Genomic DNA, 230,686 nt, shown 5'->3' on the forward strand with positions numbered 1-230,686 from the left:
AGTTATTAACTACAGTTTTTCACCGTTCTACTCTATCGCCTTTATCATGCTAATTACTTTTATTATATCTTGGTTACTGTTAGATAGAACCCCTAGTGGCTTAACTAAAGATTTAGGTAATTCTTTTACTAAAATAATTAAGCCATACTTTACGTTAATACTGCTTTTAGCTTTTGTGCAGACCCTGATGTTCTCTGGAGATAATTTAAGTGGTTTTGCTTCTATGCCTGAAGCGGCAGCTAAGGCGGCGCAAAGTCTTTTCGGGAGCCTTTGGCCAATACTAGCTCCCTGGCTTGGAGCGATTGGGGCTTTTGTGGTGGGTAGTGCCACCGTTTCAAACTTACTTTTTGCCAATTTTCAATATACTACCGCTTTAGCCGGAGGTTTTAACACCACGGTAATTGTTGCCCTCCAGTCTCTTGGAGCAGCGGCTGGTAATATGATATCTCTTCATAATATCGTAGCCGCCCTAACAGTAGCGGGCTTAGTGGGAGCTGAGTATAAGGTTATACGGAAAACGATTTGGCCGTTAATTATTTACCTTATTTTCCTAGCTATAATTTTTTCAGTAATGAGTCTTTTGGGTATTTTTTAAAGGTAGCTTTATTTAAGTTTTTAATTTAGCGAATTTCTTTTCTTAACGAGGTATCTGTGGTATGATGAAGTAAATGATAACTGTCCAAATGTTGTATAATATATTTAATAAAAACAAGATAAAACAAACACCTCAAATGGTTGAGGTGTTTAATAGTGGGGTAAGTAGTAGGGTAAATATTAGACTAAATGGTAAATTATATAATAATAAGGAATTTATTCCAGGAGCTAATAAAACATCTAAAGCTTTTACCCTCATAGAACTATTGGTAGTTATAGCTATCATAGGGGTATTGTCCACTTTGGTCATAGTAGCTCTGGGTAATTCACGAGCCGGTGCCCGAGATGCTAAAAGATTGAATGATCTAAGATCAATGACTAATGCTTTAGAGCTGTATTATGCAGATCATGGCTCATATCCTGATACCCAAGATTTTGTCTTTGGAGAATCGTTTGAATCAGGGGATACCATATACCTAGCTTCACTTCCTCAAAACCCAACTCCTTACACAGACGGTACTTGTCCTAATGAAAACTACACCTATGAATCCACTGGTCAAGACTATGTTATTCATGGCTGTATTGGTAACCCCAACAATACTCTTTCTGCAGGAATGGTTAAGGCCAGTCCCGGTGGTGTTCAAGAAAATCCTTTTCCGATAGTGAGAGGTTTTCAGGAGACTATTATAAGTGTTAGCCTTGTAACTCATACTGTTAATTTACCAAATTATGAAATCGGAGATTTGGTCGTTATTTTTAGTCGTCTTGGTACTTCACTTGCAAATATTCCAACAACGCCCACCGGTTGGAATGTACTAGTCATACGAGCAAATGATGGCACAAGTACAATTTATTGGAAGATCATGAATGGTACAGAGGATTCGTCCGTCGATATATCAAGTAATACTGATCGTCGCGCAGTTCATCACTCCTATTCAATTCGTAATTTTAATGAAACAAATCCAATAAGCGGGGTTTTTGCTAGCTCTAATATAACTGATCCACCAAACTTAACCTCTGGCTTTGGAAATGTGAGTGCTTTATGGTTTGCCATGGTCGGTAATCTTGTTACTGTAAATAATCAATATAATACACCTCCCACTAATTATAATAATTTTAAAACAGGAGTAGCTTTAAATTCATCAGGATCTACTGTTAGTGTAAGAATGGCAACAGCTCGTCGTGAGTTAGTTGCTGCGTCGGAAGATCCGGGACTATTCGGAATGACAGGAACAGCAAATCGCCCTCAGGCCGCAACTGTCGCAATTCAAGGTAGAGCTCCTTAATTATTATTAAATAATAACAACTATACAAATGTTGTATAATATATTTAATAAAAACAAGATAGAACAAACACCTCAAATGGTTGAGGTGTTTAAGAGTATTTAAATAAATAGCTTTATTAAAACTATGTCATCTCCACTTAAAATAGCCGTTATCTTAGGCAGTACTCGTCAGGGTCGTTTTAGCGAACAACCCGGTGTTTGGATTAAGAAGAAGGCTAGTGCTTTACCTTCTGTTAATGTTCGTTTAATAGATCTTCGGGATTATCCTATGCCTTTTTTTAATGAAAGCGAATCTCCGGCTGATGCTAAAAAGCCATATGATAACTTGGCGGTTAAAAAATTTGCTAAACAAATAGCTTGGGCTGAGGCTTTTATTATTATAACCCCTGAGTATAATCATGGTTATCCGGCGGTTTTAAAAAATGCTTTAGATTATCTATATAAAGAATGGAATTATAAGCCAGTGGGTTTTGTTGCCTATGGAGGAGCAGCTGGGGCTCGTTCGGTGGAACAATTAAAGCCAGTGGTTATTCAGCTTAAAATGGTGCCAATTGCTCCGGCAGTGCATATTAGAAATTATTGGGGTCTTTTAGATGAAAAAGGAATCTTAAAAACCGAGACCTTGGAAAAAGCCGGAGATGGCTTTTTAAAAGAGCTTATCCGTTGGGCTAAACTTTGTCGGAAGATGAGAAAATAGCCTTTTATTAACTACCTTAAATTTAAACAGTTTTTTATAAAGACTGTTTTTTAAATTTACTTAAATTATATTCTAAAGCTTAATTAATTTACCCTGTTTGCCCTGTTATTCTTAAAATGTTATAATTAAATCATCTTAAATTGTTTTTAATTATCTTTAATTATCTTTGTTTTAATTAATTTCTAATTAATCCTTTGGCAATCTTTTGCCTTATTTTATACCTCTTATGATGGAATATACCAGACAAGACATTGATTGGTTCAGTGAAAAACAAAACTCTTTGGAGTTTGATCGTTTTAAAAGACGTCCAGTGGTTTATTTTTGTGCTGAATATGCCCTATCTCCGCTAATTCCTTCATATTCTGGAGGTTTGGGTATTTTAGCTGGTGATTTTGTTAGAGAAGCGCATGATAGAAAACTACCGTTTATGGCCATTGGTTTATATTATTACGAAGGCTATATTTGCGATGAACAAGGTAATCACCGAGAATGTCGAATTACCGATCCCCAAACAGTGGGTTTTTCTCCGGCTCTTAATGAGCAAGGAGAAAGGATAATAGTTACTGTGCCGATTGGGGAAAGAATCGTTAAAGCTCAAGCTTGGCTTTATGAGAAAGGTTCCATTAAAGTTTATTTTTTAGATACTAATTTAGAAGAAAACCATGCTGAGGACAGAATAATTACTAATAGGCTTTATGTGGGTGATAAGACCATCAGGATTAAGCAAGAAATTGTTTTGGGTATAGGAGGTATGCGTTTACTTAAAGCTTTAGGTGTTCATCCTTTGGTCTATCATTTAAACGAAGGACGTTCCGCTTTTTTGGCTTTTGAGCTTATCAAACACGAAATGATCGCCCGTGATCTTTCTTTTGATGAAGCCGGGCAGTTTGCTCGTCGTCGTATGGTGGTTACTAACCATACCTTAGTACCAGCTGCTAACGAGGTTTATGAAGCCGAGATGTTTATCTCTTTCTTTATGCGTTATGCTGAAGAAGTCGGTATTAACGTGAGAGACTTGTTTAAACTTGGTTTAATCGAAGAAAGTAATTCTTTTTCCATGTCAATTTTTTCTCTAAGAATGGCTGGTATTATTAACGGAGTAAGTCGTCTTCATTCAGATAAAGCCAGAGAAATTTGGCCTCAGTATCCCATGACCAGTATTACTAACGGTATACATATTGAAACTTGGGATTGTGTGGGTGAAAGACTTAACCAACCAGGAGACTTTTGGGAGATTCATCAGTCCAAGAAGAGGGAACTTTTGGCTTTAATTAAACAAAACACTGGGGTTGTCTGGAGTGAAAACGATCTTTTAATCGGCTGGGCTAGACGTTTTGCCCTATACAAAAGACCATTGGCTTTATTGGATGATCTTAAGGCCTTTTTAGAACTTAATGAAAATAAAGATCGTCCGGTTAGAGTGGTTTTTTCCGGATTACCGCATCCTGAAGATAAGGAGGCTCAAGCGGTTTTAGCTAAACTCCAGCATATGATCGCCAATGAATTATCCGGTCAGGTGGTTTATTTAGAGCATTACAACATGACCTTAGCTAAAAAGATGTTGGCTGGTACGGATGTTTGGCTTAATACTCCAATAGTCGGGTTTGAGGCTTGCGGTACCAGTGGTATGAAGGCGGCCTTAAATGGTTCACTGCCTTGTAGTACCAAAGACGGTTGGGTGGCTGAGGCTGAGTTATATGGAATAGGTTGGGTTTTGGAAAGCGGTTCAGTAACCCAAAGCGCTTTAAATACCATTAAAAAAGAGATAATACCGATGTATTATAATAAAGATCCAAAACTTGGTTATTCCACTGTCTGGGAAGAACATATGAGAAACGCCAGAGTAATGGTCTTAAAACAATTTAGCGCCACTAGAATGCTTAGGGAGTATGTGGAGATGCTTTATATGTAGCTTAATTAGAATAATATTTTCACCTAGCTTTCCCCACCTAATTTTCATCTATGCTTAACCACAAAATAAAACTAAGGTTTAGAAAAAAAGAATCTGCCCAACCTCACAATAGACAGCTAGGTTTCACTCTAATAGAACTATTGGTAGTCATAGCTATCATAGGTATATTATCTACCTTAGTTATTGTTTCTTTGAATAATTCAAGAGCTAGCGCTAGAGACGCTAAAAGATTAAATGATCTAAAGGCTATGGCTAATGCTCTAGAGCTGTATTTTGCAGATAATAATCAATACCCAGCATCTATTACCCCAGGACAACCCCTAGAGCAAGGTGGAGTAGTATATATGAGTAAAGTACCTGAAAACCCTACTCCCAGAACAGATGGTATCTGTCCAGATAGTGAATATACCTATACTGCTATTGCTCATAAACCAGGGCACTACCAATTCTCAGGTTGTATAGGTAGTAGCAGTGGTTCTTTTACAGCAGGCCCTGTTAGTTACCAAACAGACTCAGGGGTTATTAACTGTGGAGGACCCATTACTGATTTAGACGGCAATATATATAACACTGTTCAAATAGGCTCACAATGCTGGATGAAAGAGAATCTTAACACTAAAATTAAACCAAATGGTACTTGTATTAACGGAGGAGGTAACCCTCCTTGTCCCATCGCTTCTGTTGCGGACGATGGTCTTGGGAGATCTTGTTATTCTAATACTGAATCTATCTGCACCACCGATGGCTCTCTCTACACTTGGGCCGGAGCCATGGACGGCTCAGTTACTCCAGGAGCCCAAGGTATTTGTCCCACAGGTTGGCATATACCAACAGACGCAGAATTTAAAACCATGGAAATGCACGTTGGTCTAACCCAAGCACAAGCTGATGCCAGCGGCTACCGAGGCACAGACGAAGGCAGAAAACTCAAGTCACAACGTACCGTTAATGGCAGTCCTCCCCCAGGTATACCAACCAGCGATCACCCTCGTTGGAGCTATCATGTTAACTTTGGTACAGATACCTCCGGCTTTTCCACCCTTCCTGCCGGCCTTCGAGATACTAATGGCTCGTCGTTCCTCACTCGTTCCACGAACGCATACCTATGGTCATCTTCATCTACTGGCGGTACGGCTGCTTGGTTTCGCAACCCTAATTTTTCTGAAGCGAGAATTCGTCGTGATGCTGGTTTATATGTCTATGCGTTTAGCATCCGCTGTCTAAAAGATTAATTTAACTAGTATATTATTTTTTAATACTTTATAATAAAAATATATGGCACTGGAAATATTCTTAGCCTTGTTAGCTGGTATCTTAACTATTGCGGCTCCTTGTATTGCTGTACCTTTGCCGATTATTTTCGCTTCTTCTTTGGGAAAATACAGTAAGCTTCGTCCTTTGTTTATAACCCTTGGTTTTGTTATTACTTTTTCTGTTTTAGCCTTATCTCTTACTTGGTTAATAAGGCAATTTTCCATTTCTCCAAATATCGGACGTAATCTAGCAGCCGGTTTTTTGGCTCTTTTTGCTTTATTCATGATTTGGCCTGCGCTTTTTGAAAAGCTAATGAGTCGTTTTTCTTTTTTATCCACTAAGGCTACTTCTTCAGCTAGGCAAGCTGGACAAGGACCTTTAGGGGGTTTATATGTTGGTGCTATTATTGGTTTAGTTTGGGCTCCTTGTGCCGGACCTATTCTTGGTTCAATTTTAACTTTAGTAGCTAAACAAGAAGATCTAACCAAAGCCGGTCTTTTATTATTAGCTTACGCTATTGGAGCCGGTTTACCCATGTTAGCTATTGCCTATGGAGGACAATATGCGGCTTCTCGCTTAAAGATGGTAGCAGTTAATTTAGAGGTTATAAGAAAAATATTTGGGTTTATTTTATTATTACTGGCTTTAGCTATTTATTTTCAGTATGATCTAAAGATCCAAGCTTTAATCTTATCTTATTGGCCTTCTTTGGTGCCAAAACTTTAGAGTTAGTCTGCATTGACTTTTCCCTAATAATGCGCTATAATTTAATTATAGTTATTAATATCTTTATCTTTGGTAACCGCTTAGCAGTCTTGGTATGGTTTTTCACCCTCCTGAATAACCATGCCGAGATTGCCCAGCGGTTTTTTTATTTGTCTTTTTTATGATATAATCTATTTATGACTAAAATAAACATTTTAATGATAGTTTTATTTGTTCTACTGGCACAGGGGATTATCTCGGCCGGGCATTTTTTTGTTTATAAGCTAATAACCAGAGCAGTGGTTTTTTCTCCCCTAGCTCTTCTTTGGTTAAAGTGGGGTATGGTCTTTTTGTCTTTTACTTTTTTGTTTTCCATGATCATGACCTCTGGTCCATATAATTACTTTTCTAAAATCTTTTCTTGGTTTTCCTCTTTTTGGCTTGGAACGGTTCTTTGGTTGGTTATAGGATCTTTTTTGGCGTGGCTTATTTGGCGCTTAGCTTATATATTAAACTTTAATTTTTCTTTACAAGCATTATTACTGCCTCTTTTACTTTTAGCTTTTTTATTAAGTCTATATGGTCTTTGGAACTCTTATCAGATAAAAATAAGACAAGTGGAGATTCCTTTAAGAGATTTGCCAGACTATTGGTTGGATAAAAAGGTTTTATTATTAGCCGACACTCATTTCGGTTTAATTCGTAACGAGGGTTTTGCTCGTCGGGTGGTTGAAGAGATAAACAAACAAGAGCCTCATATTGTTTTATTCTCTGGTGATATGTACGACGGACCAGTTATAGATTACTGGGCTGTAGCTGAGCCTTTTAAAGAAATTAAAGCTCCCTTGGGTATTGTTTTTACTACTGGTAATCACGAAGAATACAGAAACAGAAAAGAGTTTATTGAGGCTATGAGCCAAGCTGGGTTTAGGGTACTAGAAAATGAATCTTTGGACATTGAGGGTATAAGATTTTTGGGTATTAACGATAGCGATGGACGAAATGCTGAAACCCAAGCAGCGGTTTTAGAGGATTTACTTTTTGATCAACCAAAAGGTCCATTGATTTTATTAAAACATGACCCTACTTACCCGGATGGTGTGGATGATTTTGGTATAGACTTACAGGTTTCTGGGCACACCCATGGGGGACAAACTTGGCCGATTACCGCTATTACTCGTCTTATCTACAAAGAAAGAACCGCCGGCTTAAGTCGCTATGGTAATCTGCATATTTATACCACCACTGGAGTTGGAACCTGGGGCCCACCCCAAAGGATTGGCAGTAATTCGGAATTAGTGGTGATAAAATTAATTAAAGAGCCAACACAGTAGTTTATATATAATCTTATGAAAAAATACGGTTTTACCCTTATAGAACTCTTGGTAACCATTGGGATTATTGGAATACTGGCTACTTTATCCATGGTTTTCTTGGGCGGGGTAACAGCTAAGGCCAGAGACGCTAAAAGATTAAATGATTTGAGTCAAATAGGGCGTTATTTAACTCGAACCCAGTGTTATGTCCCAACGGATGGACCAGGGGAGTATGATATTTTTGTTTTAATGGAAGAGATAAAGGCGGCTAATCCGCAATTCTCAGGCCTGCCAACCCCTAAAGATCCCAAGGCTGGTAGTAATGATTTTAGCGGTTATACCTATCTTTTATCTGTTACCGGTAGCTGTATTATTTATGCTAACCTTGAAGACACAGAGCACGAGATTGATCTAACTGCCCTAGATACCCCAACAATCGGGGGAGGTAGCGGAATTCTTGAAGCTAACCACACAGGAGTTAATAACGGCTATCTTTTTTATCAAATAGGGCATGGTTCTTAGGGGCTAAAACCAGAGCTGGCATAATTTTTTATAATCTGCTATACTCAAGAAAGTTTTATTTTTAAGTTTTATTGTTAATTTTAACCATTATGACAAATGAAAATACTATGACCGAAGAGGTTATTAAAGAAGAGAAGGGTAATTTAGAAGAATCAGCCTCAACCCAAGAAGGAGAGGGCAAGAAAGTTGAGACAGCTAAGCAGGAATCTGAGAAGAAGAAAACTCGCCGGGGAGTTAAGGCTTTAATTATTGCCGTTATTATTCTGCTTCTTTTGGTACTTGTTCTTTATTTATCCAAAAACTTCTTTATCGCCGCTACGGTAGATGGACAGCCGGTTAGTCGTTTAGCTCTAATTAAGGAGCTGGAAACTCGTTCAGGACAACAAGCCTTAGAGGCTATGATCTTTGAATACCTGATTGTAGCGGAAGCTAATAGACAAGGCGTAGTTACCAGCCAAAGTGACGTAGATAATGAACTTAAACAACTGGAAGAAAGACTTAGTGAACAAGGTACGACTTTAGAAGCGGCTTTAGCCATGCAGGGTCTTTCCCGTAATGATTTAGCTAGACAAATCTCTATCCAAAAGAACTTGGAGGCTTTACTGGGAGAAAGAGTGGAAGTTAGTGATGAAGAGGTTAATACTTATTTACAAGAAAGCCAAATGGAGTTTAATGAAGAAGAACAGTCAGAAGAAGAGGATTTTAGAGAGCAGGTTAGGGAAATGCTAAAGAGTCAGAAAATGGGAGAAGAAGCACCAGCCTATATTGAAGAATTAAAGAGCAAGGCTCAGATAAACTACTTTGGACCATACAGTGCACCACCAACACCAACCGAAACACAACTCTAAAAAAGAAAAACTTCCTCATTTAGGGGAAGTTTTTTAATTCGGGTTATAATATTTTTTATTTTTAAATAACTTATTTTTTACCTAAAATAAGCCATTTTTTAGCCTATTTTACCACCCTATTTTATCTGTTGACTTTTTTTGTCTTTAGTGATATACTCTAAATATAACTAATAAATTAAATAAGCCGAGCCCATAGCATGCGTCGGGGCCGGCCTTATCATTATATGAGTGGCGAATCAATTCTTGATACTATTATCAGCCAGCAACAGGGCGACTCTGTGGCCCGTTTAGATGTGGTTGACGCCATGACTCGTTTACTTGGTCATCTTAATGAGCGAGAGATTGATATCATTAAGCGACGCTTTGGCTTAAAAGAAGCTAAAAAGGCGACGCTTGACGAAATCGGACAATCGCACAATTTAACCAGGGAGCGGATCAGGCAAATTGAAACAGGCAGCATTAACAAAGTTAAGAAAGCCGAAACCTTAAACGAGATCCTTAGCGATATTCGTAAGGTAGTTAGCGCTTTAATTAAGGACCATGGTGGTATAATGGACCGGGAATATCTTTTTGATATGCTTTGGGCACTAGACGCTCGTAGTGGAGAAAAAGCCGATAAAGATCTTTATCATAACCATTTTGACTTTATCCTCAGTAAATTGCTTGGTGAAGAATTTAAAGAGGTTAAAGATTCCAAACATTTTAATCCTTTCTTTAAGCATCATTATGAAGAGATTGTTCATCTTGAAGATCTAGCTTCAGAATTGGTGGAAAGTATTAAATCAACTAAGTCTCTTTTATTAACCCATGAGATGATTGAACACGCCAAGAATTTACAGAGCTTTAAAAGTAATTCAGATAAGTTGGATAAAAATGACTTTGCCGTAGACATAAAGGATGTTCTCTCCGATATCTTACCAGAGCATGATCATGCTTCAGCTAAAGACTCAAGAGTTTTATTCTCTTTAGTTAAAGCTTTATCTGAAATTGATCAGAACACCTTCGGTCATTGGGGTCATGCTAAATCTTCAGAAGTTAGACCTAAAACCGTTAATGATAAAATTTACTTGGTCTTAAAACAACATGGTAAGCCTATGCATTATGAAGATATTGGTAAGGCGATTAATAGTGCTGGCTTTGATAAAAAGACCGTTAACACCGCTACTGTTCATAACGAACTTATCTTGGATGATAACTACGTTTTAGTTGGTAGAGGGCTTTACGCTCTTCGTGAATGGGGTTATAACAAAGGCACAGTAGCTGATGTTATTGCCGACATTCTTAAGAAAAACGCTGGACCTATGCCTAAAAAGAATATTATTGAAGAAGTTTTAAAGCAAAGAATGGTTAAAAAGACCACTATTGATTTAGCTCTAATGAACAAGAAGCGCTTTACTCGCTTGCCAGGGGCTAATTATACTTTAACTACCTAATAAGATATTTAAAAGATTAACGAGCCACCTACGGGTGGCTCGTTTGTTGTTAATAGCTAATATTATTAGCCTTTAATTGTTAAGTTTTACCCAGATCTTTACTCGGACTATACTCGGAGTATAATAAATTTTTGAAATTTCTTATTAAGCTAGACCAAGCCACTTAAACACTTTACCGTTCGCGCTTGGCGTGGTATGATAAAGAGGATTATATGACTATAACTGTTGATTTTAGCGAATTTGCCCAACTCATGGATCTTCCTCTCCTGGAAGCTCTTTACCGAATATTTTTTTGGTATTTTGGTTGGTTAATTTTTGCTTGGGTTCTTTTATGGGGAGTCTTACAAATTTGGCTTTATGAAAGACAACATGCTTGGGCTCATAAGCAAAAATATGTCTTATTAGCCATAGACGTACCTCGTAATAACGAACAATCTCCTCGCTCAGTGGAAAACCTTTTTATTTACCTGGCCGGTGCACATGGTAGTTTTACCCTAATTGAAAAATGGTGGGAGGGGAAGTTCCAGTTGGACTTTAGTTTTGAAATAGTTTCCATTGGGGGAGTAATTCAATATATTATTCATTCACCTGCGCATTTTGTGCATTTGGTTGAATCGGCTGTTTATTCGCAATACCCTGATGCTGAGATTTATGAAATAGAAGATTATACCAAACTAGTACCAGATAGTTTCCCGGATGAGACTTATGATATCTGGGGTTCGGAATTTGTTTTGGCCTCAGATTGGATTTTGCCGATTCGTACCTATCCGGAATTTGAACACCAATTCGGAGAACCAGAAACACATTTTCGTGACCCTATGTCCATTTTAATGGATTTAATGAGCAGCTTAAAAAAAGGCGAACAACTTTGGTACCAAATTATCTTAGTACCTATTGGGCAAGATTGGGTTAAAGAAGCTGAAGCTTATGCAGATAAGATGTTGGGGGTGGCTAAACATTCTTCTAACCCAGTAGATAAGATAATAGATTTTACGGTTAAAATGATTAGCGAGCTTAGTGAAGCTATTTATAAGCTCTGGGGAGATGTTAAGGAAGAACCTGCTAAAGAAGCTAAAGCTGCCAGTATGATGGAATTACCGCCAATTAAGAAGGCTCGGATTGAGGCGGCGCATCGTAAGGCCCAGAAACACGGTTTTGAGGTCAGTATTAGAGGAGTCTATATTGGTCGTCGTGATGTTATTGATAAGGCCAAGGGTGTTAATGGTTTTGTTGGTTTTATTAAACAGTATAATACCGGTGATCTTAATGCTATTAAACCAGATACTAAACAAACTATGACTTCTGCCGCCTATTTCTTTACCGAACAACGTATTAATGAAAAGAAACGTAAAATTATCTCCGCCTACAAGAATCGAAGTTCGCACATGGGTGTGCCACCCTGGATCTTAAACGTAGAAGAATTAGCCTCCCTGTGGCACTTTCCGATTGATGCGATTACTAAGGCGCCTTTGATGCAAAGATCATCAGGACGACATATTGAACCTCCAATGTCTTTGCCTTTTGAAGAAGAAGCAACACCAGCTCACGAAAGCGAACCCATCTTTGATGAAGGTTATAAGATTGAGGAAGAGAGCTATTCGCAAAAGAAAGAAGAAGATATTAAGCCCTCTCCCACTCGTCCCGCAGAGAAAACCAAGCCAGACTTCTTGGAAGAAGATGAAGATTGGGATGACGAGTTAAAAGAAAAAACTGAAGAAAAGACTAAAGAAAATTCACTTAAAGAAGCTGAAGAAGAAGAGGCTAAAAAAGAAACACAAGAAGATTTAAGTGGAGATGATAGTGAGTATAAAGAAAAAGAAGAAGAACCAGAGGAGGAGTCAAAAGAAAAGTTAAATGCAAGATTTGTAAAAGCAAAAGAAGGATTGGAACAAAAACCCAATAAAGATGACGAAGATAATAATTACCGAGTACCAACACCGAAACGACCTATGGGCGGGGGAGTAGTTAAGGGAGCCCCTCCAGGTAATTTACCTTTTGCTTAATTCTTTTGGTAAGGGTAAGTTAAAATTAAAATAGTTATAAAAATAATTAAATGAATAAATTAAATAAAAATTATGCCGCTTAATGATATTACGCTTTTTGCGGAAACAACTTTTCGTAATCAGTATCGTCCTTTTGGTATTAAGACCGATGATCGACGAAGACACATGTACCTAATCGGTAAAACCGGTATGGGTAAGTCTACGATTTTGGAGAATATGATTATTGAAGATATTTACGCCGGTCGGGGAGTGGCAGTGGTTGATCCACACGGTGATTTAGCTGAAAAGATTATTGAATTCATTCCTTCAGAAAGGGTTAATGATATTGTTTATTTTAACCCCAGTGACATAGATTACCCGATTGCTTTTAACGTAGTTGAACAAGTAGAACCACATTTGCGACACTTGGTGGCCTCCGGTTTAATCGGAGTTTTTGAAAAACTTTGGGCAGATTCTTGGGGACCTCGTTTGGAATATATTCTACGTAATAGTATTTTGGCTATTTTGGATTATCCCAACTCCACGCTTTTAAGCATTACTCGCATGTTATCTGATAAGCCTTTTCGTAAAAAGGTTATTGAAAAGATTCAAGATCCAGTGGTTAAGGCTTTTTGGACTAAAGAATTTGCCGGTTATGCAGATAAGTTTGCTTCCGAGGCGGTTTCACCTATTCAAAATAAAGTCGGACAATTTTTATCCAGTTCACTTATTAGAAACATTGTCGGACAGGTTAAATCTTCTATTGATCTTCGTTCTATTATGGACGAGGGTAAGGTTTTAATTATGAACTTAAGTAAGGGACGCATTGGTGAAGACAATTCAGAATTATTGGGTGCTATGATGATTACCAAACTGCAGTTAGCGGCTATGAGTCGGGTTAATATTCACGAACAAGATAGAAGAGACTTTTATCTTTATGTTGACGAATTCCAAAATTTTGCCACAGACAGCTTTGCCAATATTTTATCTGAGGCTAGAAAGTATCGTCTTAACCTCATTATGGGTCACCAATACATTGAACAACTTAACGAAAACGTTAAAGCAGCGGTTTTCGGTAACGTTGGTACTTTGGTGGTTTTCAGGGTGGGCGCTACTGATGCTGAAGAGTTGGTTAAAGAATTTCTTCCGGTTTTTACCCAAGAAGATCTAGTTAACTTACCAAAGTATCATGTCTGCTTAAAGCTAATGATAGACGGGGTGGCCTCAGATCCTTTTTCCGCTCGTGGTCTACCACCCCTGCCAGAGACATACCGAACGGATAATGCTGAAAAGGTTATTGGCTCTTCTCGCGAGCGTTATGCTGCTGAACGACGCATGGTGGAAGATAGAATTATGCGTTGGCATGACGAGCATGATGAAGTTAAACCACCAGAGAAAAAACCTTGGTCCCAACCACAAAATCAAAGACCGTTTAATAATAACAATAGTAATAATAGTAACAACAATAATAACAATTATAGTAATAACAACCTTAATAATGGCAACAGTGGTAATAATGGTAATAACTTCAATAGACCTTATAATCAGGCGGGAAACAATGATTTTAATAATCAGGCCAATAATCACCAAGTTCAAAATAATCAGGGTGTTAATAATGACAATAATCAATATAACAATAATCAAAACAGAGATGGTTATCAGCCGATCAATAATCCGGATACCTATAAACATAAAGTAAATTGTTCTCGTTGTGGACAAGAAACTAGAGTGTCTTTCCAGCCAGATGGTATTAGACCGGTTTATTGTAAAGAATGCTTAACCGCCCTAAAACAAGAAAAAATCGCTTTAATGGAAGAACGTAAGAAGAATAAAGAAAAAGAATTGGAAAGAATGTTGGGCCCTGTTAATCCAACAAGACAAGAGTCGCCAAGACCCCAGTCACCCAGTCAAGATAATCAAACACATAAAAAGCCTGAAATCTTTACCCAAGTTAAAGAAGAAGCTCCTCCTACTCCCACTATTTCTCTAAGAGATCTGCCACCTAGACCACCTTTGGAAAAAAGAAATAATTTTAAAACCAAGGATGAGCAAAATAAAAATAAGGGAGATGAACGCAAAATAGTTAATAACTCCACCCAAGAAAACCAACAAACCAAACCCGATCAAAAACAAGATTCAATACGTCACGGACAACTTAAAAATGATGAACCGATTATTTTTTAAGATTCATCCTAAGATCCACCCTTGGTTTATTTTCTTTACCCATGAACAACTCTTCCTTATATCAATTTCGTAATCCAGCTGCTGTTAAGGGTTCTTATCCCTTTGAAGACTCTTTTATTTGGTTTTTACGAATTAATGAGTATCCGATCTTTATGGTTTTTTGGAATCTGCTTTTGGCTTCCTTGGCGGTTTATTTAGCTTATCGTCTGGCTCTTTTAATTAAAGAAAAGTTTTCTTTAAAGACTTTAGTTGTTTTTCTTCTTTGGTTACTCTTTTTACCCAACGCCGCTTATCTAATGTCGGATATTCGTCATATCTCCGGTAGTTGTTCTTTTGATTCTTATGGTAGGGCTTGTCTTAATAATGGTTGGATGATCTTCTTTTTCTTTACTTACGCCTTATTTGGTTTCCTGTCTTTTATTCTATCTCTTCGGCCAGTAGTTACCGCCGTGCGAGTAAAGTGGGGTAAGTTAGTAGCTGCTTGGTTTAACGTTATTATTATACCCTTAATCTCCTTAGGGGTTCTTTTGGGTCTTTTAAATCGCTGGAACAGTTGGGATGTTTTTTCTAAGCCTTCGTTTATCCTTTCTGGTCTTTGGCAGTACTTTATTTCTTTACCATATCTTAAAAACTGGCTTTTTTTAACCATTCTTTTTTTCTTCCTTTATTATCTTGGTTCAGGAGTTTTAAAAAAGGCCTCTTGGGAGAAATAAAGCTTTTTTATTAAGCTTTTGGCCTATTATTTGACTAATCGTCCCATAGAGTTAATAATCTGTTTATGAAAGATTATCTAAAAATATCTAAAGCCCCGGAGCTTACGGGACGCGAAAGAAGATTATATCGTTTCCTAGAAATTTTACCGGGAGCCCTGTCTTGGCTTACTATTATTGCTCTAATTATTTTTTCTTATTATAAACCGGTTGGGACGGCCATTTTTGTTATTATGTTTGATGTCTACTGGCTACTCTTAGTGGCTTTTTTGGGTACCCATCTTTTAATCTCGTATCGTTTCATGAAAAAACGTATGGCTGTTAATTGGCAAGAGAAATGCGAGTCTCTTGGTATGGTTTCTTTAAGACTTGAGACAGTAATTGATGGTAATGATATTAATAATGGGAGTGACAGTAATAATGATAATAAAGAATTAGATACAATGGAAGAAAAAACAGTAGAAGGGGAGACTGGAGAAATTAAAGAAAAGGATAAGGCGAGGATTATTAATTTATCTTGGAGAGATGTTGTGCACGTGGTTATTCTACCTACCTACCAAGAAAGCTTAGATGTTTTAAGGAGTAGTTTTAATGGTTTGGTTAATTCCGGTTACCAAACAGATAAGTTAATTGTTGTTTTGGCGGCTGAGGCTAGAGCCGGGGAAGAGGGAAGACTTATCCGAGAAACTATTGGAAAAGAATATGGACATCTTTTTCGTCGTTTCCTTATAACAATCCATCCCGATGATATTATCGGAGAACTTAAGGGTAAGGGGGCTAATCAGGCTTGGGCGGCTAAGAAACTTAAAGAGGAGATTATTGATGGAGAAGAAATTGATTACGCTTCAATTATGGTGAGTGTTTTGGATAGCGACACAGTAGTCTTCCCTGGTTATTTCTATTGCTTAACCCATGCTTTTTTAACTTCAAAAAAACCCTATCGTTCCAGTTACCAACCTATTCCGGTTTATCACAACAATATGTGGCAAGCGCCTTTCTTTGCCCGGGTAGCGGCTTTTTCTAATACTTTTTGGCAAATGATGCAACAGCTTAGGCCAGAGAAGTCCGCTACTTATTCTTCTCATGCTATGACCTGGCAGTCTCTGATTGACATAGACTTTTGGTCTACCAATATGGTTAGCGAAGATTCACGTATCTTTTGGCATTGTTTCTGCTATTACCAAGGAGATTATCGGGTAGAGCCTCTTTATTTCCCGGTTTCCATGGATATGTGTATGGATAAAAACCAATGGCAAAGCGCCAAGAACCTTTATCGCCAACAAAGACGTTGGGGTTGGGGAGTGGAGAATATCCCTTATCTGGTTTTTAATACCATTAAACAATGGCCGTCTTTAACAAGAAAAAGTCGTGGTAATTATTTAAGACATATTGGAGTGCAAATTTACGGTTTTCATTCTTGGGCTACTAACGCTTTAATTACTTCAATTATTGGTTGGCTACCTTTAATTTTGGGAGGTAGTGCTTTTAATGCCACAGTTCTTTCCAGTAACTTACCGATGGTAACAAAGTTCTTAATGACCCTAGCTATGGTTGGTATGGTTCTTTCCGCCATTGTTTCTCTCTTAATGCTACCAACTATTAACAAAAAAGGCTTTATGAAATATGTTACTTCAGTCTTGCAGTGGATTTGCCTCCCGATCGTTATCATTGTCTTTGGTTCAATTCCCGGACTGGAAGCCCAAACCAGGCTGATGTTAGGTAAATACATGGGTTTTTGGGTTACCCCCAAGCATAGATAAAGATAGAGAATAGACCACAATTTTAATTTTAATTAATAAAATAAAGAGTTTAAAAAGGATTTAAATGTGCCAACAACCTGGCACATTTATTTTTCAAAAGGATCTTGCCCAAAGTATTCTTAAATGGTATCATGATGATATAGAGATATAGATAATACGGGAGAATTATATAAATAAAAAGATTATTCTTAACCTTTGAAATAATTATATAAACATATTCACAGTTTATTTTAAGAAATAACATTAATTTAAATCATACATCATGTTATATAAAGAGAATAAGAAAAACCAAGAAAACAAGAAAACACCTCAGATCGTTGAGGTGTTTAATAGTGGGGTAAGTAGTAAGTTAAATAGTAGATTATATAATAATAAAGCCTTCACCCTCATTGAACTATTAGTAGTCATAGCCATCATAGGTATATTATCCACTCTAGTAATAGTAGCTTTGGGTAATTCACGAGCAGGTGCCAGAGACGCTAAAAGACTAAATGATCTAAAAGCCATGGCTAATGCCCTAGAGCTATATTATGCAGATAATAACGCATACCCTGAAGCAGATAACTTTTCTCCTGGAGCTACTTTTGAAGCTGGTGGAGTAGTTTATATGGGCAAAGTACCCAATAATCCTACTCCTCATACAGACGGTAATTGTCCAGATAATGACTATACCTATACCCAAGTAGAATCAGGACAAAGTTATAATATATCTACTTGTCTTGGTACTCAAGCACAAAATTCTCCCTCTACTTCTTCTACCACAGTCTCATATTCTCCTTCAGGTATATTTCAATGTGGACAAAACATACAAGATTCAAGAGATAATAATACTTATCAGACAGTCCAAATAGGTAACCAATGTTGGATGAAAGAAAACTTAGCTTATTTACCTTCGGTAGTTGGACCAGCAACAGAAAGTGAAACCGACCCCTATTACTATGTCTACGGTTATTCAGGTACAGACGTTGTGGCTGCTAAAGCCACCACTAACTATACTACTCACGGTGTTCTCTATAACTGGCCTGCTGCTACTACCGCTTGCCCTACTGGCTGGAAGCTACCTACTGACCAAGAATTTAATACTTTGGAACAATATACCGTAGCAACTATTGCCAGTACCGACACCCAATATGCCTGCAATACTTCAGCTACCGGTTGGCAAAGATGTGCAGATAATAGTGGCAATGATGCCGGAGGAGCTAAAGGAGTCGGTAAATCTCTTAAGAAAGTTGGACAAGGTTCGGGTGTGGGAGCGGGAGATGACTTGGTTGGTTTTTCCTCTTTTGTTTCTGGCTTTCGAAACGTGGGCGGAACATTTAGTAGTTTGTCAAGTCTTACTTACTTATGGATGTCTTCTTCTCAGTCTGGATCTCTGGCGTGGAGTGGAGGAATGAACTCTTCTTATTCAACGGTTCGTCGAAGTGCACTTAGTAAGAGTTATGGCTGGTCAGTCCGTTGCCTCAAGGACTCTTAGTTTTTAATTATTACCCATTTCCCCATCTATGATTAATTATAAAATCAAACTAAGTTCCACCAAACAAGGAATCAAGGGGTTCACCCTCATAGAACTCCTAGTAGTTATAGCTATCATAGGTATATTATCTACTCTAGTAGTAGTTGCTCTAGGTAACTCTAGAACTAGTGCCAGAGACGCTAAAAGATTAAATGATCTAAAAGCCATGGCTAATGCTCTAGAGCTATATTATGCAAATAATAACTCATATCCCGCATCTATTACCCCAGGACAACCTCTAGAGCAAGGTGGAGTAGTATATATGAGTAAAGTACCTGAAAACCCTACTCCCAGAACAGATGGTATCTGTCCAGATAGTGAATATACCTATACTGCTATTGCTCATAAACCAGGACACTACCAATTCTCAGGTTGTATAGGTAGTAGTAGCGGTTCTTTTACAGCAGGACCTGTTAGTTACCAAACAGACTCAGGGGTTATTAACTGTGGTGGTCAGATAACAGATGCAGATGGTAATGTCTATAACACTGTTCAAATAGGTTCTCAATGTTGGATGAAAGAAAATATGAATATTGGTACTATGTTAGCTTCAGCTGCCACTATGCCTTCAAATAATAATGTCATAGAAAAGTGGTGCTATAACAACACTGCATCTAACTGCGGAGTTACCCCAGCCGTTAACCATGGAGGACTATATACCTGGGCTGAAGCCATGAATCTACCAACCACTTGTTTAACGACAGATTGTTCTGCCCAAATTCAAACCCCACACCAAGGAATTTGCCCAGATGGATTTCATATTCCAACAGATCAAGAGTTCAATACCTTAGAGCAATACACTGTAGCAACTATTGCTAGTACCGCCACTCAATATGCTTGTAATACTTCAACTACCGGTTGGCAAAGATGTGCGGATAACAATGGCACGGATGCCGGGGGATCAAAAGGAGCCGGTAAATCTCTTAAGAAAGTCGGACAGGGATCAGGTAATGGCGCCGGAAATGACTTAGTTGGTTTTTCTGCTACCTTGTCTGGTTGGCGTCATACCTCCTCTGGAGGTATCTTTGATCAATTGTCCAATCATACCACTTTGTGGGTGGCCCTGCAGTCTACCTCCACTAATGCTTGGAGACGCGATTTGTCTTATACCTATTCTACGGTTAATCATGGTACGTATGGTAAGAGTTTAGGTTTGACAGTGCGTTGCCTTAAAGACTCTTAGCTCCTTAAACATCAATAAGCTTTTTGTTAATAAAGCTGGTATATTGAGTTTAATAACGATTTAAGCTATAATTTAAGTATCTTAAGAGCCTTGGCTCTTTGGTTATTATTTATTATTATTTTTATGTCATCAAGCAATAATAACGCCAAATTCGCGTTTTTCTATTTGTTATCTTTGGTTGGGTTAATCTTTGTTTCTATTGGTACTGGACAAGCGATTTTTCAGGTAATTCATAAACTCCTACCAGATCCCGGAATTTATCGGGGAGCTTTTAACTCTTCTTCCTTGACTTTTGCCATTTCGGCATTAATTATTTCTCTGCCTTTATATTTCTTAACCGTGCGTTATCTTAGTCGTTGTCTGCGAGAAGGTTCTTTAGCTGGTGATTCACCGATTCGTCGTTGGTTAACTTATCTTATCCTCTTTATTTCTGCAGTGGTCTTTATTGTTTGGTTAATGATTACCATTAGTGGTCTTTTTGATGGAGAGTTAACTCTTAAATTCATTCTTAAGTCCTTAACAGTCTTTGTTATTGCTGGCTTGATTTTCGGTTATTATTTTTATGACATCCGTCGCTCTTCTTTTAAGAAGGGTAATAAGGTGGTCTTGGCCTATCTAATCGGTGGCTTGGTTATTTCTATCGGTTCCTTAATCTTAGCTTTCTTCTTTGCCGATTCACCCAAAGAAGCGCGCGAAAGAAAACAAGATCAGGCAGTAATTAATTCTTTTATGGAACTAGATAATGCTATTGTAGATTATTATTTAAGGTATGAAAAAATGCCCGAGAAACTTGAAGAAGTCTTAAAAACCTCTACTCATTTATCTTCGCGTACACTTAGAAACCCCAGTACAGACCAACCATTTAACTATGAGGTAATTGATGAGAGAAGCTATGAGCTATGTGCGGAGTTTAATCGTTCCAATAAAGAAGATAGTGATGAATTTGGTCTTAATTACGCGGATCGTTGGCCCCATGAAGAGGGTTATTATTGCATTACCCAAAGCGTGCCACCGACTGAGTTAAAAGCCTTGCCACAAGAAATACCGATGAGGTAGTGGTTAATAACAATATTTTATCTTTTCATGATTATTAAACTTGAACAATTTGAAGGACCTTTAGCTCTTTTGGTTTCCTTAATAGATAAGGCTAAATTGGATATTACTGAAGTAAGTTTAGCTAAGGTGACTGATCAGTATCTGTCTTATCTTCGTGCGGCTCGTAATATGGACCCAACCGAGATGGCGGACTTTTTAACCGTAGCCTCGCGTCTTTTGTTAATTAAAACCAAAGCTCTTTTGCCTTATCTTTTACCAGAAGAAGAGGAAGCGATTGAAGAATTTGAGGATCAACTGAGAATGTATCGTGAATTCTTGGAGGCCAGCAAGAAAGTAGAGGCTATGGTAGCTGAGGGAAGATTTATGTATGCGCGCGAATTTAATCGCCGAAGCTTAATCGCTGCCTCCGGTGCTTTTGCTCCTCCTAAGAAATTAAAAGCTTCTGATCTTGCGGATTGCTATAATGCCATGATCTTATCTTTAGCCGAGAGAAGACAGACCTTAACTGAAGCAGTAATTAGGATTACTGTTAGCTTAGAAGAAAAAATCGCTGATATTAAAAGCCTAATGAAACGTTTAACGGCTGCTCGTTTTAGCGATTTAGTTAAAGCTTCCGGTTCTAAGGTGGAAGTGGTAGTTAGCTTTTTGGCTTTACTGGAGCTCGTTAAATTAAAACAAATTGTTGCTGAACAATCCGATCTTTTTTCGGAGATAGAATTAATTCGTAAATAATAATTATGACAGAAGAACAAAATATCGCACGAGTGGAAGCTTTGCTCTTTGTGGCAGCTAAGCCTTTGCGTTTAAAAGAAGTATGCGCTTTGTCTGGTCTTAAAACCAAAGAGGCTAGTGAGGCCTTAGAAAAACTACTAGAGATTTGTCGCGAAAACAAAAGGGGAGTGGCGGTGATTAAGAGTGGCGAGAGCTACCAAATGGTTTCTTCGCCTGAGCAGGCTGAAGTGGTTAAGGCTTTTATTAAAGATGAAACCACTGGTGATTTATCTAAGCCGAGCTTTGAAACCCTAACTATTATCGCTTATCGTGGACCTGTTAGTAAACTAGAATTGGATCGTATTCGTGGGGTTAACTGCGGACTTATTTTACGTAATCTTTTATTACGGGGTTTAATTGAAACCGATTTTGATAAAGAAAAAAAAGAAACCTATTATACGGTAAGTTTGGATTTTGTTAAGTTTTTGGGACTTGGCGCAGTGGAAGAATTACCAGATTTTGAACGCTTACACGCTGATGATACCTTAGATAGAATACTGGCGGATAAAGAGAGTTCATTAGCTTAGAGTTTAGTGGTTTTAAGCTTAGTCGGCTTAGTTTTTTAAAATTATTGTTAATTTATTTAAGTTTAAGTTTAATATTTATGTTCCCCATTGTTCCTTTACTTATTTCGGTTTCTGTTTTAGGCTCGGTCTATATAAGCCAGAGCGAGTCTTTTAGAAGTTTAGATAGCCTATCTTTTAAAGTGGATAATAATCTTTATTTAAATAATTATTTGGTTATGCCCCAGGATAAAAGTCCAGAGTTTATTGGAGGAGAGACCTTGGTTTTGCAAGCCTCTTCGGCTATTGTAACCAACGAGCTGACCCTGCATCCGCTTTTTTCGTGGGAGGCTAATAGTGTTAGACCAATCGCCAGTTTAACCAAGCTAATGACCGCTCTAACTGTTTTGGATAATTATGATATTAACTGGGATAAAAAGATAACAATTATTGAAGCAGATAGACGTGAAGGTAGTAAGCAGAATATCTTTGTAGGGGATGAGCTTAGCTTAAGAGATCTTTTTATTATTGGTTTAATGGCCTCGGATAATGACGCTATTATCGCCTTAATTAGAGGTTTGGGTGTAAGTGAAGAAGACTTTGTCTTAGCCATGAACCAAAGGGCTAAGCATTATCGGTTATTTTCCGCCTCCTTTTCTGAGCCAACAGGCTTGTCTTCTGCTAATCAATCATCGGCTTTTGATGTTGCTAAATTAGCTAGCCTGGCCTTTAAAAGAGCAGAAATAAAAGAGGCGCTCTCTTTAACAGCTTATGAAATAACCGATTCTAAAGGTTCTGTTAAGCGCCTTATCTCCACTAATGTTTTGTTAAGAGAAGGCTCTAAAGAGGGCCTTATAGTGGGAAAAACCGGACATATTAGCTTAGCGGGGTATTGTTTTGCCGGACTTTATTCCAAGAACGGTAATGATATAATTACCGTGGTATTAGGGGCTCATACCCAGCTTTCTCGCTTTAGTGAGAGCGAAGAGCTGGCGCATTGGGTTTATTCAAGCTATAATTGGTAGTATAATAAAATAAAGGTAAATATATGAAATTTGTTATTGCTAATTGGAAAATGAACCTCTCTGTTAATGAGAGTATGGCTTTGGCCGAGACTTATCTTAAATTTTTTAAAGAGACTCCGGCTGAAATAGTGGTTTGCCCTTCTTTTACGTCATTACCCTTTGTTGGAAAGATCTTAAATGATTCGCAAATATCTACTGGTGGCCAAGATGTCTTTTGGGAAAGACAGGGTGCTTATACCGGGGAGATTTCGACCAGAGACCTGGTTGACTTAGGGGCTGGTTATGTTATTTTAGGGCATAGTGAAAGGCGATTTAATGGAGAAGAGGACTGGATGATTAATCGCAAAGTAATAGCGGCTTTATCTGAAGAACCACTTTGTCCAATTATTTGTGTTGGAGAAACCGAAGAAGACCAAAAAGAAGATAGACGAGAGGCGGTTATTGCCAAGCAAATGGAAGAGGCGCTAGATGGTGTGAGCTTGGCTTTAGACAGGAATATTATTATTGCTTATGAGCCAGTTTGGGCTATTGGTTCTGGGATAACGCCTTCTTTAGATGATATTGAATATACTCACCAGATGATTAGAATACTTTTACGTAAACAACTTGGCAGTCGTTCAGATAAAGCTTGCGCTGTTGTTTATGGAGGCAGTGTTAACGAGAAAAGTGCCAGGAAAATAGCAGATCTTGAGTGCGTAGACGGTTTTTTGGTGGGTGGGGCTAGTCTGGAAGCTAAAGAGTTTTACCGTATAGCCCAAACTGTGTTAGAATAAGATAAAGATTGGAAAATTTATTCTTCTATTAATTTTATTAAAATTTATTAAAACTACCTAATAATTTTAAAAAACCTTTATGAATCATCTACCAACTGTCCCACTTAGTGTTCCAAGTAGTAAAAAAACTTTGTTTTTAAAGAATTTTAACCTGGCTACTAGAAGAACTGGGCGCCTATTGCTTTTTGCCGGTGACCAGAGAGTGGAACATTTAAACGATGATTTCCATGGAGAAGGTATCCCCACTGAAGACGCTAGCCCTGAGCATCTTTTTAAAATAGCCGCTAATTCAAGGGTAGGATTGTTTGCTACTCAACTAGGTTATATAAATCGCTATGGAGCTAAATATCCGAAGATCCCTTATCTGGTTAAACTTAATTCAAAATCTCATTTAGTACCAGTTGGACAACAAGAACCATATAGTGGTGCTTGGTATGATGTTAGACAAGTAGTGGAATTTGCCAAACAAAGTAAGTTAAATATTCCGGCTATTGGTTACACGGTTTATGTTGGTAGTAGTTTTGAAGCTGCTATGCTTAAAGAAGCCGCCCAATTAGTGTGGCAAGCTCATCAGTACGGACTTTTAGCTGTTTTATGGATGTATCCGCGTGGCAAGGCAGTGGATAATCAAAACGACCCGCACCTAATTGCGGGAGCGGTTAATGTGGGAACAGCCTTAGGAGCAGATTTTGTTAAGGTGGATCGCCCGGAGCCAGCTAGTTCAGAAGGTTATGGAGAGATCTTTGCGGCTGGTGAGGGTATTAGGGTTTTATTTGCCGGTGGTAAGAGCCAGCATGCTTCTTCACTTTTTGGTACGATTGCGGAACAGATGGCGGCTGGTGCTTCTGGAGTGGCTTTGGGTAGAAATATTCATCAAAGAAAGTTAAAAGAAGCCATTGCCCTAACCAACGCGGTAGCTGGTATTGTCTATGATAGACAAGTACCTCCTTTGGGAAATTAATTTTTAAGATATGCAACAAACTTTTGCTTGGATTATTCTAATTATTGCTATAGTTATTATTTTGTTTATCATTAGCCGTAAGTTCATGATTCTGGCTAATGTTGATGTTGAGCAAATACAGCGTGAGAAAAATGCTTTACTAAAACAACAAATAATTATGAATCAATTGCAGCGACGTTTTAGTCATTGGGGTTGGTTTTTCCTAAGAGTCCTTAAACCTTTTTCTCGTTTTCTGCGTAATAGCTTTGATTGGCTTTATGACACACTTAACAATTGGCAAAAATCACAAGCTAATCGTGAGGCTATGTTAGGGCAAGCTATAGACGAAAGAATAGAGGTCTTGCTCTTAGAGGCTGAGATTTTGGTTAAAGACGAGCGTTATGATTCGGCTGAAAAAAAATACATTGAGATTATTGGGCTTGATTCTAAGAACTTTAAAGCCTTTCGTGAGTTGGGTGAAGTTTATTTGTATAAGCATTTACTTAAGGAATCTATACAGACTCTAGAGCATGCCCTTAACTTAAAGAAGAAGATAGAGGATAAAGAAACAAAAGAAGGGGAGGGTGATTTGGATATTAGCCAGACTAGATATCTTTTGGCTACGGTTTATGAGGAAGCTGGAGATCTAGATAAAGCAGTCGTTAACCTTAAAAGAGCCTTGAAGATTGAAGAAAGCAACCCGCGCTACCTTGACAGACTTATTGAAGTAAGTATACTTAAAAAGGATAAAGTGGAGGCTTTTAATGCTTATGACAAGCTGCAAAAGGCCAATCCCGAGAATAAAAAACTGGCTCAATTTAAGGAAAAGATTAGCCAGCTTTAATTTTTTCGGCTAAGTAAGCCGTTGTAGCTCAGTTGGTAGAGCATCTCCATGGTAATTTTTAACTATCTTAAGTTGCCATGGAATTGCTCTTTTGGGCAATTAATCTGGAGGTTTTTGGATTTTCACTAGTATGGTTCAGACCTAAATAGGTCATCCTATACTGTGGAAAACTCTTTAACCGATAGAAGTTTTACGCCGTTGTAGCTCAGTTGGTAGAGCATCTCCATGGTGAGACACATTGTTTTCTTGCCCGCCGTAACAGAAACGTTTCGGTGTATCCCGAATAACGGTTAAAGTCCGGTAACGGATCAGACCGTGGCGACACACTCGCCCGAACGACTGACAAGGGAGGCTAAGTTTCATTTTTGAAATATGCCTAAGATACAGTCTAACCCTCTTATAAGGTATTACCGAAATTGAGGTAGAAGTGAAGGAGAAGGTCACCGGTTCAAGCCCGGTCAACGGCTCTGTTAAAATTTCTTAAAATAGGAAAATAAAAAAAGAAAACCGCTTTTCAGGTGGTTTTCTTTCTGAAAAAGCGGTTATTTACTTAATAGGGTGGTGTCGGATTGTAGGAAATCTATTAGTTCCTCTTTACTTAACTCCTTAACCTTGTCAAGAAACTTTTCTTTGGGAGTTTGCATTCCTATTTCATCTCTTTCTTCCACTGTTAATTCTTGAATCTCTTTTTTTAAACTCAAGTGAAGAAAATCAGTAATATCACTTGGAATCTTTTGAGCAGAGGAGTCGGAAGTTATAAAATTACCAACTGATCCACCGGCAATAATTAATAGGCAGTCTTTTTTCGTGGGAGTAAGAGCATACCCCATCCACGTTACAAACCATAACACCAAGAAAGTATAAAAGAACTTCATACTATGCTTTTTACCCAAATCCCAACTTCTATAATCGGGGTTTTTCTTATCTTCCTCTTCGTTTTTTAGTTTTTCTCCAGAAATAGAGCTTGATTTGCCTACTGAAAATACAATCGCTAGTATGAAAAATACAATAGCAAAAAACGTAAACCAGTCGCTTGCTACATCAAAAAAACGTTTAACTCCGTCAGCGACGGTTACCCAGTAAAATATTGTATACCAGTCCAATTTACTATCCTCTTTTTTAGTTTTTTAAAGAATTTTTATTATCTTAGTATATCTTCTAATTAATGTCAATAGGTCGCTGTGTCTCATGTCAAATGCGACATAGTGAATTCCTTGGGGGTTTGCATATTTAGCCCCATGTGAGGCCGTTTGTTAAGATAATAGTCTAAAAACTCCTCTACTCTCTTTTGTACCATAGGCAAGTCTTTTTTACGATATCTCCAGTACCCCAGACACTCTTTTCTTAAAGTACCATTAAATTTTTCAATGAAGGCCTGGTCGTTCTTCTTGTAAGGTCGTGAGGTACGAATAAAGATGCCTCTTTGTCTAGCTTCGGTGTCCCAATGATCTTGAAACTCCGGACCACCGTCTCGTTGAATCTTGTCTACTGTACCAAACCATTGGAGTTGTTTTTGGAGGGCCTCTTTCCCAGCTAAAGATGTGAGGTTGTCTTGGATCACTACACAGGACTCTTTAGTGAAGATATCTATGGCAGTGAAAGCAAAGAGTTCTCCCAAGACTACGGTGTCTACTTGAATCACTTCTCTTGGTTTTTCGGCCTTTAAAACCGGCCCTCGTCTCTGGTATTTCTTCCATTTACTACGTAATTGGTACTTTTCTCCCAGGATGCGGTAAATGGTACTCACCCCTACAGACAAACCATGGTCTCTTTGCAGGATATAGCGTATCTTTTGACCGCAGCAATTTCTATATTCTTCACGAATAGTTAAAACCTTGGCTTTAAGGGCTGGATTTACCTTACGGTTACGTCGACCTCGTTTAGCATTTTGGTAACTTGCAAGGAACTGGTGAAAGCCCATTTCCTTAATTCCGGCCAGCCAACGATACACGGTGGCGCGGTGCAGACCCAATTTAGCTGGAATCTTTTCCGGGCTTACCCCGCTGCCATAGAGTTGCCAACAAACGTGAATTGGGGTTATCCTATCTATGAAATGTGACATAGTGTTTCTTTAGTGATTTAGACCTCTAAAGTATATCACTATGTCGCATTTTTAATTAGAATACAGCGTAGGTGCTTTTTTTTTAAAAAAAAGGAGGGGGGCAGCAGTCTACTTAGTTGCTTTCTTGAATAAATAAAAAGTTAAGCAAAGAGCAGGTAGGCTGGGTTATTCTAGTAGCTATTGATTAAATTAAACCTTTCTGTTATAGTGGAAAGAGCTTTTCGGAGCTGTTTTAATTTATAGAAAACTTCTAAAAAACATTAAGATTATTTCTATTTTTTAGAAATATAAATTACTTTGGGTCGGTACCGAAGCGGTCAAACGGGGCAGACTGTAAATCTGTTGGCTTTCGCCTTCGTAGGTTCGAATCCTACCCGGCCCACTTTTAAGAATAATTTTTGTTTATGTCTCAAGACAATATGATCAAAATGCAGTGCACCGAGACGGGTGAAATTCGCTGGACACATAAAAACAAGAAGACCCTAAAAGGTCGTCTTGAATTAAGTATGTTCTCCAAGAAAGCTCGTAAGCACACACTGCATAGAGAAACCAAATAGGTTTGCCTTATCGCCCGTTTTTGTGACGGTTAAGCCCGCCATGAAACCGGACGGTTTCAGGCGGGCGTAGTATAATGGTAGTACAGGGGTCTCCAAAACCTCTAGCGTGGGTTCGATTCCTGCCGCCCGTGCAATTGACAAAAGTATAGCGATTATGCTATATTTTTTATTGTCCTTTTAAAATTATTGTCGTTTAACTAAAAATATAGAGCCATGGGAACAACAAGATTTCTTAAAAATTATACCCAGCAAGGTTGTGAACAAGCCTTGAATGAGGGTATTAGTGTTGGGGTTGTCGGGAGTGTATGCCCAGTAACAGATAAAATAGATACTCCACACAGAGTGCAGGAAGTAAAAGAAGGAGATAGAATTATTGGTTATATTATCCATAAACTTGATCTTTCTCAAAGCGATGACTGGGGTAAATATTTTAATCTTATTAAAGAAAAGCCCGGTCAACGAATTCCAGGTTTTCCGTTTTCTGTAAGATGGCCAAAGATGTATGGAGGTAAAAAATACCAAATTATTACTGTGGGCGGAGAAATATTCGAGGCTAGAGTAGATGATTCTCGCGAATATATGAGTGAGGGACTAGAGTGGAATACAGAAGAGGGAAATAAAGAGAAACAATTAGTTGCCGCTTGGAAGGAATTGTGGCAACGTTGACTTTTTAGTTTTAAGTTTATTTTACCCGGTGTTTCTAACCAAAGCCGGGTTTTTTATTACTTTCAACTGTACTAAGAGGTGCGTTAAAGATAAATCCACATCCGAGTTGTTTTTATTTTACAGATATTTTAATTAAATTATACCAAGCTATTCTATTGCACTACACTCTTGCTTTTTTTGGTGTTTTGTGTCAAGGTAGCGGTACAAAACATTCATTAAAAACTTTTAAATTTTAAAAAAAACAAATAAAAAGGGAGATTTAAGATGAAATTATTTAACTCAAAGGGAGTATTTTGTGGGGTAGACAAAGATGCTCAAGACTTTAATCACGAGGATTTTTCTTTTGGTACCTCTAATTTTAGTTACCCTGATTTACTCAAATACTATCAAAAAATATTTCCTTTACTTAAGGATTTTGGTAGTTATGAATATTTTCAAGAAAGAGTGACCGCGATCAAGAAAAAGATTTCTTACTCTCGTATTTCCGGAATTCTTAATGGCCCTCATCTTCCGATTATTATAAAGATCGGACAAGGGGATAGAATTTTAACAAGTTGTCAAAAACTCTTTAAAAGAGTCTTTCCTTATTATAATAATAAGTTCGGATCTTCCGGAAAGAGATTTACTTTCTATGATTTTTATGAAAATGAAGATCTTTCGGGGAAGGATATCTTTTCAGTTTGTACTCTGGAATACAACGCTTTTTTATCTCAATCTGCAAAAGAAGCTACCGTGGCTTTATTTTTTCCACAAGCTTTAGCTGGTCGGTCTGTTAATGAGCAAAGAAAACAGATAGTAGGGCTAAAAAAAGAGATGGATAAAAATTTAATACTTTCTCTAGCTGGTCCACTGGAAGGATTGGCCACCATTCCTCTGTTTGGTGGGACTGGTCGGTTACCGCAAATTAATTTATCTGCGGTGGATATAGAGAAAAAAGGAATTGTAGTAATTACTGAAAACGAGTATGGGCCGAGAATGTATTTCAATAGTGATTATGAAAAAACTAGTGCTAACAGCACTGGTGGAATAACCATTTTTTAACTCCATCTCCATGAAGTTTAAAATTAAAGCACAATGAGATTTAATTCTTGTTGTGCTTTTTCATTTCATTTTATTGACATTTTACGAGCAATGACTTATCTTTTATTTAGTACCTAAAAAATTAAAAAACATTGTCATGGAAAAAATGGGAATAAATGATTTTCTTTCTAGAGATGACTTATTTGAGCGTCTCATTGATCTGGCTCTTGATTATGACAGAGTTAAATTTGATTTATGTTATGATTTTATAGTTTATCTTTTAGATTTTTTAGATCAAGAGATTGTTCGTGATGATGGCACTGTCATTAAGTTGAATTATCCTCTTTCTCCCATAAATTTCGGTCTTATTGCGGCTTCTGCTGCTCTTAATATTTTCCGAAATTATCCAATTTTAAAACCCCAAAAAAGAATATCGCCTTATCTTTTTGAAAAAAGTGGTTGTAAATTTATGTTTTACGACTATCCCGTTTCTTTATCATCACTTATTTACAAAAATAATTCGTATGGTAATTATCTAGAAGAACTTGCTTTAGCGGACTACGATTTGGCAGATTTCTTTGGGGATATAGAAGTGATGAACCTTTGGGATCCTGAGGAAGTAAAAGATGAGAGGAGTCTTTGTTTTTTAAGATATCAAAAAGAAGCAACTATTTTTATCTTTTCAAGGCAGATAATTTTAAAAAATTGAGCTCTTTATTGATTTCTTTTATTTTAAAGCTTAAATTTTAAAGCACTTGTAGTTTATGAGTGCTTTTTTAATTTACAATAAGTCTTAAGACTATATCATAGAGGAGAGCCAGTCCTGAGGCGATAAAGATAGCGATGTAGTTCCATTTTGACTTACTGGAAACAAGACTTTTAAGAACATAAACAACAGCTGATCTTTCTTCTTCTGAGAGGGTTTGTCCTTTACTTATTTTATCAATTAATTTCTTTTCTTCAATTAGTCGGTCTCTTTTGCTTTCAATGTTAAAACGATGGGCAAAATACCATAAGAAACCTATTGTTCCAATATACCAAGCAATATCAACCCATAAAGAGCTATAATGAGCTATGACTATAATGGCTCGATAGGCGAGAGTGGCGATAATGCCCAACCAAAAAACTAAGAGCCTATAGGCGTGTGAACTAGTCTTGGCGGATTGTTCTTTCATAGATTTATGGATTTATAGATACGAACCTAATAAATAATTAAAGATATAAAAATTAACCTTTATTCTTATGCTTTAATCATATCATAACTTAGTATTTGGGTATATAGGTATTTGGGTACATAGAATAAACTTTATTATAATTTATTTTATTTTTACGCCTTACTTTAAACTGAGTTTTAATCATTAGTTATTTATGTTATTATTTTTATAGGATGATTGTCTAAGCTATATTTTAAGTGTAGATAACAGGTAAATTTATTCTTCTTTATGATCAATATGATTATTTTAATTTCATGATTATTCCAAATTCTCTAACTATATCTTCTATTAAAACGTTTATTGTCTACGCCTTGGCTGGAGCCTTAGCTGTAGCTGTTGAGGTTTTTTTAATCTATTTTATGGTACAGACTCTTAACTGGTGGTATGTTATAGCTTCGGCTTTGGCTTATTTTATTGGTTTTTTTATAGGGTTCTTTTTAAGAAAACTCTTAGCTTTTCATGAACACGGTTGGAGCCATCTTTTTAAGCAAATGTCTCTTTATGGAGCTATTTTGCTTTTAATATTAACTCTTAATACCTTGGCGGTAGTTATTTTGGTGGAGAATCTATCTTTAGCTGCTTGGTGGGCACAGGTTATTAGCGCCGGGCCTGTTGGTTTAGTGGGTTATTTACTTAATAAAAAATACACCTTTAAGAAAACTTAAATAGAAGACCCAAAGTCTTTTTTACTGACTTTTCCCTGCTTTCTGCTTTAATTATTTAAACTTTGATCTTTTTTGATCTTTTTAGTTTTTTCTGTTATCATATAATTATGAAAGATAAAAACTCATGGCCGGTGATCGGGCATCTACCAGCCTTAATTTATTTTGATCGCCTTTTGGCTTTTGAAAAAAATCAACCCGGCTCTATCGGCGGAACTTATATTATTAGCGGAGATAAATTCTCTGGTTCTCTTAAGGCGCTTGATGAATTCAGGCGTCGTCTTTCTGGGTTGGGAGATTTGGATTTGATTAGATTAAAAAAAGAAGATGATAAAAAGGAGATAGGTGTGGCGGCGGTTAGAAGTTTTGTTTCTTCACTTAATTTAAGTTCACTAGCCGGCGGTTATAGGATTGGTATAATTGAAGAAGCAGATAATCTGAGCTTGCAAGCAGCTAACGCCTTACTTAAAGCTTTGGAGGATGGAAGAAGTCGTTTACTTTTTTTTCTTTTAACCAAGAACCCGGATAAATTACCAAGTACAGTTCTTTCCCGAAGCCAAATAATCTATTTTCGCCCAGTGGCTTCTGATTTAATATACCAAGAGCTTTTGGATAAAAGAAAACTTAATAGGAACTTAGCGAAAAATTTATCAAGACTTTCTTCTGGATTGCCTGAGTTGGCTGAACGCTTAGCTGATGATAAAGAGTTTCTAGAGACCAATCTTGCACCAATTAAATTTTTTATCTCTTCCTTTGGACTAAGACTTTATAGCAAATGGCAAGAGCTAGAGGAGATTAAGTTTTGGGAGGAAAGCTCTGAGCTTGAGCGTGCTCGTTTTATCCTATCCGCTTGGCGCCTAGCTGTTAGGGATATGATGCTTTTAAGCCTTAATTTACCTAATTTACTTAAATACGCCTTTTTTGAACAAGAGCTTAAGGCTTTGGCTTTAAATCTTTCACTTGCCGAAATCCGTCAACTTGATATAATATTAAAAGAGGCTGAAGAAAGATTGGAAGCCAATGTCGGACCTGCTGTGGTTTTAGAAAGCGTTATGTTAACTTTTGCTTAAAATTTATTTTACTTTTTATATGAAACTTAAATTATTATTTTCTCTTTTAGGTCTAGCTCTTTTAACGAGTGGTTGCACTCTCAGTTTTGGCGGTGGACCCAGTGGCCCTGATGGAGGAATTTTTAGGAGTATTAATAAAGGCTTAGCTTGGAATCAGGCTTCGGTTGTACCAACCGCTTCGGGGCAACCGGCTTCTTTAGTACAGTTTGATGCTAATTTTATTGTTATGGATCCTGGGGACCATAATACTCTTTATTATGGGGCTAAAGATAACGGACTTTTTGTAAGTTATGATAATGCCCAAAGCTGGACACCCCTGCGAGCTACCTCAGCTAATAATATTTCTAACTTGGTGGTTGATCCTGTTTGGCGTTGTACGCTATACGCTGCTTCTGTTAATCGTTTAACTAAGAGTGTGGACTGCGGACGTAGCTGGGAACAGGTTTATTATGACAATGATCCTTCAGTAGGTGTAACTGCTTTAGCTATAGATCATTTTGATAACCAGATACTTTATATTGGGACAACCAGGGGCGAGGTGATTATTTCTAATGACGCAGGTAAGAGCTGGCGGACTTCCGAACGTTTTAATAATCAGATTAGTAAAATAGCGGTTTCACCGTCAGACAGTCGTTTGGTTTTTGCAGCTACTGTTGGGCAAGGTATTTATCGCTCTAATAATAAAGGTGTAAGTTGGGATAGTCTTGATGAAGCTTTGAGCGAATTTCCCAATCACCGACAGTTTAGAGATATTTATATTTCTAAAAATTATCCAGGACATGTTCTTTTGGCTAATAATTACGGACTATTATTATCTACCGATTACGGAGACACCTGGCAGTCTCTGCGTTTGATTACTCCGGAAAATAATGCCATGATTTATTCGGCGATTATTAGCGAACACAGTGATAAAGAAATTTTTTATGTTACTGGTACAACCTTTTATAGCACGGTTGATGGTGGTAGTAATTGGTCTACTCGTAAGTTACCATCCGCCAGGGCCGGTTGGCAGATTTTAGAACATCCGGATCAACCGGGGTTACTTTACATGACCGTTAGGGAACAAAAATAGTTTAGTTGACTTATTTAGTTTTTCAAGTTAAGTTGTTTTTACTTTAATTATTTTTATTTTTTCATATGAGCGATTACCAAGAAAAAGTTTCACTTAAATTTAAACAGGCGGTTGATTTTTTTAAGCAAGATATTTCTTCCTTAAGAACAGGTCGTTTAAGTTCCGCTATTTTGGAAAAAGTTGAGGTTCAAGCTTATGGTACCACTATGGCTTTAAACGCTGTTAGTACCATTGCTTCGCCAGATAATAAGAGCCTGTTAGTGTCTCCCTGGGACAAGAGTGTTATTAAAGAAATTGAAAAAGCCATAACCAGCGCTGATTTGGGCTTGGGAGTGGTTAATGAAGGAGAGGCTTTGCGTTTAACTATGCCACCCTTAAATGAAGAAAATCGCCGTGAGTTAGTTAAGAAGCTTAACTCTAAAATGGAAGAAGCTCGTATTGTTTTAAGGCAAGCCAGAGACGAGGTTAAACAGGAAATTGAGGTTGATTTTGCCGAGAAGACGTTTTCTGAGGATGATAAGTTTCGTTATCTTAAAGAGTTAGATACGGCTATTGATAAGGCCAATGAAGAGCTTAAAGAGATAAGGGATCATAAGGAAAAAGAAATAATGACTATTTAGTTATTTAAAAGCTAATTTATAATTCAGTTTTACTCTATGTTGTTAACTATTATCGCGTTTGTTTTAGTCTTGGGTGTTTTGGTTTTAGTGCATGAACTTGGGCATTTTTGGGCAGCTCGTCGTTTTGGTGTACGGTCTGAAGAGTTTGGTATTGGTTTTCCACCAAGACTTTTTGGTTGGTATAAGAACAAAGAGGGAAGCTGGAAGTTTGTTTTAGGTAAAGGTAAGGTTGTTGATCCAGCTGATACTGTTTATTCTATTAACTCCATTCCTTTGGGTGGTTTTGTTAAAATTGTTGGAGAAAACGGCGATGATCGTAATGACCCTAGTAGTATGGCCTCTAAACCAGCCTGGCAGAGGTTTATTATTTTATCGGCGGGTGTCTTCATGAATGTTGTCTTAGCGGTTGTTATCTTTACTGTTCTTTTGGGCATAGGTTCCCCACAGGCTCTTGATCGTGAGACACTACCGGCTAACGCCGTAATAGGTGAAGTCTATGTTCAAGTCGCTGATCTTGAAGAAAATTCCCCGGCTATGGAAGCTAACGTTTTACCTAATGACATAATTGTTTCAGTGGATGGTTTGGCTGTTAACGGTTTTGACTCTCTTAATACCCATGTTAAAGAAAAAGTAGGGCAACCGGTTGAATATGTCTTTAAAAGAGGGGATGAGTTTTTAGAAAAAACCATAACTCCGGTAATTATTAATAAGGGAGATCAAGAGATTGCCGGTATTGGAGTTGGTATTTTTGAGATGGCGCATGTTCGCTTACCTTGGCATACGGCTTTGGTGGAAGGTACGTCTTATACCGGTTTCTTCTTAAAGGAGATAACTGTTGGTTTAGGTAAGGCACTTTATGAGCTTGTTTCTTCTGGTAAGGCCGATACTGAGGTGGTTGGTCCCTTAGGGATCGCTTCTTTAACCGGCGATATGGCTAGAATGGGTTTTGCTTATCTAGCTCAGTTTACCGCTATTCTTTCTCTGCATTTGGCGATCATTAACTTTATTCCTTTCCCAGCCCTGGACGGTGGGCGAGTACTTTTTCTTTTAATTGAAAAAATTAAGGGTAGTCCAATTCGTAAACAAACGGAAGCTATCTTTCATAACATAGGTTTTCTTCTCCTGATGCTTTTAATTGTTATTGTAACCTTTAAAGACGCTTTTCGTTTTTTTCAGGATTAACCTTTTAATAATTTAAATTTAATAATTTAAAAGATAAAAATATGAAGATAAATCTTAAGGCCACTAACTTAGTTCTAACACCGGCTATTGAAAAATATCTTAAAGAGAAAATTAAAATGGTAGAAAAGTATCTTGGAGCTCTAAAAGTAACAGCTTGTGATGTGGAGTTGGCTTTAACTACTCATCATCACAACAAGGGAGAGATTTTTAAAGCAGAGATTAATTTAGCTGTACCAGGAGATTTACTTAGAATCAGTAAAACCGAAAGTGACCTGTATAAAGCGATAGATAAAGCCAAGGATCACCTAGTAGAGGCCATTAAGAAGCATAAAGGCAAGGAAAAGGCTAAGAGTAGGAAAACAATTATTAAGGCTTCCTAGGGTTTATAGAATAAAGCTTCTTTTATTTTGCCAATTCTCTTAAAATAGGACATATTGGATTATATTGACATTTCTTGACATATTTTAATAATTTAGTGTATAATTTGTATAGAAAGTACTATGAATTATATTACTATATGAACAAAATATACACTACAACTTTGTCCGGCAAAGAGCTGGATATAATAGAAAAATTAATCACAAAACATGGGAATGTGGTTGATTTTGATATGATTTTAGAAAAATTTGGTAAAAACAGAGAAAGACAGGAAGTAAAGAATTTTATCTCAAATTTAGTTAGAAAAGGATGGTTAGTTAGAATCAAGAAAGGTGTTTTTGTAATTTCGGATATTTCAGGTAGAGGTAGTATAGAGTTAAGTCAATTAGCCATTGCTCAAATTATAGATAATAATTCTTATATATCTTTTGAGGGTGCTTTACAATACCATGGTTTGTTTGATCAATATTTAAGAGTTGTCACTTCTGTTGGTAAAAAAAGAACATACACAAAGAAATTTTCTGATTGGACGTTTAAATATATTAGTTCAAAAAAGGGATTGTTTTCTAATTTTAAAGAATATAATATTGATGGCAGGCTTGTTAAGGTGGCTTCAAAAGAAAAAGTTATCTTGGATTTTTTAACCTATAGAAGAAAACTACATGATATTGATTTAGTTATTGAAAAGCTTAAAAATCATAAGAATGATTTTGATATAAAGAAACTTATTCAAATCAGTGAAAAATTTTCAATAACCACCAAAAGGACCTTGGGAATAATTTTAGATTTAGTGGAAATTAACTCAGATGAATTACATAAAAAAATTAAGAATAATAAAAATTATAGCCTCCTAACATCAAAGAGCGATATTTTTAATGCTAAATGGAGAATTTATACTGAAAAGCAATTTGTAAAAAAATAACCAGTATATTTTTATGTCTGTAAATATCCAATTAATTTCTAAAAATCAATTAATTATACTTAACAGACAAGGCTTTAAGTATCCTCTTGCTATTGCCGAAAAAGATTATTTTTTGGCGGTTATTTCAAAAATAATATTTGAATCAGTATTAAAGAATAAAATAATTTTTAAGGGCGGGACGGCCTTGCATCATGTTTATCTTCCACAACTAAGGTTTTCTGAGGATTTGGATTTCTCAAGTAATGGGATAAAAATAGATTTAACTGAAATAAAAAATATTTTTTCAGTTTTTGATTTTTTAGAAATAAAAAAAGATTTTATTTCCGAGGCGACGGTAAAAATAGAGAAGCTTCAATGCACCGGTCCTCTTGGGCAGGCTAGTTCGGTGAGGCTGGAGATTGATTGCCTTCAAAATGTAATCTTACCTTCATTGGAAATGAATTATGAAAATATTTTTGGAGTTAAGACAAAAGTACGAGTAATGGATATTAGAGAAATTACTGCTGAGAAAATTCGTGCCATGAGCGATAGAGCAAGATATCGTGATTATTATGATTTTGTAATGATTATGAAGAAAATACCAATAGATATAAATGAAGTTTTAGGCTTGGTAAAACAAAAAGAGATTAGAAAAACGATCAGTATAGAAAATATTTTAAATAATTGGGAAATAGCCAAGTTAGACAAACAGGAGGATTTACAAACAATTTATTTTATTGAAGAACTAAGCGATGAAGAGATAAAAGGTGAGTTAGATAAATTAAGCTTTGATAGCATAGAAAAGTAGTGATTTTAATACTTAGCATTTTTTATACAAAAATGAGTCGTAATTGTTAATAATTGACCAAAACATTATTTGACAAAAATTATTTTATTATATACTGTGTAATCACAAATAAAAAAAGAAAAATGACAGAACAAAAAGAATTTGAATTTGTATTTAGAGGTGTTGCCACCGTTGACGATAGAGGTCAAATGGTTATACCCATAGAGGCAAGAAAAGTTGCTGGTTTTAAAAACGGAGCTAAAATAGCCGTATTTACCGCTCCTTCAAATCTCGATGACGGTAAGTTAAAGATAGTTTTAACGTTAGCCCAATATATTCTTGACATGAAGAGAGTTAAGAAGCTTCTTGGATGATAATTTTCTATAAGCTTTAACTTATTTGATTTTTTCCCCATTATAAGGTAAACTCATAAACTGAGCTTACCTTATTTGTTTTTAAGTATTAAGAGCTCATTTTTTAACTTATTTTATGAAATTTTTATCCAAAATATTCGGTGATCCTAACGAAAGGGTCATAGCTTCAATGCGACCAGTTATTGAAGAAATTAATTCTTTAGAAGAGTCTATAAAGGCTTTGTCTGATGATGATTTAAAACAAAAGACTGAGGAATTTAGAAAAATATTGGGTGTAGAAAGACTAGAAGACGGATCTTTAAAACAAAATAAAACCAAAGAGGAAGAGACCGCTATTTTAGAACAAATTCTACCCCAAGCTTTTGCGGTTATTCGTGAAGCTTCTCGTCGTTTAACTGGACAAAGACATTATGATGTTCAGTTAATGGGTGGTATGGTTTTACATCGTGGACAAATTGCGGAAATGAAAACTGGAGAAGGTAAGACTTTGGTAGCTACCTTACCTTTATATCTTAACGCTTTAACTGGACGAGGTGTACAATTAGTAACCGTTAACGATTATCTGTCTCGGGTTGGTGCTGGTTGGATGGCGCCGATTTATCATGCCCTTGGATTAACTACTGGTGTTATTGTCCATAATACCGCTTTGGTTTATGATCCTAATTATTCTGATGATAAGCAATTTGATGATCGTTTAAAGTATTTTCGTCCCGTACCAAGAGGCGAGGCTTATAACTCGGATATTCTTTATGGTACTAATAACGAATTTGGTTTTGATTACTTAAGAGACAACATGGTCCAGCGTGGCTCACAAAGAGTCCAGCGTGAACTTAATTTCGCCATTGTGGACGAAGTTGACTCTATTTTAATAGACGAAGCTAGAACTCCTTTAATTATCTCTTCTCCCGCGGAAGAGTCTACAGATAGGTATTATAAATTCGCCGAATTGGTTTCTCGCTTGCAAGAAAATGAAGATTATAATAAAGACGAAAAAATGAGGGTAGCGACCCTAACAGAGAATGGTATATCTCGGATGGAAAAGTTTTTAGGAGTGGATAATATTTACGCTACCGGTGGTATCCGAGAAGTCCATCATATTGAGCAAGCTCTTAAGGCCAGAGTTTTATTTGAAAAAGATAAACACTATGTGGTTCGCGAGGGAGAGGTGGTTATTGTGGATGAGTTTACCGGCAGATTAATGTTTGGTCGTCGTTATTCAGAAGGTCTTCATCAGGCCATTGAGGCTAAAGAAGGAGTTAAAATACAAAGAGAAAGCCGTACTTTAGCTACTGTAACTTTTCAGAATTATTTCCGTATGTATCGTAAGTTGGCTGGTATGACCGGTACGGCTTTAACCGAAGCTGAGGAGTTTTATAAGATATATAATTTGGAAACCGTAGTTGTACCGACCCATCGCCCTAATGTTCGTAAAGATGACAATGACCTTATCTATGCCAGTGAAAAGGAGAAATATGAGGCAGTGGCTAAGGAAGTTAAAGCTAGACATGCCACCGGACAACCGGTTTTGGTTGGTACTATCTCTATCGCTAAAAACGAATTTTTGGGAGAACTTTTAGCCAGAGAAGGTGTTAAGACTAATCTTTTAAACGCTAAAAATCATGAACAAGAAGCTTCTATGATCGCTCAGGCTGGACAGGCTGGTAGTGTAACTATTGCCACTAACATGGCAGGACGTGGTGTTGACATTATTTTAGGTGGAGCACCGCTTAATAAAGAAGAATATGATAAGGTGGTGGCTTTGGGCGGTCTACACGTAATTGGTACCGAAAGACACGAAGCTCGCCGTATAGACAATCAGTTACGTGGTCGTGCAGGACGACAAGGTGATCCCGGTTCAAGTCAATTTTACGTTTCCATGGAAGATGACCTGATGCGTATTTTCGGGGGAGATAGAATGAAGAATATGATGAAAACTCTTAAGTTACCAGAAGGCACTCCGATTGAAAATAAAATAATTTCCCGCTCTATTGAAAATGCCCAGAAAAGAGTTGAAGGTAATAACTTTGATACTAGAAAACACTTAGTGGAATATGATGATGTAATTAACAAACATCGTTTAGCTATTTATCGCAGACGATTAGAGGTTTTAAATATTTCAGAAAAGGTTAAAGATAATAAAGAAGATGATATAGAAGATAATAAGAATGTCGGAGAAAAACCAGAAAATAATCAGGAAAGAAATAATCAAGAAGAAAATCAGAATAAAGAAAATATCGGTGAGGTTAAAGATAAAACATTAACGGATATTATTTTAGGGATGATTGAAAACGAGGTTGAGCAACTTATTTCTTTTCATACCGCAGCCGAAAGTACTAAAGACTGGAATCTTAAGGAAGTTAAAGAAAGTATAGCCGCTATTTTCCCGCTTAATAAAGAATTATCTGAAACATTGGATGGCTTTATTGCTAATCCCGGAAAGTTGGATAAAGTAAGAGTGAGAACTGACTTGATCGAACTAATTATGACCGAAGCCCAAGGGCTTTATGAGACAATGGCTCAAAAGGCCAAAGAAGCAGGTTTAGATTGGCAGGAAGTGGAAAAGGGTCTTTTATTAAGAGCTATGGATACCCTGTGGATGGATCATCTTGAAACCATGGATTATATGCGCCGAGGTATAGGGCTTAGAGGTTATGGACAAAGAGATCCTTTAGTTGAGTACAAAAAAGAAGCTTATCAGTTATATAACCAACTTAATGACAGTATCCAAAAAGAAGTTGTTTATTCAGTCTTTAAGATAGCGGCTGCTCAAGAAATGATAGCTCCTTCAATTAATCTTTCTAGAGTTTCAATGTCCGCACCAGCGAAAACCATGGATAACGATAGTTCATCAAGCTCAGTAACGGTTTACACAGACAGAAAAGCTAAAGATGACGAAGGTAATAAAATAGGTAGAAATGATCTTTGTCCTTGCGGTAGCGGTAAAAAGTATAAGAAGTGTCATGGAGCCTAAAAATATGGAAACAGATATTAAACAATTAATTCAAGAGGTGCTAGAGAAAGGATATTTAATGAGCTTGGCGATTGTGGATACAGGCGGAGTTTGGGTAGCTGATGTTGTTTATATTCATGACGATGAATTAAATATATACTGGATGTCAGATCCGGATAGCCGTCATTCACTAGCAATTTTAGGTAATAACCGAGTTGCTGCAACAATAACAGCTAATAGCCAAGGTGAAGATAACCTAGGGATTCAATTTGACGGAGTGGCCGAAAAGCTAGACGGCGATAGACATGATTTAGCAATTAAACACTTTGCCAAAAGAAAGAAGCCCGAGCCAAGTAGTGATGAAGATATTCTCCAAGGTGACTCTTGGTATATGTTAAAACCAAAAAATATTGATTTGATCTATGAAAAACTCTATGGATTTAAGAAACAAAAATTTGAGCTATAATTTATTGCAAGTTGGGGTAAAGATTTTACTTAAAAACGAAGAGGGGAAATACCTCAAATTATAAAAAATATCTCTTGATAGCACCACCTTAAAGAGGTATAATAACTCTATGCGAGAAATAGAAATTAAATTAAAGGTTAAAGATCCGGCTTTGCTTAGACAACGTCTTGAAGCTATGGGTTGTGTTTTTTCTGAGCCAATTTCTCAAGAAGATGTTATTTATTCACTAAACGGTAATACCAATCCTTGGGCCAGCTCAAAGGAGGGGGATACGGTTATAAGAATCAGAAAACAAAACGGTGTATTTATGCTGACCCTTAAAAAACAAATTACCAGTGAATTAGATAATCTGGAATATGAAACCAAGATAGAGAAACCAGAAGAAATGCATAATATCTTACTTTCGTTAAGCGCTATACCAGTAGTGGAAGTTAAAAAGATTCGCTATAAGGCCAAATTAGAAGAATATGAGGTATGTCTTGATAATGTTGAAACTCTTGGAGATTATGTGGAATTTGAAGCTTTAATTAATGACGGTGATGATCCAGTTGGTATTGAAGAAAAACTTTTTTCCTTAGCAACTTCTTTAGGACTTACCGCAGAAGACAGAGAAACAAGGAGTTATGACACTATTATTTTTCAGAATAAAAATAATTAATTTATGATTATCATTGTTGTCGGACAACCATCTTCTGGTAAAGATACTGTTTCTTATAAAATAGTTGAATACGGTTTTTCTCATGTTTCCAGCGGAGATATTATTCGCCGAGATATGAAGATTAAAGGCTTGTCTCTTGATCGAGAAAGCATGTATCATTTTGTTTTAAAAAAGCGCTCTAAAGAAGGCGCTTTTTATCCGGCTAATGAGATTGCCGAACAATTAAAGGAGGGAGATAATATTGTTATCTCTGGTTTTCGTAATTTATCTGAAGTTGATTACCTTAAAAAACGTTTTCCTAAAGAAGTTAAAGTAATTGCCTTAACCGTACCTTTAGAAATTCGCTTTCAAAGAGCCAAAGATCGAAATAGGGCAGGGGATGATATTTCTTTAGAAAAATTTAAGGAACAAGAAGACAGAGAAAGGACTAAAACCGAAGCGCATAATCTAGATGAGGTAATTGCCTCAGCGGATCATTTAATTGAAAATTCAGGTAGTTTAGAAGATCTTTATGAAAAAATTGAATCGGTGATGGCTATTATCCTTAAAGCAAGATAAAAGACACGAGGTAAAAAATGTTAGGTAAAATGTAGAATAAAAACAAGAGAAAAAGGTAAAAAAATATAGATAAAAAACTAAAAAACAAGAAAAAAATAAGAAAATATAGAGAAAAAAACAAAAAGAGCCCATTTAGGGCTCTTTTATGCTATATCTTTAATTATATCATACTTATATAAAAAAGTCAATAGGTATGTTTAGGGGGTTTTGTCCACAAGTAAGGCTTGATTTTTAAAGTTTTTTAAGTTAGTATTTATTTACACACAATCTTAATTACAGTTTTTAAGTTTATTTTTTTATGTCTTTTTTAAGAAATGTTTTTTCTTTGTCCGGCCGACGAAAGGTTTGGTGGACTTTAGTTTTAGTAATTGTTTTAACTGTTTGGGCCTCTTTAATAGTAGTTGGAGATCGCTATAATGCCACTGTGGCACAATATAATCTTCCTTTACCACAGGTTAAGGAAAGACCTTTTAGATTGGGCTTGGATCTTTTAGGTGGCTCACAGTTAACTTATGATGCAGATACTTCGGCGGTACCGGCCGGTGAAGAAGCTATGGCCGTTGAGGGAGCCAGGGATGTTATTGAACGAAGAGTTAACGCTTTCGGTGTTAGTGAGCCAATAGTACAGGTTAACCGAGCTGGTGAAGATAATTACAGAATAATTATTGAGTTAGCCGGTATTACCGATATTGGAGAAGCTATTAAGCAAATTGGTGAAACCCCTCTTTTGGAATTTAAGGAAGCTAATGATGAATTACGTGAGTTAAGCGAAGAAGAAAAAAAGACAATGGAAGAGAATAACACTCAGGCCCAAACCAGAGCAGAAGATATTTTGGGTATGTTGGGAGCTGGCCAAGACTTTGGTGATTTAGCTCGTAGCTTTAGTGATGATGAATTTACCAAAGAAGATGGCGGTTATGTCGGTTGGGTTTCCAAATTAGATAATCCGGAAATAGCTAGTTTGGTGGAAAGCCTTGAGCCAGGACAGTTTACTCCTCAATTAGCTCGTACTTCTTTTGGTTTTGAGATTTTAAAACTTAATAATAAAAACATTCGTGAGGTTAATGTGGCGCAAATTTTAGTTTGTTACCAAGATAACGAGGATTGTGAGAGCGAATTAAATCGTGATCAAGCCTATGAACTGGTTAAAGAAATAAAAGACAAGGCAACTCCTGAAAATTTTAATTCTCTTTTGGATGAGTATCATGACCGTCTTTCACCCAAAAGCGGTGAACTTGGTTGGGTAAAAAGAGAGGTTCAGGGAGAGGTTTTTGATGAAGTGGCTTTTAACCAAGAGATTGGTACAGTTTCCTTTATTGCTGAAAGCAAATTTGGTTTTCATTTGCTTCACAAAAAAGACGAAAATCCGGAATATGATCTAAGCCATATTTTAATTACCACTACTTCAGAAGAAGATATAATTGGGCCACAAAGTGAATGGAAGAATACCGAGTTAACCGGGAAGAACCTACGTCGCGCTTCGGTACAACTTGATCCCAATAACGGACTACCAACCGTTAATCTTGAGTTTGATAATGATGGAGCTAAGTTTTTTGAACAAATTACCGAAAGAAATGTCGGTCGTCCGGTAGGTATTTTCTTAGATGGTTTACCGATTAGTACTCCAAACGTTAATGAAAAAATTACTGGTGGACAGGCTGTTATCCAGGGTAACTTTACCATGGTTGAGGCTAGGGAATTAGTTAAACGTCTTAACTCAGGAGCTTTGCCTTTGCCGATTACTTTGGTTAGCCAACAAACAGTTGGAGCTAGTTTAGGACAAGAATCAGTAGAGATGAGCTTACAGGCAGCTATGATCGGTCTTATCTTGGTAATGATCTTTATGGTTATCTTCTATCGTTTCTTGGGAGTTGTATCTGTTTTTTCCTTGGTTATTTACGGACTTTTAACTTTAGCGGTCTTTAAGCTTTGGCCGGTTACTTTAACCCTTTCCGGTATTGCTGGGTTTATCTTGTCTATTGGTATGGCAGTGGATGCCAATATCTTAATCTTTGAACGCTTAAAAGAAGAGCTTAAGGCCGGTAAATCTTTTTCTTCGGCTATCCAGGAAGGTTTTAATAGAGCTTGGCCATCTATTAGGGACAGTAACTTTACCACTATCTTAGTTTGCTTTGTATTAATCCAGTTTACCACCAGCTCAATTAAAGGTTTTGCCATTACTTTGCTAATTGGTGTGCTTTTATCCATGTTTAGCGCTATTACTGTTACCAGGACTTTTCTCAGATTGTTTAAGGAAGGTTGGATGGAAAAGCATCCCAAACTTGTTGGTTATAAACGACCGACTGGGGAAAATCTTTAATCTTTATTTAATTGAAAATTATTTTTCTTAATATGACATATAATATTATCGGCAAAAGTAAACTCTGGCTAACCATCTCTTCTATTTTGGTTATTGCTTCAGTGGCCGCTTTGGGTGTATTTGGACTTAAACTTGGTATTGATTTTACGGGTGGTAGTCTTTTAGAGGTTCGCTTTTTCTCGGAAAGACCCTCAGTCTCTACTATTGAAGAAAGGCTAAGTCCTTTATCTCTTAACAGTTTAACCGTTCAGCCGGTTGGAGAAAACGATGTAATGATGCGTTTTCAGGAAATTGATCAAGAAACCAGAGAAGAAACTATAGGTTTGTTAAATGAGTTTTCTCCAGTAGAGGGAGAGCCAGCTTTAGAAGAGTTGCGTTTTGAAGCGGTTGGACCGACGGTTGGACAAGAGTTAAGGAAGAAATCAATTTACGCGACTATTTTAGTGATCTTGGCTATTAGTTTATACATTGCTTGGGCTTTTAGAAGAGTTTCTAGGCCAATAGCTTCTTGGAAATACGGTGCTGTAACTTTAGTTTCTCTTTTTCATGATGTTGTAATTTTACTTGGTGTTTTTGCTGTACTTGGACATTTTTACGGAGCTGAAATTAACGTTGCCTTCTTAGCAGCAGCTTTAACGGTACTTGGGTACAGTGTACATGACAGTATTGTGGTTTTTGATCGTATTAGAGAAAACCTACCAAGATCTAATGATAGTTATCGCAAAACAGTTAATGACAGCATTAACCAAAGTATAGTTCGTTCAATTAATACCTCAGTAACCGTTATGGTGGTACTATTATCAATTATCATAATGGGTGGATCATCAATTTATTATTTCTCAATAGCTTTGTTTGTTGGAATATTATTTGGAACATATAGTTCTATCTTCTTAGCCGCCCCATTATTGGTTCTTTGGAGTGAAAGAGCAGAAAAGAATAGGGGATAGATAATATATAAAAAACTTTGTTCAAATAAACCCGTCAAGCACTTGGCGGGTTTATTGTATTGATTTTATTGGTTAAAAATGTGTCTTTCTTTTATTTTTATTGTCCTATTAATTTTTTGACAAACTCTCCTTTTTCAGTTAGACTAAAGCTATTATGTATCTATTTAAAATAGCTTTATTTTATGCGCCAATCACAACTTTTTACCAAAACTCTTAAAAATGACCCTAAGGATGAGGAGAGTTTAAACGCCAGACTGCTTTTACGCGGTGGCTTTGTTAACAAGCTTTCGGCCGGTATTTATTCTTTTCTACCTCTGGGGCTGCGGGTGCAGAATAAGATTATTGGGATTATTCGAGAAGAGATGAACGCCATTGGTGGACAGGAGGTTTTAATGCCTGCCTTAATCCCTGCCGATTTTTGGAAAAAAACTAATCGTTGGGATACGATAGATGTTTTATTTCGTTTTAAAACTGAAGATGAAAGAGAGTATGGACTAGGTGCTTCTCATGAAGAAGTGGTAACTCCTTTAATTAAAGAATATGCTCCGTCTTACAAAGACTTGCCTTTAATTGTTTACCAATTCCAAACTAAGTTTAGAAACGAACTTAGACCTAAAGCCGGACTTTTACGTGGTCGTGAGTTTATGATGAAAGATCTTTATTCTTTTCATACCGACCAAAAAGATCTTGATGCTTTTTATGAAAAAGCGGCTATTGCCTACCGATCTATTTATACTAGAATGGGCTTAGGGGATATTACTTACTTAACTTATGCTTCTGGTGGAGACTTTGCTCGTTATTCGCATGAGTTTCAAACCATTACGCCTTCTGGTGAAGATTTAATCTATCTTTGTGAAAAATGCAAGATGGCGGTTAATGAAGAGCTTATTGCCGAGCAGCCTACTTGTCCGCAATGTTCTTCGGTTGATCTTAAAACCGTTAAGTCTATTGAGGTGGGTAATATCTTTAAGCTGGGGGAGCGTTTTAGCAAGGCTTTTGATTATTACCACACAGATCGCCAAGGTAATAAACAACCGGTTTTAATGGGCTGTTACGGGATAGGTGTATCACGTTTAATCGGGGCAGTAACCGAGGCCAAGGGTAGCGAAACTAGTATTTTATGGCCTGAGGAGATCGCTCCTTACAAGGTGCATCTTATTTTAATGTCCGGTGATGAAGAGGCTGAAAAACAGGCCGAAGAATTATATGAAAAACTAAAGAAGCTTGGTGTGGAGGTTTTATATGACAACCGAGTTGAAGTTTCAGCTGGACAAAAGTTTGCGGAATCAGACTTAATCGGTTGCCCTTATCGTTTATTACTTAGCGCCAAATCTTTAGCTGCTGGCGGAGTGGAAGTTCTAAAGCGATCTAATAACGAAACTTCCTTTTTGTCTTCAGATAAAGTTTTGTCCCTTTTTTCTTAAAGTCTTTTTTCGTATTTTTTCTTAAGAATATAATAATATAATAATACTGGAATATTTTTCTCACCACCATGTTAAACTCATTTTTTAAAAAATTCAATCAAGACCTAGGTATAGACCTTGGAACCGCCTATACTTTAGTTTACACTCCTGAAAAAGGTATTGTTATTAATGAGCCTTCTATTGTGGCGGTTAATATGCGGACAGAAGAAATATTAGCGGTTGGGCTTGAAGCTAAGCGTATGCTTGGTAAAGCACCGGCTCATATCCAGGTAATTAAGCCTTTAGTGGATGGTGTTGTCTCAGACTTTGAGGTAACCGAAAAGATGCTTAAATATTTTATTGATAAAGCTCATACCGAGAATTTTATTTTTATGCCGAGACCCAGAGTGGTGATTGGCATACCTTTGGATATTACTGAGGTGGAAAAAAAGGCCGTAGAAGACGCGGCTAAATCAGCGGGCGCCAGACAAGTCTTTTTAGTGGAAGAGTCTATGGCGGCTGCCATTGGTGCTCGTTTGCCGGTAACTGAAGCTACAGCCACTATGGTAGTGGATATCGGAGGCGGTACCACTGAAATTGCCGTTATTTCTTTAGGAGGTGCCGTTAACTGGAAGAATTTGCGAATTGCTGGTAACTTTTTAAATCAAGAAATCATTCAATACATTCGTGAGGAATTTAATGTTTTAATTGGGGAACAATTGGCTGAGGAAATTAAGATTAAGATAGGTTCAGCCTCGGTTTTACCTGAAGAAATGGAAATGTTGGTTCGTGGACGTGACCTAATGAACGGCTTACCCAAAGAGATTAAAGTAACGGATAGGCATATTCGCGAAGCTTTATCTAGAACTGTTCATCAGATAATAGACAATATTAAATTAATCCTTGAAACCACTCCACCAGAATTGGTTTCCGATATTTACGAGCATGGCATTGTTTTAACCGGTGGTGGAGCTTTACTGCGAGGCTTGGATAAAGAAATTTCTTCAGCTACAAAAATACCGGTTCGGGTAGCTGATGATCCTTTAACTTGTGTAGCTCGTGGTACTGGTATTTTGTTGTCTGATCAGGTGCTACTGGAAAAGGTAGTAGCACCCGGCACTAAAGAACTTTAATTTTTCTTATGGTTTCTTCCAGACTGATAAAAACGGCGATGGTCGTTATTGTCGTTATTTTACTTTTGTCTCTTTTTAGGGGTTTGGGTTGGCTTAGACCAGCGGAAAATTTACTAACTTCTTTTTTCTCTCCGGTAGGCTCTTTCTTGCATGGTACAGGACTTTGGGTGGGGGGCTTAATTAAGCACGACGAAGATTTTGATGTTGTTTTAAATGAAAAAAACCAATTAAAAGAGGAAAGAGATTCATTATTGTCTGAAGTTGCCCGTTTAAAAGAGATGGAAAGAGAAAATGAAGTTTTACGCACTTATCTGTCTTTTGTGCGTTCAAGTGGTCTCGAGTATCGTTTGGCTGGGGTAGTGGCCCAAGGTAATGCTGGAGATAATTGGCGTAATCGGGAGTCTATTACAATTAATAGGGGAACAAGGGATGGTTTATCTGCCGGGCTACCGGTTTTAACCTCAGAAGGAGTTTTATTGGGAAAAATTATTGAGGCTGAAGATAATCTATCTCGGGCTTGTCTTTTGGTTAGCCCTTCTTGTCGCTTAGCTGTTACAGTTTCTGGGCTTAATGAAACCTTAGGTATAGCCCAGGGTGATTTAGGCTTAACGGTTCAAATAGACTTAATTCCTCAAAATAAAAGCTTAAATGAAGGGGATATTATAGTTACCTCAGGCTTGGAACAAGATATGCCGGCAGGTTTGGTGGTTGGTAAGATAGATAGAGTAATTAAGCAACAAAATGAGCTTTGGCAAAAAGCCATTGTAACCCCAGCGGCTGACTTTGATAACTTAAGGGTTGTTATGGTGGCGCTTTAATTTTAAAAAGAATCTGAAGAAGTTTAAGTAAAGATATTTCTTATGAGAAAAATTTTCCATTTTTTTATCTATGCTCTTTTAGCGATCTTGGTGGTCTTAATTGACCTGTCTTTTTTACAGGCTTTGCCTTGGGAAATTTATCGTCTTCAGTTAACGGTGATTGTTTTGGTTTTTTTGCGACTTTTTGCGGACGAAAAAATCTGGCTTTGGTGGTTAGCAGGAGCTGGTTATCTATTAGAAATTTTTTCTTTTATGACTTTTGGTTTACATATTTTAGCTTTATCTTTAGCGGCGCTGGCTGCCCATTACCTCCTTCTTCGTTGGGTAACTAATCGTTCTGTTTATGCGGCGGCTTTGGCAGTAGTGGTAGCGGTTTTATTTTATGATGGAGTTTTTTGGCTTTATGATTATTTTTTCTCAGCTAGTAATGACCCAGTGGTTTTTGAAACCTCCTTTATGGCTCAACTAAGAGCTTTATGCTACAATGGGTTACTTGGCGCAATAATCTTTTACTTAATTAACCTTTTAACCAAGCGTTTTTCTCCGGTATTTTTAAGGAAGTTTACCTAGTAATTTATCTTAAAACACTTAGTTTATGAAGCTAAATAATAAGTCTAACCACGACAAAGAAGCAGATCCTTTTATTATTAGAGAAGGAAGTTTTAAGGAGGGTAATTTTCACGGCAAGTTTCGTCGGGAATGGGTTGAGGCGACTTTTAGTCCAGGAGAACACGGAGAAGATTTGGTTACCAGGTCGGTAGGTGGAGCCTTTATGGGTTTTGTAAAGATAGCCCTTTTTTTAGTAGCTTTTATCTTACTAAGTCGTTTAGGTTGGTTACAAATAGTTAAAGGAGAGTATTACAAAACAATGGCAGATGGTAATCGTATAAGGTTAGATAGGTTAGAGGCAACTAGAGGTATAATTTATGATAGAAATAATTTACCTTTAGTTCATAACGTAGCTAATTTTTTAATCTATTCAATTCCTTCTGATTTACCTAAAGAAGAGTTAGCTAGAGAAAAAGTCTTTAAAAGACTTGAAGAGCTTTTAGATAAAGATATTGCTGTAATTAGAGAAGAAATAGATAGCTTAACGCCAGCGGATTATGAGTATTACCAACCCATCTTTATTGCCGACAATATACCTTATGAGAAAGCTTTAGCGATTTATCTTGAATCTTTTTCCACTCCAGGTATAACCGTTGAGAGTAAGCATCGTCGGCAGTATGAATTATCTTCTTTGTCTTTATCTCATGTTTTAGGTTATACGGGCACGGTTAGTCGTTCAGAATTTGAGGCTAATCGTTTAGAATATAGCCGTATTGATTCTATCGGCAAAAGCGGGGTGGAAAAAAGTTGGGAAAAGTCTTTACGCGGACAACATGGTAGTAAACAAATTGAAGTGGATGCCCTGGGAAAAGAAAAGCAGGTAATTAGTAGCCTTACTCCCATACCTGGGCAAAGTTTAATTCTCTCGATAGATAGTGAAGCCCAAAAAAAGCTAGAGGAAATATTATTTACCCAACTTTCTTCCATGAGGTTAACCAAGGGAGTAGCCATAGCTTTGGATCCGAGAAACGGTGAGGTAATTGCTTTAGTAAGCCTACCTTCTTATGACAATAATCTTTTTGCTGGTGGTATTGGCGTGACGGATTATAAGGCTTTAATTGAATCTCCAGATAAGCCATTATTTAATAGGGCTGTACAGGGAGAATATCCTTCAGGTTCAACCGTTAAGCCCGTAGTGGCTGCTGCGGCCCTGCAGGAGGGTATTATAACGGCCAACACTTCGTTTTTAAGTACAGGGGGGCTAAGAATAGGTCAGTGGTCTTTTCCAGACTGGAAAGCCGGGGGGCACGGACAAACTAATGTCACCAAAGCCATTGCTGAGTCGGTTAATACTTTTTTCTATCATATCGGAGGAGGCTATGACGGTTTTAATGGTTTAGGTATAGATAAATTAGTACAATGGTTTTTAAAGTTTAATCTTGGTAAACCTCTTGGGCTTGATCTACCGGGAGAAGCTATTGGTTTTGTTCCAACTAAAGAATGGAAAGAATTTGTTCAAGGAGAAAGATGGTATATTGGAGACACTTATCATATTTCCATTGGGCAAGGTAACTTAATTACTACACCTATGCAAGTAGCGGCTTGGACAGCTTTTTTTGCTAATGGTGGGAAGATATATCAACCAAGAATGGTTAAATCTTTAATTAAACCAAACGGAGAGGTTGAAGAGATACCAAGTAAGGTTTTAGTGGAGAATATAGTGGATAGCCAACATGTTGAAACCGTTAAAAGGGGATTAAGACAAACCGCAGTTTCAGGTAGTGCCGCCAGTCTTTCCACCCTACCAGTTGAAGCCGCCGGAAAAACCGGTACAGCTCAATGGTCATCTAAAAAGGCTCCACATGCTTGGTTTACCGGCTTTGCACCATATAACAATCCAGAATTAGTTATTACCATCCTAATAGAAGAAGGAGAAGAAGGCAGTAGAGTAGCCACACCAGTAGCCAGGGAGTTTTTAAGGTGGTATTTTGGGGGTAGGGAAGAGATTAATGAAGAAGAAGTAATTGATACAGAAGAAGAAATTAACGAAGATCAAGATATAGAAGAGGAACAAATTGAAAATTAGGTTTATGAACATAAAAGATAAAATAAGATAAGATAGGATAAAATAAATAATTGGTTATTGAAATATGTCATTTATAAACACCTCAACAAGCTGAGGTGTTTATGATTTATTTAAGTAATTATTTTTAATTAAAAAAGTCAGGAATAATTTCCTGACTTTAACTTTTAATTTATTATTGGATTCTGTGGGACTCATATTCAATCGAGTCTTCTTCCCAATAGTACATATTAATCAGCATTGGATTAATTGGCTGAAAAATATAGGGTTTTAATTTCTTTCCTCCGGCAATAAAGACCGAATTACTATGTGGATCATAAGTAGCATCCAATTCCTGATAAGAACCATTTTTTATTATTTCTATGGTTCCTCTGTCAGTATCGTAGCGCCATATTAATTCAATGTCTCTTACTACTCCAACTCCGTTATACGGTTTGGCACTACTTCTTGGAGGAGTGTCCATCCATTTAAATGGGGTTTTAATAGCATCGAGCCAGAGAGCTTGATCGAAGTAGTTAAAGTGAAATGTAACTTTATTTTGATCTGTGAGGTGACTCTGCCATCCTTTTATTTGTGCAATGGGTGGCAAGGTTGAGCCAATTGAATTATTAGAAAAATAAAACATAGCTGGTGCATAGTATCCGCCATCGCCAATACCCATAGCGATATACATGTAGTCCAGTTCAAGTTTTGTCTCTGTACTTGTAACAGAGTTATCGCAACCTGCTGCGGTGATGATGCCCACTACAAATAGAAGAAGATAAGAAAATAAGTTTTTTGTTTTTTTCATGTTTCGTTTGGTTTTTAAAGAAATGTCTTTATTATATATATGTTATATTATTTTGTCAAGTGTTTTATCCACAGATCTAAATTGTTTTCTAGATTAATATAATAAAATAATATAAAATAGTTAATCTTTAGCACTCTTGACATGAGAGTGCTAATTTTGATAAAATGACAGTGTTGTTAATTTATTATTTATATGGAAGAAAGAAAAAGGCTAATTTTAGACATAATTATTAAAGATTATATAGCTACCGGTTGCCCGGTTGCTTCAAGCCAGATTGTTGATAAGTATAAGCTACCTTTTAGCTCAGCCACTGTTCGTAACGAAATGGCGGAACTTGAGGAGCTTGGCTTAATTGTCCAACCCCATACTTCAGCTGGTCGTATCCCTACTGAAAGAGCATATAACCTTTATCTAGAGGGATTATCTCCTACCGAGATGGACAAGAAAGAAAAACAACTTTTAGCTGAGGCTGGCACAGACGAAGAAGGTTGTAAACAAACCGCCAAGGTCTTGGCTAAACTTTCCGGTTTAGCCGTAGTTTGGGCGCTCCATCGTCGTTATGTCTATTACACGGGTCTAGCTAATCTTTTTCAGCAACCTGAGTTTTCCCGCCATGATTTGGTTTATGATATTTCTGAAACCATTGATCACTTAGATGAGATAGTATCCGATGTTTTTGATGAAATAGATTTTTCTCCTTTAGTTAAAGTCGGACAAGCTAGTCCTTTTGGACCTTTTTCAGGTACAGTAATATTCAGGTATAAACAAAAAAAAGATCATGCGGGACTGGTGGCTTTAATTGGCCCTATGAGAATGGATTATGAAAAAAACTTGGGTAGACTTAACTTTTTGCACCAGTTATTAAATAATTAAAATAATTAAAATTAAAATCATATGACAACAGATAACCAAGAACAAGAAGATTTAATTGAAGAGGCTGAAGGCCTTGGCGATCTTGAAGATCTTCAGGATAATTCTTCGGCAGGTGAAGAAGACTCCAAAAAAAGCTCAGGAGAAAACTCAGAAGAAGGCTCAACCGAAGAGAAGCTTCAGGAAATGGAGAGTAGGTACTTAAGAGCTTTGGCAGACTACCAAAACCTCTTAAGACAACACAGTAAAGAAAAAAGCGAGATGATTAAATATGCCAATGAAACTTTAATTTTAAGCTTATTACCTGTTTATGATAATCTCCGATTATCTATTAAACATTTTGGTGAATCTGAGGAAAACTGGTTAGCTGGTATTAGACACATTACCCAACAGTTTAAGTCCTCTTTAGAAGAAGCTGGAGTTAAGGAGGTGGAAACAGGCAACTTGCCTTTTGATCCTTTAGTCATGGAGGCGGTGGAAACCAGAGAGTCTTTAGATCAAGACCAAGATAATTTAGTAGCTGAAGAATTAAAGCCCGGTTATCTACTTGGTGAAAAAGTTATTATACCAGCCAGAGTAGCGGTTTATGCTTTTAAGAAAGACCAGGGAACACCTGAAGAAGTTATTGAGCAGGTGGAAAGTGATGACGGTTAGTAATTAGGGTTGTTTCTGAATAATTTCTTATTTTATTTAAGTTAATTTAATTATTAATAATTATTATTAAAGTTCGTTCGGGTCTTATACAAGATAGCCGTAACGAACAAGAAAGGAGAAAAAAATATGACAGCACTTATTCGTTGGACACCTCTCCTTGAGCCTTTTGAGGAGATGGACAAGATGTTTGATTCAATGACCCCGGCTTTGCGGGGTGCGCATAATTTTATGCCAGCCATTGATATGTATGAAGACAAAAACAACGTTATTGTGGAAACCGAATTGGCCGGTATTGATCCAGACAAGGTGGATATTTCCATTGAAAACGATGTTTTGTCCATTAAAGGCGAGAGTGAGAAAAAAAGCGAGGTAGAGGAAAAGAATTATTACCGCAAAGAAATTCGTCGCGGTAGTTTCTATCGTTCAGTGCCTTTGCCGGCCCATGTTATGGGTGACGAGGCTTCAGCGGTTACCGAAGCTGGTGTGTTAAAGATCACTATCCCCAAGGCACCAGAGAGTAAGCCGAAAAAGATAACAATTAAAACTAGCAAATAATTATTTATTTAATCATTAAAAAATATGGGAAAAATTCTAGGTATTGACTTGGGTACCACTAACTCGGCGATGGCCGTTATGGAAGGTGGACAACCCAAAATTATTGAAAATATCGAAGGTAATCGTACGACACCTTCCATTGTAGCCATTTCTAAAAATGGCGAGAGATTGGTTGGATTAACCGCTAAAAGACAAGCCGTAACTAACCCGGAAAATACGGTGTTTGCGGTTAAGCGTTTAATTGGACGTCGTTTTGAAGACGAGGAAGTACAACGCGATTTAAGTACTGTGCCATATAAGATAATTCAATCTGGAGAAGGAGTTAAAGTTAAGTTACAAGACAAAGAGCATAGTCCGCAGGAAATTTCTGCTATGATATTAGCTAAACTAAAGGCTGATGCTGAAGCTAAATTAGGAGAAAAGATCACTGAAGCTGTTATTACGGTTCCGGCTTATTTTGATGACTCACAACGTCAAGCCACTAAAGATGCCGGACAAATTGCCGGTCTTGAAGTTAAACGTATCATTAATGAACCAACCGCTGCCGCTCTGGCGTATGGTTTTGATAAAAAAGCCGGACAAAAAATCGCCGTCTATGATTTGGGCGGTGGAACTTTTGATGTTTCTGTTTTAGAGATTTCTGAAGACACGGTAGAGGTTAAAGCCACTAACGGTAATACCCACTTAGGTGGTGAGGATTTTGATCAAAGAATTATTAAGTGGATCATTGAAGAATTTAAAAAAGAGCAGGGTATAGATTTGTCTAACGATAGTCTGGCCTTACAACGTATTAAAGAAGCTGCGGAAAAAGCTAAGATAGAGCTTTCTACTACTTCAGAAACCGAAATTAACCAACCCTTTATTACCACCGATGCTAGTGGACCAAGACATTTGGTTATGAAAATGAAGCGTTCCGAGTTGGAAGCTTTAGTAAATGACTTAGTGGAAAAAACCATTGAGCCTTGTCAAAAGGCTTTAGCAGACGCCGGCTTAAGTATTTCAGATATCCAAGAAGTTATTTTAGTGGGTGGTATGACCCGTATGCCTTTGGTTAAAGAAAAAGTTAAGCAATTTTTCGGTAAAGAACCAAACCTAACGGTTAACCCAGATGAAGTAGTGGCTCTAGGTGCCGCTGTACAAGCCGGAGTTCTCCAAGGAGATGTTAGAGATGTTTTACTTTTAGATGTAACCCCGCTCTCTCTTGGTATTGAAACCATGGGCGGAGTAGCTACTCCGTTAATTGAACGAAACACCACTATCCCAACCTCAAAATCTCAAACCTTTTCTACTGCCGCAGATAGCCAAACCAGTGTAGAAATTCATGTTGTTCAAGGAGATAGACCAATGGCTTCAGATAATAAGAGTTTGGGTAGATTTATCTTAGACGGTATTCCACCGGCACCACGTGGCATACCACAAATTGAAGTTTCTTTTGATATTGACGCTAATGGTATCTTAAACGTTAAAGCTTCAGATAAAGCCACCGGTAAAGCCCAGCATATTACCATTACCGCTTCTTCTGGACTTGCTAAGGAAGAGATAGAAAAGATGCGCCAAGAAGCAGAAGCTCATGCAGAAGAAGACAAGAAAAAGAAAGAACAAGCTGAGGTTAAGAATCAGGCGGAGGCGGTAATCTTCCAGACAGATAAGCTTTTAAGCGAATCAGGAGATAAGATGAAAGCTGAAGATAAAACCGAGCTTGAGGAAAAACTAAAGGCCCTTAAAGAAACCAAAGATACAGATCAATACGATAATATTAAAAAAGCCATGGAAGAGCTAAATACCACGGCTCAGCGTATTGGGGCAAGTATGTATCAAGCACAGCCAGGACAACAAGCTGAACAAGGTTCTGGGCAAGGAGATAATTCACAACCAACTAGTGAAGAAACCAAAGAAGCGGGTCAGGAAGCAGGTAATGAACAAAGTAATAATTCAGACACTGAGCCAACCGAGGGTGAGTTTGAAGAGAAAAAAGATAACTAATTTTAAAGACAGTTAATTTAAAAGAAAGTTAAAAAGTTAATTTAAAAAAATAATTAATTCATTGGCTTAGGCCTTAATTTAATAATATGTCAGAAAATAATCAAAAACCCCAAGAGATTAAGATTAATGACTCTATCCAAGGAGGAGAGTACGCTAACATTGCTTGGATTAATCATAATGAAGAAGAGTTTCAACTTATCTTTGGCAGTGTAGCGGGTCCTTCGGGGCGAACTGTTGCTAAGGTAATAACTACTCCAGGTCACTTTAAGCGCATGATTGCCGCTATGACAGATAACCTTAAAAAATATGAAAGTACTTTTGGGGATATTAAACAGGCAGTAGCGCAAATGCCAGAAAAAGAAATAGGTTTTAAGGATTAGAAAAGAAAGTTTAAGTAGCTATAAGTAGTGTCAATAATAAAGACATAAGATAATAGATAATTATAAAACCATGGCTAAAGATTATTACGCCGTTTTAGGTGTTGCCCGCAATGCTTCAGAAGAAGATGTTAAGAAGGCTTTTCGTAAAAAAGCCCATGAACATCATCCAGACAAAGCTGGTGGCGATGAGGCTAAATTTAAAGAAATTAACGAAGCTTACCAGGTACTCTCTAATAAAGAGCGCCGGGCTCGTTATGATCAATTCGGCTCAGGCTTTGAAAACGGCCAAGCCGGAGCGGGGCAGGCTGGTCATGGTTTTGGCGGTTTTAACCAAGGTGGTTTTAATATTAATATGGACGACTTTGGAGATATCTTTGGAGATATCTTCGGTTTTGGTGGAGGTAGAAGTTCAGGCTCAGCAAAAGCGGGGTCACAAAGAGGCAATGATCTTCAACTTAGAATAGAGATAGAATTCATGGAAGCGGTTTTTGGTACCGAAAAGACTATTAAAGTTAATAAAGGGGTTGTTTGTAAATCATGCAGTGGTAGCGGGGCAGAGCCTGGTTCAAAAATTGAAACTTGTCCGCAGTGTCATGGACAAGGCAGGGTAACCCAAATGCAAAGAACAATTCTTGGGCATATTCAGATGCAGACTGTTTGTCCTAGTTGTCGCGGAGAAGGTAAAAAAATAACTAATCCTTGTTCAACTTGTCGTGGTACTGGGGTAAGCCGAGAAGCGGTAGAGTTAAAGGTTAAAATTCCAGCTGGTATAGATAACGGGGAAACCATTCGTTTAAGTGGAGAAGGGGAAGCTGGAGCTAAGAATGGAGACGCTGGAGATCTTTATCTTCATATAACAGTTAAGTCGGATAGTCGTTTTAAAAGAGAAGGAGAAACTATTCTTTCTAATTTGGAAATAACTTTTCCGGAAGCGGCACTGGGAACAACTAAAGATATTTTAACTGTGGACGGAGAAGTAAGACTTAAAATACCAGCAGGCACACAGTCTAATAAAGTTTTTGTTTTAAAAAACAAGGGTGTTCATAGTCTTAGAAGTAGAGGTAGGGGGGATCATCTAGTAACAGTAACGGTTAAAACACCCACTACTCTAACTCGCAAACAAAAGAAGCTTTTAGAGGAGTTTGAGGAGGAGTAAAGGCATTATACAATTACCTTATGAAAAAACTTCCTAAAATTCTAGTTATCTTAGGTACTACTTCTTCTGGTAAGACTAAACTAGCTGTTTCTTTAGCTCGTTTATATAACGGGGAGATTGTTGGTGCAGATTCTCGGCAGGTATATAGGGGGATGGACATTGGAACCGGTAAGGATCTGGCTGAATATGGTAGTGGTACAAACAGAGTTAAATATCACCTCATAGACATAGCTGATCCCAAAAGAGCATATAATCTTAAGCGCTACCAAAAAGATGCCTATAAGGCTATAGATAATATACTTAAAAGAAACAAATTACCTATCTTAGTTGGAGGATCTGGCCTTTATCTTCAGGCGATAGTAGATGGTTATCTTTTAAGTGAAAATAAGCCCAAAACAAGCCTTAGGAGATTATATGAGTCAATGGAGCTATCTAAGCTCCAAACTATCGTTAAAGGGCTGGATAAAGCCTTTTATGACCGTTTAAATGACTCAGATAAGAGTAATAAGAGAAGGTTGGTTCGTTATGCTGAAATCCTTAAAACCAATCTTTTAACTAAAAAAGAATTACAAAAATCTTTAAGTTCTCAATCATCTACCAAATACGATTGTTTAATAATCGGTCTGGATTGTTCTCTTGAAACAATTAGGCAAAGGATAAAGAAAAGATTAAATCAAAGATTTAAAGAAGGTATGATTGAAGAGGTAGAAAGATTACATGAACAAGGTATTAGCTGGACAAGGCTTCAGAGTTTTGGTTTAGAATATAAATATATTTCTTTATACCTCCAAGGTAAAATAAAGAAAAAAGAGATGAAAGAAAAACTAAATATAGCTATTGGGCAATTTGCTAAAAGACAAAAGTCCTGGTTTAAAAGATGGGAGAAACAGGGGAGAGAAATTTGCTGGGTTAAGAATAAGAAAAGTTTAAAAGATATTTTATCTTTTATTTCTTAGTTTTTTATTCCACCACATTCTCTTTCTTGCCTTTAATAAAGTTGTTTATATTTTCAATCGTGGTATTAGTGATCCTTTCTACTGCTTCTTGGCTATAGAAGGCGATATGCGGGGTAAAGACTACATTGTCTCTACCTACCAGCGTATGGTTTCTGGTAATAGCAGCTAGTTCAGCCGGCGTGGTGTGTTTATCTCTAACTAGTTGTTGTTCTTCAAAAAGTAGCTGTTCTTCTTCTAAAACATCAAGTCCAGCACCACTTAGATGATTAGAATCTAAGGCTTTAATTAAAGCTTCTGTTTCAATAAGGCCGCCTCTAGCGGTATTAATAATTAAAGCACCTTTTTTAATTTTTATTATATTATCTTTATTAAGTAGATGATGAGTCTTAGAATTATATGGAACATGAAGAGAAACAATATCTGATTTACTCAGAAGTTTATTTAAACTAACATATTCAAAATCTAAGGTTTCGGCCATAAATTCATTAGGATGGGGATCAAAAGCTAAGACCTTCATACCAAAACCTTTAGCTATTCTAATAACATGCAAACCTATTTTTCCAGCACCCACCACCCCAATAGTCTTACCCTGTAGATCAAAACCACGTAGTCCCTCTACGGAAAAGTCTTGCCTTAGAGTTCTTTGATATGATTTATGAACATGTCTTGAAAGAGCTAAAATAAGGGCAAAGGTATGCTCAGCTACCGTGTTTTCTCCATAACTTGGGACATTGGAGACTGTAATACCTCTTTTTTTTGTTTCATTAAGGTCTATATGATCAAAACCGGTAGAGCGGGTGGAGATCATTTTAAGTTTAGGCAAAGCTTGAATTGTCTTGGCTGTTACCGGGGAAGTAATAAAGCCGGAGATAATTTCCGCTTTTTGGTATTTTAGAGGATCAACCTTAGGTAAAGCTTCTTCAAAAAATGTCACCTTTTGACCCTTAAAGGCCGGTTTCATTAATTTCTTCTCCCAGGGTTCAGCATCAAAGATAAAGATATTCATAATATTTGGTTTATTTAAAATAAATTTTATTAAAATTAATTAAGTGTTTAACTCCTCCAGTATTTTCTTAACTTTTTGCGGGTTAGCTTTACCTTTTGTTTCGGCCATAACTTGCCCGATAAAAAACTGTAACAAAGATACTTTACCATTCTTATACTCAGAGGTTTGATCAGGGAAAGCGGCAAAAACTTTAGTTACGGTTTGTCTAAGCTGTTCTTCATCATCTAATTGCTCAAGACCTTGTTCAGCCATAATATGGGTTGGTTCTCCGCCTCCTAAAAACATCTTTTCTAAAATACTCTGGGCTGCACTGGAGTTTATCTTATCATGATAAACCAAAAGGATAAACTCAGCCATATTTTCAGCTGTTATTAAGGCGGTTTTTTCAGGGTGAATCTTTTTAAGTTTAGTATATTCGTTAAGTAACCAGTTAGCAGCTAGTTTTGGTAGCTTTTTATCATGCCTTGCCCAACTATCTCCTTGGGCTTCCACCCAAGCTCCTAATTCCGAGATAACTTTTTCATAATAATCTGAAAGCTCTTTATCTGCACAAAGTAAGATAGCTTCTTCTTCGGATAATGTATATTCTTGTCTAAACCTTTCTTCTCTAGCTTCTGGTAATTCCTTAAGTCTAAGCTTTATGTTTCTTAAAAAAGTAGGAGAGAGTTTAAACGGGGGAATATCTGGGTCCGGGAAATAACGGTAGTCTGCGGAACTTTCTTTTACTCTTTGTCCAATGGTTATATTCTTTTGGTCATTCCAACCTCTAGTTTCGGCTTTAATATGCTCATTATTTTCAAGCATCTTAGTTTGTCTGTTTATCTCAAAGTCAATGGCTTTTTCTAAAGACCTAAATGATCCTATATTTTTTACCTCAACTTTATTATTCAACTTATTATTTCCCAAAGCCATTATTTGTCCGTCCTTATATTGCCAGCCACCTTTTTTTTGTAAACTAATATTAGCCTCACAACGCATCTCGCCTTTTTCAATATCAGCAGAAGCCAGACCTAAATAACGAAGAATTTGCTGGTATCTTTGGGCAAAAGCTTTGGCAGTAGCGGCATCGGGAATAATGGGTTCAGTAACCAACTCCACTAAAGGTGTACCGGCGCGATTATAGTCTACCAAGGAATAATCCTCAAAAGGGGGATGATTAAGCTTACCAGTATCTTCCTCAAGATGTAATCTAGTAATACTTATTACCTTATCATTTACTCTTAAACGCCCACTATACGCTAAAGGGAGCTCTGATTGCGATATTTGGTAGCCTTTGGGTAGATCTGGATAGAAATATTGTTTGCGATCAAAGCGTGAAAGGCGATTAATACGACAACCTAAAGCCATGCCCAAAAGAATAGTTGATTCAATAGCCGCCATGTTGGGTGAAGGTAGAGTTCCTGGATGACCCAAACAAATAGGACAAACAACCGTATTAGCCGGTGCTTCAGAGACGTTAGGACAAGTACAAAACATCTTTGATTCGGTTTTAAGGGCAGCGTGTATCTCCAGCCCGATAATCACATCGTAGGTCATAAGTTATATAATATATGAGAATATTATAGCATGGAAATATAATAAATAGCAAAAAACAAAAAGAGAAATTAAATACCTAAAACAGGAAAGTAGAGCTTATAAAAAGTTACGGTTAAAAATAAAAAACAGCAACTTTTGGTCGCTGTTTTATTAATCTTTAAGAAATCATCTTCTCAATTTTTTTCCAAACCATTTCATGTATGTCTTCGCGACTCATTATCTGGTTATCTTTTACACATTCAATAACCGCAAAATCATCAAAGATATCGGCTATTGAGAGATAGGTCTCTTCAGCCGCTTTTATGTGCCTCTCGTCTTTCTCATGAATATCTTTGTTTTCACCTCTGTCAGTAACAAGTTTCATGCTAATTTCGGTCGGTACATGCAAAATTACATTTAAATCTGGCTTAGGAATCTGGGCTTTAGTAAATTCAAAATCATAAAGCCACTTAAGATACTGCTTTCTTTGTTCCTTATCTTCAATCTTAGATCCCTGATGAGCCATATTGGAAGCAACATAACGATCCGCTACTACAATCTTTCCCATAGATAACGCCTCAATAATTTCCTCTTTATGAGCAAAACGATCGGCAGCATAAAAGGAAGATACTACATAGGGATTTATAGCATTAGCGTCTTGCCCGAAATCTCCTCCAAGGTACATCTCAACCAGAGTGGCTGAAGAGTGTCCATAGCGGGGAAAAGTAACGGATAAGACTTCTTGACCCTCGTCTTTAAGGTGGCTAACCAATAATTCGGATTGGGTTTTTTTACCCGAGCCGTCTGTGCCGTCTATGACGATAAATACTCCTTTTTTATTTTGCATAATTGTATGGTTTTATTCTTTTGTTTTACTTTTTAAAATTATAACTTCAATTGTTTTTTCCATCTCTTTGATAAACTCTTCAAATTCACCATTGTTTTCTACGCGATAATCGGCTAAAGCGATTAAATCAGCGATCAAAAGTTCTGGCTTTTTTTGCTGATCTTTTAAAAACTCCTCGTAAGTCTTATTCTTATCATCAATATTTTCAGTTCTTGCGGTAATTCTTTCATATCTTTTTTCTTCATCACTTATAATACCGATAAGATAAAAACAAGGGAGTTTTTTAAGTTCAATAATATCCGCCGAACGCCTAATGCCTTCAATAATCACCAAATTTGCCGCATCTTCTTCAACGGTTTTTTTCATGGGGCGAGCTAAAATATCTTCTCCAAATTCTTGAGCTAATGCTAAAAAGAGATTTTGTAAGTTATTTCTGGTTTCAGGCAAGTAAAGATTTTTGGCGATAGCTCTTAAGGGATCTGAAAAAGTATGGTGTCCAGCCTGATATTTTTCTTTAAAGTGGCGAGCGACTGTGGATTTACCTGAACCCATAGCGCCCACCAAACCGATGACAATTTTTTGGTTTTTCTGTTTCTTCTCCTCCTCTTCTTTTTGTAGCTTCATAGAAATAATCTGCTTTTAGCCTTGCTCCTTAAGGGCAATATCTTGTTTACCTCTTCTAATATCCCAATTACTCGGATCAGTATCTGAATAAAGAGTTAAGTAGGGGAAATTATCCTTCAGAGATTGATGCATCTTATGAGCCACTTCCCGATAGGTGGGATGAACGGTTTTATCTGAACGAAGCTCGGTAACATAAACCATTTGCGGCAAGCTGTAAGTAGTCCGGCAAGAAACCAAAAAGCCCATGGGAATATAGTATTGCTTAATTTCTAAAGAAGCTTCAAGTTTATTAATAATATCCACTTGAGTTTCAATTAGAGTAAGAGCTTTTTCTCTTAATTCAGGGGAGAGTTCATTAAGATACCATTGGTGAAAACCGATCTCTGTAGTTAAAAGAGGCATACGGAAAACTCCATTGCGGTGTCTTTGAGCATCTCTTGAAGATCCATAGTCTAAGAGAAAATCACAAAGACAACTACCTAATTCACTTAAGAAAGTCGGTAAGTTGGTTTTTATTGGCCTTTTTACCAAAACTTCTTTGTAAGTTTCAAGGCTTATCGAATCTATTTTTGATTCACACTTAAAGACCGGACAACTTGGGTTATGGTAGTAGGTATAAAGCTCGGAGATCTTTGCCCGATAAACTTCTTGCTCAGGATAAGTCTTGTGAGAAAAACTTTCCGGATATTTCTCTTTAAGAATTTCTGTTATTTCCTCTGCAATACTTCTTACTTCCTCTAAGGGATGATGATTAAGCAGAGCCAGTTTCTCAGCAGCTTGTCTTAAGTTAGTATGCCAGCTTAACTGGGTACAAATACCGGCTGGTAGAAAAGAACGCAAGGTATCAAAAACCCTGGCTGACAAGGCTTTGTCATAAGTCTTTTCTTCTTCATCTACTTGTCTTGGATAAACTCCTCTAAGATATTCTTTTAAAGGCTCTTGAGACTTTACATAAAAGTCCATCCAATCTTTCAAGAGCTTGGAGCTTGCTTGTGTTTTAAGAGGATCTTCAAGTGGTTGTTTAGCCATGTCAATGTAGCGTGTACTGGTTTCTTGGCCAGAGTAAAGTGGCCAATCTTGAATAGCTTTAGCGGCTAAGATACTGACATTCTCAATGAAGAGGGTAATCGTACCGCAATCACCAATACTCCCGTGACCATAACCGACATAAAAACGGTTCATAAAATTACCACTACCTTTTTCCCTAACCTTTTCAAGGTGAGTGGTTACGCTATCTGAACTGCGAGAATACAAAGCTTGCAACATGGCACTATCTTGGGGATCAAGATTTTCGGCCAAAGTAACAAAACGCTTTTTGGTGTTTTCTTCCTTTGTTTCCATGATATTTGTTTTTTCTTTAATTAATGATGAGATAAATTTTTAAAAAACTAATTTATCTCAGTATATAAGCCCACTTGATTTTGTCAAGGTTGTTATGCCTTAACTTCAGAATCTTTATTAACCGAGCTACCGGTGGTAGCTGTCTGGCCTTGATATTTTCCACGATAGGGGTTTTCCGCTTTTTTGTCCATTTTACAAAAAACTAGCTGACAAATCCTTCGGCCGGCATCCAATTTAATTGGCACAGAGCTGGCATTATATAATTCTAAGGTGATACGTCCTTCAAAGCCTGGGTCAACCCAACCGGCGTTTTGAATAAAAAGACCTATTCTCCCAATAGAGCTCCTCCCTTCCACAAAGGCTGTTAGGTCGTTAGGTAAGCGTACATACTCCTCAGTGGTAGCCAAAATGAAAGAATGAGAGGGGATAACAATGCTTTTTTCTTTTATTTCTTCGTAATGAATTTCCTGATCAAGAGAGATTATACCTATTTCTTTATCTTTAATTAAAAGAAAATGATCTCCCAAATGACAATCCACTGAAGCTGGTTGAATAGATTCTTTCTTTATTGGATCAATATGAAGCTCACCGCTTTCAAGCATCTCTTTAATTGTAGTGTCTGATAAAATCATAAATAAAGTTAAAATTATTATATTTTCAGTTTATCTTTTTTAGGTGTTTAAGTCAATTGGGTTTTAATGGTATATATCTTGACAACTATTCACGACTTTGATAGTATATAAATACTAAACGTGAAACGGATATTTCGTATGTCCGTTTCTTTTATTTTTTAAGATGTTTTTCAAGTCTTATAAAATCTCTAAAATTCGAGCCGGCAAACTGTTTGATTTCTTTTATTTTTAACACTCTTCTTATAACCAAAAGACCCCTCTCTAAGAGAGGGGTCTTTTGTAGTTTAGGGTTACAGTTTAAAGGTATCCAATAACTCAACTTACAGCTGTACAATAATACCTGGTCCCATAGAAGAGCAGAGAGTGATTTTCTTAATGTAGGTACCCTTAGAACCTGAAGGTTTAGCTTTCTTAATAGCTTCCAAAAGAGTTAGGGTATTTTCTTTAAGTTGTTCTTCTTTAAAAGAAACCTTACCAACAGCGGCATGAACATTACCAGTGTCATCATTTTTAAAACTAATTTTACCTTTCTTTAATTCGCCAACCGCTTTTACCGGATCAGTAGTAACAGTTTCGTTCTTAGGGGAGGGCATTAATCCTCTGGTACCAAGAATTTTGGCAATTGGAGCTAGGCTCTTCATTAAAGAAGGTTCAGCTACAGCTACCTGGAAATCTGTTTTTTCGGTTTTCTTAATTTCAGCAATCAAATCTTCACCACCCACTAAATCCGCCCCAGCTGCTTTAACAGCCGCTTCTTTATCTGAGGAGACAAAAGCTGCTACTTTAATAGTCTTACCAGTACCATGAGGCAAGGTTACTGCCGAACGAATTTGCTGGTCACCTTTTTTAGTATCAATACTAAGGCGAACATGGAGCTCTACCGAGCTATCAAACTTAGTGGAAGAAAACTTCTTAACTAAACCAATAGCTTCTTCAAGAGAATAAGCCTTATGAGCATCGTAGTCATAAGCTTTCTTATTATCAGTCTTTCTCTCGCTCTCAGTCTTTTTTGCCTTTACAGCTTTCTTCTCGCTAGATTTGCTCTCCTTCTCGGCCTTAACCGATTTTTTTTCTTTAGTCATATTCGTGGTGCGGACGTTTTATTTAAATTAAATAAAACTCCCACAAAATTAATAATAATTATAATAAATAAACGATTAAAAAGGGAATTGTTTATTCTTCAATATCCACTCCCATTTGTCTGGCTGTGCCAGCTACAATCTTAGAAGCCGCATCAAGATCTCTGGCGTTTAAGTCAGGAAGCTTTATTTCGGCAATCTCTCTTAACTGCGCTTGGGTAATTTTACCGACTTTCTCGGTTAAAGGCTTACCTGAACCCTTACTTATCTTGGCCATTTTCTTAATCAACTCAGAAGCTGGGGGAGTTTTCATGATAAAACTATATGTTCTATCTGAGTAAACAGTAACTTCCACAGGAACAACTTCACCCATCTGATCCTTAGAAGCATCGTTAAACTTAGAACAAAACTCCGAGATGTTTAAACCATGTTGACCCAAAACCGGACCAACCGGTGGTGCCGGATTGGCTTGTCCTCCCTTAAGTTGTAATTTGAAAACGGTTAATACTTTTTTTGCCATATAATTTAGTTACAGTTTCTTAATTTGTAAAAAATCAAGTTCCACGGGCGTTTCTCGGCCGAACATGGAAAGAAGCACCTTGATTTTACCTTTAGACTCATCAAGTTCAATGATTTTGCCTTCAAGATTTTTAAACGGACCGTCTACCACTCTAACCGGTGAATCAACTGATACATCCATCTGAAACTTAGGTTCTTCTACACCCATTCTCTTTTGCAGGTCCTTAATTTCTTCTTCACTTACCGGAGTAGGAATATTACCCGTTCCGATAAAGCCGGTAACATTCGGAGTATTACGTACCGCATACCAAGAATCGTCGGTAACCACCATTTCCACTAGAATATAGCCGGGAAAGATCTTTTCTTCCACTACTTTTCTTTTACCATTATGAATCTTAATCTTTTTTTCTTTAGGGATTAGAACATTAAAGATCTTATCTTCCATGTCCATTGATTCAACCCTCTGTTTAAGGTTTTGTACTACGTTGTCTTCGTAACCCGAGTAGGTGTTAATGACATACCAGCGACGACCTTGATTAAGTGTTTGTTTAGCCATATATAAAAATTAGCGACTGATCAAAGATTCAAAGCCTTTATTTAAAAGCCAGTCTACTGAGCCTAAAAATATAGCCATAGCTAAACTGACCGCTATAACTAAAAGGGAATAGTTATAAGTTTCTTTCTTAGTAGGCCAGGTGACTTTTTTCATTTCGTCATACGACCCTCTAAAATAAGCTATTAATTTGTTCATATAAGAGGTTTAAAAAACGACCCCCGCGGGCCGATGGATTATATATCCTACTTAAAGGATAACAAAAATCTTAAAAGACTGTCAAGAGCATAAAGTCAAGAAAACAACAATAAACCCATATAATTAATTATACTCCTAAATAAGTAATTTGTCAATAGATTGACTTTTTAATGGTTTTTATGTTAATTTTCAGTTAATTCAAACAACCTTAAAAATTGAAAAATGAAAATCATTCCCGATGAGATCCTTAAAATGATTGATAAGGATTTTTTAAGAGAGTTTATTAAAGAAGCTTTTATTTGTGCTTTAATAATTAGTCTCTCTTTTGGATTATTGATAAAAACTTTTTTATTAACGGATGAAGGATACCATCCTATTGTACTTCATTTATTAATCTATAAAGTTTTATCGTTCTTTTTACTGTTTTTTGTTTACTTTACTAGATTATTTGGAACTGACTTTAAGGCTCTTTGGACTCGTTTGATACTAGGAATTATTGTTTTCATAGGTATTACTTTATTTTTAACTCACTATCGTTTAGGATTAATAGGTGAAGATGGCTTAATCAGCTACTTATCTGGCATATTTGCTATAGCTATTTGGCATATTTTTCTATTAAAAAATCGCCAACTGGTAGAATATCTCGCAAAAGTAGCGGAGATATAATAATCTCCGATTAATTTTGATTTAATCTACAAAGGAGCAATAATCTTGCTCCTTTTATATTACCCAATAAAATAATTTAAATATCATTTCAATCTTAAATATTCTCATCTTAACCTTAACCTTAATCTTAACCCTAAACATTGTCAAAAATCCTTAATCTCGGTATACTTTAAGCATATGGATATAACCTCTGTTATTTCAGCTGTTTCTTCTTCTTTACTCAAGCTCTTGCTTGATCTGGTTTACTTTCCTTTTTGGTGGTATTCGGTTGGTTTTATCAAGGTACTTGTTTGGTCTAAAAATTTCATTATAGGGAAAGCCAGGGGACTGGCTATTTTGGTTTGGTTAAAAAATATCTTTACACCAATGTTTGGACAAAGAGACTGGGTGGGTATGCTTATTAGCTTCTTTATGAGAGTAGTGCAAATTATCGCCAGAAGCATTATGCTCTTTTTCTGGATTATCTTTGTCTTAATTGTAATTTGTCTATGGTTAATTACCCCTATCTATATTGTCTACCAAATTATTTTCCAGATGATTGGTCCGTTAAATATAAACTGGTTTTAAGTTGATCATAAATATATGGAAGAAAATAAAGAACAAAGAATTTTTACTAGCTGCCCAAACTGTAACGGCTCCGGCTTTTTGCGAACCATGGATTGCAGAAACTGCCAAGGCTCAGGCCTAGGTGTTTTTGAACGAGGCTCTTGGTATTTTTTTAAAGCCGAAATTAACGCTTTATCCATTAATCTTCATAAGTTTAAGGATCGCCTTGATCTAATAATAGATATTATAACTTATGTAATAATCTGCTTTGGTTTAGGGGCCTTAATTTGGTGGCTTTTTGCTTATGGACAAGTTGTGCAAGCTTTTAGCTTAATGGAAAGCCATCTTTTAAGAGGCTTAATCTTTTGGGAAACCCAACATTGGCTTCTTTGGTCTTTTTGGGTAGCTATGCTTTTTGTTTGTTTTGCTATTTATCGTTTTTCTCGTCGTAAAGAAAAAATGCATATTATTAAACCATCCACCTACCAAGAAAACCTTAATCAGGCTCCAATGATCTCTGATTGGGAAGAGGTTAAAAAACTGTCTAAAAAAAATAAAACCAATGTTTTTGCCGGTGCTAATGAAAAGGTAATATCAATTTTAGAAAAAGCTTTTACGCTCGCCGAAAGTCTTCAACACCCGCAAATTAACTCTCTTCATCTTTTTGCTGCTACCTTAATGGTTAGCTCTGAAGCAGCGGCACTTTTTTCACGTCTTAATGTGAGCGAACAAACCATGGTGCAAAAAATTCAAAAAAAATTAGGAGAAACTCCTCCAGGACCACTTAAGACTTCTTTTGGAGCTGAAGCTAGAAAGATTATGATTACCGCATATCTTAATGCAGCAGATAAGCGCCAAGACCAAATAAGAGAGTTGGATATTCTTTTACCGGCCTTTGATCTTAATCCCTTTATCTCAGAGTTACTCTATGAATTAGAAACCGAAAGAGATAAGCTAGCTAACGGTATTGCCTGGTTTAAAATATCGGATATGTTACAGGACAGACATAGGCAATACAGAAGAGTAGCTCAGTATAAACCATCTTCTAATATGGACAGAGCCTATACCGCAGTGGCCACACCCTTATTGGATAATTTCTCTCACGACATAACCTTAGCGGCCAAATGGGGGAGAGTGGATATTTGTCTGGGTAGAGACGAAGAGATTCGCGAGGTTTTTGATCGCCTAGAAAGCGGCCGATTGGGTATTGTCTTAGTTGGTGGAGAAGGTACTGGGAAAACAACGATTGTCGGGGGTATTGCCCAGTTAATGGTATTAGAAGACGTACCAGCTATTTTAAACGATAAGCGACTGTTAGAGCTGGATCTTTCTCGTTTAATCGGGGGCTCTACGCCAGCTGAAGCTGAGGCTAAACTATTACAAATAATTTCCGAAATAAACCGAGCCGGTAATATTATCTTATACATTAAAAATATTGAAAGAATCTCTGGAATAGGTTCCGGTGGAGAAGAAAGCCTTAACTTAGCTGGTGTTTTAGCTGATGCCCTAGATCGTCATGCCTTAATTTGTTTTGCAAGCTCTACCGAAGAAAACTACAGTAAGTACATAGAGCATTCGGCTTTAGGTAACTCACTGTCTGCCATTAATGTTAAAGAACCTTCACCTAACGCCGCTATTGTGATGATTGAAAGTAAAGTAGGTTGGTATGAACACAAATATAATGTCTATTTTTCTTATGACTCTTTAGCTGAAGTGATAAACTTAACAGATCGTTATATCCATGACGCTTATTTGCCGAAAAAAGCCTTGGAGGTACTTGAACAAGTAGCTGTTAAGGCCTCCAGAAGACAAGATAAAACAGTGGACAAAGAAGCTATTGCCGAGGTTATTACCGAGCTAACTCATATTCCGGTTACCAAATTAACAGACGATGAGAGTAAAGGACTCTTGGGTCTTGAAGAAAAAATTCATGAGAGAATGATTGGGCAAGACGAAGCGGTTAAGATGGTAGCCGCCGCTTTACGTAGGGCCAGAGTGGAATTACGCGAAAGCAAACGCCCAATCGCTAACTTCCTTTTTCTTGGACCAACCGGTGTCGGAAAAACGGAGTTGGCTAAAACCGTTTCTGAGGTTTACTTTGGCCGAGAGGATTATATGATCAGGTTGGATATGAGTGAATATCAGGAACAAAGAAGTTTAAGTAAGATGATTGGTTCACCAGATGGAGCAATAGGCTACTTAACCGAAGCTGTTCGTAAGATGCCCTTTACCTTAATTCTTTTAGATGAAATAGAAAAGGCTCATCCAGATATTCTAAATCTTTTCCTTCAAGTTATGGACGATGGACGTTTAACGGACGGACAAGGACGTACCGCTGATTTTACCAACTCAATTATTATTGCCACCTCTAACATAGGTTCAAACTTTATCCAACAAGAGGTTAGAAAAAATACTCCATTGGCTGAAATTAAAGAAAAATTGGTTAGAGAAGAGCTTAGTCAAGCTATGCGTCCTGAACTTATTAACCGTTTTGATGGTGTTATCGTCTTTACTCCGCTGGATAATCAGGCGGTTATCTCCATTGCCAAGCTGATGCTTAAGAAAATAGCAACTATGTTGGAAGCTAAAGGCTTTGGCTTTAACATTTCAGAAGAAGCAATAGCTAAGCTAGCAGAACTCGGCTTTGAGCCAGAATACGGAGCTAGACCCCTAAGAAGACTACTACAAGAAAGAGTTGAAGACGCTATTGCCACTAAGATTTTATCAGGAGAAGTTGGTCGCAGAGATACGATTATAATTAACGACGACTTAGAAATAACTGTCGCTAAGGCTGAGAGGCTTTAAATATGATGATAGATTTAAATTGATAGATTTAAAGTAATAAAATAGAATAATATTATATTAACATATTATAATTAGTGTTATATGGAAAATTACGAACAATACCTTATTTATGGAGTTATCGCCTTAGTGGTTTTTCTTTTAAGTTGGAGTCTTTCTGTTGTAGTGGCAGTACTAGCTATCCGTTTTAAAGTATTAGATAAACCAGATGGTGAAAGAAAAAAACATAAACAAGCAACACCTCTTTGGGGAGGCTTGGCTTTGGGGGCCGCTATTCTACTCGGTCTTTGGTTAGGTAGAGGTTTTTTAATTATAGGGGATCTTGAGCCTGCTCATTGGTGGGCAGTAGCTCTCGGTGGCCTTATCCTTATCATTGGTGGAGCCTTAGATGACAAATATAACCTTAAGCCAAGTAGGCAAATAATTTTTCCTATTCTAGCCTCTTTAACCGTTATTATCGGGGGAGTGGGTATTGAAAAGATTAGTGGCCCTAATGGAGAGCTTTTATATCTTGGTATTTTAACCGTTCCTCTAACTTTTTTATGGATCTTGGGTATGAGTTATACCACCAAGCTATTGGACGGCCTAGACGGTCTAGTGGCTTCTTTAGGTACGGTAGCTGGAATAATAATCTTTCTTTTTACCATGACCACTCGTTGGTATCAGCCAGATATTGGTTTTGCAGCCTTGGTTTTAGCGGCAGCTTGTCTTGGCTTTTTAATGTTAAACTGGTCGCCTGCTAGATTATTCTTAGGAGAAGGTGGCTCTCTTTTGATCGGTTACTTTTTAGGGGTTCTATCTGTTATCTCTGGAGGTAAGATAGCTATTGCGCTTTTAATTATGGGATTACCGGTTTTAGATGTAGCTTGGACAATTATTAGAAGAATAGGGGCCGGACATAATCCTTTTAAACACGCAGATAGACAGCATCTTCATTTTAGGTTTCTTGATGCCGGTTTTTCAGTTAAACAAACGGTTATTATCATGTCCTCAGCCGCTTTATTATTTGGTCTTTCGGCTCTTTTTCTCCAAAGTAGGGGAAAGGTAGTTGGTTTAATCGTTTTGGGTCTTTTAATGATAATTATATTGTCTTTTCTGTCTCTGCTTGACAAAAAAAGAGGTATGCGGTAAATTCAAAAGTATTGTTTAAGTTTTTTATTTATATAAAGATATGAAATCAGCTATTATCGCTACGGGCGGCAAACAATACAGGGTTGCCGAAAACCAAATTATTGAAATTGAAAAACTGCCTGAAGAAAACGGCAGTACGGTTTCTTTTGATACCTTAATGGTCTTTGATGAAGAAGGTGCAGTAGAGATCGGAGCTCCAAGTTTGGGAGAAAAGGTAAGTGCAGAAGTCTTAGACACCGCTAAGGGTGATAAGATAAGTGTCATTAAGTTTAAGAATAAGACCAGATACAGAAGGAACGTAGGACACAGACAGATTAGGACGAAGGTTAAGATTACGAAAATAGCATAACAACTATTTATAAGTAATTCGACTATATATCTTTCGAAAACCTGGAAATTGATTTTAAAAAAGGTGAATTTGATCTTAGCATAGAGAGAACTGACGTATAAGTAAGCAGGGAAATTTTAAAGAAGCTGTTGCTTCGCTTGCCTCTGATTTTGAAAGTAGTCAGTATCTTGATGATGATCAAAAGAGGGTTGTGATCGGATTAACCATGGACTATCGACGTAAGCCAGACTTATCTGAAGAAGATGTTACTGCATTTACCTCTTATATAAAAAACTTACTCGAAATTAAATAAAGAAAAACCCCTGTTCAAAAGCAGGGGTTTTTTGATGTTTTAAATACCTTTTGTTATATCTTTTTCTCCTATCCTTTTTAGCATTTCGATTTCTCTTTCTTATTTGGTTTGGAGTAAAGACGCATATCTCCAGTGATCAATAAGGGTTCTGAGTATCACTTCCACTTTCCCCTTCTTGATGCCAAATAACTTAGCTGTCTTATGGAAGTCCCGTTCAACATCCTCAAAATAAAGATGATCCCCATTTACCATCGCTTTTTCTTGTAATGTTTTTTGCATAAATCTTGCCCAAGCTTCTACAAAAAAGTAGGTTTCTTTCATTTTTGGCACTGCACTAATAGCATTCTTCCAGTTTCTTCTGGTATTTGATTCATTTTTAAATTCCATAGGAGGACACTCGAAAAGATCGCGCCAAAGTTTACCTCTCTCTTTCATTTTAGATAGAATTTTTTCTTCTTCTTCCATTATTTTCTGCATATCAATGTCTTTCACGAGGAAAATGTGTTTACAAGAAAGCTCGGTATTAGGATAGGGCCCCACAATTCTAGGGATAAAACCGAGAAACGCTCTATTTAAATCACGTATAATCAGATCCGTATTTGAATCTGACTTTACACTAATAACTACGCCATTAAAGTCTGTTTCTACAACTTTCCCTTCATTATTGGCGGAGATTATTTTCATTTCTTCAACGGCTTCGTATTTATTAAGTGACCCTAGGTTCTTATAATAAACAGTGCCTTTTTTCGTAAGTCTCTGGTTTGTACTCATTTTTTTAATGCCTCCTTTTAAGTTTGTTTGTAATAAAAGTAAAGAACTCTTGGGTCCAAAAAATCCTTACTTTTATTACAAACGTTTGTTAAGGTCCAAGTGATTTATATCTATATCACAATACCACTATAATGTCAACAAGTTTTACCTACACCTCATTCCTAAACTTCAAGGCATGTCCAAGGGTAAGTTCATCGGCGTATTCTATGTTAGCACCAGTCGGGAGACCTTTGGCCAGACGACTTACTTTAATATTAGCGGGTTTAAGAATCTTAGCTAAATATAATGAAGTTGTTTCTCCCTCAAGATTAGGATTAAGCGCTAGAATAACCTCTCTTGGTTTTATTTCCTTTATTCTGTCCACTAACTCCTTAACCCGTATATCATGCGGGGTAACTCCCTCTATGGTATCTATAGTACCTCCTAATACAAAATAATACCCCTTATAGAGTTTAGTGTCTTCAATGGTCATTAAGTCCCTACTATCCGCCACCGCACAAAGAATGTTTTTATCCCTACTAGTATCTGCACAAAGATCACAAGGATCTTTTTCTCCATAGGAAAAACAAATTGAACAGGTTTTAATAGCCTCTGGTAGGGCTTCAATAGCTTGGGCTAGTTCTTTTAATTTAGCTGGTTGTTGTTCTAACAAATAAAAAACATAACGCTCTGCCGTTTTTGGTCCAACTGAGGGTAGGCGAGAGAGTAATTCAATAAGCTTCTGAATAGAAGAGGGGAAACGCATGAAGTTAACTTGATTTTAATTACAAACCGAATTTTTCCAAACCACCCATGGCTTTCATTTTTTCCGCCATAACCTTTTGAGCTTTCTTAATGGCGTTATTAACAGATTTTAAGGTAGCTTGTTCAATTTGCGCCTTAGTCATACCATCACCGATCACCACAGATTTAACCTCAAGATTACCGTCTAAGGTAATTTTCACACCACCATCTTCGTTAGTAACAATCTCCTCCGCTAAAGCACTCTGCATGGTTTTAGCTTGTGAGCGAAGATCTTTAATTTGCTTAAGTTTTTGAAACATATCTTTAAATTTAATTATTAATAATTGTTAAATTGTTGATTAAAAAGTTATATATTATAAGCTCTTACTCATAACCCTCATCAGCGGGACTGTCATAACTACCTTTGGCTAGGTTTTTAAAGCTAACCGTTTCTTCATCAAAGTAGAGTTTAATATCACCAGTTGGACCGTTTCTGTGTTTAGCGATAAAGATACGGGCAACATGCTTTTCTTCTTCAGAAAGTTCATCAGGGTCATAGCCTCTGTCTGCGGATTTACGATAAATAAACATTACCACATCAGCGTCTTGTTCAATGGAACCAGATTCACGCAAGTGGGAAAGACGGGGGATAGCCGGTTTAGTTTGTTCTACTGCACGAGCTAACTGAGATAAAGCTAAAACAGGGACATTAAGTTCTCTGGCAATACTCTTTAAGGCTCTGCTTATTTCGGCAATTTCTTGTACTCGGTTATCTGAATATTTACCACGACCTTCCATTAACTGGAGGTAGTCAATAACAATAAGGCCAAGCTTATGATCCATTTGCAAGCGTCTGGCTTTGGTTCTTATTTCCATAATATTAGCATTAGCCGAGTCGTCTATAAAAATCGGAGTTTCAGCTAAAACACCCATGGCATGCCCAATACGGGAAAAGTCATCATTATCTTCTTTATCCGAGAGTTTACCAGTACGCATTTTCCATAGACTTACACCAGCTTCGGCACAAAGCATTCTGTCTACTAACTGTTCTTTACTCATTTCCAAAGAAAAGATAGCCACCGGCTCTTTATTAATTACCGCGGCTTGTCTAGCTATATCTAAAGCTAAAGACGTTTTACCCACAGAAGGACGAGCGGCCAAGATAACCAAGTCAGATTTTTGGAGTCCTGCCAAAAGATTATCTAAATCAGCAAAACCAGTAGCTAAACCGCGTAGCTTGCCAGATTGTTTATGTAATTCGTCTATACGATCAAAAGCGGCAGTTAAAAGAGAGTCTATTGGTTCAAAAACTTGTTTTAAAGAGTCTTGTGAAACAGCAAAAAGCTTTTGTTCCGCTTCATCCAGTATTTTATCTATATCTTGTTCTTCTTCATAACCTAGGGTACCAATATCTGAAGCAACAGAGATAAGTCTTCTTAGAGTAGCTTTTCTTTTAATCAACTCAGCATAGTAAGTAACATTAGTAGCAGTGCCAACCGAGTTAGCTAAATTGGCGATATATGAATAACCACCAACTTCATCCAACTTACCCTTTTCTTCAAGACGAGAGGTTAAGCTTAAGATATCTATAGGTTCTCTTTTAGCAAAAAGCTCTTTCATAACCCCATAGATTCTGCCATGGCCTGTTTTATAAAAATCATCCGGTTCAATAACATCCGCGATCTTTATAATAGTGTCAGGATCAATTAAAAGAGAGCCAAGAACATAGAGTTCGGCTTCAAGATTCTGGGGAGGTAATTTACCTATATTATCTTGTTTAGACATAGCTTTATTCTACAAAAAAGCGGCTTAATAAGCAAATAGGATAACTTGTTAAGAAGTTGTTGATAAAAACATAATATCTTAAATAAAAAATGGCTAAAATAAGCCACTATAACCCCATACTATTGACATATTATGTCATGTGTGATATAATTAAAGAATAGGGTATCTTTACAAAGATTTGTAATGAGAGCAAGCATTTGCGACTTAAACCGGGAAGGTTTGTTCTCATTACAAATTAAAAAACAAAAAACAATTAAAACAATGGAAAAAATTACAGCCAAAACAGTTAACGCGTGCCTAGACCAACTAAGCCTGATAGTATTAATAGTAGTATGTGGAGGCCATATATTATTTGCTACTGTGTTATTTACTGCATTGATTTATATTGAGGTTAATACAGAAGGATTTAATTGGATGCTTGCTATATTTTCTTTAACTCTACTTTGTATATTAGGGCTCTTATTAATCTTATTAAGAAAAGTCGTTTATAAATTCATGATCATACTAATATACATTTTCAAAAACAACATGGATTATTCTCTAGAAAAAAATGTAGAGGAGCTAATAGGTAAAGAAAAAAAGAGAGAAGAAGTGTCTTATATTTAAAACAGTTTAAAGCGGTCAAAAAGACCGCTTTTTTATTTCCTTAAACTTTGCTATACTTATAAATAACTAAATAAAGTCAAAATTCTTATGAAATATTTACTTTCCTTACTTTTAATTACTCTTTTGGTTAGTACCAGCTTTCTACCTTCGTTTTCTTTAGCCGCTGAACCTTTAGTGGATTCAGATAAAGACGGACTGGTAGATTATTTAGAGGTTCTGTTTGGCACAGATCCCAATAACCCAGACACTGACGGAGACGGTTATGTGGATGGTTTGGAGGTGGCTATGGGTTATGATCCTCTTAACCCTTTACCGGTTAAACTTGAAAAAACCATTCTAATAGACACTAAAAAGCAAGAGCTTTACCAACAATTAAAAGGTATTACCATAAGGACTCATACCGTTTCCACCGGCAAGCCGTCCATGCCAACCCCCAAAGGGGAGTTTACCATTGCCAATAAAATACCAAGGGCTTGGTCTAAAGCCTATGGACTTTGGATGCCTTTTTGGATGGGTTTTAAAAATACCAGAGTAGGTATACACGAACTACCAGAATGGCCTAATGGCTACAAAGAAGGCTCTAACCATCTTGGGCAAGCGGTTTCCCATGGTTGTATTAGATTAGCTCCAGTAGCGGCTAAAATAGTCTATGACTGGACTGAAGTTGGTACTAAGGTAATTGTTAAATAATCTTATCCTGCTAATAACCTTAGAGTTTTAAATATCACTTAAATACTGTAATTATTAATTATTTATCTTATTTATTTTGCTTATCTTTACTCTATTTATCCTATATTTATTTATTTTAAAATATGATTTATCTGGATCACAGCGCTACTACCCCTCTTGACCCTTTAGTTTTTAAGACTATGGAGCCGTATCTTACCAAAGACTTTGCTAACCCTGCTTCAGTGCATAGTCTTGGACAAAAAGCTTTAAAAGCTTTGGATGATTCAAGATTTATGATCGGGAAAATATTAGAGATAGACAAACCTTCTGATCTTATCTTTACCTCAGGAGCCACTGAAGCTAATAATCTTTTAATTAAGGGGGTTGTGCTTGAGAATTTAACAAAATTAGAAAAGTCAAATAGGAAGTTAAATCGTAAAAAAGGGGAGTATAAAAAGGTTCATATTATTACCACGGCCATTGAACATGATTCTGTTATTGAGCCTTGTCGGACTTTGGCTTTGGATGACAGGGTTGAGGTAACTTATTTACCAACAGATAAGAAGGGGATTGTCTCGGTTAACTCTTTAATTAAAGCTTTAAAACCTAACACAATCTTAGTATCCATTGGTTATGTTAACAGCGAGATCGGAGTTATCCAGCCAATTAATAAACTTGGGCGAGCCTTAAAAAAATATAATAAGCATGTTTACAAAACCTGGCTTAACGCTTCAACGCGCAAAAGAGGAGATAAACCACAACCCATTATCTTTCATACCGACGCCACCCAAGCACCTAATTACTTAAACTGTTCAGTTAAGAGCCTCTTAGTAGACGCTATGAGTTTATCTGCTCATAAACTATATGGACCAAAAGGTGTGGGAGCTCTTTATTTTAATCATAATTTTTCTTTATCGCCCCTTTTAAACGGTGGTCACCAAGAAAAGAATCTTCGTTCCGGTACGGTTAATGTACCAGGAGCTATTGGCTTAGCCACTGCCTTATCTTTAGCTGATAAAAAAAGATCTTTTGAAGTTAAAAGATTAAAGGTTTTACGTATCTTTTTCCTTAGGGAGTTGCATAAAAACTCAGTTGGTTATAAGCTAAATACGCCACTTAAAGAGAGTGTACCAGGGCATATAAATCTAAGTTTTAAGAAAATAGCTCTATCGGGTGAGGCTTTGTTAGTAGCTTTAGACGAAAAAGGTATAGCTGTTTCCACTGGCTCAGCCTGTGCTGCTGGCTCAGTATCTGTCTCCAGGGTTTTAAAAGCTTTGGGGTTATCTGATAAAGAAGCTGGTCGCTCTATTAGATTAACTATGGGACGGCTAACTGGCAAAAAAGAAATAATTAAAATAGTGGCTGTTTTAAAAAGATTACAAAGACTAAAAAGCAACCATAGTACAAAATAATTGTAATTATATATATGAAGATAAAACTAATTAAAATTCTCGGACAATTCCATATTAAAGCGGCAAACTTTAGAAGCTCAGCTAAAGACATGTGGACTGAAAGAATTGCCTTATGGCCCACTCTAATTTCCGGTCTTTTTGTTTTACTAGCTTGGCTTGGTGCTTTTTTAATAGTTAGGACAGTTGGAGACAACTTAGCTATTCTTCACTACAACGTTATCTTTGGTGTTGACTTAATAGGTGATATAAGAAGAGTTCTTTTTATGCCAGCCTTTGGCTCTTTGGTTTTTTGTCTTAATCTTTTTCTGGCTATCGCTTTATTTGGTAAGAAAGATAAGTTAGCGGCTAACCTTCTAATGTACGGCTCTTTAGCTGTTAATGTTTTAACTTTCATGGGTCTTTATTTTCTATATATGATTAATTTAAGTTAAAATTTTATGGAAAGTCTGATTATTAAAATACTTTTTCTCTCAAGCTTGGCTTTTATTTTTGCCATGGCTTGGACTCCTTTGTTAACTAATTTTTTATATAAATACAAGCTAGGTAAAACCATTCGTAATTCCGGTGCCACACCGATCTTTTCCAAACTTCATGCCGCTAAAAGCGGTACCCCAACCATGGGCGGTGTCTTAATCTGGGGTACTGTACTAGCTTTTGCGGTTTTCTTTTATATCTTTGGTTATAAGCTAAACTGGCCATGGGTTAACCAATTTAATTTTCTTTCTAGAGCCGAAACCTGGTTACCTTTGGGAGTCTTAATTTCCTCAGCTGTAGTTGGCTTACTGGATGATTGGCTTGATGTACGGGGTAAGGGAGCTAAGGGCGGCGGAGGTATTACAGTTGGGAAAAGACTTATGCTCTATACGGCCATTGCCTTAGTGGGGGCGGCTTGGTTTTATTTTAAGCTAGAAAGAGACACTTTTCATATACCTTTTCATGGAGATTTTCATTTAGGCATTTGGTATATCTTAGCCTTTGTTTTTGTTATTGTTGGTACGGCTTTTTCGGTTAATCAGACAGATGGTCTTGATGGTCTAGCCGGGGGTGTGCTTTTGATCAGCTTTGCTTCTTACGCGGTTATTTCTTTTATTAATGGCGCGTATAACCTAGCTACCCTTTGTGCTATTATCGTGGGAGCACTTTTAGCTTTCTTGTGGTTTAATATCACTCCAGCCAGATTCTATATGGGGGACACGGGTTCCATGGGTCTGGGTATTACGCTTGGGGTCATAGCCATGTTAACCAATACAGCCCTAATCTTAGCAGTTATAGGGTCAATTTTTGTCTTAGAAGCTGTTACTACCATAATTCAAGTGGTCTCCAAAAGGACCAGAGGTAAAAAAGTCTTCTTGTCAGCTCCAATTCATCATCATTTTGAAGCTAAAGGCTGGTCTGAGGCTAAGATAGTTATGCGTTTTTGGGTAATTGCCGGTGTATCTGCAGCCGTTGGTCTGGTTATTTTCTTATTGGATAAGATGCATGTATAATGTCTATATAAAGATACAGCTAAAAATGTTTTTAAAGATAAAGAAATATGGTATACTTAAAGTAGGCCATATTTTTATTTAAATTATTGAATTAATGGTAAGTTAATAACAAGAATAGTAAGACAAGATCAATATATAAATAAAATAAAAAAGACTAATTATATAATCTAGATATCTAGCTTAGAGCCTTAATAACAATATTAATAATCCCAATGCTTAAAAAGCTTTTAAGAATCACCCAAAAATTCCTTTGGCCCGCCAAGCATCAGGCGGACAGGGGATTGGTTGTTACTACTATTATTTTAGTGGTTTTTGGTTTGATTATGTTAGCTAGCGCCTCGGTGATTGCCGGTTTTCAAGCACATGGTGATGGTTATTATTATTTTAAGAATCAATTACCTTGGGCCATTATCGGTTTACTTCTTTTTTTCGCTTTACTTAACCTTGATTATCATAAGCTGGAAAAATGGGCTCTTTTCTTAATGCTTCCAACCTTTGTTTTACTGCTACTGGTTTTTGTACCCGGTATTGGTAAAGAAGTTAATGGTTCCAAAGCTTGGATCTCAATTTTTGGCTATTCTCTGCAACCGGCTGAATTCGCCAAGATTACTTTTTTAATTTATCTGGCTGCTTTGTTTAAAAATGCCGAAGTTGCTGCTAAAAAGTTTTGGTCTTTTTTTACCATCTTTGCGGCAGTTGCCCTTCTGATTCTTTTACAACCAGATCCAGGTACTTTAATAATTCTAACAGCCACTTCTTTTGTCGTTTATTTAATAGGTGGTGGTCGCTTAAAATATTTTCTTGGAGCTTTGGGTATAGCTTTGCTAGGCTTGGTTATGTTGATCACCTTACCTATGCTGTTTAATAAGAATGAAAGTGGTCCAGCTAAGGGTGCTTATCGGATAGAAAGAATTCGCTGTTTTATGGATCATGGATATGCTCCGGAAGGAGCTTGTTATCAGGTTAACCAATCGGTAATTGCCGTAGGCTCTGGTGGCATTTTGGGTCGAGGACTAGGGGAGAGTAGACAAAAATTTCTTTATATTCCGGAAGTGCAAAATGACTTTATTTTTGCTATTATTGCCGAAGAAGTGGGCTTTGTTTTTAGCCTAATATTACTAATTCTTTTTGCTTGGCTTTTTTATCGTGGCTATAAAATTGCCCAAAATGCTTCAGATAATTTTGGTAAAACCTTGGCTTTTGGTATTGTTTTCTGGCTAGCCTTCCAAACCATAGTTAATATTGGCGGTATTATGCGAATTTTACCCTTAACTGGTGTACCGCTGCCTTTAATCAGTGCCGGTGGTTCAGCTTTGGTTGCTTCCTTGGTTGCTTTGGGTATTTTGGCCAGTATAAGCAGGTTTGGAAAAAATAGCACTAATGGAAGAGCTAATAGCTTTATTATGAATCACAAGAATAAAACAGATAGATAATATGAAAAAAAACTTTTTTAAAATTACCACCTTGCTTTTTTTAAGTCTTTTTCTACTCGGTTGCTCAGCTAAACCAGAGCAACAATCCGAGGTTAGCTATACCATACCTCCCGGTTATTTCTATTTTTACTCTCCAACTTGTGAAGCTTGTGTTAGAGTAGCGTCCTATATGCAAACCAATCAGGTAAAGCAAGATTTCTTCTTTGTTGAAAAAAACGTTGACAATAGTCCTGAATCAGTTAATCTGTTAATGTTAATGGTTGGTAGTTGTCGTTTACCCACTTCCCGTATTTCAGTACCCTTTTTCTGGGATGGACAAAGTTGCCATGTTGGCGAACATGAAGTAATAGACAGAATTGAACAAGAGCTTTTAAAAAGAAGGTCTCAATAACCAAGTATTTATATATAACATTTATGAACGATAAAACCTTACTTAATTTAAAACCATATAATTCCGGCAAACCTCGTCTGCGCTTGGCGCCTTCGCCAACCGGTTTTTTGCATTTGGGTAATTTCCGTACCGCTTTATTTGGTTATCTTTTAGCTAAAAAATGGGGTGGAGAATTTATCTTACGTCTTGAGGATACAGACAGGGAAAGATTAGTTGAGGGCTCACTTGAAAGTCTCTTGGCTGTAATGTCTCGTTGCGGCCTGTCTTTTGACGAAAGTCCTAAACTGGGAGGACCGGTTGCTCCGTATGTACAAAGCGAAAGACTAGAACTATATAAACAAGTGGCAGATTATTTACTTTCTCAAGGTAAAGCGTATCGTTGTTTTTGTACATCCGAAGAACTTGAAGCCATGCGCCAAGAACAAGCCGCCAAGAAACTACCACCCCGCTATGATCGGCGCTACAGAGAAACCCCTGAAGAAGAGATTAAGACTAAGCTAGAGGCAGGAGAACCCTATGTTATTAGGCATAAAATGCCCTTAGAAGGCGAAGTGGTCGTTAAAGATGAGCTTAGAGGTGAAACAACTTTTAAAGCCTCAGAACTGGATGATTATGTGCTTTTAAAGTCAGATGGTTGGCCAACTTATCATTTAGCTTCCGTAGTTGATGATTACTTAATGGGCATTACTCATGTCACTAGAGGAGTTGAATGGTTACCTTCTTTACCAAAGAATGTTTCATTATATCGTGATCTTGGTTGGCCAGAGCCTATCTTTATTCACCTACCGTTAATTTTAAATAAAGAAGGAGGAAAGTTAAGTAAAAGACAAGGTGATGTTTTTGTGGAAGACTTTCTAAATAAAGGTTATTTACCCGAGGCTTTAATTAATTACACCGCACTTTTAGGTTGGCACCCGAAAGAGAAAAGAGAAGAAGGAAAAGGTAAAGGTGATGATGAAATTTTTAGCTTAAAAGAGCTTGAAGAACTTTTTGATCTAAATGGCTTAGGTGTTAGTCCAGCTGTTTTTGATCTTGAGAAACTAGATTATTATAACGGATATTATCTAAGACAGATTGACTTAAACGACCTTCTTAAAAGAGCCGAGCCTTTTATGGAAAAACTTTTAAATGAAGATATTGCTAATCGTACTAAAATAGCCGAACATAAAAGGAGAGATGAGTTTATTAAAAAAGCCCTAGAGCTTGAAAGGTCTAGACTAGTAAGATTAGATGAAATACCCGAGATCCTTACTTATCTTTTTTTGGACGAAATTGTTTACGAAACAGAGCTTTTAAACTGGAAAAATATAGAAAAAGCAGAGCTTAAAAATAATTTAACTTTAGTTAAAAACCTTTTATCTGGTATTGATAAGCAAACATGGGATTTAGATAATTTAAACAAAGCGGTAATTGAAAAACTAAAAGAAGACAGCTTGCCTTTAGGTCCATATCTTTGGCCCCTAAGAGTTTCCTTATCCGGTAAAAAGGCCAGTCCAGGCCCCTTGGAAATAGCTTTTGTTTTGGGTAAAGACGAAACTTTAGATAGACTAGAAAAAGCTCTTGCAAGACTTTCTTAAATATGCTATAATTGAATATATAGATTAAAGTTAGTTTAAGATTTATTGATTCTTACAAAATAACCTAAAATAAGCCAAAATTTAAAATAAACAATAAAATCCCCATGCCCTCTAGTCTTAAAAAAAATCTTACTTTAACTAGAAAAACCAGCCTTTTTGCTTTGGCCCTGGTGTTTTTTGTTAGCGCTTGTCATTACGGAGCTGGGATTACCAAGGCGGATGAATCATTAGAGCGAGAAATAGAGAGAATTAATATGGACATTAGGGCTGGTAAAAACCGCCTTAATTCCCTTACCACCGAACAGGCCGCCTACCAAGCAAAACTTAAAGAAATCCAACAAAATAAAAACGATTTAGCTGGTCAACTTAGTTTAATTTCCACTCGTCTTGATCAAGCTAAATTGGAAATGGAAAAAACCAAGATTAACATTGATACTACTAACTTGGAAATACAAAAAGTTAATTTGGAAATTACCGAACAAGATCTTAAAATTAATAACAGCCGAGATAAATTAGCCGCAGCCCTAAAGATTTTAAGCCAAGAAGGACAAAAAACCCAACTAGAAATTCTTTTATTAAACAACTACCTAACCGAGTACATGAATCAGGTAAAATACCTGGAAAATATTAATGACAAAATAACAGATAATTTAAACAACCTTCGTTTTTCTAAAGAGCAACTTGAAAGCAGCCAAAAAGAACTTAACGCTAAAAAAGAAGAGTTAAAGAAGCTACAAGTTCAACTCCAAGAAAGGCAAGTTCTTTTAGCAGCCGAATCTGACACCAAAAATTATTTACTTGATCAAACAAAATCATCAGAAGCCGAATATCAGACTTTAGTAGCCCAAGCTAAAAGAGAGCAACAAGCAGCTGCTGCTGACATTGCCAACTTAGAGCGAACCATGCGACAAAAAATAGAGTCAAGACAAAAAACCAGTGAAACTCCTTTAACTCACAGTGGTTTTATTTGGCCAGTACCAAGTCGTGTTATTACCGCCTACTTTAGAGATTCAACCTATCCTTTTCGTAATATCATGGAGCACTCGGCTATTGATATAAGGGCAGCCCAAGGTACGCCCGTTAAAGCGGCTGGTGAAGGCTACATAGCCAGAGCCCGCGATGCTGGTATGGGCTATAGTTATATCATGATTCTTCACGCCGATGGCCTAGCTACTGTTTACGGACATATTTCTCGTATTCAAGTTAAGGAAGATCAATATGTATCCCAAGGACAGGTAATTGGTTTATCTGGAGGTATGCCTGGTACACCGGGTGCCGGACCAATGACTACCGGACCACACTTGCACTTTGAAGTTCGTAAAAGCGGTATTCCAGTTGACCCATTGCAATATCTTTCAAGATAAACAGCTATGATAGAAGCTCATCTTTTTAGCGATTCGCTGTTTATCGAATTAAGTCTAGTTATCGGCATAGGCGTAATTATGGCGGTTATTATGCGCCTCTTGCGTCAGCCTTTAATTATTAGCCATATTATTACTGGTCTAATTGTCGGTCCTTTTATTTTAAACGTTATTACGGCTTTTGATATTTTTCATCTTTTTAGCCAAATAGGTATCGCTATTTTACTCTTTACCGTTGGCCTACATCTTAATCCACAAATCATTAAGCAATTCGGTAAAATATCACTAGCTACCGGCCTTGGGCAAGTTCTTTTTACCGCCTTGGTCGGTTTTTTAATTTGTCTTTCTCTGGGCTTTTCACCCATAGCGGCAGTTTATGTTTCAATCGCCCTGGCGTTTTCCAGTACCATCATAATCCTTAAACTTATCTCAGATAAAGGAGAGATGGAATCTTTATATGCCAAGATTTCAGTGGGTTTTCTTTTAGTACAAGACATCATTGCCCTAATCCTACTTTTCTCTATACCAATTATCGCCTCAGAAGGCTCTTCTTATACTGGTCTCGCGATAATGTTTGCCAAAGGTATTGGTTTGGCGATTTTAGCTTGGGTGGTAGCTAATCGGGTACTTAAGCCGCTTAATAAGTTCTTATCTGGCTCGCAAGAGTTACTTTTTCTTTTTTCTTTAAGCTGGGGTTTTATTGTAGCCGCCGTCTTTTTAATGTTCGGCTTTTCTTTGGAAACCGGTGCTCTAATCGCCGGTGTCTCCTTAGCTACACTACCATCGCGTGAAGAAATCTCTGCTCGTTTAATGCCTCTACGTGATTTTTTTATTGTAGTATTTTTCATTATGCTAGGCGCGCAAATGGTCTTAACCGGTCTTTGGCAAACCATTCCCATAGCCCTGATTCTATCGCTCTTTGTCTTAATCGGTAATCCAATAATCTTAATGATCATTATGGGACGTTTTGGCTACAAAAAAAGCACCTCCTTTAAAACCGGTTTAACCGTAGCCCAAATTAGTGAGTTCTCTTTAATATTGGTGGCCCTTGGCTTAACCTATGGTCATATTGACACCGCTATTATGTCAACAGTCACTCTAATTGCCTTAATAACCATCTTTTTCTCTACCTACATGATTATGTATTCAGATAATCTATATAATTATCTAGAAAAATGGTTATCTATCTTTGAAAAAAAACAGACCAAGGAAAAAGAGCCGAAGAATAAGAAATACCCAATTGTCTTATTTGGTTGTAATAGAATAGGTCATGACTTTGTAGAGAATTTCAGACACTCCAAAAAGAAGTTTATGATAGTAGACTATGATCCAGAGGCTATTGAAAGCTTTTCTTCGCTAAATATTGCTTGTGAATACGGTGACGCTGGAGACATTAACTTTCTTGAATCTTTAGAATTAAAAGCCATAGAACTAGCGGTTTCAACTATCCCGGTTTTGGCTACTAATAAGCTCCTAACCGAGGTAATAAGAAAAAAGAATAAAAAGGCAGTAATTATGATGGTGGCTCACAGTATCCAAGATGCCATTGAATTATATGACAAGGGTGTGGATTACGTGGTTTTACCTCATTTTCTAGGTGGTAGACACGCAGCAGATATTGTTCTTAAACTAGGCAATAACCGAAGAAAATTCTCCTCTCTTAAGAATAAGCATTTAGATTATTTACAGAAAAAACTCTCCCTAGGACACGATCACCCGATGATTAGATAAGTAACTAGCTTAAGATAATTAAATAAAAGCTATGAAACAAAGACAAAAAACTACAATCTTAATCTTCGGGCCTTTCTTCTTAGTGATCCTTATTTTGTTTTTCTATTTTTGGGATAATTTAAAAAACACCGAAGATAGAAAAGGTATAAAAGATACAAGAGAAGATAATTACAATAGCCAAGAAGAGGCTAATAGAGAAAGCGAATTTAATGAGAATGAAAATACTGAAGGAGATAGAGAAGAAGATAAAAATGAATCTGAGAGTAAAGAAAGCGGTGATAACAAGAAAGAAGGAGGAGAAATGGAAAATGAAAGAGATATTAATAAAGAAGAGAATAAACAAGACAACTTAAAAGAAGGGTCCACCCCACCTTTAAAAGATTTGCCCCAAATAGCTCAGATAGATCATTTAGTGCCCTTTACACCCCAAGCTCCTTTAGGAGAGTGGAGTGACCCAAGACAACAAGATGGTTGCGAAGAAGCTTCAGCTTTAATGGCTATGGCTTGGGTTAGGGGAGAGAGCCTTACTTTATCTCAAGCTAAGGATAAAATAATAAAAATAGCGGACTACCAACAAACTAAATACGGAGAACATAGAGATGTTAGTTTAAATGATATACTGGAAAGAATTTTTAAAGATTATTTTTCTTATAATAAAGTAAGTTTAAAAAATATTACAGGTAAAGAGGGGATTATTGAAGAATTAGCTAAAGAAAAAGTCGTTCTTGTACCCTTAAATGGACAAAAATTAGGTAATCCCTATTTCTCACCTCCTGGGCCCCTTCGACATATGTTAGTAATTAGAGGTTATGATAAAAACACCGATGAGTTTATCACTAACGATCCTGGTACAAGAAGAGGAGAAGGTTATAGGTATAAGACTGCGGTTATTATGGAAGCTATAACTGTTTACCCAACGGGCTATAAAGAGCCAATTGTTGACTTTAGTAAAAAGATTTTAGCTGTGGAAAAGTAATTGAGAAGAGAAAAATTTTTAAGAAAAATAAAAAACCGTTAGTTAATAATTTTTAAAACTAACGGTTTTTTAAAAAGTCTTTTACGCTTATTAATCACTACTTCGTCTTTTTAGTGGACTTACTTTTCTTAGTTTTCTTAGATTTACCAGTTATTTCTTCAGTAGCTCCCACTGCTAAATCACTTACTTCTTCTTTTAATTCTTGCAATAAAGAGCTTATTTTACCCATTTTTTTACGTAAAGTGGGCTGAGCTTCTTTAAGATGAGGCATGGCTTTACTAACAACCACTCCAATAACAGATAAAACGCCCATTAACTTAATAACATTACCTAGTTTATTCTTTGACATATTTTTACGCGTTAATAATAAATTATAACATAAGTGATACCACTCTCTTGCCCCTTAAGGCAAAAATATGCTATAATTCAATTATAGCATTAATTATTAAATAAGTAAAAATATGCCTCCAAAGAAAACTGTTCGCCGTAAAAAAACGGTTGAACCAAAAATTGAAACAAAAAAAGATAATCTAAGACCAGAAAGCTCAGATCGTCTTTTGTCCACTTTATCCAATTGTCATAAAGACTCCTGCGCTCTTTGCGTGATCTTACGAGGAGCTATGATTGTCTTTTTGTCTTTATTTATCTACTGGCTTGGGTTAGTCTACGGAGTTATTACCGCCCAAAATAGTCAAACAGTTAAAGATCTGTATATCTTAACTCCCGAAATGCATAAAGTAGTTACCGATAAGCAGAATAAAAAGATGAGCCAAGGCATGTCCGAATCATCTATGGAACAAATGATAGGAGATATGATGACTGAATTAGAAAATAAACAAGGCACCGAGTTTGATCAAGAGTTTATGATCCAAATGACCATTCATCACGAAGGAGCTGTTAAAATGGCTCAAATGGCTCTTGATAGATCTTCTGATCCCCAGGTTAGGGAACTGGCTTTAAGGATTATTGAGTCACAAAGTTCTGAGATTCTTGAAATGCGTTCTTGGCAACCTCAGATCTTAGAATAATAATTAAAGATTTAAGACTTTGCTTTATTAATTTTAATAATTAAACCGATATGGATATAGTAAATATTTTCAGTCAATTAAATTATGGTTTGGTTATAATTGCCGCCTTGATTCATTATGGTTTGGGTTGGCTCTGGTATTCAGATAAAATGTTTGCCAAAGAATGGATCCAAGATAACGGTTTTAGTGGGCATGAATTAAAGAATATGGGGGATCATAAAACAATGCTCATGGGCTTTGTGGCTCAATTTGTTTTAGTAGCATCCTTAGCTGCCCTTATAGGACCAGCATCAACCCTTAAAGCAGGTGTTAATACAGCACTGTTTGTTTCAATAGGTATTATTGCCGCCACAGCGTTAATGAACCATGTCTATAGTCTAAAACCCTGGAGACTCTACTTAATTAATACCGGTTTTAGTGTAGCCGCATTGGTTATAGCTGGTGCAATAATCGGAATGTGGGGATAGGGGATACATATATAACAATATAAGAAAACACCTCCTATGAGGTGTTTTTTGCCATAAAAAAGTATAATATAAAGATAAAGACTTACTGCATTCTTAATTAAGTGCTTATATATAAATTACGCAACTTAAAAAAATTTATATTTATATTTCTAATAACCATCTTTCTTTTTTAATTTAATTATTTTAACCGGGGGATAATAGATAATATCTATTATATTTAAAAGCTTTAGCTATATATAACAATATACTATACGTCGCACAATATAACTTATACGACATGATATGGTATCAAAAAGGGCCTTACAATACATAAGACCCTTTAAATAATTTGATAATTCTTAAGAGCTACCAAAAACACGTTCCACCTCTGCCTTTAAATGTTTATTAGCTGACTCAAAGTACAAAGGCATAGTTTCTAAATTAAAAAATTCATAAATACCTTTTTCCCTTAAGATTCTTATTAAGTTTTCCTCAAGGACGGAAATAGAAAAATTGCCAAGATTAAGATTGTTGTCTTCATCTTCATCCTTTCCTTTATAGTAGTAATCATAAATAGCCCAAAGTATGGCGACTGACCAAGGCTTTGGTATATCGCAATTGGGATAGTTAAGTATAAAGTCATTCATTAGCCTCTCCCCTGTTTGAAAGATTAATGATTTGTCACTTCTTTCATATTGATTGGCGACTATGAATTTCTTAATACCTAACTTAGGTTCGTTATAAAGAATCTCAATAGACCTGTTATGACTCTTCTGAAAGCCAAGGATGCTATAGACATTATCAGGTCTCATTTTCTTCTTCTTTATTTTCTTAATGTCAAAATTTAAATCCAACTCTAATGAGATACCTCTTATTTTTGAGGTAATTCTTTCAATCCACTCTTTGTCCTTACAGGACTCAGAATGGCATATTATTTTTAATTTTTTTCCCATGGTTTATTAAATTTTTAAAGTTAATCACACTTTAAAACAATTATGTTTTTTTGTCAAATTAGCTATATTACAATATTTTTTAATAAAGTATATAATAATATAAGGTATTTATTTAACAAATTTTAACTTAATTTCTATCTATCTATGAAAAAAGCTATTTTTACCTTAGTGCAAAATGAAAAATTTTTCTTGCCTATTTGGCTTAAATATTACAGTCGCTACTTTGCTCCAGAGGATATCTATATTTTAGATCATAATACTTCGGATGGCAGTACAGACAACCTTAAAGCCAAAGTAATTAAATTAGACTACCCCGGCTTTTTTGATCATCTTTGGATGAATCAGACAGTTAAAGATTTCCAAAAAAAACTTTTAAATGATTATGATGTTGTTGTTTTTGTTGAGGCTGATGAAATTCTAGCCTCTGTTAAAGAGCCTGACTTTGCGAAAGCCATAGATGAAGAAATAAAAGATAAAGACTATCTACCAGCCAGGGGTTTTGAGATTATAGACAAAGAAAGGTCTCCCCTACTACCCGGTAAAATCATTGCTCAAAAACATTTCGGTATTTGGGAAAAATTATATAATAAAAATTTAATCAGCAAAGTAGCTCTTGATTGGGGCATGGGGTTTCATGCGCTTGATACAACAGAGGCGGAAAATTCAAACTTCGTTTTAATACATCTTCACAGAGTTGATTATCAAGAATATATAAAAAGAAAACTCAATTTTGCCAAAAAAGAAAAGACCAAAGAACATCGTTGGTGGGGTTGGCAAAACAAATTAGAGAAAGAAAAAGATATAATAAAATATTTTAAAAAAGATGACAAAAACTTAATAAAGATTCCCCAGGAAATAAGAAGAATAGATTTGTAAGAAAAAATCTCTTTAAATACCTTTAGCCTTATATAACAAAAGACCCTTGACACCTTTTTCATCTTGCGCTATAATTTAACCATATTAAGCTTGCTTAATATCGCTAATTCATAAAGAATAACATTATGTTCATGGAAGAAATGAATGACGACATGAACACCGATGAAATGGGTGAAGAAACCAATGACGACACTGTAAGTGACGACATGGGTGATGAAACCGATGAAGCCGGTGAAGACGTCCTCTAAGCAAACTTCAAAAGAGCTCCTTACGGAGCTCTTTTGTTTTTGTTATTTTTTGGTTTGATTATATTATTTCTTATTTTAGTCAGAAGATGAAAATCAGCTAGTTTTATAGATAATATAAAGTAAATAATATAATATTAAAAAGAAGAAATTATAAAAATTTCAAATTAGTTACCCGTATTTTCTTTCAAACAACTATTATACCGTCTGGCTGAAGCGTTATATCTATCCATAATCTCCTTAGTTTGTTTAACATATTGATTAAACAAATCAGCAGTAGCGTTATATTCCTTAACTCTAGTATTATATGGCTCTCCATACTTAGGTTCTGTTTCCTCAAGAGCACGCTTTTTCTCTTGTAATTCAACTTCTAGTCTTTCCATCTCCTTTTTATTTCTTTCAATCAATAACTCATCGTTTTTATCCGGTCCGGGACAGACAGAAGAAGGTAAGCCAAATTCTTGGACAATTAACCAGGTTTTTTTATCCTCAAAATTGCCTTCCCCAAAAGCTATACCAATTTCCGAATAAAAAGGGTTCATAATATTCGCTCGGTGACCTGGATTATTCATCCAACCATCTACTAGCTCTTGATCGTTTTTAAAATTACCTAAAGCTAAGTTTTCTCCCACCGACAAGAAATCATAATCAACTTTTTTAGCCAAATCTCCAGGGCCATCCCCCTTTAAGGAAATATGTTCAAAGTACTGATACTCAAACATATCCTCTACTTTCAACTTAGCCGCCTCATTAAGTTTTGGCGAAAGAGTTAAAGGCGAGAGTCCTTCTTTTGCTCTATGTTTATTAGATTCAGCCATAATCCCCTCTACTGTAAAGTAAGAATTAACAATTTCTTGCCGGTCAAGACGCAAGGGTTCAAGCATCTGACCCACTGAACTGCTACTTTCCCCGGAAAAGATGTTTTCCTCAGACCAAGGAGAAGTGCCACTCCCCCACCACCAAAAGAAAACCAGGCCAGCTAAGAATAAAATAACTAATATTAGCTTTATTTTCATAATATAATCTTTTTATAATAAATTACACTTGATCTTTTTTGTATTATACCAAATTAATATGATATAGTAAAAGATAACGAATAGAAGAATGATCTAATAACCAGTCTTAATGTTAATAATTAATTTTAATTATCCTTAAACTAAAAATATGCCCCGCCGAAAACTTATTTATATTTATCTCTTAATAATTGGCTTAACCTTAGCCGTTATTGTCTATAGGGATAAGCAAGTTGAAAAAGCCAATCTCTTAAATTCGCTTATTAGCAACTTCGAAGAATGTCGGCTAGCCAATTATCCGGTTAGTGAAGAAGGTGGCCTTAAAAAATGCCTAACACCAGACGGGAGGGTTTTTTTACAAAAAAGCCAAGCCAATGAAGCTAAAAAAGAACCAGCTACCTACAAAGATTTTTTAATTGTTGAACAACCTTTGGGTGACAGTGTTATTGATTCTCCGGTTTTTATTTCAGGAAAAGCACGCGGTAATTGGTTTTTTGAAGCAGTCTTGCCAGTGTACCTAGAAAACCAAGAAGGAGTAACTATAGCGACTGGTTATGTTGAGGCACTGGATGAATGGATGAGCGAAGAATTTGTTCCCTTTAGTGGAGAGCTTACTTTTATACACGACAAAACAGAAGATGGCTTTTTAATTTTTGGCAAAAATAACCCTTCTGCCTTAAGCGAGTTTGATGATAGCTTTGCACTACCGGTTGTTATTAAACAATCTTCTTCTTTAATTCCCTTAACTGTTTTCTTTATAAACGAGCAAGAAGAAGGCGAAGAGGCTTTCGAATGTTCTAACGTAAAAGCTGTAAACAAACAAGCAAAGCTTCAAGGTAGTTTAGCAGAAACTTCCCTAAAAACTCTTCTTTTAGGACCTGACACCGCCGAATTAAACGCCGGCTACAGTTCAATTATTCCAAAAGGGGTTAAACTTAACTATTTAAATATTTTAGAAGACGGCAGAGCTGAAGCAGATTTTTCCGAAGAGCTAAATACTTTAGCAGGCTCTTGTGCTGTCTTAGCCGCCAGAGCACAAATTGAAAAAACTCTTCTTCAGTTTCCTCATATAACCTCGGTAACAATTTCTATTAATGGTGACGTTGAAACCGCCCTACAACCTTAATCGCTTAAATATTTTAAAAAGGAAAACGAAATCAATATATGAATAAAGTTCTTAAATACTTTCTAATAGGCTTAGTCTCAGTCGTCTTAATTTATGCAATATATTTACTGGGTTCATATCTAGCTTGGTTTAAAAAACCCCACACTTCCCTACCTGGTGTTTCAAGTCTTGAGGAACTTAAGCTTAAGATGGATCTTAAGGAAGGAAAAGAAAACGAAGAAGGCGAAGATAACAAAAAAACAAACCTTAATTTACGTGATGATTACTCTTTTCAAATTATTGCCGATAATCTCTTTGTTCCTTGGAGCTTGGTCTTTACAGACGAAAACCGACTCTTGATTAGTGAAAGAAACGGCTATATTAAAGAAGTGGTTAGTGATCAGCTAAATGAAAATTCTTTAATTCATTTTGAAGAAGTATCGCAACAATCTGAAGAAGGTTTAATGGGTCTTGCCCTTGACCCTGATTATAAAACTAACCAAACTCTTTACGCTTGCTTAGCTTACCAAAAAGACAATGGTGCTTTGGCTAATAAGGTTATTTCCTTATTGGATAACGGAAGTTCAATAGAAAGATCTTCTGTGGTTATAGACAACCTACCCTCAGCTCGCTATCACGCTGGTTGTCGCCTAATGTTTTTACCAGATAAAACTCTTTTAATTACTGTCGGTGACGCGGCCCAACGTGATTTAGCTCAATCTATGGAAAGTTTAGCTGGTAAGATTCTAAGAATTAATAAAGACGGTTCAGTGCCAGAAGATAACCCTTTTTATCCATCACCTATCTACTCTTTAGGTCATCGTAACCCCCAGGGCTTGGCTTATGATGGTGTTAACAAAATAATCTGGTCATCCGAACACGGACCTTCTGTTTTTGATGGACCAGCTGGTGGAGATGAAATAAATATTATAGAGCCGGGTAATAACTACGGCTGGCCCTTGATTTCACATGAAAAAAGTAAAGAAGGACTTATTTCACCTCTTATCCAATTTACTCCCGCTACCGCCCCAGGGTCTCTCCTTTATTACGATCACCAAGCGTGGCCGGAATTTAGAGGAACTCTTCTATACGGCGCTCTACGTGGTGAAGCTTTATACAGACTAGTACTTAACCCAAAAAACCCAAGAGAAATAATTTGGTATGAAACCATTCCCCAAGTCTCGTTCGGTAGGATAAGAGAGGTGATTCAATCGCCAGAAGGTGCAATCTATTTAACGACTTCCAACCGAGATGGTAGAGGCTCTCTTAGAGCTAATGATGACAAAATATATCGCTTAAAAGCAGAGTAAGCTAAGTTTGAATAAGTTCAAATAAGTTTAAAAAAGATGAAGCTAAATAACAAAAACAATAAGAATAAGGACAGGGATAAGGATAAGAGCAAGGAACAAGAAAGGCCAAATAAGAAGAAGGGAGAGATAAAACCTCTTTATCTTAAAAGTCTTTTAGTTAACCTTAGAAATAGTCTGGGGAGCAAAACATACCGTTCTTTTTATGTTAAAAACAAGACAAAGACCTTTGACGCCCTAGATAACGGTCGCTTAAGTTGTGCCGCCTATGTTTCATCTATGCTTTTTATGATAGACGCCCTTAAACATCCAAGACCAACAGTGGTTTCTTTAATTAAAGAAATGCGAAAAAATAACTGGTATGAAATTAAAAAAGTTAAACAAGGCGCTGTTTTAGTTTGGGAAGAAATAAGGGATAAAAAGAATGAAGAACATCAACACATAGGTTTTTATTTGGGATCAGGCAAAGCAATTAGTAACAATAGTTTAAAAAAATCCCCAATTATGCATCATTGGACTTATGGGGAGAAAAACGGCCAACCTAAAAGGAAGATTATAGCTATCTATTGGCACGACAAACTTAATAACAATTAAAAAGCGGCGCTGGTGAAGTTAATACCCAGAAATTGTACTGTCGGGTTAAAAAGAAGCATGATGCGAATGATGAACAAAAAGATACCGATAGAAATCATCGCAAAAAGCAAGACACCGGTAAAGAAAATTAATTTAAAAGCTTTTTCCATAGAATAAATAATCTTTTAATATCTACCTAGAGTATACCCTATCTCCGTAGCGAAGGTCAATATAAGAAAGGTTAACAACCTTAGCTCCTTCCAGGCTGCCTAAGTATATTTCCAGTCTCTCTAACTGCTCGTTAATTAAGGAGGGTTCATCTGGTAAAAAGACGATTGCCCCGGTATCAAGTACTATTTTAATCGTACGCTCTTCGTTATCAACCACATACTGTCGGGGAGAGACCTTAAAAGATAGAAGTGGCCACCTTTTCTCTACCGCCAAAAAACTAGCTATGGCCTTAGCTGAATAATTCAGTTTAAGTCCTTCCATCCTATTTGCCCCATCATTGTAAATAATCGGTAATCCGTGATTTGTTTCTTCTACTAAACTAACCACCCAACCTTCCTGATCTGCTTTATAATAATTACCTCCTTCATACCACAAAACAACCGGCTCTCTTTCCTTAACTTCTATTAACAAAACCGACAAAGGTTTTTTCTTTATCTTAATTTCCAAAAAAGAAGGATGTCTTTCCATAATCGCTTCTCTTAAGGCTTCTTTATTAAAAACCCAAAGTCTATCTTGGGGAAAAATTTTAAAAAGTTTTTCTTCGCTTTGGTGACGTGCTAACATGGAAACCGTAGAGGAGCTCTCATGTTTAAGTCCCTCAACCTTAATCTCTTTAATTAAAAAAACTTCGGAAAAAATAAAGAGCCAAGATAATATGATTAAAGAAAAAAATATAACAACAACCCTAAGCTTGGTTCTTTTTGACAAAGATTGCCAGTAAGACCAAAACTTCTTTAAAAAACCGTCTTTTTTCTTTTGTTTAAAATAGGGGTTTTGGCGATGATGTCGACGACCCATCCATTTCTGGCTTCTCATAGTTATATTAATGATTTTTCCTTAAATTTTGACCTTTTAACCAAATAATTACCTTTTTTCTTTAATATTAGGTAAATTTACCTAATATAGTGCCTATTCAAGGCTCTTAAAGCCCGTATAAGGCCATAAAACCTCTGGTATGCTTACTTTCCCGTCTGCTGTCTGAAACTGCTCCATAATGGCCGCTATGGCTCTTGTAACGGCTATACCAGTACCGTTGAGGGTATGAACCAAGGCCTTTTCTCCGTTATCCTGTAAATACTTAATATTAAGCCCTCTAGACTGATAATCTCCGCATTGTGAAACAGACGTTACTTCTCCCCAATCCCCGATCTCTCCTTGGGTATTGGGCTTACCCGGAAACCAAGCCTCAAGATCAAAAGTACGTAAAGCCGGAGCTCCAAGATCAGCGGTGCAGTGATCTACGATTCTATAGGTTAAGCCAAGTGAATTAAAAATTTCTTTTTGAATAGCTAAAAGTTCATTATGAATCTTCTCACTATCTTCGGGAAGACAAAAAACAAACATCTCTACTTTATCAAACTGATGAACACGAAAAATGCCTTTGGAAAATTTAGAATAACTACCAGCTTCGGTTCTATAACAACGGGAATGAGAAACATATTTTAAGGGCAAAGCTTTTTGTTCTAAAACTTCGTTAGCATGATAAGCTCCCAAGGTTACCTCAGAAGTACCTATTAAACTCAGACCATGTTCTTCTAGATGATAAACTTGTGAAGACTCACCTCGCGGATTAAAGCCCAAAGCTTCAAGTAGCTCGGTTTTAATGAGATCAGGACCGTTAAGAGCAGAGTACCCCTTATCAATAATCATTTTCATAACATATTGAACCAAAGCTAATTGTAGAACCGCTAATTCTTTTTTTAAATAATAAAATTTCGCTCCAGTTACTTTAGCAGCTTTTTCAAGATCAAGTAAATCTAAATTTAAAGCTAACTCAAGATGATCTTTGGCCTCAAAAAAAAACTTGGGCATTTCTCCTACCTGCTCCAAAACCGGATTATTGTTTTCATCATCACTAACCAAGACTTCACTATGAGTAAGGTTAGGTACAGAGAGCCAAATCTTTTTTAAAGCTTCTTCTATGTCAGTCAACTTCTTTTCAAGCTCAACTATCTCTTCTCCAACTTTTTTCATTTCAATAATTTCTTCGGCTGAGGGTTTTTGATGTTGCCGAGAAACTTTATTACGAGTAGAACGAAGTTCTTCAATGGTGGCAATTAAAGACCGTCTATCTTCATCAAGGCGCAAAAGTTCGTCTATGTCAGCTTGTGAATTACGGTTAAGCGTATTTTGTTTAACCAACTCTGAATTTTTTCTGATAAAATCAAGATCCAACATAAAAGCTTATTAATTAAATAAAAATTAAAGTGAGACAAAAATGAATTACGCTACTTCCCTATTCCTGTTTTGGTCTTAAAAGCGGGAAGATTTGGCATTCGCGAATTGAACGGTTAGATAAGAAAGAAAAAAGTCTTTCGCTTATCCCAAAACCGCAAGTCGGGGGCATGCCGTATTCCAAAGCCTCCACAAAATCTTTGTCATTCATATGAGCTTCGTCATCACCGGCTGCTCGCAAGCTCTGTTGCTCAGCAAAACGCTCTGCTTGGTCTATGGGATCATTTAATTCACTGTACCCCTTACCCATTTCCGAACCGGCAATAATTACCTGAAAACGTTGTACTAACTTCGGATTATCCGGCATACGTTTAGCCAAAGGCTCCATAAAGACCGGTACATTAACTAAAAAGCCCGGACCGGCTAAGGTTTTACGACAATACTTCCATAGGTTGTCTATAGCTCTGGTTAAATTAAAACCGTTTTTATCGTAATTGATTTTTAGTTTTTGTAAAACCAGCTCAATTTCTTTTAGGTCTATTTTATCAATATCAACACCGGTTTTTTCTTTAATGATTGAGGTATAATCATACTCAGTCCAAGGCTGATCCAAATCAACCTCAAATTCCCCAATAGTGAATTTACTAGTATTAAAAGTTTCTTTGGCAATATGGCGATAAAGTTCAGTGACTAATTCCATGCCCATTCGGTAATCGGCATAGCCCCAATAAAACTCCATTTGGGTATAGTCTTGAGCATGTTCATGACTCATGCCTTCATTTCTAAACTGTCGCCCGATCTCAAAGGTTTTATCAAAACCCGCTACCATTAATCTTTTTTGCCAAAGTTCCCCAGCCGAGATACGTAGATAAACATTAATATCCAAAGCATGATGATGGGTTATGAAAGGTCTGGCATCGGCTCCACCCGTAGTGGTTTCTAAAACCGGGGTCTCAACTTCCAAAAAACCTCTTGAACTTAAAAACTCACGCATGGAATTCCAAAAGCGAGATCGTTTACGAATCAATTCCTTTAATTCCGGATTCATAAGAATATCCAAATATCTTTTACGTAGTCTTTCTTCTTCGTCCTGGAGTCCATGTCGCTTATCTGGTAGGGGGCGCAAAGCTTTAGTTAAAAGCTTCCAATAATCAAGTAGTAAACTTGGTTGTTCGGTTTTGGTTAAATGGCAAACACCTCGAGCTTCAATAAAGTCCCCAACATCAATGTATGAAACAAAGTCATTAAAAGATTCTTCTCCCACATTATCTGAACTTAACATTAACTGCATTCTACCGGAATCATCTTCAAGATCTACAAAGGTCAGACTACCATGGGTCCTTAAAGCCCGCACACGCCCGGCTATTACTATTTGTTTTTCAGAAGATAAGAGGTTAGTAAAATCAGCCAAAACAACACCAATCATATCGGCTCTGTTGGTTTTAGCTGGATAAGGATCAATACCCTTAGCTTTAAGTTCTTTAAGCTTAGCCAGTCTATCCTCTCTTTCGCTTACTTTTATTTCACTCATAAGAATTAATATTTAGAAAAATAAAAAATTAAGAATATAATAGTATAAAAATATAAAAAATATCTTAAACCTAAGAAATAATCAGGTCTGTTATTAATTATACGATATTTAAGGAAATAGTCAAAGAAAATAATTAAAAATACAATAAAGTTTTAATTACTTTAACACCCTATTGACAATATATGATATATATGATATAATTAATATTATAGGTTTTTTAGAGATTGTTAAATAAAAACACCGATCTTAATAGATCGGTGTTTTTATTTATGTTCGCAATAACTGTTTTTTATCCTTTATCCTTCTTAATTAATCTTAATTAACCTATCTTCTTTATAATATAAACAACTTCTCCCTTAGGGGTCTGAACCGTTACCTTATCCCCTACTTTCTTACCCTCAAAAGCCATACCCATAGGAGATTCATTGGAAATCTTACCACTTATTGGATCAGCTTCGTTAAAGCTAACAATGGTGTAATCTTTTACTTCTCCGTTAACTTCCACACTAATCTTAGATCCCATACCAACTTCGTTTTTGTTACCACCACTAACTACCGTAATGTTTTTCAGTAAAGAAGTAATTTCCATAATACGACCCTCATTAAAGGCCTGAGCCTCCTTGGCATCCGCATATTCGGCATTCTCGCTTAAATCTCCTAACTCTTTAGCCCTCTCTATCCTTTCGGCAATCTCCCGACGACGTACAGTACTTAGGGTATTAAGCTCTTCTTTTAATTTTTCATACCCCTCTTCGGAGATAATTTGTTGATCTGACATATTTTTACTTTAATTTTATTAAAATGATACTTTAAAAACCTTTAATAAAAATTTTTAGAGCAATTAATATAACTGACAATATACAACAAAAATATTTTTTTGGCAAGAGGCTGAAATTGGGGTTAAAATAAGGGGTAAATTGATTATTGCCCTGCCTGATAAAGAGCCTTTACTTCTTGTGAAGAAAGTACTCTGTTGTATAGCATAACATCATCAATTGAACCGTTAAACCAACGTTCTGTGCCAGTTGCCCAGACGCCTATGGCTCCCAGCCTCCCGTCAATATAAGTACCCAAACCAACCGATTCATAACCAACAACACCATTAACGTACATTTTATAATGTTTTGAAGCACTCTCAAAAGTTAAAGCTACATGATTCCATGCGGGATCAGCATTAAGAGGTGGCGTCGTAACAATTCTCCATGTTTGTCCATCGTACAGGCGAAAAGTTGCAAGATGAGTTGAAATGTAAGCTAAAGCTCCTCCGCCCGATACGATATTATGAAGATTTGCAACATTTGGTCTTCTTATCCAAGCCGAAAGAGTAAAGTTGGGATAAGTATTTGCTCCGGCAATTGTAATATAATCATTTGTCCCGTTAAAAACACCAGAAAAATTTCCAAATTTAGCATTATTTGTATATCTTGAACCACTACCCACCCAGTTACCGGTCTTACCTCCCACAATATCAAGAACAGAGCCGCCTGATCCTTCTTCAAAATTATAATATTGAACCAGACCACCATTAAGTCCCGAGGGGCTCATAAAATAATATCCTTTATTTAAGTTATCAAAACCTTTATCCAAACAAAAACTTATAGCATAATCATTACCGGAAGAAGTGTAATAGTAATCATAACTGCCGCAAATACCTCCTGAATCATTAGAAGGATTTTCAGGAACTTTAGACATATATACAACTGTGCCATCTGTTAATTGTCCTCCGGTTGTTATAGATGAAGGATATTCGTTATTATTAGCATAATACAATTCCAAAGCATTAGCTAAAGATTTTAAATCACTAACCCTCTTAGCATCTCTTGCCCCAGCTCGTGAATTACCTAAAGCTACTACGACCAAAGTAGACAATACTCCTATGATAGCTATAACGACTAACAGTTCTATTAAGGTAAAAGCTCTTTTGTTTTTTCTATTTATTAAAATCATATAAGCAGTTACTGACCCAGCGCATAAAGCATCTGAATTTCTTCCAAAGAAAGTACCCTATTATATATTCGGTAATCATCCATGCGACCGTAAAGACCATGTCCTCCTCCAGTGCTATAAGCATTTACAATTTTAACATGACTTGTATCTGGAAAAAGCGTTTCACTATGAAGATTAACTGTATTAACATGAACTCCGTCTTTGTAGATAGAAGCTTTTTTAGCAATCCAGTCTGTGGTGATAACATAGTGGTTCCAAGAATTTAAAGAGATACAAGAAGAACACAATGTAGAGCCAGTGTATGATGAATTTGTTCTATGCTGAATAATAAGACTACTCGAAGAATTATTTCCAAAAAGCCACACATAAGGATTTGGCCCTTGATAACTTGAACCAAATAAAGAAAAATGACCATCACTTGACCCTGTCCTATAAGCCCACATGGCAAAGGTTAGTTGTTGGTTGGGACTTGTAAAAACTTTACCCGTGGGAGTATAAGCTCTAGCTGAACTGCCGGGGAAACTAATACAGCCACCAACTCGGCAATCGGTTGAAGGTAGCCAGGCGTGGTTAATGCCGGTAAGGTTCCAGCCTGAAGAAGAATGATCAGTGGCGGTTGAACCAGATGTTTCATCAAATTTCCACCAAGCAATAAGGCCAACATTGTTAAGACCTTCTGAGGTAACAGTGTGAACTCCTGAAGCCAGAGATGGGGTATCTGAACCTAAACAAAAACCTATAACATAAGATTGCCCTGATTGAGCTTGTGAATAAAGATAATCACTATCTGGGCAATTACCATCTGTGTGAGGAGTTGGATTATTGGGTACCTTACTCATGTAGACTATTCCACCAGCTTCTAAGGGCTGTCCAGGAGAAAAATTAGCTGCTTGGGGGTATGAGTTATTATTTGCATAATACAGCTCTAGGGCATTAGCCATGGCTTTTAGATCATTTAATCTTTTAGAATCTCTAGCTTTAGCTCTTGAATCGCCTAGAGACACTATAACTAGAGTGGATAATACACCAATGATAGCTATAACTACTAATAGTTCTATTAGAGTAAAGGCTTTTTTGTTTTTTCTATTTATTAAAATCATATAAAGAATTATTGCCCCGCCATATAAAGAGCCTGTATTTCCATATCTGTAAGCGGCCTATTGTATATTCTCACATCATCTATTAATCCGTTAAAAAATTGTGCTGGTGTACCACCATCATTATGAGCACCAATATAAGTATTTAAGGGCCCGCTGATTAAAGGTGCTGAAGCGTTAGTTAAAGTATTGGTTAAATTACCGTTAATATAGACTTTTACCGTATTCCCTTTTTGAGTTAAAGCTAGATGAAACCAGTTACCGGCACTAATCGCCGTAGATGAATTAGCGTCAGTAAAGGTTGTACCATTACTAGTATACGAGCCAAACCAAGTAGCGCTTGAGTTAAAAGCAGATAAAACAAAAGCAGAAGAAGCGCCAGCTCTCGAAAAAGACATTACCCTACCCCTGGTAGTGTAATTGGTAACATTAGACCTTGCCCAAGCAGCAAAAGTCAGTTGCTGAGAGCCGGTAATATTCTGAAAGGTATTATTAAGATTCACAAAGTCACTCGTACCATTTAAAGAAATAGCTTGCCCAATAACCCCCGGAGCATACGTTCCACCAGTTAAGGTTCCATGATTATTTTGACCAGACTTATCCAAAACATCATTTTCAAAATCCCACCACCCGACCAAGCCGGCATTCCCAACTCCGTAATCGGTTGAAGCTGTATGAACACCGGCAGATAAGGATCCATTATTCGAACCAAGGCAAAAACCCAAGGAATAAGAAGTTCCAGCCCCATCAAGTGCATAAGAATAATCTTTATTAGGGCAATTTCCATCCGTTCTTGGAGTGGGATTTTCCGGCACCTTACTCATGTAAACTATATCATTAGCTTCAAGAGGGTCCCCAAAAACTAACGACGGAGGATATTCGTTATTATTTTCGTAATAAAGCTCTAAAGCATTGATCATTAACCTTACATCATTCAGTCTTTTAGAATCCCTAGCCTTAGCTCTTGAATCGCCTAGAGACACTATGACTAAAGTAGATAATATACCTATGATAGCTATAACTACCAATAATTCTATTAGGGTAAAAGCTTTTTTATTTTTAGTAATCATAGTACTATATTTATCCATTTTTTTTATTTTATAACCAGATAATTATTTATCTTCTCTTATTATAACAAAAAAAGTTTTATTTGTTATTACTTGTTACTATTTGTTGCTATTTATCTTTTACTTTCTTTTCTTCAAGGTTAAGTTCATCTAATAGGCTCTTGTCTACCGGAGATGGACTATTCATTAAAAGGTCTCTACCTTGTCCATCTTTAGGGAAAGCATACATGTCGCGAATTGAATCATTATCTGTTAAGACCATTAAAAGTCTGTCTACTCCTGGTGCGTTACCGGCATGAGGTGGAGCCCCGTATTGAAAAGCTTTAATTAGGGCACCGAAACGCCTATCCACTTCTTCGCCTTCGTAACCCGCTTTAATGAAAACCTTACGTAAAAGTTCACTGTCATGGTTTCTTACTCCCCCGCTGGAGATCTCATAACCGTTTAAAACCAAGTCATATTGATAGGCTAAAATATCCAATGGGTCTTTATTATCAATCGCCTCATGTCCTCCCTGGGGCATGGAAAAAGGATTATGGGAAAAGTCTATACCACTTGCTGTGGTGTCTGAAGCATCATACATCGGAAAGTCGGTTATCCAACACCAAGCCGCTTCATTTTGGCGAATAAAATTAAGATCTTTAGCTAAAGTAGTTCGTAGGTTTCCCATAGCCGCACAAATTTTCTTCCAAACTCCGGCAGTGAGAAAAAGAGCATCCCCTACTTTAAGCTCAGCTTCTTTGGCTAAATCATCTAGATTTTCTTGAGATAAAAACTTAGACAAAGAGCTAGTAGCGCCTTCTTCAGTCATACCAACAATCGCCAAAGTTTCCACTCCGTGTTTATTAATCACTTCCTTATATCCATCTAATTGCTTTCTACTTAAAGCTGCCCCACCAGGTACTCTTAGTCCGCGAACAACACCCTCTGGTAGAGTTTTAGCAAAAGGCGGGAATAAAGACCAGTAGTCTTTCTTGGTAAGATCAATAATTTCAAGTTCATAACGCAAGTCTGGTTTATCTGTGCCATACTTATCCATAGCCTCCCGCCAAGCTAGCCTCAAGAAAGAACCATCTGGTAGAAGATTATTCATTTTCTTTTGACTGAATTTCTCTGTCACTTCCTTCATTAAAGGTTCCATAATTACAAAAACATCTTCTTGTTCAACAAAACTCATTTCCATATCTACCTGATAAAACTCTCCGTAATGTCGGTCGTTTCTGGTATCCTCATCTCTAAAGCAAGGAGCTATTTGAAAATAACGATCCACCCCAGAAACCATCAATAACTGTTTAAACTGTTGGGGGGCTTGCGGTAGGGCGTAATAAGAGCCGGGATATAAACGAGAAGGAATTAAAAAGTCTCTAGCACCCTCGGGAGAAGAGTTAGCTAGAATCGGGGTTTGGACTTCAACAAAGTCATGCTTTTTAAAATAAGCACGGATATGGGTAAAAAGATCATCCTTAAGCTTTAACATGGCTTGCAAAGACGGTCTTCGTAAATCTAAAAACCTGTATTCTAAACGCAAAGCCTCTTTAACTTGTGAAGCACTTTCTTCGTTATTAATTTCAAAAGGCAAAACAGAAGAACGGCTTAAAACAGACAATTCTAGGACCTTAACTTCTACCTCTCCGGTAGCCATCTCGGAATTAGCCATGCCATCGGGGCGTAAGGCTACCGTACCCTTAACCTCAATTACCGATTCATGATGAAGACCCTCAAGGGCTTTAGCCGCTGCCGGGTTTAATGATGGGTCTATGGCCAGCTGGGTTAAGCCATATCTATCTCTTAGATCAAGAAAAACCAAACCACCAAGATCTCGGCGATTATGTAACCAGCCTGCTAAACAAACTTCTTGTCCTTCATTTTCTTTACGGAGCTCTCCGCAAGTATGTGTTCTTTTCATAGTCAATATTTTATTCAATAAGATAATCAAGCCACTCTTTAAGTGCCTTATTTAATACAATAATATCATGAGAAACAATAGTCAAATCCGGTAAGGCTAAAAAAGAAGAATCTTGGGTTTTTCTTAATAAAAATAAGCTTTTTAAATTAATAACCAAAGAAAGGTCTTTTTCAAAGCTTAGAGAACAATCTGCGCAAAACCAACCCCCTTCCTTGGGAAGAAGATAAGTATTTTCACCCAAAGCTTTTTGGCATTGCCGACAGTTTAGATGATCAAGACCATAACCAAGATGTTTTAAAACTTTAAGTAAAAAAACATACGAAAGAAACTGATAAACTTCACGATTAGCTTCCGTCTTATCTAAAAAAGTTAAAAAATCCAAAGCATGATCAAAAAGATGGGGATCTTGAACATCTTCTTTAATAAGCTTATTAAAAGAAGACAAGGCATAACCGGCAGCTTCAAGTTTTTCATAATCTGACTTTAGACAAGCGTAAACTCTTTGACTAACCAAAGAAGCAGCATAATCTCGACGACCAGCAATAATCATTAAGTCAACCAAATTAAAAGGCTCACTATGGGCCGACATTTTGGAATTAAACTTAAGACCTCCTCTAATTAAAAATCTTAACTTACCCTTATCCCTTGAATAAGCGGTAACTAAAGTATCAAAAGCGCGATAAGGAGAACGTTTAAGCACTAAAGCACGAGTAGAGTAAGTGGGGGTTGATGGAGTGGGCATAATAATTTTAAAAATTAAAGTCCATCAAAATAAGACTGTAAGATAACCATAGCAGCTAAAGAATCTCTCATGCCTTTTCTTTTATTTTGTTTATCCAGTGAATCCGCTTGGGCGCTGGACATTCTTTCGTCTATTAAAATAATCGGTAAATCACCAACTTCTTTTTTTAACTTGTCTAAAAAATCTTTAAAAGACTTATTGGCTTGTCCTCCCCTTAAAGACATAGGATTACCTACAATTAAGATACTTGGGTTTTCTTTCTTAATAATCATTAAAAGGTCTTTTAGGTTTTTAGCTACACCCTCTGGAGAAGCTACTTTGCTCGCCAAATCTCCGGTCGCTAAACCGATTCTGGCTTCTCCCCAATCAATACCTAAACAAAGTCCTTCTTGCATCTTATTAATTAATTATTATTAAAAGTAATATTAAAACTATTCTCTGGCCGTAGCTACTTCACAACCCCTTTCGGTTACTATAATCGTATGTTCAAAATGAGCACTTAAACTTCTGTCTGCGGTAATAAAAGTAATACCGTCTTGTCCTAGAGCGATACGCCAACCACCTAAAGTAGCCATGGGTTCAACAGCTATTACCATACCGGCTTGTAAGGCAATATTAGGGAATTCATTTTTGGGAAAAGCATAATTAGGTATCTGTGGAGGCTCATGTACCCCGTAACCAACTCCGTGTCCCACCAACTCTTTAATTACTCCCAGTTTATAGTCCTTTAGAACCTGCTCTATAGCTGAGCCAAGTTCAAGTATGGTTAATCCCGGACGAATAATTTCAATGGCTTTTTCAAGCGACAAGGCTGTACCTTCCAGTAACTTAGAAGCTTCCTCTGAAATCCTCCCCACCGGGACAGTAACCGCGGTGTCAGTATAATAACCCCTACCTTCACTAGGATATTTCATACCAATATCGAGAGTAACAATATCTCCGTCTTTAAAGATCATATCTTTCTTAGCCGGACCATGTACAATACCCTCGTTAAGAGAAATACAAAGAATACTGGGAAAAGGCTTAGCGCCTTGATGCGAACAATATCCTTTAAAAGCCGGTGCTCCCCCAATCTTCTCCATCATTACCTCAGCTTTTTCTTCAAGATCAAAAGCTCTTAAACCCGGCTTAACCATTTTAGCTAAAGTACCCAAAATCTCGCCTAAAAGTAAACCACCCTCTTTAATTAAGGCGATTTCTTCTGCGCTTTTAATCATTTTTTTATCCATATTATCTTACTTATTTGGAGTTTTTCTTATTCTTGCTCTTATTTAATTTCTTACCCTTAACCTTAGCCGCTATCCCGTAATTTTTAAGTTGAACTCTTAATTCTTTATGTAGGGTAATAATTGACCTTTCTCCGTCTATGACAATAATTGAACCACGGCCACTAGCTTTTTCTAAAAGCGGCTGAATACTCTTATTATAATGCTCTAAACGATGACGTACCACTTTAGGCTCATCATCCGGCCGACGATAGATTTTTTCTCCACAAAGATCACAAATATCTTTTTTGCGAGGTGGGTTATAAACTAAATGATAAGAAGCACCACAACGACAAACTCGGCGACCGGTTAAACGAGTTAAAACTTCCCTATCTGGGATTTTTACTTCAATAAAATAAAGCCTATCATCCCCCTTGGTTAATTTAAGAAGATGTTTAAACTGATTCTCATTTCTCGGATAACCGTCTAAGATAAACCCGCGCTTAGTGTCCGGTTTAGTTAAACGAGCTTTAAGTATGTGATCCACTAAGGTTTCAGGTACCAATCTTCCGTCAATCATCAAGCTCTTGGCTTTACGACCCAAAACACTACCGGTTTTTTGTTCACGTCGCAAAAGCTCACCAGTAGAGATGGTGGGGATATTAAGCTTCTCAGCTAAAAGATCGGACTGGGTACCTTTTCCGGAACCAGGAGGACCGAAAAAAACTAAAATTGTACGAGGCATGTTTTAATAATTAAGAATAATTAATACTTCTATAGATTAACATAAATAGAAGAAAAAATCAAATAAATAGGCTATTTTTATTGCGCAAATCTAATTAAAGATATTTCTTGGGCAGATAAAGATCTATTGTAAATACGGACTTCATCCATGTAACCATTGAATTGTCTAAAAAGTAAATTACCAAACTGACTATCGCTGACATTGTGATTATTAAAAATTTGATTATTTCCAATCATTTGTCCGTTAACCCAAAACTCCAAATTATCACCTCTTTTAACTCCAGCAACATGATACCAAGTATCAAGCGTGGAAAAAGTTGAAGTAGTGGCACAAGAGCCTGCCCAATAAGTCCAAGCAGAGCAACCGGGCCAAGTAGCTTCTTGAATCATATAAAGAAATCTTATATTGTCTACATCCCAATCTCCTCTATAACGAAAACGGTAAAGCCCATTATTAATTAAATCAACGGAAGCTTGCCAAGCTATGGGTCTTATCCAAAAAGCAACAGTAAGATTTTCGGTAATTCTTAAAGAATTATCATTCCCAACATTTACGTTTTGAGTGGATGAAGTAAACCTTAAACAAGAACCAATGCGACATTCATTCTCAGGCTGCCAAGTAACTCCAGCACTTAGGGTTCCATTATTTCCGTTACCAGAACTATCTTGAGTATTAAGACCAGATCCTTCTTCAAACTTCCAAAAACCAACCAAAGATGGATCTATGGGTCCACTTGAAGAAAGAACAACAGTACCTGATTCTGATGAGCTAGAAGCAGAGCCTAAACAATAATGAATTACATAATCTTGTTGATTATCCAATGGGGTATAGCTGTATTCTTCATTTGGGCAATCACCATCTGTCCTAGGTGTTGGATTATTTGGCACCTTGCTAATATAAACTATATCATTGGCTTCTAGGGGTTGTCCCGGAGTAAGAGATGAAGGATATTGATTATTATCTGCATAATAAAGCTCTAAAGCATTAACTATTGATCTTGCATCGTTTAATCTTTTAGAATCTCTAGCCTTAAATCTTGAATTACCTAAAGCCACTATGGCCAAGGTTGAAAGAGTACCTATAATAGCTATTACTACAAGGAGTTCTATAAGAGTAAAAGCTTTGGGGATATTTTTAGACATAAGATTATTATAACACAAAAAATCTATATATTAAAAAGAGCCCGTTAAGGCTCTTTTTAATTAATATTTATTATAATTTACTAGATCTATATAATAATTTAATCCATGCTATACTCTCTCATCGTCACCTGGGACTGTATCTGTTTAACAGCGTCAATAACCACCGAAACAACGATCAATAGGCTGGTACCTCCAATAGCCAAAGAAGGTAGCCCGGAAAAAGCTTGGAGTATTAAAGGTAAAACCGCAATAGTAGACAAGAAAAGAGCTCCAACTAAAATGATCTTATGGGTCGTATTACCCAAATATTCCGTTGTATGTCTACCTGGACGGATACCAGGAATAAAGCCTCCCTGTTTCTGAAGATTCTCGGCAATTTTTGAAGGATGAAAAACGATTTCGGTATAAAAATAAGTAAAGCCGAAAACCAAAAGAAAGTACATAATACCGTAAGCCAACTGATCATTAAAGAAATTAATCACCCACTGAGCCGCTGAAGCCAAGGTCGGACTGGCCGCCCCGACAAAAAACTGGGCTACCATCGGAGGAAAAAGTACCACTGAAATGGCAAAGATAATTGGGATAACTCCGGCCATATTAACACGTAAAGGCAAGTGGGTTGAATTACCACCAAAAGAATGCCCACCTCTCATTTGCCTGGCATATTGCACAGGGATATTACGTTGACCCTCGTTAATTACTACTACACCGACAACCGTAATAAGGCCGATAACCAAAAGACCAATAATAGTGGTTAGCATATCTGGCGTATAGTTTAATGAAAGTTCCTGGACAGCCGAAGGCAGACCAGCAATAATACCGGCAAAGATCATTAAAGAAATACCGTTACCAACTTTCTTTTCACTAATTAATTCTCCAAGCCACATTAAGAAAATAGTACCAGCGGTAACAGTGGCCATAATAGTAAAGTAATCAAAAGGGCTTAAATCTTGAATAACACCAGCACCAGTATTTCTTAAAAGTATAATCATGCTATATGACTGGATCATAGCAAAAGGCACAGTCGCCCAACGAGTCCACATAGTTATCTTTCTCTTACCAGCCTCTTCTTTGTTCATTTCTTCAAGCTTCGGAATTAACATGGTTAAGAGCTGGAAAATAATAGAAGCAGTAATGTAGGGACCAACTCCCATCATCACAATGGAAAAGTTCTCCATACCACCACCAGAAAAAATATTTAAAAGACCCAAAATGTCATTACCAGCAAAAAAAGTTTTTAGGGCTTCAGGATTAGCTCCTGGTACCGGAATATGAGCAGCTATTCGGAAAATAACCAACATAGCCAAAACAAACAACACACTGTTGCGTATTTCTTCAATTCTCCAAATTTTCAAAAGTTTTTCCATATTAATTATAGAAGGAAAGGTTTAGAGTTTTAATCTTAGCTAAGATTACCACCCATTTTTTCAATAATAGCTTTAGCTCCTTCGCTGGCCTGAATATCTTTAATTTGTAAATTTTTCAATTTAAGATCTCCCTTAACCACTATTTTAGCTTTTTCTCTTAAACCAAGCAAGTTAAGACGTCTTAAAATAACCGGATTAACCGTTGCTCCATCAGTTAAGGCCTTATTAAGCATATTAAAAGTAATAACCTTAGCTTTAGCATGATAAGAAGTAAAACCACGAGATTTAGGGATACTCAAAAGACGCTGTCTCATACCAAGACGCTTTAAACCACTCACACCAGAGCGAGATTTCTGTCCTTTAAGACCACGGGTGGAATAAGTACCATGTCCGGAAGCATTACCTCGTCCGACGCGCTTACGGTCCTTGTTGGTCTTATTACCCTTAATGTTAGATAAAGAAAGTGTCATATATTTATTATTACCGATTATTTTGGATTACTCAACCTTAGATTCAATTTTTTCGCTTTTTTTGTTTGACTTGTCTGATTTATCACTAACGGTTTTTTCAGCTTGTTTATTACCTTCATCGATTTCACCTTTATTCTCCTTACTTTCCTGATTCTTGTCATTTTTAGATTTACGAGGAGCCTTTAGTGACTTAAGCGCTTCCATAACACATTTAGCGTTATTAACTTTATTATTGGTACCAAGAATCTTACTGGAAACGTTATGGACACCGGAAAGTTCAAGAATGGTTCTAACAATACCCCCGGCAATAATACCTCGTCCGGCAGCGGCCGGTTTAAGTAAAATATGGGCTGCGCCAAATCTATGATCTACAGCGTGTGGAATAGTGTGCCCGGAAACAGACACGTTAACAATATCTTTTTTAGCCTGGTTAACCGCTTTTGAAACAGCAATGGTAACATCAGCTCCCTTAGCTAAACCAATGGCCACTCTCCCCTTTTTATCTCCAATAGCCACACAAGCTCTAAAGCGCATTCTCTTACCACCGGCCATAACACGAGTAACACGAGCAATATCTATAACTCTTTGTTCAAATTCTTCAGCCGGCTTTTCCTCACGAGCTCCTCTACGACCTCGTCTTTCTCCGCCCTGTCTTCTACCTCCTCCGCCTGCGCGTCTTTCTCCACCGCGACCGCGAGTCTGCCCAGCTGAAGATTTCTTTTCTTCAGTTCCCTTTTGTTCTTGATTGTTGGTTTGTTCAGTCATAAATGAAAATTAAATTAAAATTGCAAGCCTGCCTCGCGAGCTCCTTCAGCGGCAGCTCTAACTCTTCCGGTATAACGATTACCTCCACGATCAAAAACAACTTTATCAATCTTTAAATCCTTAGCTTTTTCAGCCAAAAGAATGCCAACCGCTTTAGCTGTTTCGGTTTTATTACCCTTGGTCTTTACTTCTCTTGAATGAATACCGGCTAAAGTCTTACCAGAAGCATCGTCTATTAACTGTACATAAAAATGACGATTGCTTTTGGAAACATTAAAACGAGGGCGCTCAGCCGTACCGACAATAACCGAACGAATCTTTCTTTGTCGGCGTTTTTTAATCATTAAAGTTTGTTGCTGCTTGTTCATATAGATAAATTACAACTATTTTAACTAAGATCCTTTAGTGGCGGTCTTACCGGCCTTACGGCGGACAATTTCGTCGCTATAACGGATACCCTTACCCTTATAAGGTTCAGGTTTCTTAAGTTTACGAATTTGGGCGGAGATTTCTCCAACTAATTGCTTGTCTATACCAGAAATTGTAATACTATTACCTTCTACTGTAGCTTCAGTGCCCTCTGGTAAAGAAAAATTAATCGGATGAGAAAATCCCAGGTTTAGAGTTAAGGCCTTACCTCCTCCGGACACCTTATAACCAACACCTTGAATTTCCAACTTCTTACTAAATCCTTCACTAACACCAATTACCATATTTTTAATAAGGCTGTAATAAAGACCCCACATGGCTCTTTCTTTACGATTATCCTTATTAGCTACTGAAACCTTAATTACCTTTTCATCAATAACAACACTAACCATACCTCCAATAAGCTGCTTAAGCTCTCCTTTAGGGCCTTTAACCGTCACTAAGCTATCACTGTAAGAAGCGCTAACACCGGTTGGTAATTCAATTGGTAGTTTTCCTAATCTGGACATATTGGTTTAATAAATTTCACAAATAATTTCTCCTCCGACATTACGTCGCTTAGCCTCACGATTGGTCATTAACCCTTGAGAAGTGGAAATAATAGCAATACCATAGTGGTTCAAAACTCTTGGTAAAGAATCTTTACCAACATAAACCCGACGACTTGATTTACTGATTCTCTTAATGGAAGAAAAAGTCGGAAGACCGTTAGGGCGATACTTAAGCTCCAAACGCAATTGGGCAAAGCCTTTATCTGTAGCTGGTATAATTTCGGCTTTGTTAATCCAGCCGTTTTCTTGAAGCAGCTTGGCAATATTGAATTTTAACTTACTCGTAGGCAAAATCACCTCCGAAGCTTTAACAGCGGCGGCATTTCTGATACGAGTTAACATGTCTGCAATTGGGTCAATCATACAATTATACAAATTAATTACCAGCTGGATTTTTTAATTCCGGGCAAGTCGGTATTGTTGGCAAATTCTCTGAAACAAATTCTACACAAATCAAAGTCACGCATATAGCCGTGATTACGACCACAACGCCAACAACGACGAATTTTTCTGGTGGAAAACTTCGGAGTTTTCTTTGATTTTTCTATTAGAGCTTTTCTAGCCATACAATTATTTACTTAAATTCTTTTTAAAAGGAAAACCGAGCAGACGAAAAAGCTCAAGCCCTTCATCCTTTGTTTTAGCGGTAGTGGAAATATTAATTTCCAAACCGTGCACGTTTTCAACTTCATCAAGCTTAATTTCCGGAAAAGCGATATGCTCCTTAAAACCAACAGATAAATTACCGCTTCTATCCACTTTACTTTCCTCAATACCTCTAAAGTCTCTTACTCTTGGGAAAGTAATATTAACCAACTTGGTTAGAAAATCATACATTCTGTCTCCTCGCAAAGTAACCGTTACTCCAACAATATTACCTTCACGAACCTTAAAACCAGCAATAGACTTCTTAGCTTTAGTTAAAATAGCTCTTTGTCCGCTGATTCTGGAAAGATTTTCGGCCACAGCGTCAATATATGACTTTTCTTTAGTAAATCGTCCCACACCAACATTAATGGTAACCTTAAGCACTCTCGGTACAGCCAATAGGTTGGTATAACCGAAACGCTCCTTAAGAGCCGGGACTATTTCTTTTTGGTATAATTCTTTAAGTTTCATAAAGTTAGTCTATGGTAGCTTGACATTTTTTGCAAATACGAACCTTGACACGACGCTTTTGGCTATCTGAAGTCGGTTCTAAAAACTTCTTACCAATCCTGGTTGGTTTTTCACATTTCGGACAAACCAACATAAGGTTAGACAATCTAATCGGTGCCGGAAATTCAATCCTTTGTCCTTGCTCACCTTTTTTACGAGGACGCATGTGCTTAATTAAAAGGTTAACGCCTTCAATGCTGGCGCGATCCGTTTCAACCAAGACCTGCAAAACCTTACCGGTTTTACCTTTGTCCTTGCCTGCCAACACTATTACTTTGTCATTTCTTTTGATATTCATATCAATTTCTTTAAATAACTTCAGGAGCCAAAGAGGCTATCTTCGTATAACCGGCCCGACGAACTTCACGCGGAATGGGTCCGAAAATACGGGTACCTCTTGGTTCTCCGTTCTTTTTATCAATAATAACGCAAGCATTATCGTCAAAGCGAACATAACTACCGTCTGTACGACGAATTTCTTTTTTAACTCTAACCACCACTGCCAGTAAAATATCACTTTTTTTAACCATGGAATGCGGTGTAGCCTGCTTAACTACTACAGTAATCTTTTCGCCAACTCTAGCATAGCGCTTACGATAACCGCCGAGCACGCGAATACACTGGACGCGTTTAGCGCCTGTGTTATCTGCTACTTTTAACATGCTTTGAACTTGAATCATACTGGTTAGTTAAGTGTTATATACTTTATTTATTAACAAATTAATTTATTTTTATTGGTAAATCACTCGCCAACGCTTCTCTTTAGACAAAGGGCGACATTCCACTAAAGAAACCTTATCCCCTTCCTTAAAGCGATTCTCGGGATCATGAACCTTATAACGACTAGTTGAAACATAACGACGGTGGTACTTGGAATTAATCTTAACTGTTTCCACGGCTACCACTACGGTTTTGTCCATTTTATCGCTAACCACCACACCCTTAAAAACTTTTTTAATAATGGGCTTGGTTTCAACTTGTTCTGTAATCTTATTATTTTTCATATAATTAACGCTTTTCATTAATAACGGTTAAAAGACGTGCGACCAAAAGACGAAGTTCTCTAACCTCACGAACATCTTTAAGTTGCTTATTGGCATCCTTAAAGCGCAAGCGCCTTAAATCTTCCCGCTTTTCGCCAAGCAGCTTATGTAGATCAGATAATTCTTTTTTTCGTAAATCTTGTAATTCCATAAACCTTAATTAATGTTTTTTAACAAAAATGCACTTAACGGGTAGCTTATAAGCAGCTAAACCCATAGCTTCTCTGGCTTGTTTTTCCGTTACTCCTTCAATTTCAAAAATAATCATACCGGGTTTAACAATGGCTACGTAATGATCTACTGAACCCTTACCTTTACCCATAGGAATTTCACCGCCTTTTTTGGTAACAGATTTATCCGGGAAAATTCTAATCCACAGCTTACCTGTTCTTTGGACATAACGAGTTATAACCCTACGAGCAGATTCTATTTGTCTAGCCGTCACCCAACAAGCTTCAATACTCTTTAAGCCGTAACTGCCAAAACCAAGGTTAATCAGACGGGAAGCCTTCCCACCCCTGGTGAGCTTGTGTGATTTGCGATATTTTGTCTTTTTGGGTGCCAACATATTATTTCTTTACGTTTTTCTTATTAACGGTTACCACTGAACCAGCTTCTTCTCTTTTATTAAAAATCTCTCCGCGGTAAACCCACACTTTAATGCCAATTAAACCAAAAGTTGTCAAAGCCGTACCGCGAGCATAATCAATGTCCGCGCGTAAAGTTTGCAAAGGCAATTTGCCGGAAACCAACATTTCGCTTCTAGCTATTTCAGCACCGTTTAAGCGTCCAGAAACCATTACTTTAACACCCATAGCACCAGCTCTTTCAGCCCGACTAATAGCTTGCTTCATAACTCTCTTAAAAGGCATTCTTTTTTCCAAATCAAGAGCTATGGACTGAACCAAAACCTGAGCGCTTAAATTCGGACGATCTATTTCATTAACATTAACGTTTATTTCACCTAAACGAAAATTCTTTAAGAATTTAGTATGGAGCTTTTTCTTAAGGTTGTCAATGCCCGCTCCACCACGACCGATAATTAAACCAGGCTTAGCAGTAAAAATAGTGACTACAATCTTTTTACCAGAAGGTCTTTCAATTTCCACCTGATGAATACCAGCTTCGCGTAAATCTTTAACTAAAAACTTACGGATTAAAACATCCTGTTTTACTTGAGCAATATAATCCCTACTGGTCGCAAACCACTTGGAAGGCCAGGTTCTGGTTATACCTACACGAAAGACTTTTGGATTAACTTTCTGTCCCATATAATTTTATAAATAAATTAACCGCTCTTGCGCCTAAAGATCTTAGAAGTAAAACCTTGGGCACCGCTTTGTCTACCACCGCCTTCTCGACGAGGATTAACGGCTGACTTGTCTTTTTCCAAGCTTTCCGCTGACTTAAGCGTATCTTTATCTTCAACTTTAATATCACCCTTCTCGGCTGGTGCTGCACCAAGCTTAATAGGTTCAACTATTTTGCTCTTCTTACCCTCTTTTAGTCCGCTATCCTTAATCTCACCCAAAATAACACTAACATGACTCATTCTTTTTCGCAAAGGAGTAGCTCTTCCGTGAGCTCTAGGTAACCAACGTTTTAAAACCGGACCACCATCTACTCTTATTTCTTTAATAAAAAGATTATCCGCTGCTAATTGGAAATTATGAGTAGCGTTAGCGACTGCCGAATCAATGACTTTCTTAATCGGAGTAGCCGCAGACTTATTAGCTACAGATAACTGGTTAAGAGCTTCCTGTATTTTTTGTCCGCGCACCAAACCAGCCACCAAGCGCATTTTGCGAGGCGAAATTCTTACAAATTTGGCAATTGCTTTAACTTCCATATTGAAAAATTATTATTTACCTTTTTGCGCCTTGGCTATTTTACCGCCATGGCTAACAAATTTTCTAGTAGGAGAAAATTCTCCTAACTTATGACCAATCATATTCTCATTAACTAAAACCGGTGTATGAACCTTACCGTTATGTACGCCAATTGTAAACCCAACCATCTCTGGCGTAATAGTAGCAGATCTGTCCCAAACCTTAATAACGGTTTTATCACCGGGCTTAAGGTTTTGAATCTTTTTTAACAGCCTTTCGTTAATGTATGGGCCTTTTTTAAGACTTCTTGACATATTTTTTATTTCTTCCTGCCTTTACGGCTTTGAATAATTAATTTACCAGAAGCTTTCTTCTTTGATCTGGTCGGAACTCCATAAGCATTCTTACCCCATTTGGTCTTAGGATGCTTCAAACCGATTGGCTGGTTACCTTCACCTCCACCGTGTGGGTGATCTACTGGGTTCATAGCTGTTCCTCTAACGGTTGGGCGACGTCCAAGTAAACGACTACGTCCGGCTTTACCTAATTTAACATGACGTCTATCTGCGTTACCTACTTGACCAATAGTACCCAAGCATTCTTTTTTAACCAAACGAATTTCTCCGGAAGGTAGCTTCAACTGGGCGTATTTCTTTTCAACCGACATTATATAAAGAGCATTACCGGCACCGCGAGCTAACTGTCCGCCTTTACCGGGCTCTAATTCAACGTTATGAACAGGTAGGCCAACTGGAATGTGTTCTAAGGGCATAGCATTACCGACTGAAGGTTCAATAGCTTTATTATCGCTCAAGATAACAGTTCCAACCTCTAGACCAGCAGGGACAATCATGTAACGCTTTTCTCCATCTTTATAGAATATTAAACCGATACGAGAACCTCTGTTCGGATCATACTCAATAGTCTTAATCGTACCAGGTACACCGAATTTATCTCTTTTAAAGTCAATTGTTCTAATATAGCGCTTAACCCCTCCGCCACGATGACGTACGGTAATCTTACCCTGGGCATTACGACCGGCAAATTGTTTACGAATCGTCAACAAGGCACGATGCGGATTCTTGGTAGTAATATCCGAAAAGTCTTCAAAGCTGGCGCCGCGAAGTCCGGGGGTGGTAGGTTTTGCTTTCTTAATTGCCATATAATTCTAATTAAACACCTTCGTAAAGACTAATGGTTTTGCCTTTAGGCAAAGTAACAATCGCTTTTTTCCAATCCTTTCTTTTTCCAACAGTGCGACCAAAACGCTTGGTTTTACCTTCCATAACTATCATGGAAACTTTGGTTGGAGTAAGTCCGTAAATTTCTTTAATCGCTTTAGCTACTTCAATCTTATTGGCCTTACGAGCCACCTCAAAAGTATATTGCCCAAAAGCTTGTTGCTGGGTAACTTTTTCAGAGATTAAAGGACGAACTAGGATTCTGTAAGCTTGAGAAGTCTTAATGGTCTTTTCTTTCTTGTCATTAACCTCAACCTTCTCGCTAACAACTTCCTTATCCTTAACCACGACTTCATCAACCGTTTTTTCTTCAACAGTCTTATCTTCAGTCTTTTTTTTGCGATTTAGAATACCCATATATTTATTGCTTCTGATAACGCTCTTCAATAATCTTTAAAGCCCTATCTGTTAAAAACAAGTTGGGATAATGAAGAACATCAACAATATTAAGGTTATCAACATTAATCATCTTAACATCTGGTAGGTTTCTGGCGGAATTTTTAACTGTCATCTCGGCAGAAGAATCAATCATTAAAATTTTACCCTGGTTTTCTTCCAAAGCGTTGGCACGAACTTTATCAATTATTCCTTTAAAGATTTTGGTTTTAAACTCCTCAATTTTCAAATCATCCAAAATAACCAACTTTTTATTAATAACCTTATCGGATAAAACAATCTTAAGAGCCTTGCGCTTCATTTTTAAGTTAAGATCTTTGCCAAAACTTCTTTGGTTGGTTGGACCAAAAGTTACACCTCCGCCAATCCAAATTGGGCTACGGCTTGAACCAGCTCTAGCTCGGCCGGTACCTTTTTGTTTCCAGGGTTTTTTACCACCACCACGCACTTCGCTACGATCTTTAGTGTGAGCCAAAACTTTCCTTTCGTTGGACATCTGGGCTACTAAAGCCTGATGAACCAAGGATTTATTTGGGCTAACGCCAAAAACCGCTTCAGACAATTCTGTTTGTCCGACTTCTTCTCCGTTTTGATTGTGGATTTTATAAGAAATCATATAATTAAGATTTTTCTTCTTTATTCTCAACTTCTTCAACAACCTCAGCTACTAGGGCTTCTTCAGTTTTTTCTTCAGTTGCTTCTTCGCTTGTTTCTTTATTCTCCTCAGTTGTTTCCATAGCTACTTCTTCTTTTACTTCCGCTTCTTCCTTAGCTTCTTCTACTACTTCTTCCTTAACTTCTTCAGGTTGCTCGGTTTCTTCTTTAACTTCTTCTTTATTTTCATCTGCAGTTTCTTCTTTTTCTTCCTTTACTTCTTCTGAAATAACCTTCATAGCTTCTTCTTTACTTAAAGGAGTTACCTCCCCTTCTGAAGAAAGCATAATAAGTCCATTACGAGCTCCTGGTACAGCTCCCTTAACATACAAGCTACCATCTTTCTCGTCAATGGCAATAACTTCAACATCATGCAAAGTTACACTGTCTCCTCCCATCCTACCAGCCATACGGGTACCTTTAAAAACGTGCTGAGGTCCTGTTGAACCGATGGAACCAGGCATTCTTAACTGATCCTTGTTACCATGGGTAGCGTCTTGTCCATGGAAACCATGGCGTCTAACTACTCCTTGAAAACCCTTACCCTTTGATGTTCCGACAATCGTTAAACGATCTCCAACTTTAAAAGAAGAAACAGTAACATAATCCCCAGATTGGAGATTAAGAGCAGAATCTTGGCCAGATAATCTAAACTCCTTAACATAACGGAAATTACCAAGTTCTTTATATTCACCAAGTTGCGGTTTTCTTATATTCTTGGTTGCCTTAACGCCAAAACCTACCTGCACAGCGTTATAGCCGTCCTTTTCATCGGTTTTATGACGAATAACCACACAAGGACCGGCTAAAATACGGGTTACGGGAACAACCGTGTCCTGTTGCCAAATTTGAGTCATGGCGATTTTTTTTCCAAGAATAAATTTCATAATTATAAAAAAAGAAAAATCGGATCAAGGATATGACCGATTCCCAGCTGACAAAAGTTCGGGCTAAATTAAGTCCGTATAAAGAATTGTCTTGTAAATCCCGGGAGGGCTTATCCTTTCAGCTGTCTTAGTCTTTTATTTATCCACTTCTCCTTCTCGGAGGTTAAATAAATAAGATTAAAACAGTCTTAATTAAATCTTACATTTTTATTTCAACATCAACGCCGGTGGGTAAATTAAGATTACTTAGGGCTTCAATGGTGGCGGCGGAGGGTTCAATGATGTCCAACAGTCTCTTGTGGGTTCTCATTTCAAACTGATCCCGCGCATCTTTGTGAACAAAAGTTGACGAATTGACCGTGTATTTCCTCTTCTCTGTTGGTAGAGGAATCGGTCCGTAAAGCTGCGCGCCGGTTCTTTTGACGGTTTCAACAATAATTCTTGTTGATTGGTCAATAATCTTATGATCAAAGGAGCGAATTTTAATTCTCACCCTTTGCTTAAAGTCGGCGGCCGTCTTAGCCGTCTCAACAACATTTTTTTCAACTTCTGTCATAAATTAATAATTTACTGACTTATAATTAAGTACAGATAAATCCTTCCGTCGTTTAAGACGGAAGGAGGAAATCTTTACTTAAGAATCTTAACTACTACACCAGCACCAACAGTGCGTCCGCCTTCGCGAATAGCAAAGCGTTGCTTTTCTTCCAAAGCGACCGGAGAGATTAATTTAACATTTAAATTAACGGTATCACCGGGCATAACCATTTCAGTACCTGCAGGTAATTCAACCTCACCGGTAACATCAGTGGTTCTGATATAAAACTGTGGCTTGTATCCCTTAAAGAAAGGCTTATGGCGTCCACCTTCATCTTTACTAAGAACGTAAACTTCACATTCAAATTCAGTATGAGGGGTAACTGATCCGATCTTAGCCAAAACCTGTCCGCGTTCAACATCATCTTTCTTGGTACCGCGCAAAAGCAATCCGGCATTATCACCAGCTCTACCTTCGTCAAGTAACTTGTTAAACATTTCAATGCCAGTAACTACGGTCTTTTTAGTTTCACGCAAACCGACAATTTCTACTTCATCGTTAACCTTAATAATACCTCTTTCAACACGTCCGGTAACAACCGTACCACGTCCTTCAATTGAGAAAATATCTTCAATAGGCATTAAGAAAGGCTTTTCAATATCACGTTCTGGTTCAGGAATGTGTTCATCAAGAGCTTTAACCAATTGCATAACAGCTTCTCCATATTCTCCAGTTGGATTTTCCAAAGCTTTTAAGGCACTACCGCGAATAATTGGGGTAGTATCACCAGGGAATTCGTATTTTTTAAGTAAATCTTTAACTTCTTCTTCAACTAAGTCAATAAGTTCTTTGTCTTCCACCATGTCGCACTTGTTCAAGAAAACAACAATATAAGGCACACCAACCTGACGAGCCAACAGAATGTGTTCACGAGTCTGAGGCATAGGTCCATCAGTGGCAGAAACTACTAAAATAGCTCCGTCCATCTGGGCGGCACCGGTAATCATGTTTTTAACATAGTCAGCGTGACCAGGACAGTCTACGTGAGCGTAGTGTCTGGCTTCCGACTCGTATTCAACGTGAGCGGTAGCGATGGTTATACCGCGAGCCTTTTCTTCAGGCGCGGCGTCAATCTGGTCAACATCCTTACTGGATGCGGACAAACCCCTATCAGCCAAAACCTTTAATAAGGCGGCGGTCAAAGTGGTTTTACCGTGGTCAACGTGTCCAATGGTACCAACGTTAACGTGCGGTTTACTTCTTTCAAATTTGTCTGCCATATTTTTATAATAAATTATAAGATTTAAAGGTATAAGGTTCGTCAAGCTAATAATGAACTTGCTTAACCAACCTTATATCTTTGCCTAACCTATAATTGTAAAAATTAATTAAATAAAAATTTTAATCAAATTACAGAACCTCGTCAGCTTCACGCCGGCGAGAGTCCGGGATACTCCAAGGGTTTTTTGAATCTTTTGGCCGACTAAAATTGCTTTGGCCATTAACCTTTGGAGGTCTCCAATCCATTAAAGGCGTTAGAGACTCAGCTTTCTTCTCTTCTTTCTTCTCTTCCTCTTTAGCTAAATGACTATGGTTTCCATCCTTTCTAACCTCGTCTTCGTTCTTGCTTAAGGACTGTAAAACCTGGCCATTTTTCCATTTAGCTATATCGGAGTTTATTTTATCAATAAGCTCATCTTCTGTCAAGCTTTCTGTCTTAAGGGATCTTTTAATCATTTCTTCGTAGTCTCTAAGCCCGCAAACCACATAAGATTTTTCAGGCTCAGCCTTATCAAAGACAATCACTTTATCCCCGGTTTTATTAATTAAATCAATTAACCTTTGGATATGATCATTCATAAAAGATTCTTAAAATTACTTGAAAAAGACTAAACTATTGTAACCGATAAAGAAAAAGAGGTCAAGAGGGTAAAACTGTTAATAATTTATTTACCCTTACCACCAGCGATTTCTTCAGCCACATGACGCGGAACTTCGTTGTAATGCAAGAATTCCATACTGTAATTGGCTCTACCTTGGCTCATGGAACGAAGTTGGGTGGCATAACCAAACATTTCAGCTAAAGGCACCTTAGCATCAACCACCTTCAAATTACCCCTATCTGTCATTTGATCAATTTGTCCTCTTTTGGAATTAAGGTCTCCAATTACATTACCCATGTACTCTTCAGGAGTAGTTACCTCAACTTTCATAATCGGTTCAAGTAGTATAGCCGAAGCCTTACGACAAGCCTCTTTAAAAGCTAAAATACCAGCCATTTTAAAGGCTGCCTCAGAAGAGTCTACTTCATGATAAGAACCGTCATAAACAGTGGCCTTGACGTCAACAATTGGGTAACCGGCAACCACACCTTTGTCTAAAGCTTCTTTAAAGCCCTTTTCAATAGCCGGGATATATTCTCTTGGAATAACTCCACCTTTAACTTCATCAACAAACTCCGAGCCCTTACCAGCCTCTTGTGGCTCAATACGTAGCCAACAATGTCCATATTGTCCTCTTCCTCCAGACTGTTTAATGTATTTTCCTTCAGCTTCAGCTTTATTACGAATGGTTTCGCGATAAGAAACCTGGGGTTGCCCGATATTGGCCTCAACATTAAATTCTCTTTTCATTCTATCTACAATAATATCCAAGTGTAATTCGCCCATACCGGAAATAAGGGTCTGATTAGTTTCTTCATCAGATTCAACACGAAAAGTCGGATCTTCTTCAGCTAAACGAGCTAAAGCCAAACCCATTTTTTCTTGGTCAACTTTAGTTTTAGGTTCAACGGCAATCTTAATAACTGGCTCTGGGAAAGAAATACTTTCCAAGAGAAGGGGGCGATCAACATCACATAAAGTATTACCAGTATAAGTTTCTTTTAAACCAATAGCAGCCGCAATGTCTCCGGAGTAAATAGCATCAATTTCTTCACGATGATTGGCATGCATTCTGACCAATCTACCAATTCTTTCTTTTTTGCCAGTAGAAGAGTTAAAAATATAAGAGCCGGAACGAAGAACACCAGAATAAACACGAACAAAACAGAGTTTTCCGACAAAAGGATCGGTAGCTATTTTAAAAGCTAGGGCAGAAAAAGGCTCACTGTCTTCCACTTTAACGATAATCTTTTTTTCTTCATCATCAATGTCCATACCTTCCAACATCGGTACGTCAAGTGGTGAAGGCAGATAATCGTTAACTGCATCCAAAACTAACTGTACACCAATATTCTTTAAGGCAGTACCACAAAAAACCGGATAAACTTCATTGTTAATAACCGCTTTACGTAAAGCTTTTTTAAGATCTTCAGCTTCAATAGTTTCACCACCAAGATATTTTTCAGTCAAAGCTTCATCACATTCAACAATTTTTTCAATTAATTCTTGACGATGTTTTTCAACTTTTTCTTTCATGTCTTCAGGAATATCAATCTTGTTAATCTGTTCACCGTTTTGTCCTTTAAACTCATAAGCCTGCATAGCGATCAGGTCAATTACGCCACTCATATTTTCTTCAGCCCCGATCGGTAATTGAGCAGCTACGGCCTTTGGATTTAATCTTTGACGAATTGAATCAAGGCTCATATAAAAATCAGCACCCATTTTATCCATTTTATTAACAAAACAAAGACGAGGTACATGGTACTTATCAGCTTGGCGCCAAACGGTTTCAGATTGAGGTTCAACACCAGCAGATCCGTCAAAAACAGCTACAGCTCCATCTAAAACACGCAAAGATCTTTCCACTTCAACCGTAAAGTCAACGTGTCCAGGGGTATCAATAATGTTAATTCGGTTATCATGCCAAAAACAAGTAGTAGCCGCCGAAGTAATAGTTATACCACGTTCTTTTTCCTGCTCCATCCAGTCCATTTCAGCCGCACCTTCGTGTACTTCTCCAATTTTATGCTTTTTTCCAGTATAAAACAAAACGCGCTCGGTAAAAGTAGTTTTTCCGGCGTCAATATGGGCCATGATGCCGATATTTCTGGTATTTTGGAGTGAATATTCCCTAGCCATAGTTATTAAATTATTTTAATTAATTTTTAGCGTGCAAAATGAGCAAAAGCCTTGTTAGCTTCAGCCATTTTTTGGACGTCAAGTTTTTTCTTAATTGAAGCGCTTTCTCCTTTAGAAGTATCTATTATCTCCATGGCCAATTTTTCAGCCATTGGCTTACCTTTGCGAGCGCGAGCTGCTTGTATTATCCAACGACAACCAAGCATAAAGCGACGATCCCCTCTTACCTGATAAGGAATCTGGTAGTTGGCTCCACCAACTCTTCGGCCTCTTACTTCCAAAGATGGAGAGACTAGTTTTATAGCCTTGTTAAAAACATGGCGAGGATCTTGTCCTGTTTTTTCCTTTATAATATCGAAAGAAGTGTAGACCACTTTTTGGGCTACGGATTTTTTACCGGCATACATAATGTAATTGATGAATTTGGCTATTTCAACATCACTGTACTTAACATCCGGTTGGATTGAACGTTTGGCGGCGGGTTTTCCTCTCATAAATTTAAAATAATTTAGTTATCTATAGTTTAATTAAGCTTTAGGCTTTTTAGTCCCATAGCTACTGCGGCTCTGTCTACGAGCTTCTACTCCCTGAGCGTCATAAACACCACGAATAATCTTATAACGAACACCTGGTAAGTCCTTAGTACGACCACCTTTTATTAAAACAATAGAGTGTTCTTGAAGGTTGTGACCAATACCAGGGATATAAGCGGTAACTTCCATACCATTAGACAAGCGAACACGGGCAATCTTACGAAGAGCCGAGTTAGGCTTCTTCGGAGTCATGGTGGTAACTTTTAAGCAAACACCGCGCTTAAAGGGTGCTCCTTTAATTGTAGTATTTTTCCTTCTATGTAAAGTGTCCAGCGTTAACTTCAAAGCCGGAGATTTACTCTTGGCTCTAGTAGTCTTTCTACCCTTTTTGATTAACTGATTAATTGTTGGCATAAATAAATAAAATAAATTCAAACACAATATTTTGATCGTAAAATAAATCCCGAACTAGCGGGATATGAGTTACTTTAACAGAAGTAAAAAAACAAGTCAAGGGTTTTTAACCGACTTAAAACAAGCCTTAAAAAATAGCCAAAAAACACTGATAAAGGTGTTATAAATATATTAATAAAAGACCCAAAAATACAGTATTTTTATCTAATATTAGCTATTTAAATAGGTATACCAATAAAAGCAAAGAATACCCATGAAAGCACTGGAATAATAATCCTGAAAAAGCCCAACATAACCAGGAAAATAACAATGATTAATCCGTAACGCTCAAGTGAAGAAAATTTACTCCTAAAAGGCTCAGGTAAAAAAGCGGCTAAAACCTTGGAGCCATCTAATGGAGGGATGGGCATCATATTAAAAATCGCCAAGGCTAAATTAATGAAACAAGCCACTAAAGAGATAAAAACCAGACTAACGGCTAAAGAACCCTGGGTTAAAGCCATAATAGCCGCATCATCACCTGTGAAAAACCCGTTAATTAAAGAAATAAGCGCTCCGTCTGGTAAAGGCAAAAAACGAACGATTAAAGCAAAAACAGCCGCCAGAATAATATTACTAACAGGCCCGGCAATGGCCACCTTAAGCTCTCCGTATTTTCTATCTATTAAGTTATACGGATTATAAGGTACCGGCTTAGCCCAAGCAATAAAAAACCCCACTTTGGAAATGACCAAAAGGATTGGCACTAAAATTGAACCAATCGGATCAAGATGTTTAATCGGGTTAAGAGTCAGTCGTCCTTCATCTTCAGCGGTAGTATCCCCCAAACGACGAGCCATCCAACCGTGGGCATACTCATGAATCACGGCGGAAAGAATTAAAATTATAATGGTAACAGCAATAATCATCATAAGCAATCATGAAAAATCATAAAAAATTATCGTAATTGCATACAATACAAGCATGCAAATACAATTCTATATTAACACAAGCAAAAGACCTTGTCTAATAAAAAATCCAAAAAATAGCTATTTTCTTGATATTATAAACAAAATCATAAACACCTCACATCATTGAGGTGTTTATGGGAGATATTATTTAAAATTATTTGGAATTATAAACTCTTAAAACCAAAACTAAACCAATTAAATAAGACATTCCCAAGGGATGATTAAGGTAAGGGGTGAAAAAATGAACAACTACCAAAGCAAAAGTTGAGCCTAAAAGACCTAAACCAATCAATGCTTCGTGATTATCACTCTTCTTGTAAAGACCATAAGCCTCTTTTAAGATAAGCCAAATAAGCCATAGAGCAAAAAATACGCCAACCAATCCTGTCTTAAGCCAAATATCAAGCCAACCCCATTCAAAAGCAAAGGTGGTATAATAACCATCCACTGTAGATTCTTGGACTCTTGGATCTGTTGAATAATAAGTTAGGGTTTTGCCAAAACCATGACCAAGTAAAGGTGCTTCCTTAATCCCCTCCCACATAACAGGCAAAAGAAACCAACGAGCCGAAGCCGCACTTTCATCAAGTTTAGTAGCCCTGTCTGTTAATAAAGAATAATCAATTTCTGTGGTCGGCTGGGGGAAAGGAAATTTAACAACCAATAAAAGTAAAAGTAGGGAAAATACCAAAGTTACAAGAAGAGCTCCTAAGTTTTTTATTACAGATAATAGATTAGGCTTGTATTTAATCAATAAAAGAAAAACTGTCACCAAACAAGCCGCTAAAAGACCTAGCCAAAAACTTCTGGATAAACCAACAATAATCACCATAGAGGAAAAAACCAAAACACTATAAATAATTCTTAACCAAGTTTTATTTAAACTTAAATTTAAAGAATTTTTTATTGAAGGTAATTTTAAACTAAACAACCAAGCCAATAAAAAAGCCGGAATCATAAAAACATGAGACTGGGTAAAAATACGATAAAATCCTCCATCATTCATCCGAGTAATTTCGCCTAAAAGACTATAACGAGTCCAGCTATATATCTCAGCCATTAAAGGCATAAAACCATGAGAAAAAACATAGAGGATAAAAATTGTTTTAAGAAAAGACCAAGCCAAAGACAAGAGAATGATAACCCCTATTTCCATCAAGTCCTTACGACTCCGAACAACATAAAGCAAGGGCAAAAAGATCAAGGCAAAAATCCATCTTTTCGCCTCAATTAACCAAAGAGAGTTTTCATTGTTAAAATAACCTAAAATAGCGGAAATAAAAAGAACTAACAAGATCCCTATAAGGGGTTTACGATAAGCTGAGTTTAAAAATATCTCTTTATAATAATTAAAGTACGAACGAGGTTTAAAAAGAACATTCATAAACCAAACAGCCATAACAATCAGCCAAAGAGTTATTCTTAAAGACAGCCCCGACTCCACTGAGCCACCATATAAAAGATAACCATGTGAGCCGATAACCAATTCAGCGGCTAAAAACCAAAGACCGTATTTTAAATTCTTTAAAGTTAAAATCAAAGCCACTAAGGCAACTAAAACGAAAGTTAGATACGCAACGTTTCTTTCAAAAAAACCAATGAAAGACAAAGTCTCCACCGTTAAAAGGGAGAAAAGAAACCAGAAAACAAAACGTTTGCTTAAAAGATTCATATTAATTAATTTAAGGCAAAAGAAGCTTATCGCCTATCTTTAAATTATAACGCGAAGCTCCACCTGAGGGCAACTCTAATACGCGATCCACAGGAGCCGGAGAATCATAAAGACGATAAGGTGGAGCTTGTTCAGGCTCTAAGTTTTCATCAAGACCTATAACCTCTCCTCCATTAAGCCAAACTATATCCAAAGAAAAATTCATCTCTCTCATCACAAAAGTTCTTTCTATGCTATCGGGAAAAACAAATAACATACCGCATTGCTCGCACAAAGATTCCCTATGACTTAATCCCAAATAATGCTCAGCTGGAGTTAAGGCTTGTTCAAGATAAATTAATTGTCCGTTAATTTCAGTTTGAAAATGCTTATCTTTAATTATATTTTTATCAAACCCATCTCCCTTATCTGCCCCATCTCTTTCTTGTACAGTATTATGCTTATCATTATTAAATAAACCAACATTAAATTCTCTAAAAATAAAAAAAGCAACCAATATAACCAATAAAAACAAAGCTAAAATTTTTATTATATTATTTGTTTTTTTCATATTAATTTTTAAGACAAATTATGTTTAGCTTTAATAATCGCCTCAGCTTGCTTGTATTTTTTAACGGTGGGCAAGAAAGGAAATAGTTTGTAAAAAGCTTTGGGTACCCAAGAGCTAATATGTCCTCCGGTTTTTACCTCAAAAAGCACCTGATCAATCCAAATTCCCCGATGACCGTTTTCTAACATAGTAAGCCAAACATCCCAGTCTTGCAGTCTTTTAATATTATTATCAAAACCAGGGAAAGCTTCTTTTCTAATTAAGGAAGTGGAGTGAATATAGGGCATACGACGCAGTCTTTCTTCACTGTAAGGAAAGAGCCTGAAAAGCTTTGGTCCATACTTATAAGAACAATATACAAAGGCTGATTGAGGATTCTCATTCAAAGTCTGCTTCATTAAAGCCAGCATATCTTCTTTCATTACTAAATCATCGTCTGAAAAAAGTAAAAAATCTCCCTTAGCTCTAACGGCGCCAAAGTTACGACTAGGATTAGAGCCTTCATTAGGCTTGGAAAAAAAACTAAACCTATTAGCCGGAAATTTATCTTGGTAATGTTTTAAAATCTCCTCAGTTTGGTCAGTTGAACCGTCGTTAACGACAATCACTTCCCAATCTTTTTCGCTTTGTCTTAAAATACTGTCCAAACAATCCCCGATCACCGGGCCATGGTTGTAAGTTGGAATAATAATGGAAATCATATTTTTATCTTTATATAGTTTATTTAATGTTAATCTTTTTTACAAACAATCTTAATGGCTCTTTAAACAATCTTAATGGTTTTATAAACAATCCTTATGATTTTAAATTTAAATAAAAGTAAAATAAAATCAATTAATCTAAATGATTTTTCAGCGCCTGATAAAAAGCCTTCACTCTTTGACTCCACTCAGAGCGACGAGCTTTTTCCAAGCCGTTTTGTCCAAGGCGTCTACGTAAGTTCTCGTCATCTATCAGCTTAATTAAAGTTTCAGCAATTAAAGAAGAGTTTTCTTCATCCACCCTTAAGCCGTTATAACCATCTTCCACCGCATCCCCTACGCCACCGCTCAAACCCGCTACCACCGCCTTAGTAAAAGCTCCGGCTTCAAGATAAACAATGCCAAAACCTTCATAATCACCTCCCATGTTCCTAGCTGTTAAAACAAAAATATCACAGGCCGCTAAAGCTAAGTCTCTTGCCTGATCATCCAAGTTATTTAACAACATTATGTTATCTGTCACTCCAGATCTTTGAATTAATTTTTTTATTCTTTCCTCGTCCGATCCACCCCCAATGATCACATACCTAAAATCAGGATAACGATTAATAATAGTCGGCATAGCCGCAATTACCCGGTCAATTCCCTTTCTTTCCACTAAACGTGCCACCGTTAAAATAAAAGGATAATTTTGTAAGTTGTATTTTTCTCGCCAAGCGATAATTTCTTCACTGGACGGTTTTGCTTTAATCTCCACCCCGGGATTAATAACCGCGATCTTTTTTTGCTGGGGCAAGAAGTTTTGCACTAAAACAGCGGTATAACTATTAGCACAAACCACCAAGCCCGCTCTTTTAATAATCGCTTTAGTTAAAAATCTTTTTCTAGACCCTTTAATAGCCAAGCTAAAATCATATCCATGTAATACCACCGCATAACGAAAAGGAAAAAAATAAGACAAGAGCCAACTTACAGTACCAAGTGGCAAAATTTCTCCGGCAATAATCCAATCTGGTCTCGCTTGCCGGCAAAGACGAAAAACAGTTAAAAGAGCTGCTCGCCATTTAAGTGGTCCACTTTTCTTAAGTAATTGGTTTTGCGAATTATCCACAGTAATAATTTCATCTGGCCAATATTTATGCAAATTACCGTAATAATTTTCTACTCCACCAATCGCCGGAGGATATTCAATGGCCAATAAAACTGTTTTCATAAATATTTAATAAATTGCTTATTAGCTACTTAACAAAAGAACTATAAATGCTTTTTAGGTCATTTAAGGTTATTGCTCTAACCAAGAAAAGCGCAATACCATATAACATGGCACCTACCGCTATAACCAAAACTGGATGCCAATAATCCTTAAGCCAATATACCCCAAAACCCATAATCAAGCCGGCCAAAATAATTTTTGGAAAAAGCTTAAAGGTTTTATAAAAACTACCTTCAATAATTTTTGGTACCACCGACCAACCTAAGATTAACATAAGAAAACTGGTTAAGACAACTGTTAAACAGGCTCCCAGTACACCGAATTTTGGGATTAATATTAAGTTTAAAATAATACTAGCCAAGGCCGTGATACCCATATTGATCGTATTACGCTTTTGTTTATCACAAGCGTTAAGCAGGGAGCCAACTGGATAACCCAAAAAGATAAAAGGAATAGCCAACATGGATAAACGTAAAGGATTAGCTGCTTCCGCAAACCCGGACTGAAAAAGAGCAACAATCGGCTCAGCCATAATAATAACCCCAACAGCTACTGGAATAGATAGAATTAAAGAATAATTAATCGCCCGAGTAAAGGTTACGGACAATTGTTCTTTATTATTATGCCAATATGAACTTAGAGCTGGGTAAAGCGAAGCTACAAAAGCCATGGGTAAAAATTGTAAGGCTAAAATAATTTTAAAAGGTATTTGGTAAATACCGAGTGCATAGTCACCTGCCAGCTTAAAAAGTAAAACAGAGTCAAAATAGGTATATGATCTTTGAAAAAGCAAGAAAACAGCAAAAGGTGCGGCAATAATCAATAAGGGTTTTAAAATCACTTTATTTAAAGTCGGCTTTAAAGATAACCCCTTAACTCTGTAACCGATAATAGCGGAATAAATCAGATTAAACAAACTAGCCAAAACCAAGCTAGCCATTAACCATTCTATGGATAAGCCACGGGCAAAAATCATTAAGCTGGAAAACAAAACAATTAACTGAAAAACCACCGAAGCGATACTTTCATGAAATAAATTATGAAAACCCCTTAAAGCTGCATAAAAAGTAGCAGTAAAACCGTCCAGGATCATGGAAGCCGCCGAAATATAAATCAGATGCTTGGTTAGCTCATTATATTCCCAAGCTTGGGTCCAAACAAATAAAACACTTAAGGTCATAAATCCTAAAATGAATTTTAACCCCAAAACATTAGCCACATAAGAACGAGCCTTTTCCTGATACTTAGCTACTTCTCTAGTTATAACATTCCCTATACCAATATCCAGGAAAATAGAAAAAATAGAAGTAATGGAAATCGCAAAATAATATTGCCCTAAATCAGCTGGCCCAAGCTCTCTGGCATAAATAGTAAAATAAGTCAGAGAAATAATCTTTTGGATAACCAAAGCCAAGGTAAAGTAAGAAGTGTTTTTGGCTATATTGGCAATTTTAACAGTCATAAATTAAACTTTTTTAGTTTCAATTAATTCATGAATAGTAGTAGAAGGCTCAGCTCCTTCCATAATAATCATATAAGTAGCCAAAAGAAAAGGATAGCTCTCAAGCTCTTTAACCAAAAGAGGCAGAACTTCAATCGTAGCCAAACCTTCCACAGATTTTTTCTCTTTTTTCATGGCTTCCAAAGCTTTATCTGGAGCTTCTCCCCTGCCCACTCTTTCACCAAATTCCCGATTACGAGTCGGTCCAGTACAACTCATCCACAAATCATTACCCCAGTGCTGGCTACTGATGGTAAAACTCTCTGAACTACCACCCAACTTATTAACCGTCAATCTCTCAACTTCTTCGGCAAAACGAGAAATAAAATAAGTTTCCGAGCCATAGGGCCAACCTAAGCCCTTAATTAACCCGGCAAAAATAGCAATAACGTTCTTAAAGGCCGCACAATACTCTACACCAGCCACGTCATTACTGGAGTAAAGCCTTAAAAAAGGAGAAGATAAAAGATTATCAATAACAGCCAAGGCTTGAGGATCCTTAGAGGCAATAGTAGCTCCCAAAGGATGCCCGTTAAAAAGATCTTCAGCAATAGTGCCACCAGCAAAGTAAACGTAAGAAAAAGAACCTGGTGGACTTAAATTAGATAAATATTTTGAAGTTAAACTACCATCAGGAGCTAGTGCTTTAGCTGTGTTAACTAAAATAAAAGGACGATGCCCAAGAGAATGTAGACAGTTGGTAAAAACCTCGGGTACGGCTTTGGCCGTGACGGCTAAAATAATAATATCAATCGGCTCTTTAATTTCATCCAAGCTTTGAGGGAAAATAACATCACCATTCTCCAAAAAGCCTTTTTTAACATAAGGATGAGGTAAGCCTTGGCGTAAAGCTTCCATGGTCTCTGGGGAACGATCAAAAGCCCAAAGCTTACATTGCCCAGCACACTTATCCTTTAAATGCTTAAGCAAAGAAAAGCCAAAACTACCTAAACCGTACAATAAAACGTTGTTCATAGAAAAAAGAAATAAAGACTACACTATAATTTAAACACTTGATTATTATATCACTATTTAAGAAAAAAATCATCTGTGTAATGTTTATTATAAACAACTTGGTATTTTATTAATTTAACTTTAGAAAAATTAATAATCAACCAAAAAACCCGGCCTTAACCGGGTTTTTATTTATAGAAGAATATAGATATAGATATAATTAACGCTTGCTCCACTGTGGTGCTCTTCGGGCTTTTCTAAGTCCAGGCTTCTTTCTTTCTTTCTTTCTGGCGTCTCTGGTTAACCAACCGTTAGATTTAAGGATAGCTCGCAAATCTTTATCTAAAGCCAAAAGACCCATAGCAATACCGTGTCTAACAGCTTCTGCTTGTCCATGCTTACCGCCTCCTCTAACTTTAACCGTAATATCCAAACTTTGGTCCATAGCCGCCGCTTTAAGGGGTTGAACAATAACAGTTTGGTCAATAGCTACTGGAAAATATTCTTGTAAAGATTTATCATTGATGATTATCACACCCTTACCGCCCTGATAAAGTCTAACTCTGGCACCGGAAGTTTTTCTTTTACCTAAAGCTTCCAGGTATTTTCTTTTGGAAAAATCCTGCTCAGTACTTGACTTCTTATCAATGGTGGTTTTTTTCATTTCAGTCATAAAAATTATTTAACAGACAAACGTTTTATCATGTCGTTGCACAAACGGTTATTTGGCAACATTTGTTTAACAGCACGGCGTAAAACCTCTCCAGGTTCTTTAACAAAAACCTCAGACATGGCTTTGGTTTTAAGACCCCCTGGATAACCTGAATAGCTGTAATATTTTTTTTGATCCATTTTCTTGCCGGTAAAAACCGCTTTACTAAGATTAACAACCTCAACAAAATCTCCCTCATCTTTATGAGGTTCAAAACTCGGTTTATGTTTACCACGCAAAAGAGTAGCCGCCTTAGTGGCTAAACGACCAATCGCCATACCTTCAGCGTCAAGAATGTGTCTTTGTCTTAAATTTGTTTGTTTGGACATATAATAAAATTAAACAAGCTCAATTTGTACCATTTTTGATCCGTCACCAACTCTGTTGCCCAGTTTAACTATTCTAGTATAACCGCCTGGACGATCCTGATAGCGCTTACCCAAAATATCCATAGACTTTTTAACAGCTAAGGGTTGAGGTAGATCTTTTATCAATAAACGACGAGCTGCCAAATCTCCGCTTTTAGAAACTGTAATAAGGCGCTCCACTAAAGACCTAACGGTTTTAGCCTTAGCTTCGGTAGTGGTAACTTTTTCATAAAGCAAAATACTGGACGCCAAATTCCTAAGCATCATTTCACGTGGTGCTTTTTTTCTGCCCAAAATTTTTGTTGTTTTTCTATGTCTCATAAAGGTTATTCGTTGATTTATTTATCTTTATTACTCAGACTTTTCTTCAGATACCTCTGAATCTTCAGTACTTTTTTTAGCAGACTTTCCTTTCGGCTCTTCTACTTCTTCTGTTTCTTTCATTTCTTGTGTTGCTTCACCTTCACCTTCTTCTGAAGCATTCTCCTCTTCTGGTACTTCACCGTTTAATAAACTCCTAACTCCGTTAATTTGTGAAGACAAAATATCCACTGCCTGACCAAAAGCCTCTTCAATAGTTAGGGTACCGTCGGTGGTAATATCCAACATCATCTTATCCCAGTTAACCATCTTACCAACACGAACGTTTTCCACAGTTAAGGCCACAGCCATAATTGGTGAAAAAATGGAATCAATATCAATATAACCAAGTTCAGCTTTACGATTTTCGCGGTTCTCAATAGTTTCATAACCCAGGCCTCTGCTAACAAAAATTTCCATATTAAAAGTCGCTCCTACATCGGTTAGCTGAGCAATCGGTTGATCTGGATTAACAACTGTTACACCGGCCTGTTTAACAATATCGGAAGCTTTAACTATTTTTTCTCCATCCGCTTTAAGTTCTAAACGAGCCTCATTAACTCCCTCATCCAAAATAAAACGAACATTTTTAAGGTTAAGCATGATCTGTAAAACATCTTCCTTAACGTTAGGTAAAGCCATAAATTCATGAGTAGCGCCTTCTATTTTAGCACCAACCACGGCAGCACCCGGCAAAGAAGAAAGTAGGACACGACGCAAAGCGTTGCCCAAAGTAGTTCCATAACCAGGAGCTAAAGGCTCCAAAGAAACCGTAGCACGATTTTTTTCATCGCTCTCGGTAAAAGATATTTTCTTAGGTAAAGCTATTGTATTCATATGAATATGTTATCCACCGAAGTGGCTTTATAATTAACGTGAGTAGAATTCCACAATCAGCTGACTGTTAATGGATTGATCCAAATCTTCTTTCTTCGGCTCATGTAAAACCTTGCCGGACATTTCACTTGGATCAAAGTTAAGCCAGCCCGGTAAAATGTTTTTCTTTAACTTGTCTTCAACATTATTAAAAAGTTTCTTTTGCTTCTTGGATTTTCTAACCGCTACCAAATCACCCGGTTTAACCTGATAAGAAGGGATATCCACCTTACGACCATTAACTTCAAACAAAGCATGTCCAACCATTTGTCTGGCTTGGGCTCTAGTAATAGCCAAACCAAAACGATAGACTACGTTATCAAGACGGGTTTCCAACATACGCAAAAGATATTCTCCGGCATCACCTTGCTTCTTAGCTTTATTAAAAGTCAAGAAAAACTGCTTTTCACGCAAGCCGTACATTTGCTTGGCTTTTTGCTTTTCACGAAGCTGGAGTCCGTAAATACTCTGCTTCTTAGGTCTTTTAGCTTGTACATTATCCAAAGGCATGATGGTAAATTTAATTTAAAAAAATATAAAAATATAATTAAACGCGACGAGGTTTACGGCTACGACAACCGTTATGCGGTAAAGGCGTTATATCTTTAATATAAGTAACATTCAAACCGTTAGCGTTAAGGGCTCTAACAGCCGACTCTCTGCCAGTACCAACTCCCTTAACAAAAACCTTAACCTCGCTCAGTCCGTATTCTTTAGCTTTTTCCACAGCAATTCTAGTAATAATCTGCGCAGCGTAAGGAGTGGACTTTTTAGGACCACGAAAACCAGCTAAACCGGCATTGGCCCATGATAAAACATTACCGTCGTTATCTGTTAGGGTGACAATGGTATTATTATAGCTTGAATTAACAAAAGCCTTACCTGAGTTAACTCGCTTAGGTGCGCTTTTTTTCTTACGCTTACCTTTAGCGGCCTGACGATTAGCCTTTTGTTTTTCCAACTTCTTGCGGATTTCTTCAGGTAGTTCTTCAAGTTGTGACTTATCATCAGCTTTAATTTCAAACTGTTCCTCAAGCACCTCTAAAGAATCGTCAACCTTAGGATCAACAACTTCTTCAGCCTTATCACTTACCTCTTCTGTTTTTTGCTTATTGTCTGACATAATAAAAAATAATCAAATAAATATTAAGTTTTTTGCGCTACCGCCTTCTTACCAGAAGAAGCTGTTTTTCTAATATTACCTCGCACTGTTCTGTTGTTATTTTTACTGCTTTGTCCGCGAGCTGGCAAGTGCTTGGCGTGCCTTGAACCCCTATAAGAACCTATGTCCTTAAGTCTTTTAATATTAGCAGAAATATCTCGGCGCAAATCTCCCTCAACTTTAATATCCTTCTCAATTAAGGTTCTAAGGCGATTAACTTCCTCTTCTTTAAGATCCTTAACTCTGGCGTCCGGATTAATCTTAGCGGAAACCAAAACTCTGTTGGAAACTACTCTACCTATACCGTAAATATAGGTTAAAGCGATTTCCACTCTTTTGTCGTTTGGGATCATTACACCGGCGATTCTGACAGCCATATCGTAGATAAATTAAAAATAATAAACTTTAAATTATAAATTAACCCTGTCGCTGCTTATGCTTGGGGGTTTTGCAGATAACCATTACCCGTCCTTTACGACGAATAATCTGACAATCTTTACAAATTTTCTTAACAGAAGCTCTAACCTTCATATTGGTTCTTTATTCAGCTTTTAATTACAGGCGGTAAGTTATCCTGCCTTTAGTTAAATCATAAGGGCTCATCTCAACCTTAACCCTATCTCCTGGTGCAAGACGAATGCGAAACATTCTCATCTTACCAGATAAATGGGCCATGATTTCATGACCATTATCAAGCTTAACTCTAAAAGAAGCCGCCGGCATAAGTTCAAGAACTTCACCTTCAAGCTCAATAAAATCTTTGGAATTGCTAATATCTGACATTATAAACAACAAAAAATTGGTAAAAACTTTTTACCAAATTTTTGGTAATGTTAATAACTGAAAACAAAAATATTCAGTATTTTTACGTGTAAAACTATTATATAGTGGGAAATAAAATATGTCAAGGGATTTTTGCTTCATTGAATTATCTTTAAAATATGGCTAATCTTAGATTATTTTAAAGCTATTCCAAAATAGCTTTGATACGCCTAATTCCGGCCGAAGAACTTTCTTCTTTGATTATCTTGAATTTTCCCAACTCTGAAATATTTTCCACGTGGGGTCCGCCGCAGATTTCTTGACTAAAATAACTACCAGGCTCACCAACGGAGTAGACCTTAACAACCTCACCATACTTAGCATCAAAGACTCCGGTAGCGCCGATCTCCCTGGCTTTTTCTAAAGGCATTTCTTCAAAACCAACAGGTAATCCTTCCTGAATTGCCTTATTAACCAGCTCTTCCACCTCTTTAATCTGCTCAGTGGTCATCTTTTCACTATGAGGAAAATCCAACCTAAGTCTTTCGCCGGTAATATTACTGCCTTTTTGGCTAACATGATCACCTAAAACTCTTCTTAGGGCTTCCAAAAGAAGATGGGTAGCTGTATGTAGTCTGGTAGTAGCTACGGTATGATCCGCCAAACCACCCTTAAACTTACCAGCTGAAGCGGTTCGAGAAAGTGTCTGGTGCTTCAAAAACTCCTCGTTAAAAACTTTTTCATCCACACTCATGCCTTTTTCTTTAGCCAACTCAATGGTCATTTCTATCGGAAAGCCATAGGTCTGATAAAGATCAAAAGCCGCCTTACCAGAAACCGAACCGTTAATCTTTAAAAATTCTTTCTCACCCTTTTCTAAAGTTTCTTTAAACTTTTTTTCTTCTTTTTCAAGTTCAGCTAAAACAAACTCTCTATTATTATCTAATTCAGGATAAAACTCACAATAATTATTAATATAAATTTCGGCTAAAGCAGAGGTCCAGGGTTTATCCAGCATACCAAGACTGCGACCAAAACGAACCGCCCGTCTAATAAGACGACGAACAATATAGCTCTGATCAGCATTCCCCGGTCCAATTCCCTTTTCGTCACCCATGATAAAAGTTGCAGCCTTAATATGGTCGGCAATAATTTCAAAGGGCCGATTATCGTCCTCGTACTTCTTGCCGGAAAGTTCTTGAATCTTTTCTATAGCGTCATTAAACAAGTCTGTTTGAAAAATATTGTTTTTACCCTGTACTGCCATAGTTAATCTTTCCAGTCCTCCACCAAAGTCAACGTTCTTATTAGCCAATTCCTGCCAGCCTTTTTCGGCTTTTTGGTATTGCATAAAAACCGAATTACCGATTTCAATAAAACGACCGCAATCACAATTAAGATGGCAAAATTCTCCATAAGAAGAGTCGTGAGCCTTACCGGTGTCATAAAAAGTTTCCGAGTCCGGTCCACCTAATTCCCCGACAGCCTCTCCTCTTTGCCACCAGTTTTTATCCCGATAAGCAAAAATACGGTCTTGACTAACACCAAGCTTAAGATCTTTACCCGGTCCTAATTCACCTGGTCCAAAAGTAGAAGGTCCTTCATCGGCGTTAATTCCGTATTTGGCAAAGATTTGCAAAAGAATTTCTATTGATTCAGTATCTTTAGCTATTTCTCCATCTTCGGAACCAGCATAAACAGTCTGGTAGAGTTTTTGTGGCTCAAGTTTAAGTTCTTCAACTAAAAACTCATACCACCAGTTAAGTTGCTTAGATTTCCAATAAGCATCACCCTCGGCTAAAGATTTGGGATCGCCCAAAGACCAATTACCAAGCATTTCAAAAAAAGTATTATGACGGTTATCGCCAACCTCCTCAATATCTTCAGTACGAAAAGACTTTTGGCTATTAACCAATTGCCTGCCACCGGGATGCTTAGCTCCTAAAAGATAAGGAACTAAAGGGAACATACCGGAATTAACGAATAAAAGAGTGGAATCGTTTTCCGGTAATAAAGAAGCACTAGAGATCACTTGGTGTCCCCTTTTTTCAAAAAAATCAAGATATTTTTTACGAATTTCTTTACTAGTCATAAATTAATTTAAACAACCTCGCCAAAGGCCAATTTGTCTTGAACGAGCTTCTCTTTCCATAATGGAAAAAAGTTCAGCCTTTTCAGTATCCGGCGGATAAGCAGCTGCTACGGCAAAACCGTTTTTTACCAATTCCAAATTAACAAAAACTCCATCATCTCGGTAAACATAAGCTAGTAATCTGCCATTATGGTCATAAGTTGAAACATCCTGAAAGAGCCTCACTTGTCGCCCTTCTATCATAGATCGGTTAGCTTCAGTAGCTTCGCTGGCATAACACTCTTCTCCTAATCCTTCATTATCCTCATTTCCATTCTCATCCTCAATTTCCATTTCCGGTGTATCTATACCTATATAACGCACTAAACGACCGTTTTCTAAAACAATAGTATCTCCGTCCAATACTTCAGCTACAGTAATTAAATCACCGTACTTATAATTATCAATAAGCTCTTCGCCTACCGGTCGTCTTAAAAATTCGGTCTTCTCTCCAGTCCATTCAAAACTTGATCTTAAAGCTTTCTCTGCGGAAAAAAGAGGAGTCAAAGAAAAAACCTCTACTGCACTAACGGCAATTAAACCAACAATTCCCAGATAAGCTAATGTTTGATAGAGTTTTTCTTTCATAAAAATTCTTAAAAAATATCTTTATAACATCCTTAATCTTTTATTATTTTATTTCCCTATTGAGAATTTAATTAATATAAAATTAATTACTTAATGGATTTTCTAATCAATGTCATCAGATTACTATAAAACTCCAAATTATTCAAGGTGGCTAATCTTTTACCCAAAGGTTCGTTTATTTTAAAAAGATAATGGAGATAGGCTCTGGAGAAATTACGTAATTCCGGTATTTTGGAGTTTTTATTAATCGGACGCTTGTCTTGCTTAAATTTAGAGTTAGTAATAATCGCTGTTTCATAAAAAGAGGCAGTAGCTTCTTTAGAACTATTCATTAAACTCTTTATCTTCTTCTCAGTGTCTTTTTTCGGCCAAAAAAGCCTACCATGTCTACCTTCTCTGGTTGGAATAACACAATCAAACATATCAACACCTCTTTTAACTGCTTCAATAATATTTTCAGGATAACCAACACCCATTAAATAACGAGGCTTGTTTTTCGGTAAATAAGGCATTGTCCAATCAAGTACACGATACATTTCTTCGGCAGTCTCTCCAACCGACAATCCCCCTATATTATAACCATCAAAATCAAGTGCCGTCAGCTCTTGGGCACTCTTTTCTCGTAAATCTTTTTCCAGCCCACCCTGGATTACTGCCATAACAAGCGGTTTTTTGCCTTTAATCTTTTTTAAATAATCTTTACTCCTCTTGGCCCAGGCCGTAGTTAAATCAACCGAATGCTCAAGATATTTTCTTGGTGCCGGCAAAGCCACACATTCATCAAGTAAGACGGCGATATCAACTCCCAAATCAAGCTGTATTTTTAAGCTTTTTTCAGGGGTTAAGTCATATAGAGCACCATCTATGTAAGATCTAAATTTAACTCCTCTTTTAGTAAGTTTAACTAAACTTTTACCTGTTCTATTTCGGTCTTTAGCTAAAGAAAAAACCTGGAAACCTCCAGAGTCGGTTAAGATAGCTCCTTGCCAATCCATAAAAGAATGCAAACCTCCGTGTTTTTTAATAAGTTTTTCTCCTGGCCTAAGCATTAAATGATAAGTATTGGATAAAAGAATCGGTGAAGCAAGCTTTCTCATGTCCTCAGTACTTACATGTTTAATCGTTGCCTGGGTAGCTACAGGCATAAAAAAGGGCGTAGACAAAAGACCGTGGCCGGTTTTAAGGCGACCACAGCGGGCTTGATTCTTTTTATTAGAGGCCAGTAAACGAAACATTCTTGAATTTTTATAAACAATTATTCATTCTATCCTTTATTGCACAATACCGTCGGTATCACTAATATCATCTTTTTCCAGTTTAGTGGTTTGGGCCTTTTGTACCTGTGTAAAAACGTGCCCCGTCTGATTATCCGTCCCAGTTAAAGCTGTGCCTGAAGTAATAACCATAACGGTATTACGATCAGAAACAGTAGGGGTAAAGGCCACACTAAATTCAGCCCTTAAAGACCTGGCGGAAACCGGCATACGACCAAGGCGCCAAGTTACAGTATTAGTTTCCGGATTATAATCAATACTACCGGCTTGCACCATATCTTTCCCATCCCAAGTTACATAATTGGGTAACTTAGTGGAAACACTTACATCCCCCAGCTCGTGTAAACTATTAGTAACCGTCCAGTATACCTTAAGAGTAGTACGATCACCTACTTTAGGCGGAATAGGTCCTGTTCCCACAGCCATATTATCTTCATCAAAATAACGCACAGCTTCATCCAATAAAACATCTGAGTTAAGATCTAGTACTAAAAGATTAGAACGTGAAGCTGAAGTATCTCCAGAAAGGTCTATTGGATTACCGCCAACTGAGAACTGTGCATAACTCTTAATCTGCCTTTGATTAATTAAGGGTTGTTCATGAATCGGTCTAATTGGTACGGAAAAAGCAATTTGACCCTGCCTGCCTTTAGCCAAAGAAGCCAGCTCTGGTATTTCATTTTTCGTCCAGACAATTGTTTGTCCGGAAATTGCACCATTAGAACTATCTCCCAAATTATTCCAGTTAACAGCATCACCTTCCAAAACCGCCATAATGATAATATCTTCCACCGCCCTTTCTCCGCGATTAGCAAAAGAAATAACATAATCAATATTCTCTCCGTAATTCACACCTTGCTGAGCCGACTTACCGTTAGCTGAAAGAGTTAAATTAAGACTATTGTTAATAACCTCCAAAGAAGTATTTCTTTCCTCAAAAATAAAAGTCTTATCACTGGAAGGATCAAGATATTCAAGTCTAACAATCACCTGGACCGGCTCTTCTTTTCTATCTGAAGCCCGCAGATTAACGATCATTTGTTGATCTCCTTGGGTACCGGACGCAGACCAGCGACCAGTAGAAACCTCCTTAATTCCACTCGAAAGCTCACCTGAAGACAAGGCTATATAATCTGGTGCAAAAACGCTAACAAAAAAATTATCAACAAACTTTTCTTCCCGAGGACTTATCTTAAAACCTAAAGAATCGTTTTGATTAACTAAAAGACTACCCGGAGCGGTTAGAGCTAAGTCATAGCCTGAAGAAGTTAAGATTATATCTTTAAAAGCGCTCTTTTTAAAAACACTACTAATACCAACCGGCTGATAAGTCATCTCTGCGTTAATCACATTAGACTCACCTGGACGAGAAATAAGGCGTCCAGATAAGGTTATCTTTCCCTCGGCCCATGGGCTTATTTCTTCAAAACTCCAAGATAAAGGAATACCAGCTGATGGTGTAAGATCATCAAGAATAAAATTATCCGGTAAGACCACCTGAACAGTCGCATTACTTAAAGAAACGTTTTCTCTATTACGATAAGTAATAACATAATCAAAAGGCTCGTTAACCAATAAATTATCCGGTGCCTCTATACTAAATTCAAGATCAGAAGAAGCGGGCAAGCGATCCATTAACCAGCGATAACCAAAAAAAACTAAAGCTCCAAGTAAAGATAAATAAACTATCCACAAAAGTAAGCGCAACCACCAAGAACGTTTTTTCTTAATACTCACCTCTTTAACATTCACTCTTTCTCCACTGTCATCTTGATAAATTTCAGATAAACTTGTGGCCACTGAACTTTTCTCCATCCTACCTTTAAGGTAGCTATCAAATTTCTTAACCTCTTCCTCTTTGGGTAATTCATGTTCAACAAAATCGGACAGCTCGGAAGGTTGCTTAATGGGAATAATTGTCCCCTTTACTCCCTTCTTTTTTTTATTTTTTAGATTATCTTTTTTCATAAAAAATTTAATTAAGGATTATATTCAAATAACCAAGCAGAAAAAATATCTCTGTCCAAAGGTTTTTCAAATTCAAGTTTTTGAGTGGACAAAGAAGCGGCCGGATAATTCCAAAGTAAACGACGATTTAAGGGATAGGTAACAAAGCTTTGAAAAACCGTTCTCTCAGCACCAGGCTGCTTTTGAACTAAAAGAGAATAAGACTCTCTTTGGTGACTTAGCCCTAATTTTTGCAAGAGATTAGTTAAGAAATTATCTTCTTGCCTAGCTTGCATACCAAAGGGCAAGCGATATCTTAATTGTAGCACAGCTGTGTGCCCGGGATCAATCATTGACCAGTTAGCAAAAACCGTAAAGCCGTTTTCTTCATAAATTTTTGTTTTAGAAAGAGGCTCTATCTCAGCATTAATTTCCGGCCAAAGTAATGGATCAATCTCCCAAGAAGGATCAACTTCTTTAAAATAACGACTGTCCGGAGAGATAAAACCAACTCCGTCCAAAAGCTGGCTACCCAAGGGTACATAAACTCTTAACCAATTAACGTTTCGTACGCCAGTAAAATCTTGACCCTTAATGCCAGGATGTTCTCTTTTAACGGTTAAATCAACAATAATTGAACCATCTGTTTGAATAGTGGCTTTATGAGTTATGGTTTCATCTATAACCCGATCAGTCTTTTCTCCCCCTATGTTAGTATTAGCCACCATCAAATAGTCCTGTTTAGCTTGCCTCATTTCTCCAGCCCAGCCCAAACGACGAAAAACGGACTGTGCTTCTTGATCATTAACATAAATCATGACATGTTTTTGTGAAGCCATATCAGTTAAAAGGGCGACCAAATTAAGCGCCAACTGTGGACTCATGTCTTCACCGAGTTTAACTAACAGTTTATCCAAAAGGTCCCCAATAATTTTTTTAGGCTCATTAGTCTCTTCAAACTTCTGCTCAGCAAAAGATTGGGTAACTAACCAAAAATTTTCCGCATCAATGACCACGCCATAATCTTCTGTTAAATCAATCGGGCCAACTAAAACTAAAAGTTCTTCTAAGACTCTGGGTGTAAAGCTAATTACCCCATCCACCGTCGGACCATTACTTTGTTCATAAAACCACATTAATTTTTGCGCACTCTTAGGCCAATCAGGCCACCAATTAGCGTCCCAAAAATACCAACGACCTCGTAAAAGTTGAAGAGGTGGAGGAGCAGCTAGTAAACGATAAAGACCGGCCTCAGTGTCATAACTACCGCCGGACGGAGTGGTTATTTTAACCACTTCCCCCTGACTAACATCAATAACCGAAAAACTCCCAACAAAACCACCGGAGCCTCTTTTCTCAGCGTTATTTTGGAAAACCAACATATAACGCCGATCAAGGTCAGCCCCGAATAAAACCAAAACCTTTTCTCCTATATCAACAATTTCCCTTAGTCCTGTAGATAATAAAACAGCCTGTGAACTCATCTCAAGAAAAAGTTCTCTATATTCCTCTGGTAAATCTTTAGGCTTAACCTTTTCAAGTTCTTTAGCAAGTTGCTGGGCTTCCTCAGCCGCCGGACGAAGTTCTTCTAATAGGCTTTGTACTAAAAAACCGTTAGCTGAATCGCCTTGATCATCAGCTGGAGACAAAATACGAGTTAATCTTTCCCCCAAACCGGCGGACAATTCTCCAGCTAAAAGGATTGACCTGCCTGAGGAGGCCATTTTAGCTTGTTCGCTTGGTAAAAAGCCGGCAAGTTGTAAAAGAATGGCGTCTATTTTTTCAAGCCGTTGTCTGGCTAAAGAAAAATCGGCAGCAGCGGCCGTAAAAGAGCTTTGGGCCGAAAGAAGATCAAAAGAAGAAAGAGCTTCTTTGGCAGATAAAAGATTGGAAGTACCAGCTTCAGCCGAAAAAACCGCTGATTCTTTAACCGAAGAAGCCAGTCGCCATTGCGAATAAAACCAAAAAGGCAAGACAATTAAGGCTAAGAAAATCGCAAAAGATAAAGAAGAAAAAATAATTTGTTTTTTACTCATTTTTAAATTGTTTACTTCAGCACGAATAAGTCCAGAGCTTTTATAAACATCTTCAGACAAAGCTCGTCCCCCGCCTCGCAAACCCCGAAACAACAAAGCCGGTAAATTCAATAAGGCGGCAGCTGGCACAAAAAGCCATCTAAAAAAACGCCAAATACCCGAGTGATGACGAGAATAATGATGGGCTTTTTTTAGCTCAAAAGCATAACGCAAAAAAGCTTCGCCAAAAGATTTAAAAAGACCGGATAAAATTACCAAGAAAAAAGACAAAAGACGTTTTAATAAGAAAAAACAAAACATCAATAAACGAATCAGTGTTAATTGCTTAAAGGTTGAAAAACCACCCCTTGATTTGTTATTAGACATTTTTAACATGAAATAAAATTATTTTAAAACTTCTAAATAGAGCTTAAAAGTTTTTTCTGCACAAGTGTGCCAATTATAAAGCAATCTTCGCTCTTGCCCTAAAGCCACTAACTCTTCTCTTCTTTTTTGATCAGTAATTATTCTCTCTATGGCTTTTCTTAAAGACTCTTCTTTGGTTGGATCAAAATATTCAGCCGCTTCACCTAAAATTTCTGGTAAACAAGTAGTATTGGAACTAATAACCGGACAATTATGAGCCATGGCTTCCAAGGGAGGTAAACCAAAGCCCTCGTAACGAGAAGGAAAAACATAGGCTAAGGCTCTTAAAAAAAGTACCCTTAACTGTTCATCCGGCACATAACCTGGGAAAATAACTGGCCAATCAGCCTCTCTATTTGGCAAAGAAGACCATAAACCGAGTTCTTGGGCTCGTTCTTTAAGACGAGCGTAGAAATAATCTTCTTTACCCACTAACACTAACTTTAAATTACCATACTCGTGCTTAAGATCTTTAAAAACACCTAAAAGAAACTCCAGATTCTTATGGGGATAGGCGTTACCAACATAAAGTAAATAAGGCTCAAGAATACAATAGTCGGAAAGAACATCTTCCTCCTTAAGTTTAGAAGCATAATAATCATCTTTGGCTTTTTCAAGATCAGCCACACCCTCATAAATAACTTCAACTTTAGAAGGCTTAACCTTAAATTGGGAAACAATATCTCTTTTAGTAAAATCAGAAACCGCAATTATTCTTTTAGACGAACGTACCGCTCGATTAATTACCAACCTATACGCTAAATTTTTTAAAAAATACTTAAAAGGACCAAGAGTGGTGGCACGCATAGTAGGAAACTTGGTTAAGATAAGATCATGAACCGTCACCACAAAAGGACAAGGACAAAAAAGCGGTACATTAAAATGGGGAAAGTGCATTAGATCAAGCTTCTCTTTGGCAATATATTTTGGCATTAAAAACTGCTCAGCTAAACCATACCAAGGAACATCAGCTAAAACTTTTTTAACTTGTGATGAAGAAGGAATAAATTCATCATAATTATCTACACTAAGAAAAACTACATACTCAAAGTTTTCACCCATAGCCGTAACACGATCAACAACTTCCTTGGTATAACGCCCAAGACCTTTACCGAGCGGTCCGTAAAAACGTGCATCAAAACCTATCCGTATTTTTTGTTTATTATCTTTTATCATAAAATAATTTTCTAATAACCCTTTATATTATACATACATCATACAATAACTAAAAAAATATCTAAAAAATCTTTAATTTAATATCTAATTTTGTTCTTCCTCTTCATTTAAATCTTCTTTATCTTCCTTTAACTCTTCGTCTTCATCTTCATCTTTGTCTTCTTCATAAATCGGTAATATGGAATAAAGAGTAAAGTCATCAGTAACTTTTTGTCTTTCAACAATAATCAAAGAAGTTTCTTTAAGTGGTCTGGAGTTTAAATAAATAATGTCTTTTTCAGGAAAAGTAAAATTATAATAATAAACAGGCAAACGTTCAGCTAATCTTCGGTATTCGGCCAGCATGTTTTTATCATCAAAAGCTCCCATAATTATTTTTCGTTCCGGGAAAAGCAATTTATCATGGTATTTGGTAATAATTACCGAATTAGCTTCGGTTATTTCTAAAAGTTTATTATACTCAAGTCTTGAAGCTTTTTGTTTTTCTATTGAAATAGCTAAGCCTTCAGAGGGCTCAAGCCAAACAAATTGTAAGGAAACAAAAGCCAAAACAGAGATAATTAAGGTACGAGTAACAATGACTATTGGACTAAACTTAAGCCAAGAGGTAAGCCAAAGAATAGCTAGACTAAGAAAAGGCAAAGCCCCTAAATAAACCGGCAACCAATACCTGGTATATGAATTACCGATAGTAAAACTGTTTTTGTCCGGATTATCATAAAACTCCCAACTACCATAATAAAGCACCAGCACCGTACTAAGACCTAACCAAAAAATCAGCCACTGCCATTTTTTATAAGTATACTGCTTAAATAAGACAATAAATAAAACTAAACCAGCAAGGCTTCCCCAAAAGAGCCAAGGAAACATATCTTTAATATAGGCCTTAAACATGGACAAACTATAATCCGGATGAAAACCAAAATGGAAAATTGTTTTACCTATCCTATCTAAAGATTCCTTAGACTCTTGCCAGGCTCCACGTAAAGAAGTACCAGCCAACTCTCCACCACCTGTTTGTAGATCATATAAAGACTGATTAAGCTCGGGATAACCCATAGAACGCCAAGAGCCGTAAAGTATTTCATTCCAATGCATAGCCGGCCAAAGTCCGAAAAAAAGACCATAGCCAAAGAAGATCAAAGTCAATAAAGGCAATCTTTTAAAATTAAAAAACCAAAGACCTAAAAGCAAAGGCGCCAACCAAAGCAACTCCGAAGCGCGGCTAATTATCGCTCCCCCAATAAAAAGACCTCCCAAAAGAGCAAAAAGCCAATTACGCCAATATTTTTTCAAAAAACTCTTTCCTTGTCCGAAATTCTTGGCCATCATAACAAGAAAATAAAGACCAATGATTAGGCAAACGGTAAACAAGACATTATGGAACATGCTACGAGCAGAAAAATAAAGATAAACCGGAAAAACCGAAGCCAGCAAAGAAGATAATAAAGCATTCTGTTTACCAAAAACTTCTCTAACTAAAAGATAAAAGAATAATAAACCCAAAGCTCCAATAAGGGGTGTAAGATAAGGTAAAAGAGCGGTACCAAACCAAGTGGCCAAAGTACCGTAGATAAGAGGCAGGCCCAAGAAACTTACCGGCTTAATCAAACCATAATCGGAACGAAAGCTTCTGGGATGAATAATATCTTTGGCTATTAAATTATATTTTTCAAAAATTCTTAAATCACCGGTTTCAGCGTAAAATTTAGCCACTGTATAATTAGCGGTTTCATCGGGGGAAAGCCATTTAACAAAATTATCGTCTTGACTTAAATAATTAAAAGACGAGGCATGAAAAAAGAAAAGTAAGGCAAAGAAAGCCACCAAGATAAAAGGCCAATGTCTTATAATAATACGCAATAAAGGATGTTTCATGATTTAATAATACAATAAAAAAGTAAAAAAAGAAAGGAGTTCATAAAGAAACTCCTTTTAATAAAAATTCATGGATTAGATTGTATTTTTTGTTCTAGCGATGGTTTTATTATATCTTCAAAATTACTAAATTCTTTTACTTCAAAATTCAATAATTTTTCAGAATTCTCGGCCTCATCCTCAAGGTCTTTTATCTTACCCTCAAGGTCTTTAATAATGTCTTTATGAATCCATAAAGACATTATCTCGTTATAATAAAACTTCCAACTTATTTTTCTCATCTCATTATGACCTAAATTATTAAAATGCTCTATATTTTCATTTAATCTTAACCATCTGTTTGTTTGTACAATCCTGGAACGAACCCCGGAGGGACCTCCAATTACTATCTTTTTATCCATAATAACTCCTATTGAACAAAAGGTTAGCCATAAAAAGCTTCCAACCAACTGCCCACTTCCTTCTTCTTTCAGAATCCTTCCACCATTCTTCGTGAAATTTGCTTCTGAGCACTATAAATTTTCTTGCCTCATTAACACGACCGACCTTAAGCCATTCCATAAAAAAAGAAGGTACTCTAAAATTAAAATTAAAACTTTGGTTTTGATCTTGGTTTTGATTATTAGTTTGTTCCATTTTTTAGCTCCTCTGTTTTTTTATTTTAATAGTGATTTTTTAAAGTTACCTTCAATATAACAATAAATAACTAGAGTTGTCAAGCTGGGAAGTTCTTTAAAATAATTATCCCTCTATTTCGCCTTTAGCCGTCTTTTGCTATTATATGATTATGAATATGACTGTATATAAATCAAGCGAAATATAACAACAAAAGCATTTATGAACTTTATTTTAAATAATCTAACTAACAAGATCTTAGTCTTTTTACTTACTTGGTTAAGTTTAGTGGCGATTAGCGGATCAATTGTTTATTGGTTCTTCGGGCTTAGTAGTTATAATCCCCTGTTGGTCGCTTCCTTATCTTTAGTCTTAGCGGCCTTCTTCACTTTTTATTACTTTAAAGATCAAGAGCAAGAAAAAGGAAAAGGAAACGAGAAAGAAAAAAGAAGAGAAAGAGAAAGAGAAGAGAAAAAAATAACACAAGAAAATTCACTAAGTACAAGACTTAATAAGTTAGCTATTGTTTTTTATTTGTTAAATTTTTTCTTGGGAGTTGTTTTTCTTTTCCTCTCTCGTTCAGATGAACCCTTAATTTCTCCCTGGCAAGTTATTCCTATCTGGCATTTTGTAACTTACTTCTTAGCTTCCTTTACCCTTCTTTATCTTTCCCTTAAAAACAATTTAAGTATTATTTTAATCAGCCTGCACGCTCTTTGGACTTTTTCCATTATCCTAATAATCTACCTTACAGGCTACGGCTTTGATCCCTTTATTCATCAAGCAGCCATTAAAGCTATTATGGAGAACGGGCAAATTGAACCTCTAACTCCTTATTATCTCGGGCAATACAGTTTAGTTATTATCCTTAAAAACCTTTTTGGGCAAAGCGTAGTTTTTTGGGATAAAATCTTAGTTCCTCTTTTAGCGGCTATCTTTTTGCCTTGGACAATTTGGCATGGTTTAAAAAAAATAATACGCTCAAAGACTCTTAAAATTTCTTTACTACTGTTATTTGCCTTACCAGCCGGCTTTTTTATAGTTACCACTCCGCAACACCTCTCTTATCTGTTTTTAATTATTACAATCTTTTGGGCTTTAGCTATAAATAAAAGAATTGACCTTATCTTACTTTGGCTCTTAGCCTTTACCTCAGCCGTAATCCAGCCCATAGCCGGTCTACCTGCGCTATTAATAGCCGGCTTTGGTACTCTTAATTATTATTCTAATTATTATTCTCAATGGCAAGAATCTCTTAAAAAGATATTATATAGTCTGGGGATTATTTTATCAGTCTTTGGCTTACCAACTGTTCTATATCTTTTTACTAAAACAGGCAGCCAAACCGCCATGACTTTGGGTTACCCACAGTGGTCTTTATTTAATTTCCTTATCCCAAAAAACCCCATCACTGAAAGCTGGTGGCTTAATGGTCTTTACTTTTATGAAAGCATAATCTGGCTTATCTTTGCCTTATTAATTATTTTCGGAATATACCTAGCTTACAAAAAAAGATTAGAAAAGATAATTAAGCTTTCCCTTTGGCCAGGCTTAAGTTTTATTCTAAGTGCCATTATTCTCTCGGCGCTGGACTTTGCTTTTTTAATAGACTACGAAAGATCCGATTACCCCAAAAGATTATTGGTAGTCGCAGCTTTAGTTATGCTGCCTTTGGTAATTTTAAGTTTAAACAAATTAGCTAAAAAACTTATTAAAGAAAAACTCACTGTCCAATTATCTTTTATCATTATGTTATCTTTTTTCTTAACCGCCTCTTTATATCTTTCTTACCCAAGACAAGACCGCTACCACAATAGCCGAGGCTATACCGCCACCCAAGTAGATATTCGCGCAGTAGAAAAAATAGATAAGATGAGCCAAGGAAAAGATTACCTAGTACTCTCTAACCAACAAGTTAGTGCAGCTTCTTTGAGGGTTTTTGGTTTTAAGAAATATTACCATGAAAATCTCTTCTATTACCCAATACCAACCGGTGGAGAGTTATATGGCCTCTATCTTACAATGATAGAAAAACCAAATAAAGAAACTATGCTTAAAGCCATGGATAAAGCCGGAGTTGATCTTGCCTATTTTGTGCTTAACGATTACTGGTGGGCTTTTGAAAAAATAAAGGATGAAGCCGGTTTAATAGCGGATAATATGAAAGATATTGATAACAAGGTCTATATTTTTGAGTTTAGGAGAGATTAAAAAAGAACCAATAAATAATAAAGTAAATAAAGGCAAATAGGCTTAAATAAGGCCTTTTTAAAGGGATGTGGATAACTACCCTTGACAAATATCAAAATATGTGATAAACTTATATTTATAGTTCAAAAAAATTAAACCTGCAAAAAAATGAGAGCAAGTCCTACATAGCTAGGCTTATATAGAAATAAAAAAACAATACAGATCAAAAAAAATCCGGAACAGTCCCAAAAAATTAAAATACAGACAATGAAAAAAAGCCCAACATAACTAGGCTTAAAAATCAAATCAGAAAAAATTCAGGATCAAAGTCGGCAACTAATTATTATGCCGGCTTTTTTATTTATAAATAAAATAAACTCAACTAAAACAGGTTATATGTTTTTAAACATATAACCTGTTTTTTAATCAATAACCAAAAGATCAAGAACTTTCTCAAGATATTCTTTTGTTTCAAATAACTCCTGATCAAGATAACAACTAATATTTTCTTTATTTGGGTTATTAAGAAAATCGTTTAGAGCTCTTTTAAGATCCTCCTTGGTTGGTTTAAATAAAAAACTTTGCTTAAGTAATTCGTTTGTCCCGCCTAAACAAGAAGCTAAGACCGGCAAATTAAAAGCTCTAGCCTCTAAAATAACCGTTGGCTGATTCTCATAACAAAGAGAAGGCACAATAAGACAATTCGCTTCTTTCATTAACTCATTAACTTTTTTACTTTCTAGCTGACCCAACCATTTAATTCTTTGATCATTATATCTACTACTAAGATAATCTTTCATTCCTCCTTGTCCGGCAATTTTTAGACTAATAGCGTCATGCTCAAGCTCACAAAAAGCCTGTAATAAGATCTCTATCCCCTTATGTCTTTCAATTTGCCCGACATATAAAAAAGTTATTTCTTTACTGTCATTAACTATCTTATTACTATCTAAAGCATAATCTTTGTTAATTTTAATTGGGTTAGCTAAAGTTAGATTTAAACTGTTCTTAAAAAGACCTTTATCTAAATGAAGATCCCGAATCCATTCTGAGGGAAAAATAACCCTGGTTTTAATTGAAATAAATTGCTTGTTAAGGAAACGAAAAATCTTTGAAGCCAAAGAATTAAGAAGCTTTTCTTGTTTAAATAATAAAAGGCCGGAAGGGTGAAGTAATTGTATGTCATGCACTGTATGAAGATGATCCTTAACATGTCCCGCTAACTTAAAAACCCAAGGCCCAAGTCCTGTTAAGTTATTAGTCCAAAGAACACTAACCTTATGCTTTTTGATCAGAAAAAACAACTTAAGGTAAACGAAAATATTTAAAAAAGACAAGACATGATAAAAAAGACGAAAAACCTTGGGTAAGCGACCTAGATGATGATAAAGACTTCTTAAGTAATAATGTCCAGGAGATTCTTGAGATTCTTGGGGTTTTTTAAACCAAGGACGAGTGGAGACAATTATTACTTCATGGCCTTCTAAAAGAAGCTCATTCTTAATTTTTTCTATCACTTTCTCCGCTCCACCCTTAGCGTAAGGGCCATATAGGTTATTAATCAAACAAAATTTCATAATTGAGTACTTTTATTACTTAATTTAATCCTCGTCTTCATCAAAAATCTCCTCATCTGCTTTAGGGGGCAGGGGTTTAGGTACGTTAAGAGCGCGATAATAAGCCGCCTCCAGCTCTTGTCCAACCTTTTGCCAGCTATACTCTTCCTCAACCCAAGCTCTGGCTTTGCGGCCCAATGAAGCGGTTAAAACAGTATCTTTCAAAGCGTTTTTTAATTTAGCCGCTAAGTCGTCTATATTCCCAGGCTGTACCAACCATCCATGTTCATTATTTCTAAAAACACTTCTCACTCCCGGTAAATTGGCGGCAATTACCGGAGTACCGCAAGCCATGGCTTCCAATAATACTAAACCAAAAGCTTCAGCTCGGTTAATGGAAGGCAAAACCGAAACCGTCGCTTTTGCATAAAAATGAGGCAACTCGGAGTTAACAATATCATCCCTAATAACCAAAGAATCTCCAAGTTCAAAAGTTTCAGCCAAAGACAAATAATCTACCTTCCTGTCCCCTCGTCCAATTAGCGTAAGGCGAGCCTCGGGATAATCTTTTTTTACACGAGCAAAGGCTGAGATAAGCTCAGGTATGCCTTTAAAGTTATGTTGTTTATCCATACCCCCGACAAAGACAATCTCTTTAACTGTCTCATCTTTTTCTTTGGGTAAAGAAAAATGGTTGGTGTCCACTCCAAAGGGTACTTGTAAGAACTTCTGCGGCTGGGCTTTGTAATAATCTTGAAGGTGAGAATGTTTAATATAATCAGAAGAAGCACAAGTTACCAGATCGGCCAAACGAATTAAGATAGGTAACACCGTTAAACGATAAAGACGAAAAATCACCCCTTTAAGTCCCCCGCTAACTGTATCCATGTGATAATGAACAACTAACTTGGGTTGGCGAAAAAATAATCGGCGAAAAATCAAATAAATCATAACGTATTCAGCGCCCCCGTAGAAAGGATAATGTAAATGCACAACATCAAACTTTTTTAAATGCTTCATTACCGAAGGCATAACCGAACCATTACCAATGGAAAATAAAATAGGCAATCTTAAAAGCTCCACGCCTGGCGCCAGTCTTTCATGCCTTGGTAATTTATTATCACAAGCCGGGGTAAAAACCGTAACATCATGACCAAGCCTGGCAATTTCCAAAGCAAACTGCCGGGCACTATTACCCATACCGCCTTTATACGGAGGGAAGGTTGATATAATATGCGCTATCTTCATGCTAAATAATAACTAATTATAATGACTGCTTGTCTGAATTATTAATTTCCTGGTTAGTTTTTTCTACTTGTTCGTTTGTTCTTTCTACTCCTTCATTGTTTTTTTCTTTTTGCTCTTTAGTCTTTTCCTTAATTTGTTTAAAAGCCAAAGCCCGAGTTAAAACAGTAATACTTTCTTCCATTTTTTCAGTCTTTAAACGTAATCTGAATAAAGCATAAAAGATAACAGCTATGGCAGCGTATAAAAGCAGTTCAATACCAGAGCTAGAAAAACCCAAGCTTTCGGCCAAAGCGTCTAATTTTTTTAGGTTCAGAATGGCAATAATAGCAGATAACCAAAAAACTAGCCAAAACACCAGTTGGGATTTAGGAACCAATCCTCGGTGATACTGCCAGCTTAAACGGAAAATAAACCCAACAATCACTAAAAGTGCAATAAGTTCCTGAAGCATAGTTTTAAATTAATTATTATATTAATTATTACCTTAGTTATTACCTTAACATCATTATCTATTAAGTCTAGCTAAAAGTAAATCTCGAATAATTCTCAAGCCTCCACCAAAAGTCTGCCCAAATTCGTTATAGATAACGGTAATGGGTATTTCCTTAAGACGAATGGGTAAGGTATGCGCCGTAGCTAAAATTTCACTGCAATGAGCCATTCTATCTTGTTGCCAGCTAAGTTGTAGGGCTACTGATCTATTAAAAACCCTAAAACCGCTTTGTGGATCAGTGAAACGAATGCCGAATAATCTGTTAACAGCTCTAGCTAAGGGCATAATTAAATATCTTTTTAAAAAAGGCATCTTGGTTGTCTTATCCAAAAAACGCGAACCAAAAACCATATCAGCTTCACCTTTTTCTATAACCTCAACCAACCTAACCGCATCTTCAACTAAAAACTGCCCATCAGCGTCAAAATGAACAATAATCTCCGCTCCCAAAGATAAAGCATATTCTGTACCGGTTTTTAAGGCTGCTCCCTGCCCACGATTAACCAAATGATGAAGAACTGTAATATCCAAACTCTCTGCTACTTCTCCAGTTTTATCCCTTGAACCATCATTAACCAACACAATCTCATTAAAGCGACTGCGTAAATTCTCAATTACCTTTGGTAAAACCCCAGCCGTGTTAAAAGCAGGAACAACACAAACTACTTTCATAGATATGATCTAACTTAAAATTTTAAACTAAAAGACTAAAAACCAGCACTAAAAACCCATACGCTTAGTACTCTTATTAACCCTTAACTCCTGAATAGTCTTATCCAAACCATTATCCAAGGTTACCAAAGGCATCCAATCTAAAAGTTCTTTAGCTCGCCTAATATCCGGTAGTTTTAATGGGCTAATAAAAACATGAGGTTTAAGATAGGAGATTTTTGAATTTGAACCTATTTTATCTATAACCTTATTAGCTAAGTCCGTAACATTAACATCTTGATCTGAACCTACGTTGATCGGGCCAAAGTGTTCTGTTTCCATGAATTTAATAATAGCGTCCAAGCAATCCGAGACATAACAAAAAGAAGAACAAAAATCCGCATCTCCCTCAACGATCAAATCCTTACCATCCAAAGCGTTACTGATAAAATCCGATAGAAGATGTCCTTTATCAAGCGGCATACGAGGACCATAGGCTCTAAAAAGCCTCACAATCTTACAATCAAGACCATAAACATCTTTATAGGTTTTTACCATGGTTTCGGAAAAGCGCTTACCTTCATCATAAGAAGCTCGCTCGGAAAGCATGTCCACTGAACCATTATCTTCTTCGCTAACTAAATTATTTTCACTGTCTCTGGAACCATAAACCACCGAAGAAGAAAAGTGCATAAACTTAGCCTGATACTTAATTGCCAAATCAAGGGCGTTTTTAACTACATAAGAATTGGCTAGTAAATTAGCTATGCGGTTTTGTTCAAAATGAGTCGGGGCAGTTGGACAAGCCAAATTATAAATCTCTTGTACTCCTTGGAACTTAATCCTAAAGGGTTCAAGTTCAGATAAGCTATCAAGATCCAAGGGATCGCTCATATCGTGCCTAATAAAACGAAAATCCGGATTAGCTAATAGGTGATCTATATTATATTCAAAACCAGAAGAAAAGTTATCCACGCAGATAACCTTGGCATCGCCCACTAACTCTTCACAAAGATGGGAGCCCATAAAACCCGCACCCCCAATAATTAAAACGTTTTTTTTATCAAAAATCGGCTGACTATTATACATATGTTTTTTGGTTAATTATCCGCCGTTATTCACAGCTCTTTATTTAACAATACCGCAAAAGTCGCCCCTTTGGCAAATGTCGGCTCAAAAGCGTAAAAAGAACCTTGAAAATTACCCTGATTATTAAAAAAAGCAATATGAGCATCACCTCCGTAAGGAGGAGAGGCAATTAAGTCAAGATAACCGTTATTGTTAAGATCCGCTCCCCCAATCATTACTTCTCCCGAAAAAGGTTCTCTGTAAGCACGCCACTGTTGGCGGACAATACCGCGAAAATCAGCTACTGTAACTATCGGCTCACCCGCTCGGCGACTTAATATAATTTCAGCGTTAAAACGTCGCGCTGAGCCATCAACATCAAGCGCGGCCACTCGCCAACCGGTTTCCTCTTCTTTTCTCTCAGCCACAAAACGACTGTGTAAAAATCCTTTAGCTGAAAAAACTTTAACTTCGGCTACCTTACCACCGGCCGGCACTGTAACAATTTCCTCGCCACTTAAACCTATAATATTACCAACAGACAAAGAAATACCAGAGTTAAAAGAATCGTCATAGGCTCGCCAAGCATCAGTCATTACCCCGTCGTGGGTAAAAAATCTAACCTCAGGCGCAAAACCAGGACCAGAAGCCGCCACCACGATTTCTTTTTTGCCATCAAATCTACCCCGATCTATAATCGCCAAACTAACTCCACCCCGATAAGTCGGTGGTAAAGCCAAGAAATTACCTTTAAAATCTCCTTGCGCACTAAAAATTCTAATCTCAGCTTCTTTATTTCCCGAAGGAGCAACTATAATATCATCTTCACCGTCTCCATCCACATCACCAACAGCTATTTCCACTCCATCTTTAAACTCACGAGCAAAAGCTAAGAATCTTAACCTTGCTTGCCCGGTAGGGTCAAAAACTGTAATAAAAGGCTCAGCACCAGCTCCCGGAGCAACCGCTAATAAAGCCTCACTTTGTTGGAGCCTAAAATAAGCTTCTAAGACAGCCTGAAAAACATTAATTCTCCCAGAGCCCAGCTGATTAACATAATCCGGGTTAAGATGATCTATACCATCTGCCGTCTCAATTAAAATTTTTAAAGCTTCAGTGCCGCTTAAAGAAGGGTTGGTGCCCATAACCAAAGCTAAACTGCCACTAACGACTGGTACGGCCATAGAAGTACCAGACCAGTAACCATCATAATACTGATTAAAAAATGAACCAGCGGCTGAGCGCTCTGGCGCATAAACCGCCGTACTGTAAAAACTCACTCCAGGAGCAGAAATAGCAATACAATCACTGCCATAACCAGAAAAAGAAGTTTTAATATCAAGTCCATTGGTAGCGGCCACTCCAAAAACCAAAGGCTCACCATTCTCGTCTTTATAACACACCGGGTAGTTTGGATTTTGATTTAAATTAACACCTTGGCCGTTAATAAGTTCATTACCGGCTGGTGCTAAAACAATAATGCCTTTTTCTTTAGCTCTCTTTAAAACATCCACCATCAGCTGACTATAACCTCCTCCAACAAAACTTAAATTAATAATATGGGCTCCGTGATCAATCGCGTAATTAAGAGCTTCAATTACCGTAAAGGTGTCGCCATTACCTTGATCGTCCAAGGCTTTTAGAGCCATTAAACGTACTTGCCAAGAAAGACCAGCCACTCCCTGTGAATTGTCCCCTGTCGCTCCAATAATACCAGCTACCGCCGTACCATGAGTAATACCAGCCTCGGTAAAACCCTCTGTAAACTTAGGTGAAGGATCATTAACGTTATTAACAAAATCCCAACCGTGTATATCATCAACATAGCCGTTATTATCACTATCCGTGCCGGAGATTGTTTCACGATGATTAAGCCAAAGATTAGAGCGAATGTCTGGATGAGAAATTTGCACACCAGAATCAATCACCGCTACCACTACATCTTCTGCCTTGTAATTAATTTCCCAAGCCTCAAAAGCAGCAATTCTTTTTAAATACCACTGGTTACTTATATTGGTATCAGATGGTGTAAGACCTGCCCGATAAAGATAGTTGGGTTCAGCCAAAGAAACTCTTGGATCATTACGCAGGCGCCTTAAAGCTTGCTCAACGGTTTCATTTTTAAGCTTTAATAAAACAAGCTCATTTTCCCCTTTATATTTAACCATAACCGAATCAGCCCGGTAATCTGCCGCTTTAATGGACAGGGGAAAAATTAGGATAAAAAGCAGTAAACAGAATAAATTGTATAAAAATTTTCTCATATAATAAATAAATTATACCCTTAATATATTAATAATACCAGTGTCAATAATACTAGGTAATGTGTATACACATATTGCACCTTATCCTAGTCTTAGCCTTCTAAAACTCTTAAGGTTTCCATAGCACATCTTTCCCAGCTAAAGGCTTGTGAACGCACTAAGCCTTTTTTAATCATTGTTTCTCTAAATTCTTTATCACTCAAGATTTTAAGTAAAGACTCTTTTAATTCTTCTTCATTTTGAGAAGTAAATAATACTGCAGCTTCTTGGGCAACTTCAGGGATGGCCCCGGCACGTGAAGCCACTACCGGTACCCCGGCCGCCATGGCTTGTAAAATTGGTAGGCCAAAGCCTTCATATAATGAAGGATAAACAAAAGCCTGTGAATGAGCCAAAAGAGAAGCAGCCTCCTCCTCTTCTAACCAGCCAGTTAAATGAATCACTTTGCCTAGTTTAAGTTCACTTATCTTTTTTCTAATCTCTTCAAAACCTGATCCGGCTTTCCCAATTAAACAGAGCTCTAAATCTTTAAATTCACTGTATTGTCTTAATAAAGCCAAAGCTTTAACCAAAACAACAATCCCCTTTTTCTCTTCCACTCTTCCAAGATAAGCTAAATAAGGTTTTTTAAGATTAAAACGTTGTTTTAAAGAAGGTAATAAAGGTTTTTGTGAGGCTTTAAAATAAATTTCTTTTTCATAGCCATGATGAACAACTTTAATCTTTTTTTCTAAAACTTCCGGAGCTAATAAAGATCTCTTCTCGGAGGCATATTCTTTTAAGATATCTTTTTTGGTGGTTTCAGAAACCGTAATAAGCCGCCAAGTTTTTTTTAAAGCTCTCTTAGTGGACCAGATAAGATGTTTTAAATCATAATTAAAACCACTGGAAGCTTTTTCATAAACCTTTTTATGATAAAGATAAGCCAAATCATGAATTGTTACCACCGAACGTTTAGGATAAATTAAAGGCAAAGTATGGGCCGGTATAAATAAGACATCGGGTGGTCGAAGAAGCATCTCCCAAGACAAACGCCCTAAGGTCCAAAAGTTTTTAAAAGGCCAACCGAGAATTTGAGCGGAGAAATTATTATGAGGACTTTTAATTATCTGTCTACCGCCTTTAATTTTTATATTCTCTTCATCTTCAAAACCCTGTCTTGGCCCAAGATTAAGAAGACCACCAACCAAGGGCTTGTCCGAATAAAGCACATAAGAGTTTTTAGAGTCCATAGCGGCCAAGGCTCTGATAAGATGATAAGAATACCATTCTGTACCGGTCTTTTCCAAACGATTAGCTCGCGAGGCGTCAATGCCGATTAACATATTTTTCTATCAATTAAAAAACTAAGAAATAAATTAATAACTTAACTGTTTTAACTATCTAAATTACCTTAATTATCCTAATTACTTAGTATTACTTAGTAGCAAAAATACTGCGCTTGTATGAATCAAGGTTCTCAAGGGCAATGCCTGTTCCTTTGGCTACACAAAGTAGGGCATCATCAGCTACATAGGCCGGAACGTCGGTAGTACGGTAAAGGAGTTGGTCAAGGTTACGTAATAATGAGCTACCGCCAGACAAAACCATACCTTTATCCATAATATCTGAGGCAAGTTCCGGAGGAGTTTCTCTTAAAACATTCTTAGCCGCTTGGATAATCGCTTCAAGTTCGTTTTGAATAGCCTCAGTAATATCGTCTGAGGAAATCATAATGGTTCGGGGTAAACCGGTAATTACATCACGCCCGCGAGTTTCCATGGTTAATTTATCTTCCAAATACAGGGCACTGCCAATCGTAATCTTAGCTTCTTCGGCAGTACGTTCCCCAATTACCAAATTATATTTACGTCTCACATAATCCATTATGGAGTTATCAAATTTAGTACCACCGACTCTAACCGAAGTTGAAGTAACCACACCTCCCAAAGAAATAACCGCCATTTCAGCCGTACCACCGCCAATGTCCACAATCATATGCCCGGAGGCTGAGCCGATCGGAATATCCGCTCCAATAGCTGCTGCAATCGGTTCTTTAATAATGTAAGCGGCTTTGGCACCAGCCGCAATAGTAGCGTCAATAACCGCCCGACGTTCGGTGGAGGTAATACCCGCCGGCACAGCGACCATTACTTCAGGACGAAAAAGACGCACACCAGATAAAGCTTTGTTGATAAAATACCTGATCATGGCTTCAGTAGTATGGTAATCAGCAATTACTCCATCCTTAAGAGGCTTAATGGCCATAATATTACCAGGAGTACGTCCAACCATATCCTTAGCTTCATTACCAACAGCCAGGATTTTTTTATCACTCATGGAAATTGCCACCACCGACGGTTCGTTAATCACAATACCACGTCTTGGTACATGTACTAAGGTGTAGGTAGTACCTAGGTCAATACCTATTCTTTTAATAAACATAGTCAATTTAAAAATTAATCAGAAAGGCTCTGTCCACTCTCATATCTCCCTTATAGTTAAGTTGCCCGACATCTATTTTCTCAATGGACAAAGCAGCCGGTTCATACGATTTTATCTCATTAAGGAAGTTTAAGTCAACCTTTAAGGAAGTATTTTGCCTACCAGGTTGTTTTTGTACTATTAAACGATAGTTTTGGTACTTTTTCATATTTTCAGCTACCATCGCCGGCAATTCGTATTCAAAATAAAGTTGCCCGATTTCTCCTGGCTCAACATTTAAGAAAGCTCCAAAAAAGGTTTTACCTAACTCTCTGCCCACTCCCACTTCTCCATCCGTATAACCACCAGAAGCGATTAGGCGACTGCCCTCCGGCACAAAAATACGACTATATGTTCGGTAATTGGAAGTACGCCAATCCGAACCACCGGCGTGTGAATAATTAAGAGTAGTCTTGGCAATTAAACGTCCCTCGGGTGACTGTTTAATTTCATAAACTATTTCTTTTTGCATAACAGAATCAGTTTTAAGGGCTGCTAAGTTGGCGTCCACCGCAAAAAGATAATCTCCCCATTCTTGTCTGATTTCGCCAGACCAACCTTGTTGACGGATAAGTTTTTGCAGTTCTTCGTCCTTATGATAAAGTAAAATATTTTTACGAAGCATATTATCACTAACAACTTCAATCATCTCGGGCCAGCGTTCAAGTGGGAGATCAAAGAGTCTTTCTTTCATCTGGCGAGAAATTTCTCCAATCACCGACTTACGATCCCAACCAGATTCTCCCCTTCTGGCATATTCCACTTCTACTCGGTATTGTAAAAGCTCAACAAAATTATCTTGATCATAAATATCCCCATCTGCCTCAATCGGGCCGGTAATTTTTAAAAGATCAACAATAAGCTCCGGCGTAACCCCGATCACGCCGTTAAAGTTTTTAACCGGATCAGGTTCAGGATGAACGGAGTTTTCAAGGTCATAAAACCACAAAAGTTTTTCTGCGGTCGTCGGCCAATCTGGAGACCAGTTAGCGTCACGCATATACCAACGTTGTACCAAATAACGACGAATCTCATAAGGCGGTTCAACCTCAACCAAGTCCTCCACCGGGATGTCTAAATGATAAATATCATGAGTTTCAAATCTCTCAAAATCACCGTCTTTGGTTCTAATAAGTCCATACGTTCCGATAAACCCTCCGGTTGGTCTAAGTTCGTCGTTATTTTGGAAAATTAACAAATAATCAGCGGCTTCCGGATAACCAAAAAGCGGAGGTAAAAGACGAGTTAGGGGTGCAGCCTCGGTTAAAGTTCCTTGGCTTTTTCGTAAAACAATCTTTAGATCCTCTAACCTTCCACTAAAATCTCCAAACCAAGAAAATGACCTAACAGCTTCCAACTCAAGTAAAGCCATACCTAAAGCCTCTTCAGTTTCAATCATTAAATTATCTGCGTTATAAATAACAGCTAAAAGTTTTTGTTTTTCTTCGCTGGGTAACTCGGAAAACTTTATATTGGAATAAGGGCCGATCACGTCAGTTAAGCTACTAACATAATCAGTACCTTGACTAAGCGTTTCGGAAAGGATTCGCCCAGCAGCGATCAGATGAGCAATATCTTGGCGATAAACATCAAACAAAGGAATTAAACGCAGGGGTCCGAGCTTAACTTTATTTAAAGAAACTTGCGCTTCCTCAAAAGACAAAACAGCCTCTTGGGCTAAAAAGGATGCTTGGGAAAAATCCGAACGTTTAGCCGCCTCTAAAGACAATTCTAAAGAAAGCCTTCCCTGATTAGCACTAGAATAAACCGAGCTAAGAGAACGAGCATTAAAACCAACGAAAATAATAAAAAGGGCAACTAGAGTCAAAAAAATAAAAAACAGACGAGTTAAAAGTTTAGTCCAAGAAAATCGCTTACGACCCTTGGGTGGGGAGGAAAGCAAATTACTTTCATGTCGTCCGTAAGTAGCTAAAAGATTAGAGTCTCCATGAAGGGGCATAATTTTAAAAAAAGACTAAGATTAGATTTAATAATAATATTAAAATAACACTTTAACTATAACATAAAGTTATGAGTATTTCAAGACCAACCGAAAAGAGTAAATAACAAAAAAATAAGGGTCAAGAAACGTTCAAGAAAAAGTAAAGTTTTATTCAAAAAATGTTCAAGAAAAAGTAAAGGTTTATTCAAGAAATATTCAAGAAGTGTTTTAAAAAAGTTAGATATAATAAACCCGCCAGGCGGTTGGCGGGTTTAAGTTCTTTAGTTATAGGTGCTTTAAATGTCCTTAATTATCATTCTATTCTACTCAGACATCCTATTTTACTCAGACCTTAAAGCTTCCACTGGTTCAAGTTTGGCGGCAGCTTTGGCTGGCGAAACTCCGAAGGCTAAACCGCAACCCAAAGAAAAGATCATAGCTACGGCGTAGGCGTAAAGCGGTATTTTAAAAGTCCAATCAAAGTTAAGCGCTGTTGCTAAGCCGGCAATACCAAACGAAATTATTGTCCCCAATATTGACCCTATAATCCCCCCAATTAAAGTAATAATCATCGCTTCAACCAAAAATTGTCTCATAATTAAACCTTGACTCGCTCCAACGGCTTTTCTTAAACCTATCTCCATGGTTCTTTCGGTAACAGAAACATACATAATATTCATAATACCCACTCCCCCAACTAATAAGGAAATCGCTACAATACCGATTAAAAGAAAAGTTAAAGCATCGGTAATGGTATTAAGCATATCTATAGCCTCTTGCATGGTGGTTACTAAAAAATCATCTTTAATTGGATCGGTAATATTATGTCTGTCTCGTAAAAGCCACCTTATCTCCTCGGCGGTATCTTCTCCTCGTTCAGCTTCATCAAGCCGATGAATCATATAGGTTATATGATCAATACCCATAACTTTTTTTTGTAAAGTCCTAACCGGTAAATAAATATAATCATCAAAGTTCATAAAAAAAACCGCGCCTCTTTCTTCAATTACTCCAATAACGGTAAATCTTTGGTTACGAATTTGGATTCTTTTACCAAGGGCTTCTTCGTCTCCGAAAAGCCTTTCTTTAGCGCCTGCACCCAAGACCGCCACCGAAGAAGCGCCTTTATCTTCAGCTTCATTAAAAAACCTACCCTCGGCTACTACGGTAGCTGTATCTATGGCCAAATAATCCGGACTAGTACCTAAAACAAAAGCTTGAAAATTCTCACCTCCATAGCTCGCCTGTTCTTGCCCTAAAATTGCTGCGTAACCTGAGTTAACATTAGCTAAAGCCGAAACCGCTTCCATGTCTTCTACCGTTAAAGTGGTTACTTGCATACCACCAGCCATAGCCATAGCCGAATCACTGTCTCCGGCCGAACCCGTCTTATTGGTTGGAACCCTGATTTCGGTTTGTATGGTATCTGTACCAAAAGCGTCCACTTGTCCCATAACCAAACCGCGAATCCCCTCACCAGCCGAAAAAACAATAATAACAGCCGTAATACCAATAACCAAACCAAGTAAAGTTAAACCGGTTCTTGACTTATTATTCTTCATTATCCTTAAAGCGTTAATAGCCGAATCTTTAATAGTCATATCTTTTTATTCATTTATTATTACTCCTTTATTATTATTTCTTATTATTCTCCTTATTATCATATTAATATTATTCATGCCTTAAAGCTTCCACTGGCTCAAGACGACTGGCTTTAATGGCTGGGTAAAGACCAAAGATAAGGCCAATAACCGCCGCTACGCTAACCGCCACTATAATAGCCGGTATGGAAATAACCAAAGGCCATTCATAGCCGAGTTGTCTGGCTACTATGGCAATAACTGCCGCAATTGTTTGTCCAAAAACTATACCCAAAAAACCACCAGCTAAAGTTAGGACAACCGCTTCAGTTAAGAATTGGGCCACAATATCTTGGCGAGTTGCCCCTACGGCCTTTCTTAGTCCTATCTCTCTAGTCCTTTGGGTTACTCTAACCAACATAATATTCATAATCCCAATACCTCCAACCAACAAAGACAACGCGGCCATAGCTCCCAAGAAAAACCTCATACCGTCTGTAATTGAACGAAGAATGTTTAGGGCATCCTGGGCACTTCTAACAGAAAAATCATCGCCAGCACCGCTTTGATCCCTAATACCGTGCCGATCTCGCAAAAGAGCCTCAATTTCTTTAATGGTCTGTTCAATATATATTTCATCACTAACTTTAGTCCGAATAAAACCCAAATGCTTAACTCCGGCAATTAATCTTTGCACTGTAGTAATAGGGACAAAGACCCGATCATCATAATTCTGAAAAGCCACTGTACCTCTTTCTTCCATTACGCCAATTACCGTATAGCCTGAATTATTTAAGCGCACAGTTTTTCCCACTGGATCATTTTCTCCGAAAAGCTCTTCTTTAACCGTACTACCCAAAACCATTACCCGAGCATTAGAGTTTTGTTCTTCAGCCGTAAAGAAACGACCGTCTGCCAATTCCCCACCCTCTACTTCCATGTACTGATAACCAGTGCCGTAAATACTAGAATCATAGGTATTGGCGTTCCAGCTTAAAACGCCCCTGCTTTGAAAAAAAGGCGCTACCGCCTCAATATATGGTATATTGTTTTTATTACCTATAGCCTCAGCGTCTTCTAAAGTAAGAGTAGTAATAGTAATACCCATAACAGCCGCCGGGGGTCCGTTGTTATCCGATTTACCGGGTAAAATACCAACCAAGTTTGAGCCGAAATTCTGAACTTGTGAAAGAATCAAAGACTGGGCTCCCGCTCCAATAGCCATAATAATAATTACCGAAGCTACTCCAATAACAATACCCAGGACGGTTAAAAAACCGCGACGACGGTTGGAATTAAGTTCTCTTAGGGCGCTTTTAACAAGTCGCGAATAATAAAAGGTATTCATTAAAGCTTGTCTAAACTATTTTAAAATTTCTCCCTCCTTGGCAAAACGTCTCTTTTCCACTTGTTTATCACTAACAATCTCTCCGTCTCTTAAACTAATAATCCGCTTAGCGTGTTCTGAGGTGTAAGTTTCGTGGGTAACTAAAATAATCGTATTACCAGCTTCGTTTAATTCTTGTAAAAAACGCATAACCTCAGTACCTGATTTGGAATCTAGGTTACCGGTGGGTTCATCGGCAAAAATTACCGAAGGCTCGGTAATTAAGGCTCTGGCAATAGCTACTCTTTGTTTTTCTCCCCCAGAAATTCGGTTAGTATAATAATCAAGACGATGACTTAGACCGACTCTATCTAAAACCGCCTTAGCTCTATCACTAGCATCTTTGGGGACAGGTCTCATATAGAGTAAGGGCAACATAACGTTTTCTAAAACAGTCGTACGGGGTAAAAGATTAAATGACTGAAAGACAAAACCGATCTGGCTATTACGTAAACTGGCAGACTCTTCATCATCCAAAGAACCAACTTCCCGATCGGCAAAAAAATAACTACCACCAGTTGGGTGATCTAAAAGACCCAAGATGTGCATTAGGGTGGACTTACCAGAGCCAGAAGGTCCCATAATGGCCACAAACTCTCCCTGATCAATAGACAGAGAAACACCGCGCAAAACTTTAGTTATAACCTCGCCGGTAACAAACTCTTTAGAAAGATTCTCGGCCCTAATAAGCATAAAAAAATTTATCTTAATAATTGTCTTTTATTATTTTCTTAATCTACCTTGGTGATTTATTTTTCTCTAATGAAGGTTATAACTATGTCTCCTTCTTTAAGTCCCTTAGTAATTTCCACTAAACCACCATCGCCGTTTAGGCCTGTTTCAACCTCAACTTCTTTTAATTCTTCATTTTCTAAAACCCGTACGTATTTTTGCCGACTACCATTTCTCTCCAGTACCGCCCGAGCCGGAATCGTTAAAACATCTTCTAAGCGCAAAGCCGTAATAACAGCGTCAGCGGTCATACCGGTTCGAACTCTTTCGTCTTCACCAGGATCAAAGGTTATTTTAACTTTGTAATAAGTTACACCCTGGATAACCGTTGCGGCGGGTTCAATAAAATAGACAGAGCCTATAAAAGTCTTATCAGGTAAAGCATCCAGAATAATTTCAGCTTCATCATAAAGAGATAACTTAGCAATATCTGTTTCAGAAACATCCACTTCTACCTGGTAATTATTCTGGGTCAAAACAGAAAGCACGGGCTGTCCTGGAGGTACTTGTTCCCCGACTTGGTAGTTAACCGCCGTTATTACGCCTTCAATCGGCGAAGTCATTACCGCATCTTCGGTCTGTTTAGCGATCATCTTAAGACCAGCTGAAGCTTGAGCTAACTGGGCCGAAGATAGTTTAACACCGGCTTGGGCTGAGGTAACTCTAGCTTTAGCAGCGTCTAGTTGTTGCTGTTGTTGTAATTTAGTTAAGCTTTCACCGTCTTTAGTGCCATCAATCGCTAAACCTAAACTAAGTTTAGCCTGATTAACTTGTTCTTCAGCTGCCGAGACATTAACATTATAACTTAAACGAGCATCATCCAAAGCTTGTCTGGAAGATTGTAGGGAAGAAATAGTTACGGACAAAGAATTCACGTGAACCTCTGTTAAAGATTTATAGGAATCAAGTTGGGTCTGTGTAAATTGGAAATTAGCGTTAATGTTTTGGAGCATGGTAAACAATAAATTAGCCAAAGCGAAAATATCCCCTGCAGCCTTTTGACTGGCCTCATAAGCCATGTCTACCTGATAACTTGTACCACCGTTTTTTGCTTCAGCAACTCTAACCAAAGCTTCAGCTAAGCTATCTTCTGATTTTTCAAATAACTCATTAGCCTCAAGAAGTAAGTAAGCTTTAGTGGGAGTACGAAGCTGGGAACGGAAATCTTCATCAGTTAACATATTATCTAAACTATCTAAAGTTGGAGCTAAAGAAGATAAGCGACTGTCTAGGGTAATAACCAAAGAAGCTTGCCGACTATCTACCGCTTGTTGGTAAGTTGATTTAGTATTAGCTAAGGCGGTTTCGGCAATAACCAAAGTTTGTCTTTGTGAAGAAGAAATAATTCCTTCGGCTTCAAGGTCAGCTAAGGTTTTATCTGTTTGAGATAGTTGTTCGCTAAAAACAGCTTGTAGGTTTTTTTCTTCACGCTCGGCAGCAGCTAAAGTAGCCAAGGCTTGTTCAAGACCAGCCTGGGCAATAGCCTGTCCTGCCCTAACTTCTTCTTGACGAATTAGTAGGGTGGAAAAATCGGTTTGCGCTAAAACCTGTCCAACTTCCACCGTATCGCCAACCTCAACAGATAAACCAATTAACTCCCCGCCACTCATAAAAGAAAGATTAATTTCCTTAGCAGGAGTAATAGTACCAGTTTCGTTAACCGATTGTACTAAAGTACCCTTAATAGCTTCAGAGGTAGTATACTCAGGAGGTTTTTCACGTCTAGAAAACACCACAGCGGCAATAATTAAAACAATAATAATGCTACCGATAATAAGCCATTTTTTCTTCTTTTTACTCATCATATATATTAAAAATAAAAAAACCAAACAAAAATCCGTTAATATAACAGAAATTATTGTCTATTCAGTATAACAGATTAAAGGTAAAAAGCAAGTTGGTGATTTATATATAATTTATATAAATATTCTGGTTATATACTAGATAGAGCAGTGGAGGAATAAAGTGTTAACCGGAAGCTAATATAAATACATATTAATCCTTGAGACAACGGACACTAAACCCGTAGGCCTGCGAATAAGTAACGCGAGCCATTCTCGCATCAGATGAGAATAAATAACGACTCCAAGCTGAACCTCCAGTAGGCAAAGATGCCCATAAGTGCAAGTAAGTGGAGCGACCACCAAAAGACGAACCAGCCGTACTCCGGTAACCAGCAGGCAGTGCAGAAAAACCGGAAGTGTCAGTACCAAAATTAGCATTATAATTCCAACGAGGGTGGTCACTGGTTGGTATACCTGGGGGAGGACTGCCATTAACGGTACGTTCAGACTTAAGTTTTCTACCTTCATCTGTGCCTCGATAGCCAGTCGTGCTTGCATTATAAGGAAAATCTGTCACGCAAGTACTAGAAGTACAAATCGCTCTTTCCAAAGTTGTAAGCTCGTCATGGGTTGGGACATGCCAACCTGTAGGACAAATACCTTGGGCTCCCGGAGTGGTAGATCCGTCCATAGCGGCAGCCCAGGTGTAGAGAGAGCCATCGGTGGTGCAGATAGATTCAGTATTAGAATAACAAGATCTCCCAAGACCATCGTCCGCAACAGAAGCAATGGGACAAGGAGGGTTACCTCCTCCGTTAATACAAGTACCGTTTGGTCTAATCTTAGTGTTAAGATTCTCTTTCATCCAGCATTGTGAGCCGATTTGGACAGTGTTGTAGACATTGCCATCCAGATCAGTAATTGGTCCTCCACAGTTAATAATACCTGATTCAGTATTATGACTAATAGGCCCAGCTGTGAAAGAGCCACTACTGCCGCCTAAGCAACCCGAGAATTGGTAGTGTCCTGGTTTATGAGGAATAGCAGTATAGGTATAATCACTATCTGGACAGATACCATCTGTTCTTGGAGTTGGATTATTTGGTACCTTGCTTATATAAACTATATCATTAGCTTGTAAAGGTTGACCCGGAGTAATAGATGCTGGGTATTGATTATTATCTGCATAATATAGTTCTAGAGCATTAGCCATGGCTTTCAGATCATTTAATCTTTTAGCGTCTCTAGCACTGGCACGAGAATTTCCTAGGGCTACTATAACTAAGGTGGATAATACCCCTATGATGGCTATAACTACTAATAGTTCTATTAGGGTAAAAGCTGCGCCACGACCCAGAACTAGACGAGTAGGGACTAATGAAGATAAAAAAGTTGGTGTATTATTAGTTTTCATAATGTGAGTTAGATAATATATAAAAATTAGAGACCAAATTTATTTTTAGTGGAATTATATTCCGCAAGAACTTCCTCGTGGGATAAAGATCGGTTATAGATCTTTACGGAGCCAATAGATCCTTCGATATTTCTACCGTTGCCTCCTGGAAGAGCGGCATCTCTAAAAATTCCCCAATTTCCAGTAAAACTTCCACCAGTTGAACCAGAAACATTCTGGGTTGAATATAAGGTACCATTAAGATATGCATACTGGAAAGTAGGGGTGTAAACATAGAAAAAGTGATAAAAGTTTTCTAATTGAATAGCTTGATAATTTATTATAGCTGCAATAGCCCGAGATCCAGTCAAAACTGAATGTTGCGATGTATCTTTATTACGCTCAAATCCTATACCCACTGAACCACCTGTCACTCCCCTACCGACAAAAGACGCGTTAGTGTTATATAAATTACCGGGCCAAATATCTACCTGTCCAACCTTAGCCCAGCCACCCATTGAAAAAGAATTCAAGGGGGTGAAATTAAGTTCAGCCGGTTGACCGATTAAAATACTTTGAGGCATGCTTATATCAATCACTCCACCATTTTCTGGGCTAAAACCAGGAGGGCCATTAACAAAGGTTTGGTTACCTACTATTCCGCTTAAATCATACCAAGTATTACCAGAACCAGGGTAAGAAGCGGGATTAGAAGCATCTAGATAAAGAACAAGTCCGTTAAGAGAACCAACGGACTGTAAACCTGAAGCACTACTAATAGTTACTCCCCCAGCTCCTAAGTTGCTTTGATTAGATCCTATACAAGCAATAATTGAATAACTTTGAGATGAATTAGATATATATCTATATTCTTCGTCTGGACAATTACCATCTGTATGAGGAGTGGGGTTATTGGGTACTTTACTCATGTAGACTACTCCACCAGCTTCAAAAGTAGCTCCAGGAGAAAAGTTATCTGCTTCAGGGTATGCGTTATTATCTGCATAATATAGCTCTAGGGCATTAGCCATGGCTTTTAGATCATTTAGTCTTTTAGCGTCTCTGGCACTAGCTCTGGAGTTACCTAGGGCTACTATTACTAGAGTAGATAATATACCTATAATAGCTATAACTACTAGGAGTTCTATTAGGGTGAAGGCTTTTACTGTTTTATTAGATTGTAGAATAAAGAATTTATTATTATATAATTTGCTGTTTAACTTGTTATTTAACTTATTACTTACCCCACTGTTAAACACCTCAAATCGTTGAGGTGTTTTCTTGTTTTCTTGATTTTTCTTATTTTCCCTGTATAGCATAATATTATCGCAGAGATTGAAATTAAGTATGCTCTTTTAAGAAGTAATTTCTACTTAATTTAAACTATAATTATAATATCACAAAACCGGATAATTCACCAACAGTCGTTAATTAATAATTCATATAAATACCTTGCGCAAGAAAATTAATTAAACCCTACGTATTGTACTTCTTCTTCCATTATTACACCGTATTTATTCTTTATCTCTTTTTTAACAAATTCAATTATCTTAACAATATCCGATGATTTAGCCTGATCAGTGTTAATTATAAAATTAGCGTGCTTCTGACTTATCTCTGCTCCGCCTTGGCGATAACCCATTAAACCAGCTTGTTCAATAAGGTAGCCCGCACCAATCTTACCGCCCCTGATCTTATTATCCTTCTCTGCTTGTTCATAAAGAGCTGGGTTAACAGCGCCAATGTCTTTAGCAAAAAAGTTTTTAAAAATACAACCAGCACTGGGTTCTTTAGGTTGCGAATTTCTGCGATAATCTAAATACTCTTCTATATGTTTCTCCATTATTTCTTTATCTCCCTCATTTAATTCTAAAGTGGCATCCCAGACTACTAACTTAGGATCATCCTTAACTCTACTATGACGATAAGCAAAACCGCATTCCGGACGGGATAAGACATGAAAAGATAAAGTCTCTATGTTAAAAATCGTAATCTTAGGAGTAATAACATCAAAAGAACCACCATGCGCGCCGGCGTTACCCCTAATCGCTCCACCTAGAGAACCTGGAATACCAATAGCCCATTCAAGACCAGATAAATTATGAACTAAAGCAAAACGAGCCAGATCTCCAACATCATAGCCCGCTCCAACAACTATTGTTTTTTCATTAAGTATAATATTCTTATTTTCTAAATGAATAACTAATCCCCTAACTCCCTGATCATTAATTAAAACATTACTGCCTCCACCTAAGATGGTAATCGGGTGATTCTTACTTTTAGCCCACTCAACAGCTAATCTAAGCTCATCTTCTTTCTTAACCGCCAAAAAATATTCAGCCGCACCCCCTATTTTATAGGTAGAAAAACCATTAAGATAATAATTATGTTGTAATAGTTCTTTGATCATATGGTTATTATAACTTATTTTTCATTTTCAAGTAACCTTTCCCCTATCCTGAAAACATCACCAGCGCCTAAGAGAAGAATTACTTCTCCTTCTTTAATTGTTTGTCTTAAATATTCTTCCGTCTCTTTAAGTCCTCCCTGATGCGAAACATTATTGTGCCCTTGTTCTTTAATCGCCTGAACCACTTCTTGGGCACTAATTCCTCCTTGTTCTTCTCTAGCTGAGCCGTAAATATCCAAAACAATTACTTCATCAGCTAAAGTAAAACTCTTAGCAAACTCTTTTAATAAGGCCTTAGTACGGGTAAAAGTATGAGGATGAAAAACTACTCGTAGTTTTTCTTTACTATATTTTTGCCTTACCGCTTCTAGGGTAGCCTTAATCTCTGTTGGGTGGTGTCCGTAATCGTCTAAAATAATCGCTCTCCTATATTCTCCCATTATCTCCATTCTTCTAGCTGTCCCCGAAAAAGTCTTAAGGTGTTCCCTAATATCCTTAAGTTCAAGCCCAAGTTCAATTGAGGTCGCAATAACTGCTAAAGCGTTTAAGACATTATGTTGCCCGCTTAAACTTATGGCAAAAGAACCTAAGTCTTCAAGTACACCTGCTTCCTGATCCCTTAAGCTAACATGAAAATACTGATACCCCTTATCATAAATAAGATCTTTAGCGGAATAATCCGCTGTCTGCTTAAAACCATAACCAATAACCCTACCCACTGTATTCTCTTTTACAAGATTATACGCAACAATATCATCTTGGTTAACTATTACAGCGCCAGACTTAGGAACTTTTCTTACAAAGTCAGCAAAAACTTTTTCATAAGAGGCTTGATTAGGAAAAAAATCCGGATGATCATATTCAATATTATTTAACAAAACCAAGCGAGGGCGATAATATTGCAACTTATTTTGGTATTCATCCGCTTCAATAATTAAATAAGAAGAATCTCCAGCTAACCCGGCTCCTTTAAATTGCGGAACTTTAGCCCCAACCATTACTCCTGGTTTTAAACCTGCCCGATCCGCTACATAACCAAGCCAAGCCGTCACTGTTGTCTTACCATGCGAACCACAAACGGCAATACCGAAAGAGTTATTAAAAAGCTCAGCTAAAGCCTGGGCATAAGTTACGGTTTTAGTCGCTAAAGAGGGCTTGCTTAAAGCCGCTCTTACTTCCTCATTAGTCTCGGAGTTATAAGCGGTGGAATAAATAATTAAATCATAATTACCCTCCTTAATTCTTTCTTCCAAAAAACCGTCATAGACTTTAACACCGGCAGAAGCTAAAACAGAATCGGTCATAAAAGTTTCCCCAGTATCGCTACCACTTAAAACCAAACCACGTTTAGTTAAAAACTCAGCCAACATGGTCATCCCCGCCCCCTTAACTCCGATCATGTAAATGTTTTTTATTTTAGATAAATCCATATAATAAATTAAGAGCTTAGTTTTTTAATTATCTCAAGCATATTTTCATTAGCTCCTTCTTTCATTATCTTAGAGATATTTCTTTTAAACTCTTCTTGTTGGTTTTTGTCTTGTAAAATATCTTTAATTAATGATAAAAGCGTTTCTTTATTTAAATCTTTTTGCCAAAGCACTAAAGCCGCTCCCTGCTTAGCAAAATAAGCAGCGTTATCTTCTTGATGAGAGTTTGGCATGGGAATTATGATACAAAGCTTTTTAAGAGAGCATAACTCGGTTAAAGTAGAAAGTCCGGCTCTAGTAATAACTAAATCAGCTTCACGCATAACTAAAGACAAAGAACGACTGTCTAGGAATTTATGATAAACATATTGTCCGTTGATCTTTTCTTTATCTTGTTTATCTTCATTTCTCTCTTTCTCACCCTCTTCCTCTTTATTTCTTAAAAAACCTCCAACATGAACAACTTTAGCAAAACTTAAAAGATCGTTTAAAGAAGTTTTAACAAGGTCATTAATCGCCAAGGAACCGGTACCACCGCCCAAAACAAGGATTGTCGGGAGAGTATTGTTAAAAACTTGATGATGGGAATCTTGTTTGATATTTTTCTCAGCTTCAGTTATTGTCTTTATTATTCTAAATTCTTTATTAACCGGATTACCAAGCCAAATAGCTTTACTTCCATAATCTTTAAGGTTTTTTTCAAAAGTAACGGTAATAGTTTTAGCAAAAGGGGCCATTAGGCGATTCGCCAATCCTGGTCTAATATCTTGCTGATGAACAACCACCGGAATCCTTAAACACCAAGCCGCCCAAACCGTCGGTACGCTAACAAAAGCCCCAGCGGTTATTAAGCAAGTTGGTTTTAATTTAAAAAGAAGAGATAAAGATTTAAAAAAGGCTATTTTTATTTTAAAGATATCGGTAAAGTTCCTAAAAGACCAATATCTTCTAAACTTACCAGCCGGCAAAGAATAATATGGTAGAGTATAAGGCTCTACCATAACCTTCTCCACTCCGTCTTTAGTACCAAACCAAACGGGGTTATAGCCAGACAATTTAAGATCTTCAACCAAAGCCAAAAGAGGCGCCACCGAACCCCCGGTTCCCCCACCTGAAAGAACTATGGTTTTCTTCTGATTGCCATATTCCTTATCTTTTTTCTCCTCTTTTATTTCTTCTTTTAATTCTTGCATATTGAGTAATTGATAATAAGATTATTTCTATTCTAAGATTTAAAAATTATTTTATGTTTCCAAGTCTTAAAAATTATTTCCATTTCCAAGCCTTAGAAATTATTTTTATAACTTAACTCTTTTATAACCTATCTTTAACTTGCCGATACTTACTTAAAAAAAGTTCATACTGTTTTCTTCGTACCGGGCTTGAAGCTGCCACCAAACGATCCACCGGCACCCAGCGATACGCTTTATGTTCATAAGGATTTAAACGAACAGCTTGAGGATCTTTATGATAACGCATGATAAACAATGTCTGCTTTTGTCCTTTATAACCATGCCAATGATTACTATGGGGTAGCTTATATGAATAGATGTTCTTATAAGAGGAAATAATCTCAAGATCAACAAGACCTGTTTCTTCATTAACCTCTCTTAAAACCGCTTGCCTGCGATTTTCTCCTGGATCAACCCCGCCTTGTGGTAAACCCCAATAATTATGACTACCGGCTCCGTTAATAATTAAAACATCTTGGTTGTCATTAATTATCATAGCCACTACGTTAGGTCTAAAACGCCAGCGCCTAAGTTCCCAAACTATAACTCTAGAAGGAAAAAGTACAGCCGCTCGCCAAATTCTTCGCCATCTTCGTTTCTTGCCGTCTTGTTCTTGCTTGGGTTGTGAGAAACCACGCCAAAGCCATTCTAGTCCCAAAAATCTTAACCAAGCTGGCGCTCTCTTAACCGCACCGGTTAAAAAATCAAAACTACCCCCCACGCCAATCGCCAATCTAAGACTATTAATCATGGCAGCATGATCTTCTATATAATATTCCTGTTCAGGCGCCCCCAGAGCTGAGAATAAAATCATTGGTTTAAAGTTTTTTAAGCTTTCAATATCACTATTACTATCACCACCCTTTTTAGGATAATATTCTTCCACCCTAAAAATCAAACCAGGATATTTTTTTCTTAAAGTTTTTTCAATAAGTAAACGATCTGAGAGTCCATCCGGTCGGCAAACTATTGCCACCCTTAAACCCTTTTTTTCAGCCAAACCAAGTAAGAAGCTGGTTAAATCAGAACCAGGTAAACGCTTAAACCAAGCCCCTCGTAAAACTCCGGCACAAGTTAAACCAAAACCATCCGGTATAGCCAAATGAGCCGCACTTAAAATACGGCTAAAACGCTGATTATTCTCAGCCAAGATAGCATACTCGGGGTTAACGGTTACTACATGCCTTAGACGATGTCCCCTTAAGAAACTCTCAAGAATATTAAGGTAATCTTGTCGTCCCAGGTTATCAACAGGCATACCGAGAATTTCTAGCCTAGTTGCTCTTTTTCTTAAACCGTATCTTATTCTATGTCTATACTTTTTTATCTTCTTCATATATTATATAATTAAGATTATCAGGCTTTTTTATTATTATCAACTATTACCAATAGGGCTTGACAATTCAACTTAACGATAGTAAAGTAAAATTAGCAGTCTCTTGTTAAGAGTGCTAATATAATTTAAGAATAATAAAATAATTATCAATAAATATCAATAAAAATATGTTAGACAAATTTACCAATAAATCACAAGAAGCCATCATTAACGCCCAAGTTATCGCCCAGGAGTATGGGCAACAGTATATTGGTGCCCTGCATATGCTCTTGGCTCTAATTGAACAAAATGATGGGCTAATAAAACCCATGTTAGAATCTCTATCAATAGACACCGACACCCTAAGAGATAAAGTTGAAGCCGAAATTGAAAAAATACCCAAAGTCCAAGTACAGGTATCTTCCGGTATGGTACAGGGCACTACCGAAATGGCCATGATCGTAGAAACCGCGGTTAAAGAAGCTTCCTCTATGAACGATGACTATGTTTCCACTGAACATCTTTTTCTATCAATCTTGGAAATTAAATCCCCTGCCCAAGCTTTGCTTTTAAAAAACGGCTTAAATAGAAACCAAATACTAAAAACTATTAAAGGCTTGCGCGGTGATAAAAAAATAGACAACGCGGATCCAGAAACTCGTTTTCGCGTTATTGAAAAATATACCAACAACCTAACTACCTTAGCTAAAGAAAGTAAACTTGATCCAGTTATCGGCAGAGATGATGAAATTAAAAGACTGATGCAAATTCTCTCTAGAAGACTAAAAAACAATCCGGTCCTAATCGGTGAAGCCGGTACCGGAAAAACCGCCATCATTGAAGGTCTGGCCCAAAGGATTGTGGCCGGTGAAGTTCCGGAAAGCTTAAGAGACAAAGAAATAGTTTCTTTAGACCTGGGATCTTTAATTGCTGGTGCTAAGTTTCGCGGCGAGTTTGAAGATCGCCTTAAAGCTTTAATTAAAGAAGTTGAAGCTAATGACGGTAACCTAATCCTCTTTATAGACGAACTTCATACCATTGTCGGTATGGGAGCAGCAGATGGTACCGCTGATGCGGCCAACATGCTTAAACCAGCTCTAGCTCGTGGTAGTCTTAGGGTTATTGGTGCTACTACCACAAAAGAATACCAAAAATATATTGAAAAAGACACAGCCCTAGAAAGACGCTTTCAACCGGTTTTAGTTACCGAACCAACCGAAGAAGACGCCATTGCTATTATGCGAGGTATTAAAGATAAGTACGAATTACACCACGGAGTAAAAATTAATGACGAAGCTATTATGGCGGCCGTTAGTTTTTCTTCCCGTTACATCAGCGACCGCTTCCTGCCAGACAAAGCTATTGACCTAATGGATGAAGCGGCTTCTTCTTTACGTATGGAAATAGATTCCTCCCCAGAAGAGTTAGATATTCTTAAACGAGATATTCGTCGTTTGGAAATTAAAAAAGCCGGACTTAAGGAATCACAAAAAGAAACCAAACTTAAAGATATTAATAAAGAACTATCTAATTTACGCGAAAAGGCCGGACAAATTGAAACCCGCTGGCAAAACGAAAAGAACCTAATTGCCAATATTAGAAACTTTAAAAAAGATATTGAAAACCTTAGAGCAGAAGCAGACTCTGTCCAAAGACGAGGCGATGATTTAACTAAAGTGGCGGAAATTCGTTATGCAAAAATTCCCGAACTGGAGAAAAAAATTCGCAAAGAAGAAACCGACCTGATTCGTCTACAAAAATCTGGGCAACGTCTTTTAAAAGAAGAAATAGACGCCGAAGATATTGCCAAAGTAGTGGCTCGCTGGACTGGTATTCCGGTTTCCAGAATGCTTGAATCGGAAATTAAAAAACTTTCCAGAGCGGAAAACGAACTTAAGAAAAGGGTTTTAGGTCAAGACATTGCCATCGCCGCCGTCTCTCATGCCTTGCGTCGCTCACGAGCCGGCATTAACGAAGAGAAAAAACCGGTAGGCTCGTTTCTTTTTGTGGGTCCAACAGGTGTTGGTAAGACGGAGTTGGCTAAAGCCTTGGCTGAGTTTATGTTTAACGATGAAAACTCTTTAATTCGTCTGGACATGAGCGAATATATGGAAAAACACAGTGTAGCCAGAATGGTGGGTTCACCTCCTGGATATATCGGACACGAGGAAGGCGGACAACTAACAGACAGAGTACGTCGTCGCCCATACAGTGTTATCCTTTTTGATGAAATTGAAAAAGCTCACCCAGAAGTCTTTAATATTCTTTTGCAAATTCTAGATGATGGACGACTAACTGATGCTAAGGGCAGAACGGTTAACTTTAAAAATACGATAATTATCATGACCTCCAACTTGGGTAATGAAATTATCCGTGAGTACTCTATCGGTTTTGCTGAATCTTTGGATGAACAAGCTACCCAAAACCTGCAACATGAAGAAATGAAAGAAAAAATAGACAAGATTCTAAGACAACACTTTAAGTTGGAGTTTCTTAACCGTATAGACGAAGTGGTAATCTTTAAGAGTCTACTTAAAAACGATTTATTAAAAATCATTGATCTTGAACTAGTTAAGGTGGAAGACAGATTAAGGAATAAAGACATTAAAATAAAGATTGCCAAAGACGTTAAGAAAATGTTAGCCGAAAAGAGTTTTGATAAAACCTTTGGAGCAAGACCTCTAAAAAGAGTAATCCAAAATATGATCCTTAACGAATTAGCTTCGGAAATAATCTCCGGTAAGATTAAACAAGGAGATAAAGTAACGATTTCCCTAGATGTGAAACAAAACATTCTAATGAGTGTTAAATAAAGGAGAAGTAAAAGATAAGTAAAAAAGAAAAAAGACTCTTTAAGCCATATAAACACCCTATAAACAAAGGAAATAAACCCGCCAGACACCTGGCGGGTTTATTTTTACAAAAGATCTTGTCCTAAATAATTTTAAATGGTATCATAATAATATAGATAAATTGACTTTTAAAAGAGTGTTTTTAATCTTAACGTCGGTTATATCATCATGTTATATAAAGAGAATAAGAAAAACCAAGAAAACAAAAAAACACCTCAACGATTTGAGGTGTTTAACAGTGGGGTAAGTAATAAGTTAAATACTATATTAAATAGAAACTTGAACACTAGATTACACAGTAACAAATCCTTTATTAAACAATATAATAAAACAGCAAAAGCCTTCACCCTAATAGAATTATTGGTAGTCATAGCTATCATAGGTATATTATCTACTCTAGTAATAGTAGCCCTAGGTAATTCTCGCACTAGCGCCAGAGATGCTAAAAGATTAAATGATCTAAAAGCTATGGCTAATGCTCTAGAGCTATATTATGCAGATAATAATGCATATCCTGAAGCAGATAACTTTTCTCCTGGAGATACTTTTGAAGCCGGTGGAGTGGTATATATGAACAAAGTACCAAATAATCCTACCCCAAGAACGGATGGAGATTGTCCAGATCAAGAATATAGATATGTAAAAACCAATAATAGCTATAGTATAATAGGATGTGTTGGATCAAGCTCCTTAAACATTTCTGCCGGAGGAGTTATACTTGAAACAGGGGGTTCCCTAAAATCTGTTGGAGTAATTAGTGGAATGGTGGGTTGGTGGAGATTTAACGAAGGCAATGGAAATACAGTTCTCGATTGGAGTGGTAACAACCATCATGGCACATGGACTGGTACTGGTCCTTACTATACAACCAATAGCGTTGAAGGAGGTTTTGGTGGTAGTTTTAATGGATCAAATAACCTAGTCACAATTCCCAATCATAATGATCTGAATTTTGGAACCTCAAGTTTCACCATAACCGTTTGGGCTAGCGACCACAATCCATCAGGTAATAATACTTGGGCTAATGTTATTAATAAAGGTAACCCCCGTTTAGGATATAATCCGACATATACTGGAACAGGCGCTTATGGGATAGGACGTTATACTAACGTCCAGAATCAATATCACTTCACAATCGGTGATGGAGCAATAAATAATCAAAGGGCTTCGTCAGATTTATCTGATGTAGGAGAGCCATATTATTTTCTGGCCTTATCTATTAATAGAGCTCTTGGCGAAATGAGGGCCTATGTGAACGGAGTTCAGGTGGGTGCTGTTGTAACAATAACAGCCGGATCAGTTTCAAATTCAGCTCCGCTCTACTTCGGTAACGGAAATGGATACTGGAACGGTAAAATAGATGATGTTCGCCTATATAATAAAGCGTTATCAGCAGAAGATATTCAGACTCTCTATAGCATAATTACACAGTAGATAGTAGCAGATCTTAATTTCAGCCTAAGATGGCTTCAACTCTATAAAAATATATTACTTTGTCTTTTCCTTAAAATAATGTATAATGAATATCCATACCACAGAGGGCGGTATTCGGTATTATTAAGCTTAAAACATATAAATATGATTAATAAAAACATGGTAAAAAAGAAGACTCTAAGCTCCTTATTATTAATGGCTTTGCTTTTCTCGGCTTGGCCTTATTATTCTCAAGCACAAACAATAACAGGCACCTTTAATCCTGGTAATATTATCAGCGACCGAGAAATCTTGGATAATAACACCATGAGCGAAAGAGAGATCCAAGCTTTTCTTGAAAGCAAAAAAAGCTTTCTGGCTAATTATAAAGTAATAGACGATCAAGGTAATGAGATTTTAACTTCCCGCGCTATCTACGACCGAGCACTTACTAACCGTCTAAGCGCAGAGTTTATTATTGTCATGTTACAAAAAGAAATGGGTCTTATTGAACTAACCACCATACCGGATAATCGTCGCCGGGTAGACTACGGCATGGGCTACGGCTGTCCAGATAGTGGGGGTTGTAATCCTCGTTGGGAAGGCTTGTGGAAACAAATTAACAGTGCCACTTTGCAATTTAGAGATTACATGGATAACCCCGGACGCTATCGTTTCCAAGTCGGACAAACCTATACCTTTAATAATCAATTCTCCACTCTGCAACAAGGTCCTCTAAATGTTACCATTGAAAACCGTGCCACCGCTTCTTTATATAACTACACCCCGCATGTCTATAACGGTAATTACAACTTCTGGAGAATTTGGCAACGTTACTTTACCAAAAGCTATCTTAACGGCTCCCTACTCCAAGCTTCAGGTGAAGCCGGAGTTTGGTTAATCCAAGATGGCCTAAAACGTCCCTTCCTTTCTCGTAGCGCCCTTACCTCGCGTTTTGACATTAACCATATCCAAATTGTTAGCCGAGGTGACCTGGATAAATATCCAACAGGCACTCCGATTAAATTTTCGCAGTACTCTGTCGTAAGAATTCCAACTGGTAGGATTTATCTATTGGTAAATGACACCAAACGACACTTTGTTGACATGGAAGCCTTTAGAAAAGTCGGTATCCATCCGGATGAAGTTATAGCCGTTACACCTGAGGAAATAGCTTCATATAAAGACGGAGTATCTATTACCGCCAACGACGCTTATCCAGCCGGAGCTATCTTACAAAACAAACACACTGGTGGTATGTATTGGATAGACGGACAAACCAAGGCTCCTCTTTTGGATAAAGTTCTCTTAAGTACTAACTTTAAAAACCAACGCTATATCCAGGTTGATCAAACCATACTTGATACCTTTACTACCGTTGAACCCGTTCGCTTAATGGATGGAGAACTGGTTAAAACCATTGACAATCCCGTAGTCTATGTTCTTGAAGACGGCTTAAAACGCCCGATTTCTTCTGAAGCGGTCTTTTTAAGGCTTGGCTATAAATGGCCTAATATCTCAATCGTCTCAGATCGCCTCTTAAACCTTCATGAAGAGGGTGAATTAGTAATCTCACAATAAATTTATGGCTCTTTGTTCGGCCGCGCTAGTGCCCCATAGTCCTCTTTTGGCACCCAATATTGGAAAAGAAAACACTGCTTTTTTTGCCGCTACCATTAAGGCTATGCAAAATCTTAGCCAAGAAATAAAAGAAGCGGACACAATTATCGTTATCACCCCACACGGCTTAAGAATTGATGATCAAGCGGTCTGGAATATCTCGCCTGAGTTTAAAGCCGACCTAAGTGATTTTGGAGACTTGGTAACAGACTGGCGCTTTAACGGTGATGTTTCCCTACCGGCTCGCTTTAGAGAAAAAGCCGAAGATAGTTTTCTTACCAAACTATTAACCCAAAAGGGGCTTGATTATGCTTCCTCAATTCCTCTTTACCTGTTAAATATAGCCGGTACCAATATTCGAGTATCTCCGCTCTCACCTCCCAAAAGAGGTCTTTTTGAGGACTACATTAAATTTGGCATGGTTTTAAGAGATTTAGTATTGGACGAAAATAAAAATATTGCTCTAATCGCTTCCGCTGATCTTTCACATCGTTTAAGTAAAAAAAGTCCAGCCGGCTATTCATCCAAAGCCGCCAAACTTGATCAAAAGATTATTAAGGCTCTGATGGAAAAAGATGAGGAGACTCTAAGAAAAATAACAGATAAAAACTTAACCGAAGCCGGCTTTGAAGATTATGATGTTCTATTAGTTTTCTTCGGCTTTATTAAAGAGACTGGCTACAACTTGGAAACTCTTTCATATGAATTCCCTTTTGGCACAGGGCACACAGTTTTAAAACTCAAACTTGATCACGAGGAGAAAGATTAGCTAAGATTTTAAAAAAATAAGCCCAAGGAGCGCCGCTATCACAAAGCTCTTTGGTGTCATTAAAGGCGCGTTCAATAACTTCGCTAGGATAATCCTTACAAACCTTAAAAACCGCGTTACGTTTAAAACCCGGTACATTAAGCTCTTTAATTATTCGCAGAGCCAAGTCTTGCCAAGGATAAGCTGGAGGAGCTTGACGCTGCTTATTCTGGGCAAAAATATCCTTTAGAGAAACTGGCTTTTTCTTATTAAAAGAAACCATGATAATAAAGATAAAAGATAACTAATTAAAAAATATATTTTATATATTTTAATTATAGCACTATCTTAGAACAAAATAAAGATGAGTAAAAAAACAAACGAAGTAACACCACTAAATAAGCTAAAAAACCGTATATTTAAAATAAAACTTGCTTTTTATATTCTTTTTACAAAACTTGCTTTTTACCTAAAAATACATTAAGATAACCTTATAATAATAAAAAATATGTCTATTCTTGCTTTAGTTATCCATCCTAACGATATTTTAAGAGCAGTCTCCGGAGCGGTACCGATTGAGGCGATTAAGAATTATCGCCAACTGGTTCTTGATATGAAAGAAACCATGATCGCCAGAAGAGGTATCGGCTTAGCAGCCCCACAAGTGGGACAAAATATCCGCCTAATAATTGTCCAAACTAAAGATGGTCCACAGGCTCTTTTTAATCCCGAAATTAAAGATTCTTCAGAAGATCAAGAATGGGGAGAAGAAGGCTGCTTATCCATTCCGGGGGTTTTTGGAGATGTAGAAAGACATAAAAAAATTCAATGCGAATATTTTAATGAATTTGCGGAACCAAAAAAACTAGAGGCTGAAGGTTTAATGGCCAGAGTTATCCAACACGAAATAGATCATTTAAACGGTATTCTTTTTATAGACAAGGGTAAAAATATTCATCAAAACTAAAGACCATGGAAAATAATAAGCGCCCGAAAAAAATTATCTTTGCCGGCACGCCGGCTTTTGCTGTACCTTCGCTAGAAGCTTTAATTAAAGATTCTCGTTTTACAGTAGTGGCGGTTATTACCCAACCGGATATGCCTGTTGGGAGAAATAAGGCGATTATTGGTTCACCAGTTAAACAATGCGCTGTGCGTCATAATATACCAATACTCCAACCTTCCAGCCTTAAGTTCATCATTGAACAAATAAAAGAATATGAACCAGAGGCTATAGTCGTAGTGGCTTTTTCTCAACTGGTTCCACCGTCTGTGCTTAGTATTCCGCCTTTTGGTTGTGTTAATTTACACGGCTCTCTTTTACCAAAATACCGGGGTGCCTCGGTTGTCCAAGCCCCTATTCTTAATGGAGATAAAGAAACTGGTGTAACGATTATGGTGATGGACGAAAAGCTAGATACCGGACCGTTGCTTTCTGAGGCAAGATATGTTATAAAAGATAACGAAACAGCCGAGAGTTTAGCTGAAGAACTTTCTCAGCTAGGTGCAGAAATTTTGCCAGATACTTTAGATAACTACCTTGAAAAAAAGCTTTTGCCAACACCCCAACCAAAAGACGCTCCTTCAGTCTATGTACCAAGACTAGTTAAAGCCGATGGACTTATAGACTGGAATAAAGAAGCGATTTATCTGGAGAAATTTGTCCGAGGTATGACACCTTGGCCTTCAGCCTGGACTTGGCTTAAAGGCAAACAACTAAAGATTCTTGAAGCAGATAATTCTCCTCTACCATTTAATCTCCATAAACCAGGAAAAACTTTTTTATATAACAGTTGTCTAGCAGTACAATGTGGACAAGACTCATTGTTGGTAAAAAAATTGCAATTAGAGGGTAAGAAAGCTTTAACAGCTCAAGAGTTTGTACGAGGTTATAATGACTTTATAGGACAAACTTTAGGCTAAACCATGGTCCCTTCGTCTATCGGTTAGGACATCAGGTTCTCATCCTGAAAAGAGGGGTTCGACTCCCCTAGGGACTACTAAATATAAAACAGACACTTTACACTTGAAGTGTCTGTTTTATATTAAAGACTACAAAACGCTTAAAGCTTGGATTTCTTCTTCACTTAAAGCTCTGTTATATAATCTTACTTCATCAAGATAACCATGAAAAAAAATAGAGCTTTTATAACCACCTATTTTATTATGCCAACCTATCTCACCGGTATCCAAATCATTTCTTGAACCCACTAAATTACCGTTATTATAAACTCGAGCATTCACTTGATCTTCTCTTACAATAGCTATAACGCTATCGGCGTTAATGGCAATAGTCGGAGACAAAGAAATGGCTAAACCCCTTAAGTTAACAGCTGAAGAGGAAATTCTAGCGTTATAAGCTCCTGTACTCGATCCTCCTAAGATACCTGGAAAAGCTCCATTAGCGGATAAAAATTTAGCATAAAATATTAAGGTCATATCATTATTATTAGAGGGTATGCTAGGAATCGCAACATAAGAAGAAGAACCGTTAAAAGCTATACAGCTACCGGAAAGACAGTTATTACCAGTTTCCCAAACAGCTCCGTCAGTTAAAGTTCCATGACGGTTATTACCGGAAAGATCATAGGCTATACTACCTGCAGCTTCATCAAATTTCCAATAAGCAATCAAAGAATCCATTGGTCCTAACTGTTGAGTACCTTGGGTGGAAAAAACAACCCCTCCAGATGGAAGCTCTCCTTGAGGTGAGCCTAGACAAGTAACGATATTATATGAAGGACCGGAATTAATATAACGATATTCTTGATCAGGACAACCTCCGTCCGTTCTTGGAGTAGGATTATTGGGTACCTTACTCATGTAGACTATTCCACCAGCTTCTAAGGGCTGTCCTGGAGAAAAATTAGCTGCTTGGGGATATGAGTTATTATTTGCATAATATAGCTCTAGGGCATTAGCCATGGCTTTTAGATCATTTAGTCTTTTAGCGTCTCTGGCGCTGGTTCTTGAATTATTTAAAGAAACAATGACTAAGGTAGATAATACACCAATGATAGCTATAACTACCAAAAGTTCTATAAGAGTAAAGGCTTTCTTTGGCTTATTGATAAAATCCATAAGTTAAATAAGTTTATCTATCTCCTCGGCCATAAGTCTATCCTTTTGGGTAATTATATCTCCCTGATCGTGGGTACAAAGTTTAATCATTACTTTGTTATAGGTATTAGTCCAGGTGGGATGATGATCCATTTCTTCGGCCAATTCAGCTACTTTGGTTATAAAAACAAAAGCTTCTTTAAAATCTTTAAAGACAAATTCTTGAACTAAAGAGTTGTTTTGTTCTTGCCACATATATTAATAATTTTTCATTTTTAGTTTGTTAACCTCTTTAGAAAAGAAATTTAACAATTCTTTTTTAGTCGGTTTTTTAAAATCAAACATGATTATATCTGTCTCAACTATGTCATCAAAATACAAAAGTTGTTCTAAAAATATTCTGTCATTAAACTCCGAACCGAATTTTTTTAAGGCCGAATCAATAATCTCCTTTAAAGAAGCTATTTTCTTTTTAAGACCGCAATATAAATCAATATAATCTTTCATTTCATCACGTCGTCCAATAGTATAAGCCTTGGTGGCTAAAATTTCCTTAGCCGAAAGTATTGATACATATTCTGTCTTTCTTAAAGGAGCTACCAAGGGGAAAGGATAATGTAGGAAAGTTATCTTAACGGAATTAACCAAAACCGTTAACTCTTTTTCATGAGAAACCATTATTTGCAATGGAAAATCTTTAAAAATTTTATTAACCTTAGTGATCAAGCTTTTCTTGATTGTTTTTTCAGTAAAAAGATCAAAATCAACAGAAACACGGTGTCCAATCAAGAGAGACAACCCCGTCCCGCCAGCCAAATAAAAATCTCCTTTAAACTCATTTAAAGAAGGCAACAACTTTTTAGCTTCTTTAGTTAATGTTTTAAGATGAATTATCATTTAGTCAACAAAATAAATAATTTCAAGGTTCTCTCGGGCAAAGCCGAGCGACCTTTGGCTAAAGCGACTTCCTTAATTATTTTAGCTGGATAATTATTAAAAAGCCATCGCCAAGCAGACAAATCTCCGTATTTTAAAACTCTTTTAATAATAAGTTTTTGATCATCCTTTAAATCCAGTTTGTCTTTTTGAACATCCCAAAAGAAATTTAAAATTGTTGTTGGAATAGATTTTTTCATATACTAATATTATATCACATATACAATATTATTACAATACATTTTTTAAAACAATTTTTAAAACATTATACCTTGGGCTATAATTTAATAAACCCGCCAGGCGGCTGGCGGGTTTAAACCATTGATTTTATTACCTTAAATTACCACCATTCCTTACCTTGTCTAACCAAAACTTCTTCGGCTATTTTTTTATCCGCTAAAAGAATAGCGGCTACTCTGTCCAGTCTGGCTGCTTGTGAGCCTTTAATAAAAACAATATCCCCTGCTTTTATTTCCTTAAATACTTCTTCCCCCGCTACTGTTGCTTCAGTAAAATGACTAATATTTTTAGCGGGTAATCCGGCTCTACTTGCCGCTTCACCTATAATCTTAGCGTCTTCTCCAACTGTAATAAGTCTATCTATTTTCAATTCAGCGCATTTCTTCCCCACCGCTTCATGGCCACTAACAGACTCTTCTCCAAGCTCTTTCATATCTCCCAAGACAGCTAAAACTCTGCTCTTATTTTGTTCAGCTACTCGAGCTGTAACAGACAAACCTTCAATCATAGCCTCTGGTGAAGCGTTATATGAGTCATCTACTAAACAACTACCATTTAAACCGGCTAAAACATGCATACGTCCTGGTACCGGCGCACAAGATTCAATCGCCTTACTAATCTCAATAGCGTTTAAACCATAGCTTAATCCAACCGCCGCTGCTGCCAAGGCTGAATAAACCGAAGTTTGGGCAAAAGAATAATTAATTCTCACCGGTACTGAAGAACCATCGGCCGTTAATTTAAAGGTTAAACCACCTCTTGGAGCTTCTCCTTGTTGTAAAAATATTTTTAGAGCCTCAGCTCTAACTTGAGCCCCCTCGTTAAAACCGTAATTAACCGATCTAATGGGTAGATTAGCAAAAATATTTCTGCAGTTTTCATCGTCATAATTATAAAAAGCAAAGCCGTCTTGGGTAATACCTTTAGCTAATTTTATTTTCTCCGCATGCAGGGCCTGCTTGGAAGGAAAAAATTCCAAATGAGCACTTCCGAGTTTAGTAATAACAGCGCGGTGGGGACGAGCAAGAGATAAAAGATAATCCATGTCATTTGGTCTATCTATACCCATTTCCAAAACCAACATTTCGGGATAATTCTTATCCTTAAAGATTAATAACTTAAGAGCTTTTAAAATAACTCCTAACCAAGGAAAAATTGAACGTCCACCACTAATGGAGCCCAGTACGGTCAAGGGTAAGCCGAATTCATTATTATAATTTTTAAAACTCTCACGAACGCTAAAGCGCGCAGCTAAAACACAAGCGACCATAGCCTTAGTAGTGGTCTTACCCACGCTCCCGGTTATCCCAATAATTTGTGGCTTATAACGTCGTATTACCAAACGAGTCAAATAAGCCAAGATTTTTTGCACTAAGAAACGAAACATATATGAACATTACCCTTAATTAATATTTTAATAACTTTACTCTACTATTACTCTATTATCTTATAATAACCTTATTATATACCAATCTATCCTTAATCTATTATTTTTAACACCTTTTAACTTAATTTTCAAGTGGCCTGTCTGGCTTAATCTGCCAATGATTAATTAAGAAGTCTGTTACCTCTTTAGCTAAAGGTACCACTGTGCTTTCCGCATAAATAGCCGAACGAGGCTTAGAGAACTGGGTAAGGATAACAAATTTAGGATCAGAGGCTGGTACAATCCCTATAAAGGTATGATCATAGTGTCCACTGTAGCCACGAGTAGAGGCGGAAGCTACCTGAGCCGTACCGGTCTTACCAGCAATATAATAACCCGGTGTTTGGATTCTTTTTGAGTGCCCTTTCTCCACTACGTTAACCAATATACCATTTAAAAGAGCAGCTGTTCTTTCGCTAATTACTCTAGGTTGTTCTGGTATTGGGGTAATAAAGCGTTCGCCTTCAGCAGAAATTATTTCTTTAACCAAATAGGGTTTAGGTAATTTTCCGCCATTAGCGATAACAGCATATGACATAACCATTTGTAAAGGGGTAACCGTTAAACCTTGCCCGAAGCTGGCAGTAGCGGCTGAAATCTCGGTAACTTGTTTTCCGGTAATACTCTTGATATTACCTTCTCCCTCTCCCTGGAGTTCAATCCCCGTCTTTTCTCCAAAACCGAATTTCTTAACATAATCCGCAAAAACTGCCGGACCAACTTGTTGCATAGCGTAAATAGCCCCGGTATTTAAAGACTGCTCTAAAACCTTATTCATATCAACTAGCCCATGCCCCCCTTTTTGGGCAAAGTCCGAGTTACGAATTGGACGATGCCAACCAGGAATCATAATTTGCCCATGATCAACATAAGTGCTAGCAGGCGTTACTTTTTCCTGATCAAGAGCAGCTGCCATGGTAATGGCCTTAAAAACCGAACCAGGCTCATACTGATTAAAAACTCCGGGATTGTTAAAGACTTGAATATTTTTGGTTTTTTCATAAGTATTTGGATCAAAGTCCGGTGAACCGCACATAACTAAAATCGCTCCGGTCTTGGGGTCAACCACAATCACACTACCATTATCTGCGCCATGCCTTAAACGAGATTCATTAAGCATCCGGCAAGTATTGGCTTGCGCCAAGCGATCTATGGTTAAAACCAAACTGTCTCCGTCTTTTTTCCTAAGATGTTGGCGGTTGTTAACAATAACCGTTCTTCCACTACCTCGCTCCGAACTAACCGAACCATATTCCCCAAAAAGACGGTTATCAAAAAATCCTTCAAGGCCATAACGACCGCGTTGTTCGTCGGTATCATAACTGGTAAAGCCCAAAATATGCGAACCAAGGTTAAGCTCGGGATAGAAACGCTGAGGCATTAGATGAAAACCAAATTGCGGCAAAAGAGGTTTTCTGGCATCAAAAAAACCCTCCATAGTCATCCGCCCACTCTTTATTTCAAACTTCTCCGGTTCAATATAATTATCTTCATCACTTAGCATAAAAGAATAGAATCTTTTAAGATCATCTAAAGAAATCTTTCTTTCAACCATTCTGAACTGACTTCTTGGTTTATCTAAATTTTGCCGATACTTTTCAAGCTCCTCGGCTTTTTTTTCTTCAAAAAGCTGTTCTCTTCTCAGGTTTTCAATCTCAAGGTAAGTTGAATCTCTCCACAAAGCCTCTTCTTCCGCTCGCAGTCTTATTTCATGGGCCTCTCTTTCTTCTTCCGGTAAAGACCCAAGCTCCAGTAATTTAGCATCTAAACCACCAAAGCGTTCTCGACGTAAAATTTCTTCAACCTCTTTTTTAACATCTTCTTCTTTAAAAAATGTAAAAAGTTTTTCAGAGGTTTGCTCCAAATCTTCAATAAAGATCGGGACAGCAAAAAGTAAGGCAAAGTCTTTGTTAATCGCCACTGGATAAACATTTTCCGAAGATTCGTAATAGTTTTCCTGTAACAAAATCTTACCTCTTTCTGGGATAATAATTTGAGATTGACTATGAGCGGCTTGCGCCATTACACTATATTGTTCATGGTGTATAATCTGCAATTGAGCCAAGCGAACTGCTAAAAAAGCGAACAATAAAAAAATGCCCGCCGAGATAATCGTCATCCGACGACTTTCAACGACGGGCAAACTTTTAGCGCGACGGCTAGAGAAACGATTCATAGTTTTAACGCTGAGCCAATAAGACGCTGTCTGATAGATAATTAATATGTGAGGTCGGTACCAGTCTTAATTGACTAAGCCGCTGATTAAGATTACGAGTAGAAGCCAGATCAACCATGCGACTTTCCATGTCTTGTTTAGCGAATAAAAGACTGTCATGACTAAGTTTAAGATCTCTTAGCTCAAAGCCTTTAACGGACAAACTGTTAACGGTGATAAAATAAGCAACAGATGATATAACCACAGCAATAATTAAACAAAGATTAATAACCGAAAAAAGGGAAGAAAATTTATTGGTTGAATTAGAGTTATTCATAAGCTTTATTTAATCTTTTTGAGCCTTGGCTCTTTTAATTTTTATTTAATGATTAATTAATAACTAATTTATTCCCAATGGGACTATAGCTTCATAGCCGCTCTAAGCTTAGCGCTCCTAGCTCTGGGATTTTGTTCTATTTCTTCATCTGAAGCTGTAATCGGTTTTTTGGTAATAATCCTTAAAGTGGCTTTATGACCACAACGACAATCTGGTGTTTCTTTTGAACAAAGACAGTCTTTGGCTTCTTGTTTGAAAAAGTTTTTAACCACTCTATCTTCCAAACTATGGAAACTTACCACCGCCAATCTACCTCCTGGGGCCATAATCGGCCAAGCGCTTTTAAGGGCTATCTCCAGATTATCCAATTCACGATTAGTAGCCATACGCAAAGCCTGAAAAGTACGAGTGGCAAAATGGATTCTTCCGTGCTTATATTTAGACGGAACAGCTTGGGCCACAGCTTCAACCAATCTAGCCGTATCTTTAATCGGCTCTTCTCGGCGTAACTTATCTATGGAACGAGCAATCCTTAGAGCAAAACGCTCCTCCCCGTACTGTCTGATTATCTCAGCCAAAGCAGGGACGGGCGTCCGGTTGACAATTCGCTCGGTGGCACCCTTTGGTACCAGTGAACCAAAAGCCATATCTAACGGACCAGCCGACTGAAAAGAAAATCCGCGATCCCTGTCTTGGAGTTGAGCTGATGATAAACCCAGATCAAAGACAAGACAATCGAGCTGAACTTTTTCTCCGAAAGTTTGGCGGCAAATTGCCACAAGATCTTTAAAGTTGGCATGATTAATAAATATATTACCGACGCCATTTTCGGTAATTTTTAATTTGGCGTTTTCAATGGCAATTTCATCCGCATCAAGGGCTAACACTTTGCCTTTTTTCCCGACTTTATCAGCCAGAGCAAAAGTGTATCCCCCACCACCCAAGGTGGCGTCCAAAACCGTATCGCCGGGTCGCGGATAAAGTACGGACAAAACTTCTGTCAATAAAACCGGCGTATGTTGGTACATGGGATGACTGCCTTAAATTTCAAATTTCAAATTTCAAATAATCTTGAAATTTAGAGTCTGAAATTAAAAGAATTGTTAATTTATCTCGCCTAAAGTTTCAGCGATTTCGTTACTCTGTTTTTCGGTTTGCTCTTTAAGCTTATTCCATTCACTCTCGTTCCAGATTTCCAAACGGTTATATAAACCAGCCACTACCGCCTTTTTCGCTAAACCGGCAAACAACCTTAAATATTCTGGTACAGTAATCCTACCCTGGTTATCAAAATCAACCTCCATGGCTCCGGCCAGGATAAAACGGGAAAGCTGTCTGTCTTTGGTTTTGTTAAAAGGCAAAGCCGCGATCTTTTCCGCTAAAATCTTCCATTCTTTTTTCGGATAAATAACCAAACAGTTATCTAACCCTCTGGTTACTACCGCTCCACCACGTAAAAGCTGGCGGAACTTGGCTGGTACAGCCACCCGACCCTTCTCGTCAACAGTGTGATTGTATTCCCCGATAAACATGAAAGTTTAAGTTATAAGGGCTAAAACGGTTATGCAGAGGTTATCCACACAATTCCCCACTTTCCCCCTCTAATATGTAATTATACACCATTTAAGACCACTGGTCAACGGATATGGGTCAAGTAATATTTTCTCCAATAAAAATAAGGCTTTTTGTAAAAAGATAATAAAAAATCTGCCAGTTATACACAGGCAGATAAATGATAATAGGGATCTTAAAAAAGAAAAACTCCTTTAAGGTGTGGATTAAGCTCTACGTTTAAGAGTAACGCTCGGTGGTCTGTCATAACCGGGCTTAACTAAAGAAAAATCATTAATTTTCAAGGCTTTTCCGTGGCTAGGTTTAACAGGTATACCCAAAGCATAGCCTAAAGCATTAGCCGTAACCACCCCGATCCTTAAAGAGGTAAAACCAGAACCAGAGTTCTCCACTATAATGGATTCTATATCGGATAATGAAAAACCTTTTTTCTTTAAGCTTTTATCCAAAAGGGGCAAAAGCTTTTCGGCTTGGCTTTTAAGAGCTTTAACGGATAAATCTGCTAAAACAACCTTATTGTCCATAAGCTTGATATTTATAACATCATTTAAAACAGTATTGATATATAACTTCATATAAAGACATTATACAGCACTAAGGAAAAATAAAAAACCCCGATTTTAATAAACCGGGGTATATTGTGCTGAAAGAACGATTAGAAAGCTTTGTAGGCGGTTATACTAACCCCCCTTCCACCAAGTTCAAGTACTCTCACTTCGAGTACACCCTGACTTTGGTTATAAGCCACGGAATGTTGTATGGTTGCCCAAACAACATTTGATCCCCAGTTTCGTCCATATTTAATTTGGACTATACCGGAAGTTGGTAAGGAGTTTTTATGTATTCGCACTAACCACCAGTCCGGAAATCCTGGAGCGGTAGAATTATTGTTCAGTGTTTGCGGAGAATTCAAGCCAGTAATACTATTGACTTGAAAAACCGAAGTATGCGGAGTCGTTAATCTGTCTTTATTGAGAAAGATTTTAACAGTATCCCCGTTAAGAGATATGTCAAATCTCGCGACAGGACTGGCTCCTACATCACCTGTCATTCCTGGCAAATTTGTCGGATCACCTGATATAGTATGCGCTATACCATTGACCCACTTAACACAAAGCTTTGACTCTGCCTGTACCCAATAGGCAGACGACCAATGTGGAGGGTTCGGTGCCATCCAGGCATAACAGTTTGCGGGAAAATTGCCTCCGTAGGCAAATTTCCTAATCTGGTTGTTAGATACTAATTCCCAGTAAACATAGTAACTATGTCCATTAATAATTGTATCCCTAACAAGATTTAAAGGAAACCAACCCGCTACTTCCGAAAAGACGATAAACGGTGCTGTAGGAGTACATACTATTTCCACAGCTTCTTTTAAGTTAGCATAGCCGACATACCATTCGTTGCCTATCTGGGTTCCAGGCAGTCCAATGAAAAGTGGTTTTGAAGCACCGACTCCTGGACTATAGACATAAATTACTCTGCAGTAATTATATGTCTGACCAGTGGTTTGAACTGTTAAACAAATATTGTAAGCTCCAGTTGAATTGTATTTTTTAGATACAACCCTACCGGTATCAGTAGTGCCGTCTCCAAACGTCCATGTATAACTTATGATATTTTGGAGGTTGGTTATAGCCGACAATAGACCTAATTGTCCCGCGGCTAAACTATCGTTAAGTGAACCACCTGACGGACTAGTCAATGTAAAATTGACTTCATTTCCACCGGATGGAGGTGCTGCGGGGTTTTCAAACTTCTCACAGCCAAAAATTAAGACTGTAAGAAGTAGTGGTACTAAAATTAATTTTTTCATGATGTTTTTGTTTTGGTTTTTGTTTTTAAAATTTTTTTAATCAGGAACAGGTATCATGAACCCGTCCTTTTTGGTATTCCAATATTGAACCTTTTCGACTCTCAATGCAGGCCAAACTATGTCTCCGGAACGAAGAAGAGCTCCGTAACCAAGGCCAATATAGTCTGGTTGGTCATAGTCATTTTGTTCAGGGTCAACTAAGATTTTTCCCCAACCTGAAGCATCCGTAAACACTTGATGCTGATGCTTCCAGCTGTTAGTTGAATGCATTACAAAGTGGTACTGAAAGTCCTCTCCATAGATGGGCGTATTGTTCACCCATATAGGGACTTCCCAGTCCGCATTGTAATCGTCCCATCTCACATATTCATCCCCGTATTTACCGGGAGGAGTTGGGTTAAATTCAGACACAGAGACCATTTTACCGTCAAAAACGGCAAAATGTACGCATTTTGTATCTATATTGAAGTAGGGACTTTTTTGCATTGGTAAGTTTGCATCAGCTCTTTTAATGTCAGACCAATACATAGCAATAATGCGATTATATGATCTAAACTTAAATTCATAAAGCCCGTTTCCATCGGAATCATAAATGAGAATTTCTTCCCAACCTGATCCGTCAGGTTTTGGTTGCAGATCTGAGGCTGCATATGGAGTCTTGTACCTTTTGGGCACAGCCAACTCCAACACATATTCATACATACCGATTTCCGGAAGGTATGTTGACGACTTTAATTCCTGCGCTTCAGAACGAGGTGCAAAGAATAAAATCATCAAGAAAGCAAAAAACAACAAAGTTAGTTTTTTCATCTTATATTTTTTAATTTTTTGGGTTTATTTTTTAAAAAACTTCTCTGAAATAATTTTCAGATATCGCCTCGGAAAGGTTTTTCCGAAGCATTATCTGTAAACAATTTGGTGTTGTTAAGCTGTCTTAACCTTAGTGGAATTGTTAAGTTCTGCTTTCGGGGTTTTTTTACCCAATAAAACTTCTTTATAAACACTGTTAATCTTGGCGGCAATATCTTCCCAGTTATAATAATTAGCTACTCTTTCTCTAGCTAATAATCCCTTGGTTTGTAATTCTTCTTCATTGGCTAAAATATTATTAAGTTTGGCAACTAAATCATTAACATCTCTATTCTTAAAAGAAAATCCTGCCTCAGCTACCACCTCGGCATTTTCCGGAATATCGCTCACCAAAACCGCCTTACGTCTGGCCATGGCTTCTAAAAGCGCCAAAGAAAGTCCTTCAGACTCGGAAGGTTGAACAAAAAGACAAGCGTTCTCATATAACTGTGCTAAAGTATCTCCTGTCTGATTACCAGTAAAAATAATACGCTGATCGTCTTTGGCTAGCTCTTTAAGTTCGGCTACGTAGTCATCCGTAAAAGAACCTTCCCCGACAATCACCAAGCGCTTATCTGTTTTAATTTGTTTAAAAGCTTCAATTAGATAACCAAGGCCTTTATGTCTAATTAAGCGAGAAATCGCCACTAAGTAATTGTCTTTTTCAAGTCCCCAATCTTTAAGTAAATCATCACGACCAATTACCTCATAAAGATTAGCACCGTTGGGAATTACTTTTGGAGAAAGACCATAAGATTGTTCAACATAATCTTTCATTGATTCAGTAATAACCAAAACTTCATCGGAAAAACGACACATGAATTTTTCTCCCAAACGAAGCATAAAACGAGCTAAAGTTCCCCACTTCTGGTGCTGGTAGTCTCTACTTTGCAAAGTTGAAACAATCTTAACTTTAGGATTAATAATTTTAGGCAACCAAGCGGTTAGAGCTGGACCAATGCTCTGGTAATGTATAACATCAACCTTCTTAAAGGCGGCATGAACAGTAGCTAAGAAAGAATGACTAATAGCATCCAAATGTTTAGAAGGAATTGTCGGCAAACTAAGCAAAGACACTCCTTGGTAATCAAGAAGATACTTAGAGGTATAATTCGGCCTGGTGTAGACAGTAACTTCGTGTCCGTAAGAGGCTATTCTAACTGAAAGATCTTCAACATATCTTTCAACTCCGCCACCTACAGCCGGTATACCTTTTTGTCCGATAAAAGCGATTTTCATATAATAAAAAATTCTTAAAAAATCTTCAAATACTATTAAAAACAAATAAATAAATCGTTAAACAATTAGTTGTTTAATCGATAACCTTACCACATTAAATAAAATATGTCAACATCATAAAAATATTGACATATCTTAGTATAAAATAGCTAATATTAGCTATTATTCAAGGATTTCTACTACTCCGTTGCCAGTCGCTCTGGAGTCAGCTTCTATAGCCGTCGTAATAATCGGCGAGGTTAAATTGACCCTATTGTTGGTATGAACGTCCCTACCAGTTAAACGAATATTATTAATTAAGGGCAAAGTCTTGCCAACATCGGACATGGAAGGTAAAACACTAATTGCAAAGGAAGCTCGGTAATTACCACCTGTCTTACTAACAGTTTCCGGGCGCCAAATTACCCTCTTAGTCATTGGCGAGTAATCAACAGTACCAGAAGTAATACTGCTTTGATCAACCCAGACCGCACTACCCGGTAAATCTCCACTTACTTCCACCTGATCAATATCATTACCCAAATTATGAATTTGCCAAATTATCCAGTAGGTCGTTGGGATATCAACCTTCGGGGGTATTGGTCCAATACCCAACTGATCACCTTGCGGTCCGTAATAATAACCACCGCTTTCCAAACGAAGACTTGAGCCCAAATCTCTTCTTGGTACTGCCAACCAATAACTTCCTTCTTCACCACTAGCTGTCTTGTAGCTAAGCTTAACCGCCACTACAGCATACTCTTCAACCTCTAACGAGCTTCTTTCAAAGCTAACAGAAAAAGATAAGGTAGAAGAAGCGTTAGGTGGTAATATTTCTTCACTAATTAAACTATCTCCTCTAGCTGTTAGGGCAGATGATAACGACCTTACACCACTTAAGCGCAAGCTACTGCGACGACTAACCGGCTGAATTTCCAAAAAAGTTAAATCTGCTTCCCCGGAATTTTTAAGATTAATATCCAAAGTCATTACTGGTTGTGAACCATTTAAGACAGCTTCTCTCGGAGAGAGACTAACCTCTAAAAGCGGTTTACCAACTTCTATAATTTTACTAATTAAGTTTTGACTAAAAAGTTTATCTTCTTTTTTAAGATCAGCTTGTACTGTTAAAGCCAATGATTCTTCTAAAGTAGTTAAGGCGGAGAATTCTAAAACCTCACTTGCTCCAGCTTCAATTATAGGAAAAGTTAAAGAGTTATTTTCCATTTCATGACTAAGACCAGAAATCTCCCAATTTAGTTCAGGAAAAGTTATCTGCACTCCTTCTAAAGAAGCTTTTCCGGCATTGCTAATCTTTAGGGTTCCATCCAAGGGCATGCCGGCAGTAGCTCCATCTGGTATATCCATTTCTAATTTAATCACTGACTCCTCTAAAAAGTAAGAGTAAGACGCTAAGGCTCCGTCTGTTTCTTTGCCATCGCGATAAGATAAACGAGCGGCCATAGTTTGCTGGTCATTTAAAGAGCCTAGCACCAAACCAGAAACCACTACCCGGCCACTTTGCCCACCACCTAAATCTCCCAAACTAAAAGTCTGAAGTTCTTTATTATACTGGGCTAAGGGATAAACACCGGTTAAGCTAAAATTATCTGGCAAGATAACGGTAATCTCCGCGGCCTCCACTGTGTGATTTTCTTCGTTTCTGTAATTAATGACAAAATTCTCAACTTGTCCGCTAATTATACGAGATGACTCAGCTTTAATTTCAATAAAGAAATTAGGTGAGGGCTGCCAAAACATAACACGCCAAACAATTACCGCTAAAACAATTACCATGGAAGCTAAAAAGATATCTGCCCAAAGATGGAAATGACTCTCTTTATAGTGCTTCTCATGCCGATGGCGTAAATGTCTATGAAGATGATGATGAAGTCCCGGCTTACGAGATTGCTCCACTGCTTGATGATTTGTCATATGATTGTATTAATATAATAATTATAGCAAAATTAGCTCTAAATTAAAAGTTGGCAGTACCGGCTAAAATTTCCACCTTACCATCTCCATTCGTATCTCCTACCATTACCCTGGCCCCCGAACGAAGCGAAGCATCAAAAGCCATAAACTGGCCTTTTACTCGGTAGAAAGAGTCAAAAATACGCACATGGGGTCCACCATTAACCGGCCCGGTAACTATTTCCTGCTTACCATCATTATCAACATCTCCCACCGCCACTGTTACCCCGCCCCTAAAGGCCGGTGCATAAGCAAGAAAAGAACCAAGCTGTCTGCCTTGTTCGGTAAAGATTTTAACTGTTGATGGCATACCCGGTCCTGGAGTAATAACTATCTCAGCTCGCCCATCGCCGTTAACATCACCAGCCGCTAAATAAACTCCGCCTCGGAATTTAGGATCAAAGGCGAAAAAGCCTGGTGTGAGTTGTCGACCAAGGTAATTATACATTTTAATATGCGGACCACCACCAGTTACAGGAGCGACTACGATTTCTTTTTGTCCGTTTTTATTAAAATCATAAACTGCCAAAGATAACTTGCCAGTAAAGGCCGATCCGTATGGGGTAATAGTTACGGTTGGTTTGCCTTGCCCAGTAATAATTAACCTACCGCCTCTTTCAATAATTCTTTCATTACGACCATTACCGTCTAAATCGGCAACTACCACGTGCGAATTAGCGGCCGCTTCAGCTTTGTAGGCAAAAAAACTGTTACGGGTTTGTTGTCCACGAATATTAAAGGAACGAACCAGCTGTCCGTTATTAAACATACTGTCTTTAACATCACTCTGAGTTCGTCGCATAATAATTCCGTCATTAGGAGCTAAGCGAATAAAGTTAACGGTTGTACCGTCATTGTGTCTTCTGTCTTGGCTACCGTGAATTTTTTCAAATTGCTCACGGTTAAAAACAAAGGTTTGGTCACGGTCTGTTGAATTAACAATAGAAACACCGTTAGTAAAATCACGACGCCATAAGCCAGCCCGAACATAATCATCATTAGGCGATAAAAGATTATAATAACCGGAATCGGCTTGCCCAAGATTAACATCATATTCGTCATACCACCATTGTTGTTGATGGGACTCAGTACCATGATCAAAAGAAAAATAACCATCCCCCAATAAAGCACTGGTTAAACCAAAGCGCATCTTCTTAAAATCATTTTTATTACCAGTATTATTAGTTGAGCCATTAATGATATAAACTTGAGGAGATCTATTAAGAGAAGGCATTCTTCTTAGGTATTGGTACATACTAGCTTGCCAGCTACCATTCCCCTCCCATGGTGTGGGGAACATTTCAAAAATACGACCATTAGTGTCTCTTTGGTATTCATCAATAGAGCTGCCATTAGTAATGATCAACTTGTTCGGCCCAATTAAACTTCTGGTTTTACTAAAAAGCTCGGTCATACCCTGTCTCCATTGCTGATTAACAAAATTAACATTATCCACCGAACCGTTACGAGTAATATCAATACCATTAGGGCTATAGCCTTTTATATCAGGATCAACCATGTCATACATAATTCCATCCCATGATGACATACCATATAAATCACGTAACATCCAGATAACCGTATCTTGCCAAGCGGGTAACGTAACATTAACCACCCTTACCCTAGGCCATGAATAAACAAAATTACCAGAGCCGTCCCTTAACCACCAATTATTTTGCTCAATTTTATCTCTTACTTGTTTTCTCTCGGCTAAACCGGAATAATTGGACTGTGAGGTTTCTATATAAGAAAAAGCCGGGTAGGTATAAGCAACTAGCTTGCCTTGGGGCTTTCTTTGCCTATATAAATTAAAAAAAGAAGGATTATACCTGGTCATCTCAGGTTGAATAACTAAAAGATCCCAACGAGCTAAAGAATCATAATCGCTAGACGAAAAAAAATCAAGATAATAATTAGCTAGCTTAGGATAGGTGTCTTTAGCTTGAACCGTAGAAAAGCTAAAAACATAAGTCAAAAGACTAAGTAGTGTTAAAATTAAAATTTTGTTTCCCAAATTAATCATAAATGCCAATATTAATTACTTATAACCAATCACTTAATTTAAAAATAAATTATAATAACTTAACAATTTTTCACAATGCTTGTCAACGCTAAAGGCTTCAGAAGTTTCTCGCGCTCTTTGCCCGTAATTTATTATATCATGATTATTTAATTCATTAATTACTCTAGCTAAGTCATTTTCATCACCTGGTATAAAAGTCCGACCATTGATTTTATCTTTAACCACCTCGGGCATACCGCCAATCTTTGAAACAATGGCTGTCTTACCTAAAGCCATAGCCTCAGACAAAGCCAAAGGCTTATTTTCATACCAAACCGAAGGCACAACTACGGCGTAGGATTTTCTAATGCAATCAAAAAGCTCTTCCCCATCAAGTCGCCCGACAAACTCCACCCTGTCTTGAAGATTCAATTCTTTAACCATTTGTCTTAACTTAGCTTCTTCACTTCCCTGACCGACTATTTTTAAAACCAACCCGTATTTAACTTTACTCATAGCCTTAATTAAAACATCAAGACCTTTTTCAACCGCTAAACGACCGAAATACAAAAGATACTCACCGGGATCATAAACCGGTTTCCATTCTTCCAGACGACTGATAAAATAAGGTTCAACTAAAACTTTTTCTTTTAAAACCCCTCCTCTAACCACCATATCGCGCATAAACTCCGAAGGAGCAATATAACCCTTAATGTTCTTTTTATAAATATTTAAAAAACTATGATGTAAATACATCTCAATGGCTACTAAAGCGCTTAACCAAAAAGAATCGTTAAAACATCTGTCCCAAAGACAGGTAAGGTAATTTTTACCCAAGGCTCTTTCGTTAAGACCATACCGATCATACATCTTATAATTTGGAGAAACTAACTTATAATCATGTAGATGCATAACTACTGGTATCTTATACTTAGCAGCCACCGTTAAAATAGAGGGAGAGATTTGGTGATAAATATTATGGATATGAATAATATCAGGCTTAAATTCTTTTAATAAAGCCTCAAAGTCTTTTTTAGCTTCAAAGTTATAAAGCAACTTTAAAGCCGCCCTAATCTTTTCACGCCAAGTTAAAGCTCCAAAGTAATCATAGGCTTTGGTAAAATATTTTTCATTTTTATCTGGTAGATTATTAGGATGCTGGCAACAAAACTTAGCTGTTTTGACTCCTCTTTTTTCCAAAGCTTCCGCCAATTCCAAAAAATAACGCCCGGCGCCGCCTTCAATAAAGTTAAACTTATGGACCAATAAGACTTTCATGGTTGTGTGGTTATGGTTAGTTAATTATGATTATTTAATCATCTAATCAATAAAAGCCTGAATAAAGTTATTTTAACAAAATAAAGAAAACGAACCCAGGCTCTGAATAATCTTTTCTTTGGAAAGTGTTTTTTTAAAAAATAAATCATACCGTCAAGCTCTTTTTTTAACTTGGAGGCCGAACGTCTTCCACCGGAAGAAAACCCATGACTGTGTATTACTGAAACAAAAGGCAGATAAATAATTAAACGACCACTTTTCTTTATCCTATAGCAATAATCCAAATCTTCCACCCCGAAAAAGAAATTCTCATCCAGTAGCCCTATCTCTTTAATTAAACTTCTCTTAAATAGTAGACAACCACCGCTAAGCCAATCCACTTTAAGGGGTGAAGTAGAAGAAGTAAAAGACAAACGATTAAAAAAATTACGATACAGTAAAAAACCGGTGGGTAATATTTTACTAAGCATTAAAAAAGAAGTGGTAAAGTTCCAAGGAGTCGGAAAATAACCTGAACTTGTCTGAAAAGAACCATCAGGATAAATAAAACTTGGACCAACCGCCCCGATTGAATCATTAGCTTGAAGACAATCAAGCATAGCAGTTAAAGTCTTTTTGTTAATTAGGGCATCTGAATTTAATAAAATTACATATTCACCCAGCGCCTTTAAAAGCCCTTGATTAGCTGCTCCGGCAAAGCCAAGATTTTTTTGATTATAAATAAAATTAACTCTCTCTCCCCAAGAAGCACTAGGCCAAGAAGGCACCTCTTTTGAAGCATTATCTATTAAAACAACTTCAAAATCAAAACCCTCCGCAGCAGCCAAAAAGTCTTCCACCGCTTCGGTGGTTTTTTCTTGGGTGTTGTAGTTTATTATAATTGCGGATAACTTCATACGGATTTTTTAATCTTTAAAACCGCCGCCGCTGTACCAACCAGTAACCAAAAAATAACAGCATAAGGCGCGGTTAATAAAGTAACTTCCACCAGACCATTAAAGAAAGCGGCAATAAAGCCAGCAACTAAGGCCCAAGCTAAAGGTCGCTGATGTTTTTTTATCATTTTAACCGACATAACGATGATGGAGGTAATTAAGGCTAAATAAACACTTAAACCAATAACCCCGTAATCAACCAAGGCCTGTAAAAGATAATTATTAACCCACTCCCGATAATCCGGACTAATTAATCTCTGGTAATACATTAACTGCTGCCCGGCACCAACCCCGAGCCAAGGATGATCCCTGATGATTTTACTGGCTTGGCTGTATTCCTCAAACCTAAAACGAGTATTAGGGTCTTCTACTACTATAGAGAAACGATCAAAAAGACCCTCAGCATAAGGAGACAAAAAGGTATAACCCAATAAAGCAAAAGATATCAAAAAGAGTACCATGGCTAATCTTTTCTCTTTTAATTTTATAAACAAAAATAACATAGCCAGAGCCAGACTACCGATCGCCGCCTTACTTAAAGTGGCACAAACGGCGGTAAAGCCAAGAACAAAAGATATTAACAATAAGATTCTAAGTTTATCATCGCTTTTAAGTTCAAAATAATAACCCAACATAATAGGGGTAAGTAAAGATAAAAGCGCTGCTACTAAAGCCAAGGGTCCCATAGTTACTCCAAGATAAGTTCTATCCGCAAAAAGAGCTACTGAAAAACCAACCAAATAAAGATTATGAAGAAGTTCAAGGCTCAATAAAGTAACAGTTAAAGAAAGACTGACCATAAAAACCCTTATCTTGTTAAAGCTATTTAAGAAATTAAAGGCTAAAAGATAAGCTAAAAAGCTTAAAAGAAATATCTTTATACCAGCTACATATAATTCAAAGTTTTTAATATAGAAAAAAGAGGCTAAACCAATAGCTAAATATAAAAGCATCCATAAACCAACAGAGCCGACTCTTGGGCGAAACTTGGGAAACTCAAAAATAATTCTAATTAAAAGAAGACCAGCTAAAAACAAAATGATAGCTTCGCTAATACTAGCTTCATAAACCCAATTTGGTCTTGGTTCAAAAGAAAAAAAAGACCCAAAGATTAGACCCAAGGGTCCTAAAGATAAAATAAGCCAATCATATTTACCAAAAAAGATATAACCTAAAAGTAAACCACCTAAAACAAAACCTAAGGCAAGACTAAAGACACCAAAGGCAGATAAGACTAAGGCTAATAGGGCAAAAACCAGAACTAATAAGAATTTAGGCTGTTGAATAATTTCTTTAAACATAACCATATCTTAACATATTTTTTAAATATTGTCAAAGAAAAAAGCGCAGAGATAAATCATCTGCGCTTTATATTTAATTCGAAGAATTCTTATCCTTTGATCAAGAACATCTCATGATCAAATCCGACTCGACCTTCGTCTCCTGTATAGTTATTATAGAGCCAACTGGGCCTCCAAATAGAACCATCAGGATTAACTTCTTCAACAATTTCAATTGCTGCGAAATTCATGTCTTGCCATCTTGGGATGGCTGATTTCGATTGAACTATATTGAATTGAAGTGCATCTTTAAGGTCTAAGTACCACCTTCCATTTTCATGCTTTTTAAATCTCCAATCCTCAAGGTCTGAAGCTTTGCGGCCATTAATCCATCCGTTACCTTTAACATCTTTATCTTGATGCTTGCCTTTACTTTCGCCGCAAGCTGCCCAAAAAGCAACTTGGTTGCTAAATTCTCGAACAGTGGCTGCGATTAATACTTCATCAACATATACCCTTAGTCCTATGGGTGAAGTGTTGGATTTCTCGTATGTAACGAGTTTCTCCTTCTCTTCTCTACTCATAGCTAAGATTATATTTACAGCTTCTTGTTGTGAATATCCTGTTCCTGAGCCAGTACCGGTTGATGTTGATTCTTCTAACTTGGTCTCTGTTTTCGTCTCTTGCTTATCTTGCTTACTTTCAGTTTCAGTAGTTTCAATTTTTTCCTGCTCGTATTGTTGATACGTGGATGTTTCTTCAGTTACTTGAACTTCCTGCGGCTTTGGAGAAAGCAAGAGCATTATGATAACAACAAGGAAAATAGCAGCTATGCCTATTAATACTGCCATACCAGTGTTGAATCTCTTTGGTTCTGTATTTCTAACTTCTTGATTGTTTCCCATTCCTGGGTTTTCTTTATTATCCATTTTATTTTTTTGTTTTTGTTTTTTAAAAAATTTTTATTTGTTTTAAAAATTACCCATTCCTCGTACAACATTGAATACGTCAACAGATATATTAACGTTGTCTTTGTATTCGCTTTTTTGAGGAAAGAATTCTCTACCAATAGAGAGTCTCAAAATGTCAGAGTAATTATTATAAACAGAAATTACCCCCATAGGACTATATAAATCCCTTTTATTGAAGTTCTCATGTTTATACTCTCCGCGAATTGAAAATACAATCCCCCAATTTACATCTATAGGGAAGGTCAGTAGGGAGACCTCTGAAAACATCGAGAAGCTTCCCCTATCGTTTTTATCCGCATCAAATTGCTGAGTCTTACCATTCTGCCAAATATCACCTGAAGCCATCAGTTGGTGTTCGTAACGTAATCCGAAATCAAGCCTATTAAAGGCCTGCCTGTTATGGAATGTCATCCACCACATTTCTCCGTATAGGAGAGTGTGTTGCGATGACTTGTGAGACATATCATGATCAGAGACCTCCTTAATATTTAGAACCTTTCCTCCGCTAGATAGTCTAAAGATTGAGGTTCTATTTTTGGAAAGATTTCTTCGTTCCATTGTTAAACCAATGGATCCAAAGTTTCCCTGACCCTTACCTACCCACACTTTATCTTTGCCTTCGTAGGAGTATTTAACTCCTTCAATTTTAAGGCCATAAAGGGTAGTGTTCTTTTTAATTGAGGGAGCTTGTGTTAAAGATGCAACTCCTCCAATGTAAGAACCTTTGATGATTTCCGATTCAAACTTCCCCGCAAAAGCCCATGCTTCCGCATAAGATTTTTTTGAAAAGTTATATTGGGCTTGAGTCTCTGATCCGAAAAACAATAATACCAAGATAAAAACTGTAAAAACTGTTGTAATTTTTAGTTCATTTTTTTTCAATTTTGTTTCCTCCTACCTTAAAAAGGTAATTTATTTTTTAATTTTTTTGTTATATTATGTCAAAAAACTTTCTATTACTTTAATCTAGAATCTTACCATGAATACTCTTGTTTTGTCAAGAGCCAGATTTAGAATATTTAAAATCTTGTAAATATTCATGATAAGAGCCTTAATTAAAGGCTTTTTTAGATAAAATACCGAATAAAGACTCTCTGTAATATTTTATCTAAAATCTAAATGCTACCTTACGATTTAATTTGCTATACTATTTTTATAATCCAACCACCTACCTACTTAAACCAATTTACAAAATATTATGAAAAATATCTTCATACTATCTCTTGCCTTACAAAATATTATTCATACTACCTCTTTGGCTAAGTTTCTCTGGTTCAAGTTCTTCAACTTCTTCAAGATAACCACCTTCACCAATTTCTTGTTCATTATATTCATTGTGATCATTTCCTTGGTTGGTATTATTAACCCTCATCTTTTCATACTGCCCATATGGAGTGTAATTTATCTTTTCCCTAAAGGCAGGCTCTACCTGAGAAAAACCTTTTTGTCCATGGAATCTAGCTAAGGCTTCTTCAGGTCTTTGGCCGGAAACTCTAACAGATCCCCTATTGTTATTGTTTTGGTTTGGTAAATCATTAGGCTGATTATTTGCTGCATAATTAAGAGCTGCATAACGATCTTCAGCTCCCACTTCCCTCATCATCTCACTAAACTCCATTCTCTGATTTAAAGAATTTGGAGTAGCTGAATAATTTCTTGGATTTCTTGGTAGAAGATAAACATAGACTAAACCAGTAACAGCACCTAAAGCCACCGCTAAAGCAGCTATTAAAGGAATATTAGGCTTAACCGGAAAGTTTGAAGTTACCGGCTGGTCGATTAAACGAACTTTAACCGATTCTCCTGAACCATGATAAGCGCCGTGTTGAGTCATTAAGACATGGTTAACCGAACGAATAATCTTTTCCGCCTGGGCTCTGTCTGGATGATAAACCGAGATGGCAATAATACCTGAATCACTTAAACTCTTGACGTTAACGGTTTTCTTCCATTCTTTCATCTGATCCCTTGGAGTTAAACCGAAATAACTTTCTTCAACAGCAAAACCGGAGTCTAAAACTCTAACAAAGAAAGAGTTAGAAGTAACCACACTAGCTAAAACGCTGGAAAGATATTCGTTAGATTTGGAAACAGTATAAGCATCCAAGGTACGGTTATGTTCCTGCACAACCAAAACCTGCGACTTAGAGCCGTATTTAAAACGTTGCAAAGCTACTGTGCCGGCAGCTAAAACCAAAAAGACGGCGATTATCGCGTAAATCTTGTTCTTATGCAACTTAACTTGTTGGATAAACTCATGAAATTCCATATAATATAAAAAAGGCTTTGTCAATAAAATTAACTTATAAATGAGAGTATGGCATATTTAATAAAAAATGTCAATAGGGTTTAAGGAAAGTCTAAAAATAACAAAAAAGCCCTATAAAAAGGCTTTTTTAAGAAATTACTTAACGGACTATAACTAAATCAAAAAACTAAAAAAAGATAAAAAATCAACAAATTAGGGATTAAGATAGTTCATCTCATCAATCACTATTATCTTATTGCCCTCTATAACACTAAACAAGAAGACATCGGTTACCTGCCTACGATATTTAAAGTCCGCTTCACTCATTACCGTATACCTTACTTCACTTACCAGCTCTTGTTCAAGCTCACGCAACAAAGCCGCTAACTTGTTGGGTTTAAACTCTCCAACAATTAAAAGATCTACCGGTGCTTCCGGGTCGTTAAGGAACAAACCGCTTAACAAAAGAAGCTTTACTTCCCCTATTTTTCTTAGTTTTTCGGTAAATTCCGGTTCACAAAGAATCTGCGCCTTAAGGATAAGCTCTTTTATTTCTTTAAACAAAACAAAATTTACGTTAGCTCGGTAATATTTCTTCTCGGTTTTACTTACCTGTCCTTCCCCTTCTTCCGGCACATCCCCCACTACCAAGCCAAGTACCTCTAAATTCTCAAGTTCTCGGCGCACAGCATTAAGTTGCAGATCAAGTAGTCTGGCAATCTCTCTAACGTAATAAGAGTTCTCCGGGTTAAGCAAAAAAAGCTTTAAAAGCTTGACTCTGGCCGTAGAACCGAATAATTTAGCAATCATATAATAAACCTTTGATCTTTTATCTTCTTTATAGTATAGTATTATTAAGGAGGAGTCAAATAAGCTAACTAAAAATATGAGCTATAAATTGGCCCAATTAACGGTTAATCCGCATAAGAAATCATCAGTGGTTAGTAAAATTTTCGTCAGCCAGCCCTCAGCCGAGGAAGAGCAGCTGGTTGGTCGTCTTTTTGTTTTAATGGAAATAGACGCCGCTAAGTCAGACGAATTCGCTTTAGCGGATTTTGTTGTCCGCGAGATTTATCAGAAATATTACGAAAACGAAAAATTCTTTTTACGAGATAAAGTTTCCAGCCTGAAAATAGATTATATTTTTGAAGCGGCCTTAACTAAACTTAACGCCGCTATTGCCCAGTTTCTAGAAAACGAAAAAATTAATGTACCATCAGGCAGTGTCACCATTGTTATCGGAGTGATTCATAAAAACCGTCTACTCTTTGCCCAAACCGGACAAGCTAGAGCCATGTTGGTTTATCGCCCAATCAGTAAGACGGGACAAAAGTTAGATTACTCTTTAATAGACATTACAGAAAAAACCGAAGATCCAACCCAAGAGATTGGCAATCCCAATAAGATGTTTGCCAATGTCATTAACGGTGTCGTTCCTAACCGTGGTTACTTTGTCTTTACCAATGAATCTGTCTTGGAATACTTATCCAAAAAACAATTAACCGAAGTCGTCACTACCCTGCCACCAGCCAGTGCGGTTGAACATATTAAAAACCTCCTAGAACAAACCAACGCTTTTGTGCCCTTCTTCGGTTTAGTTATAAAAAACACGGTTGGTGAAGAAAACCTAGCTACTCCAATAGCTACATACCAAGTACCAGCCAGTAAAGCCGGGGGTAACGCTTCTTTGGAAAACCTTAACGCCACCCAAGAAAGTACTGAAAGACTTTTAAGTCCTTCCGGCTTTATTACCCTTAAACAATGGCTTAATAAATTAAAACCAGCCTCCAGTGGTTTAACTAAAATGGCTAAGGGTACAGCCAGGCAATTTAATGTAGCCACCGATAAACTTAGAACTGAAAGTAAAAAACTAGGTCTGAGTAAAAGACTATCCGCCACCCTCTCCTTAATCTTTTCTTCCTTAGTGGCCGGCTTACTCGCTCTTCTTAGAATCTTTAAAGATAAAGAAATAAGACAAGCTCTTTTTAATAAAATTAAAAACTTTTTCATAAGAATACCAAAATATCTAGCCGGTCTAATCGGTCTTTTAATGAACATGTCGCTAAAATACAAAATAATTCTAGCTATCGGTTTAGTTTGCTTAGTTACCTTTTCCATTAGCTTAATTAACGCCAATAACCAAAAAAGGTTAGAAGCAGCTATGGCGCGCGTTGAAGAAATTAACGCCAATTTTGATCAAAAAGCTGCCCAATTGGAAGCTAGCCGACTATATAATAATCACGAAGGTGGGAAAAAGATCTTAGATGAGATGTTAACCATGATTAACGAAATGCCAGAAAATTCAGATTTTGAAAAAGAAGCTAAACAAAAATTAAACGAACGTCACCAGGCTATAACAGACAGCCTGTTTAATACAGTAAGGATAGAACAACCCGAGGTTTATCTTGAGCTTGGTAAAGAAGCCCAGGGTATAGTCTCAAGACAAGGTACAATGCATATCTTACTAGGACAAATGAATATTATCGCCCAAGCAACAAACGGCACCATAGAAGAAAAAACTTATGAAACAATAGCTAATCGTTCACTTAAGAGTGCCGGTGCTATTGGCAACAGGCTTTACCTTTATTCAGATAATGAAATCTTTTCTTATTTGCCCGGCGACCAAACCCTCCAAACTATTAATCTTGAACCAAAACCGTCTAATATAGCTGCCGCTTCCGCCTATAATAACCGCCTTTACTTAGTAGACCAAACCGCCAACCAAATATACCGCTATGATCAAAACGCTCTAACCAATAATTTCGGCTCACGTATCGCCTGGTTAAGAGAGCCAACAGACTTGGCCAACACCAACTCCATGGGTATTAATGGACAGATTTTTGTCGCTAACCAAACACAGGTAAAAAGATTCTCTACTGGCACAGCTCAAACCTCAGCCTTGGTTTCTATTTCCCCTCCCTTAGAAGCGCCGGACAAAGTCCTTATCCCTGAAGACTCTTCCATGATTTACATACTAGAGAAAAAACACCAAAGAATTTTAGTCTATAACGACAATGGTCAACATATCTCTTCTTATGTTAGTCCAGCCTTTACTTCAGCCTCAGACATAAGTGTTGACGAGAGCCGTAGAGAAATTTACGTACTAGTAGGACAAACCATCTACCTTATAAAAGCCCAACATTTGGCTGAATAAAAAACTTAACACCAAACTCTACCATATTAAGATTCATAAACTAATACTCATTAACCCATACTCATTAAACACCTCAACCTATTGAGGTGTTTTAAAAAATTATATACTAAAAACACCGCCCTAAGGCGGTGTTTTATTTTAAGAAAAAACTAGAGCTTAATTACTTTAAAGTAACTTTACCTCCAGCTGCTTCTAAAGTAGCCTTCATTTTTTCAGCATCTTCTTTCTTAACGTCTTCCTTCAGAACCTTAGGAGCTCCATCGGCAACGTCTTTAGCTTCCTTAAGACCAAGGTCAGGCATAACTTCACGCAAAGCCTTAATAACAGCGATCTTATTAGCACCAGACTCGCTTAATTCAACAGTAAAGCTATCCTTTTCTTCAGCAGCAGCTTCACCTGCACCAGCCGGACCAGCAGCCATCATCATGGCAGGAGCAGCGGCACTAACTCCGAATTTCTTTTCTAAAATCTTAACCAATTCGGCTAAGTCCAAAACAGACAATTTTTCAATAGTTCCAACCAAGGATTGAAACTTTTCAGGGACAACGACTTCTTCGCTCTCCTCGTTTTTTACTTCTTCAGTCATATAAGTAAATTTAATTGGATTAATTAATGAAAACTTAAAATAAATTTAAAAACAAGTCTTAAGTCTTAAGAACGACTTTCTTGAATAGCGGATAAAACCCGCACCAAAGAACGCAAATTACCGGCTAAGACATTAACAAAACCGGAAACCGGTGCATTAATGGAACCGACCAATTTGGCATAAAGTTCAGGCTTGGAAGGCAGAGTGGCCAAAGCGGTAACAGCTGAAGAATCTATATAGCGACCCTCCATAATACCACCCAGTAAGGAAACCTTACCTTCGTTAGCTTTAATAAAATCAGCCAAAGCTTTAGCCGGAGCGACTTCATCGGTAAAAGAAAAAGTAACGGCTACTTGTCCGGCAAAATCCGCCGTTTCAAGACCTTCATAATTCTTTTCCTCTAAAACTCTCTTTAAAAGAGTTTTTTTAGCCGCATAATATTCTCCACCGGCTTGACGAACGGCTTCTCGGAGGTTTTCGTTTTCCTTAACCCCCAAACCGTTAAAAGCGGAGAAAATCACCGTCTTTGATTGTTCAATTTTTTCGCCCATTAAACGACTTATATCTTGTTTCTGAGCTTTTGATTTTGGCATATTATTTAAAAAAATAAAAAAAATCACGACCTTTAAGTCCCGAAATAACCTACCAGATAAACCAAAAAGGCTTAATGGTAATAGTCTCGGCAGGGCTTATTGTTTGCCTGCTGTCTGGGACATAACCATATTATCATTGATCTTTTTTTGTGTCAAGGGGTTTTTATGATTAACTAAGAGTCTTTGAGGCAACGAACGGCCATACCTAGGGTTTTACTAAGTCCATATCGATGAACTGTTGAAGCGATTGGGCCAATGGTTCTAAGCCACCCATTAGGGGTATTAAATTGAGTCGATGCCCAGAAGTAGGTATGGCTAGTCAAATAATCAAATGAACTACCATTACGCCAACCGGAAGAATTAGCCGAAAAGCCCACTAGGTCATTTCCAGCCCCATTACCAGAACCAACTCCGACTTTCTTAAGTGATCTGCCGGCACCGTTAGTCCCGCCATTATTACCATTACCCGAATCGGCGCACCGTTGATACGCGTCGCCTGAAGTCTCACAGATATATTGATCATTTGGACTATTTATCACCGACACGGTATATTTTTCAAGAGTATTAAATTCTTGATCTGTTGGGAGATGGAAGCCATCCGGGCAGATGCCTTGGTGCGGAGCCGGAGGGGTGCAACTGGTAGTTCGACAGATAACAGGTAGATTCAAGGCTTGATCCCAGGTGTAGAGACCGCCTCGGGCAGTGCAGTTAGCATCATCGTTATTATAACACCATTTTTCTATGATAGCCTCGTTATCCGGCATAGTGGCAGCTGAAGCTAACATAGTACCAATATTCATATTTTCTTTCATCCAGCATTGTGAACCTATTTGAACAGTGTTGTAGACATTACCGTCTAGATCGGTAATTGGTCCTCCACAGTTAATAACCCCTGAGTCTGTTTGGTAACTAACAGGGCCTGCTGTAAAAGAACCACTGCTACTACCTATACAACCTGAGAATTGATAGTGCCCTGGTTTATGAGCAATAGCGGTGTAGGTATAATCACTATCTGGACAGATACCATCTGTTCTAGGAGTTGGGTTATTGGGTACTTTACTCATATATACTACTCCACCTTGTTCTAGGGGTTGCCCTGGGGTAATAGATGAGGGATATGAATTATTATCTGCAAAATATAACTCTAGGGCATTAGCCATGGCTTTTAGATCATTTAATCTTTTAGCGTCTCTGGCACTAGTTCTAGAGTTACCTAGGGCTACTACTACTAAAGTAGATAATACCCCAATAATAGCTATGACTACTAGGAGTTCTATTAGGGTGAATGCTTTTGATTTTTTATTCTTCATACGTAAATTATTGCTTATAATCCAAAACGAGCTTTTGTGGCGTTGTAGTTTTGGAGGACTTCTTCAGCAGAGAGGGCACGGTTGTAAATTTGTACTTGTGATATGTTTCCGTTAAACCATCTGGTTGAATCTAATCTACCCATAATAAGTGGTGAATCTATTATATCTGGAATAGAATCCGTCCCCTCTAATGCACCAGATACTTCTTGACCGTTCACATATAATTTAGTAGTAGAACTTATCGTTCCATTATTTTTAACAAATGCTAAATGATACCACGTTTGAGGACTAAGAGCTGTTGTTGCTCTATACCTAACACTCCAAAAATCTAAGGCAATTCTACCACTACTCCAAGTCGTACTCAATCCTCGATTAGTTATCCCAGTTGAATTATTTCCAACGGCTGATGGGAAATTTGTTGAAAAACTAGTAGATTTCCATTTAGCAAAGTAAGATATGGTAAATTATGCATTTCCGGAAATTCCTAAATTCATAGAAGCAATACTATAATCATTCACTCCATCAAACTCCAAGCTCCCTAAATTATCACTATTAAAAGTTGGTCCGTTCACTAACGCTCCATTATTACCACTTACACTCAAATCATACCAAGTATTACCTGAACCCGGATAAGAAGCTGGGTTGGAGGCGTCAAAATAAAAGATTAGACCATTAACTGAACCAATTGATTGTGGCCCTGAATTATTAGTAATACTTACCCCTCCTGCTATTAAGTTGCCTTGACTAGACCCTATGCAACTAATAATTGAATAGTTTTGAGGTGAATTGGAAAGATATCTATATTCCTGGTCCGGACAATTACTATCCGTTCTTGGAATTGGGTTATTGGGTACTTTACTCATGTAGACTATCCCACCTTGTTCTAGGGGTTGTCCTGGAGTAATAGATGCGGGATATTGATTATTATTAGCATAATATAGCTCTAGAGCATTAGCCATAGCTTTTAGATCATTTAATCTTTTAGCGTCTCTGGCACTAGTACGAGAATTACCTAGAGCTAATACTACTAGAGTAGATAATATGCCTATAATAGCTATGACTACTAGGAGCTCTATGAGGGTGAAGGCTTTTTTATTATATAATCTACTATTTAACTTACTGCTTACCCCACTATTAAACACCTCAAATAGTTGAGGTGTTTTTTTGTTTTTTTGGTTTTCCTTGTTATCTCTATATGGCATGATGATATGGTTGAGATTATTAATGATTTTTTATTTATATAATTCTATATACCTATATATTATTATACCACATAATACTTTTCAATAAAATAACCTTACATGCCAAATAAAATCAATCCAAATACTTAGCCTTAGCAGATAAATGTTCTTCGTAGGTGGCACTAAAAACCGTTTCTCCGGTATCTGGTCTACTTAGGAAATAATTATAATCTGTTATAATTGGTTGCACCGCTGCTCTAAGGGCTACTAATCCCGGATTTGAAACCGGTCCAGGTGGTAATCCCGGATGAAGGTAGGTGTTATAAGGCGAAGGAGTTTGGGTGTCTTCATAACTGTATTGAGGTTTATTAACTCCCAAGATATACGCTAAAGAAGCACAAGACTGCAGAGCCTGCCCTGATCTTATTCTGTTCAAAAATACTCCTGAAACAATCTTCATATCCTCTTCTCCCCTAACCTCTTTTTCTATTAAAGAAGCCATGATTATTGTTTCATGAAGAGATCTGTTTAAGTTTTGAGACAAAGAGATAATTTCATTGTCATCAATTTTACGCTGAAAATTATCCAACATTTTTTCCACTAAATCTTCCACCGAAAAATCTTTATACATAATATAGGTATCGGGAAAAAGATAACCTTCTAAAGTAGCCTCTGGTGGTAAAAGCGCAATAAAGGGCTGAGTCTTTAGTCTGGCCGGTAAATCCTTAATCTTTACCTGAGACAAATTAAGAAATTCGTCATTTAACAAATAACCCTGAGCCTTAATTTCCTCATTAGCCTCTTTAATGGTTAGACCCTCTCTAACTAAGACTTTTGATTCATTACTTAAGATTTTTCCAGCTGTTAACTTGGCGATTAAAAGCCTGGTAGATAAACCAGGTTCAATCTCATACGCTCCGGCCTGAATAACTTTATCTTTATTAAGTTTAAAATATATCTTAAAAGCCAAAGATGAGCTGATAAGTTTTTCTTCTTTAAGAATCTTGGCGGTACTACTAATGCCTTGGCCTTTAGGGATAGAAAAGAATACCGCCTCATTATTACGAGAGTCAGTGGTCATAGCCGTATTATACCAAGCCCAAGCAGACAAGGAGCCGGAAACTATTAAAAATAAAATTACCAAAAAAGCTTTTTTCATATTTTTCCATCTTAATCTTAAAACTTATAATTTTTAAACCCCTAAATCCCTAAACTTAGAATCTTTTAAATAATCATTAAGGATAAAGCTATTGTGATTATTACAGATAACCATCCAAAGAAGGGTCTTTTTTTATTCTGTCAATTACTTCCTTTAAGGCCGGCGATTTATCAAGATCACAAATCAATAAAGCATCATCCGTGTCTATAACCGCCAGATTCTCTACTCCCTCTAATACTATCAATTTTTCAGGGTTTTGGCTAATCACTAAATTATTTTTGGCCTGTCCGGTTATTAACTTAGCTAAAACCGTATTATCCTCATTATCAGAGCCTAAAACCCTTTTAACGGCCGGCCAAGTACCAACATCGCTCCATAAAAGATTATCTGAAACCGTCATAACCAAACTCTCCACCTTATTAGTAATAGCCGACTCAACGGAAATCGGAGATAGCTGGGCATACAAAGATTCTGCTCTACTTTTTTCTTCTCCAGAGACTAGCAAACTACAAACTTCATACATAGTTGGCTGTTCTTTCTTAAAGAGCTCAGCAATTCTTCCCAGGCGCCAAACATACATGCCGGTATGCCAAAAATAATCCCCTGTACCAATTAACTCAAGACATTTTTCATAATCTGGTTTTTCAACCATCCCCCCGACTTTATGAATTTGGGTTTTCCCTTCTTTATTTAAAACTCCACCGGAACAAAGATAACTATAGCCAATCTCCGGATATTCTGGTTTAACCGCCGGAGTTATTATGTCATCAGGGTTCTTTTTAAGATGTTCAGCCGCGGACGATAGAGTCTCTCGCCAAGCAGCGGGGTTACCAATATAATCGTCTGAAGGAATTGAGGCGATAATTTCATCTTCACCTAAAATTTTTAAAAGATAACAAACCTCCAAACACATCGCCGGTCCGGTATTACGAGTAGATGGCTCGGATAAGATATTAAACAAAGGAAAATTTGGTAAGATTTTTTGCAGATCTTCAACCAAATCAGCACGAGTGGAGATAAAAACACTGGATAAGGGGGCTAAGTCGCCAATTCTGTCCAAAGTATTTTCAAGCATGGTTAAACCTCCAAGGAGTTTAATAAACTGCTTGGGTCTATTTTGTCTTGAAAGTGGCCATAAGCGGCTACCTGGCCCGCCAGCTCGGATAACTATATTCATAAAGGATATTGTACAACAATAACCAAATTCTTGCCAGTTTTGTTTAAAAAAGATATTATAATAGATAAAGAAAGGCAATATTTTAAAAAATATTATCTTTAATAAAATCATTATTAATTTGCCAATATGTCTTTAATTTATCTGTTAGTTCCCTTAGCAGCAGTCCTGATCGCCCAAGTTAGTAAATTCTTTATTAAGAATAATAATCTTAAACTAAACTGGAAGAATCTAATGGCCTACTCTGGTATGCCCTCCAGCCATGCAGCCATAACAACTTCTTTGGCAACTATTATCGGGCTTGGTGAAGGTATCGGTTCTCCGATTTTTGCTGTGGCCGTCCTTTTAGCCTTACTGTCAATCAGGGACGCGGTTGGTATAAGACAATACATAGGTAAACAGGGTGAAGTTATTAACGAATTAGTTGAAGACTTAGAAGAAGATAATTTGGTAGATAATCAATACCCGACTCTTTTGGAAAAAGTCGGGCATACACCTAAACAATTAATCGCTGGTACAATCCTGGGAATAGCAGTCGGTATCTTGGGAGGATTTTTTATATAATGGCTTTATAACAAATAAATAAATTAACAAATTGAATTAATAACTACCAACCGGGATTGCTATTTGACAAACCCCTTGATTACTACATGATTGTCCGCTAGGGCAATTACCATTATTAGTGCCACAAAAACCTCCACAACCGTCTCCCCCACAATTACGGTTGGTACAATTCGGGAAACAACTGTCACCTGTCTGACAAATCTCACCACCCGAGGCTACACCTTTAAAATAACCTGATTCCCCTAAAGAACAAAATTTAAAATTATTGTTGTTTACCGGGGTAGTGAAAAATTCATAATAATAAGCTTTACTGTCTACTGGTAATTCTAGAGGACTATGTTGCCCGGCAAACCTCTTATTAGTTTCATCCCAACAAGTTATTGGGTTAAAGCTTTCTCCACAAGGACCAAGTTGGTTAACCGGATCACCGGGAACGGAGCCGCCTATGGTATTGGCTAAAGTCGTTGTCCAACTGGGCCAAGTGGAAACCGTCTTGTTGGTCAAATACGTTCCAGATTCAAGTCTGGGATAGTGTTTATTTCTTTCGCCATAAGCTTCAATTCTATCTTTCATTAAACGCAAGTCGGAAAGTCTTTTAACATCTCTAATAACCGCAGATTTTTTATTTAAACAAAACTCCCCCAAAGGACAATCTGAACTTAATAAACAACCCTGCTCTGAGGTTTCACTACAAAAACCATGTAGCTCGCAAGTTCCTGAAGATGTAGCAGTTTGGGAGCCAACAACACAATCACTATCCTGTTTACAACCCTTTAGATGATCGTTACTGCAAGTTTTAACGTTATAATTAAACTTCCAAAACTGTAAAAGTTGGCCGAAAATATCGGTGGTGGCAACTTCCGGATTTTGGTTATGGGAGATAACGTAAATGTTGGTATATATTTCCGGAATGTTTGAATCAATACAAGTAAGACTGCTTTGAGCGTTAGTGGGACTTACAAAATAATCCAAAAAGTTCTTTTTCCCATTCTTATCTCCATCTAAGAAACCTTGACTAGCGCTACAGTCTGCATTAGTTTTACAAATCTTTAAGGTATTACCGCATCTTTTAACTTCCACCGCATTAGCAGCGTTAACATAGATCGTTCTCCCATCACGTACCGCCTCATAACCATCTACGATAAAAGACTGGGGCGCTCCTTTAATGGCAATATTTCTATCATACCACTGCAAAGGTCCGTGATGCTCCGGATTAGGTACAACCCTTAAACCAATAGCATCTCTTGAAACAATTTCATTACCACTGCCAGAACCTCCGATTATTCCTCCTTGAGCACTAACCGAATTAGTTAACCAAAATAATAAAGAAAAAACAAATAAGCTTAAAAAGATTAAAGAATGGTGAAATTTCATAAGCTTAAAATTAAAAATAATTACAATCAAAATTGATATATTATTATCTGTTATTATAAATAACTTAACTATATCTATATTATATCTATTTTTATTATACCATATCAGGCGAAAAAAGCGCAATAACCTAACCTTTTTAAAATATTTTATTATATCTTTTTCTTTTTCCAGTGTCTTTATTTTTGGCAATTATCGCACCAATGAGTCCCCCGTCCAGCTACCTTGTCTTTTAGAATTTTAGCCGAACATTGCCTACATTCTAAACCTGATCGTCCATAGACCTTAAGGTAATTAATAAACTTACCTTTAAGTCCAGCCGCATCCGTATAGTCTCTAAAGGTTGTACCTCGATGTTTAATGGATAGTCTTAAAATATAGACAGTCGCTTGATATATTTTCTTTATCTCTTCTTTTGCAAGAGAAGCAACTTTGCGTGCCGGTTTAACCTTGGCTTTAAAAAGTATTTCATCGGCATAGATATTACCTATTCCAACAAAATGTTTTTGTTCAAGTAAAGCGGCTTTAATATTTAAACCGGCTCGGCGTTTTAAAATTGCAGCGAAAAAACTTAAAGTAAAGCCTTGTTCTAAAGGTTCTTGTCCGGTTCTTTTATCCAGTTCAATAAACTCATTTTTATCCAAAAGCTTAAGCCAACCGAATTTTCTTACATCATTAAAATAAAGTTTACCTTTATTTAAAGTAATTTCTAAAACAGTATGCTTATTAGGTACTTGTACTCCAGTGGAGATGATAGGATGACCACCAGCTACTAAAGATCGTCCACTAAGATAGATAAGTTGCCCAGTCATTTTAAGGTGAACCAAGAGATAATGTTTATCAAAATCAAAAACCACCATCTTGGCCCGACGAAAAACTCTTTTTAGCTTTTTCTTATAAAGAATTTTACGCAACGATACTAAGGGAGTTTTAACTACCTTATGCCCTCCCAATATTTTAATTTCTTTAACACTTAAACCAACCAAGCTTTTATTAAGATCTTGGGCAATGGTTTCAACTTCCGGTAATTCTGGCATAGCGTTTATCTAAGTTCTAAACTTTTCCTAGTTAATTTCTTTGTTAATTTCTTATTATCTTATTATCTTTTTCTCTTTATGCGTAATAGACCATTTTGTGAACCAGCCTGAGCAATAACCGAAGAAGCGTTACGAGCGGCCAGCTTAAGAGCTTTGGAGATATCCCCATGGTAAAGCTCTAGACCCGAGACAAAGCCCGAACCAAAAGAATCTCCAACACCGGTAGTATCGGTAATTTTCTTCGGCTTAATAGCCTCTTGCCGATAGACCCTACGCCCATCATAGGCATAAGCTCCTTTGGCACCGTCGGTAATAATACAAATTTGCGGACCATAAGAAGAAAGTATCTTTAAAAGAGTCGGCAAGGAAGAAGAAGCGTTAACTTTCTCCTTTCTTTTTTTATCCGATAAAAGCAACTCAAGAGCCTCGTCTTTATTAAGGCTTAAAATTTCGATTTGTTGAAGATAGGGTTTTAAAACAGCGTAACCGGCTTGTAGTTGTTCACGTCCAGGATTCCAAAAGACTTTGTTGGAGGCGGAAAAAAGTAAAGGTAAAAGCTTTCGCCAACCACCGGATAAAGAAGTAAGATAGGTACGCTTAGCTAAAGATAGTAATTTAGCTTCTCTTTTACCTATCTTTAAATCTCCGTTAACTCCTCGGTAGGTAAAAACTACGTGTTCCTTATCTGGAGCGATTAAGATAAAAGAAACTCCGGACAAACCCTGTTTAACAATCTCTACTCGACTTTCTATTTTGTAAAGCTTAAAATTATCTAAAATCTTTTTACCTCTCTCGTCTTTTCCTACAGTGGTAATAACCGCGGTTTTAAGACTTAGGCAGCTAGCACCAACCGAGACATTGGAGGCTCCCCCACCGCAACTAAAATTAAGCTCTTTAACCCCGATCTTGGCCCCATATTCAAAGCCGATCAGTTTCTGCCGTAATAGATCACCAGGATTATCTACTAATACGGCGTCATCTACGGTAAAAAAGATATCTTCGGTGGCTCCGCCCACCACCACTAGGTCATAACGTTTTGGCATAATGATATTATAAAAAATTAGTCGGCAAAAGCCTTTGCCTAATATCCATCATTATAGCAGACTTTGACAAAAAGATAAAAACAACTTATACTCTGGAGGAGAAAGTTGGTTTTAAAAAAACCATACTTTAATTTAAAAAAATCAATTTTCGAGGGTCGTCTAATGGTAGGACTCCAGGTTTTGGTCCTGGCTATCGGGGTTCGAATCCCTGCCCTCGAGCAGATTATTATTAATGTATAAACAGTTATTAGAGTTTACATTAAACCCATTAAATCCTTAGCCGCTAAAGCTGCCTCTTTACGAAAAAAAGCTTTAACTTTGAGCCAATCGGCTTTAAAATTAATTACAGGATCAGGATCATGATCAGCGTCATTAAAATAAACCAAACTCTTTAAAATATGATGGTAGTTATGAGCCACCGAGGGGTATTGTTTAGGTAAACGCCTTATTGTATTACCTAATGGTTCTATATTTTGAGCACACCAATAAAGATCAAAAAAATCTCTTTTACGACCTCGTTGAGCCAGAGCTACAATTTTCATAACGGCAACGTCTTGTTTGTCTAAAACTTTAATAAAACCATGTTTCAAAAAAGACTGTTTGGCAATAAAAAGCGGGTATGAAATAAAACTTACTTTAGCTTTAAATAAAGTACCATATACAGTTCCTTTATCTTCAACTTCGGTAGACCATTGAGAATTCTTGGAAAAATACTCAATAACTTCTTTTTCTTTAAAATCTTTATCAATAAAAAAATCCAAATCTACCGATTTTCTATGCCCCGCCTGAAGAGCCAAGGCCGTTCCTCCGGCTAGATACCAACCGGTTCTTTTTTTAAACCATAAATCTTTTGACAAAAAATCAAGAGCTGTCTTAGTGCTCTTTGGCAAAGTATTATAATACCAATTTATTTTTTTAGCAGCAGAGTCCATAAAGCTTTGGTTTTAGGTCTTATTGATCTCGATTTGCTAATCACCTTGCGCAATAAGGTTTTATCATAAAATTTAAAAGCCCATCTAACTTCTTCGTCTCGGCCAAAATCAGCTATACGCTCAATAACATATTGGGCGTTTTTGCTGGGATTTATCTTTTTGGGATCAACATCCCAAAATAAAGATTGTCTTAGTTTCATATATATACAGTATAGCAAAAAATTGATAAAAAATCAACACAATAAAAAACCATAAAATAATTTTAATAATCAAAAAAGCAGACCAATTAAAATCAATCTGCTCTTAAATTTCATTATTTGCCGAATAATAAAAATTAATTATGTCACTTTTATAACTCTTTAAAGACTCCTTTCGTGAAATATAGACATTAGAAGAAACAAAGCGACAAGGTATATCTTAACTTACCTATTTAAACAAAAAACACCCCGCCGAGCCAAAGCTCTGACGAGGTGTTTTAAGACGCTAATATTAAGCGAGTTTGACATTAACCGCGTTTGGTCCCTTTTCGGACTGCTCAACTTCGTAGCTGACAGCATCGCCTTCCTGAAGGTCATTGAATTGGACACCTACCAAGCTATTGCTATGGAAGAATAAGTCCTTTTCCTGGCCCTCAGAAGAGATGAAACCAAAACCCTTATCGGTCAATTTTTTAATTGTACCTTGCATGGATTTATCAAGAAAAATGAATAAAATTGTAAGGTGTGATAGATATTTAATTGAATCGACTAACTCACAAACGTCATATACGCATTACTATTATAGTATAGCACTAATATTTTTTTGTGTCAATAGGGTTAGCTAAATTCAAGCTTGTGCCTAATACGTTACTGTGCTAACCTAACACCACTATGCATAAAGGTATCTTTTTCAATCTAATAGTAATTATAGGTCTAATTCTACTGACCTCTAATAACGGTGCCGTTTCCTCGGCCCAGGCTCAAACCTCAAACACATCAGTTCGTTCTATTGTGTTTCCGGTTTTAGGTTCTTCTTCATATGGAAATGACTTCGGCGATGGGCGTTCCAGTGGACGCACACACGAAGGTAATGATATTTTTGCTCCAAAAATGCGCCCGTTATTGGCGGCTGTAGACGGCACTGTCCAATGGGTGCAATATCCACAACCTGAATGGGGCTATGCCATTTCTTTGCGTGACGCTGATGGTTGGCAATATTGGTATCTTCACGTTAACAACGACACACCCGGTACCGACGACGGACTTGGTGGCGGGCTTTACGCCTATGCGCCTGATGTCATTAACGGGGCTACTGTCAAAGCCGGACAAGTTATCGGTTGGGTGGGAGATAGCGGTAACGCCGAAAGTACATCGCCCCACCTTCATTTTGAAATTCACGCTCCAGATCGTTCGGTGATTAACCCTTATGAAAGTCTAAGAGCAGCTACTAGAGTAACCACACCTGTCCCTGCCCCTATACAATCATATGAAATCGTACCGTATGGAGAATTTAAGGGTGGCGCTTCAATCGCTTCCGGTAATTTCGGTAATGGAGGCACTCTAGTAACAGGCGCTGGACCTGGTGGTGGTCCGCACGTAAAAGTTTTTAATAATGATAAATTAGTGATCGCCGACTTTTTTCCTTATCCTACGGCTTTTAGAGGTGGGGTAAATGTCGCTGCTGGTGATATTGACGGAGATGGTATTGATGAAATAATTACCGGTGCCGGACCGGGCGGTGGTCCACATGTTAGAATCTTAGGTACCAACGGCGAACCACGCGGTAGCTTTATGGCTTATCCCAATGCTTTTCGTGGCGGAGTACGAGTAGCGGTCGCTGATATTGATGGCGATGGTAAGGCGGAAATTATTACTGGTGCAGGACCTGGCGGTGGTCCGCATGTGCGAGTTTTTAAAGCAGACGGCACTCCCCTAACCGGCTTTATGGCATATGACAAAAGTTTTCGTGGCGGTATTGATGTAGCAGTAGTTCCCGCTAGCTCACAATCTCCAGCTAGAATAATTACCTCACCATTAATTGGTGGAGGACCACACATAAGGACTTTTGATATTAACGGTAATCCGGACACTTCATTCTTTGCATATGATCAAGGCTTTCGCGGTGGTGTTAAAATTTCTGTAATTAATACAAGTTCAACTTTTCAATCAGCAGGATCATATCAGATTGTAACTGTGCCAGCCTCCAAAGGCGACCCTCATATCCGTGTCTTTACTCCCCAGGGCATGGAAGTTCGTGAGGCCACGGCTTTTGAATCATGGTGGAGAGGTGGCTATGAAGTAGACGCAGATAAGAATGGCACCATCCGACTTACCTCCAGCGGTCGTCGAGCTTCAGTACGAACGGTGGTTAATCAGAGTTTTAATTTTAATCAAGGAACCCAGGGAACCGAAGGTGGTTGGAGGTACCGAAGATAGTAAACTCATTACCCTACTCTTCAGCTCTGGATTGCACTGATTTATTTACCGAATGAAAACCTAAGAGAACAAAAACTAAAAAGCTACCTATAACTATACCGCTAACATTAAGACCGAGCATACTTGCATAATAAACAAAAGCCGGCCAATCTCCTTGAGCTAACCAAATACCCATTAAACTTAAGGGTGGAACCAAGGTAACGGCCACCGAAACACCAGGTAAAGCCTCAGAAACCTCTCGACGACACCAAGCAAAAGCTCCGGCTGCTCCGGAAGCTATAGCCACCATGGCATATAACAACATAACTTTTTCGCTTCTATCAAAAACAGAGGTTATATTTTCGTTGGAAAAAATCATTGACATAAGACCGCTAACAAGAATAACCATAAGAAATGAAGAGATTATTAAAAGCAGTACCCGCCAAAGAGGCCTAATATGTCCGGTAGCTAACACTAGACCAATTATTAATAAAGGCGTTAAAAGAGGTGCCACTAACATGCCACCAATAGTAATCGCTGAATTATTCAATAAAACACCGGCCGAAACAATAACTGCTGATAGGCCCAATAAAACAAAATAAACCGAAACAGACCTAAGATGAGAAAAAAGCTCATCAACCGTCCTGTAACGATCTCTCCGACTAATAGTTAAAATATCCGGAGACCTTTTATGAAAAAAAGAAAAAAAATTACCTAAAAACATAAAAAACTTATTATTAAACTTATTAAAAAAGATAATTTTATTAAAAAATTATAGCTTTATTAAAACACCATGTACTTATACTTTAATTATAGCAAATAAAAAAAATTAAATAAACAATCTTAAAATTAGTTAACTATTTGGTTAACTAAGAAAAAGTATGTTATAATAAAAATATATAAAATATTTATTTTTAAATAATAAACAATGCAGTACCCTCAAGGTTTAACCGTACGTGAAGCCACTCGCTTGTTGGAAAAATTCGGACCAAACGAAATAAAAGACGTAGCCCCGATTTCTCCCCTGCGTATTCTTTTTAGGCAAATCAGCAAGAACTTTATCGTCTATCTCTTAGCTGGCGCTGCTATTGCCTCTTTTGCTGTTGGTAAAACAACCACCGGCTACATGATTAGCCTTATTATATTAATAATCGTCATTACCGGTTTTCTTCAAGAATTTAAAGCCGAAAAAGCCGTTAAAGCTCTTAAAAAACTAATTATGGCTATGACTATTGTAGTTAGAGATGGCCATGAACAAGAAATACCTTCTGGAGAAATCGTACCAGGAGATATTATTGTTTTACGAACCGGAGAAAAAATACCAGCCGACGCTTTGCTCTTAGAGCAAACCGAACTAAGAGTTAATGAAGCTGTTTTAACTGGTGAATCAATTGATGTTAAAAAAGAAATAGCCGAAAAAGACAATAAAGGCATTGAAAATAAGCATAAGATCTTCATGGGCACTTATATCTCCAATGGTAAGTGTATCGCCAAAGTACTAGAAACCGGCATGCGTACCGAATTCGGTAAAATTGCCGGTCTAATATCTGAAACAGAAAAAGAATTACCTCTCCAAAAAAAGGTTAATAACATTGCCCGGTATATGGTTTTTGTCGCCCTTGGCGCTTCTTTAACCGTTGGCTTGATTATGGTCAGTCGTTCTTTGCCCTTAGGCTCAGAAGCTGTTACTGATATAGTTATTGTTATGATCGCTTTAGCTGTTTCGGCCTTTCCAGAAGCTTTTCCAGTAGTCTTAATGTCTACTCTAGCCCGTGGTGCATATAACATGGCCAAAGAAAACGCCATTGTTAACCGTATGTCCATTATTGAAACTCTGGGTGAGACTACGGTTATTTGTTCAGATAAAACTGGCACTATTACCACCGGAGAAATGACTGTCCAAAAGATTATTTTAAGTCAAGCACAAATTGAAGTAAGTGGGGTAGGGTTTCAAAGTGAGGGAGGTTTTATTTTTAAAAAAAACCAACAAAAGATTCTAGCTGAAAAAGATTTACAGTTGGCTCTTAGGGCTGCGGTAATTTGTAATGATGCTTCATTAAAAAGAGTTGGTGAAAACCAAGAGTACAGGATTATTGGTACGCCTACCGAAGGCTCTTTATTGATTGCCGGCGCTAAAGCTGAGATTTTCCAAAATGATTTACCAGATAAACGTCTATCTGAAATACCTTTTAACTCGGAAAGAAAAATGATGTCCGTCACAGTAGAAGAAGAAGGAAAGACTATAATTTACGCCAAAGGAGCCCCGGAAGCGCTTTATGAACAATGCGATAGATATCTAGACAACGGAGAAGTTAAGCCCTTTAATCGCCAAGCGCAAAACACTTTTAAACGCCTAGCGGCGCGACTAACCGCTAAACGCTACCGAGTAATAGCCGTGGCTTATTCCCCTACTTTAATGAAAATAAAAAATAAAAAAACTAAACAGGAATGTTTAGTTGAGGATAATAAACTTATTTTAGTCGGACTTTTTGCCTTAGAGGATCCACCTAGAGAAAATGTAGCCAAAGCCCTTGAACAATGTCGTCAAGCCGGTATTAAAGTGAAGATGATTACTGGTGATAATCCGGAGACCGCCAAAGCCATTGGCCAAGAAATAGGTTTGATCGGAGAGATCATGACTGGTGCTGAAATTGATAAACTAACCGACGCTGCCCTAATTAAAGCGGTAAAAAAGATCGCTATCTTTGCCCGTGTTAGACCTGAACATAAACTAAGGATAGTTAAAGCTCTTAAAAAGAATAAAGAAATAGTTACCATGACCGGCGATGGTGTTAATGATGCACCGGCTCTAAAAGAGGCACATATTGGGGTAGCGATGGGTAAAAACGGTACTGACGTTTCGCGTGCCGTGGCTGATTTGGTATTAAAAGACGATAACTTTGAAACCATTGTCTCGGCCATTAAAACCGGCAGGACTATCTACAGTAATATCCAGAAGTTTATCACCTTACAAATTTCTCTTAATTACGGAGAGATTATGATAATCATTCTAGCTATCGCCCTAGGGCTACCACTGCCTTTAATAGCTCTACAAATCCTTTTCATGAATATGATAACCGACAATCTCTCGGCTATCTCCTTAGGCTTTAATCCAGCCTCAAAAGACGCTATGGACAAACCCCCTAGACGCAATGCCAGTCTTTTAAACAAGAGCTTAATTAAACTGATCTTTATCGCCGGTACAACTATTGGGGGTATAGCTTTAGCTGTTTTCTATATTACCCTAAACATAACAGATGACTTAAATACGGCCAGAACCACCACTATGGTAGCTTTAATCTTTTTGGAAATTGCCAATGCCTTTAACTTCCGTTCCTTTAGGCAACCAGTACACCGAGCCAGTCTTTTCCGTAATCCATATTTAGTCTATGCTTCCCTCTTCTCAATTACCACTACCTTAATATTGGTTAATACACCTTTTGGTAAAGTCTTTGAACTAATACCACTTACCTGGCCGATCTGGTTAACCTTAGCCGGTATAGCCCTAATAATTATTATACTTTTTGATACCATGAAACTAACTAGTCACAAAAAGGAAGGGTTGGCTTTAAATTAAAATACAAATAAAAAACGCAGATTCTTTATGATTTTTAAAAATCATCATAAAGAATTCTGCGTAAAGATAGAACTACATTTTTACCGCAAGCGCAACGTTAATTTTGACATTAGCGGCATTACAAACGGCATATAAACTTTTTAATTTTTTTTCTCCATCAGAGATAGTCTCATTTAAAAATAGAGAATAAACTCTGTTAGAAATTTCGGAAGGATCGATACCGGTTTTATTACAAATATCCAGTATTGTTGAAAACTTTTTGAATAAATCATCGTTTCCCCTGCTGATACTAAAAGCTAGATTATTAATTAATATATCTTTTAAAGAAACAGGATTCAACATCGTCTTTTCTTTATTTGCGGGATGATAAGCCGACATATTGGAAGATTGGAAACCAATCTCTTTTAAATCATCCTCAAGACATTTAAAGTGGGTATAACTACAACTATCTACTTGCAACTCAAAGCCGTTGCAGAAAACCTTTTCTTTACATATAGTACATGAGTTCTTTGCCATTTCCGCTTCAACGGACTTTTTATAATCTCTTAGCTTATAAAACTTTTGGTGATCAATGTAAGGTTTTGAAGTGACTACTGCGACCTGAGAATTCTTGAGCTTGAAATTAAATCTCTCGGCTGCTGCTAAAAGCTGCCGAACATGACATATCTCAATATTTGTCATATTGACCGATTTTTTTATAATTTCCATATTAGCACCAATGGGTTTAATATTAGAAAAATTATCAGCCAAAGCTAAGTAATCCATGATAACTTTAGAAACTTCCTTTTCTTTCGAAAAAAGAAACATGCCAAAGTTCTTTGACATTGCCATGTAGAGACCAAACTTATTCTTTAAGAAATTAAGAAAATAATTCCTTGTATCCTGGTCCTCCACATACAACATATTAAATCCAAAACTATGTCTTTCAAAAATTCTGTTCTTTAAGAACCCATAGAACGGTAAATAAGAAGCGCCCTCTTTAGCAAAAAGACCTAAGGGCTTCCCTTCACAATTATTTTTCAATATGGCTGTAGCAATACTTACTAGGAACAATTTTTCAAAGACTTTTTTATCTTCTTTAAAAAATTCCTTAACAACCTCTTGAAAGAAGAGTCTTTGTCCCGGTACACAATCATTTAAACAATTAACTAATTTAAAACGGTCCATGTAATAAAAATTGGCAAGACCGTTTAAACTTACTCCATTTAAATTATTTACTCCCTTTAAATTACTTACTTCCCTTGAAACATTTGAATGGTGTTTCATTTTTTCTCCTTGTTTATTTAATTTTTTAAGACCATAAAGATCATTTAATCACTTTTAAAAAATTTTGTCAAGTAAAAAAGACCCTTATTTTAAGGGTCTTTATGTATACACTTTCAACTAACAATCTCTTAATTCTGGCGACTGAGCAAGAAGTTGGGATTTAAAAGAACTAAAATCTTTAAGAAGAGAGCCTTCTTTAGCTGCCCCAACAGCGTGGCAGTTTCTGAAAGCCAAATTAATTTCATATTTATTCTCAAATGATTGCCTAATAGCGTCAGAGGCCATAATTCTAAGAATTTGACCTCTAAGATTATCGGAAATACTTGGAGGATTAAAAACTTCAAGCTTGCCAGTTTTAGAGGCTTTCTTACACAAAGAGACTATGGTCTCTCCGCCTTCAGGCAAAGAGTTGCAAACTTCCTTAACAATCATTTCTGGGGTAACTTCAAGCTCCCCATTTTTAACGGCTTCCACCGTTGATTTTTCAAAGTTCAATGACATTTTTTTATTTTTAAAATTTTTAAAATTTTTTTATCTGTTGAAATTTTCCCATTCAACCGTCGATTATCTTTTAATAACCGGCGGTCATACGCGAAACTTCTTGAGTTAAATCAAATTCCGGATCAATTTGTTCGGTTAAATCTTTACCCAAAGAATCATTAGCCCAGCTTAAACAATTTTTTTGATGAAAATAAATACTTTGTTTATAAAAAAGCTCCCAATCTTTAACCCTTTCATCAAGCTTGTCTTTTATAACTTCTAAAACCTCTTGATTATCTTTTTCCAATTCATTGATTTTAATAGCTTCTCCTCTTTCCATTTTTTTAACCATTATTGAGCGAGGGAAAAAAGCCAAAATATTATCAATGTTTTTTTCCGCAAAAAGCCGGTCTTCTGAATCTTCAACCTTATTAACTACCACTGCCAAAGGAACATTGTAAAGATGTGCGTATTTTTCATACTGACGATAAACCGCCAAAGATTGTTCTGTTGATTCAGCTATAAAAACCGTTAAATCAAACTTAGTAAAAAGACCTGAAGCAAAAGCATCTGCGCCAGCTGTCATATCAACGATAATATATTCATCTTGATTATCAATAAAATGATTTAAAATTATTTCCACTAAGCCAGTTTTGGAATGATAACACTTAACTCCTATATCATCATCTTCAAAATCACCAGTATC

The 230,686-nt window shown here is 37.2% G+C and carries 231 protein-coding genes, 4 tRNA genes and 1 pseudogene (2 of these 236 cut by a window edge); 91 read left to right on the forward strand and 145 right to left on the reverse strand.

Going from position 1 to position 230,686, the window contains the following annotated elements; all coding sequences use genetic code 11:
* The 23 genes from QY321_01630 to QY321_01740 all read left to right on the forward strand — a co-directional run.
* Positions 1–595 carry the 3' end of an L-lactate permease gene (locus tag QY321_01630; GenBank protein ID WKZ25110.1) on the forward strand. Its footprint begins 974 nt before the window's first position, so 595 of the gene's 1,569 nt are visible here — the last part of the coding sequence; its start codon lies beyond the left edge, outside the window; its stop codon occupies positions 593–595.
* An 88-nt stretch (positions 596–683) separates the two neighbouring features.
* Complete coding sequence (locus QY321_01635; protein ID WKZ25111.1) at positions 684–1,880, forward strand: prepilin-type N-terminal cleavage/methylation domain-containing protein; 1,197 nt, start codon at positions 684–686, stop codon at positions 1,878–1,880.
* Between the two features lie 124 nt (positions 1,881–2,004).
* Positions 2,005–2,577 carry an NAD(P)H-dependent oxidoreductase gene (locus QY321_01640; protein ID WKZ25112.1) on the forward strand — a complete coding sequence of 191 codons (573 nt, stop codon included), beginning with the start codon at positions 2,005–2,007 and terminating at the stop codon, positions 2,575–2,577.
* Positions 2,578–2,806: 229 nt separating this feature from the next.
* A complete protein-coding gene (gene glgP / locus QY321_01645) occupies positions 2,807–4,489 on the forward strand; it encodes an alpha-glucan family phosphorylase (protein ID WKZ25113.1) in 1,683 nt (560 codons plus the stop codon).
* A gap of 50 nt (positions 4,490–4,539) precedes the next feature.
* Positions 4,540–5,721, forward strand: a complete 1,182-nt coding sequence (locus QY321_01650) for an FISUMP domain-containing protein (protein ID WKZ25114.1) — start codon at positions 4,540–4,542, stop codon at positions 5,719–5,721.
* A 43-nt stretch (positions 5,722–5,764) separates the two neighbouring features.
* Positions 5,765–6,469, forward strand: a complete 705-nt coding sequence (locus QY321_01655; protein ID WKZ25115.1) for a cytochrome c biogenesis CcdA family protein — start codon at positions 5,765–5,767, stop codon at positions 6,467–6,469.
* Between the two features lie 176 nt (positions 6,470–6,645).
* Entirely contained in the window at positions 6,646–7,782 is a 1,137-nt protein-coding gene (locus QY321_01660) for a metallophosphoesterase (GenBank protein WKZ25116.1), read from the forward strand.
* Positions 7,783–7,797: 15 nt separating this feature from the next.
* On the forward strand, positions 7,798–8,286 hold the full coding sequence (locus tag QY321_01665) for a type II secretion system protein (protein WKZ25117.1): 489 nt from the start codon (positions 7,798–7,800) through the stop codon (positions 8,284–8,286).
* A gap of 89 nt (positions 8,287–8,375) precedes the next feature.
* Complete coding sequence (locus QY321_01670; protein ID WKZ25118.1) at positions 8,376–9,134, forward strand: hypothetical protein; 759 nt, start codon at positions 8,376–8,378, stop codon at positions 9,132–9,134.
* Between the two features lie 224 nt (positions 9,135–9,358).
* On the forward strand, positions 9,359–10,567 hold the full coding sequence (locus QY321_01675; GenBank protein ID WKZ25119.1) for a sigma factor-like helix-turn-helix DNA-binding protein: 1,209 nt from the start codon (positions 9,359–9,361) through the stop codon (positions 10,565–10,567).
* 212 nt (positions 10,568–10,779) lie between these two features.
* A complete protein-coding gene (locus tag QY321_01680; protein ID WKZ25120.1) occupies positions 10,780–12,570 on the forward strand; it encodes a hypothetical protein in 1,791 nt (596 codons plus the stop codon).
* Positions 12,571–12,642: 72 nt separating this feature from the next.
* Complete coding sequence (locus tag QY321_01685) at positions 12,643–14,733, forward strand: type IV secretion system DNA-binding domain-containing protein (GenBank protein WKZ25121.1); 2,091 nt, start codon at positions 12,643–12,645, stop codon at positions 14,731–14,733.
* Positions 14,734–14,774: 41 nt separating this feature from the next.
* Positions 14,775–15,446: a DUF1361 domain-containing protein gene (locus tag QY321_01690; GenBank protein WKZ25122.1), complete on the forward strand. Its 672-nt coding sequence runs from the start codon at positions 14,775–14,777 to the stop codon at positions 15,444–15,446.
* A 65-nt stretch (positions 15,447–15,511) separates the two neighbouring features.
* Complete coding sequence (locus tag QY321_01695) at positions 15,512–17,203, forward strand: glycosyltransferase family 2 protein (GenBank protein ID WKZ25123.1); 1,692 nt, start codon at positions 15,512–15,514, stop codon at positions 17,201–17,203.
* A gap of 262 nt (positions 17,204–17,465) precedes the next feature.
* Positions 17,466–18,677 carry an FISUMP domain-containing protein gene (locus QY321_01700; GenBank protein WKZ25124.1) on the forward strand — a complete coding sequence of 404 codons (1,212 nt, stop codon included), beginning with the start codon at positions 17,466–17,468 and terminating at the stop codon, positions 18,675–18,677.
* 28 nt (positions 18,678–18,705) lie between these two features.
* Entirely contained in the window at positions 18,706–19,899 is a 1,194-nt protein-coding gene (locus QY321_01705) for an FISUMP domain-containing protein (GenBank protein WKZ25125.1), read from the forward strand.
* 123 nt (positions 19,900–20,022) lie between these two features.
* On the forward strand, positions 20,023–20,955 hold the full coding sequence (locus tag QY321_01710; protein WKZ25126.1) for a DUF5671 domain-containing protein: 933 nt from the start codon (positions 20,023–20,025) through the stop codon (positions 20,953–20,955).
* Positions 20,956–20,982: 27 nt separating this feature from the next.
* Positions 20,983–21,687, forward strand: coding sequence for a segregation/condensation protein A (locus QY321_01715; GenBank protein WKZ25127.1), 705 nt, complete (start codon positions 20,983–20,985; stop codon positions 21,685–21,687).
* A 5-nt stretch (positions 21,688–21,692) separates the two neighbouring features.
* Positions 21,693–22,253 (forward strand): SMC-Scp complex subunit ScpB, encoded by a 561-nt coding sequence (gene scpB, locus QY321_01720; GenBank protein WKZ25128.1) that lies wholly within the window; start codon positions 21,693–21,695, stop codon positions 22,251–22,253.
* A 77-nt stretch (positions 22,254–22,330) separates the two neighbouring features.
* Positions 22,331–23,254 (forward strand): serine hydrolase, encoded by a 924-nt coding sequence (locus QY321_01725; protein WKZ25129.1) that lies wholly within the window; start codon positions 22,331–22,333, stop codon positions 23,252–23,254.
* A gap of 23 nt (positions 23,255–23,277) precedes the next feature.
* Positions 23,278–24,027: a triose-phosphate isomerase gene (gene tpiA, locus QY321_01730; protein ID WKZ25130.1), complete on the forward strand. Its 750-nt coding sequence runs from the start codon at positions 23,278–23,280 to the stop codon at positions 24,025–24,027.
* A 79-nt stretch (positions 24,028–24,106) separates the two neighbouring features.
* Positions 24,107–24,988, forward strand: a complete 882-nt coding sequence (locus QY321_01735; protein ID WKZ25131.1) for an aldolase — start codon at positions 24,107–24,109, stop codon at positions 24,986–24,988.
* Between the two features lie 10 nt (positions 24,989–24,998).
* Positions 24,999–25,811 carry a hypothetical protein gene (locus QY321_01740; GenBank protein WKZ25132.1) on the forward strand — a complete coding sequence of 271 codons (813 nt, stop codon included), beginning with the start codon at positions 24,999–25,001 and terminating at the stop codon, positions 25,809–25,811.
* Between the two features lie 542 nt (positions 25,812–26,353).
* Here QY321_01740 and QY321_01745 read toward each other — a convergent pair.
* Positions 26,354–26,914, reverse strand: coding sequence for a hypothetical protein (locus QY321_01745; GenBank protein ID WKZ25133.1), 561 nt, complete (start codon positions 26,912–26,914; stop codon positions 26,354–26,356).
* An 83-nt stretch (positions 26,915–26,997) separates the two neighbouring features.
* Positions 26,998–27,873, reverse strand: coding sequence for an integrase core domain-containing protein (locus QY321_01750; protein ID WKZ25134.1), 876 nt, complete (start codon positions 27,871–27,873; stop codon positions 26,998–27,000).
* 299 nt (positions 27,874–28,172) lie between these two features.
* Between QY321_01750 and QY321_01755 the strand changes: the two genes are divergently transcribed.
* From QY321_01755 to QY321_01780, 6 genes are all read left to right on the forward strand, one after another.
* Positions 28,173–28,255 (forward strand) — tRNA-Tyr (locus QY321_01755).
* A gap of 22 nt (positions 28,256–28,277) precedes the next feature.
* The gene (rpmG, locus tag QY321_01760) at positions 28,278–28,430 is read left to right on the forward strand and encodes a 50S ribosomal protein L33 (protein WKZ25135.1); all 153 of its coding nucleotides are present in this window, start codon (positions 28,278–28,280) and stop codon (positions 28,428–28,430) included.
* 60 nt (positions 28,431–28,490) lie between these two features.
* A tRNA-Trp gene (locus tag QY321_01765) sits at positions 28,491–28,561 on the forward strand.
* A gap of 82 nt (positions 28,562–28,643) precedes the next feature.
* Positions 28,644–29,096, forward strand: coding sequence for a hypothetical protein (locus QY321_01770; GenBank protein ID WKZ25136.1), 453 nt, complete (start codon positions 28,644–28,646; stop codon positions 29,094–29,096).
* A gap of 264 nt (positions 29,097–29,360) precedes the next feature.
* Positions 29,361–30,137: a hypothetical protein gene (locus tag QY321_01775; protein WKZ25137.1), complete on the forward strand. Its 777-nt coding sequence runs from the start codon at positions 29,361–29,363 to the stop codon at positions 30,135–30,137.
* A 136-nt stretch (positions 30,138–30,273) separates the two neighbouring features.
* On the forward strand, positions 30,274–30,825 hold the full coding sequence (locus tag QY321_01780; protein ID WKZ25138.1) for a hypothetical protein: 552 nt from the start codon (positions 30,274–30,276) through the stop codon (positions 30,823–30,825).
* 67 nt (positions 30,826–30,892) lie between these two features.
* On the opposite strand, the gene QY321_01785 is transcribed toward QY321_01780, so the two are convergent.
* A complete protein-coding gene (locus tag QY321_01785; GenBank protein ID WKZ25139.1) occupies positions 30,893–31,291 on the reverse strand; it encodes a hypothetical protein in 399 nt (132 codons plus the stop codon).
* Between the two features lie 293 nt (positions 31,292–31,584).
* On the opposite strand from QY321_01785, the gene QY321_01790 reads away from it, so the two are divergent.
* The 20 genes from QY321_01790 (at position 31,585) to mrdA (ending at position 52,264) form a co-directional block, all read left to right on the forward strand.
* Positions 31,585–31,995 carry a GtrA family protein gene (locus tag QY321_01790; GenBank protein ID WKZ25140.1) on the forward strand — a complete coding sequence of 137 codons (411 nt, stop codon included), beginning with the start codon at positions 31,585–31,587 and terminating at the stop codon, positions 31,993–31,995.
* 107 nt (positions 31,996–32,102) lie between these two features.
* Positions 32,103–33,062 (forward strand): hypothetical protein, encoded by a 960-nt coding sequence (locus tag QY321_01795; protein ID WKZ25141.1) that lies wholly within the window; start codon positions 32,103–32,105, stop codon positions 33,060–33,062.
* A 19-nt stretch (positions 33,063–33,081) separates the two neighbouring features.
* Positions 33,082–34,134 carry a hypothetical protein gene (locus QY321_01800; GenBank protein ID WKZ25142.1) on the forward strand — a complete coding sequence of 351 codons (1,053 nt, stop codon included), beginning with the start codon at positions 33,082–33,084 and terminating at the stop codon, positions 34,132–34,134.
* A gap of 65 nt (positions 34,135–34,199) precedes the next feature.
* Positions 34,200–34,754, forward strand: coding sequence for a ribosome-recycling factor (locus tag QY321_01805; protein ID WKZ25143.1), 555 nt, complete (start codon positions 34,200–34,202; stop codon positions 34,752–34,754).
* Positions 34,755–34,790: 36 nt separating this feature from the next.
* Entirely contained in the window at positions 34,791–35,936 is a 1,146-nt protein-coding gene (locus tag QY321_01810; protein WKZ25144.1) for a site-2 protease family protein, read from the forward strand.
* A 41-nt stretch (positions 35,937–35,977) separates the two neighbouring features.
* Complete coding sequence (gene raiA / locus QY321_01815; GenBank protein WKZ25145.1) at positions 35,978–36,316, forward strand: ribosome-associated translation inhibitor RaiA; 339 nt, start codon at positions 35,978–35,980, stop codon at positions 36,314–36,316.
* Between the two features lie 137 nt (positions 36,317–36,453).
* Positions 36,454–37,236: a type IV toxin-antitoxin system AbiEi family antitoxin domain-containing protein gene (locus QY321_01820; protein WKZ25146.1), complete on the forward strand. Its 783-nt coding sequence runs from the start codon at positions 36,454–36,456 to the stop codon at positions 37,234–37,236.
* 13 nt (positions 37,237–37,249) lie between these two features.
* Complete coding sequence (locus QY321_01825) at positions 37,250–38,023, forward strand: nucleotidyl transferase AbiEii/AbiGii toxin family protein (GenBank protein WKZ25147.1); 774 nt, start codon at positions 37,250–37,252, stop codon at positions 38,021–38,023.
* A 122-nt stretch (positions 38,024–38,145) separates the two neighbouring features.
* Entirely contained in the window at positions 38,146–38,376 is a 231-nt protein-coding gene (locus tag QY321_01830) for an AbrB/MazE/SpoVT family DNA-binding domain-containing protein (GenBank protein ID WKZ25148.1), read from the forward strand.
* A 115-nt stretch (positions 38,377–38,491) separates the two neighbouring features.
* Positions 38,492–41,347, forward strand: coding sequence for a preprotein translocase subunit SecA (secA, locus tag QY321_01835; GenBank protein WKZ25149.1), 2,856 nt, complete (start codon positions 38,492–38,494; stop codon positions 41,345–41,347).
* Complete coding sequence (locus QY321_01840; GenBank protein ID WKZ25150.1) at positions 41,337–41,792, forward strand: pyridoxamine 5'-phosphate oxidase family protein; 456 nt, start codon at positions 41,337–41,339, stop codon at positions 41,790–41,792. The genes secA and QY321_01840 overlap by 11 nt, the downstream gene beginning before the upstream one ends.
* A 109-nt stretch (positions 41,793–41,901) precedes the next feature.
* Positions 41,902–42,450 carry a class IV adenylate cyclase gene (cyaB, locus tag QY321_01845; protein WKZ25151.1) on the forward strand — a complete coding sequence of 183 codons (549 nt, stop codon included), beginning with the start codon at positions 41,902–41,904 and terminating at the stop codon, positions 42,448–42,450.
* A 3-nt stretch (positions 42,451–42,453) separates the two neighbouring features.
* Entirely contained in the window at positions 42,454–43,008 is a 555-nt protein-coding gene (locus tag QY321_01850; protein WKZ25152.1) for a nucleoside monophosphate kinase, read from the forward strand.
* A gap of 298 nt (positions 43,009–43,306) precedes the next feature.
* On the forward strand, positions 43,307–45,328 hold the full coding sequence (secD, locus tag QY321_01855; GenBank protein ID WKZ25153.1) for a protein translocase subunit SecD: 2,022 nt from the start codon (positions 43,307–43,309) through the stop codon (positions 45,326–45,328).
* 32 nt (positions 45,329–45,360) lie between these two features.
* Positions 45,361–46,275 carry a protein translocase subunit SecF gene (gene secF / locus QY321_01860; protein ID WKZ25154.1) on the forward strand — a complete coding sequence of 305 codons (915 nt, stop codon included), beginning with the start codon at positions 45,361–45,363 and terminating at the stop codon, positions 46,273–46,275.
* Positions 46,276–46,457: 182 nt separating this feature from the next.
* Positions 46,458–47,699 (forward strand): His/Gly/Thr/Pro-type tRNA ligase C-terminal domain-containing protein, encoded by a 1,242-nt coding sequence (locus tag QY321_01865; protein ID WKZ25155.1) that lies wholly within the window; start codon positions 46,458–46,460, stop codon positions 47,697–47,699.
* A gap of 68 nt (positions 47,700–47,767) precedes the next feature.
* Positions 47,768–48,811 carry a rod shape-determining protein gene (locus tag QY321_01870; protein ID WKZ25156.1) on the forward strand — a complete coding sequence of 348 codons (1,044 nt, stop codon included), beginning with the start codon at positions 47,768–47,770 and terminating at the stop codon, positions 48,809–48,811.
* 8 nt (positions 48,812–48,819) lie between these two features.
* The gene (gene mreC / locus QY321_01875; GenBank protein WKZ25157.1) at positions 48,820–49,629 is read left to right on the forward strand and encodes a rod shape-determining protein MreC; all 810 of its coding nucleotides are present in this window, start codon (positions 48,820–48,822) and stop codon (positions 49,627–49,629) included.
* A 42-nt stretch (positions 49,630–49,671) separates the two neighbouring features.
* Positions 49,672–50,199, forward strand: a complete 528-nt coding sequence (locus QY321_01880) for a hypothetical protein (protein ID WKZ25158.1) — start codon at positions 49,672–49,674, stop codon at positions 50,197–50,199.
* Positions 50,200–50,224: 25 nt separating this feature from the next.
* Positions 50,225–52,264, forward strand: a complete 2,040-nt coding sequence (gene mrdA / locus QY321_01885; GenBank protein WKZ25159.1) for a penicillin-binding protein 2 — start codon at positions 50,225–50,227, stop codon at positions 52,262–52,264.
* Positions 52,265–52,436: 172 nt separating this feature from the next.
* Here mrdA and QY321_01890 read toward each other — a convergent pair whose 3' ends face one another.
* The gene (locus QY321_01890; GenBank protein WKZ25160.1) at positions 52,437–53,051 is read right to left on the reverse strand and encodes a hypothetical protein; all 615 of its coding nucleotides are present in this window, start codon (positions 53,049–53,051) and stop codon (positions 52,437–52,439) included.
* Between the two features lie 192 nt (positions 53,052–53,243).
* Here QY321_01890 and QY321_01895 point away from each other — a divergent pair, with 192 nt between their 5' ends.
* From QY321_01895 to miaA, 7 genes are all read left to right on the forward strand, one after another.
* A complete protein-coding gene (locus QY321_01895; protein ID WKZ25161.1) occupies positions 53,244–53,924 on the forward strand; it encodes a hypothetical protein in 681 nt (226 codons plus the stop codon).
* Positions 53,925–53,945: 21 nt separating this feature from the next.
* Positions 53,946–54,575 (forward strand): nucleotide exchange factor GrpE, encoded by a 630-nt coding sequence (locus QY321_01900; protein ID WKZ25162.1) that lies wholly within the window; start codon positions 53,946–53,948, stop codon positions 54,573–54,575.
* Positions 54,576–54,701: 126 nt separating this feature from the next.
* On the forward strand, positions 54,702–55,130 hold the full coding sequence (locus tag QY321_01905) for an Hsp20/alpha crystallin family protein (protein ID WKZ25163.1): 429 nt from the start codon (positions 54,702–54,704) through the stop codon (positions 55,128–55,130).
* Between the two features lie 24 nt (positions 55,131–55,154).
* Positions 55,155–57,113 carry a molecular chaperone DnaK gene (gene dnaK, locus QY321_01910; GenBank protein WKZ25164.1) on the forward strand — a complete coding sequence of 653 codons (1,959 nt, stop codon included), beginning with the start codon at positions 55,155–55,157 and terminating at the stop codon, positions 57,111–57,113.
* Positions 57,114–57,199: 86 nt separating this feature from the next.
* Entirely contained in the window at positions 57,200–57,493 is a 294-nt protein-coding gene (locus QY321_01915) for a DUF3467 domain-containing protein (GenBank protein ID WKZ25165.1), read from the forward strand.
* Positions 57,494–57,563: 70 nt separating this feature from the next.
* The gene (gene dnaJ / locus QY321_01920; GenBank protein WKZ25166.1) at positions 57,564–58,649 is read left to right on the forward strand and encodes a molecular chaperone DnaJ; all 1,086 of its coding nucleotides are present in this window, start codon (positions 57,564–57,566) and stop codon (positions 58,647–58,649) included.
* Positions 58,650–58,669: 20 nt separating this feature from the next.
* Positions 58,670–59,605 (forward strand): tRNA (adenosine(37)-N6)-dimethylallyltransferase MiaA, encoded by a 936-nt coding sequence (miaA, locus tag QY321_01925; protein ID WKZ25167.1) that lies wholly within the window; start codon positions 58,670–58,672, stop codon positions 59,603–59,605.
* Between the two features lie 4 nt (positions 59,606–59,609).
* Here the strand turns inward: miaA and QY321_01930 are convergent, their stop codons facing one another.
* From QY321_01930 to secE, 10 genes are all read right to left on the reverse strand, one after another.
* The gene (locus QY321_01930) at positions 59,610–60,611 is read right to left on the reverse strand and encodes an NAD(P)-dependent oxidoreductase (GenBank protein WKZ25168.1); all 1,002 of its coding nucleotides are present in this window, start codon (positions 60,609–60,611) and stop codon (positions 59,610–59,612) included.
* 39 nt (positions 60,612–60,650) lie between these two features.
* Positions 60,651–62,147 (reverse strand): Asp-tRNA(Asn)/Glu-tRNA(Gln) amidotransferase subunit GatB, encoded by a 1,497-nt coding sequence (gene gatB, locus QY321_01935; GenBank protein ID WKZ25169.1) that lies wholly within the window; start codon positions 62,145–62,147, stop codon positions 60,651–60,653.
* 157 nt (positions 62,148–62,304) lie between these two features.
* Entirely contained in the window at positions 62,305–62,973 is a 669-nt protein-coding gene (gene tmk / locus QY321_01940) for a dTMP kinase (GenBank protein WKZ25170.1), read from the reverse strand.
* 12 nt (positions 62,974–62,985) lie between these two features.
* Positions 62,986–63,597: an AAA family ATPase gene (locus QY321_01945; GenBank protein WKZ25171.1), complete on the reverse strand. Its 612-nt coding sequence runs from the start codon at positions 63,595–63,597 to the stop codon at positions 62,986–62,988.
* A 15-nt stretch (positions 63,598–63,612) separates the two neighbouring features.
* Positions 63,613–64,938, reverse strand: coding sequence for an FAD-dependent thymidylate synthase (locus QY321_01950; protein ID WKZ25172.1), 1,326 nt, complete (start codon positions 64,936–64,938; stop codon positions 63,613–63,615).
* A 92-nt stretch (positions 64,939–65,030) separates the two neighbouring features.
* A complete protein-coding gene (dcd, locus tag QY321_01955; GenBank protein WKZ25173.1) occupies positions 65,031–65,570 on the reverse strand; it encodes a dCTP deaminase in 540 nt (179 codons plus the stop codon).
* A gap of 320 nt (positions 65,571–65,890) precedes the next feature.
* The gene (gene rplA, locus QY321_01960; GenBank protein WKZ25174.1) at positions 65,891–66,652 is read right to left on the reverse strand and encodes a 50S ribosomal protein L1; all 762 of its coding nucleotides are present in this window, start codon (positions 66,650–66,652) and stop codon (positions 65,891–65,893) included.
* 91 nt (positions 66,653–66,743) lie between these two features.
* On the reverse strand, positions 66,744–67,169 hold the full coding sequence (gene rplK / locus QY321_01965; GenBank protein ID WKZ25175.1) for a 50S ribosomal protein L11: 426 nt from the start codon (positions 67,167–67,169) through the stop codon (positions 66,744–66,746).
* A 9-nt stretch (positions 67,170–67,178) separates the two neighbouring features.
* The gene (gene nusG / locus QY321_01970; GenBank protein ID WKZ25176.1) at positions 67,179–67,724 is read right to left on the reverse strand and encodes a transcription termination/antitermination protein NusG; all 546 of its coding nucleotides are present in this window, start codon (positions 67,722–67,724) and stop codon (positions 67,179–67,181) included.
* Between the two features lie 9 nt (positions 67,725–67,733).
* Positions 67,734–67,919 (reverse strand): preprotein translocase subunit SecE, encoded by a 186-nt coding sequence (gene secE, locus QY321_01975; GenBank protein WKZ25177.1) that lies wholly within the window; start codon positions 67,917–67,919, stop codon positions 67,734–67,736.
* Positions 67,920–68,141: 222 nt separating this feature from the next.
* Between secE and QY321_01980 the strand changes: the two genes are divergently transcribed.
* The 5 genes from QY321_01980 to rplU all read left to right on the forward strand — a co-directional run bounded on the left by QY321_01980 (position 68,142) and on the right by rplU (position 73,413).
* A complete protein-coding gene (locus QY321_01980) occupies positions 68,142–68,585 on the forward strand; it encodes a hypothetical protein (GenBank protein ID WKZ25178.1) in 444 nt (147 codons plus the stop codon).
* 177 nt (positions 68,586–68,762) lie between these two features.
* Positions 68,763–69,152: a hypothetical protein gene (locus QY321_01985; GenBank protein WKZ25179.1), complete on the forward strand. Its 390-nt coding sequence runs from the start codon at positions 68,763–68,765 to the stop codon at positions 69,150–69,152.
* Positions 69,153–69,167: 15 nt separating this feature from the next.
* Entirely contained in the window at positions 69,168–71,936 is a 2,769-nt protein-coding gene (locus QY321_01990) for an AAA family ATPase (GenBank protein ID WKZ25180.1), read from the forward strand.
* A gap of 81 nt (positions 71,937–72,017) precedes the next feature.
* Positions 72,018–73,064 (forward strand): MraY family glycosyltransferase, encoded by a 1,047-nt coding sequence (locus QY321_01995; protein WKZ25181.1) that lies wholly within the window; start codon positions 72,018–72,020, stop codon positions 73,062–73,064.
* A 40-nt stretch (positions 73,065–73,104) separates the two neighbouring features.
* Entirely contained in the window at positions 73,105–73,413 is a 309-nt protein-coding gene (rplU, locus tag QY321_02000; protein WKZ25182.1) for a 50S ribosomal protein L21, read from the forward strand.
* A gap of 391 nt (positions 73,414–73,804) precedes the next feature.
* On the opposite strand, the gene QY321_02005 is transcribed toward rplU, so the two are convergent.
* The 4 genes from QY321_02005 to dnaB all read right to left on the reverse strand — a co-directional run bounded on the left by QY321_02005 (position 73,805) and on the right by dnaB (position 76,984).
* Positions 73,805–74,476 (reverse strand): hypothetical protein, encoded by a 672-nt coding sequence (locus QY321_02005; protein WKZ25183.1) that lies wholly within the window; start codon positions 74,474–74,476, stop codon positions 73,805–73,807.
* A 148-nt stretch (positions 74,477–74,624) separates the two neighbouring features.
* A complete protein-coding gene (gene recR, locus QY321_02010; protein WKZ25184.1) occupies positions 74,625–75,221 on the reverse strand; it encodes a recombination mediator RecR in 597 nt (198 codons plus the stop codon).
* 19 nt (positions 75,222–75,240) lie between these two features.
* Entirely contained in the window at positions 75,241–75,519 is a 279-nt protein-coding gene (locus QY321_02015) for a YbaB/EbfC family nucleoid-associated protein (GenBank protein WKZ25185.1), read from the reverse strand.
* A gap of 64 nt (positions 75,520–75,583) precedes the next feature.
* A complete protein-coding gene (gene dnaB, locus QY321_02020; GenBank protein WKZ25186.1) occupies positions 75,584–76,984 on the reverse strand; it encodes a replicative DNA helicase in 1,401 nt (466 codons plus the stop codon).
* A gap of 183 nt (positions 76,985–77,167) precedes the next feature.
* Here dnaB and QY321_02025 point away from each other — a divergent pair, with 183 nt between their 5' ends.
* From QY321_02025 to QY321_02075, 11 genes are all read left to right on the forward strand, one after another.
* Complete coding sequence (locus tag QY321_02025; GenBank protein ID WKZ25187.1) at positions 77,168–77,590, forward strand: hypothetical protein; 423 nt, start codon at positions 77,168–77,170, stop codon at positions 77,588–77,590.
* A gap of 87 nt (positions 77,591–77,677) precedes the next feature.
* The gene (locus QY321_02030) at positions 77,678–78,280 is read left to right on the forward strand and encodes a L,D-transpeptidase family protein (protein ID WKZ25188.1); all 603 of its coding nucleotides are present in this window, start codon (positions 77,678–77,680) and stop codon (positions 78,278–78,280) included.
* 122 nt (positions 78,281–78,402) lie between these two features.
* The gene (locus QY321_02035) at positions 78,403–79,671 is read left to right on the forward strand and encodes a cysteine desulfurase family protein (GenBank protein WKZ25189.1); all 1,269 of its coding nucleotides are present in this window, start codon (positions 78,403–78,405) and stop codon (positions 79,669–79,671) included.
* Between the two features lie 14 nt (positions 79,672–79,685).
* A complete protein-coding gene (locus tag QY321_02040; GenBank protein ID WKZ25190.1) occupies positions 79,686–80,102 on the forward strand; it encodes a hypothetical protein in 417 nt (138 codons plus the stop codon).
* A 6-nt stretch (positions 80,103–80,108) separates the two neighbouring features.
* On the forward strand, positions 80,109–81,158 hold the full coding sequence (gene mraY, locus QY321_02045; GenBank protein ID WKZ25191.1) for a phospho-N-acetylmuramoyl-pentapeptide-transferase: 1,050 nt from the start codon (positions 80,109–80,111) through the stop codon (positions 81,156–81,158).
* A 212-nt stretch (positions 81,159–81,370) separates the two neighbouring features.
* Entirely contained in the window at positions 81,371–82,591 is a 1,221-nt protein-coding gene (ftsW, locus tag QY321_02050) for a putative lipid II flippase FtsW (protein ID WKZ25192.1), read from the forward strand.
* A 1-nt stretch (position 82,592) separates the two neighbouring features.
* The gene (locus QY321_02055) at positions 82,593–82,982 is read left to right on the forward strand and encodes a hypothetical protein (protein ID WKZ25193.1); all 390 of its coding nucleotides are present in this window, start codon (positions 82,593–82,595) and stop codon (positions 82,980–82,982) included.
* Between the two features lie 23 nt (positions 82,983–83,005).
* Positions 83,006–84,559 carry a glutamate--tRNA ligase gene (gene gltX / locus QY321_02060; protein ID WKZ25194.1) on the forward strand — a complete coding sequence of 518 codons (1,554 nt, stop codon included), beginning with the start codon at positions 83,006–83,008 and terminating at the stop codon, positions 84,557–84,559.
* Between the two features lie 104 nt (positions 84,560–84,663).
* A complete protein-coding gene (locus tag QY321_02065) occupies positions 84,664–85,923 on the forward strand; it encodes a peptidoglycan DD-metalloendopeptidase family protein (protein WKZ25195.1) in 1,260 nt (419 codons plus the stop codon).
* 6 nt (positions 85,924–85,929) lie between these two features.
* Positions 85,930–87,651: a cation:proton antiporter gene (locus tag QY321_02070; GenBank protein WKZ25196.1), complete on the forward strand. Its 1,722-nt coding sequence runs from the start codon at positions 85,930–85,932 to the stop codon at positions 87,649–87,651.
* A gap of 31 nt (positions 87,652–87,682) precedes the next feature.
* The gene (locus tag QY321_02075; GenBank protein ID WKZ25197.1) at positions 87,683–88,627 is read left to right on the forward strand and encodes a C39 family peptidase; all 945 of its coding nucleotides are present in this window, start codon (positions 87,683–87,685) and stop codon (positions 88,625–88,627) included.
* 97 nt (positions 88,628–88,724) lie between these two features.
* Here the strand turns inward: QY321_02075 and QY321_02080 are convergent, their stop codons facing one another.
* Entirely contained in the window at positions 88,725–88,976 is a 252-nt protein-coding gene (locus QY321_02080) for a hypothetical protein (protein WKZ25198.1), read from the reverse strand.
* A gap of 112 nt (positions 88,977–89,088) precedes the next feature.
* Here QY321_02080 and QY321_02085 point away from each other — a divergent pair, with 112 nt between their 5' ends.
* Positions 89,089–89,655: a DUF305 domain-containing protein gene (locus QY321_02085; GenBank protein WKZ24384.1), complete on the forward strand. Its 567-nt coding sequence runs from the start codon at positions 89,089–89,091 to the stop codon at positions 89,653–89,655.
* 50 nt (positions 89,656–89,705) lie between these two features.
* Complete coding sequence (locus tag QY321_02090) at positions 89,706–90,122, forward strand: DUF1761 domain-containing protein (GenBank protein WKZ24385.1); 417 nt, start codon at positions 89,706–89,708, stop codon at positions 90,120–90,122.
* Positions 90,123–90,460: 338 nt separating this feature from the next.
* Here the strand turns inward: QY321_02090 and QY321_02095 are convergent, their stop codons facing one another.
* A complete protein-coding gene (locus tag QY321_02095) occupies positions 90,461–90,955 on the reverse strand; it encodes a hypothetical protein (GenBank protein ID WKZ24386.1) in 495 nt (164 codons plus the stop codon).
* A 243-nt stretch (positions 90,956–91,198) separates the two neighbouring features.
* Between QY321_02095 and QY321_02100 the strand changes: the two genes are divergently transcribed.
* The gene (locus QY321_02100; protein WKZ24387.1) at positions 91,199–91,930 is read left to right on the forward strand and encodes a glycosyltransferase family 2 protein; all 732 of its coding nucleotides are present in this window, start codon (positions 91,199–91,201) and stop codon (positions 91,928–91,930) included.
* A gap of 412 nt (positions 91,931–92,342) precedes the next feature.
* Here QY321_02100 and QY321_02105 read toward each other — a convergent pair whose 3' ends face one another.
* Complete coding sequence (locus tag QY321_02105) at positions 92,343–93,191, reverse strand: CAP domain-containing protein (GenBank protein WKZ24388.1); 849 nt, start codon at positions 93,189–93,191, stop codon at positions 92,343–92,345.
* A 148-nt stretch (positions 93,192–93,339) separates the two neighbouring features.
* On the opposite strand from QY321_02105, the gene QY321_02110 reads away from it, so the two are divergent.
* The 3 genes from QY321_02110 to QY321_02120 are packed head-to-tail and all read left to right on the forward strand — an operon-like array spanning position 93,340 to position 96,194.
* Positions 93,340–94,314: a GerMN domain-containing protein gene (locus tag QY321_02110; GenBank protein ID WKZ24389.1), complete on the forward strand. Its 975-nt coding sequence runs from the start codon at positions 93,340–93,342 to the stop codon at positions 94,312–94,314.
* A gap of 38 nt (positions 94,315–94,352) precedes the next feature.
* Entirely contained in the window at positions 94,353–95,603 is a 1,251-nt protein-coding gene (locus QY321_02115) for a PQQ-dependent sugar dehydrogenase (protein WKZ24390.1), read from the forward strand.
* A gap of 36 nt (positions 95,604–95,639) precedes the next feature.
* Positions 95,640–96,194: a hypothetical protein gene (locus QY321_02120; protein ID WKZ24391.1), complete on the forward strand. Its 555-nt coding sequence runs from the start codon at positions 95,640–95,642 to the stop codon at positions 96,192–96,194.
* Here the strand turns inward: QY321_02120 and QY321_02125 are convergent.
* From QY321_02125 to QY321_02445, 65 genes and pseudogenes are all read right to left on the reverse strand, one after another.
* Positions 96,191–96,343, reverse strand: coding sequence for a hypothetical protein (locus QY321_02125; GenBank protein ID WKZ24392.1), 153 nt, complete (start codon positions 96,341–96,343; stop codon positions 96,191–96,193). The two genes, QY321_02120 and QY321_02125, sit on opposite strands and share 4 nt — an antisense overlap.
* A 22-nt stretch (positions 96,344–96,365) precedes the next feature.
* On the reverse strand, positions 96,366–97,220 hold the full coding sequence (locus tag QY321_02130) for a cell division protein FtsQ/DivIB (protein WKZ24393.1): 855 nt from the start codon (positions 97,218–97,220) through the stop codon (positions 96,366–96,368).
* A 93-nt stretch (positions 97,221–97,313) separates the two neighbouring features.
* The gene (gene serS / locus QY321_02135; protein WKZ24394.1) at positions 97,314–98,582 is read right to left on the reverse strand and encodes a serine--tRNA ligase; all 1,269 of its coding nucleotides are present in this window, start codon (positions 98,580–98,582) and stop codon (positions 97,314–97,316) included.
* A 58-nt stretch (positions 98,583–98,640) separates the two neighbouring features.
* Positions 98,641–100,110, reverse strand: coding sequence for a lysine--tRNA ligase (lysS, locus tag QY321_02140; GenBank protein WKZ24395.1), 1,470 nt, complete (start codon positions 100,108–100,110; stop codon positions 98,641–98,643).
* 319 nt (positions 100,111–100,429) lie between these two features.
* Positions 100,430–100,888 (reverse strand): transcription elongation factor GreA, encoded by a 459-nt coding sequence (gene greA, locus QY321_02145; GenBank protein ID WKZ24396.1) that lies wholly within the window; start codon positions 100,886–100,888, stop codon positions 100,430–100,432.
* A gap of 143 nt (positions 100,889–101,031) precedes the next feature.
* Positions 101,032–102,057, reverse strand: a complete 1,026-nt coding sequence (locus QY321_02150) for a prepilin-type N-terminal cleavage/methylation domain-containing protein (GenBank protein ID WKZ24397.1) — start codon at positions 102,055–102,057, stop codon at positions 101,032–101,034.
* 8 nt (positions 102,058–102,065) lie between these two features.
* Entirely contained in the window at positions 102,066–103,157 is a 1,092-nt protein-coding gene (locus QY321_02155; GenBank protein WKZ24398.1) for a prepilin-type N-terminal cleavage/methylation domain-containing protein, read from the reverse strand.
* Between the two features lie 8 nt (positions 103,158–103,165).
* Entirely contained in the window at positions 103,166–104,224 is a 1,059-nt protein-coding gene (locus QY321_02160; protein WKZ24399.1) for a prepilin-type N-terminal cleavage/methylation domain-containing protein, read from the reverse strand.
* 106 nt (positions 104,225–104,330) lie between these two features.
* Complete coding sequence (gene aspS / locus QY321_02165; protein ID WKZ24400.1) at positions 104,331–106,133, reverse strand: aspartate--tRNA ligase; 1,803 nt, start codon at positions 106,131–106,133, stop codon at positions 104,331–104,333.
* Positions 106,134–106,137: 4 nt separating this feature from the next.
* Entirely contained in the window at positions 106,138–106,869 is a 732-nt protein-coding gene (gene recO, locus QY321_02170; GenBank protein ID WKZ24401.1) for a DNA repair protein RecO, read from the reverse strand.
* 14 nt (positions 106,870–106,883) lie between these two features.
* Entirely contained in the window at positions 106,884–107,264 is a 381-nt protein-coding gene (gene ruvX, locus QY321_02175; protein WKZ24402.1) for a Holliday junction resolvase RuvX, read from the reverse strand.
* Between the two features lie 36 nt (positions 107,265–107,300).
* Positions 107,301–108,098, reverse strand: coding sequence for a type I methionyl aminopeptidase (gene map / locus QY321_02180; GenBank protein ID WKZ24403.1), 798 nt, complete (start codon positions 108,096–108,098; stop codon positions 107,301–107,303).
* 10 nt (positions 108,099–108,108) lie between these two features.
* Entirely contained in the window at positions 108,109–108,819 is a 711-nt protein-coding gene (locus tag QY321_02185) for a nucleoside monophosphate kinase (GenBank protein WKZ24404.1), read from the reverse strand.
* A gap of 77 nt (positions 108,820–108,896) precedes the next feature.
* Complete coding sequence (locus QY321_02190) at positions 108,897–109,961, reverse strand: prepilin-type N-terminal cleavage/methylation domain-containing protein (GenBank protein WKZ24405.1); 1,065 nt, start codon at positions 109,959–109,961, stop codon at positions 108,897–108,899.
* 98 nt (positions 109,962–110,059) lie between these two features.
* Positions 110,060–111,328, reverse strand: a complete 1,269-nt coding sequence (gene secY, locus QY321_02195; protein WKZ24406.1) for a preprotein translocase subunit SecY — start codon at positions 111,326–111,328, stop codon at positions 110,060–110,062.
* 35 nt (positions 111,329–111,363) lie between these two features.
* Positions 111,364–111,798: an uL15 family ribosomal protein gene (locus tag QY321_02200; protein ID WKZ24407.1), complete on the reverse strand. Its 435-nt coding sequence runs from the start codon at positions 111,796–111,798 to the stop codon at positions 111,364–111,366.
* Positions 111,799–111,825: 27 nt separating this feature from the next.
* Entirely contained in the window at positions 111,826–112,563 is a 738-nt protein-coding gene (locus QY321_02205) for a 30S ribosomal protein S5 (GenBank protein ID WKZ24408.1), read from the reverse strand.
* Between the two features lie 14 nt (positions 112,564–112,577).
* Positions 112,578–112,931, reverse strand: a complete 354-nt coding sequence (rplR, locus tag QY321_02210) for a 50S ribosomal protein L18 (GenBank protein ID WKZ24409.1) — start codon at positions 112,929–112,931, stop codon at positions 112,578–112,580.
* Positions 112,932–112,955: 24 nt separating this feature from the next.
* The gene (rplF, locus tag QY321_02215) at positions 112,956–113,501 is read right to left on the reverse strand and encodes a 50S ribosomal protein L6 (GenBank protein ID WKZ24410.1); all 546 of its coding nucleotides are present in this window, start codon (positions 113,499–113,501) and stop codon (positions 112,956–112,958) included.
* A 6-nt stretch (positions 113,502–113,507) separates the two neighbouring features.
* A complete protein-coding gene (gene rpsH, locus QY321_02220; GenBank protein ID WKZ24411.1) occupies positions 113,508–113,906 on the reverse strand; it encodes a 30S ribosomal protein S8 in 399 nt (132 codons plus the stop codon).
* Positions 113,907–113,923: 17 nt separating this feature from the next.
* Complete coding sequence (locus QY321_02225) at positions 113,924–114,109, reverse strand: type Z 30S ribosomal protein S14 (protein WKZ24412.1); 186 nt, start codon at positions 114,107–114,109, stop codon at positions 113,924–113,926.
* Between the two features lie 4 nt (positions 114,110–114,113).
* Complete coding sequence (gene rplE, locus QY321_02230; GenBank protein WKZ24413.1) at positions 114,114–114,662, reverse strand: 50S ribosomal protein L5; 549 nt, start codon at positions 114,660–114,662, stop codon at positions 114,114–114,116.
* A 4-nt stretch (positions 114,663–114,666) separates the two neighbouring features.
* Positions 114,667–114,999 carry a 50S ribosomal protein L24 gene (gene rplX / locus QY321_02235; GenBank protein WKZ24414.1) on the reverse strand — a complete coding sequence of 111 codons (333 nt, stop codon included), beginning with the start codon at positions 114,997–114,999 and terminating at the stop codon, positions 114,667–114,669.
* A 10-nt stretch (positions 115,000–115,009) separates the two neighbouring features.
* Entirely contained in the window at positions 115,010–115,381 is a 372-nt protein-coding gene (gene rplN / locus QY321_02240) for a 50S ribosomal protein L14 (GenBank protein WKZ24415.1), read from the reverse strand.
* A gap of 51 nt (positions 115,382–115,432) precedes the next feature.
* Complete coding sequence (rpsQ, locus tag QY321_02245; protein ID WKZ24416.1) at positions 115,433–115,705, reverse strand: 30S ribosomal protein S17; 273 nt, start codon at positions 115,703–115,705, stop codon at positions 115,433–115,435.
* A 4-nt stretch (positions 115,706–115,709) separates the two neighbouring features.
* Positions 115,710–115,895: a 50S ribosomal protein L29 gene (gene rpmC, locus QY321_02250; protein ID WKZ24417.1), complete on the reverse strand. Its 186-nt coding sequence runs from the start codon at positions 115,893–115,895 to the stop codon at positions 115,710–115,712.
* A gap of 9 nt (positions 115,896–115,904) precedes the next feature.
* Positions 115,905–116,312 (reverse strand): 50S ribosomal protein L16, encoded by a 408-nt coding sequence (gene rplP, locus QY321_02255; protein WKZ24418.1) that lies wholly within the window; start codon positions 116,310–116,312, stop codon positions 115,905–115,907.
* Position 116,313: 1 nt separating this feature from the next.
* Entirely contained in the window at positions 116,314–117,015 is a 702-nt protein-coding gene (gene rpsC, locus QY321_02260; GenBank protein ID WKZ24419.1) for a 30S ribosomal protein S3, read from the reverse strand.
* 242 nt (positions 117,016–117,257) lie between these two features.
* A pseudogene (gene rplV / locus QY321_02265) lies at positions 117,258–117,593 on the reverse strand (50S ribosomal protein L22).
* A 12-nt stretch (positions 117,594–117,605) separates the two neighbouring features.
* Positions 117,606–117,887, reverse strand: a complete 282-nt coding sequence (gene rpsS / locus QY321_02270) for a 30S ribosomal protein S19 (protein ID WKZ24420.1) — start codon at positions 117,885–117,887, stop codon at positions 117,606–117,608.
* Between the two features lie 5 nt (positions 117,888–117,892).
* Positions 117,893–118,735: a 50S ribosomal protein L2 gene (gene rplB / locus QY321_02275; protein ID WKZ24421.1), complete on the reverse strand. Its 843-nt coding sequence runs from the start codon at positions 118,733–118,735 to the stop codon at positions 117,893–117,895.
* A 10-nt stretch (positions 118,736–118,745) separates the two neighbouring features.
* Positions 118,746–119,039 carry a 50S ribosomal protein L23 gene (gene rplW, locus QY321_02280; protein ID WKZ25200.1) on the reverse strand — a complete coding sequence of 98 codons (294 nt, stop codon included), beginning with the start codon at positions 119,037–119,039 and terminating at the stop codon, positions 118,746–118,748.
* A gap of 136 nt (positions 119,040–119,175) precedes the next feature.
* On the reverse strand, positions 119,176–119,826 hold the full coding sequence (gene rplD / locus QY321_02285) for a 50S ribosomal protein L4 (protein ID WKZ24422.1): 651 nt from the start codon (positions 119,824–119,826) through the stop codon (positions 119,176–119,178).
* Between the two features lie 4 nt (positions 119,827–119,830).
* Positions 119,831–120,751 carry a 50S ribosomal protein L3 gene (gene rplC / locus QY321_02290; GenBank protein WKZ24423.1) on the reverse strand — a complete coding sequence of 307 codons (921 nt, stop codon included), beginning with the start codon at positions 120,749–120,751 and terminating at the stop codon, positions 119,831–119,833.
* 199 nt (positions 120,752–120,950) lie between these two features.
* Entirely contained in the window at positions 120,951–121,307 is a 357-nt protein-coding gene (gene rpsJ / locus QY321_02295) for a 30S ribosomal protein S10 (GenBank protein WKZ24424.1), read from the reverse strand.
* 74 nt (positions 121,308–121,381) lie between these two features.
* On the reverse strand, positions 121,382–122,569 hold the full coding sequence (tuf, locus tag QY321_02300; GenBank protein WKZ24425.1) for an elongation factor Tu: 1,188 nt from the start codon (positions 122,567–122,569) through the stop codon (positions 121,382–121,384).
* A 130-nt stretch (positions 122,570–122,699) separates the two neighbouring features.
* A complete protein-coding gene (locus QY321_02305; GenBank protein WKZ24426.1) occupies positions 122,700–123,149 on the reverse strand; it encodes a hypothetical protein in 450 nt (149 codons plus the stop codon).
* 86 nt (positions 123,150–123,235) lie between these two features.
* On the reverse strand, positions 123,236–125,314 hold the full coding sequence (gene fusA / locus QY321_02310; protein WKZ24427.1) for an elongation factor G: 2,079 nt from the start codon (positions 125,312–125,314) through the stop codon (positions 123,236–123,238).
* 26 nt (positions 125,315–125,340) lie between these two features.
* On the reverse strand, positions 125,341–125,808 hold the full coding sequence (gene rpsG, locus QY321_02315; protein WKZ24428.1) for a 30S ribosomal protein S7: 468 nt from the start codon (positions 125,806–125,808) through the stop codon (positions 125,341–125,343).
* Positions 125,809–125,841: 33 nt separating this feature from the next.
* Positions 125,842–126,261 carry a 30S ribosomal protein S12 gene (gene rpsL / locus QY321_02320; GenBank protein WKZ24429.1) on the reverse strand — a complete coding sequence of 140 codons (420 nt, stop codon included), beginning with the start codon at positions 126,259–126,261 and terminating at the stop codon, positions 125,842–125,844.
* A 218-nt stretch (positions 126,262–126,479) separates the two neighbouring features.
* Positions 126,480–127,172, reverse strand: a complete 693-nt coding sequence (locus tag QY321_02325) for a site-2 protease family protein (GenBank protein ID WKZ24430.1) — start codon at positions 127,170–127,172, stop codon at positions 126,480–126,482.
* Between the two features lie 193 nt (positions 127,173–127,365).
* Positions 127,366–128,883, reverse strand: a complete 1,518-nt coding sequence (locus QY321_02330; GenBank protein WKZ24431.1) for an O-antigen ligase family protein — start codon at positions 128,881–128,883, stop codon at positions 127,366–127,368.
* A 10-nt stretch (positions 128,884–128,893) separates the two neighbouring features.
* Positions 128,894–129,433 carry a DUF192 domain-containing protein gene (locus QY321_02335; GenBank protein ID WKZ24432.1) on the reverse strand — a complete coding sequence of 180 codons (540 nt, stop codon included), beginning with the start codon at positions 129,431–129,433 and terminating at the stop codon, positions 128,894–128,896.
* Positions 129,434–129,441: 8 nt separating this feature from the next.
* Positions 129,442–130,134 (reverse strand): glycosyltransferase family A protein, encoded by a 693-nt coding sequence (locus QY321_02340; GenBank protein WKZ24433.1) that lies wholly within the window; start codon positions 130,132–130,134, stop codon positions 129,442–129,444.
* Between the two features lie 133 nt (positions 130,135–130,267).
* Entirely contained in the window at positions 130,268–131,347 is a 1,080-nt protein-coding gene (locus QY321_02345) for a glycosyltransferase family 4 protein (protein ID WKZ24434.1), read from the reverse strand.
* Between the two features lie 25 nt (positions 131,348–131,372).
* A complete protein-coding gene (locus QY321_02350) occupies positions 131,373–132,809 on the reverse strand; it encodes a flippase (GenBank protein ID WKZ24435.1) in 1,437 nt (478 codons plus the stop codon).
* Between the two features lie 3 nt (positions 132,810–132,812).
* Positions 132,813–133,823, reverse strand: coding sequence for a hypothetical protein (locus QY321_02355; GenBank protein ID WKZ24436.1), 1,011 nt, complete (start codon positions 133,821–133,823; stop codon positions 132,813–132,815).
* 199 nt (positions 133,824–134,022) lie between these two features.
* On the reverse strand, positions 134,023–134,475 hold the full coding sequence (gene rpsI / locus QY321_02360) for a 30S ribosomal protein S9 (protein WKZ24437.1): 453 nt from the start codon (positions 134,473–134,475) through the stop codon (positions 134,023–134,025).
* 5 nt (positions 134,476–134,480) lie between these two features.
* The gene (gene rplM / locus QY321_02365) at positions 134,481–134,843 is read right to left on the reverse strand and encodes a 50S ribosomal protein L13 (GenBank protein WKZ24438.1); all 363 of its coding nucleotides are present in this window, start codon (positions 134,841–134,843) and stop codon (positions 134,481–134,483) included.
* Between the two features lie 9 nt (positions 134,844–134,852).
* Entirely contained in the window at positions 134,853–135,203 is a 351-nt protein-coding gene (gene rplQ / locus QY321_02370) for a 50S ribosomal protein L17 (protein WKZ24439.1), read from the reverse strand.
* Between the two features lie 30 nt (positions 135,204–135,233).
* A complete protein-coding gene (gene rpoA, locus QY321_02375) occupies positions 135,234–136,079 on the reverse strand; it encodes a DNA-directed RNA polymerase subunit alpha (protein ID WKZ24440.1) in 846 nt (281 codons plus the stop codon).
* A gap of 33 nt (positions 136,080–136,112) precedes the next feature.
* Positions 136,113–136,628 carry a 30S ribosomal protein S4 gene (gene rpsD / locus QY321_02380; protein WKZ24441.1) on the reverse strand — a complete coding sequence of 172 codons (516 nt, stop codon included), beginning with the start codon at positions 136,626–136,628 and terminating at the stop codon, positions 136,113–136,115.
* A gap of 37 nt (positions 136,629–136,665) precedes the next feature.
* Complete coding sequence (gene rpsK, locus QY321_02385; GenBank protein WKZ25201.1) at positions 136,666–137,079, reverse strand: 30S ribosomal protein S11; 414 nt, start codon at positions 137,077–137,079, stop codon at positions 136,666–136,668.
* A gap of 185 nt (positions 137,080–137,264) precedes the next feature.
* Positions 137,265–137,657, reverse strand: a complete 393-nt coding sequence (gene rpsM / locus QY321_02390) for a 30S ribosomal protein S13 (protein WKZ24442.1) — start codon at positions 137,655–137,657, stop codon at positions 137,265–137,267.
* Positions 137,658–137,697: 40 nt separating this feature from the next.
* On the reverse strand, positions 137,698–137,811 hold the full coding sequence (rpmJ, locus tag QY321_02395; protein ID WKZ24443.1) for a 50S ribosomal protein L36: 114 nt from the start codon (positions 137,809–137,811) through the stop codon (positions 137,698–137,700).
* A 24-nt stretch (positions 137,812–137,835) separates the two neighbouring features.
* On the reverse strand, positions 137,836–138,054 hold the full coding sequence (gene infA, locus QY321_02400; GenBank protein ID WKZ25202.1) for a translation initiation factor IF-1: 219 nt from the start codon (positions 138,052–138,054) through the stop codon (positions 137,836–137,838).
* 193 nt (positions 138,055–138,247) lie between these two features.
* Positions 138,248–140,134, reverse strand: a complete 1,887-nt coding sequence (locus QY321_02405) for an alanine--tRNA ligase (GenBank protein WKZ24444.1) — start codon at positions 140,132–140,134, stop codon at positions 138,248–138,250.
* A 3-nt stretch (positions 140,135–140,137) separates the two neighbouring features.
* Positions 140,138–140,761, reverse strand: coding sequence for a thermonuclease family protein (locus QY321_02410; protein ID WKZ24445.1), 624 nt, complete (start codon positions 140,759–140,761; stop codon positions 140,138–140,140).
* 86 nt (positions 140,762–140,847) lie between these two features.
* Complete coding sequence (gene tgt / locus QY321_02415; GenBank protein ID WKZ24446.1) at positions 140,848–141,996, reverse strand: tRNA guanosine(34) transglycosylase Tgt; 1,149 nt, start codon at positions 141,994–141,996, stop codon at positions 140,848–140,850.
* Between the two features lie 36 nt (positions 141,997–142,032).
* The gene (locus QY321_02420; GenBank protein ID WKZ24447.1) at positions 142,033–144,003 is read right to left on the reverse strand and encodes a hypothetical protein; all 1,971 of its coding nucleotides are present in this window, start codon (positions 144,001–144,003) and stop codon (positions 142,033–142,035) included.
* Between the two features lie 11 nt (positions 144,004–144,014).
* Positions 144,015–146,384 carry a DUF4012 domain-containing protein gene (locus QY321_02425; GenBank protein WKZ24448.1) on the reverse strand — a complete coding sequence of 790 codons (2,370 nt, stop codon included), beginning with the start codon at positions 146,382–146,384 and terminating at the stop codon, positions 144,015–144,017.
* An 18-nt stretch (positions 146,385–146,402) separates the two neighbouring features.
* Positions 146,403–147,599 (reverse strand): glycosyltransferase family 1 protein, encoded by a 1,197-nt coding sequence (locus tag QY321_02430; GenBank protein WKZ24449.1) that lies wholly within the window; start codon positions 147,597–147,599, stop codon positions 146,403–146,405.
* 84 nt (positions 147,600–147,683) lie between these two features.
* Positions 147,684–149,477: a glycosyltransferase family 39 protein gene (locus tag QY321_02435; protein WKZ24450.1), complete on the reverse strand. Its 1,794-nt coding sequence runs from the start codon at positions 149,475–149,477 to the stop codon at positions 147,684–147,686.
* Positions 149,478–149,545: 68 nt separating this feature from the next.
* On the reverse strand, positions 149,546–149,878 hold the full coding sequence (locus tag QY321_02440) for a hypothetical protein (GenBank protein WKZ24451.1): 333 nt from the start codon (positions 149,876–149,878) through the stop codon (positions 149,546–149,548).
* Positions 149,871–150,113: a hypothetical protein gene (locus QY321_02445; protein ID WKZ24452.1), complete on the reverse strand. Its 243-nt coding sequence runs from the start codon at positions 150,111–150,113 to the stop codon at positions 149,871–149,873. The genes QY321_02440 and QY321_02445 overlap by 8 nt, the downstream gene beginning before the upstream one ends.
* A gap of 201 nt (positions 150,114–150,314) precedes the next feature.
* On the opposite strand from QY321_02445, the gene QY321_02450 reads away from it, so the two are divergent.
* On the forward strand, positions 150,315–152,303 hold the full coding sequence (locus tag QY321_02450) for a hypothetical protein (protein WKZ24453.1): 1,989 nt from the start codon (positions 150,315–150,317) through the stop codon (positions 152,301–152,303).
* Positions 152,304–152,704: 401 nt separating this feature from the next.
* On the opposite strand, the gene QY321_02455 is transcribed toward QY321_02450, so the two are convergent.
* The 19 genes from QY321_02455 to QY321_02545 form a co-directional block, all read right to left on the reverse strand.
* Positions 152,705–153,859, reverse strand: coding sequence for a glycosyltransferase (locus QY321_02455; GenBank protein ID WKZ24454.1), 1,155 nt, complete (start codon positions 153,857–153,859; stop codon positions 152,705–152,707).
* 24 nt (positions 153,860–153,883) lie between these two features.
* Positions 153,884–155,086, reverse strand: a complete 1,203-nt coding sequence (locus QY321_02460; protein ID WKZ24455.1) for a glycosyltransferase family 4 protein — start codon at positions 155,084–155,086, stop codon at positions 153,884–153,886.
* Positions 155,087–155,102: 16 nt separating this feature from the next.
* Positions 155,103–155,537 carry a DUF2304 domain-containing protein gene (locus tag QY321_02465; GenBank protein ID WKZ24456.1) on the reverse strand — a complete coding sequence of 145 codons (435 nt, stop codon included), beginning with the start codon at positions 155,535–155,537 and terminating at the stop codon, positions 155,103–155,105.
* A 54-nt stretch (positions 155,538–155,591) separates the two neighbouring features.
* Positions 155,592–156,251 carry a glycosyltransferase family 2 protein gene (locus QY321_02470; GenBank protein WKZ24457.1) on the reverse strand — a complete coding sequence of 220 codons (660 nt, stop codon included), beginning with the start codon at positions 156,249–156,251 and terminating at the stop codon, positions 155,592–155,594.
* 48 nt (positions 156,252–156,299) lie between these two features.
* The gene (locus tag QY321_02475) at positions 156,300–157,319 is read right to left on the reverse strand and encodes a GDP-mannose 4,6-dehydratase (GenBank protein WKZ24458.1); all 1,020 of its coding nucleotides are present in this window, start codon (positions 157,317–157,319) and stop codon (positions 156,300–156,302) included.
* A 29-nt stretch (positions 157,320–157,348) separates the two neighbouring features.
* Positions 157,349–159,562: a S8 family peptidase gene (locus QY321_02480; protein ID WKZ24459.1), complete on the reverse strand. Its 2,214-nt coding sequence runs from the start codon at positions 159,560–159,562 to the stop codon at positions 157,349–157,351.
* A gap of 92 nt (positions 159,563–159,654) precedes the next feature.
* Positions 159,655–160,887 carry a glycosyltransferase family 1 protein gene (locus QY321_02485; protein ID WKZ24460.1) on the reverse strand — a complete coding sequence of 411 codons (1,233 nt, stop codon included), beginning with the start codon at positions 160,885–160,887 and terminating at the stop codon, positions 159,655–159,657.
* Positions 160,888–160,978: 91 nt separating this feature from the next.
* Positions 160,979–161,986 carry a rod shape-determining protein gene (locus QY321_02490; protein ID WKZ24461.1) on the reverse strand — a complete coding sequence of 336 codons (1,008 nt, stop codon included), beginning with the start codon at positions 161,984–161,986 and terminating at the stop codon, positions 160,979–160,981.
* Positions 161,987–161,993: 7 nt separating this feature from the next.
* Entirely contained in the window at positions 161,994–163,985 is a 1,992-nt protein-coding gene (locus tag QY321_02495) for a DUF4012 domain-containing protein (protein ID WKZ24462.1), read from the reverse strand.
* Between the two features lie 323 nt (positions 163,986–164,308).
* Entirely contained in the window at positions 164,309–165,568 is a 1,260-nt protein-coding gene (locus QY321_02500; GenBank protein ID WKZ24463.1) for an ABC transporter permease, read from the reverse strand.
* A gap of 70 nt (positions 165,569–165,638) precedes the next feature.
* Positions 165,639–166,895: an ABC transporter permease gene (locus QY321_02505; GenBank protein WKZ24464.1), complete on the reverse strand. Its 1,257-nt coding sequence runs from the start codon at positions 166,893–166,895 to the stop codon at positions 165,639–165,641.
* Between the two features lie 15 nt (positions 166,896–166,910).
* Positions 166,911–167,627: an ABC transporter ATP-binding protein gene (locus QY321_02510; GenBank protein ID WKZ24465.1), complete on the reverse strand. Its 717-nt coding sequence runs from the start codon at positions 167,625–167,627 to the stop codon at positions 166,911–166,913.
* Positions 167,628–167,683: 56 nt separating this feature from the next.
* Positions 167,684–169,471, reverse strand: coding sequence for an efflux RND transporter periplasmic adaptor subunit (locus QY321_02515; GenBank protein WKZ24466.1), 1,788 nt, complete (start codon positions 169,469–169,471; stop codon positions 167,684–167,686).
* 190 nt (positions 169,472–169,661) lie between these two features.
* Positions 169,662–170,864: an FISUMP domain-containing protein gene (locus QY321_02520; protein WKZ24467.1), complete on the reverse strand. Its 1,203-nt coding sequence runs from the start codon at positions 170,862–170,864 to the stop codon at positions 169,662–169,664.
* 26 nt (positions 170,865–170,890) lie between these two features.
* A complete protein-coding gene (locus tag QY321_02525; GenBank protein ID WKZ24468.1) occupies positions 170,891–172,162 on the reverse strand; it encodes a prepilin-type N-terminal cleavage/methylation domain-containing protein in 1,272 nt (423 codons plus the stop codon).
* A gap of 146 nt (positions 172,163–172,308) precedes the next feature.
* A complete protein-coding gene (gene murB, locus QY321_02530; protein WKZ24469.1) occupies positions 172,309–173,253 on the reverse strand; it encodes a UDP-N-acetylmuramate dehydrogenase in 945 nt (314 codons plus the stop codon).
* A 14-nt stretch (positions 173,254–173,267) separates the two neighbouring features.
* Entirely contained in the window at positions 173,268–174,683 is a 1,416-nt protein-coding gene (gene murC, locus QY321_02535; protein ID WKZ24470.1) for a UDP-N-acetylmuramate--L-alanine ligase, read from the reverse strand.
* Positions 174,684–174,691: 8 nt separating this feature from the next.
* The gene (gene murG / locus QY321_02540; protein WKZ24471.1) at positions 174,692–175,876 is read right to left on the reverse strand and encodes an undecaprenyldiphospho-muramoylpentapeptide beta-N-acetylglucosaminyltransferase; all 1,185 of its coding nucleotides are present in this window, start codon (positions 175,874–175,876) and stop codon (positions 174,692–174,694) included.
* Positions 175,877–175,997: 121 nt separating this feature from the next.
* A complete protein-coding gene (locus tag QY321_02545; protein WKZ24472.1) occupies positions 175,998–177,251 on the reverse strand; it encodes a WecB/TagA/CpsF family glycosyltransferase in 1,254 nt (417 codons plus the stop codon).
* A gap of 167 nt (positions 177,252–177,418) precedes the next feature.
* Between QY321_02545 and QY321_02550 the strand changes: the two genes are divergently transcribed.
* The 4 genes from QY321_02550 (at position 177,419) to QY321_02565 (ending at position 183,884) form a co-directional block, all read left to right on the forward strand.
* Positions 177,419–180,043, forward strand: a complete 2,625-nt coding sequence (locus QY321_02550; GenBank protein ID WKZ24473.1) for an AAA family ATPase — start codon at positions 177,419–177,421, stop codon at positions 180,041–180,043.
* A 207-nt stretch (positions 180,044–180,250) separates the two neighbouring features.
* Positions 180,251–181,516 (forward strand): prepilin-type N-terminal cleavage/methylation domain-containing protein, encoded by a 1,266-nt coding sequence (locus QY321_02555; GenBank protein ID WKZ24474.1) that lies wholly within the window; start codon positions 180,251–180,253, stop codon positions 181,514–181,516.
* Between the two features lie 144 nt (positions 181,517–181,660).
* On the forward strand, positions 181,661–183,076 hold the full coding sequence (locus QY321_02560; GenBank protein ID WKZ24475.1) for a hypothetical protein: 1,416 nt from the start codon (positions 181,661–181,663) through the stop codon (positions 183,074–183,076).
* A gap of 4 nt (positions 183,077–183,080) precedes the next feature.
* Positions 183,081–183,884, forward strand: coding sequence for a class III extradiol dioxygenase subunit B-like domain-containing protein (locus tag QY321_02565; GenBank protein WKZ24476.1), 804 nt, complete (start codon positions 183,081–183,083; stop codon positions 183,882–183,884).
* Here the strand turns inward: QY321_02565 and QY321_02570 are convergent.
* Positions 183,856–184,146: a hypothetical protein gene (locus tag QY321_02570; protein WKZ24477.1), complete on the reverse strand. Its 291-nt coding sequence runs from the start codon at positions 184,144–184,146 to the stop codon at positions 183,856–183,858. The two genes, QY321_02565 and QY321_02570, sit on opposite strands and share 29 nt — an antisense overlap.
* A gap of 225 nt (positions 184,147–184,371) precedes the next feature.
* On the opposite strand from QY321_02570, the gene def reads away from it, so the two are divergent.
* The 3 genes from def to QY321_02585 all read left to right on the forward strand — a co-directional run bounded on the left by def (position 184,372) and on the right by QY321_02585 (position 185,863).
* Complete coding sequence (gene def, locus QY321_02575; GenBank protein WKZ24478.1) at positions 184,372–184,830, forward strand: peptide deformylase; 459 nt, start codon at positions 184,372–184,374, stop codon at positions 184,828–184,830.
* Positions 184,831–184,835: 5 nt separating this feature from the next.
* Positions 184,836–185,786, forward strand: coding sequence for a methionyl-tRNA formyltransferase (gene fmt / locus QY321_02580; protein ID WKZ24479.1), 951 nt, complete (start codon positions 184,836–184,838; stop codon positions 185,784–185,786).
* Positions 185,787–185,791: 5 nt separating this feature from the next.
* Positions 185,792–185,863, forward strand: a tRNA-Glu gene (locus tag QY321_02585).
* A gap of 52 nt (positions 185,864–185,915) precedes the next feature.
* Here the strand turns inward: QY321_02585 and QY321_02590 are convergent.
* The 22 genes from QY321_02590 to QY321_02695 form a co-directional block, all read right to left on the reverse strand.
* Complete coding sequence (locus QY321_02590; protein WKZ24480.1) at positions 185,916–186,944, reverse strand: prepilin-type N-terminal cleavage/methylation domain-containing protein; 1,029 nt, start codon at positions 186,942–186,944, stop codon at positions 185,916–185,918.
* Between the two features lie 3 nt (positions 186,945–186,947).
* Positions 186,948–187,178: a 4a-hydroxytetrahydrobiopterin dehydratase gene (locus tag QY321_02595; GenBank protein WKZ24481.1), complete on the reverse strand. Its 231-nt coding sequence runs from the start codon at positions 187,176–187,178 to the stop codon at positions 186,948–186,950.
* 3 nt (positions 187,179–187,181) lie between these two features.
* Entirely contained in the window at positions 187,182–187,820 is a 639-nt protein-coding gene (locus QY321_02600; protein WKZ24482.1) for a nucleotidyl transferase AbiEii/AbiGii toxin family protein, read from the reverse strand.
* A complete protein-coding gene (locus tag QY321_02605; GenBank protein WKZ24483.1) occupies positions 187,817–188,059 on the reverse strand; it encodes a hypothetical protein in 243 nt (80 codons plus the stop codon). Before QY321_02605 ends, QY321_02600 begins: the two co-directional genes overlap by 4 nt.
* A 140-nt stretch (positions 188,060–188,199) precedes the next feature.
* The gene (locus QY321_02610; protein WKZ24484.1) at positions 188,200–189,486 is read right to left on the reverse strand and encodes a Mur ligase family protein; all 1,287 of its coding nucleotides are present in this window, start codon (positions 189,484–189,486) and stop codon (positions 188,200–188,202) included.
* Between the two features lie 121 nt (positions 189,487–189,607).
* Entirely contained in the window at positions 189,608–191,701 is a 2,094-nt protein-coding gene (locus QY321_02615; GenBank protein ID WKZ24485.1) for a penicillin-binding protein 2, read from the reverse strand.
* A gap of 4 nt (positions 191,702–191,705) precedes the next feature.
* Complete coding sequence (locus QY321_02620; GenBank protein ID WKZ24486.1) at positions 191,706–192,017, reverse strand: hypothetical protein; 312 nt, start codon at positions 192,015–192,017, stop codon at positions 191,706–191,708.
* 83 nt (positions 192,018–192,100) lie between these two features.
* A complete protein-coding gene (gene rsmH, locus QY321_02625; protein ID WKZ24487.1) occupies positions 192,101–193,045 on the reverse strand; it encodes a 16S rRNA (cytosine(1402)-N(4))-methyltransferase RsmH in 945 nt (314 codons plus the stop codon).
* 75 nt (positions 193,046–193,120) lie between these two features.
* A complete protein-coding gene (mraZ, locus tag QY321_02630; GenBank protein ID WKZ24488.1) occupies positions 193,121–193,549 on the reverse strand; it encodes a division/cell wall cluster transcriptional repressor MraZ in 429 nt (142 codons plus the stop codon).
* A gap of 246 nt (positions 193,550–193,795) precedes the next feature.
* Positions 193,796–194,113 (reverse strand): hypothetical protein, encoded by a 318-nt coding sequence (locus QY321_02635; GenBank protein ID WKZ24489.1) that lies wholly within the window; start codon positions 194,111–194,113, stop codon positions 193,796–193,798.
* A gap of 131 nt (positions 194,114–194,244) precedes the next feature.
* Complete coding sequence (locus QY321_02640) at positions 194,245–195,405, reverse strand: PKD domain-containing protein (protein ID WKZ24490.1); 1,161 nt, start codon at positions 195,403–195,405, stop codon at positions 194,245–194,247.
* 36 nt (positions 195,406–195,441) lie between these two features.
* A complete protein-coding gene (locus QY321_02645; GenBank protein WKZ24491.1) occupies positions 195,442–196,215 on the reverse strand; it encodes a hypothetical protein in 774 nt (257 codons plus the stop codon).
* Positions 196,216–196,329: 114 nt separating this feature from the next.
* A complete protein-coding gene (locus QY321_02650) occupies positions 196,330–197,493 on the reverse strand; it encodes a glycosyltransferase family 4 protein (protein ID WKZ24492.1) in 1,164 nt (387 codons plus the stop codon).
* Between the two features lie 162 nt (positions 197,494–197,655).
* Positions 197,656–199,407 carry a hypothetical protein gene (locus QY321_02655; protein ID WKZ24493.1) on the reverse strand — a complete coding sequence of 584 codons (1,752 nt, stop codon included), beginning with the start codon at positions 199,405–199,407 and terminating at the stop codon, positions 197,656–197,658.
* Between the two features lie 43 nt (positions 199,408–199,450).
* A complete protein-coding gene (locus QY321_02660; GenBank protein WKZ24494.1) occupies positions 199,451–201,469 on the reverse strand; it encodes a putative glycoside hydrolase in 2,019 nt (672 codons plus the stop codon).
* 33 nt (positions 201,470–201,502) lie between these two features.
* Positions 201,503–202,726: a glycosyltransferase gene (locus tag QY321_02665; GenBank protein WKZ24495.1), complete on the reverse strand. Its 1,224-nt coding sequence runs from the start codon at positions 202,724–202,726 to the stop codon at positions 201,503–201,505.
* A gap of 38 nt (positions 202,727–202,764) precedes the next feature.
* On the reverse strand, positions 202,765–203,622 hold the full coding sequence (locus QY321_02670) for a glycosyltransferase family 2 protein (protein ID WKZ24496.1): 858 nt from the start codon (positions 203,620–203,622) through the stop codon (positions 202,765–202,767).
* The gene (locus QY321_02675) at positions 203,619–204,962 is read right to left on the reverse strand and encodes an O-antigen ligase family protein (GenBank protein ID WKZ24497.1); all 1,344 of its coding nucleotides are present in this window, start codon (positions 204,960–204,962) and stop codon (positions 203,619–203,621) included. Before QY321_02675 ends, QY321_02670 begins: the two co-directional genes overlap by 4 nt.
* Positions 204,963–205,051: 89 nt before the next feature.
* On the reverse strand, positions 205,052–205,870 hold the full coding sequence (locus QY321_02680) for a hypothetical protein (protein ID WKZ24498.1): 819 nt from the start codon (positions 205,868–205,870) through the stop codon (positions 205,052–205,054).
* A gap of 42 nt (positions 205,871–205,912) precedes the next feature.
* Entirely contained in the window at positions 205,913–206,794 is an 882-nt protein-coding gene (locus QY321_02685; GenBank protein WKZ24499.1) for a hypothetical protein, read from the reverse strand.
* A 346-nt stretch (positions 206,795–207,140) separates the two neighbouring features.
* The gene (locus QY321_02690; protein WKZ24500.1) at positions 207,141–208,181 is read right to left on the reverse strand and encodes a GNVR domain-containing protein; all 1,041 of its coding nucleotides are present in this window, start codon (positions 208,179–208,181) and stop codon (positions 207,141–207,143) included.
* Positions 208,182–208,373: 192 nt separating this feature from the next.
* Complete coding sequence (locus QY321_02695; GenBank protein WKZ24501.1) at positions 208,374–208,970, reverse strand: winged helix-turn-helix domain-containing protein; 597 nt, start codon at positions 208,968–208,970, stop codon at positions 208,374–208,376.
* 76 nt (positions 208,971–209,046) lie between these two features.
* On the opposite strand from QY321_02695, the gene QY321_02700 reads away from it, so the two are divergent.
* Entirely contained in the window at positions 209,047–211,314 is a 2,268-nt protein-coding gene (locus tag QY321_02700; GenBank protein ID WKZ24502.1) for a hypothetical protein, read from the forward strand.
* 160 nt (positions 211,315–211,474) lie between these two features.
* On the opposite strand, the gene rplL is transcribed toward QY321_02700, so the two are convergent.
* From rplL to QY321_02735, 7 genes are all read right to left on the reverse strand, one after another.
* Positions 211,475–211,900, reverse strand: a complete 426-nt coding sequence (rplL, locus tag QY321_02705) for a 50S ribosomal protein L7/L12 (GenBank protein ID WKZ24503.1) — start codon at positions 211,898–211,900, stop codon at positions 211,475–211,477.
* Between the two features lie 65 nt (positions 211,901–211,965).
* Entirely contained in the window at positions 211,966–212,493 is a 528-nt protein-coding gene (rplJ, locus tag QY321_02710; protein ID WKZ24504.1) for a 50S ribosomal protein L10, read from the reverse strand.
* A gap of 173 nt (positions 212,494–212,666) precedes the next feature.
* Complete coding sequence (locus QY321_02715) at positions 212,667–213,803, reverse strand: FISUMP domain-containing protein (GenBank protein WKZ24505.1); 1,137 nt, start codon at positions 213,801–213,803, stop codon at positions 212,667–212,669.
* 14 nt (positions 213,804–213,817) lie between these two features.
* Complete coding sequence (locus tag QY321_02720) at positions 213,818–214,261, reverse strand: LamG domain-containing protein (protein WKZ25203.1); 444 nt, start codon at positions 214,259–214,261, stop codon at positions 213,818–213,820.
* Between the two features lie 6 nt (positions 214,262–214,267).
* On the reverse strand, positions 214,268–215,005 hold the full coding sequence (locus QY321_02725) for a prepilin-type N-terminal cleavage/methylation domain-containing protein (GenBank protein WKZ24506.1): 738 nt from the start codon (positions 215,003–215,005) through the stop codon (positions 214,268–214,270).
* A 112-nt stretch (positions 215,006–215,117) separates the two neighbouring features.
* Positions 215,118–216,143 carry an endolytic transglycosylase MltG gene (gene mltG, locus QY321_02730; GenBank protein ID WKZ24507.1) on the reverse strand — a complete coding sequence of 342 codons (1,026 nt, stop codon included), beginning with the start codon at positions 216,141–216,143 and terminating at the stop codon, positions 215,118–215,120.
* A gap of 100 nt (positions 216,144–216,243) precedes the next feature.
* Positions 216,244–217,320 (reverse strand): sugar phosphate nucleotidyltransferase, encoded by a 1,077-nt coding sequence (locus QY321_02735; GenBank protein WKZ24508.1) that lies wholly within the window; start codon positions 217,318–217,320, stop codon positions 216,244–216,246.
* Positions 217,321–217,446: 126 nt separating this feature from the next.
* Here QY321_02735 and QY321_02740 point away from each other — a divergent pair, with 126 nt between their 5' ends.
* Positions 217,447–217,881: a divergent PAP2 family protein gene (locus QY321_02740; protein WKZ24509.1), complete on the forward strand. Its 435-nt coding sequence runs from the start codon at positions 217,447–217,449 to the stop codon at positions 217,879–217,881.
* A 36-nt stretch (positions 217,882–217,917) separates the two neighbouring features.
* On the opposite strand, the gene QY321_02745 is transcribed toward QY321_02740, so the two are convergent.
* From QY321_02745 to QY321_02755, 3 genes are all read right to left on the reverse strand, one after another.
* Positions 217,918–219,255 (reverse strand): hypothetical protein, encoded by a 1,338-nt coding sequence (locus tag QY321_02745; GenBank protein WKZ24510.1) that lies wholly within the window; start codon positions 219,253–219,255, stop codon positions 217,918–217,920.
* Positions 219,256–219,431: 176 nt separating this feature from the next.
* Positions 219,432–220,289 carry a bifunctional DNA-formamidopyrimidine glycosylase/DNA-(apurinic or apyrimidinic site) lyase gene (mutM, locus tag QY321_02750; GenBank protein ID WKZ24511.1) on the reverse strand — a complete coding sequence of 286 codons (858 nt, stop codon included), beginning with the start codon at positions 220,287–220,289 and terminating at the stop codon, positions 219,432–219,434.
* Between the two features lie 62 nt (positions 220,290–220,351).
* Complete coding sequence (locus tag QY321_02755; protein ID WKZ24512.1) at positions 220,352–221,332, reverse strand: PfkB family carbohydrate kinase; 981 nt, start codon at positions 221,330–221,332, stop codon at positions 220,352–220,354.
* Between the two features lie 148 nt (positions 221,333–221,480).
* Between QY321_02755 and QY321_02760 the strand changes: the two genes are divergently transcribed.
* Positions 221,481–221,551 (forward strand) — tRNA-Gln (locus tag QY321_02760).
* 35 nt (positions 221,552–221,586) lie between these two features.
* Here the strand turns inward: QY321_02760 and QY321_02765 are convergent.
* From QY321_02765 to QY321_02775, 3 genes are all read right to left on the reverse strand, one after another.
* A complete protein-coding gene (locus QY321_02765) occupies positions 221,587–222,264 on the reverse strand; it encodes a nucleotidyl transferase AbiEii/AbiGii toxin family protein (GenBank protein ID WKZ24513.1) in 678 nt (225 codons plus the stop codon).
* A complete protein-coding gene (locus QY321_02770) occupies positions 222,240–222,464 on the reverse strand; it encodes a hypothetical protein (protein WKZ24514.1) in 225 nt (74 codons plus the stop codon). The genes QY321_02765 and QY321_02770 overlap by 25 nt, the downstream gene beginning before the upstream one ends.
* A gap of 289 nt (positions 222,465–222,753) precedes the next feature.
* Positions 222,754–222,951, reverse strand: a complete 198-nt coding sequence (locus QY321_02775; protein ID WKZ24515.1) for a cold shock domain-containing protein — start codon at positions 222,949–222,951, stop codon at positions 222,754–222,756.
* 182 nt (positions 222,952–223,133) lie between these two features.
* On the opposite strand from QY321_02775, the gene QY321_02780 reads away from it, so the two are divergent.
* The gene (locus QY321_02780; protein ID WKZ24516.1) at positions 223,134–224,678 is read left to right on the forward strand and encodes a peptidoglycan DD-metalloendopeptidase family protein; all 1,545 of its coding nucleotides are present in this window, start codon (positions 223,134–223,136) and stop codon (positions 224,676–224,678) included.
* 13 nt (positions 224,679–224,691) lie between these two features.
* On the opposite strand, the gene QY321_02785 is transcribed toward QY321_02780, so the two are convergent.
* Entirely contained in the window at positions 224,692–225,381 is a 690-nt protein-coding gene (locus tag QY321_02785) for a DUF389 domain-containing protein (protein WKZ24517.1), read from the reverse strand.
* A gap of 204 nt (positions 225,382–225,585) precedes the next feature.
* Between QY321_02785 and QY321_02790 the strand changes: the two genes are divergently transcribed.
* Positions 225,586–228,234 (forward strand): cation-transporting P-type ATPase, encoded by a 2,649-nt coding sequence (locus QY321_02790; protein ID WKZ24518.1) that lies wholly within the window; start codon positions 225,586–225,588, stop codon positions 228,232–228,234.
* Between the two features lie 72 nt (positions 228,235–228,306).
* On the opposite strand, the gene QY321_02795 is transcribed toward QY321_02790, so the two are convergent.
* From QY321_02795 to QY321_02805, 3 genes are all read right to left on the reverse strand, one after another.
* Positions 228,307–229,500: a hypothetical protein gene (locus QY321_02795; protein ID WKZ24519.1), complete on the reverse strand. Its 1,194-nt coding sequence runs from the start codon at positions 229,498–229,500 to the stop codon at positions 228,307–228,309.
* 117 nt (positions 229,501–229,617) lie between these two features.
* A complete protein-coding gene (locus QY321_02800; protein ID WKZ24520.1) occupies positions 229,618–230,001 on the reverse strand; it encodes an SCO5389 family protein in 384 nt (127 codons plus the stop codon).
* A 70-nt stretch (positions 230,002–230,071) separates the two neighbouring features.
* Positions 230,072–230,686 carry the 3' portion of an AAA family ATPase gene (locus tag QY321_02805; GenBank protein WKZ24521.1) on the reverse strand. 345 nt of this gene lie beyond the right edge of the window, so the window shows 615 of its 960 coding nt (coding positions 346–960); its start codon lies beyond the right edge, outside the window; it ends in the stop codon at positions 230,072–230,074.

It is taken from the genome of Patescibacteria group bacterium (assembly GCA_030583705.1).
Classification (GTDB): Bacteria; Patescibacteriota; Patescibacteriia; order Patescibacteriales; family Patescibacteriaceae; genus Patescibacterium.

Coding starts and splice junctions, on each gene's coding strand:
- rpsL (WKZ24429.1), bottom strand. CDS start 126,261: ATGCCAACAATTAATCAGTTAATCAAAAAGGGTAGAAAGACTACTAGA.
- QY321_02035 (WKZ25189.1), top strand. CDS start 78,403: ATGATTTATCTGGATCACAGCGCTACTACCCCTCTTGACCCTTTAGTT.
- QY321_01665 (WKZ25117.1), top strand. CDS start 7,798: ATGAAAAAATACGGTTTTACCCTTATAGAACTCTTGGTAACCATTGGG.
- QY321_01800 (WKZ25142.1), top strand. CDS start 33,082: ATGAAACTTAAATTATTATTTTCTCTTTTAGGTCTAGCTCTTTTAACG.
- QY321_02555 (WKZ24474.1), top strand. CDS start 180,251: ATGTTATATAAAGAGAATAAGAAAAACCAAGAAAACAAAAAAACACCT.
- QY321_02030 (WKZ25188.1), top strand. CDS start 77,678: ATGAAATATTTACTTTCCTTACTTTTAATTACTCTTTTGGTTAGTACC.
- QY321_02650 (WKZ24492.1), bottom strand. CDS start 197,493: ATGAAAATCGCTTTTATCGGACAAAAAGGTATACCGGCTGTAGGTGGC.
- scpB (WKZ25128.1), top strand. CDS start 21,693: ATGACAGAAGAACAAAATATCGCACGAGTGGAAGCTTTGCTCTTTGTG.
- QY321_02460 (WKZ24455.1), bottom strand. CDS start 155,086: ATGAAGATAGCGCATATTATATCAACCTTCCCTCCGTATAAAGGCGGT.
- QY321_02160 (WKZ24399.1), bottom strand. CDS start 104,224: ATGATTACTAAAAATAAAAAAGCTTTTACCCTAATAGAATTATTGGTA.
- QY321_02655 (WKZ24493.1), bottom strand. CDS start 199,407: ATGACAAATCATCAAGCAGTGGAGCAATCTCGTAAGCCGGGACTTCAT.
- QY321_02200 (WKZ24407.1), bottom strand. CDS start 111,798: ATGACACTTTCTTTATCTAACATTAAGGGTAATAAGACCAACAAGGAC.
- secD (WKZ25153.1), top strand. CDS start 43,307: ATGTCTTTTTTAAGAAATGTTTTTTCTTTGTCCGGCCGACGAAAGGTT.
- QY321_01685 (WKZ25121.1), top strand. CDS start 12,643: ATGCCGCTTAATGATATTACGCTTTTTGCGGAAACAACTTTTCGTAAT.
- QY321_02595 (WKZ24481.1), bottom strand. CDS start 187,178: ATGTGGCAAGAACAAAACAACTCTTTAGTTCAAGAATTTGTCTTTAAA.
- QY321_02435 (WKZ24450.1), bottom strand. CDS start 149,477: ATGAAACATCCTTTATTGCGTATTATTATAAGACATTGGCCTTTTATC.
- def (WKZ24478.1), top strand. CDS start 184,372: ATGTCTATTCTTGCTTTAGTTATCCATCCTAACGATATTTTAAGAGCA.
- rplF (WKZ24410.1), bottom strand. CDS start 113,501: ATGTCCAGATTAGGAAAACTACCAATTGAATTACCAACCGGTGTTAGC.
- QY321_01850 (WKZ25152.1), top strand. CDS start 42,454: ATGATTATCATTGTTGTCGGACAACCATCTTCTGGTAAAGATACTGTT.
- QY321_02430 (WKZ24449.1), bottom strand. CDS start 147,599: ATGATAAAAGATAATAAACAAAAAATACGGATAGGTTTTGATGCACGT.
- rplX (WKZ24414.1), bottom strand. CDS start 114,999: ATGAATATCAAAAGAAATGACAAAGTAATAGTGTTGGCAGGCAAGGAC.
- QY321_02015 (WKZ25185.1), bottom strand. CDS start 75,519: ATGTTTCAAAAACTTAAGCAAATTAAAGATCTTCGCTCACAAGCTAAA.
- QY321_01725 (WKZ25129.1), top strand. CDS start 22,331: ATGTTCCCCATTGTTCCTTTACTTATTTCGGTTTCTGTTTTAGGCTCG.
- cyaB (WKZ25151.1), top strand. CDS start 41,902: ATGCGAGAAATAGAAATTAAATTAAAGGTTAAAGATCCGGCTTTGCTT.
- rplP (WKZ24418.1), bottom strand. CDS start 116,312: ATGTTGGCACCCAAAAAGACAAAATATCGCAAATCACACAAGCTCACC.
- ruvX (WKZ24402.1), bottom strand. CDS start 107,264: ATGCAAGAAGGACTTTGTTTAGGTATTGATTGGGGAGAAGCCAGAATC.
- QY321_02765 (WKZ24513.1), bottom strand. CDS start 222,264: ATGGACTCTGCTGCTAAAAAAATAAATTGGTATTATAATACTTTGCCA.
- secY (WKZ24406.1), bottom strand. CDS start 111,328: ATGGAAAAACTTTTGAAAATTTGGAGAATTGAAGAAATACGCAACAGT.
- QY321_02085 (WKZ24384.1), top strand. CDS start 89,089: ATGCCTCCAAAGAAAACTGTTCGCCGTAAAAAAACGGTTGAACCAAAA.
- QY321_02190 (WKZ24405.1), bottom strand. CDS start 109,961: ATGTCTAAAAATATCCCCAAAGCTTTTACTCTTATAGAACTCCTTGTA.
- rpsC (WKZ24419.1), bottom strand. CDS start 117,015: ATGGGACAGAAAGTTAATCCAAAAGTCTTTCGTGTAGGTATAACCAGA.
- QY321_02515 (WKZ24466.1), bottom strand. CDS start 169,471: ATGATGAGTAAAAAGAAGAAAAAATGGCTTATTATCGGTAGCATTATT.
- rplU (WKZ25182.1), top strand. CDS start 73,105: ATGAAATCAGCTATTATCGCTACGGGCGGCAAACAATACAGGGTTGCC.
- QY321_02155 (WKZ24398.1), bottom strand. CDS start 103,157: ATGATTTTAATAAATAGAAAAAACAAAAAAGCCTTTACTCTAATAGAA.
- QY321_02475 (WKZ24458.1), bottom strand. CDS start 157,319: ATGTATAATAGTCAGCCGATTTTTGATAAAAAAAACGTTTTAATTATT.
- murC (WKZ24470.1), bottom strand. CDS start 174,683: ATGGATTTATCTAAAATAAAAAACATTTACATGATCGGAGTTAAGGGG.
- rplD (WKZ24422.1), bottom strand. CDS start 119,826: ATGATTTCTTATAAAATCCACAATCAAAACGGAGAAGAAGTCGGACAA.
- secF (WKZ25154.1), top strand. CDS start 45,361: ATGACATATAATATTATCGGCAAAAGTAAACTCTGGCTAACCATCTCT.
- fmt (WKZ24479.1), top strand. CDS start 184,836: ATGGAAAATAATAAGCGCCCGAAAAAAATTATCTTTGCCGGCACGCCG.
- QY321_02780 (WKZ24516.1), top strand. CDS start 223,134: ATGCATAAAGGTATCTTTTTCAATCTAATAGTAATTATAGGTCTAATT.
- rpsD (WKZ24441.1), bottom strand. CDS start 136,628: ATGCCTTTGGATAATGTACAAGCTAAAAGACCTAAGAAGCAGAGTATT.
- QY321_01945 (WKZ25171.1), bottom strand. CDS start 63,597: ATGAAGCTACAAAAAGAAGAGGAGGAGAAGAAACAGAAAAACCAAAAA.
- rpmG (WKZ25135.1), top strand. CDS start 28,278: ATGTCTCAAGACAATATGATCAAAATGCAGTGCACCGAGACGGGTGAA.
- map (WKZ24403.1), bottom strand. CDS start 108,098: ATGGATAAAAAAATGATTAAAAGCGCAGAAGAAATCGCCTTAATTAAA.
- QY321_02090 (WKZ24385.1), top strand. CDS start 89,706: ATGGATATAGTAAATATTTTCAGTCAATTAAATTATGGTTTGGTTATA.
- QY321_01805 (WKZ25143.1), top strand. CDS start 34,200: ATGAGCGATTACCAAGAAAAAGTTTCACTTAAATTTAAACAGGCGGTT.
- QY321_02550 (WKZ24473.1), top strand. CDS start 177,419: ATGTTAGACAAATTTACCAATAAATCACAAGAAGCCATCATTAACGCC.
- rplN (WKZ24415.1), bottom strand. CDS start 115,381: ATGATTCAAGTTCAAAGCATGTTAAAAGTAGCAGATAACACAGGCGCT.
- QY321_01670 (WKZ25118.1), top strand. CDS start 8,376: ATGACAAATGAAAATACTATGACCGAAGAGGTTATTAAAGAAGAGAAG.
- nusG (WKZ25176.1), bottom strand. CDS start 67,724: ATGGCTAAACAAACACTTAATCAAGGTCGTCGCTGGTATGTCATTAAC.
- QY321_02500 (WKZ24463.1), bottom strand. CDS start 165,568: ATGACTATTAAAGATTCGGCTATTAACGCTTTAAGGATAATGAAGAAT.
- mraY (WKZ25191.1), top strand. CDS start 80,109: ATGGAAAGTCTGATTATTAAAATACTTTTTCTCTCAAGCTTGGCTTTT.
- QY321_02185 (WKZ24404.1), bottom strand. CDS start 108,819: ATGCCTCGTACAATTTTAGTTTTTTTCGGTCCTCCTGGTTCCGGAAAA.
- secA (WKZ25149.1), top strand. CDS start 38,492: ATGAAATTTTTATCCAAAATATTCGGTGATCCTAACGAAAGGGTCATA.
- murG (WKZ24471.1), bottom strand. CDS start 175,876: ATGCAAGAATTAAAAGAAGAAATAAAAGAGGAGAAAAAAGATAAGGAA.
- QY321_02075 (WKZ25197.1), top strand. CDS start 87,683: ATGAAACAAAGACAAAAAACTACAATCTTAATCTTCGGGCCTTTCTTC.
- QY321_02340 (WKZ24433.1), bottom strand. CDS start 130,134: ATGATTTCCATTATTATTCCAACTTACAACCATGGCCCGGTGATCGGG.
- raiA (WKZ25145.1), top strand. CDS start 35,978: ATGAAGATAAATCTTAAGGCCACTAACTTAGTTCTAACACCGGCTATT.
- rplQ (WKZ24439.1), bottom strand. CDS start 135,203: ATGAGACATAGAAAAACAACAAAAATTTTGGGCAGAAAAAAAGCACCA.
- QY321_02605 (WKZ24483.1), bottom strand. CDS start 188,059: ATGAAAAAATCTATTCCAACAACAATTTTAAATTTCTTTTGGGATGTT.
- QY321_01900 (WKZ25162.1), top strand. CDS start 53,946: ATGACAACAGATAACCAAGAACAAGAAGATTTAATTGAAGAGGCTGAA.
- QY321_02425 (WKZ24448.1), bottom strand. CDS start 146,384: ATGTCTAATAACAAATCAAGGGGTGGTTTTTCAACCTTTAAGCAATTA.
- tuf (WKZ24425.1), bottom strand. CDS start 122,569: ATGGCAGACAAATTTGAAAGAAGTAAACCGCACGTTAACGTTGGTACC.
- rpmC (WKZ24417.1), bottom strand. CDS start 115,895: ATGGAATTACAAGATTTACGAAAAAAAGAATTATCTGATCTACATAAG.
- rpsM (WKZ24442.1), bottom strand. CDS start 137,657: ATGGCTGTCAGAATCGCCGGTGTAATGATCCCAAACGACAAAAGAGTG.
- QY321_01980 (WKZ25178.1), top strand. CDS start 68,142: ATGAAAATCATTCCCGATGAGATCCTTAAAATGATTGATAAGGATTTT.
- QY321_01950 (WKZ25172.1), bottom strand. CDS start 64,938: ATGGAAACAAAGGAAGAAAACACCAAAAAGCGTTTTGTTACTTTGGCC.
- QY321_01990 (WKZ25180.1), top strand. CDS start 69,168: ATGGAAGAAAATAAAGAACAAAGAATTTTTACTAGCTGCCCAAACTGT.
- QY321_02150 (WKZ24397.1), bottom strand. CDS start 102,057: ATGATTTTAATAAATAGAAAAAACAAAAGAGCTTTTACCTTAATAGAA.
- mraZ (WKZ24488.1), bottom strand. CDS start 193,549: ATGTTTATCGGGGAATACAATCACACTGTTGACGAGAAGGGTCGGGTG.
- QY321_02450 (WKZ24453.1), top strand. CDS start 150,315: ATGAACTTTATTTTAAATAATCTAACTAACAAGATCTTAGTCTTTTTA.
- tgt (WKZ24446.1), bottom strand. CDS start 141,996: ATGTTTCGTTTACTGGCCTCTAATAAAAAGAATCAAGCCCGCTGTGGT.
- QY321_02660 (WKZ24494.1), bottom strand. CDS start 201,469: ATGATTAATTTGGGAAACAAAATTTTAATTTTAACACTACTTAGTCTT.
- QY321_02635 (WKZ24489.1), bottom strand. CDS start 194,113: ATGGACAATAAGGTTGTTTTAGCAGATTTATCCGTTAAAGCTCTTAAA.
- QY321_02670 (WKZ24496.1), bottom strand. CDS start 203,622: ATGAAGTTATCCGCAATTATAATAAACTACAACACCCAAGAAAAAACC.
- QY321_02040 (WKZ25190.1), top strand. CDS start 79,686: ATGAAGATAAAACTAATTAAAATTCTCGGACAATTCCATATTAAAGCG.
- glgP (WKZ25113.1), top strand. CDS start 2,807: ATGGAATATACCAGACAAGACATTGATTGGTTCAGTGAAAAACAAAAC.
- QY321_02775 (WKZ24515.1), bottom strand. CDS start 222,951: ATGCAAGGTACAATTAAAAAATTGACCGATAAGGGTTTTGGTTTCATC.
- recO (WKZ24401.1), bottom strand. CDS start 106,869: ATGCCCACTCCATCAACCCCCACTTACTCTACTCGTGCTTTAGTGCTT.
- rsmH (WKZ24487.1), bottom strand. CDS start 193,045: ATGTACCAACATACGCCGGTTTTATTGACAGAAGTTTTGTCCGTACTT.
- greA (WKZ24396.1), bottom strand. CDS start 100,888: ATGTCAGATCAACAAATTATCTCCGAAGAGGGGTATGAAAAATTAAAA.
- QY321_02410 (WKZ24445.1), bottom strand. CDS start 140,761: ATGAAAGAAAAACTCTATCAAACATTAGCTTATCTGGGAATTGTTGGT.
- QY321_02675 (WKZ24497.1), bottom strand. CDS start 204,962: ATGTTTAAAGAAATTATTCAACAGCCTAAATTCTTATTAGTTCTGGTT.
- QY321_01735 (WKZ25131.1), top strand. CDS start 24,107: ATGAATCATCTACCAACTGTCCCACTTAGTGTTCCAAGTAGTAAAAAA.
- rplL (WKZ24503.1), bottom strand. CDS start 211,900: ATGACTGAAGAAGTAAAAAACGAGGAGAGCGAAGAAGTCGTTGTCCCT.
- QY321_01770 (WKZ25136.1), top strand. CDS start 28,644: ATGGGAACAACAAGATTTCTTAAAAATTATACCCAGCAAGGTTGTGAA.
- QY321_02735 (WKZ24508.1), bottom strand. CDS start 217,320: ATGAATATAGTTATCCGAGCTGGCGGGCCAGGTAGCCGCTTATGGCCA.
- QY321_02725 (WKZ24506.1), bottom strand. CDS start 215,005: ATGCCATATAGAGATAACAAGGAAAACCAAAAAAACAAAAAAACACCT.
- QY321_02560 (WKZ24475.1), top strand. CDS start 181,661: ATGATTAATAAAAACATGGTAAAAAAGAAGACTCTAAGCTCCTTATTA.
- QY321_01785 (WKZ25139.1), bottom strand. CDS start 31,291: ATGAAAGAACAATCCGCCAAGACTAGTTCACACGCCTATAGGCTCTTA.
- QY321_02420 (WKZ24447.1), bottom strand. CDS start 144,003: ATGAAAAAAGATAATCTAAAAAATAAAAAAAAGAAGGGAGTAAAGGGG.
- QY321_01640 (WKZ25112.1), top strand. CDS start 2,005: ATGTCATCTCCACTTAAAATAGCCGTTATCTTAGGCAGTACTCGTCAG.
- QY321_02770 (WKZ24514.1), bottom strand. CDS start 222,464: ATGAAACTAAGACAATCTTTATTTTGGGATGTTGATCCCAAAAAGATA.
- rplE (WKZ24413.1), bottom strand. CDS start 114,662: ATGAAACTTAAAGAATTATACCAAAAAGAAATAGTCCCGGCTCTTAAG.
- rpsQ (WKZ24416.1), bottom strand. CDS start 115,705: ATGAAAAATAATAAGATTACAGAACAAGTTGAAACCAAGCCCATTATT.
- secE (WKZ25177.1), bottom strand. CDS start 67,919: ATGAACAAATTAATAGCTTATTTTAGAGGGTCGTATGACGAAATGAAA.
- QY321_01985 (WKZ25179.1), top strand. CDS start 68,763: ATGGATATAACCTCTGTTATTTCAGCTGTTTCTTCTTCTTTACTCAAG.
- QY321_02640 (WKZ24490.1), bottom strand. CDS start 195,405: ATGAAAAAATTAATTTTAGTACCACTACTTCTTACAGTCTTAATTTTT.
- QY321_02345 (WKZ24434.1), bottom strand. CDS start 131,347: ATGAAAACAGTTTTATTGGCCATTGAATATCCTCCGGCGATTGGTGGA.
- QY321_02690 (WKZ24500.1), bottom strand. CDS start 208,181: ATGGAATTTCATGAGTTTATCCAACAAGTTAAGTTGCATAAGAACAAG.
- QY321_01915 (WKZ25165.1), top strand. CDS start 57,200: ATGTCAGAAAATAATCAAAAACCCCAAGAGATTAAGATTAATGACTCT.
- QY321_01825 (WKZ25147.1), top strand. CDS start 37,250: ATGTCTGTAAATATCCAATTAATTTCTAAAAATCAATTAATTATACTT.
- QY321_01635 (WKZ25111.1), top strand. CDS start 684: ATGTTGTATAATATATTTAATAAAAACAAGATAAAACAAACACCTCAA.
- QY321_02440 (WKZ24451.1), bottom strand. CDS start 149,878: ATGGATAAAAAGATAGTAATTGGAGGTCCCTCCGGGGTTCGTTCCAGG.
- QY321_01775 (WKZ25137.1), top strand. CDS start 29,361: ATGAAATTATTTAACTCAAAGGGAGTATTTTGTGGGGTAGACAAAGAT.
- rplJ (WKZ24504.1), bottom strand. CDS start 212,493: ATGCCAAAATCAAAAGCTCAGAAACAAGATATAAGTCGTTTAATGGGC.
- tpiA (WKZ25130.1), top strand. CDS start 23,278: ATGAAATTTGTTATTGCTAATTGGAAAATGAACCTCTCTGTTAATGAG.
- mreC (WKZ25157.1), top strand. CDS start 48,820: ATGGTTTCTTCCAGACTGATAAAAACGGCGATGGTCGTTATTGTCGTT.
- QY321_01795 (WKZ25141.1), top strand. CDS start 32,103: ATGAAAGATAAAAACTCATGGCCGGTGATCGGGCATCTACCAGCCTTA.
- QY321_02570 (WKZ24477.1), bottom strand. CDS start 184,146: ATGGTTTCTTTTAATAAGAAAAAGCCAGTTTCTCTAAAGGATATTTTT.
- QY321_02330 (WKZ24431.1), bottom strand. CDS start 128,883: ATGAATCTTTTAAGCAAACGTTTTGTTTTCTGGTTTCTTTTCTCCCTT.
- QY321_02665 (WKZ24495.1), bottom strand. CDS start 202,726: ATGAAAGTCTTATTGGTCCATAAGTTTAACTTTATTGAAGGCGGCGCC.
- dcd (WKZ25173.1), bottom strand. CDS start 65,570: ATGATTTTATCAGACACTACAATTAAAGAGATGCTTGAAAGCGGTGAG.
- QY321_02080 (WKZ25198.1), bottom strand. CDS start 88,976: ATGTCAAAGAATAAACTAGGTAATGTTATTAAGTTAATGGGCGTTTTA.
- miaA (WKZ25167.1), top strand. CDS start 58,670: ATGAAAAAACTTCCTAAAATTCTAGTTATCTTAGGTACTACTTCTTCT.
- QY321_02505 (WKZ24464.1), bottom strand. CDS start 166,895: ATGAATACCTTTTATTATTCGCGACTTGTTAAAAGCGCCCTAAGAGAA.
- QY321_02485 (WKZ24460.1), bottom strand. CDS start 160,887: ATGTTAATCGGCATTGACGCCTCGCGAGCTAATCGTTTGGAAAAGACC.
- QY321_02335 (WKZ24432.1), bottom strand. CDS start 129,433: ATGAAAAAAACAAATAATATAATAAAAATTTTAGCTTTGTTTTTATTG.
- rplK (WKZ25175.1), bottom strand. CDS start 67,169: ATGGCAAAAAAAGTATTAACCGTTTTCAAATTACAACTTAAGGGAGGA.
- dnaK (WKZ25164.1), top strand. CDS start 55,155: ATGGGAAAAATTCTAGGTATTGACTTGGGTACCACTAACTCGGCGATG.
- QY321_01865 (WKZ25155.1), top strand. CDS start 46,458: ATGCGCCAATCACAACTTTTTACCAAAACTCTTAAAAATGACCCTAAG.
- QY321_02590 (WKZ24480.1), bottom strand. CDS start 186,944: ATGGATTTTATCAATAAGCCAAAGAAAGCCTTTACTCTTATAGAACTT.
- QY321_02110 (WKZ24389.1), top strand. CDS start 93,340: ATGCCCCGCCGAAAACTTATTTATATTTATCTCTTAATAATTGGCTTA.
- QY321_02615 (WKZ24485.1), bottom strand. CDS start 191,701: ATGAATCGTTTCTCTAGCCGTCGCGCTAAAAGTTTGCCCGTCGTTGAA.
- rplM (WKZ24438.1), bottom strand. CDS start 134,843: ATGTCCAAACAAACAAATTTAAGACAAAGACACATTCTTGACGCTGAA.
- QY321_02795 (WKZ24519.1), bottom strand. CDS start 229,500: ATGAAACACCATTCAAATGTTTCAAGGGAAGTAAGTAATTTAAAGGGA.
- QY321_01660 (WKZ25116.1), top strand. CDS start 6,646: ATGACTAAAATAAACATTTTAATGATAGTTTTATTTGTTCTACTGGCA.
- QY321_02350 (WKZ24435.1), bottom strand. CDS start 132,809: ATGACTGTTAAAATTGCCAATATAGCCAAAAACACTTCTTACTTTACC.
- QY321_02785 (WKZ24517.1), bottom strand. CDS start 225,381: ATGTTTTTAGGTAATTTTTTTTCTTTTTTTCATAAAAGGTCTCCGGAT.
- QY321_01840 (WKZ25150.1), top strand. CDS start 41,337: ATGGAGCCTAAAAATATGGAAACAGATATTAAACAATTAATTCAAGAG.
- lysS (WKZ24395.1), bottom strand. CDS start 100,110: ATGAGTGAAATAAAAGTAAGCGAAAGAGAGGATAGACTGGCTAAGCTT.
- QY321_01890 (WKZ25160.1), bottom strand. CDS start 53,051: ATGAAAAAAACAAAAAACTTATTTTCTTATCTTCTTCTATTTGTAGTG.
- tmk (WKZ25170.1), bottom strand. CDS start 62,973: ATGCAAAATAAAAAAGGAGTATTTATCGTCATAGACGGCACAGACGGC.
- recR (WKZ25184.1), bottom strand. CDS start 75,221: ATGCGTTTCCCCTCTTCTATTCAGAAGCTTATTGAATTACTCTCTCGC.
- QY321_02120 (WKZ24391.1), top strand. CDS start 95,640: ATGAAGCTAAATAACAAAAACAATAAGAATAAGGACAGGGATAAGGAT.
- gltX (WKZ25194.1), top strand. CDS start 83,006: ATGAACGATAAAACCTTACTTAATTTAAAACCATATAATTCCGGCAAA.
- QY321_01895 (WKZ25161.1), top strand. CDS start 53,244: ATGGAAGAAAGAAAAAGGCTAATTTTAGACATAATTATTAAAGATTAT.
- QY321_02680 (WKZ24498.1), bottom strand. CDS start 205,870: ATGGATAATAAAGAAAACCCAGGAATGGGAAACAATCAAGAAGTTAGA.
- rplA (WKZ25174.1), bottom strand. CDS start 66,652: ATGACTAAAGAAAAAAAATCGGTTAAGGCCGAGAAGGAGAGCAAATCT.
- rplR (WKZ24409.1), bottom strand. CDS start 112,931: ATGAACAAGCAGCAACAAACTTTAATGATTAAAAAACGCCGACAAAGA.
- rpoA (WKZ24440.1), bottom strand. CDS start 136,079: ATGAATACAATAGCTTTACCTAAGAAAATATCTTTTACCGAGAGCGAT.
- rpsH (WKZ24411.1), bottom strand. CDS start 113,906: ATGATTGACCCAATTGCAGACATGTTAACTCGTATCAGAAATGCCGCC.
- QY321_02205 (WKZ24408.1), bottom strand. CDS start 112,563: ATGACTGAACAAACCAACAATCAAGAACAAAAGGGAACTGAAGAAAAG.
- QY321_01905 (WKZ25163.1), top strand. CDS start 54,702: ATGACAGCACTTATTCGTTGGACACCTCTCCTTGAGCCTTTTGAGGAG.
- QY321_02745 (WKZ24510.1), bottom strand. CDS start 219,255: ATGAAATTTCACCATTCTTTAATCTTTTTAAGCTTATTTGTTTTTTCT.
- QY321_02610 (WKZ24484.1), bottom strand. CDS start 189,486: ATGTTTCGTTTCTTAGTGCAAAAAATCTTGGCTTATTTGACTCGTTTG.
- QY321_02510 (WKZ24465.1), bottom strand. CDS start 167,627: ATGCTTATTAGGGCCGAGAATCTTTCTAAAGAGTTTGTTACCGGCGAG.
- QY321_02025 (WKZ25187.1), top strand. CDS start 77,168: ATGAGAGCAAGCATTTGCGACTTAAACCGGGAAGGTTTGTTCTCATTA.
- QY321_01820 (WKZ25146.1), top strand. CDS start 36,454: ATGAACAAAATATACACTACAACTTTGTCCGGCAAAGAGCTGGATATA.
- QY321_02470 (WKZ24457.1), bottom strand. CDS start 156,251: ATGAAAGTAGTTTGTGTTGTTCCTGCTTTTAACACGGCTGGGGTTTTA.
- QY321_02405 (WKZ24444.1), bottom strand. CDS start 140,134: ATGACTAGTAAAGAAATTCGTAAAAAATATCTTGATTTTTTTGAAAAA.
- QY321_01880 (WKZ25158.1), top strand. CDS start 49,672: ATGAGAAAAATTTTCCATTTTTTTATCTATGCTCTTTTAGCGATCTTG.
- rplB (WKZ24421.1), bottom strand. CDS start 118,735: ATGGCAATTAAGAAAGCAAAACCTACCACCCCCGGACTTCGCGGCGCC.
- QY321_02130 (WKZ24393.1), bottom strand. CDS start 97,220: ATGAGAAGCCAGAAATGGATGGGTCGTCGACATCATCGCCAAAACCCC.
- QY321_02695 (WKZ24501.1), bottom strand. CDS start 208,970: ATGATTGCTAAATTATTCGGTTCTACGGCCAGAGTCAAGCTTTTAAAG.
- QY321_02055 (WKZ25193.1), top strand. CDS start 82,593: ATGAAAAAAAACTTTTTTAAAATTACCACCTTGCTTTTTTTAAGTCTT.
- QY321_02480 (WKZ24459.1), bottom strand. CDS start 159,562: ATGAGAAAATTTTTATACAATTTATTCTGTTTACTGCTTTTTATCCTA.
- QY321_02125 (WKZ24392.1), bottom strand. CDS start 96,343: ATGGAAAAAGCTTTTAAATTAATTTTCTTTACCGGTGTCTTGCTTTTT.
- QY321_02645 (WKZ24491.1), bottom strand. CDS start 196,215: ATGAAAAAACTAACTTTGTTGTTTTTTGCTTTCTTGATGATTTTATTC.
- rpsS (WKZ24420.1), bottom strand. CDS start 117,887: ATGTCAAGAAGTCTTAAAAAAGGCCCATACATTAACGAAAGGCTGTTA.
- serS (WKZ24394.1), bottom strand. CDS start 98,582: ATGTTGGATCTTGATTTTATCAGAAAAAATTCAGAGTTGGTTAAACAA.
- QY321_02520 (WKZ24467.1), bottom strand. CDS start 170,864: ATGAAAACTAATAATACACCAACTTTTTTATCTTCATTAGTCCCTACT.
- murB (WKZ24469.1), bottom strand. CDS start 173,253: ATGATCAAAGAACTATTACAACATAATTATTATCTTAATGGTTTTTCT.
- QY321_02700 (WKZ24502.1), top strand. CDS start 209,047: ATGAGCTATAAATTGGCCCAATTAACGGTTAATCCGCATAAGAAATCA.
- QY321_01705 (WKZ25125.1), top strand. CDS start 18,706: ATGATTAATTATAAAATCAAACTAAGTTCCACCAAACAAGGAATCAAG.
- QY321_01930 (WKZ25168.1), bottom strand. CDS start 60,611: ATGAATATCTTTATCTTTGATGCTGAACCCTGGGAGAAGAAATTAATG.
- QY321_02115 (WKZ24390.1), top strand. CDS start 94,353: ATGAATAAAGTTCTTAAATACTTTCTAATAGGCTTAGTCTCAGTCGTC.
- QY321_02225 (WKZ24412.1), bottom strand. CDS start 114,109: ATGGCTAGAAAAGCTCTAATAGAAAAATCAAAGAAAACTCCGAAGTTT.
- mltG (WKZ24507.1), bottom strand. CDS start 216,143: ATGAAAAAAGCTTTTTTGGTAATTTTATTTTTAATAGTTTCCGGCTCC.
- QY321_02565 (WKZ24476.1), top strand. CDS start 183,081: ATGGCTCTTTGTTCGGCCGCGCTAGTGCCCCATAGTCCTCTTTTGGCA.
- QY321_02465 (WKZ24456.1), bottom strand. CDS start 155,537: ATGCTTCAGGAACTTATTGCACTTTTAGTGATTGTTGGGTTTATTTTC.
- ftsW (WKZ25192.1), top strand. CDS start 81,371: ATGCTTAAAAAGCTTTTAAGAATCACCCAAAAATTCCTTTGGCCCGCC.
- QY321_02800 (WKZ24520.1), bottom strand. CDS start 230,001: ATGTCATTGAACTTTGAAAAATCAACGGTGGAAGCCGTTAAAAATGGG.
- QY321_02355 (WKZ24436.1), bottom strand. CDS start 133,823: ATGAACAACGTTTTATTGTACGGTTTAGGTAGTTTTGGCTTTTCTTTG.
- rplC (WKZ24423.1), bottom strand. CDS start 120,751: ATGAAATTTATTCTTGGAAAAAAAATCGCCATGACTCAAATTTGGCAA.
- QY321_01650 (WKZ25114.1), top strand. CDS start 4,540: ATGCTTAACCACAAAATAAAACTAAGGTTTAGAAAAAAAGAATCTGCC.
- QY321_02755 (WKZ24512.1), bottom strand. CDS start 221,332: ATGCCAAAACGTTATGACCTAGTGGTGGTGGGCGGAGCCACCGAAGAT.
- QY321_02065 (WKZ25195.1), top strand. CDS start 84,664: ATGCCCTCTAGTCTTAAAAAAAATCTTACTTTAACTAGAAAAACCAGC.
- dnaB (WKZ25186.1), bottom strand. CDS start 76,984: ATGTCTAAACAAGATAATATAGGTAAATTACCTCCCCAGAATCTTGAA.
- QY321_01675 (WKZ25119.1), top strand. CDS start 9,359: ATGAGTGGCGAATCAATTCTTGATACTATTATCAGCCAGCAACAGGGC.
- QY321_02105 (WKZ24388.1), bottom strand. CDS start 93,191: ATGAAAATAAAGCTAATATTAGTTATTTTATTCTTAGCTGGCCTGGTT.
- rpsJ (WKZ24424.1), bottom strand. CDS start 121,307: ATGACAGAAGTTGAAAAAAATGTTGTTGAGACGGCTAAGACGGCCGCC.
- QY321_01695 (WKZ25123.1), top strand. CDS start 15,512: ATGAAAGATTATCTAAAAATATCTAAAGCCCCGGAGCTTACGGGACGC.
- QY321_02620 (WKZ24486.1), bottom strand. CDS start 192,017: ATGAATAACTCTAATTCAACCAATAAATTTTCTTCCCTTTTTTCGGTT.
- QY321_01750 (WKZ25134.1), bottom strand. CDS start 27,873: ATGTCACATTTCATAGATAGGATAACCCCAATTCACGTTTGTTGGCAA.
- QY321_02455 (WKZ24454.1), bottom strand. CDS start 153,859: ATGAAATTTTGTTTGATTAATAACCTATATGGCCCTTACGCTAAGGGT.
- QY321_01715 (WKZ25127.1), top strand. CDS start 20,983: ATGATTATTAAACTTGAACAATTTGAAGGACCTTTAGCTCTTTTGGTT.
- QY321_02600 (WKZ24482.1), bottom strand. CDS start 187,820: ATGATAATTCATCTTAAAACATTAACTAAAGAAGCTAAAAAGTTGTTG.
- QY321_02325 (WKZ24430.1), bottom strand. CDS start 127,172: ATGATGATTATTGCTGTTACCATTATAATTTTAATTCTTTCCGCCGTG.
- QY321_01710 (WKZ25126.1), top strand. CDS start 20,023: ATGTCATCAAGCAATAATAACGCCAAATTCGCGTTTTTCTATTTGTTA.
- QY321_02790 (WKZ24518.1), top strand. CDS start 225,586: ATGCAGTACCCTCAAGGTTTAACCGTACGTGAAGCCACTCGCTTGTTG.
- QY321_01995 (WKZ25181.1), top strand. CDS start 72,018: ATGGAAAATTACGAACAATACCTTATTTATGGAGTTATCGCCTTAGTG.
- QY321_01700 (WKZ25124.1), top strand. CDS start 17,466: ATGTTATATAAAGAGAATAAGAAAAACCAAGAAAACAAGAAAACACCT.
- QY321_01790 (WKZ25140.1), top strand. CDS start 31,585: ATGATTATTCCAAATTCTCTAACTATATCTTCTATTAAAACGTTTATT.
- QY321_02545 (WKZ24472.1), bottom strand. CDS start 177,251: ATGAAGAAGATAAAAAAGTATAGACATAGAATAAGATACGGTTTAAGA.
- QY321_02005 (WKZ25183.1), bottom strand. CDS start 74,476: ATGAGTACAAACCAGAGACTTACGAAAAAAGGCACTGTTTATTATAAG.
- mrdA (WKZ25159.1), top strand. CDS start 50,225: ATGAAGCTAAATAATAAGTCTAACCACGACAAAGAAGCAGATCCTTTT.
- QY321_02305 (WKZ24426.1), bottom strand. CDS start 123,149: ATGAATGATCATATCCAAAGGTTAATTGATTTAATTAATAAAACCGGG.
- rpsG (WKZ24428.1), bottom strand. CDS start 125,808: ATGAGAGGAAAACCCGCCGCCAAACGTTCAATCCAACCGGATGTTAAG.
- gatB (WKZ25169.1), bottom strand. CDS start 62,147: ATGACCTACGATGTGATTATCGGGCTGGAGATACACGCTGCCCTTAAA.
- QY321_02495 (WKZ24462.1), bottom strand. CDS start 163,985: ATGCCCCTTCATGGAGACTCTAATCTTTTAGCTACTTACGGACGACAT.
- QY321_01680 (WKZ25120.1), top strand. CDS start 10,780: ATGACTATAACTGTTGATTTTAGCGAATTTGCCCAACTCATGGATCTT.
- QY321_02070 (WKZ25196.1), top strand. CDS start 85,930: ATGATAGAAGCTCATCTTTTTAGCGATTCGCTGTTTATCGAATTAAGT.
- QY321_01690 (WKZ25122.1), top strand. CDS start 14,775: ATGAACAACTCTTCCTTATATCAATTTCGTAATCCAGCTGCTGTTAAG.
- QY321_01655 (WKZ25115.1), top strand. CDS start 5,765: ATGGCACTGGAAATATTCTTAGCCTTGTTAGCTGGTATCTTAACTATT.
- fusA (WKZ24427.1), bottom strand. CDS start 125,314: ATGGCTAGGGAATATTCACTCCAAAATACCAGAAATATCGGCATCATG.
- QY321_02445 (WKZ24452.1), bottom strand. CDS start 150,113: ATGGAACAAACTAATAATCAAAACCAAGATCAAAACCAAAGTTTTAAT.
- rpsI (WKZ24437.1), bottom strand. CDS start 134,475: ATGACTGAAATGAAAAAAACCACCATTGATAAGAAGTCAAGTACTGAG.
- QY321_02525 (WKZ24468.1), bottom strand. CDS start 172,162: ATGCTATACAGGGAAAATAAGAAAAATCAAGAAAACAAGAAAACACCT.
- QY321_02715 (WKZ24505.1), bottom strand. CDS start 213,803: ATGAAGAATAAAAAATCAAAAGCATTCACCCTAATAGAACTCCTAGTA.
- QY321_01870 (WKZ25156.1), top strand. CDS start 47,768: ATGTTAAACTCATTTTTTAAAAAATTCAATCAAGACCTAGGTATAGAC.
- QY321_01830 (WKZ25148.1), top strand. CDS start 38,146: ATGACAGAACAAAAAGAATTTGAATTTGTATTTAGAGGTGTTGCCACC.
- rpmJ (WKZ24443.1), bottom strand. CDS start 137,811: ATGAAGGTTAGAGCTTCTGTTAAGAAAATTTGTAAAGATTGTCAGATT.
- QY321_02100 (WKZ24387.1), top strand. CDS start 91,199: ATGAAAAAAGCTATTTTTACCTTAGTGCAAAATGAAAAATTTTTCTTG.
- mutM (WKZ24511.1), bottom strand. CDS start 220,289: ATGCCAGAATTACCGGAAGTTGAAACCATTGCCCAAGATCTTAATAAA.
- QY321_01780 (WKZ25138.1), top strand. CDS start 30,274: ATGGAAAAAATGGGAATAAATGATTTTCTTTCTAGAGATGACTTATTT.
- QY321_02740 (WKZ24509.1), top strand. CDS start 217,447: ATGTCTTTAATTTATCTGTTAGTTCCCTTAGCAGCAGTCCTGATCGCC.
- dnaJ (WKZ25166.1), top strand. CDS start 57,564: ATGGCTAAAGATTATTACGCCGTTTTAGGTGTTGCCCGCAATGCTTCA.
- QY321_01810 (WKZ25144.1), top strand. CDS start 34,791: ATGTTGTTAACTATTATCGCGTTTGTTTTAGTCTTGGGTGTTTTGGTT.
- QY321_02490 (WKZ24461.1), bottom strand. CDS start 161,986: ATGTTTATTAAAAGAATAGGTATTGACCTAGGTACTACCTACACCTTA.
- QY321_01740 (WKZ25132.1), top strand. CDS start 24,999: ATGCAACAAACTTTTGCTTGGATTATTCTAATTATTGCTATAGTTATT.